This window comes from Bacillus sp. m3-13, assembly GCF_000175075.1.
Lineage (GTDB): Bacteria > Bacillota > Bacilli > Bacillales > Bacillaceae_I > Sutcliffiella_A > Sutcliffiella_A horikoshii_C.
Genome location: NZ_ACPC01000022.1, coordinates 1 through 230,641, shown reverse-complemented (window position 1 = coordinate 230,641; position 230,641 = coordinate 1). Strand labels below are relative to the sequence as shown.

Annotated in this window: 217 protein-coding genes, 4 tRNA genes, 8 pseudogenes and 1 riboswitch; of the genes and pseudogenes, 166 read left to right on the top strand and 63 right to left on the bottom strand. The window is 42.9% G+C overall.

Annotated features, from left to right (window positions below):
* Positions 1-457: 457 nt before the first annotated feature.
* From M313_RS0116720 to dnaA, 8 genes are all read right to left on the bottom strand, one after another.
* Complete coding sequence (locus tag M313_RS0116720; protein WP_010197934.1) at positions 458-1,528, bottom strand: HD-GYP domain-containing protein; 1,071 nt, start codon at positions 1,526-1,528, stop codon at positions 458-460.
* A gap of 78 nt (positions 1,529-1,606) precedes the next feature.
* Positions 1,607-4,099: a DNA gyrase subunit A gene (gene gyrA / locus M313_RS0116715; protein ID WP_010197920.1), complete on the bottom strand. Its 2,493-nt coding sequence runs from the start codon at positions 4,097-4,099 to the stop codon at positions 1,607-1,609.
* 114 nt (positions 4,100-4,213) lie between these two features.
* Positions 4,214-6,124 (bottom strand): DNA topoisomerase (ATP-hydrolyzing) subunit B, encoded by a 1,911-nt coding sequence (gene gyrB / locus M313_RS0116710; protein WP_010197910.1) that lies wholly within the window; start codon positions 6,122-6,124, stop codon positions 4,214-4,216.
* Between the two features lie 46 nt (positions 6,125-6,170).
* On the bottom strand, positions 6,171-6,497 hold the full coding sequence (gene remB / locus M313_RS23900; RefSeq protein ID WP_010197900.1) for an extracellular matrix regulator RemB: 327 nt from the start codon (positions 6,495-6,497) through the stop codon (positions 6,171-6,173).
* A gap of 11 nt (positions 6,498-6,508) precedes the next feature.
* Positions 6,509-7,630 (bottom strand): DNA replication/repair protein RecF, encoded by a 1,122-nt coding sequence (recF, locus tag M313_RS0116700; RefSeq protein WP_010197897.1) that lies wholly within the window; start codon positions 7,628-7,630, stop codon positions 6,509-6,511.
* Between the two features lie 17 nt (positions 7,631-7,647).
* Positions 7,648-7,863, bottom strand: a complete 216-nt coding sequence (gene rlbA / locus M313_RS0116695) for a ribosome maturation protein RlbA (protein WP_392396780.1) — start codon at positions 7,861-7,863, stop codon at positions 7,648-7,650.
* A gap of 140 nt (positions 7,864-8,003) precedes the next feature.
* Complete coding sequence (dnaN, locus tag M313_RS0116690; protein WP_010197892.1) at positions 8,004-9,140, bottom strand: DNA polymerase III subunit beta; 1,137 nt, start codon at positions 9,138-9,140, stop codon at positions 8,004-8,006.
* 184 nt (positions 9,141-9,324) lie between these two features.
* Positions 9,325-10,671, bottom strand: coding sequence for a chromosomal replication initiator protein DnaA (gene dnaA, locus M313_RS0116685; protein ID WP_010197890.1), 1,347 nt, complete (start codon positions 10,669-10,671; stop codon positions 9,325-9,327).
* A gap of 878 nt (positions 10,672-11,549) precedes the next feature.
* On the opposite strand from dnaA, the gene rpmH reads away from it, so the two are divergent.
* The 11 genes and pseudogenes from rpmH to M313_RS0116625 all read left to right on the top strand — a co-directional run bounded on the left by rpmH (position 11,550) and on the right by M313_RS0116625 (position 22,627).
* A complete protein-coding gene (rpmH, locus tag M313_RS0116680; protein ID WP_010197888.1) occupies positions 11,550-11,684 on the top strand; it encodes a 50S ribosomal protein L34 in 135 nt (44 codons plus the stop codon).
* A 127-nt stretch (positions 11,685-11,811) separates the two neighbouring features.
* Complete coding sequence (rnpA, locus tag M313_RS0116675) at positions 11,812-12,165, top strand: ribonuclease P protein component (RefSeq protein ID WP_010197887.1); 354 nt, start codon at positions 11,812-11,814, stop codon at positions 12,163-12,165.
* Between the two features lie 276 nt (positions 12,166-12,441).
* On the top strand, positions 12,442-13,224 hold the full coding sequence (spoIIIJ, locus tag M313_RS0116670; protein WP_010197886.1) for a YidC family membrane integrase SpoIIIJ: 783 nt from the start codon (positions 12,442-12,444) through the stop codon (positions 13,222-13,224).
* A complete protein-coding gene (gene jag / locus M313_RS0116665; RefSeq protein ID WP_010197885.1) occupies positions 13,221-13,859 on the top strand; it encodes an RNA-binding cell elongation regulator Jag/EloR in 639 nt (212 codons plus the stop codon). The genes spoIIIJ and jag overlap by 4 nt, the downstream gene beginning before the upstream one ends.
* A gap of 476 nt (positions 13,860-14,335) precedes the next feature.
* Positions 14,336-15,724 carry a tRNA uridine-5-carboxymethylaminomethyl(34) synthesis GTPase MnmE gene (gene mnmE / locus M313_RS0116655; protein WP_010197881.1) on the top strand — a complete coding sequence of 463 codons (1,389 nt, stop codon included), beginning with the start codon at positions 14,336-14,338 and terminating at the stop codon, positions 15,722-15,724.
* Between the two features lie 17 nt (positions 15,725-15,741).
* Entirely contained in the window at positions 15,742-17,631 is a 1,890-nt protein-coding gene (gene mnmG / locus M313_RS0116650; RefSeq protein WP_010197880.1) for a tRNA uridine-5-carboxymethylaminomethyl(34) synthesis enzyme MnmG, read from the top strand.
* Between the two features lie 27 nt (positions 17,632-17,658).
* Positions 17,659-18,375, top strand: coding sequence for a 16S rRNA (guanine(527)-N(7))-methyltransferase RsmG (gene rsmG, locus M313_RS0116645; protein ID WP_010197879.1), 717 nt, complete (start codon positions 17,659-17,661; stop codon positions 18,373-18,375).
* Between the two features lie 120 nt (positions 18,376-18,495).
* Positions 18,496-19,342: pseudogene (gene noc / locus M313_RS23895) on the top strand (nucleoid occlusion protein).
* Positions 19,343-20,244: 902 nt separating this feature from the next.
* Positions 20,245-21,006 (top strand): ParA family protein, encoded by a 762-nt coding sequence (locus M313_RS0116635; protein WP_010197875.1) that lies wholly within the window; start codon positions 20,245-20,247, stop codon positions 21,004-21,006.
* Positions 20,999-21,850, top strand: coding sequence for a ParB/RepB/Spo0J family partition protein (locus tag M313_RS0116630; RefSeq protein ID WP_010197874.1), 852 nt, complete (start codon positions 20,999-21,001; stop codon positions 21,848-21,850). Before M313_RS0116635 ends, M313_RS0116630 begins: the two co-directional genes overlap by 8 nt.
* Positions 21,851-21,919: 69 nt before the next feature.
* Positions 21,920-22,627, top strand: a complete 708-nt coding sequence (locus M313_RS0116625) for a DUF554 domain-containing protein (RefSeq protein ID WP_010197873.1) — start codon at positions 21,920-21,922, stop codon at positions 22,625-22,627.
* Between the two features lie 46 nt (positions 22,628-22,673).
* On the opposite strand, the gene yyaC is transcribed toward M313_RS0116625, so the two are convergent.
* Positions 22,674-23,309 (bottom strand): spore protease YyaC, encoded by a 636-nt coding sequence (gene yyaC, locus M313_RS23890; RefSeq protein ID WP_010197872.1) that lies wholly within the window; start codon positions 23,307-23,309, stop codon positions 22,674-22,676.
* Positions 23,310-23,408: 99 nt separating this feature from the next.
* Between yyaC and M313_RS0116615 the strand changes: the two genes are divergently transcribed.
* The 28 genes from M313_RS0116615 to M313_RS0116485 all read left to right on the top strand — a co-directional run bounded on the left by M313_RS0116615 (position 23,409) and on the right by M313_RS0116485 (position 46,922).
* Positions 23,409-24,422: a YkvI family membrane protein gene (locus tag M313_RS0116615; RefSeq protein ID WP_010197870.1), complete on the top strand. Its 1,014-nt coding sequence runs from the start codon at positions 23,409-23,411 to the stop codon at positions 24,420-24,422.
* An 87-nt stretch (positions 24,423-24,509) separates the two neighbouring features.
* On the top strand, positions 24,510-25,394 hold the full coding sequence (locus tag M313_RS0116610) for a mechanosensitive ion channel family protein (RefSeq protein ID WP_010197868.1): 885 nt from the start codon (positions 24,510-24,512) through the stop codon (positions 25,392-25,394).
* Positions 25,395-25,420: 26 nt separating this feature from the next.
* A complete protein-coding gene (locus M313_RS0116605; RefSeq protein ID WP_010197867.1) occupies positions 25,421-25,618 on the top strand; it encodes a DUF951 domain-containing protein in 198 nt (65 codons plus the stop codon).
* 248 nt (positions 25,619-25,866) lie between these two features.
* On the top strand, positions 25,867-26,967 hold the full coding sequence (gene ychF, locus M313_RS0116600) for a redox-regulated ATPase YchF (protein ID WP_010197864.1): 1,101 nt from the start codon (positions 25,867-25,869) through the stop codon (positions 26,965-26,967).
* A 272-nt stretch (positions 26,968-27,239) separates the two neighbouring features.
* Positions 27,240-27,530: a 30S ribosomal protein S6 gene (gene rpsF, locus M313_RS0116590; RefSeq protein ID WP_010197860.1), complete on the top strand. Its 291-nt coding sequence runs from the start codon at positions 27,240-27,242 to the stop codon at positions 27,528-27,530.
* A 45-nt stretch (positions 27,531-27,575) separates the two neighbouring features.
* The gene (gene ssb, locus M313_RS0116585; RefSeq protein WP_010197858.1) at positions 27,576-28,097 is read left to right on the top strand and encodes a single-stranded DNA-binding protein; all 522 of its coding nucleotides are present in this window, start codon (positions 27,576-27,578) and stop codon (positions 28,095-28,097) included.
* Positions 28,098-28,166: 69 nt separating this feature from the next.
* A complete protein-coding gene (gene rpsR, locus M313_RS0116580; RefSeq protein WP_010197852.1) occupies positions 28,167-28,406 on the top strand; it encodes a 30S ribosomal protein S18 in 240 nt (79 codons plus the stop codon).
* A gap of 322 nt (positions 28,407-28,728) precedes the next feature.
* A complete protein-coding gene (locus M313_RS24705) occupies positions 28,729-29,322 on the top strand; it encodes a DUF2232 domain-containing protein (protein WP_010197850.1) in 594 nt (197 codons plus the stop codon).
* Positions 29,274-29,477: a DUF2232 domain-containing protein gene (locus tag M313_RS27055; RefSeq protein WP_083800963.1), complete on the top strand. Its 204-nt coding sequence runs from the start codon at positions 29,274-29,276 to the stop codon at positions 29,475-29,477. Before M313_RS24705 ends, M313_RS27055 begins: the two co-directional genes overlap by 49 nt.
* Complete coding sequence (locus M313_RS27050; RefSeq protein WP_083800962.1) at positions 29,477-29,677, top strand: DUF2232 domain-containing protein; 201 nt, start codon at positions 29,477-29,479, stop codon at positions 29,675-29,677. The genes M313_RS27055 and M313_RS27050 overlap by 1 nt, the downstream gene beginning before the upstream one ends.
* Positions 29,678-29,711: 34 nt before the next feature.
* Positions 29,712-31,682: a DHH family phosphoesterase gene (locus tag M313_RS0116570; protein WP_010197846.1), complete on the top strand. Its 1,971-nt coding sequence runs from the start codon at positions 29,712-29,714 to the stop codon at positions 31,680-31,682.
* On the top strand, positions 31,679-32,128 hold the full coding sequence (gene rplI / locus M313_RS0116565; RefSeq protein ID WP_010197844.1) for a 50S ribosomal protein L9: 450 nt from the start codon (positions 31,679-31,681) through the stop codon (positions 32,126-32,128). Before M313_RS0116570 ends, rplI begins: the two co-directional genes overlap by 4 nt.
* 76 nt (positions 32,129-32,204) lie before the next feature.
* Positions 32,205-33,572: a replicative DNA helicase gene (gene dnaB / locus M313_RS0116560; RefSeq protein ID WP_010197842.1), complete on the top strand. Its 1,368-nt coding sequence runs from the start codon at positions 32,205-32,207 to the stop codon at positions 33,570-33,572.
* Between the two features lie 203 nt (positions 33,573-33,775).
* Positions 33,776-35,065, top strand: a complete 1,290-nt coding sequence (locus tag M313_RS0116555) for an adenylosuccinate synthase (protein WP_010197840.1) — start codon at positions 33,776-33,778, stop codon at positions 35,063-35,065.
* Positions 35,066-35,719: 654 nt separating this feature from the next.
* Positions 35,720-35,795, top strand: a tRNA-Lys gene (locus M313_RS0116550).
* An 18-nt stretch (positions 35,796-35,813) separates the two neighbouring features.
* Positions 35,814-35,888 (top strand) — tRNA-Glu (locus tag M313_RS0116545).
* Between the two features lie 16 nt (positions 35,889-35,904).
* Positions 35,905-35,980, top strand: a tRNA-Asp gene (locus tag M313_RS0116540).
* Positions 35,981-35,985: 5 nt separating this feature from the next.
* A tRNA-Phe gene (locus M313_RS0116535) sits at positions 35,986-36,058 on the top strand.
* Between the two features lie 775 nt (positions 36,059-36,833).
* The gene (locus M313_RS0116530) at positions 36,834-38,330 is read left to right on the top strand and encodes a M23 family metallopeptidase (RefSeq protein ID WP_010197839.1); all 1,497 of its coding nucleotides are present in this window, start codon (positions 36,834-36,836) and stop codon (positions 38,328-38,330) included.
* 241 nt (positions 38,331-38,571) lie between these two features.
* A complete protein-coding gene (yycF, locus tag M313_RS0116525; protein ID WP_010197838.1) occupies positions 38,572-39,273 on the top strand; it encodes a response regulator YycF in 702 nt (233 codons plus the stop codon).
* A 5-nt stretch (positions 39,274-39,278) separates the two neighbouring features.
* The gene (gene walK, locus M313_RS0116520) at positions 39,279-41,114 is read left to right on the top strand and encodes a cell wall metabolism sensor histidine kinase WalK (RefSeq protein ID WP_010197836.1); all 1,836 of its coding nucleotides are present in this window, start codon (positions 39,279-39,281) and stop codon (positions 41,112-41,114) included.
* Entirely contained in the window at positions 41,111-42,430 is a 1,320-nt protein-coding gene (locus M313_RS0116515; RefSeq protein ID WP_010197834.1) for a YycH family regulatory protein, read from the top strand. Before walK ends, M313_RS0116515 begins: the two co-directional genes overlap by 4 nt.
* Before the next feature lies 1 nt (position 42,431).
* Positions 42,432-43,223, top strand: coding sequence for a two-component system regulatory protein YycI (locus tag M313_RS0116510; protein WP_010197833.1), 792 nt, complete (start codon positions 42,432-42,434; stop codon positions 43,221-43,223).
* 6 nt (positions 43,224-43,229) lie between these two features.
* Positions 43,230-44,024, top strand: a complete 795-nt coding sequence (gene yycJ / locus M313_RS0116505) for an exodeoxyribonuclease YycJ (protein WP_010197832.1) — start codon at positions 43,230-43,232, stop codon at positions 44,022-44,024.
* A gap of 93 nt (positions 44,025-44,117) precedes the next feature.
* Positions 44,118-45,371, top strand: coding sequence for a S1C family serine protease (locus M313_RS0116500; RefSeq protein ID WP_010197831.1), 1,254 nt, complete (start codon positions 44,118-44,120; stop codon positions 45,369-45,371).
* A gap of 87 nt (positions 45,372-45,458) precedes the next feature.
* Positions 45,459-45,635, top strand: a complete 177-nt coding sequence (locus M313_RS25405) for a CxxH/CxxC protein (protein WP_010197830.1) — start codon at positions 45,459-45,461, stop codon at positions 45,633-45,635.
* Positions 45,636-45,717: 82 nt separating this feature from the next.
* Positions 45,718-46,197, top strand: coding sequence for a 23S rRNA (pseudouridine(1915)-N(3))-methyltransferase RlmH (gene rlmH / locus M313_RS0116490; protein ID WP_010197828.1), 480 nt, complete (start codon positions 45,718-45,720; stop codon positions 46,195-46,197).
* Between the two features lie 179 nt (positions 46,198-46,376).
* Complete coding sequence (locus tag M313_RS0116485; protein WP_010197820.1) at positions 46,377-46,922, top strand: histidine phosphatase family protein; 546 nt, start codon at positions 46,377-46,379, stop codon at positions 46,920-46,922.
* Positions 46,923-46,995: 73 nt separating this feature from the next.
* On the opposite strand, the gene M313_RS0116480 is transcribed toward M313_RS0116485, so the two are convergent.
* Positions 46,996-47,349 (bottom strand): hypothetical protein, encoded by a 354-nt coding sequence (locus M313_RS0116480; protein WP_010197818.1) that lies wholly within the window; start codon positions 47,347-47,349, stop codon positions 46,996-46,998.
* A 459-nt stretch (positions 47,350-47,808) separates the two neighbouring features.
* Between M313_RS0116480 and M313_RS0116470 the strand changes: the two genes are divergently transcribed.
* The gene (locus tag M313_RS0116470) at positions 47,809-48,666 is read left to right on the top strand and encodes a DMT family transporter (RefSeq protein WP_010197815.1); all 858 of its coding nucleotides are present in this window, start codon (positions 47,809-47,811) and stop codon (positions 48,664-48,666) included.
* Between the two features lie 106 nt (positions 48,667-48,772).
* Here M313_RS0116470 and M313_RS0116465 read toward each other — a convergent pair whose 3' ends face one another.
* Positions 48,773-49,126 carry a hypothetical protein gene (locus M313_RS0116465; protein ID WP_010197812.1) on the bottom strand — a complete coding sequence of 118 codons (354 nt, stop codon included), beginning with the start codon at positions 49,124-49,126 and terminating at the stop codon, positions 48,773-48,775.
* Positions 49,127-49,296: 170 nt separating this feature from the next.
* On the opposite strand from M313_RS0116465, the gene M313_RS0116460 reads away from it, so the two are divergent.
* Positions 49,297-49,743, top strand: a complete 447-nt coding sequence (locus M313_RS0116460) for a DUF4385 domain-containing protein (RefSeq protein ID WP_010197810.1) — start codon at positions 49,297-49,299, stop codon at positions 49,741-49,743.
* Positions 49,744-49,849: 106 nt separating this feature from the next.
* On the opposite strand, the gene M313_RS0116455 is transcribed toward M313_RS0116460, so the two are convergent.
* On the bottom strand, positions 49,850-52,249 hold the full coding sequence (locus tag M313_RS0116455) for a penicillin acylase family protein (protein ID WP_010197808.1): 2,400 nt from the start codon (positions 52,247-52,249) through the stop codon (positions 49,850-49,852).
* 357 nt (positions 52,250-52,606) lie between these two features.
* Between M313_RS0116455 and M313_RS0116450 the strand changes: the two genes are divergently transcribed.
* The 6 genes from M313_RS0116450 (at position 52,607) to M313_RS0116425 (ending at position 57,357) form a co-directional block, all read left to right on the top strand.
* Positions 52,607-53,329 carry a sulfite exporter TauE/SafE family protein gene (locus M313_RS0116450; protein ID WP_010197806.1) on the top strand — a complete coding sequence of 241 codons (723 nt, stop codon included), beginning with the start codon at positions 52,607-52,609 and terminating at the stop codon, positions 53,327-53,329.
* 62 nt (positions 53,330-53,391) lie between these two features.
* Positions 53,392-53,868, top strand: a complete 477-nt coding sequence (locus tag M313_RS0116445) for a peptide-methionine (S)-S-oxide reductase (RefSeq protein ID WP_010197804.1) — start codon at positions 53,392-53,394, stop codon at positions 53,866-53,868.
* Positions 53,869-53,954: 86 nt separating this feature from the next.
* Positions 53,955-54,236, top strand: coding sequence for a YkvA family protein (locus M313_RS0116440; protein WP_010197802.1), 282 nt, complete (start codon positions 53,955-53,957; stop codon positions 54,234-54,236).
* An 18-nt stretch (positions 54,237-54,254) separates the two neighbouring features.
* The gene (locus M313_RS0116435) at positions 54,255-55,157 is read left to right on the top strand and encodes an EamA family transporter (RefSeq protein ID WP_010197799.1); all 903 of its coding nucleotides are present in this window, start codon (positions 54,255-54,257) and stop codon (positions 55,155-55,157) included.
* Between the two features lie 98 nt (positions 55,158-55,255).
* Positions 55,256-56,314 (top strand): GGDEF domain-containing protein, encoded by a 1,059-nt coding sequence (locus tag M313_RS0116430; protein ID WP_010197797.1) that lies wholly within the window; start codon positions 55,256-55,258, stop codon positions 56,312-56,314.
* 17 nt (positions 56,315-56,331) lie between these two features.
* Positions 56,332-57,357, top strand: coding sequence for an ion channel (locus M313_RS0116425; protein WP_010197795.1), 1,026 nt, complete (start codon positions 56,332-56,334; stop codon positions 57,355-57,357).
* A 48-nt stretch (positions 57,358-57,405) separates the two neighbouring features.
* On the opposite strand, the gene M313_RS0116420 is transcribed toward M313_RS0116425, so the two are convergent.
* From M313_RS0116420 to M313_RS0116410, 3 genes are read right to left on the bottom strand one after another with little or no spacing between them, the layout of a single operon-like run.
* The gene (locus tag M313_RS0116420; protein WP_010197793.1) at positions 57,406-57,804 is read right to left on the bottom strand and encodes a DUF350 domain-containing protein; all 399 of its coding nucleotides are present in this window, start codon (positions 57,802-57,804) and stop codon (positions 57,406-57,408) included.
* A 5-nt stretch (positions 57,805-57,809) separates the two neighbouring features.
* The gene (locus M313_RS0116415; protein WP_010197792.1) at positions 57,810-59,063 is read right to left on the bottom strand and encodes a glutathionylspermidine synthase family protein; all 1,254 of its coding nucleotides are present in this window, start codon (positions 59,061-59,063) and stop codon (positions 57,810-57,812) included.
* A gap of 5 nt (positions 59,064-59,068) precedes the next feature.
* On the bottom strand, positions 59,069-59,383 hold the full coding sequence (locus M313_RS0116410; RefSeq protein ID WP_010197788.1) for a hypothetical protein: 315 nt from the start codon (positions 59,381-59,383) through the stop codon (positions 59,069-59,071).
* Positions 59,384-59,521: 138 nt separating this feature from the next.
* On the opposite strand from M313_RS0116410, the gene M313_RS0116405 reads away from it, so the two are divergent.
* The 4 genes from M313_RS0116405 to M313_RS0116390 all read left to right on the top strand — a co-directional run bounded on the left by M313_RS0116405 (position 59,522) and on the right by M313_RS0116390 (position 63,308).
* On the top strand, positions 59,522-59,977 hold the full coding sequence (locus tag M313_RS0116405; protein ID WP_010197786.1) for a hypothetical protein: 456 nt from the start codon (positions 59,522-59,524) through the stop codon (positions 59,975-59,977).
* Positions 59,978-60,061: 84 nt separating this feature from the next.
* Complete coding sequence (gene yiaA, locus M313_RS0116400; RefSeq protein ID WP_010197783.1) at positions 60,062-60,529, top strand: inner membrane protein YiaA; 468 nt, start codon at positions 60,062-60,064, stop codon at positions 60,527-60,529.
* A 234-nt stretch (positions 60,530-60,763) separates the two neighbouring features.
* Positions 60,764-62,278 carry a malate:quinone oxidoreductase gene (locus tag M313_RS0116395; protein ID WP_010197781.1) on the top strand — a complete coding sequence of 505 codons (1,515 nt, stop codon included), beginning with the start codon at positions 60,764-60,766 and terminating at the stop codon, positions 62,276-62,278.
* A gap of 172 nt (positions 62,279-62,450) precedes the next feature.
* On the top strand, positions 62,451-63,308 hold the full coding sequence (locus tag M313_RS0116390; RefSeq protein WP_010197778.1) for a pirin family protein: 858 nt from the start codon (positions 62,451-62,453) through the stop codon (positions 63,306-63,308).
* 498 nt (positions 63,309-63,806) lie between these two features.
* Here M313_RS0116390 and M313_RS0116385 read toward each other — a convergent pair whose 3' ends face one another.
* Positions 63,807-64,697 carry a nuclease-related domain-containing protein gene (locus M313_RS0116385; RefSeq protein ID WP_234946578.1) on the bottom strand — a complete coding sequence of 297 codons (891 nt, stop codon included), beginning with the start codon at positions 64,695-64,697 and terminating at the stop codon, positions 63,807-63,809.
* Between the two features lie 218 nt (positions 64,698-64,915).
* Here M313_RS0116385 and M313_RS0116380 point away from each other — a divergent pair, with 218 nt between their 5' ends.
* The 6 genes from M313_RS0116380 (at position 64,916) to M313_RS0116355 (ending at position 70,553) form a co-directional block, all read left to right on the top strand.
* On the top strand, positions 64,916-65,782 hold the full coding sequence (locus M313_RS0116380; RefSeq protein WP_010197774.1) for a DegV family protein: 867 nt from the start codon (positions 64,916-64,918) through the stop codon (positions 65,780-65,782).
* A gap of 213 nt (positions 65,783-65,995) precedes the next feature.
* On the top strand, positions 65,996-67,138 hold the full coding sequence (locus M313_RS0116375; RefSeq protein ID WP_083800965.1) for an NRAMP family divalent metal transporter: 1,143 nt from the start codon (positions 65,996-65,998) through the stop codon (positions 67,136-67,138).
* Between the two features lie 24 nt (positions 67,139-67,162).
* A complete protein-coding gene (pxpB, locus tag M313_RS0116370) occupies positions 67,163-67,909 on the top strand; it encodes a 5-oxoprolinase subunit PxpB (protein ID WP_010197769.1) in 747 nt (248 codons plus the stop codon).
* A complete protein-coding gene (locus M313_RS0116365; protein ID WP_010197768.1) occupies positions 67,896-68,669 on the top strand; it encodes a LamB/YcsF family protein in 774 nt (257 codons plus the stop codon). The genes pxpB and M313_RS0116365 overlap by 14 nt, the downstream gene beginning before the upstream one ends.
* Positions 68,666-69,610 (top strand): 5-oxoprolinase subunit C family protein, encoded by a 945-nt coding sequence (locus tag M313_RS0116360; RefSeq protein WP_010197767.1) that lies wholly within the window; start codon positions 68,666-68,668, stop codon positions 69,608-69,610. The genes M313_RS0116365 and M313_RS0116360 overlap by 4 nt, the downstream gene beginning before the upstream one ends.
* Positions 69,611-69,767: 157 nt before the next feature.
* A complete protein-coding gene (locus tag M313_RS0116355; protein WP_010197766.1) occupies positions 69,768-70,553 on the top strand; it encodes a cupredoxin domain-containing protein in 786 nt (261 codons plus the stop codon).
* Between the two features lie 20 nt (positions 70,554-70,573).
* On the opposite strand, the pseudogene M313_RS23880 reads toward M313_RS0116355, so the two are convergent.
* From M313_RS23880 to M313_RS0116340, 3 genes and pseudogenes are all read right to left on the bottom strand, one after another.
* Positions 70,574-72,638 (bottom strand): annotated as a pseudogene (locus M313_RS23880) (TRAP transporter permease).
* A complete protein-coding gene (locus tag M313_RS0116345) occupies positions 72,631-73,158 on the bottom strand; it encodes a DUF1850 domain-containing protein (RefSeq protein ID WP_010197765.1) in 528 nt (175 codons plus the stop codon). The pseudogene M313_RS23880 and the gene M313_RS0116345 overlap by 8 nt, the downstream one beginning before the upstream one ends.
* A 106-nt stretch (positions 73,159-73,264) precedes the next feature.
* Positions 73,265-74,245, bottom strand: coding sequence for a TAXI family TRAP transporter solute-binding subunit (locus tag M313_RS0116340; protein ID WP_010197764.1), 981 nt, complete (start codon positions 74,243-74,245; stop codon positions 73,265-73,267).
* Positions 74,246-74,435: 190 nt separating this feature from the next.
* Here M313_RS0116340 and M313_RS0116335 point away from each other — a divergent pair, with 190 nt between their 5' ends.
* From M313_RS0116335 to M313_RS0116325, 3 genes are all read left to right on the top strand, one after another.
* Positions 74,436-75,380, top strand: a complete 945-nt coding sequence (locus tag M313_RS0116335) for a D-2-hydroxyacid dehydrogenase (protein WP_010197762.1) — start codon at positions 74,436-74,438, stop codon at positions 75,378-75,380.
* A gap of 688 nt (positions 75,381-76,068) precedes the next feature.
* Positions 76,069-76,434: a YwqH-like family protein gene (locus tag M313_RS0116330; protein WP_010197760.1), complete on the top strand. Its 366-nt coding sequence runs from the start codon at positions 76,069-76,071 to the stop codon at positions 76,432-76,434.
* Between the two features lie 18 nt (positions 76,435-76,452).
* The gene (locus M313_RS0116325; protein ID WP_010197758.1) at positions 76,453-76,731 is read left to right on the top strand and encodes a YwqI/YxiC family protein; all 279 of its coding nucleotides are present in this window, start codon (positions 76,453-76,455) and stop codon (positions 76,729-76,731) included.
* Between the two features lie 103 nt (positions 76,732-76,834).
* Here M313_RS0116325 and M313_RS0116320 read toward each other — a convergent pair whose 3' ends face one another.
* Both M313_RS0116320 and M313_RS0116315 read right to left on the bottom strand, forming a co-directional pair.
* Positions 76,835-78,298 (bottom strand): PH domain-containing protein, encoded by a 1,464-nt coding sequence (locus M313_RS0116320; RefSeq protein WP_010197756.1) that lies wholly within the window; start codon positions 78,296-78,298, stop codon positions 76,835-76,837.
* On the bottom strand, positions 78,298-78,813 hold the full coding sequence (locus tag M313_RS0116315) for a PH domain-containing protein (protein ID WP_010197754.1): 516 nt from the start codon (positions 78,811-78,813) through the stop codon (positions 78,298-78,300). The genes M313_RS0116320 and M313_RS0116315 overlap by 1 nt, the downstream gene beginning before the upstream one ends.
* A gap of 126 nt (positions 78,814-78,939) precedes the next feature.
* Here M313_RS0116315 and M313_RS0116310 point away from each other — a divergent pair, with 126 nt between their 5' ends.
* On the top strand, positions 78,940-80,337 hold the full coding sequence (locus M313_RS0116310; protein WP_010197752.1) for an MBL fold metallo-hydrolase: 1,398 nt from the start codon (positions 78,940-78,942) through the stop codon (positions 80,335-80,337).
* Between the two features lie 252 nt (positions 80,338-80,589).
* Here the strand turns inward: M313_RS0116310 and M313_RS0116305 are convergent, their stop codons facing one another.
* The 4 genes from M313_RS0116305 to M313_RS0116290 all read right to left on the bottom strand — a co-directional run bounded on the left by M313_RS0116305 (position 80,590) and on the right by M313_RS0116290 (position 84,608).
* On the bottom strand, positions 80,590-81,594 hold the full coding sequence (locus M313_RS0116305; protein WP_010197750.1) for a FecCD family ABC transporter permease: 1,005 nt from the start codon (positions 81,592-81,594) through the stop codon (positions 80,590-80,592).
* The gene (locus M313_RS0116300; RefSeq protein WP_010197748.1) at positions 81,591-82,604 is read right to left on the bottom strand and encodes a FecCD family ABC transporter permease; all 1,014 of its coding nucleotides are present in this window, start codon (positions 82,602-82,604) and stop codon (positions 81,591-81,593) included. Before M313_RS0116300 ends, M313_RS0116305 begins: the two co-directional genes overlap by 4 nt.
* Before the next feature lie 254 nt (positions 82,605-82,858).
* A complete protein-coding gene (locus M313_RS0116295) occupies positions 82,859-83,812 on the bottom strand; it encodes an iron-hydroxamate ABC transporter substrate-binding protein (RefSeq protein WP_010197747.1) in 954 nt (317 codons plus the stop codon).
* Positions 83,763-84,608 (bottom strand): ABC transporter ATP-binding protein, encoded by an 846-nt coding sequence (locus tag M313_RS0116290; RefSeq protein ID WP_010197745.1) that lies wholly within the window; start codon positions 84,606-84,608, stop codon positions 83,763-83,765. Before M313_RS0116290 ends, M313_RS0116295 begins: the two co-directional genes overlap by 50 nt.
* A 269-nt stretch (positions 84,609-84,877) precedes the next feature.
* Between M313_RS0116290 and M313_RS0116285 the strand changes: the two genes are divergently transcribed.
* Positions 84,878-85,705, top strand: coding sequence for a glycosyltransferase family 2 protein (locus M313_RS0116285; RefSeq protein WP_010197743.1), 828 nt, complete (start codon positions 84,878-84,880; stop codon positions 85,703-85,705).
* A 31-nt stretch (positions 85,706-85,736) separates the two neighbouring features.
* Here M313_RS0116285 and M313_RS0116280 read toward each other — a convergent pair whose 3' ends face one another.
* From M313_RS0116280 to rluF, 9 genes are all read right to left on the bottom strand, one after another.
* The gene (locus M313_RS0116280; protein ID WP_010197741.1) at positions 85,737-87,683 is read right to left on the bottom strand and encodes an ABC transporter permease; all 1,947 of its coding nucleotides are present in this window, start codon (positions 87,681-87,683) and stop codon (positions 85,737-85,739) included.
* Positions 87,673-88,434, bottom strand: coding sequence for an ABC transporter ATP-binding protein (locus M313_RS0116275; RefSeq protein WP_010197740.1), 762 nt, complete (start codon positions 88,432-88,434; stop codon positions 87,673-87,675). Before M313_RS0116275 ends, M313_RS0116280 begins: the two co-directional genes overlap by 11 nt.
* A gap of 95 nt (positions 88,435-88,529) precedes the next feature.
* Positions 88,530-89,534, bottom strand: a complete 1,005-nt coding sequence (locus tag M313_RS0116270; RefSeq protein WP_010197738.1) for a sensor histidine kinase — start codon at positions 89,532-89,534, stop codon at positions 88,530-88,532.
* Complete coding sequence (locus M313_RS0116265; protein ID WP_010197736.1) at positions 89,527-90,222, bottom strand: response regulator transcription factor; 696 nt, start codon at positions 90,220-90,222, stop codon at positions 89,527-89,529. Before M313_RS0116265 ends, M313_RS0116270 begins: the two co-directional genes overlap by 8 nt.
* A gap of 130 nt (positions 90,223-90,352) precedes the next feature.
* The gene (locus M313_RS0116255; protein WP_010197734.1) at positions 90,353-91,426 is read right to left on the bottom strand and encodes an ABC transporter substrate-binding protein; all 1,074 of its coding nucleotides are present in this window, start codon (positions 91,424-91,426) and stop codon (positions 90,353-90,355) included.
* Positions 91,423-92,229, bottom strand: a complete 807-nt coding sequence (locus M313_RS0116250) for an ABC transporter permease (RefSeq protein ID WP_010197732.1) — start codon at positions 92,227-92,229, stop codon at positions 91,423-91,425. Before M313_RS0116250 ends, M313_RS0116255 begins: the two co-directional genes overlap by 4 nt.
* 1 nt (position 92,230) lies before the next feature.
* Entirely contained in the window at positions 92,231-93,034 is an 804-nt protein-coding gene (locus tag M313_RS0116245; protein ID WP_010197730.1) for an ABC transporter permease, read from the bottom strand.
* A complete protein-coding gene (locus M313_RS0116240) occupies positions 93,024-94,136 on the bottom strand; it encodes an ABC transporter ATP-binding protein (protein ID WP_010197728.1) in 1,113 nt (370 codons plus the stop codon). The genes M313_RS0116245 and M313_RS0116240 overlap by 11 nt, the downstream gene beginning before the upstream one ends.
* Before the next feature lie 148 nt (positions 94,137-94,284).
* A complete protein-coding gene (gene rluF / locus M313_RS0116235) occupies positions 94,285-94,992 on the bottom strand; it encodes a 23S rRNA pseudouridine(2604) synthase RluF (protein WP_010197726.1) in 708 nt (235 codons plus the stop codon).
* A 391-nt stretch (positions 94,993-95,383) separates the two neighbouring features.
* On the opposite strand from rluF, the gene M313_RS0116230 reads away from it, so the two are divergent.
* From M313_RS0116230 to M313_RS0116100, 26 genes and pseudogenes are all read left to right on the top strand, one after another.
* A complete protein-coding gene (locus M313_RS0116230) occupies positions 95,384-96,490 on the top strand; it encodes a BMP family lipoprotein (RefSeq protein ID WP_010197724.1) in 1,107 nt (368 codons plus the stop codon).
* 368 nt (positions 96,491-96,858) lie between these two features.
* Positions 96,859-98,382: an ABC transporter ATP-binding protein gene (locus M313_RS0116220; RefSeq protein ID WP_010197720.1), complete on the top strand. Its 1,524-nt coding sequence runs from the start codon at positions 96,859-96,861 to the stop codon at positions 98,380-98,382.
* On the top strand, positions 98,379-99,464 hold the full coding sequence (locus tag M313_RS0116215; protein WP_010197713.1) for an ABC transporter permease: 1,086 nt from the start codon (positions 98,379-98,381) through the stop codon (positions 99,462-99,464). The genes M313_RS0116220 and M313_RS0116215 overlap by 4 nt, the downstream gene beginning before the upstream one ends.
* A 3-nt stretch (positions 99,465-99,467) precedes the next feature.
* On the top strand, positions 99,468-100,418 hold the full coding sequence (locus tag M313_RS0116210) for an ABC transporter permease (RefSeq protein WP_010197704.1): 951 nt from the start codon (positions 99,468-99,470) through the stop codon (positions 100,416-100,418).
* Between the two features lie 563 nt (positions 100,419-100,981).
* Complete coding sequence (gene deoR / locus M313_RS0116205; protein WP_010197703.1) at positions 100,982-101,932, top strand: DNA-binding transcriptional repressor DeoR; 951 nt, start codon at positions 100,982-100,984, stop codon at positions 101,930-101,932.
* Between the two features lie 4 nt (positions 101,933-101,936).
* Complete coding sequence (locus M313_RS23875) at positions 101,937-102,614, top strand: phosphate propanoyltransferase (protein WP_010197702.1); 678 nt, start codon at positions 101,937-101,939, stop codon at positions 102,612-102,614.
* Complete coding sequence (locus M313_RS26675; protein ID WP_010197700.1) at positions 102,605-102,727, top strand: hypothetical protein; 123 nt, start codon at positions 102,605-102,607, stop codon at positions 102,725-102,727. The genes M313_RS23875 and M313_RS26675 overlap by 10 nt, the downstream gene beginning before the upstream one ends.
* 107 nt (positions 102,728-102,834) lie before the next feature.
* Entirely contained in the window at positions 102,835-103,119 is a 285-nt protein-coding gene (locus M313_RS0116190) for a hypothetical protein (protein WP_010197699.1), read from the top strand.
* Positions 103,120-103,520: 401 nt separating this feature from the next.
* Positions 103,521-103,820, top strand: coding sequence for a EutN/CcmL family microcompartment protein (locus M313_RS0116185; RefSeq protein ID WP_010197698.1), 300 nt, complete (start codon positions 103,521-103,523; stop codon positions 103,818-103,820).
* A 2-nt stretch (positions 103,821-103,822) separates the two neighbouring features.
* Positions 103,823-105,256, top strand: a complete 1,434-nt coding sequence (locus M313_RS0116180; RefSeq protein ID WP_010197697.1) for an aldehyde dehydrogenase family protein — start codon at positions 103,823-103,825, stop codon at positions 105,254-105,256.
* A gap of 125 nt (positions 105,257-105,381) precedes the next feature.
* On the top strand, positions 105,382-105,660 hold the full coding sequence (locus M313_RS0116175) for a BMC domain-containing protein (RefSeq protein WP_029326563.1): 279 nt from the start codon (positions 105,382-105,384) through the stop codon (positions 105,658-105,660).
* Positions 105,661-105,677: 17 nt separating this feature from the next.
* A complete protein-coding gene (gene tpiA / locus M313_RS0116170) occupies positions 105,678-106,517 on the top strand; it encodes a triose-phosphate isomerase (protein WP_010197695.1) in 840 nt (279 codons plus the stop codon).
* 3 nt (positions 106,518-106,520) lie between these two features.
* Positions 106,521-106,976: an RpiB/LacA/LacB family sugar-phosphate isomerase gene (locus M313_RS0116165; protein ID WP_010197694.1), complete on the top strand. Its 456-nt coding sequence runs from the start codon at positions 106,521-106,523 to the stop codon at positions 106,974-106,976.
* Between the two features lie 16 nt (positions 106,977-106,992).
* Complete coding sequence (locus M313_RS23870; protein ID WP_010197693.1) at positions 106,993-107,304, top strand: EutN/CcmL family microcompartment protein; 312 nt, start codon at positions 106,993-106,995, stop codon at positions 107,302-107,304.
* A pseudogene (gene eutM, locus M313_RS23865) lies at positions 107,279-107,555 on the top strand (ethanolamine utilization microcompartment protein EutM). Before M313_RS23870 ends, eutM begins: the two are co-directional and overlap by 26 nt.
* Positions 107,552-107,815, top strand: coding sequence for a EutN/CcmL family microcompartment protein (locus M313_RS25400; RefSeq protein WP_029326561.1), 264 nt, complete (start codon positions 107,552-107,554; stop codon positions 107,813-107,815). The pseudogene eutM and the gene M313_RS25400 overlap by 4 nt, the downstream one beginning before the upstream one ends.
* A 186-nt stretch (positions 107,816-108,001) precedes the next feature.
* Positions 108,002-108,651, top strand: a pseudogene (deoC, locus tag M313_RS23860) (deoxyribose-phosphate aldolase).
* A 131-nt stretch (positions 108,652-108,782) separates the two neighbouring features.
* On the top strand, positions 108,783-108,986 hold the full coding sequence (locus M313_RS23855; RefSeq protein ID WP_010197686.1) for a helix-turn-helix domain-containing protein: 204 nt from the start codon (positions 108,783-108,785) through the stop codon (positions 108,984-108,986).
* A gap of 90 nt (positions 108,987-109,076) precedes the next feature.
* Complete coding sequence (locus tag M313_RS0116135) at positions 109,077-110,012, top strand: AraC family transcriptional regulator (RefSeq protein WP_010197685.1); 936 nt, start codon at positions 109,077-109,079, stop codon at positions 110,010-110,012.
* Positions 110,013-110,044: 32 nt separating this feature from the next.
* Complete coding sequence (locus tag M313_RS0116130; protein ID WP_010197684.1) at positions 110,045-110,437, top strand: DUF1761 domain-containing protein; 393 nt, start codon at positions 110,045-110,047, stop codon at positions 110,435-110,437.
* A gap of 193 nt (positions 110,438-110,630) precedes the next feature.
* Positions 110,631-111,491 (top strand): MurR/RpiR family transcriptional regulator, encoded by an 861-nt coding sequence (locus tag M313_RS0116125; RefSeq protein WP_010197683.1) that lies wholly within the window; start codon positions 110,631-110,633, stop codon positions 111,489-111,491.
* A 229-nt stretch (positions 111,492-111,720) separates the two neighbouring features.
* Entirely contained in the window at positions 111,721-112,512 is a 792-nt protein-coding gene (locus M313_RS23850; RefSeq protein WP_010197679.1) for a serine hydrolase domain-containing protein, read from the top strand.
* A gap of 30 nt (positions 112,513-112,542) precedes the next feature.
* Positions 112,543-113,820, top strand: a complete 1,278-nt coding sequence (locus tag M313_RS0116115) for an ABC transporter substrate-binding protein (RefSeq protein ID WP_010197677.1) — start codon at positions 112,543-112,545, stop codon at positions 113,818-113,820.
* A 192-nt stretch (positions 113,821-114,012) separates the two neighbouring features.
* Entirely contained in the window at positions 114,013-114,966 is a 954-nt protein-coding gene (locus M313_RS0116110; protein WP_010197675.1) for a carbohydrate ABC transporter permease, read from the top strand.
* Positions 114,967-114,976: 10 nt separating this feature from the next.
* Positions 114,977-115,801: a carbohydrate ABC transporter permease gene (locus tag M313_RS0116105; protein WP_010197673.1), complete on the top strand. Its 825-nt coding sequence runs from the start codon at positions 114,977-114,979 to the stop codon at positions 115,799-115,801.
* Between the two features lie 97 nt (positions 115,802-115,898).
* Positions 115,899-117,941, top strand: coding sequence for a catalase (locus tag M313_RS0116100; protein ID WP_010197671.1), 2,043 nt, complete (start codon positions 115,899-115,901; stop codon positions 117,939-117,941).
* A gap of 52 nt (positions 117,942-117,993) precedes the next feature.
* Here M313_RS0116100 and M313_RS0116095 read toward each other — a convergent pair whose 3' ends face one another.
* On the bottom strand, positions 117,994-118,308 hold the full coding sequence (locus M313_RS0116095; protein ID WP_010197669.1) for a winged helix-turn-helix transcriptional regulator: 315 nt from the start codon (positions 118,306-118,308) through the stop codon (positions 117,994-117,996).
* A gap of 115 nt (positions 118,309-118,423) precedes the next feature.
* On the opposite strand from M313_RS0116095, the gene M313_RS0116090 reads away from it, so the two are divergent.
* From M313_RS0116090 to M313_RS0116035, 14 genes are all read left to right on the top strand, one after another.
* Positions 118,424-118,915, top strand: coding sequence for a lactoylglutathione lyase family protein (locus M313_RS0116090; RefSeq protein WP_010197668.1), 492 nt, complete (start codon positions 118,424-118,426; stop codon positions 118,913-118,915).
* Positions 118,916-118,933: 18 nt separating this feature from the next.
* Positions 118,934-119,911 (top strand): zinc-binding dehydrogenase, encoded by a 978-nt coding sequence (locus M313_RS0116085; protein WP_010197667.1) that lies wholly within the window; start codon positions 118,934-118,936, stop codon positions 119,909-119,911.
* Positions 119,912-120,286: 375 nt separating this feature from the next.
* Complete coding sequence (locus tag M313_RS0116080) at positions 120,287-120,811, top strand: DUF6773 family protein (RefSeq protein WP_010197666.1); 525 nt, start codon at positions 120,287-120,289, stop codon at positions 120,809-120,811.
* Between the two features lie 5 nt (positions 120,812-120,816).
* On the top strand, positions 120,817-121,011 hold the full coding sequence (locus M313_RS0116075) for a helix-turn-helix transcriptional regulator (protein ID WP_010197665.1): 195 nt from the start codon (positions 120,817-120,819) through the stop codon (positions 121,009-121,011).
* A gap of 82 nt (positions 121,012-121,093) precedes the next feature.
* A complete protein-coding gene (locus M313_RS0116070) occupies positions 121,094-121,897 on the top strand; it encodes an alpha/beta fold hydrolase (RefSeq protein ID WP_010197664.1) in 804 nt (267 codons plus the stop codon).
* 109 nt (positions 121,898-122,006) lie between these two features.
* Positions 122,007-122,957, top strand: a complete 951-nt coding sequence (locus tag M313_RS0116065) for a heme-dependent oxidative N-demethylase family protein (RefSeq protein ID WP_010197657.1) — start codon at positions 122,007-122,009, stop codon at positions 122,955-122,957.
* Positions 122,954-123,427, top strand: a complete 474-nt coding sequence (locus M313_RS0116060) for a dimethylamine monooxygenase subunit DmmA family protein (RefSeq protein WP_010197655.1) — start codon at positions 122,954-122,956, stop codon at positions 123,425-123,427. Before M313_RS0116065 ends, M313_RS0116060 begins: the two co-directional genes overlap by 4 nt.
* A gap of 21 nt (positions 123,428-123,448) precedes the next feature.
* Entirely contained in the window at positions 123,449-124,408 is a 960-nt protein-coding gene (locus tag M313_RS0116055) for a PDR/VanB family oxidoreductase (RefSeq protein ID WP_010197653.1), read from the top strand.
* A gap of 336 nt (positions 124,409-124,744) precedes the next feature.
* Positions 124,745-125,926, top strand: coding sequence for a ParM/StbA family protein (locus M313_RS0116050; RefSeq protein ID WP_010197651.1), 1,182 nt, complete (start codon positions 124,745-124,747; stop codon positions 125,924-125,926).
* Positions 125,927-125,939: 13 nt separating this feature from the next.
* Entirely contained in the window at positions 125,940-126,515 is a 576-nt protein-coding gene (locus M313_RS0116045) for a hypothetical protein (RefSeq protein WP_010197649.1), read from the top strand.
* 321 nt (positions 126,516-126,836) lie between these two features.
* Positions 126,837-128,882 (top strand): hypothetical protein, encoded by a 2,046-nt coding sequence (locus M313_RS23845; protein WP_010197647.1) that lies wholly within the window; start codon positions 126,837-126,839, stop codon positions 128,880-128,882.
* A gap of 28 nt (positions 128,883-128,910) precedes the next feature.
* On the top strand, positions 128,911-129,096 hold the full coding sequence (locus M313_RS25910) for a hypothetical protein (RefSeq protein WP_157182491.1): 186 nt from the start codon (positions 128,911-128,913) through the stop codon (positions 129,094-129,096).
* Positions 129,097-129,194: 98 nt separating this feature from the next.
* Positions 129,195-129,467, top strand: a complete 273-nt coding sequence (locus M313_RS25390) for a hypothetical protein (protein WP_083800960.1) — start codon at positions 129,195-129,197, stop codon at positions 129,465-129,467.
* Positions 129,468-130,270: 803 nt separating this feature from the next.
* The gene (locus tag M313_RS0116035; protein ID WP_010197642.1) at positions 130,271-130,543 is read left to right on the top strand and encodes a hypothetical protein; all 273 of its coding nucleotides are present in this window, start codon (positions 130,271-130,273) and stop codon (positions 130,541-130,543) included.
* 310 nt (positions 130,544-130,853) lie between these two features.
* Here the strand turns inward: M313_RS0116035 and M313_RS0116030 are convergent, their stop codons facing one another.
* Positions 130,854-131,822, bottom strand: a complete 969-nt coding sequence (locus M313_RS0116030) for a M20/M25/M40 family metallo-hydrolase (RefSeq protein WP_010197640.1) — start codon at positions 131,820-131,822, stop codon at positions 130,854-130,856.
* Positions 131,823-132,094: 272 nt separating this feature from the next.
* Here M313_RS0116030 and M313_RS0116025 point away from each other — a divergent pair, with 272 nt between their 5' ends.
* Together M313_RS0116025 and M313_RS0116020 are read left to right on the top strand one after the other, a co-directional pair.
* Positions 132,095-132,964 carry an SDH family Clp fold serine proteinase gene (locus tag M313_RS0116025; protein WP_010197639.1) on the top strand — a complete coding sequence of 290 codons (870 nt, stop codon included), beginning with the start codon at positions 132,095-132,097 and terminating at the stop codon, positions 132,962-132,964.
* Positions 132,965-133,059: 95 nt separating this feature from the next.
* Entirely contained in the window at positions 133,060-134,256 is a 1,197-nt protein-coding gene (locus M313_RS0116020; protein ID WP_010197637.1) for a class I SAM-dependent rRNA methyltransferase, read from the top strand.
* A gap of 10 nt (positions 134,257-134,266) precedes the next feature.
* Here M313_RS0116020 and M313_RS0116015 read toward each other — a convergent pair whose 3' ends face one another.
* The gene (locus M313_RS0116015) at positions 134,267-135,199 is read right to left on the bottom strand and encodes an ABC transporter ATP-binding protein (RefSeq protein WP_010197629.1); all 933 of its coding nucleotides are present in this window, start codon (positions 135,197-135,199) and stop codon (positions 134,267-134,269) included.
* Entirely contained in the window at positions 135,199-135,891 is a 693-nt protein-coding gene (locus M313_RS0116010) for an ABC transporter permease subunit (RefSeq protein ID WP_010197628.1), read from the bottom strand. The genes M313_RS0116015 and M313_RS0116010 overlap by 1 nt, the downstream gene beginning before the upstream one ends.
* 92 nt (positions 135,892-135,983) lie before the next feature.
* Between M313_RS0116010 and M313_RS0116005 the strand changes: the two genes are divergently transcribed.
* Both M313_RS0116005 and M313_RS0116000 read left to right on the top strand, forming a co-directional pair.
* A complete protein-coding gene (locus M313_RS0116005; protein ID WP_010197627.1) occupies positions 135,984-136,694 on the top strand; it encodes a response regulator transcription factor in 711 nt (236 codons plus the stop codon).
* On the top strand, positions 136,691-138,406 hold the full coding sequence (locus tag M313_RS0116000; protein WP_010197626.1) for a sensor histidine kinase: 1,716 nt from the start codon (positions 136,691-136,693) through the stop codon (positions 138,404-138,406). The genes M313_RS0116005 and M313_RS0116000 overlap by 4 nt, the downstream gene beginning before the upstream one ends.
* Before the next feature lie 44 nt (positions 138,407-138,450).
* Here the strand turns inward: M313_RS0116000 and M313_RS0115995 are convergent, their stop codons facing one another.
* Both M313_RS0115995 and M313_RS0115990 read right to left on the bottom strand, forming a co-directional pair.
* On the bottom strand, positions 138,451-139,848 hold the full coding sequence (locus M313_RS0115995) for a hypothetical protein (protein WP_010197625.1): 1,398 nt from the start codon (positions 139,846-139,848) through the stop codon (positions 138,451-138,453).
* A 154-nt stretch (positions 139,849-140,002) separates the two neighbouring features.
* Positions 140,003-140,347 (bottom strand): YflT domain-containing protein, encoded by a 345-nt coding sequence (locus tag M313_RS0115990; protein WP_010197624.1) that lies wholly within the window; start codon positions 140,345-140,347, stop codon positions 140,003-140,005.
* Between the two features lie 160 nt (positions 140,348-140,507).
* Between M313_RS0115990 and M313_RS0115985 the strand changes: the two genes are divergently transcribed.
* From M313_RS0115985 to M313_RS0115975, 3 genes are all read left to right on the top strand, one after another.
* Positions 140,508-141,404, top strand: a complete 897-nt coding sequence (locus M313_RS0115985) for an NAD(P)/FAD-dependent oxidoreductase (RefSeq protein WP_010197622.1) — start codon at positions 140,508-140,510, stop codon at positions 141,402-141,404.
* Positions 141,405-141,534: 130 nt separating this feature from the next.
* Positions 141,535-142,227: a tryptophan 2,3-dioxygenase family protein gene (locus M313_RS0115980; protein ID WP_010197621.1), complete on the top strand. Its 693-nt coding sequence runs from the start codon at positions 141,535-141,537 to the stop codon at positions 142,225-142,227.
* Between the two features lie 147 nt (positions 142,228-142,374).
* The gene (locus M313_RS0115975; protein WP_010197620.1) at positions 142,375-143,196 is read left to right on the top strand and encodes a manganese catalase; all 822 of its coding nucleotides are present in this window, start codon (positions 142,375-142,377) and stop codon (positions 143,194-143,196) included.
* A gap of 54 nt (positions 143,197-143,250) precedes the next feature.
* Here M313_RS0115975 and M313_RS0115970 read toward each other — a convergent pair whose 3' ends face one another.
* Positions 143,251-144,801: an ABC-F family ATP-binding cassette domain-containing protein gene (locus M313_RS0115970; protein WP_010197619.1), complete on the bottom strand. Its 1,551-nt coding sequence runs from the start codon at positions 144,799-144,801 to the stop codon at positions 143,251-143,253.
* 176 nt (positions 144,802-144,977) lie between these two features.
* On the opposite strand from M313_RS0115970, the gene M313_RS0115965 reads away from it, so the two are divergent.
* The 4 genes from M313_RS0115965 (at position 144,978) to M313_RS0115950 (ending at position 150,315) form a co-directional block, all read left to right on the top strand.
* Positions 144,978-146,000, top strand: coding sequence for a S16 family serine protease (locus M313_RS0115965; RefSeq protein WP_010197618.1), 1,023 nt, complete (start codon positions 144,978-144,980; stop codon positions 145,998-146,000).
* A 63-nt stretch (positions 146,001-146,063) separates the two neighbouring features.
* A complete protein-coding gene (locus tag M313_RS0115960) occupies positions 146,064-146,630 on the top strand; it encodes a GNAT family N-acetyltransferase (protein ID WP_010197616.1) in 567 nt (188 codons plus the stop codon).
* A gap of 77 nt (positions 146,631-146,707) precedes the next feature.
* Entirely contained in the window at positions 146,708-148,897 is a 2,190-nt protein-coding gene (locus M313_RS0115955; protein WP_010197614.1) for a DNA topoisomerase III, read from the top strand.
* Positions 148,898-149,217: 320 nt separating this feature from the next.
* Positions 149,218-150,315 (top strand): PRK06851 family protein, encoded by a 1,098-nt coding sequence (locus M313_RS0115950; RefSeq protein ID WP_010197613.1) that lies wholly within the window; start codon positions 149,218-149,220, stop codon positions 150,313-150,315.
* Between the two features lie 76 nt (positions 150,316-150,391).
* Here M313_RS0115950 and M313_RS0115945 read toward each other — a convergent pair whose 3' ends face one another.
* A complete protein-coding gene (locus tag M313_RS0115945) occupies positions 150,392-151,186 on the bottom strand; it encodes an endonuclease/exonuclease/phosphatase family protein (RefSeq protein ID WP_010197612.1) in 795 nt (264 codons plus the stop codon).
* A 6-nt stretch (positions 151,187-151,192) separates the two neighbouring features.
* Positions 151,193-152,836, bottom strand: a complete 1,644-nt coding sequence (locus M313_RS0115940; protein WP_010197611.1) for a PTS transporter subunit IIBC — start codon at positions 152,834-152,836, stop codon at positions 151,193-151,195.
* A gap of 279 nt (positions 152,837-153,115) precedes the next feature.
* Between M313_RS0115940 and M313_RS0115935 the strand changes: the two genes are divergently transcribed.
* The 4 genes from M313_RS0115935 (at position 153,116) to M313_RS0115915 (ending at position 156,610) form a co-directional block, all read left to right on the top strand.
* Positions 153,116-153,472, top strand: a complete 357-nt coding sequence (locus tag M313_RS0115935) for a hypothetical protein (RefSeq protein ID WP_010197609.1) — start codon at positions 153,116-153,118, stop codon at positions 153,470-153,472.
* Between the two features lie 16 nt (positions 153,473-153,488).
* On the top strand, positions 153,489-153,611 hold the full coding sequence (locus M313_RS26670) for a hypothetical protein (RefSeq protein WP_010197606.1): 123 nt from the start codon (positions 153,489-153,491) through the stop codon (positions 153,609-153,611).
* A gap of 746 nt (positions 153,612-154,357) precedes the next feature.
* Positions 154,358-154,469, top strand: a riboswitch (SAM riboswitch).
* Between the two features lie 88 nt (positions 154,470-154,557).
* Positions 154,558-155,610: an LLM class flavin-dependent oxidoreductase gene (locus tag M313_RS0115920; protein ID WP_010197602.1), complete on the top strand. Its 1,053-nt coding sequence runs from the start codon at positions 154,558-154,560 to the stop codon at positions 155,608-155,610.
* Positions 155,611-155,662: 52 nt separating this feature from the next.
* Positions 155,663-156,610, top strand: a complete 948-nt coding sequence (locus M313_RS0115915) for an ATP-grasp domain-containing protein (RefSeq protein WP_029326560.1) — start codon at positions 155,663-155,665, stop codon at positions 156,608-156,610.
* 193 nt (positions 156,611-156,803) lie between these two features.
* Here the strand turns inward: M313_RS0115915 and M313_RS0115910 are convergent, their stop codons facing one another.
* Positions 156,804-158,159 carry a YjiH family protein gene (locus tag M313_RS0115910; protein ID WP_010197596.1) on the bottom strand — a complete coding sequence of 452 codons (1,356 nt, stop codon included), beginning with the start codon at positions 158,157-158,159 and terminating at the stop codon, positions 156,804-156,806.
* 144 nt (positions 158,160-158,303) lie between these two features.
* Positions 158,304-159,335, bottom strand: a complete 1,032-nt coding sequence (locus M313_RS0115905) for an HD-GYP domain-containing protein (RefSeq protein ID WP_010197589.1) — start codon at positions 159,333-159,335, stop codon at positions 158,304-158,306.
* Between the two features lie 189 nt (positions 159,336-159,524).
* Between M313_RS0115905 and M313_RS0115900 the strand changes: the two genes are divergently transcribed.
* Positions 159,525-160,397, top strand: a complete 873-nt coding sequence (locus tag M313_RS0115900) for a Cof-type HAD-IIB family hydrolase (RefSeq protein ID WP_010197588.1) — start codon at positions 159,525-159,527, stop codon at positions 160,395-160,397.
* Between the two features lie 414 nt (positions 160,398-160,811).
* On the opposite strand, the gene M313_RS27045 is transcribed toward M313_RS0115900, so the two are convergent.
* Positions 160,812-161,204, bottom strand: a complete 393-nt coding sequence (locus M313_RS27045) for a methyl-accepting chemotaxis protein (protein WP_392396779.1) — start codon at positions 161,202-161,204, stop codon at positions 160,812-160,814.
* A 48-nt stretch (positions 161,205-161,252) separates the two neighbouring features.
* A pseudogene (locus M313_RS27040) lies at positions 161,253-161,639 on the bottom strand (PAS domain-containing protein); the annotation flags it as partial.
* A gap of 226 nt (positions 161,640-161,865) precedes the next feature.
* On the opposite strand from M313_RS27040, the gene M313_RS0115890 reads away from it, so the two are divergent.
* The 8 genes and pseudogenes from M313_RS0115890 (at position 161,866) to M313_RS0115855 (ending at position 170,093) form a co-directional block, all read left to right on the top strand.
* A complete protein-coding gene (locus tag M313_RS0115890; protein ID WP_010197585.1) occupies positions 161,866-162,747 on the top strand; it encodes a carbon-nitrogen hydrolase family protein in 882 nt (293 codons plus the stop codon).
* A 169-nt stretch (positions 162,748-162,916) separates the two neighbouring features.
* Positions 162,917-163,426 carry a PTS sugar transporter subunit IIA gene (locus M313_RS0115885; RefSeq protein WP_010197583.1) on the top strand — a complete coding sequence of 170 codons (510 nt, stop codon included), beginning with the start codon at positions 162,917-162,919 and terminating at the stop codon, positions 163,424-163,426.
* A gap of 119 nt (positions 163,427-163,545) precedes the next feature.
* On the top strand, positions 163,546-164,370 hold the full coding sequence (locus M313_RS0115880; RefSeq protein WP_010197582.1) for a PRD domain-containing protein: 825 nt from the start codon (positions 163,546-163,548) through the stop codon (positions 164,368-164,370).
* Positions 164,371-164,804: 434 nt separating this feature from the next.
* Positions 164,805-166,190 carry a sucrose-specific PTS transporter subunit IIBC gene (locus M313_RS0115875; RefSeq protein WP_010197570.1) on the top strand — a complete coding sequence of 462 codons (1,386 nt, stop codon included), beginning with the start codon at positions 164,805-164,807 and terminating at the stop codon, positions 166,188-166,190.
* Positions 166,191-166,369: 179 nt separating this feature from the next.
* A complete protein-coding gene (locus tag M313_RS0115870; RefSeq protein ID WP_010197568.1) occupies positions 166,370-167,314 on the top strand; it encodes a carbohydrate kinase family protein in 945 nt (314 codons plus the stop codon).
* 15 nt (positions 167,315-167,329) lie between these two features.
* Positions 167,330-168,782, top strand: a pseudogene (locus tag M313_RS23840) (sucrose-6-phosphate hydrolase).
* 305 nt (positions 168,783-169,087) lie between these two features.
* Positions 169,088-169,561 carry a hypothetical protein gene (locus tag M313_RS0115860; RefSeq protein WP_029326559.1) on the top strand — a complete coding sequence of 158 codons (474 nt, stop codon included), beginning with the start codon at positions 169,088-169,090 and terminating at the stop codon, positions 169,559-169,561.
* A gap of 1 nt (position 169,562) precedes the next feature.
* The gene (locus M313_RS0115855; protein ID WP_010197562.1) at positions 169,563-170,093 is read left to right on the top strand and encodes a hypothetical protein; all 531 of its coding nucleotides are present in this window, start codon (positions 169,563-169,565) and stop codon (positions 170,091-170,093) included.
* A gap of 50 nt (positions 170,094-170,143) precedes the next feature.
* Here M313_RS0115855 and M313_RS0115850 read toward each other — a convergent pair whose 3' ends face one another.
* Complete coding sequence (locus tag M313_RS0115850; protein ID WP_010197559.1) at positions 170,144-171,460, bottom strand: short-chain fatty acid transporter; 1,317 nt, start codon at positions 171,458-171,460, stop codon at positions 170,144-170,146.
* A 187-nt stretch (positions 171,461-171,647) separates the two neighbouring features.
* Between M313_RS0115850 and ccmA the strand changes: the two genes are divergently transcribed.
* The 4 genes and pseudogenes from ccmA (at position 171,648) to nfsA (ending at position 174,853) form a co-directional block, all read left to right on the top strand.
* Complete coding sequence (ccmA, locus tag M313_RS0115845) at positions 171,648-172,373, top strand: heme ABC exporter ATP-binding protein CcmA (protein ID WP_010197557.1); 726 nt, start codon at positions 171,648-171,650, stop codon at positions 172,371-172,373.
* The gene (locus M313_RS0115840) at positions 172,370-173,380 is read left to right on the top strand and encodes an ABC transporter permease (protein WP_010197555.1); all 1,011 of its coding nucleotides are present in this window, start codon (positions 172,370-172,372) and stop codon (positions 173,378-173,380) included. Before ccmA ends, M313_RS0115840 begins: the two co-directional genes overlap by 4 nt.
* Positions 173,381-173,404: 24 nt before the next feature.
* Positions 173,405-174,040, top strand: coding sequence for a TetR/AcrR family transcriptional regulator (locus M313_RS0115835; protein WP_010197554.1), 636 nt, complete (start codon positions 173,405-173,407; stop codon positions 174,038-174,040).
* A gap of 61 nt (positions 174,041-174,101) precedes the next feature.
* A pseudogene (gene nfsA / locus M313_RS23835) lies at positions 174,102-174,853 on the top strand (oxygen-insensitive NADPH nitroreductase).
* A 196-nt stretch (positions 174,854-175,049) separates the two neighbouring features.
* On the opposite strand, the gene M313_RS0115825 reads toward nfsA, so the two are convergent.
* Together M313_RS0115825 and M313_RS0115820 are read right to left on the bottom strand one after the other, a co-directional pair.
* Positions 175,050-175,628, bottom strand: a complete 579-nt coding sequence (locus M313_RS0115825; protein ID WP_010197552.1) for a VanZ family protein — start codon at positions 175,626-175,628, stop codon at positions 175,050-175,052.
* Between the two features lie 48 nt (positions 175,629-175,676).
* Entirely contained in the window at positions 175,677-176,147 is a 471-nt protein-coding gene (locus M313_RS0115820) for an SRPBCC family protein (protein WP_010197551.1), read from the bottom strand.
* Positions 176,148-176,306: 159 nt separating this feature from the next.
* On the opposite strand from M313_RS0115820, the gene M313_RS0115815 reads away from it, so the two are divergent.
* Positions 176,307-176,564 (top strand): GlsB/YeaQ/YmgE family stress response membrane protein, encoded by a 258-nt coding sequence (locus M313_RS0115815; protein ID WP_010197550.1) that lies wholly within the window; start codon positions 176,307-176,309, stop codon positions 176,562-176,564.
* Positions 176,565-176,779: 215 nt separating this feature from the next.
* Here M313_RS0115815 and htpX read toward each other — a convergent pair whose 3' ends face one another.
* On the bottom strand, positions 176,780-177,658 hold the full coding sequence (gene htpX, locus M313_RS0115805) for a protease HtpX (RefSeq protein WP_010197548.1): 879 nt from the start codon (positions 177,656-177,658) through the stop codon (positions 176,780-176,782).
* 169 nt (positions 177,659-177,827) lie between these two features.
* Between htpX and M313_RS23830 the strand changes: the two genes are divergently transcribed.
* The gene (locus M313_RS23830; RefSeq protein WP_010197547.1) at positions 177,828-178,472 is read left to right on the top strand and encodes a DUF1836 domain-containing protein; all 645 of its coding nucleotides are present in this window, start codon (positions 177,828-177,830) and stop codon (positions 178,470-178,472) included.
* Between the two features lie 139 nt (positions 178,473-178,611).
* The gene (gnd, locus tag M313_RS0115795) at positions 178,612-180,021 is read left to right on the top strand and encodes an NADP-dependent phosphogluconate dehydrogenase (protein WP_010197545.1); all 1,410 of its coding nucleotides are present in this window, start codon (positions 178,612-178,614) and stop codon (positions 180,019-180,021) included.
* 346 nt (positions 180,022-180,367) lie between these two features.
* On the opposite strand, the gene M313_RS0115785 is transcribed toward gnd, so the two are convergent.
* Positions 180,368-180,982 (bottom strand): cyclase family protein, encoded by a 615-nt coding sequence (locus M313_RS0115785; RefSeq protein ID WP_010197542.1) that lies wholly within the window; start codon positions 180,980-180,982, stop codon positions 180,368-180,370.
* A 44-nt stretch (positions 180,983-181,026) separates the two neighbouring features.
* A complete protein-coding gene (zwf, locus tag M313_RS0115780) occupies positions 181,027-182,505 on the bottom strand; it encodes a glucose-6-phosphate dehydrogenase (protein WP_010197538.1) in 1,479 nt (492 codons plus the stop codon).
* Between the two features lie 335 nt (positions 182,506-182,840).
* Between zwf and M313_RS0115775 the strand changes: the two genes are divergently transcribed.
* The 7 genes from M313_RS0115775 to M313_RS0115740 all read left to right on the top strand — a co-directional run bounded on the left by M313_RS0115775 (position 182,841) and on the right by M313_RS0115740 (position 188,651).
* Positions 182,841-183,530: a uracil-DNA glycosylase gene (locus M313_RS0115775; RefSeq protein ID WP_050780689.1), complete on the top strand. Its 690-nt coding sequence runs from the start codon at positions 182,841-182,843 to the stop codon at positions 183,528-183,530.
* A 26-nt stretch (positions 183,531-183,556) separates the two neighbouring features.
* On the top strand, positions 183,557-184,360 hold the full coding sequence (locus tag M313_RS0115770) for an ion transporter (RefSeq protein ID WP_010197532.1): 804 nt from the start codon (positions 183,557-183,559) through the stop codon (positions 184,358-184,360).
* Between the two features lie 355 nt (positions 184,361-184,715).
* A complete protein-coding gene (locus tag M313_RS0115765; RefSeq protein WP_010197530.1) occupies positions 184,716-186,419 on the top strand; it encodes a methyl-accepting chemotaxis protein in 1,704 nt (567 codons plus the stop codon).
* 328 nt (positions 186,420-186,747) lie between these two features.
* On the top strand, positions 186,748-187,269 hold the full coding sequence (locus M313_RS0115755; protein WP_010197526.1) for a DUF420 domain-containing protein: 522 nt from the start codon (positions 186,748-186,750) through the stop codon (positions 187,267-187,269).
* A gap of 31 nt (positions 187,270-187,300) precedes the next feature.
* Positions 187,301-187,645, top strand: coding sequence for a YwdI family protein (locus M313_RS23825; protein WP_010197524.1), 345 nt, complete (start codon positions 187,301-187,303; stop codon positions 187,643-187,645).
* 126 nt (positions 187,646-187,771) lie between these two features.
* Positions 187,772-188,071 carry a hypothetical protein gene (locus M313_RS0115745; RefSeq protein ID WP_010197523.1) on the top strand — a complete coding sequence of 100 codons (300 nt, stop codon included), beginning with the start codon at positions 187,772-187,774 and terminating at the stop codon, positions 188,069-188,071.
* Positions 188,072-188,282: 211 nt separating this feature from the next.
* A complete protein-coding gene (locus M313_RS0115740) occupies positions 188,283-188,651 on the top strand; it encodes a DUF423 domain-containing protein (protein WP_010197520.1) in 369 nt (122 codons plus the stop codon).
* 144 nt (positions 188,652-188,795) lie between these two features.
* On the opposite strand, the gene gerQ is transcribed toward M313_RS0115740, so the two are convergent.
* Together gerQ and hemQ are read right to left on the bottom strand one after the other, a co-directional pair.
* On the bottom strand, positions 188,796-189,338 hold the full coding sequence (gerQ, locus tag M313_RS0115735; RefSeq protein ID WP_010197519.1) for a spore coat protein GerQ: 543 nt from the start codon (positions 189,336-189,338) through the stop codon (positions 188,796-188,798).
* Between the two features lie 651 nt (positions 189,339-189,989).
* Positions 189,990-190,733 carry a hydrogen peroxide-dependent heme synthase gene (hemQ, locus tag M313_RS0115730; RefSeq protein WP_010197518.1) on the bottom strand — a complete coding sequence of 248 codons (744 nt, stop codon included), beginning with the start codon at positions 190,731-190,733 and terminating at the stop codon, positions 189,990-189,992.
* A gap of 278 nt (positions 190,734-191,011) precedes the next feature.
* Here hemQ and pta point away from each other — a divergent pair, with 278 nt between their 5' ends.
* Together pta and lipL are read left to right on the top strand one after the other, a co-directional pair.
* Complete coding sequence (gene pta / locus M313_RS0115725; protein ID WP_010197517.1) at positions 191,012-191,986, top strand: phosphate acetyltransferase; 975 nt, start codon at positions 191,012-191,014, stop codon at positions 191,984-191,986.
* Positions 191,987-192,130: 144 nt separating this feature from the next.
* Entirely contained in the window at positions 192,131-193,006 is an 876-nt protein-coding gene (gene lipL / locus M313_RS0115720) for an octanoyl-[GcvH]:protein N-octanoyltransferase (protein ID WP_157182495.1), read from the top strand.
* 70 nt (positions 193,007-193,076) lie between these two features.
* On the opposite strand, the gene M313_RS0115715 is transcribed toward lipL, so the two are convergent.
* Positions 193,077-193,844: an RsfA family transcriptional regulator gene (locus M313_RS0115715; RefSeq protein WP_010197514.1), complete on the bottom strand. Its 768-nt coding sequence runs from the start codon at positions 193,842-193,844 to the stop codon at positions 193,077-193,079.
* A 233-nt stretch (positions 193,845-194,077) separates the two neighbouring features.
* Here M313_RS0115715 and M313_RS0115710 point away from each other — a divergent pair, with 233 nt between their 5' ends.
* The 4 genes from M313_RS0115710 to M313_RS0115695 all read left to right on the top strand — a co-directional run bounded on the left by M313_RS0115710 (position 194,078) and on the right by M313_RS0115695 (position 197,781).
* Positions 194,078-194,302 (top strand): YuzB family protein, encoded by a 225-nt coding sequence (locus M313_RS0115710; RefSeq protein WP_010197511.1) that lies wholly within the window; start codon positions 194,078-194,080, stop codon positions 194,300-194,302.
* Between the two features lie 188 nt (positions 194,303-194,490).
* Positions 194,491-195,789: an HD domain-containing protein gene (locus M313_RS0115705; RefSeq protein WP_010197510.1), complete on the top strand. Its 1,299-nt coding sequence runs from the start codon at positions 194,491-194,493 to the stop codon at positions 195,787-195,789.
* 30 nt (positions 195,790-195,819) lie between these two features.
* Positions 195,820-196,326 carry a YwgA family protein gene (locus M313_RS0115700; RefSeq protein ID WP_010197508.1) on the top strand — a complete coding sequence of 169 codons (507 nt, stop codon included), beginning with the start codon at positions 195,820-195,822 and terminating at the stop codon, positions 196,324-196,326.
* A 174-nt stretch (positions 196,327-196,500) separates the two neighbouring features.
* Entirely contained in the window at positions 196,501-197,781 is a 1,281-nt protein-coding gene (locus M313_RS0115695) for a DUF2254 domain-containing protein (protein ID WP_010197507.1), read from the top strand.
* Positions 197,782-197,824: 43 nt separating this feature from the next.
* Here the strand turns inward: M313_RS0115695 and thmT are convergent, their stop codons facing one another.
* Positions 197,825-198,010 (bottom strand): 2-hydroxymuconate tautomerase, encoded by a 186-nt coding sequence (gene thmT / locus M313_RS0115690; protein ID WP_010197504.1) that lies wholly within the window; start codon positions 198,008-198,010, stop codon positions 197,825-197,827.
* Between the two features lie 128 nt (positions 198,011-198,138).
* On the opposite strand from thmT, the gene M313_RS0115685 reads away from it, so the two are divergent.
* On the top strand, positions 198,139-198,651 hold the full coding sequence (locus M313_RS0115685; protein WP_029326554.1) for a YwhD family protein: 513 nt from the start codon (positions 198,139-198,141) through the stop codon (positions 198,649-198,651).
* Between the two features lie 401 nt (positions 198,652-199,052).
* On the opposite strand, the gene M313_RS0115680 is transcribed toward M313_RS0115685, so the two are convergent.
* Entirely contained in the window at positions 199,053-201,122 is a 2,070-nt protein-coding gene (locus tag M313_RS0115680; RefSeq protein WP_010197499.1) for a transglycosylase domain-containing protein, read from the bottom strand.
* Positions 201,123-201,626: 504 nt separating this feature from the next.
* Between M313_RS0115680 and speE the strand changes: the two genes are divergently transcribed.
* The 5 genes from speE to M313_RS25385 all read left to right on the top strand — a co-directional run bounded on the left by speE (position 201,627) and on the right by M313_RS25385 (position 206,312).
* A complete protein-coding gene (gene speE, locus M313_RS0115675; RefSeq protein ID WP_010197498.1) occupies positions 201,627-202,454 on the top strand; it encodes a spermidine synthase in 828 nt (275 codons plus the stop codon).
* A gap of 145 nt (positions 202,455-202,599) precedes the next feature.
* A complete protein-coding gene (speB, locus tag M313_RS0115670; protein ID WP_010197495.1) occupies positions 202,600-203,472 on the top strand; it encodes an agmatinase in 873 nt (290 codons plus the stop codon).
* A gap of 447 nt (positions 203,473-203,919) precedes the next feature.
* Entirely contained in the window at positions 203,920-204,375 is a 456-nt protein-coding gene (locus M313_RS0115665) for a YwiB family protein (RefSeq protein ID WP_010197494.1), read from the top strand.
* The gene (gene argS / locus M313_RS0115660; RefSeq protein ID WP_010197490.1) at positions 204,372-206,042 is read left to right on the top strand and encodes an arginine--tRNA ligase; all 1,671 of its coding nucleotides are present in this window, start codon (positions 204,372-204,374) and stop codon (positions 206,040-206,042) included. The genes M313_RS0115665 and argS overlap by 4 nt, the downstream gene beginning before the upstream one ends.
* A gap of 93 nt (positions 206,043-206,135) precedes the next feature.
* The gene (locus tag M313_RS25385; RefSeq protein ID WP_010197488.1) at positions 206,136-206,312 is read left to right on the top strand and encodes a XapX domain-containing protein; all 177 of its coding nucleotides are present in this window, start codon (positions 206,136-206,138) and stop codon (positions 206,310-206,312) included.
* 70 nt (positions 206,313-206,382) lie between these two features.
* Here M313_RS25385 and uvsE read toward each other — a convergent pair whose 3' ends face one another.
* Positions 206,383-207,336 carry a UV DNA damage repair endonuclease UvsE gene (gene uvsE, locus M313_RS0115650; RefSeq protein ID WP_010197486.1) on the bottom strand — a complete coding sequence of 318 codons (954 nt, stop codon included), beginning with the start codon at positions 207,334-207,336 and terminating at the stop codon, positions 206,383-206,385.
* Between the two features lie 37 nt (positions 207,337-207,373).
* Positions 207,374-208,579 carry a cardiolipin synthase gene (gene cls, locus M313_RS0115645; RefSeq protein WP_010197484.1) on the bottom strand — a complete coding sequence of 402 codons (1,206 nt, stop codon included), beginning with the start codon at positions 208,577-208,579 and terminating at the stop codon, positions 207,374-207,376.
* Between the two features lie 264 nt (positions 208,580-208,843).
* On the opposite strand from cls, the gene M313_RS0115640 reads away from it, so the two are divergent.
* The 9 genes from M313_RS0115640 (at position 208,844) to pyrG (ending at position 222,881) form a co-directional block, all read left to right on the top strand.
* Entirely contained in the window at positions 208,844-210,961 is a 2,118-nt protein-coding gene (locus M313_RS0115640; RefSeq protein WP_034775016.1) for a (Fe-S)-binding protein, read from the top strand.
* A 310-nt stretch (positions 210,962-211,271) separates the two neighbouring features.
* The gene (locus tag M313_RS0115635; protein WP_010197478.1) at positions 211,272-212,450 is read left to right on the top strand and encodes an acetyl-CoA C-acetyltransferase; all 1,179 of its coding nucleotides are present in this window, start codon (positions 211,272-211,274) and stop codon (positions 212,448-212,450) included.
* Positions 212,451-212,481: 31 nt separating this feature from the next.
* The gene (locus M313_RS0115630; RefSeq protein WP_010197475.1) at positions 212,482-213,336 is read left to right on the top strand and encodes a 3-hydroxybutyryl-CoA dehydrogenase; all 855 of its coding nucleotides are present in this window, start codon (positions 212,482-212,484) and stop codon (positions 213,334-213,336) included.
* 60 nt (positions 213,337-213,396) lie between these two features.
* Positions 213,397-214,533, top strand: a complete 1,137-nt coding sequence (locus tag M313_RS0115625; RefSeq protein WP_010197465.1) for an acyl-CoA dehydrogenase — start codon at positions 213,397-213,399, stop codon at positions 214,531-214,533.
* A 434-nt stretch (positions 214,534-214,967) separates the two neighbouring features.
* Positions 214,968-216,107, top strand: coding sequence for an acyl-CoA dehydrogenase (locus tag M313_RS0115615; RefSeq protein ID WP_010197461.1), 1,140 nt, complete (start codon positions 214,968-214,970; stop codon positions 216,105-216,107).
* 19 nt (positions 216,108-216,126) lie between these two features.
* Entirely contained in the window at positions 216,127-216,783 is a 657-nt protein-coding gene (locus M313_RS0115610) for a TetR/AcrR family transcriptional regulator (protein ID WP_034775014.1), read from the top strand.
* Positions 216,761-220,012 (top strand): fused isobutyryl-CoA mutase/GTPase IcmF, encoded by a 3,252-nt coding sequence (gene icmF, locus M313_RS0115605; protein WP_010197458.1) that lies wholly within the window; start codon positions 216,761-216,763, stop codon positions 220,010-220,012. The genes M313_RS0115610 and icmF overlap by 23 nt, the downstream gene beginning before the upstream one ends.
* A gap of 299 nt (positions 220,013-220,311) precedes the next feature.
* Positions 220,312-220,875: a DNA-directed RNA polymerase subunit delta gene (gene rpoE, locus M313_RS0115600; protein ID WP_010197457.1), complete on the top strand. Its 564-nt coding sequence runs from the start codon at positions 220,312-220,314 to the stop codon at positions 220,873-220,875.
* Between the two features lie 392 nt (positions 220,876-221,267).
* Positions 221,268-222,881 (top strand): CTP synthase, encoded by a 1,614-nt coding sequence (gene pyrG, locus M313_RS0115595; protein WP_010197455.1) that lies wholly within the window; start codon positions 221,268-221,270, stop codon positions 222,879-222,881.
* A gap of 247 nt (positions 222,882-223,128) precedes the next feature.
* Here the strand turns inward: pyrG and M313_RS0115590 are convergent, their stop codons facing one another.
* The 3 genes from M313_RS0115590 to M313_RS0115580 all read right to left on the bottom strand — a co-directional run bounded on the left by M313_RS0115590 (position 223,129) and on the right by M313_RS0115580 (position 224,791).
* On the bottom strand, positions 223,129-223,404 hold the full coding sequence (locus M313_RS0115590; protein ID WP_010197453.1) for a toxin-antitoxin system YwqK family antitoxin: 276 nt from the start codon (positions 223,402-223,404) through the stop codon (positions 223,129-223,131).
* A gap of 63 nt (positions 223,405-223,467) precedes the next feature.
* On the bottom strand, positions 223,468-223,947 hold the full coding sequence (locus M313_RS0115585; RefSeq protein WP_010197451.1) for a GNAT family N-acetyltransferase: 480 nt from the start codon (positions 223,945-223,947) through the stop codon (positions 223,468-223,470).
* Between the two features lie 292 nt (positions 223,948-224,239).
* Positions 224,240-224,791, bottom strand: coding sequence for a DUF2529 domain-containing protein (locus M313_RS0115580; RefSeq protein ID WP_010197449.1), 552 nt, complete (start codon positions 224,789-224,791; stop codon positions 224,240-224,242).
* A gap of 343 nt (positions 224,792-225,134) precedes the next feature.
* On the opposite strand from M313_RS0115580, the gene M313_RS0115575 reads away from it, so the two are divergent.
* From M313_RS0115575 to glpX, 5 genes and pseudogenes are all read left to right on the top strand, one after another.
* Positions 225,135-225,509 (top strand): response regulator, encoded by a 375-nt coding sequence (locus M313_RS0115575; protein ID WP_010197444.1) that lies wholly within the window; start codon positions 225,135-225,137, stop codon positions 225,507-225,509.
* 330 nt (positions 225,510-225,839) lie between these two features.
* Positions 225,840-226,698: pseudogene (locus M313_RS23820) on the top strand (class II fructose-bisphosphate aldolase).
* Between the two features lie 128 nt (positions 226,699-226,826).
* The gene (gene fsa / locus M313_RS0115565) at positions 226,827-227,471 is read left to right on the top strand and encodes a fructose-6-phosphate aldolase (protein ID WP_010197440.1); all 645 of its coding nucleotides are present in this window, start codon (positions 226,827-226,829) and stop codon (positions 227,469-227,471) included.
* A 293-nt stretch (positions 227,472-227,764) separates the two neighbouring features.
* A complete protein-coding gene (gene murA / locus M313_RS0115560) occupies positions 227,765-229,057 on the top strand; it encodes a UDP-N-acetylglucosamine 1-carboxyvinyltransferase (protein WP_010197438.1) in 1,293 nt (430 codons plus the stop codon).
* 187 nt (positions 229,058-229,244) lie between these two features.
* Positions 229,245-230,213 carry a class II fructose-bisphosphatase gene (gene glpX, locus M313_RS0115555; RefSeq protein WP_010197435.1) on the top strand — a complete coding sequence of 323 codons (969 nt, stop codon included), beginning with the start codon at positions 229,245-229,247 and terminating at the stop codon, positions 230,211-230,213.
* The last annotated feature ends 428 nt before the right edge of the window (positions 230,214-230,641 follow it).

The window sequence follows — 230,641 nt, the reverse complement described above, 5'->3', positions numbered from 1 at the left end:
GTTCTATTAGACATTTCGATTGCGTTAGTCGTTAGTTCGGGCGTATAGAACCGTTCTATTAGACATTCCACTTAGGTTTGTCGACTGTTCGGGCGTATAGAGCAAGTCTAAGTGACCATTTTCCTACTTCAACTCTCGTTTCGAGCTTTGAGACGCTCTCTCTCTTACTGTTTTCCTACTTCAACTCTCCTTTCGGGCTTTGAGACGCCTTTCAAAAGCGACTTCATTAATATATCATTTATTTCGTTTTGAGTCAACATCTTTTTATTATCTTTTTTCGATAGTTATGTAAGATGCAACTCGTTGTCGTTGCTGACTTGATTGATTATAGCACGGGTGGAATAGGGATGCAATTACTTTTTTAATATATTTTTATTTTCTTCTTTGAAACGTTAAAAACGAAGGAAACCTATTAGATTTCCCTCGTTTTTCTGTACTGACTTAAATAGAAATGGAGTTATTTTAAAACTTCTTCTATATAGATATCTAATTCTTGACTCAATGTAAAGAATTGATCTGATTCGATTTCTCTCACCATCGGCCTGGATGGATATTGCGGGTCGATAAAGGCGACCTCTGCAACTTTATTGTTGGAGAGCTTCACTTTGTCGCCGATGCTGAAGCTGCATACATTAGAAGTAAGAGCTTGAACAATAGAGAGATCATACTTGCCAAAGGTTTCATGTTTAAGTTGCTCGATTACTTTAAACGGCGATTGCTTGCTGCGATACTTCCTTGGTGATGTCATTGCATGAAATACGTCTGCTACTGCCAGTATCTTCGTGTAGGTATGTATTTTGTCTTCTGATAGGCCAAAAGGGTAACCCGTTTTATCGTAGCGTTCATGATGCTGCAATACAGCTAGTTTTATTTCATCTTGGATAACCGGTTGTTTGCTTACCATTTGGTAACTGAAGATAGGGTGTTCTTTTATTTGCGCAAACTCCTCTTTTCTCAGGACCGCAACATTTTTTAAGATTTTCTGATCGATGCGTGACATCCCGCAATCCATTAAGAAACCTGCTATGCCCACTTGAATGATGTCTTTCTTTTTATAACCAAGTGACTTTGCGATTGCAGAAGCTATGATGGCCACGGCCACAGAATGATGATGGATATAGTCTTCTTCATTGGTGTAATGATAAAGGGAGAAGACTTCTTCTTGATAGTGAAGGGATTTTTCAATTAAAGGAATGATTGTTTTCCGCACGGCACTATAATCAATCGGTGCTCCTGATCCCCATGCTTCATACATTTTTTTGTAAGCTTGGGTTGCTTTTAAGTACATCTGCAGGAAGGAATCTTCTTTTGGCTTATCTTCAATCATCGTTAATAATTGAGGATTGAATGGCTGGCCGTTGGAAAGGAATGCTTCTATTTCTACTTTTTCCACTAAGAAAGATTCTAATATTTCAATGTGTTGGTTTGTCAGGACGGTTCTCTTTGGCATAATCGGCTTTGAAGTGAGTGCTTTTATTTCTTGTGCCAGAATACATCCTTCCACCAGCTGTTCGGTTTTCACTAACATGAACGCTCTCTCCTTATAAACAAAGAGGAACACATGAAAGTGCTCCTCTCTTAGAGTTGATCATTTACTTTGCTCTTCTTATTCTTCGACTTCTTCTGTGGAAATTCCTTCTTCCATTTCTGTATCTTCCGTACCATCTTCCGGCTCTTCTTCTTTATCCACTCTTGCGACTGTTGTCACAAATTCGTTCTCTGCAAGACGAATAAGCTTCACTCCCTGGGTGTTTCGACCCATTTGCGAGATTCCATCGACAGACATACGGATCAGAACGCCACTTGCGGTGATCAGCATTAGATCTTCTTCAGTGGTTACGGTCTTAACAGAAACAAGCTCACCATTACGATCGGTGATGTTACATGTTTTAATTCCTTTTCCTCCACGGCTTTGGACACGGTACTCTTCTGCCGGAGTACGTTTACCGTAACCGTTTTTGGTTACAACCAACACATCAAGGCCTTCATCAAGAAGTTCCATTCCTACCACTTCATCATTTTCAGAAATGGAGATTCCTTTTACTCCTGTTGCCGTTCTACCCATGGAGCGTACGTCCGTTTCATGGAAACGAATGAGCATTCCCTTTTTCGTTCCGATGATCATCTCTTTCGTGCCATCAGTTAATTTTACGGAGATTAACTCATCGCTTTCACGTAGTCCTAGTGCAATCAGACCGCCTTTACGGATATTGGCGAATTGAGATAGCGGAGAACGCTTGGATATTCCATGCTTGGTTGTAAAGAATAAATACCAGTCATCCACAAAGTCTTCCACCGGGATAATGGCGTTGACCCATTCTCCTTTTTCCACCTCAAGCAAGTTGATGATTGGAATTCCTTTTGCTGTACGGCTGAATTCTGGGATTTCGTAACCTTTTGCTCGGTACACTTTCCCTTTGTTTGTAAAGAATAACAACGTATCGTGAGTGGAAGTGGTCAATAGATGTTCAACAAAGTCATTCTCATTTGTTCCCATCCCTTGAATTCCACGACCTCCTCTTCGCTGGCTGCGGTACGTGGAAAGAGGCAGACGCTTAATATAGCCATTATGCGTAAGCGTAATCACGACATTTTGACGTGGAATTAAATCCTCATCTTCAATATTTTCAAAGCCTCCAACCATTATTTCAGTACGGCGAGTATCGTTGAAACGTTCTTTAACTTCTGTTAGTTCCTCACGGATAATTTCAAGTACTTTTTCTTCATCTGCAAGAATGGCTTTCAGTTCAGCAATAAGCTGCATAAGTCCTTGATATTCTTCTTCTATCTTTTCACGCTCTAAGCCAGTTAGACGTTGTAGACGCATGTCTAGTATAGCTTGTGCTTGTTTTTCAGATAGAGAGAATTCGGTCATTAAGCCTTCACGGGCAATATCAGCAGTTTGGGAGCTACGGATCAAGGTGATAACCGCATCTAAGTGATCTAAGGCAATGCGCAGACCTTCCAAGATGTGTGCTCTTGCTTCCGCTTTACGCAATTCAAATGCCGTACGACGCTTGATTACGACTTTTTGATGTTCTAAATAGTAATACAGACATTGTTTCAAGTTTAATACTTTCGGTTCCCCGTTTACTAGTGCAAGCAGGTTGATACCGAAGCTTGTTTGAAGGGAAGTCTGTTTGTATAAGTTATTTAAAAGGACATTAGCATTTGCATCTTTTTTGACTTCCATGACGATACGCATACCATTACGGTCTGATTCATCGCGCAAGTCAGAGATGCCTTCTATTTTCTTATCACGAACAAGGTCCGCAATTTTTTCAATCAGTTTTGCCTTATTAACTTGGTAAGGAAGTTCGTGAACAAGAATGACTTCTCTGCCATTCGGTTTTGTTTCGATTTCCACTTTCGCACGAACCGTAATAGATCCGCGGCCCGTTTCATAGGCTCTTCTGATTCCACTTCTGCCCAGAATTTGACCTGCCGTAGGGAAGTCTGGCCCAGGAATGATTTCCATTAACTCGGGAATGGTAATGTCAGGGTCCTTACTTACAGCAAGTACTCCGTCAATGATTTCCCCAAGCTGATGAGGTGGGATATTGGTTGCCATCCCGACCGCGATACCAGAAGCACCGTTTACAAGCAAGTTTGGAAAACGTGCAGGCAGTACAACCGGCTCTCTCTCGGAACCATCATAGTTATCTTGATAGTCAATAGTGTCTTTATTAATATCGCGAAGTATCTCCATGGAGATCTTCGACATTCTTGCTTCGGTATAACGCATGGCAGCTGCTGCGTCTCCATCGACAGATCCGAAGTTTCCGTGGCCATCGATCAGCATGTAACGGAAGTTAAAGTCCTGTGCCATACGTACCATCGTGTCATAAACCGCGGAGTCACCATGTGGATGGTACTTCCCGATTACTTCCCCTACGATACGGGCGGACTTTTTATAGGCTTTATCCGCTGTCATTCCTAAATCATTCATTGCGTACAAAATACGTCGATGTACAGGTTTCAATCCGTCTCGTACATCCGGCAGGGCACGAGATACGATTACACTCATGGCATAGTCCAGGAAGGATGTTTTCATTTCCTGACTGATATTTATTTCTTTAACTGAGGACCTCTCAGACATAATAACGAACCTCCTTGCGAAATGTGAGTTCATGACTACATTCGCTTTCGCTCTTCTCTATGTAAAAGACAGGATAGCATGACACTACCCCGCTTTTTTTATTGGATTCTGAAATTAGATATCCAGGTTTTTTACATAACGGGCATTGTCTTGGATAAAGTTTCTTCTTGGCTCTACTTTATCCCCCATTAGAATCTCGAATGTTTCATCCGCTTCGATGGCATCTTGCAGGCTTACTTGAAGCAATGTTCTAGATACTGGATCCATGGTTGTTTCCCAAAGCTGTTCAGGGTTCATCTCCCCTAATCCTTTATAGCGCTGGATACCGGCTTTTGGCTGATCCGACATAGTCGCAAGAATTTCTTCCAGCTGACGGTCATTATAAGCGTACTCGATCTTTTTGCCCTGTTGTATTTTGTATAGTGGTGGCTGGGCAATGTAGATATATCCATGTTCGATGATTTGGCGCATGTAACGGTAGAAGAATGTCAATAATAGCGTTCTAATATGAGCGCCATCGACATCAGCATCCGTCATGATCACGATTTTATGGTAACGGGCACGGGAAATGTCAAAATCCTCTCCAATTCCAGTTCCAAGAGCCGTGATGATGGCACGAACCTCATTGTTGGATAAAATTTTGTCAAGACGCGCCTTTTCAACGTTAATGATTTTTCCGCGTAACGGCAGGATTGCCTGGAAGTGGCGGTCTCGGCCTTGCTTAGCTGATCCTCCTGCAGAATCTCCCTCTACCACATATATTTCGCTGATAGATGGATCTTTAGAGGAGCAGTCCGCCAATTTACCAGGAAGACTGGAGATTTCCAATGCACTTTTTCTTCTTGTAAGTTCCCTTGCCTTCTTGGCTGCCATTCTTGCTCGGGAAGCCATTAATCCTTTTTCCACAATTTTCCTTGCTGCAGAAGGATTTTCAAGAAGGAAGCCTTCGAATTTTTCCGTAAAAACAGAATCTGTAACCGTTCTTGCTTCACTGTTTCCTAATTTAGTTTTTGTCTGGCCTTCAAACTGTGGATCTGGATGTTTGATGGAAACGATAGCCGTCAAGCCTTCTCGAACATCTTCCCCTGTCAGGTTGCTGTCCGCATCTTTGAAAATATTGTTCTTGCGGGCATAGTCATTGATAACTCTCGTCAATGCTGTTTTAAAACCTGATTCATGGGTTCCACCCTCATAGGTGCTGATGTTGTTGGCAAAAGAGTACAGATTGCTTGTGTAGCTATCATTGTACTGTAGTGCCACTTCGATGGAGATGCCGTCCTTTTCTCCCTCTACAAAAACAACTTCCTCATGAATGACTTCTTTTGTTCGGTTTAAATGCTCTACATATGAAGCGATACCGCCCTCGTAGTGGTATTCATTCTTTTTCGGTGTTTCTTCCCGCTTATCTTCAATGGTGATACGTATTCCTTTATTTAAGAACGCAAGCTCACGTAGACGGTGTGCTAACGTATCGTAGTCATATTCTTTTGTTTCAGTAAAAATCTCTTCATCGGGAACAAAATGAATAATCGTTCCTGTAACATCCGTTTCGCCGATTATTTTAAGGTCCTCATTCGGTACCCCTTTATTAAATTGCTGGTAATGAATTTTGCCATCACGATGGACATAGATCTTAAGCTCAGAAGAAAGGGCGTTCACAACGGATGCTCCAACCCCGTGCAGACCTCCTGAAACTTTATAACCGCCACCGCCGAATTTTCCTCCTGCATGAAGTACCGTCATGATTACTTCTACTGCAGGACGACCCATTTTTTCATGTATCCCGACTGGAATACCACGGCCATTATCTTTTACAGTAATGCTGTTGTCTTTTTCGACGATAACATTAATCTCAGAGCAATATCCTGCCAATGCTTCATCGATACTGTTATCGACAATCTCCCACACTAAGTGATGCAAACCCTTGGCACTGGTGGAACCGATGTACATACCTGGTCGCTTTCTTACGGCTTCAAGGCCTTCAAGTACCTGTATATTACTTTCATCATAGCTGTTTTCTTGCAATTTCTTTTTGGTCCATCGTCATATCTATCACCTTCACTTTTTATTTCTACACAATAGACTTCGTTATTTGTTGGCGGGAGTTGTCCCTAAAGACAACAAACGCAAATATAACAGGCAGTTTCTCTAAAAGAGCAACTCCTCCATCGAGGTATCCATTTCTTTTTTTCAAGGTTGTTGAGGCTAGGGGAGAAAGGTATATGTTTTCTTCGGTAATCACGATTGATTTGATGTCATGTTTACTGATATTTTTGATGGATTTGTCCGCTACTTCCGGCAAGGACTCTTTCCAGTCGGATTGCAGGAGCCTGCGATCTAAAATAGCGATGATTTTAGAAGCGCGCACCATCACTTCTTCTCCAATATGCAAATACATGATCCTTCACCTCAATTTCGTTTCTTGATCGTACCCGAGACCACTTCATACGTAGCCGCTTGTTTCAGCGTTTGGTGGTCGATTCCATCCACACTCGTTGTCGTAACGAAGGTTTGGACCTTTCCCTGAATGGTGTTTAAGAGATGGGACTGTCGATAATCATCTAGCTCAGATAATACGTCATCAAGGAGCAGTATGGGATATTCCCCTACTACCGAGTGAATGAGATCTATTTCAGCAAGCTTCAGCGAAAGAGCTGTCGTGCGCTGTTGTCCTTGTGACCCGAATGTCTGGACATCTTTTCCGTTCACTTGAAAGAGCAGGTCATCACGATGGGGACCAAATAGTGTCACGCCTCTTTCAATTTCTCTATCTTTTATTTTATCAAACTTTTCGTTATATGCTTCTATCATTTTCGACAAGTTTGTTGTTTCTGATACATAATCAATGGATGGTTTGTAGATAATAGTCAATTCTTCTAAACCACGGCTGATACTTTTATGAATTGGCTGAGCCCAGCTTTGCAGCAATTGCACAAACTCCTGCCTCTTTTCCGTCACGCTCGCAGCCAATTCAATAAGCTGCTCTGTTAATACAAACAGCATGGTTTCATCTTTTTGCTTTCTTGTCTGTAACTGTTTTAAGTAGTGATTGCGCTGCTGAAGTACTTTTTGGTACCTTGACAGGTCATGCATATACCGAGGTGAAACCTGACCAAGTTCCATATCTATAAAACGTCGTCTCACCTGAGGACTACCTTTTACAAGCGTAAGATCCTCAGGTGCAAACATGACGATATTCATATTTCCGATATACTGACTTAATTTAGTTTGTTCAATATGATTGATCTTTGCTTTTTTTCCTTTTTTACTGATGACTAGTTGCAGCGGCAACTCTCCATTCCGTTTATGTATCCTACCTTCTATTTTACCATACTCTTCGTCCCATCTGATAAGATCTTTATCATTGGACGTCCTGTGTGATTTTGCCATCGCCAATACATAGATGGATTCCATCACATTTGTCTTTCCTTGCGCATTTTCACCTAAGATGACATTCACACCGTCTTCAAATACGGCATGCAAACTTTCATAATTGCGATAGTGTCTCAACGTCAATTCTTCAATATACAATCCGTATCACCAACTCATCAGGAAACAACGACATATTTTCCATGACCGTCTATTTCAATTACATCCTGAACCTTCAGTTTTCTTCCTCTTCTGTCTTCAAGCTCTCCGTTCACTTTTACTTCATATTCTGAAAGAAACCATTTTGCCATTCCGCCTGATTGGATGACATCGGCCAATTTTAAAAATTGTCCAAGTGTAATCATTTCTGTTGATATTTGAATTTCTGTCATTATTTCGCGCTCACTTTCTTTTTAGGGATTATAATTTCTTTTACTATTCCCTTATTGTCTAATTCCTATTGTACTAGAACTTCTCCATATAGAAAAGAAAGCCACTAGGAATGGTCACTAGTAGCTTTCAGGGCTTATGTTTATTAGTACGTTCTGACTGGCAGGATAAGTTGAAGCATGGAATCATCATGTAATGTTTTGATGACAAAAGGCCTCATTGCACCAGTGAAATTAATTAAGATCTCGTTGCCTTCAAGCGCCTTTAATGCATCCATCATATATTTTGCGCTAAAAGAAATTTTCAGCTCTTCTCCGTCGATGGAATTGCTTTGTACTTGTTCCACTACTTTTCCGACTTCTGGGGAGTTAGAGGAAACTTCAAGCGTATCAGACTCTAGAGTCGCAAGCTTTACTACATTGTTTCGTCCCTCTCTTGCAAGTAGGCTCGCACGATCGATCGCCTGCAGGAACTCCTTCGTTGTTACTGTGATATCTGTTTTGCTTTCCGCTGGAATCAATCTGGACGTATCTGGATAGTTTCCGTCAAGCAGACGTGAGAAGAAAAGGATATTCTTTGCTTTAAATAACACTTGGTTCTCTGTCACCACGATATCAAGCAATTCGTTCGTATCATCTAAAATTTTATTCAATTCATTCAAGCTCTTACCTGGAATGACGACATTGCACGTAATGTCGTTTTCCGCTTCTACCTTCGCTTTGCGTAAAGCCAAGCGGTGGCTATCTGTTGCAATACAGATAAGCTCATGGTTTTCAAGCTTCCAGTTTACACCTGTCAAGATAGGGCGTGTTTCTGAGGTGGACACTGCAAAAACAGTTTGTCGAATAATATTTTTCAGTAGATCTGTTGGAACACGGAATACGTTTTGTTCCTCTACTTGTGGCAGGTGCGGGTATTCTGCTGCATCCTGACCGTTTAGGTTGAATTCTGATTTACCAGAACGGATGGTCGTTACATATTGGTTCTGTACCTCAATTTCGACTGTATCCATTGGAAGTTTTTTAATGATCTCACTAAAGAAACGGGCTTGCAGCACAACGCTTCCAGCTGTTTTTACTTCAACATTTTCAGATCCATCTTCTTCACAAGGAATGAAAGATTCAATAGAGATATCAGAATCACTTCCAGTAAGAGTGACTCCTTCTTCTGTAGCGACAATCTTTATTCCAGTCAAAATGGGAATGGTTGTCCGGGAAGAGACCGCTTTTAGTACGTCTTGAACGCTTTGAACCAGCTTGTCGCGTTGGATAATAAATTTCATCGTAATCCTCCTTAATGGGCAGGTCTATTTATATATTTTATTAATAAAAAACTAGTAGAAGTAATAGTAGGGGCTGTGATTATGTGGATAAGTCCCTTTTTTGTTACGAAGAGTAGATATCCACATGTGAATAACCTGTGTTTAACCAAGTACCACTTATACACAGATTCCACTATTGTTCTATTTAACTTTTTAAAGAATCAGCAATTGATTGTATTTGTTTTTGCAAGTTTGTATCTGTTTTTACGAGATTGGAGATTTTTTCATGGGCATGAATAACCGTTGTATGATCTCGACCTCCAAATTCCTCTCCTATTTTAGGCAAAGAATAATCCGTAAGTTCCCTTGATAAGTACATGGCGATTTGTCGAGGAAAAGCAATCGATTTGGTTCGCTTCTTTGCTTTGAAATCCTCTAATTTCACATTGTATTCTTCTCCCACGGTCCGTTGAATGTCATGAATGGTTACCACTCTTGGCCTAGAGCTTGGGATGATGTCTTTGAGTGCTTCTGCCGCCAAATCAGCATTAATATCCTTATTAATCAAGGAAGAATAGGCAACCACTCTGATGAGCGCCCCTTCGAGTTCACGAATATTGGAATCAATTTGATTGGCAATGTAAAGCATCACTTCATTTGGAATATCCAGCCCTTCTGCTTTTGCCTTCTTACGCAGGATAGCAATACGGGTTTCCAAATCTGGTGGGGTGATGTCTGTGATCAGACCCCATTCAAAGCGGGATCTTAGGCGGTCTTCCAATGTCGGAATCTCTTTTGGAGGCCTGTCACTGGAGATGACAATCTGTTTGCTTTCTTCGTGCAATGTATTGAATGTATGGAAAAATTCTTCCTGGGTTTGTTCTTTTCCGGCAAGGAACTGAATATCATCAATAAGCAACACATCGACATTTCGATATTTATTGCGAAAATCGACAGCCTTGTTGTCCCGAATGGAATTAATGAATTCATTGGTGAATTTTTCAGATGATAAATAGACCACCTTTGCTGCAGGATTATGCTCAATAACATAATGGCCGATTGCATGCATTAAGTGAGTTTTTCCTAGTCCTACTCCCCCATAAATAAATAGAGGATTATAGGCTTTAGCCGGAGCTTCTGCCACTGCCAAAGATGCGGCATGGGCAAACCTGTTTCCAGAACCGATGACAAATGTGTCGAATGTGTACTTCGGATTCAGCATATTTTGCGGAATTTCGATCATATCATCGTCTTTTTTCACTTTTGCAGGAGGAGTTTTTATCTCGATCTCTTCATCAGCTTGGTTTTGAGGAATAATAAATTTGATGGATAATTCTTCACCTGTGATATCAGAGATGGTTTCTCCGATAAGACCGGAATACCTGGACTCGAGCCAGTCACGCGCAAACTCATTTGGTGCAGTAATGACGAGATTATCTCCCTGCAATGAATGAGCTTTTGTACTCTTCAACCATGTTTCAAAGCTTGGTTTGCTTATTTTTTTCTCTATCTGATTTAATGCTTTGACCCATAGATCAGAAATATTTTTCATCTTGAATCCCCCTTTCGTTTGTGTCTGGCAACCTTTTTACAATAGAAAAAGGTGCTTATCTGTACAAGTTTTGTTCAACAAACACTCTGCTAGAAAAACACCCGTTGTATGTTTATTCATTCGTATACTGTGAAAAAGATATTATATAGTAGAAAAGTAGTTTTCGACAAAAACCCACACCTGTGGACAAATACTTACACACACCCTTGAATAACTATCCACATCTTATCCACAATCTGTGGAAAACTATTTTTGATCAATCATTTATTAAGAGTGAAAACACAATAATAATATCAAAAAAAACCTTATGTTGCAATTGCTTTTTGATATTATCCACAACTACCACAAATTGTGGAGAAAAGTTTTCCACAACACAAGATACTGTGTAAACCTTGTCGATAAGTGCTGTGGATGACGAAAAATAGCGAAAAAAGTTATTCACAGGTAGAAAAATGTTGAACGTATAAAGAGTTAAAAGTTAAAACTAAGTTAATCGTAGTGGAAGTCGCGCAGACTCCTGAAGAGGTTCCAGACCCCGGCATTTAAATTTGGTAGAGCGATTAAGTGTTTGTTTTCGGGGTCAGGCACCTTTTTAATTTTTGTTTATGGTTTGATGAAGTGAATTTTGTTGTTAGTTTTTACTATATAAAAAGAAAGGGTTGCTTTGTGAGGCTGGGGAATTTATACTTACATTTGGGAAGTTGACATTCCGATGGTATATTCTCTATAATTATTAAGACTGTCTGTAAAGAAATTTTATATTATAGGAAAGCAAGACTTTCCAGTGGTGTTGAAAAACGGCTTATAAATGTCTATCGATCATATAGAGGTGTTTTTCCACTTAGATTTTGAAGTATCCTCAGGGAGGTGTCATAGTAATGAAAAGAACGTTTCAACCAAATAATCGTAAACGTAGTAAAGTACACGGTTTCCGTGAGCGTATGAGTTCTGCAAATGGACGTAAAGTTCTTGCACGTCGTCGTCGCAAAGGAAGAAAAGTATTATCAGCATAAGGCCACTGACTGTCAGTGGTCTTTTTTACTATTTCGGGCATATTCCGGTTATTTTTTCGCGAGATTTGAGAAAGAATGTTGAAATAGGACCGAATTAGAGGATTTGTGTAAGGCAGGAGGAGACACATTGAGGAAAGAACAAAGAATCAAAAAAAATAAAGAGTTCCAACATGTGTTCCAAAAAGGAAAGTCGATGGCCAATCGGCAATTTGTGATATATGCTGTGCAGAAATCGGACCAGCCCTTATTCCGGATCGGTTTATCTGTCAGTAAGAAAATTGGAAACGCTGTAACAAGGAATCGAATCAAGCGGCTAGTCAGACAAGCAGTCCACGAAATAAAGGAACAGCTTCCTGGCGGCGTCGATATTGTCGTGATCGCCCGAAAACCAGCTGCGGACATGTCATTTGAAGAAGTAAAGAAAAGCCTACAACACGTAATAAAAAAACTCCCGACACTATCTACTAAGAAAAAAGTGTAAGTTAACACACAAAAATTCTTCTAAGTTTATAGCTGGTGATTGGAGCACAGGGCATAGACTCCGACGGGAGGTAGCGGTAGGTTGAGACTCCGCAACGAAGTGAGGAGGCTCAAGCACCGCCCCGTGGAAAGCGAAGCCCGGTGCGGAAATCAACCGCGTTGTTAAAGGGAAAAGGAAAAAATGTGTTGGAAGTGTGACATATATTCAATTTGCCAGATAAAAATGATAGGATGTAAAAGGAATCATTTTTTTTGTGTAAAAAGGAGGAAAAAGAGGTTGAAAAATCGAATATGGCTACTAATGGCCCTTATTGGACTTGTAGCTTTACTATCAGGCTGTACAGAAATCAACCAGCCAATCACCAATGAAAGCGAAGGCTTCTGGAACGAATACGTAGTTTATCCATTGTCTTGGTTGATCACTTATTTTGCTGAACTAATGAACAATGACTACGGTTTATCCATCATTATTGTAACGTTATTAATCCGATTTGCTATCTTACCGTTAATGATTAAACAAACGAAGAATGCAAAGGCGATGCAAGCCTTACAACCGGAAATGAAAGCACTTCGTGAAAAATATAGTTCTAAAGATCAAAAAACACAACAGAAATTACAGCAAGAAACAATGGGGCTTTTCCAAAAGCATGGTGTAAACCCGCTTGCCGGATGTTTCCCTTTATTGGTTCAAATGCCGATTTTAATCGGATTTTTCCATGCGATTACCCGTACGACGGAAATCGCCAACCATAATTTCATGTGGTTTGATCTGGGAGATCCGGATCCTTACTTCATCCTGCCTGTCGTTGCTGGTATCACAACATTCATTCAGCAAAAAATCATGATGGCTGGTATGGACAACAACCCGCAGATGGTGATGATGCTTTGGATTATGCCGATCATGATCGTTGTATTTGCGATCAACTTCCCTGCGGCACTTTCTCTATACTGGGTAGTGGGGAACATCTTTATGATTGTTCAAACTTACTTTATTAAAGGACCGGAGCTGAGAAAAGCAAAAGAAACAGCTGCTGGAACTGCAGGAGGAACAAAAAAGTGAAAGAAATAACTGCAACTGGTCCAACAGTCGAGGAAGCTGTCCAATCTGCTTTAGCTCAACTAAACACATCAAAAGACCGTGCAGAAATTACAATCGTTGACGAAGGCAAGAAAGGTCTCTTCGGATTGTTTGGCTCAAAACCTAGTGTTGTAACCGTCAAATTGAAGCAAGACCCGATCGAAGAATCAACGAATTTCTTGAAAAAAGTTCTTACTGAAATGAATATTGTCGCAGAACTTGATGTAAAGGTGGAAGGTAGGAATATTTCCATCAGCATCAGTGGCGAAAAAACAGCTCTAATTATCGGAAAAAGGGGACAAACCCTTAATTCCCTTCAATATTTAACGCAAATTGTCGCAAACCGCTATTCCAATCAATATCTAAATGTCGTCATTGACGCAGAAGGATACCGCGAGAAACGCCGGGAAACCCTGGAACAACTTGCAGAGCGCCTTGCACAAAAAGCATTGAAAACAAAACAGGATGTCCATCTTGAACCGATGCCTTCTTTTGAAAGAAAGGTGATGCATTCGATCATCTCGGCCTACCCGGAAGTAGAAACCTACTCCGTCGGCAAAGAACCGAACCGCTCCCTTGTGATCACAACCAAAAAGAACAAAGTCGCAAAAAGATAATCCAACCAAAACGGCTGACCCTTCAATAAGGGCCAGCCGTTTTTTTTGGCATTAATGAGTGCTTACCTGTAGATTGAAGTGCAAGGTGTGAGACTCCAGCGGGGGAGTAACGGTAGATTGAGACCCCGCAACGAAGTGAGGAGGCTCAAGCACCGTCCCGCGGAAAGCGAACACCTGGAACGAAAATCGAAAGGAGTCAATGAAACCTCAAAGGTTTTTTCTGTTCAAGTTTTAATCGACAGATAAAAGGCAATGCTGATGAAACAACTGTGCGAGATTTGTTTATTGTTATTCACATGTGGATAAGTTAAAATGATTGATGACAAACGAACCATTCGGGAAATTTTTGTGGATAACTATCGAACAGGAATACTTTAAAAGACACAAAAATTATGCTAACCTTAGTAAGTTAAAGGACGAACTATTTTACCTTGATATAGAAGAAACAAAAAGAAAAAAGAAATGAGGTGAATGATATGTATGAGTTTGACACGATAGCAGCTATTTCGACTCCAATGGGAGAAGGAGCGATTGCCATTGTCCGCCTGAGCGGAGAGGAAGCGTTCCGGATCATTGATGAAATCTTTGTCACCCCATCCTCCAAGAAAATGAAAGACGTTGCCTCTCATACCATTCACTACGGACATATCGTAGATCCAAAAACGGATAAAATAATAGAAGAAGTAATGGTTTCGGTTATGCGAGGACCTAAAACTTTTACAAGAGAAGATGTGGTAGAAATAAACTGCCACGGCGGACTTGTTTCCGTCAATAAATTACTGCAGCTTGTATTGAGCAGGGGAGCAAGACTTGCCGAACCTGGAGAATTCACGAAGCGGGCGTTCTTGAACGGACGTATTGATCTTTCACAGGCAGAAGCGGTGATGGATTTGATCCGTGCCAAAACAGACCGTGCGATGAATGTGGCGTTAGGTCAAATGGAAGGTCGATTATCCAAACTGATTCAGAAACTTCGCCAAGAAATTTTAGAAACACTGGCGCATGTCGAAGTAAATATCGACTACCCGGAATATGATGATGTCGAAGAAATGACACATCAGTTATTGCTTGAGAAGTCCACTTATGTAAAAGAAGAACTGGAAAAACTGTTACAAACTTCCCAACAGGGTAAGATACTAAGAGAAGGTCTTTCTACCGTAATTATCGGGCGGCCAAATGTCGGGAAATCATCTCTGCTTAACAGTCTTGTCCATGAAAATAAGGCAATTGTCACCGATATTCCAGGGACAACACGTGATGTCATTGAGGAATATGTAAGTGTCCGAGGTGTGCCATTACGTCTGGTGGATACTGCAGGTATACGAGAAACTGAAGATATTGTAGAGCGTATTGGTGTCGAGAGATCTAGAGAAGTGTTGAAAAAAGCAGATCTGATTTTGCTTGTTTTAAACAATAACGATGACCTCACAATGGAGGACAAGCAGTTGTTTGAAGCGGTAAAAGGCATGGATGTCATTGTTATAGTCAATAAAACGGATTTGCCGACGAAAATTGATATAGGGCAAGTGAAAGAGCTTGCCAACCATCACACTGTCATTTCCACCTCTTTAAAAGAGGAACAAGGAATTGACGAATTAGAAGAGGCCATTTCTTCAATGTTCTTCCAAGGGGACCTAGAGGCAGGCGATATGACATATGTCTCAAACTCCCGTCATATCGGTTTGATCACTCAAGCCCAACAAGCACTTGAAGATGCGATAGTAGGAATGGAAAGCGGCGTGCCAATAGATATAGTACAAATAGATTTAACCAGAACGTGGGAAATACTTGGTGAAATTATCGGCGATGCGGTACATGAAAGCCTAATTGATCAGCTATTCTCACAATTTTGCTTAGGTAAATAGAATAGGAGGGAACAAACATGGAATATCATGCAGGTTCCTATGATGTAATTGTAATTGGTGCAGGTCATGCAGGGGTAGAAGCAGGACTGGCAGCAGCTCGTCAGGGAGCGAAAACGTTAATGGTGACCATTAACCTGGATATGGTCGCATTTATGCCATGTAATCCATCTGTCGGCGGTCCTGCCAAAGGAATTGTCGTGCGTGAAATTGATGCGCTTGGTGGAGAAATGGGAAGAAATATTGATAAAACGCATATTCAAATGCGTATGTTGAATACGGGGAAAGGTCCGGCGGTACGCGCGTTGCGTGCGCAGGCCGATAAATTCCTTTATCAGCATGAAATGAAGAAAACCATTGAAAACGAAGAAAATATCACATTGCTTCAAGGAATGGTCGAAAAGTTAATCGTCGAGGACGGCGTTTGTAAGGGTGTTATCACACAAACAGGTGCCATTTATGAATCCAAGACGGTCGTGATCACGACAGGGACATTCCTTCGTGGAAAAATTATACTAGGAGAACTTCAGTATTTAAGCGGTCCTAATAACCAACAGCCTTCTATCACGCTTTCCGAGCATTTAGAGGAGCTAGGGTTTGACTTGGTACGTTTTAAAACTGGAACACCTCCACGTGTTAATAGTGCATCCATCGACTATAGCAAAACGGAAATACAACCAGGCGATGATGTGCCGCGCGCGTTTTCCTATGAAACAACTGAATACATTACAGATCAGCTACCTTGCTGGTTAACTTATACTAGTGCCGAAACACACCAACTTATTGATGACAACCTTCACCGTTCCCCAATGTACTCTGGAATGATCAAGGGGACCGGGCCTAGGTATTGCCCGTCTATTGAGGATAAAGTGGTGCGGTTCAACGACAAGCCTAGACACCAAATTTTCTTAGAGCCAGAAGGAAGAAATACGCAAGAAGTATATGTTCAGGGACTTTCCACAAGTCTTCCGGAAGATGTGCAGCGTAAGATCCTTTCTACTATACCAGGCCTTGAAAATGTCCGCATGATGCGAGCGGGGTATGCCATTGAATATGATGCCATCGTCCCGACGCAATTATGGCCGACACTTGAAACCAAAAGAATTCAAAACCTTTATACAGCAGGACAAATTAACGGGACCTCGGGGTATGAGGAAGCGGCCGGGCAAGGAATCATGGCAGGTATCAATGCCGGAAGACGTGCCCTTGGTGAGGAAGATCTTATCTTAAGCCGCTCTGATGCATATATCGGGGTATTGATTGATGACCTGGTAACGAAAGGAACAAATGAACCATACAGATTGCTTACTTCCCGTGCGGAATATCGCTTGCTCTTGCGTCATGACAATGCAGACTTGCGTTTAACGGAAATAGGGCATAAAATCGGGCTTATTTCCCCGGAACGATTTGCAAAGTTTGAAGAGAAGAAACAAGAAATCGAAGCAGAAAAAGAACGCCTGCAATCTATCATTATTAAACCGAATGTACAGGTTCAGACCATCATTAGAGAAGCTGGCGGAAGCGAGCTGAAAGATGGCATCAGGGCAGCGGACCTTCTGAAGCGTCCTGAAATGACCTATAATCATATTCATCAGATGGTGCCTGCTGACAAGGAGATTTCTCCTGATGTAGCAGAACAGGTGGAAATTCAGGTAAAATATGAAGGGTATATTCAAAAGTCCCTTCAACAAGTGGATCGCTTGAAGAAAATGGAGAATAAGAAAATACCAGAAAACATCGATTACGATGACATTCACGGACTTGCGAACGAAGCAAGACAGAAGTTAAAAGAAGTACGTCCTTTATCCGTTGCCCAGGCTTCCAGAATATCAGGGGTAAACCCAGCGGACGTATCCATTTTGCTTGTCTATTTGGAACAAGGTCGTATCGCCAAAGTATCCAACGAGTAAATCCAACGATAGAAAGGATACGAACACATGAACAAAGAACAATTTATTTCTCTGTTGGAGGAGAAAGGGATTTCCCTTTCTTCTCAACAGCTTTCTCAATTTGATACATATTACAAGCTGCTGGTGGAATGGAATGAAAAGATGAATCTTACTGCCATCACGGATGAGGAAGAGGTTTATCTTAAACATTTCTATGATTCCATTACCGCATCGTTCTATGTGGATCTGAATCAAGAATTATCTCTATGTGATGTAGGAGCGGGTGCCGGTTTTCCAAGCATTCCTCTGAAAATATGTTTTCCAAACTTAAAGGTCACGATTGTGGACTCTTTGAATAAGCGAATTACATTTTTACAAAATCTTGCGAATGAGCTAGGTTTAAAAAATGTCCATTTCGTTCATGACAGAGCGGAAACCTTCGGGAAAAATGCGGACTATCGTGAGAAATTTGACCTTGTCACCGCAAGAGCAGTTGCCCGTTTATCTGTATTAAGCGAACTGTGCCTGCCACTTGTTAAAGAAGGCGGTATGTTTGTGCCGATGAAAGCTGCGGCTGCAAGCGACGAGCTGGAAAAAGGGAAAAAAGCCCTGCAAATATTAGGTGGGAAGTTAGAAAAGGTGCATTCTTTTTCCTTGCCATTAGAGGAAAGCGAAAGAAATATCCTGATCATCAATAAGATTAAATCTACACCGAAGAAGTACCCTCGTAAACCAGGTACACCGAATAAACAACCGTTGGAATAAAATTTAAACTTGCTTAGAATACCTCGTTTCATGTGAAACATTTTGATCGGAAAAACAGGACTTATTAACGTGAAAAGCGAATTACGTTAATAGGGATTCTATCCATAAGGTGGTGGAACTATGAAGTCTCCGTTCTCTCGTTTTTTTGGAATCGGCGAAAAAGAAGAACAGGAAATAGTAGAAAAGACTGATCATGAAAAAATTATGCAGGTAGCTGTAAAGGACATTGTTCCGAATAGATACCAACCACGTACTGTTTTTGTAGATGAAAGAATTGAAGAGTTATCTCTGACTATCCGGACGCATGGAATTATCCAGCCTATCGTCGTCCGTCAATTTGATGAGGACAAATATGAGATTATTGCTGGAGAACGCCGTTGGAGAGCGGTTCAGAAGCTGGGTTGGGAAACCATTCCTGCCATTGTAAAAGAATTTAACGATGCAGAAACAGCCTCTGTTGCCCTTATTGAGAATCTTCAACGTGAAGAGTTATCGGCAATTGAAGAAGCAATCGCATATTCCAAGCTGTTGGAATTGCATAGTTTGACACAAGAAGCTCTGGCTCAGCGCTTAGGAAAAGGGCAATCCACTGTGGCAAACAAACTTCGTCTTTTAAAGCTGCCTTCTGATATTCAAGATGCCCTTCTACAGAAAAAAATTACAGAGCGTCATGCACGTGCCCTAATTCCGTTAAAGCTACCGGAAAAACAGGTGGCTGTTCTTGCTGAAATTCTTGAAAAGCAATTGAATGTCAAGCAAACAGAGGAGCGTGTAGTAAAAATGCTTGAAGCTGCCAATCCAAAACCAAAAGGCTAAGCGAAAAGCCTTCAGTAAAGATATGCGTATTGCGATGAATACGATCCGTCAATCACTTACAATGGTAAACGACAGCGGCATCAAGCTCGACTCACAAGAAGAAGAAACCGAAGAATATTACCAATTCACGATCCGCATACCGAAAAAATAATACCACTATAGGGATGGCCCTCGCCGTTATTTATCACAAACCTAGCAATCTAGTAATTTTACTAGTAGCTACGCCTAGATAAGTAATAAGCGAAGCCATCTTTTTTTATAAAGATAAGGTAATAAAAAAATTGTTGATTTCCGTTTCAAGCGCTTCGCTTTGCCTGCGGGCGGTCCGTAAGCCTCCTCACTCCGTTGCGGGGTCTTACCTGTCCCTTCCTCCCGCGGGCGTCTGCGCGCCTTACACTTCAATCAACAAGATGACCTCATTAACTAAATGGTTGTAAAAGTCATCAAACTAAATTAACTGAAAAAGCACTAACATTTTGCTTTCGTTATTCTCTAGCTGTGGATTGGAGCAAATGGCGAAGACTCCTCGAAAATGCTACGCATTTTCTTCGTGCGAAGTATCGCTTTCGAAGCCTTCCTTGTCCTGCGGGGGAGTAGCGGCAAAGTTGAGACCCCGCAGCGGATGCGAGGAGGCTCAAGGTCGCCCCGCGGAAAGCGCAGCCATTTGCGGAAAGTAACAGCGGTGGTTAACCTCATATTTTTTTAGCAATGATGGATTATTTCCCGAGAAACATTCTTCGACAATTTCCCTGTCACCCCCTTCCCAATAATTATTCTCAAAAACAAGTTAAATTTCAGTCAATTCATGATAAAATAAATGAGAAACTTAAATAACATTAAATCGAATCTTCAACAATAGAGAAGTTTCTAGCTGTTGATTGGAGCACAGGGCGAAGACTCCTGAGGGAGATCGCGGTAGCTTGAGACCCCGCAACGAAGTGAGGAGGCTCAAGCACCGCCCCTAGGAAAGCGGAGCCCAGTGCGGAAATCAACAGCGTCGTAACCCGAACCAACGAATAAAAAGTATGTTCTTTTCTGAAGGCAGGTGACGGCATGGGCAGAATTATTGCTATTGCTAACCAAAAAGGTGGAGTTGGAAAAACGACTACATCCGTTAACTTAGGTGCTTGTTTAGCCTACATTGGTAAAAGAGTGCTTTTAGTAGATGTGGACCCACAAGGAAACGCCACAAGTGGAGTGGGAATCGAAAAAGCAGAAGTCCATCAGTGTATTTATGATATTTTAGTAGAAGATGTGGAAGCAAAAAAGGCGATCCTCCCAACAAAGGTAGAGAACCTTTCCATCATCCCAGCAACCATACAACTCGCAGGTGCAGAAATTGAACTAGTTCCTACTATTTCAAGAGAAGTGCGTTTGAAAAGAGCATTAGATGATGTGAAGCATCTTTTCGACTACATAATCATCGATTGTCCCCCATCTTTGGGCTTATTGACTATCAACGCTTTAACAGCTTCTGATGCAGTTGTGATACCGGTACAATGCGAATATTATGCACTTGAAGGATTAAGTCAGCTATTAAATACGGTAAGACTCGTACAAAAACATTTAAATAAAGAACTTATGATTGATGGTGTCTTGCTTACGATGCTAGATGCCAGAACAAATTTGGGTATTCAAGTAATTGAAGAAGTGAAAAAGTATTTCCAAGATAAAGTGTATCGAACCATTATTCCTCGTAATGTTCGTTTAAGTGAAGCGCCAAGCCATGGAGAACCCATCATTATTTATGATCCGAAGTCACGTGGAGCGGAAGTTTACTTAGAATTAGCAAAGGAAGTGGTGACACATGGGTAAAGGATTAGGTAAAGGTATAAATGCGCTGTTTCCTTCTATTGAAGCTTCCAAGGAAGAAGCTGTTCAAGAAATCAGTATCAAGGAAGTGCGACCAAACCCCTACCAGCCTCGTAAATACTTTGAGCCAGAAGCAATACAAGAATTGAAAGAATCCATTTTACAACATGGAATCCTTCAACCGATTATTGTTCGCAAAAGTATTAAAGGATACGAAATTGTCGTCGGGGAACGCCGTTTTCGGGCTGCAAAAGAGGCGAAACTGTCTAAAGTTCCTGTCGTAATCCGCTCATTGACGGAACAGCAAATGATGGAACTTGCTCTTTTGGAGAATTTACAGCGTGAGGATCTTACACCGATTGAAGAAGCCGCCGCCTATCAATCCTTAATGGTGAAACTGGAACTGACACAGGAACAGTTAGCAAGCAGGCTTGGGAAAAGCAGGCCACATATTGCGAATCATATTCGTCTATTATCCCTTCCAAAAACTGTACAAGAGCTGATGAATGATGGAAAACTTTCCATGGGACACGGCCGTGCATTATTAGGGCTTAAAAGGAAAGAGAAATTAAAAGCGGTCATTGACAAAGTGTTGCAAGAACATTTAAATGTGCGTCAGTTAGAACAGTTGATTCAGCAGTTGAACGAAAGTGTTCCACGTGAAACGAAAAAGGACCCTGAGGAAAAGGACATTTTCCTTAAGGACCACGAATCCGTATTAAGGGAGCGTTTTGGTACTTCTGTTTTTATCAAGCGTACGAAAAACAAGGGTAAAATAGAGATAGAATTCTTCTCTGATGATGACCTGAACAGATTATTAGAATTATTAGCTCAAACAGAAGAATAAAAAGCAGATCACTTCATGGTGGTTTGCTTTTTTGGATAGGCGTTACTTTAATAGAAATGGGGCTTTAGAGTGGTTTTATTAGGAACCATTGTGAATGGTATATGTATTGTGCTTGGTACATTTATAGGAAAAATCTTCACACGTATTCCAGAAAACACGAAAGAAACGGTGATGAAAATCATCGGCCTTGCTGTATTTTTACTTGGGGCACAGATGGGTTTTAAAAGTAATGAATTTCTGATTGTCATCATCAGTCTGGTAGTAGGTGCGGTGCTAGGTGAGTGGATCAATCTTGACCGCAAGCTGAACAATGTAGGCAATTGGCTGGAAAGTAAGATGGGGTCAAAACAGCAGGGCTCCGTATCAAAGGGATTTGTAACGGCAACGCTCATCTTTGTTATCGGAGCAATGTCGGTTGTCGGTTCTTTGGATAGTGGCCTTAGGGGCGATCATCAGGTCCTGTACACAAAATCTATCATTGATGGCTTCACAAGTATTGTTCTGACCACGACTTTAGGGATCGGGGTTTTGTTTTCTGCCATCCCTGTCATGATATATCAAGGAAGTATCGCTTTATTTGCTACTCAAATTGACCGGTTTGTCCCATCAGATTTACTGGAGTTGCTCATTTTTGAGATCACCGCTACCGGAGGGGTCATGATTATGGCAATTGGAATGAATATCATAGGTGTAACCGCCATTCGAGTGGCCAATTTGCTTCCGGGAATATTAGTAGCAGCCGCTCTTGTACTTGTTCAATACTTTTTTATTATGTGAATTTATCTTCCCTTGAAAGGTCGACTCTCTATGGTCGGCCTTTTTTCTATTCTTGCGTTTGAATGAATGGTGGTTCAGTGTCCCTGGCAGCGGATGCAAGGAAATTCTTCCGTTCAATGGCTCGATCCAATTCTTGAATGGATTGTGCTACCACGGTGGCCATTTTCATGACAAGACTTAGTCTCGTATTCTGTAAAACGAAGAACTCCATAAAACCACTAACATTGACAATTCCTGTAATATGCATATCCCCTACTGGCGGCAAATCCTTCTTCACTCCAGCTCCAGGCATCACAGGTCCTTCGCCTATAGTAATTTGACCTACACTTTTCAATCTTCCAAGACAGGCATCAATTCCAATAATAAAAGGAGTAAGGTGCTTTGCCTGGATATATGCGAGCTTCTCTTCTAGATTAACAGCATGTATAGGATCATCTAATGTGCCATATACATGAACATGATCAAGCTTTATATCGTGAAGCTTTGTGCCGACTAGTGGTCCCAGGGAATCTCCAGTTGACCGGTCAGTGCCGATGCATACAATCACGATGGGGCGGTACACCAGGCTTGTAGGAAGGTTGGATTGTAAAGTAAGTGCAAGTTCCTTGTATGCATTTACTTCATCATGAGCAATACGAATATTGCCTCCCTTCTTCTCAAAAAAATTAGATTTAAGATTCATAGGTTCCACTCCTTCTTAATAGTAGTAACAGTATACGACTATTGATGGGAAACTATACGTCCACTTTTTTATTTTTGGATATTTTAGGGGGTTGCATGTATGTGGAAAAGCGGGTTTCGCTGGATGTTTTTAATATTGGGAACAGTGATTGGCGCAGGGTATGCATCCGGACGGGAACTATGGCAGTTTTTCGGTTCGGAAAGCGGACTAGCCATTCTATTATTCACCTTGTTCTTTATCATTTCGTGTTATGTGATCCTGCAAATCAGCAGCAAAGAGCAGTCTGAACATTTCTCCCCCGTCCTAAGAAAACTTGTCGGAGTGAGGGCATCGTACCTATACAATATAGTAATGGTCGTTTACTTATTTACCACGACAGTCGTGATGCTAGCAGGTGGCGGGGCGGCGTTACAGGTCTTTTCCATCCCTTATTGGGGCGGAATTGCAATCATATGCGTCTTATTGATTTTGTTGTTCGTTTACGACGTCAAAGGAATGGTAACGGTAAACGTCGTGATTATCCCAATCATTGTGTTGACCTTAGCCTATGTGCTGATAGATGCAGTGCTCAACAGCCCGGATGCCGTTCCCACCTCCGTGCTTGAACAAAGCAACTGGCCAGCTGGATTTACTTTTACAGCATTGAATATCCTTCCACTTGTAGCCGTTTTATCTGCAATAGGAAAAGAAGTAAAAGGCAAAGGGGAAATTTTCATTGCAAGTGTAGGGAGCGGGGTTATTTTGGGAGTCATCTCGCTTTTTTATAACCAAACGCTTATTTTGGTACAGAGTAAGCTAGGCCTTTTCGAAATCCCACTCTTTGCCATCATTCAGAGTTACCCGTTTTATATGCTATTCTTCATGACCATCCTGCTTTGGGTGGCAATTTATACCACGGCGGCCTCCGGTTTGCTCGGGTTAGTGACGAGATTTCGAAATGTCATTCCAATACCGCTTTGGCTCATGTGCTTATTATTCATTTTATTAATGGTTCCCTTCACCGCAGTGGGCTTTTCCGTCCTCGTAGCAATACTTTACCCGCTATTTGGCTTAATCAATCTCTATCTGCTCGTTTGTATTCTGCTTTATCCAATTAAAAACCGAGAAAACTAGTAAGAAGATGCTTCTTTTGTTTTAGTAAAATAGCAAATTGTGGGGAATCTAGGAGTAAATAAATGAAGATACCGAGGTAAAATGAATATGGAATGGACAAACCGAGTGCTAATACAAATGAAAGATTCCTTACTGAATGAGGATCTTTGGGTTTCTATCGGAGAAGGATTACTGAAAATTATTCTGATCATCCTTGTAGCAGGCATGATAATAAAAATAGGAAAAAACCTCGTTCATAACTTTGTGAAACTAAGAGAAAAAGGGCCTATCCGTATATCGGAACGAAGAGAAAACACCCTTTTGAAACTGCTGCAGAATGTGTTAACGTACGTAGTCTATTTTGTTGCCTTCATTATGATTTTAGAAATAGTCCATATTGATGTCAGGGCACTTTTGGCCGGGGCGGGAATTGTTGGCCTTGCTGTCGGATTTGGGGCTCAAAACTTGGTAAGAGATATCATTACAGGCTTTTTTATTATATTCGAAGACCAATTTTCTGTTGGGGATTATATCAGAACCGGCACATTTGAGGGGTATGTGGAAGAGATAGGCCTTCGGACTACGAAAATAAAAAGTTGGACAGGGGAATTGCATATATTGCCCAATGGCAGTATTGTAGAACTAACGAATTTCTCCATTCATAATAGCGTTGCCGTAGTGGATGTAAGCATCGCATATGAAGGAAAAATAGAAGAAGCGGAGCGAGTAATTCAAGAATTGCTTGCAGAAATGCCGGCAAGGTATGTGGAAATGACAGAACCACCAGAACTGCTCGGCATTCAAACGTTGGGCAACTCCGAGGTTGTACTCAGAATCACATGTGAAACAGTGCCGATGAAGCATTGGTATATCGGGCGTTCGATCAGAAAGGAAGTCAAAAATCGTCTGGATGAAGCGGGCATTGAAATTCCTTTTCCACGACTGGTGCTCTATAACCGGGAACCAAAGCAAGACGGGCATGCTTCCAATTGAGATAGAAAAGTAGGGAGTGTAGAAATATGACAGATAAAGAATTCGGTTTACATGATGTAGTAGAAATGAAAAAAGAACACCCATGCGGGACAAACAGATGGAAAGTAGTACGAATGGGAATGGACATCCGCATCAAATGCGAAGGCTGCGACCACACCGTCCTCATGCCACGAAAAGAATTTACAAGGAAGATAAAGAAGATATTGGTAAGAAGTGAAGAATAATAGCTCATTTAAGCCAGTATATAGCTGTTGATTGGAGCAAAAGGCGTAGACTCCTGCGGGAGAGTAGCGACATTGTTGAGACCCCGCAACGAAGTGAGGAGGCTCAAGGTCGCCCCGCGGAAAGCGAAGCCTTTTGAGGAAATCAACAGCGGCAACTGGAATTCAAATAAACTTGTCTTTTCCTCCCATTCTATCTATAATTGTGGGAGGTTTAAATATGTGTTAACGGAAGTTAGGAGTGGATAAAAATGGCTTTAACAGCAGGTATCGTTGGTCTTCCAAACGTAGGGAAATCAACGCTTTTTAATGCAATCACACAAGCGGGGGCGGAATCTGCCAACTACCCGTTCTGTACCATAGATCCGAACGTAGGTATCGTAGATGTTCCAGATGAGCGTCTGCAAAAATTAACAGAACTTGTAAATCCGAAGAAAACAGTACCAACACACTTCGAATTTACCGATATTGCCGGGATTGTAAAAGGTGCCAGCAAAGGGGAAGGCCTTGGAAACAAGTTCTTATCTCACATCCGTCAAGTAGACGCAATTTGTCACGTGGTTCGTTGCTTTGCTGATGACAACATCACCCACGTATCCGGTGGAGTGAACCCGATTAATGACATCGAAACCATCAACCTTGAGCTTATTTTAGCTGACTTGGAATCTGTCGATAAGCGTCTTGAGCGTGTAGCGAAATTGGCGAAGCAAAAAGATAAAGAAGCAGTATATGAGCATGAAGTGCTTGTCCTTGTTAAAGAAGCGCTTGAAAACGAGCTTCCCGCACGTACAGTGGAAGTAACGGACGAGCAAGTGAAATACTTAAAAGGCATGCACCTATTAACAAGCAAGCCAGTCCTTTATGTAGCTAATGTTGGCGAAGACGACGTAGCCGACACTTCTGATAACGAATATGTTCAACAGGTTCGTGAATTTGCTGAAAAAGATAATGCAGAAGTTATCACAGTTTGTGCGAAAATCGAGTCTGAAATAGTAGAATTAGATGCAGACGAAAAAGCGATGTTCCTTGAGGAGCTTGGCATTAAAGAATCTGGTCTAGATCAACTGATCCGTGCTGCTTACAACTTGCTTGGTCTTGCTACTTACTTTACAGCAGGAGTTCAGGAAGTTCGTGCATGGACATTCCGTTCAGGCATGAAAGCTCCACAATGTGCGGGAGTCATCCATACTGACTTTGAACGCGGGTTTATCCGTGCAGAAACGGTATCCTATGAAGATTTACTTGCAGCAGGCTCTCACACAGCTGCCAAAGAAGCAGGAAAAGTCCGCCTAGAAGGAAAAGAATACATCGTAAAAGACGGAGACGTCATCCACTTCCGCTTTAACGTATAATATTTATTAAAAGAGAGGGGGGAGTTCCTCTCTTTTTTATTTTATGAATAATGCAGTAACCAAGTTGATCGTAGTGGAAGGCGCGCAGACTTCTGCGGGAGGAAGGGACAGGGAAGACCCCGCAACGAAGATCAACTGTATAACGAAACAACTAGGACATGTTGCAAAAAATCCACCCCTCTGGTATAATCTTAATTTGTGAGTAATGATTATTTATAATTGATTGCTCCTTGCCCACTAAGGGCCGCTTAGACCAAAAGGAGGTGACTGTGATGAACAAGTACGAAATCATGTATATCATCCGTCCAAACATTGAGGAAGACGCTAAAAAAGCTCTTACAGAACGTTTCAATACGATCCTAACTGACAACGGTGCAGATCTTACTGAATCCAAAGAGTGGGGAAAACGCCGCTTAGCATACGAAATCAATGATTTCCGTGACGGCTACTATATGCTAGTAAACGTAGCTGCTGAGCCAGCTGCAGTTCAAGAGTTTGATCGTCTTGCTAAAATCAGCGAAGACATCATCCGTCATATTGTTGTTAAAAAAGAAGTTAAATAATAGTTGTCCTCTTTATGGACGTCGTCTCAAGGAGGAGTGGTTCTGATGTTAAATCGCGTAGTATTGGTAGGTCGCTTAACGAAAGACCCTGAATTGCGCTATACCCCAAGTGGAGTGGCGGTTGCTACATTTACATTGGCAGTCAATCGTACGTTCCAGAATCAGCAAGGCGAACGCGAAGCTGACTTCATCAACTGTGTTGTCTGGAGAAAACAAGCTGAAAACGCAGCAAACTTTCTGAAAAAAGGAAGCTTGGCTGGAGTGGATGGCAGGTTGCAGACACGTAATTATGAAGGCCAAGATGGAAAACGTGTGTACGTAACGGAAGTAGTGGCAGAAGGTGTTCAATTCTTAGAACCTAAGGGATCCGGCGGTTCAGGAAATGGAAATGCATCTCGTCCTAATCCAAATCAAAATCAAGGCTATGGTTCATCACCTAACTTTGGGTATGATCAGAACCAACAGCGTAGCAATAACAACAACCAAGGTTATACTCGTGTTGATGACGACCCATTTAAGAACGATGGCCAACCAATTGATATATCCGATGACGATTTGCCGTTCTAATTCTAGAAGGAATCGTTTTATAAAAATGGCTGCATAAGCCGAAAAATCTAAAAAAAAGAGGTGAATAAAATGGCAGGAGGACGCAGAGGTGGACGTAACAAACGTCGTAAGGTTTGTTATTTCACAGCTAACGGTATTACTCATATCGATTACAAAGATACTGATGTACTAAAAAAGTTCGTTTCTGAGCGTGGTAAAATTTTACCTCGTCGTGTAACAGGAACTAGCGCTAAATACCAACGTAAATTAACGATCGCGATCAAACGCGCTCGTCAAATGGCATTACTACCATACGTTTCTGGTGAGTAATACAGCCGAATAAATAAAAAGGAAGGCAGTGAGAGAATATCTTGCTGCCTTCCTTTTTGCTACTAAGATAATAAGCGTAGTTATAAATTCTACCCTGTTGTCCGGAGTGCAAGGTGTGAGACTCCTGAGGGGGAGTAACGGTTGATTGAGACCCCGCAGGCAAAGCCGAGGAGGCTCAAACACCGTCCCGCGGAAAGTGAACACCTGGAACGGAGGACAACAGGGAGTTTATGCTATCATCTACATAACATTTGATTGTAATAGAATCTTAAGGATAAACTATACATATTGTGTAACTAAGCGTTCTTGGAGGTTTATACTTATGAAAGAAACAAAACATATAACAGAAGGAGCAGCACTGCTCGGTATCTATGTCCTGCTCCTTCTCATGACACTCTTCATTCCTTTTATAGGGCTCATCACCTTCGCCCTCGTTGTCCCGTTTGTCGTCTATACAGCAAGAAACGGGTGGAAATCAGGGATATGGCTCATAGTAGTTGCCGGAGTGCTTAGTGTACTGATTGGGTCACCGGTTGCTCTTGCCCTGAGCATACCAGCTAGTACTGGCGGTGTCGTCATGGGACATCTTATCCAAAAGAAAGCTAGCCGTTATGCCATTTTGGGCGCTGCTACAGGGGTATTCCTGCTCAATTATATCCTTGCGTATGTGGTGGCAATCGTCCTTTTTAATATTGATTTTATTAGAAGTCATGCAAGAGATGATAAGGGAGTCTATACAGGCATCAGAAGCAATAGCTACCTCGCTCGGTCAAGAAAATGCAAAAGAAGCGGTGGCGGTATTAGAGGAGTCCCTAGGTTATACAAGTTATCTACTACCTACCATGTTGGTATTAACCTCTTTTGTACATGCCTATTTCTCGCAACTCATCACCTTTTTTATTTATTAAAAGGTTAAAAGTGAAGGTTAGTCCTTTCCCTCCATTCAGGGAATTGATGCTTCCAAAAAGTCTGTTGTGGTATTACTTAATTGTCTTAATTTTATCGATTATGGCACCAGAAGAAGGGGACAACTTTATTTATGGTAGTCCTAAACCTTTCCTTCATTTTTAATGCTATTAATGACGGTGCAAGGGTTCTCATTTATTTTCTACTTCTGTTATATAAAAAAGATCTCCAAAGCCATTCCGATTACACTGGTCATTTTATCCTTCCTAATCACTCCTTTGGTCTATATAATAAGAATGATAGGAATAATAGATATCGGTTTTCAACTTAGAGATAGGATACAGGGAAAGAATCAAGGAAAATAAATGAGCTAAACTATTAATTAGGAGCTGAACATACATGCCTAATTATTTCGAAAAACTGAATCTGCGTTATCCCGTCTATTTATTGTTTGTCATCGCACTGATTCAACTTGGGATAATTGTGTTTTTCCAATGGCAAATAGGGATTGTCAGCTTTCTGCTCCTAGGCTTGGTTGTATATCTTTACATCAAAGTGGAACAAAAGGCTAAAAAAGAAATGGAAACGTACATTTCCACCCTTTCCTACCGGTTAAAAAAGGTTGGGGAAGAAGCGTTAATGGAAATGCCTATTGGTATTATGCTTTATAACGACGATTATCAAATCGAATGGACGAATCCGTTTCTCGCTTCCTGTTTTCATGAAGAAACGCTTGTTGGCAGGTCGTTATATGATGTTGGAGAAAATTTGATTCCTCTTTTAAAGCAGGATATCGAAACGGAAACGATTCCTTTGCATGATAGGAAATATAAAGTGGTCATCAAGAAAGCAGAACGTCTTATCTACTTTTTTGACATTACCGAACAGACGCATATTGAAAAGTTATATGAAGACGAGCGAACGGTTCTTGGTATCATTTTCTTAGATAATTATGATGAAGTGACACAGGGAATGGATGATCAAACGAAAAGCGCGATCAACAGCCAAGTGACCTCCATTATTAATAAATGGTCTATGGAGAACGGCGTATTCTTGAAAAGAACGTCAATGGAACGTTTTATTGTCGTATTAAATGAACATATCCTTGTGCAATTGGAGAAGAACAAGTTTTCCATATTAGATGAGGTTCGTGAACAAACATCCAAACAAAACATGCCTCTTACATTAAGTGTTGGCATTGGTACAGGAGTCCCCTCTCTTCCTGAGCTAGGACACCTTGCCCAATCAAGTCTAGACCTTGCCTTGGGCCGCGGTGGCGACCAGGTTGCCATCAAGCAGACCAATGGGAAGGTACGCTTCTATGGAGGCAAAACAAATCCGATGGAGAAACGGACACGTGTACGTGCACGCGTTATCTCCCATGCATTGAAGGAACTGATCCACGAAAGTGACAAAGTGATTATCATGGGTCATCGCTACCCGGACATGGACGCGCTTGGAGCGGCCATCGGGATTGCCAAAGTAGCAGAGCTCAATCATAAAAATGCGTATATCGTTTTAAACAATCAGGAAATTGATGCCGGCATTCACCGTCTGTTGGAGGAATTGAAAGGTCATAGTGAGCTTTGGGAAAAGTTCATCTCACCGGAAGATGCCTTTGAGATAGCGACAGGCGATACGTTGCTGGTAGTGGTCGATACCCATAAGCCTTCCCTCGTGATTGAGGAAAAGCTGCTAAGTAAAATCGATAATGTGGTGGTGATTGATCACCACAGACGTGGAGAGGATTTTATAGAGGATCCGTTGCTTGTGTATATGGAGCCATATGCTTCCTCCACTGCGGAGCTTGTTACAGAGCTCTTGCAATACCAGCCCAAGCGCATCAAAATCACAATGCTTGAAGCGACCGCCCTGTTAGCTGGTATAATAGTAGATACGAAAAGCTTCACGGTCCGTACCGGTTCCCGTACATTTGATGCAGCATCCTATTTGCGCTCGCAAGGGGCAGACACCATTCTTGTGCAAAAGCTATTAAAAGAAAATCTTGACCGCTTTGTGAAACGCGCCAAGTTGATAGAAAGTGCGTATCTGTTCCAAGAAGGCATTGTTATTGCCAAAGGTATACCTGAAGAGTCCTTTGATCAGGTGATGATTGCCCAGGCTGCAGACACGCTGCTTGCGATGAGCGACATCAATACTTCTTTTGTCATCGCGCACAGAAACGGTGAGCAGGTAAGCATCAGTGCAAGATCGCTCGGGGATGTCAACGTACAGGTTGTCATGGAGAACCTTGGCGGCGGCGGGCATCTGACAAATGCAGCCACACAGATGAATACGACCATTGATGAAGCAGAAGAACAATTGAAACAAGCAATAACAGAGTACTTAGAAGGAGGTTCCAAAGAATGAGGGTAATATTTTTAAAAGATGTTAAAGGTAAAGGCAAAAAAGGCGAAGTGAAAAACGTGGCAGATGGTTATGCCCATAATTTTCTACTAAAACAAGGGTTGGCGATGGAGGCTTCAAATGGTAACCTTAAATCATTGGAAGCTCAAAAGAACAAAGAGGCCAAAGAAGCGGAACAAGAGGTTGAAAACGCAAAGAAATTAAAAGAGACGTTGGAAAAGCTTACGCTTGAATTCCAAACTAAAGCAGGTGAAGGCGGCCGTTTATTCGGTAGCATCACCACAAAGCAAATTGCAGAAGAGCTTCAAAAGAAGCATAAAATAAAGATCGATAAGCGCAAAATGGAGCTAAATGATGCCATCCGCGCGTTAGGCTATACAAATGTACCTGTAAAGCTGCATACAGAGGTTACAGCAACCTTGAAGGTGCATGTAACAGAACAGAAGTAAGAAAAGTGCTCGGCAATTGCCGAGTTTTCTTTATGAGAGCTTAGAGAGGATTCGCTTTCTGGGAGGAGGAACAGGGATGAGTGATATTTTTGAAGATCGAATACCACCACAAAATATAGAAGCGGAACAGGCGGTCATCGGGGCTATTTTCCTAGAACCGTCCGCACTGACATTGGCATCTGAGCTTGTCATGCCAGATGACTTTTACCGCGCTGCCCATCAAAAGATATATGACTGCATGCTGAATCTTTCCGACCGGGGCGAACCGGTCGATCTGGTCACAGTCACATCCGAGCTTGCAAACTTGAAGCTTTTAGAAGAAGTTGGAGGGGTATCGTATCTGAGTGATATAGCAGGTTCGGTGCCAACTGCAGCCAATATTGAGTATTACGCAAAGATAGTAGAAGAAAAGTCTATTCTCCGCCGTCTGATTCGTACCGCAACTAACATCGCCCAAGAAGGCTACAGCAGGGAAGATGAAGTAGCGGGATTATTGAACGAAGCGGAAAAGCAGATCCTAGAAGTATCACAACGGAAAAACTCCGGTGTGTTCCAAAACATTAAGGATGTCTTGGTTAAAACGTATGATAATATCGAAACCCTTCATAATCGTAAAGGAGAAGTGACGGGGATTGAGACAGGCTTTACCGAATTGGACAAAATGACGGCAGGTTTTCAGCGAAACGATTTGATTATCATCGCTGCGCGTCCTTCTGTTGGTAAAACGGCATTTGCCTTGAATATCGCGCAAAACGTCGCAACGAAGGCTCGTGAGAATGTTGCGATCTTCAGTCTGGAGATGGGCGCTGAGCAGCTGGTTATGAGGATGCTTTGTGCAGAAGGAAACATCAACGCACAAAACCTCAGGACAGGCCAATTGACCGCTGAGGATTGGAGCAAGCTGACGATGGCAATGGGTAGCTTGTCCAATGCGGGTATCTACATTGATGATACGCCAGGTATCCGTGTCAGCGAGATTCGTTCCAAATGCCGGCGTCTAAGACAGGAGAGCGGCCTTGGAATGATTCTGATTGACTACCTGCAATTAATTCAAGGTAGTGGACGCGGCGGCGGTGAGAACCGTCAGCAGGAAGTTTCCGAGATTTCTCGTTCCTTAAAAGCGTTGGCAAGGGAATTAGAAGTTCCTGTTATTGCCTTGTCTCAGCTGTCCCGTGGAGTGGAGCAGCGTCAAGACAAGCGTCCGATGATGTCTGATATCCGTGAATCCGGAAGTATTGAGCAGGATGCCGATATTGTTGGTTTCTTATATCGTGATGACTATTACGACAAAGAAAGTGAGAACAAAAACATCATCGAGATCATCCTGGCCAAACAGCGTAACGGTCCTGTTGGTACAGTTTCCTTGGCTTTCGTAAAAGAATATAATAAATTTGTTAATTTGGAGCGGCGATTTGATGATGAATCCGTCCCTCCAGGGGCATAATAAAAGGCATCTACGTCATGTAGGTGCCTTTTTAAACTTTCTCGAGCATAATTTAAAGTAATCCGTCTTATTTACGAACAAATTCAATATTAAATTTATGTAACGTTCGTGTTTTGGTTGACTTTCTAGTTTACAGCTGATAAACTTACTTTTGTTGAAAAATGTATTTAAAAAGTTACATATTTAGTGGAGGTGTACGCTCTATGGCATCAGTAGTCGTAGTAGGAACACAATGGGGAGACGAAGGAAAAGGGAAAATTACCGATTTTCTTTCTGAGAATGCAGAGCTTATTGCACGTTACCAAGGCGGTAATAACGCAGGACACACAATTAAATTTAACGGTGAAACATATAAATTACACTTAATACCTTCTGGAATTTTTTATAACGACAAGACTTGTGTTATCGGTAACGGTATGGTTGTTGATCCTAAAGCATTAATAAAAGAATTAAAATATTTACATGACCGCGGAGTAAGTACTGATAACTTACGTATTTCTGATAGAGCACATGTTATTCTTCCGTACCACTTGAAGCTTGACGAAGTGGAAGAAGAGCGCAAAGGTGCAAACAAGATCGGTACAACGAAAAAAGGGATCGGACCAGCTTATATGGACAAAGCGGCACGCGTTGGGATCCGTATTGCTGACTTGCTTGACCGTGAACTTTTCGAAGCGAAGCTTGCCCACAACTTAGCGGAGAAAAATCGTTTGCTTGAAAAAATGTACGAAACAGAAGGATTCAAGTTAGAAGATATCCTGGATGAGTACTATGAGTACGGACAGCAATTTGCCAAGTACGTAACAGATACTTCCGTTGTATTAAACGATGCGCTTGATGATGGACGTCGCGTTCTTTTTGAAGGTGCACAAGGGGTTATGCTTGATATCGACCAAGGAACATACCCATTCGTAACTTCTTCCAACCCAGTAGCTGGTGGAGTTACGATCGGTTCTGGAGTAGGTCCTTCTAAAATAGACCACGTTGTAGGAGTTGCGAAAGCTTACACGACTCGTGTTGGTGACGGTCCTTTCCCAACAGAACTAGACAATGAAATTGGTTACCAAATCCGTGAAGTGGGAAGAGAGTATGGTACAACAACTGGACGCCCTCGCCGTGTAGGTTGGTTTGACAGTGTGGTTGTTCGTCACGCTCGTCGCGTAAGTGGAATGACAGACCTTTCTTTGAACTCCATCGACGTATTAACAGGTATTGAAACGTTGAAGATTTGTGTAGCTTACAAATACAAAGGCGAAGTGATGGAAGCATTCCCAGCAAGCTTAAAAGTACTTGCTGAGTGTGAGCCGGTATATGAAGAAATGCCAGGCTGGACAGAAGACATCACTGGCGTTAAAAGCTTAAGTGAGCTTCCAGAAAACGCTCGTCACTACATTGAGCGCGTATCTCAGCTTACAGGCATTCCATTGTCCATCTTCTCTGTAGGGCCAGATCGCTCTCAGACGAATGTGGTACGCAGTGTGTATGCGAAGTAATATATAAAAGTTTTAGGATTGCCTCTTCTCCTTGGTGTAGGATGAAGGGGTTTTTTATTTGGTTTGGTGATGGTTGAGTTGTTGATTGCCGTGCTCCATGGAGATTGCTTATGAAGACACTTTCATTGGAGAAACTAGTGCGAAAGTGTCTTCATGGAGAGTATGAAGACACTTATGACAAAAAAATTCTCACCAAAGTGTCATCATACTTCAGATGAAGACACATTCAATGTAATTTTTTGCTTCAAAGTGTCTTCATACTTCAGATGAAGACACATTCAATGTAATTTTTTGCTTCAAAGTGTCTTCATTACAATCAGTAAGTCCCCTTTCTTCTTTTTTACTAGATGAGTTTTAGTAAGTTTTATAGAAGTTGCTATTTTTTTAAAAAAGTTATTGCAAGTTTTAATGATAGTATGATATTATTAAAAACGTCGTCAAAAGAGATTCAAAGTTACATAAGGCGAAGTTGTTCTTAGGTGCCATTAGCTCAGTCGGTAGAGCACGTTGAATAAGCTACGAAGCAAAACCTCAGCGCACTCGTTGATATACAACCTGATTAAGCTAGTAGAGACGAGGGCGTCAACAGAGTAAGCTTCCTCGAATCTATGTAAATGCAAAGCAGTACTTTAATAGTTAAAATATTTTTATAATGTGCCATTAGCTCAGTCGGTAGAGCATCTGACTTTTAATCAGAGGGTCGAAGGTTCGAGTCCTTCATGGCACACCATTTTCTTTTAAAAAGTAAGGCCCATTGGTCAAGCGGTTAAGACACCGCCCTTTCACGGCGGTAACACGGGTTCGAATCCCGTATGGGTCACCATTTTTCTTTTAACTTAGGTCCCGTGGTGTAGCGGTTAACATGCCTGCCTGTCACGCAGGAGATCGCCGGTTCGATCCCGGTCGGGACCGCCATTTATGGCTCGGTAGCTCAGTTGGTAGAGCAATGGACTGAAAATCCATGTGTCGGCGGTTCGATTCCGTCCCGAGCCATCACAAAGCAGTACGTTCATTTAAAATGAGCGTGCTGTTTTTTTGTATCTATATATTTTTTGCTGGGTTTTTTACTTTATACAGATTCTATACCCCCGAAGCCTCGTTCAACCAAGCAGCTCAGTCAAATAGAGGGGCTCTATACGCTCGAAGCCCGTTTCAACCAGGCAGCTCGGTTAAATAGAAGCGTTCTATATGCCCGAAGCCTGGCTCAAACAGTCAGCTCGGTTAAATAGAAGCGTTCTATATGCCCGAAGCCTGGCTCAAACAGTCAGCTCGGTTAAATAGAAGCGTTCTATACGCCCGAAGCCTGGCTGAAACAGTCAGTTCGGTCAAATAGAATCACTATTAAGCTCGGGGTTGCGGTATTGAACCTCCACCGATTCAATAACAAAAGCCCTAAAAACACAAAAAACCCCATAAAAAGGCTACTAAACTTCCTCCCCCACCAAAACTGCCCACCGCCCTTTGTTACCCACCTGTAACAAAACAGGGTAATATACCCTCGATTTCCACTCAGTACGTCAAAACTATGTAAAATTACCCATGTTTAGTGCCTAAATAAGGAAAAACCCCTATAAATCGCCTAAATATGACAGCAATAATACAGTTATATTACATCTTTTGTTCTAGTATTCTATTTGTTTATGAACCTATGGTATGGTAAAAGAGCCGAAAAATTTAAATGGGTATCATTAGTCCTAAGACGAGGAATCTAGTTTACCTAAATAAAACTGTTTATAGAACGGGAAGAAATCAGGGGGAAAGAAAGACCATGATGAACCGATTAAAGCGTATATATAGTAATTACACCGAAAAACAAAATATTAAACATAAATCTCAAAAAAATCGCCTTTCTACTTTTACAAAAAGAGTAATGGTTACTACTATTGCTACTTCTACTATTACACTTGGCGCAGTCGCTGTACATGCTAGTGAGAATTCACTTCTTGGAACGGTCTATCACGTGTACTTGAATGGAGAACGTGTTGGTGCGGTTGATAATAAGGTACAGTTAGACAAGGCGTTAGAGGCTAAAGTGGAATCTGTTCAAAAAGATTATAAGTATCTAGAGCTTTCCGTAGGGGAACAAGTAACAGTTGTACCTGAGAAAGTGTTTAGACCATCTGCTCAGAATAAAGAGACGATTAACACAGTAATTGAGCAAGTTGAAGTTAAGGCCAGCGCTTCCGTATTGACCATTGAAGGAGAAGAAGTGGCACTCCTGAAAAATAAAGAAGAAGCAGAAAAAGTAATAGAACTACTAAAGTTAGAGTTTGTTTCTGAAAAAGACTTAAAAGCTTTAGAAGTAAGACAAGAAAACCAAGAATCCAAGCTTCCTGAGCTGAAAGAAAATGAGTCTCGCGTGTTAGACTTAACTATTAAAGAAAAAGTTTCTTACAGCGATAAAAATGTGGATCCTAAAAATGTTATTTCTGTAAAAGAAGCAGTGGAATTAGTTAAAAAAGGTAAAAAGCAAGCAGATAAGTATGAAGTCCAAGCGGGAGACTCCTTGGGAGATATCGCTGAAAAACATGACCTATCTTCAGAAGAACTTTTGGAAATGAATCCTGATATCGCGATGGATACGTTACTGAAGGTTGGTAAAGTGTTAAATGTTTCAGCGAAAAAACCGTACTTAAATATTTTGGTAAAACAAGAAGTGTCTAAAAATGAAGAAGTTCCTTACGAGCAGGAAGTAGTGGAAGATAAAGAGCTTCCTAAGGGAGAAACGAAAGTAAAGCAACAGGGTGAAAACGGAAAGAAAAACGTTCGTACCATTACTACTAAAGAAAACGGCATGACCATCAAGACTGAAGTAACACATGAAGAAACGTTGAAAGAGCCAGTAAAACATATCGTAGTAAAAGGAACAAAAGTGATTCCTTCCCGTGGAAGCGGATCCCTTGCATGGCCTGCAGTCGGCGGTTATATTTCCAGCAAAATGGGTCACCGTTGGGGTAAGATGCATAAAGGTATCGACATCGCCCGTCCAAGCGACCGTACGATCAAGGCGGCGGACAATGGAGTTGTTGAATCTGCGGGTTGGGACGGCGGTTATGGAAATAAGGTTGTCATCAATCACCAAAATGGGATGAAAACAACTTATGCCCACCTTGATTCTATTAGCGTTTCTGTAGGAGAAACTGTTTCTCGCGGCGGAAAGATCGGTGTCATGGGTACGACAGGACAATCTACAGGCGTTCATTTACACTTTGAAGTGTACCAAGATGGCAAGTTAAAAGATCCAATGCAGTATTTAAATAACTAAACACATACATGAAACCTCTAGCAAAAGAAAAGTGAGCTAGAGGTTTTTATGTTTCTTGCACTTTTATGAGCTTTCTCTTAATAGATGCGCTCCCCCGCTCTACATGGTAAAGTAAGAAGTAGAGTGTTTTGATTTTAATTACGCTTATAAGCCGTTTTTTTCTAGCAAATGGCAACAATCTTTGGAAAAAAGCCATACTAACAGATAAGAATAGATAGATGCTGAGAAGGAGCGAAACCATATGGAAAAGAAAATACTTGTAGTAGACGATGAAAAACCAATTGCAGATATATTGAAATTCAACCTCCAAAAAGAAGGGTACGAGGTATATTGTGCCTATGACGGCGAAGAGGCGGTCAATAAGGTGGAGGAAGTGCGCCCTGATCTAATTCTTTTAGATATCATGTTGCCTCAGCGAGACGGCATGGAAGTGTGCAGAGAAGTACGTAAGAAATATGAAATGCCGATTATCATGCTGACTGCTAAGGATTCAGAGATAGACAAAGTGCTTGGATTAGAACTAGGAGCAGATGATTATGTAACCAAGCCTTTCAGCACGCGTGAATTGATTGCAAGGGTAAAGGCTAATTTGCGACGTCATCAACAGAAAGCGGCAGATACAGAAGAACCTTCTGAGATTGCAATTGGTTCCCTAGTTATCCACCCAGATGCTTACATGGTAACCAAAAGGGGAGATATGATCGAACTTACTCACCGTGAATTTGAATTGTTGCATTATCTTGCAAAGCATATAGGTCAGGTCATGACTCGTGAGCACCTTCTGCAAACGGTATGGGGCTATGATTATTATGGAGATGTACGAACAGTGGACGTAACGGTTCGCCGCCTTCGTGAGAAAATTGAAGACAACCCAAGTCACCCGACATGGATTGTGACAAGAAGAGGAGTTGGCTATTACCTGCGACAAACTGAGCAGGAATAATTTACATGAAAAAGGTAGGTTTTTTTCGGTCCATTCATCTTAAATTTGTGTTGATTTACGTTTTGCTAATCCTTATTGCAATACAGATAATTGGGGTCTATTTTGTCAGTAAGCTTGAAAATCAGTTGACCACTAACTTTAACGAATCACTTGAAGAGAGAATTCATTTACTCGCTTATAGCATTGAGCAGGAAATAAAAAAACAACGTGATGATACGACACCAACCATTGAAGAAGATATACGAACGGTGTTACAGGATGTCACGATGGAAGATATAGAAGAAATTCGCATTACCAATAACCAAAGCAAGGTCCTTGGTACGTCGAATCCTTACAATCAGTCAAGTGTAGGGAAAAGGACGACAGAATTGCTGGTTAAACGGGCATTGGTAGTAGGACAGATGTCGAAGAAGACGGTCATCGAAAAGCAAACCCAGAATCGTTTGAGGCTGATAGCAGCACCCGTCAAATCGAACAATCAAGATATCATTGGCGCTATTTATTTAGAAGCGTCCATGGAAAAGGTCTATGCCCAGATGCGTCAAATCAACAGCATCTTTGCAACTGGGACCACTATTGCGCTTGCGGTCACAGCGGTGCTTGGTGTTTTGCTTGCCCAAACTATTACAAGACCGATGTCTGATATGAGAAAACAAGCGCTTGAAATGGCAAGAGGTAACTTCTCCAGGAAAGTAAACATTTACGGTAATGATGAAATAGGTCAGTTAGCATTATCCTTTAATAACCTGACGAAAAAACTGCAAGAAGCACAGGCGACTACTGAAGGGGAAAGAAGGAAGCTGAGTTCTGTCTTGTCCCATATGACGGATGGAGTTCTTGCGACAGACAGAAAAGGCAGGATAATTTTGATCAATGAACCTGCTCTTGGGATGCTGAACGTTTCACGTGAAACAGTACTAAATAAACCGATTGTAGAAGTGCTCGGGATTGAAGAAACTCATTCCTTTGATCAACTTGTATCGGAACAAGAATCACTCATTCTGGACTTTAGTACCGAAAAAGAGCCATATATCTTGCGTGCTAGTAATTCTATCATTCAAAAGGAAACAGGATTCATCAATGGTTTGATAACCGTTTTACATGATATTACGGAGCAAGAGAAGATAGATCTTGAACGCAGAGAGTTTGTTGCAAATGTGTCGCATGAGCTCAGAACGCCTTTGACTACGATGAGAAGCTATTTAGAAGCATTGGCAGATGGAGCATGGCAGGATGATGAGATTGCTCCAAGGTTCCTGGATGTGACACAAACGGAGACAGAGCGAATGATTCGTTTGGTGAATGATTTGTTGCAGTTATCCAAAATGGATTCAAGAGATTATAACTTTTACAAAAATAGCGTCGATTTTGTTGAATTTTTTAATAAAATCATTGAACGTTTCGAAATGTCTAAATCTCAAAAAGTGGATTTTGTCAGAAGTATGCCTAACCAAGAAGTATTTGTTTCCATTGATACAGATAAAATAACACAGGTGTTAGATAACATTATTTCGAATGCGATGAAATACTCGCCTGAAGGTGGTACAATCACATTTACTGTGGATATTGAAGAGGCTGCTAATCAGATTTTGGTCAGTATTAGTGACCAAGGAGTAGGAATACCAAAATCGGATCTTAATAAGATTTTTGAACGTTTTTATCGAGTGGATAAAGCAAGAACAAGAATGCTTGGCGGGACCGGTCTGGGTCTTGCAATAGCGAAAGAAATGATTCAAGCACATGATGGAGACATTTGGGCCTCCAGCGTGGAAGGAAAAGGCACAACTATTTATTTTACACTTCCCATTTCCGAGGAAGAACAAGAAGGTGATTGGGAATGAAATATGAAAATATTAAATCACTTGTATTAACCATTCTTGTCCTGACAAGCTTGATTCTCACCTGGAATTTATGGACCTATCAGCCGGATTTTGATTATATAGACGAAGGCGACAGCACCATTAGTGAAGTGGAAATTAACGACAAGCAGGATATAGGCCAGCTTATTCAACCTAGCAAATTGTTATACCATTTTGATGGTATTCATCACGGAACAGAGGAACTAGAAGATCTTAATTTATTTATGGAAGAGTTGGAAAGATGGAGTCTTTTTGATATTGAGATAGCTAATTACTCGGAGGAAGATTTCTACTCTTTCATGCATGGCAGTGGAAAAATGGAGGTTGTTTTTCCAACAAACATTCCGTTACAAACCTTTCGATATATTACAGGTTTTAGTGATAGTGAACCTCCGAATATTTCCGTCAATCGGATATTGATTGATTTTTCTGGAGAAACGTTTGGTAGTGAACCAATCATTTATTTAGTTCAATATGAAGAGAGAAAAGTGTACCAAGCTAAGGTTCGTAACCTTTCTACCAATGAGTTATCTCGAACATTTTATCAAACGGCTAAAATCTTACCAACATTCATTTATGAAGAAGTCGATGAAAATCGGTATGTGTTTTTTCCAGAACAGGCGCCAAAAGTCCGCACTGGGTATTATTATGCGAAACAGTTGAATCCGGAAGATTTTAAAAATGCCCTATTCAGCAACCCAAGCATAGTCACAAGAGATCAAGTAACAGACGGAATAGTTTTCCGGGATGATTCCAGTCTGATGAGTGTATCCCGTCCCTATAATAATCTGCACTACGTTAATCCGGGGAATACAGGACTCGGGAATTCCATGGACTTTAATGTGATTGAACGGGGAATTGAGTTCGTGAACGAACACAGCGGTTGGACAGGACAGCCGGAGCGGTTCAAACTTGATAATTGGACGAGCAGCACAATCGAGCATAATGTGGTCTACAGAATGTTCATCGGGGATTATCCGATCTATCATTTTGGTGAAAGAGGCGTGGCAGATATCTCCCAGTCATGGAGAAATAATGAGATTTATGAATATGTGAGACCTGTTTTTGAATTTCTGTCTTGGAAATCGATTGGGACAAACATCCCGTCAGGAAGAGAAGTTCAGCGAGAACTCGACAACCTCAGTGACCTCCAAAATATCCAGGACATACGAGTCGGGTATGAGTTGAGGAGAGAATCGGATGTTTATATCATCGATCCAATTTGGGTGTATAAGGAAAACAATGCTTGGAACAAATTAAATTTTACCGGCAGCGATGATTTAGAAGGAGGGATGTAGAATGGATTGGAGGAGAACCAAAACCATTTTCATCATTACCTTTCTTATCCTCAATGTATTCCTTGTTTTTCAAATCCTTGAAAAAAGGAAGAACAATCAGCTGGAAATCTTGGCGGAAGCTTCTATGGAAGAGCAGTTCAAAGTAGATGAAATATCGTATGGCCAACTGCCAAAGGCACCGGACAAAGCAAGTTATATAAGCGGTAATAGCTATGTATTTACAGAAGAGGATACAACGAAGTTAACGGAAAATGGGCAAAAGGCGGAGATTGTAGAAGACATCAAGTTAGTTTCCACTTGGGAAGAGCCGATCCCTTTACCTGAAATGAATATGATTACTAGATTAGAGACTATTTTTAAAGAGGAATTATTGTTTGGGGCGAAATATGAGTTCTGGGGATTTAATCCACAAAACAGGAGCCTTATTTTCTTCCAACAATATGATGGGAAAAATATTTATAGCAATGACAGTGCGATGGTGGTAGCGTATCTCAACGATTTAAACGAGTTGATTTCTTACGAACAAACCTATATTGTCGATACAGAAAAAATGGATGTAGAACAGGACGTCATTTCCGTCTTGGATGCATTATATAATCTGTATAATACAGGAGATTTGAAGCCGGGGAGCGAGGTAGGAAACGTCACGCTAGGATATTACACCCTCGTCGACTATACCAATTCTCATGTATTAATCCCGACTTGGCATATTGTAGTCAATGAAGAAGAGGACTTTTACGTGAACGCGTTTGAAGGGTCCGTCATAAAAAAAGAAAATCGAACATTGGAGTGAAGTGACATGAGCCTGCATTTTAGCGTGCTAGCAAGCGGCAGCACAGGAAATGCAATTTATGTCGCAACAGAGGAGCATTCTTTCTTAATCGATGCTGGTTTGAGCGGCAAAAAAATGCAAGAATTGTTTAACGGGATAGGCAGAAAAATAGAAGACCTTTCCGGAATTTTAGTAACACATGAGCATAGCGATCACATTAAGGGGCTTGGCGTACTTGCGAGAAAGTACAAGCTCCCGATTTATGCCAATGAAAAGACATGGATGGCGATGGACGGCCTGGTTGGCCTTATCCCGACAGAGCAAAAGTTTAATTTTGAAATAGAACAGGTGAAAACATTCGGTGGACTTGATATTCAGTCATTTGGTGTATCTCACGATGCTGCAGAGCCGATGTTTTATTCCTTCCATGATGGCGATAAAAAGGTCGTGATCATCACCGACACAGGTTATGTGAGTGACAGGATGAAAGGCATCATTTCCAATGCCGACGCCTATGTTTTTGAGAGCAATCATGACGTGCAGATGCTGCAGATGGGACACTATCCGTGGAGCATCAAACGCCGTATCTTAAGCGATGTCGGCCACGTATCCAATGAGGATGCAGCCCTTGCCATGGCAGATGTCATGGGAGACAAAACGAAGCGTATTTATTTGGCGCATTTAAGTAAAGATAATAACATGAAAGATCTAGCGAGGATGTCTGTTCAGCAAACACTTGCCACAAAAGGAGTCATCGTGGGAGAACAAGTGGAGCTGTATGACACAGACCCGAACAAACCAACCGCGCTTGCTTTCGTGTAAAAATCTTAGGCTTATAGCGCCTTTCTTTTTGCCCTTTTTACACGATGCAACGCACAAATATTGGTTGTGACGTGAAAGGAAAGGAAGGACAACATGGGATATTACGACAAACAAGATCCATCTGATCACTCAAAACAAAAAGGAAACAGGGGGAAGTATTTTCTCCCTGGAATTGTAGCACTGTCACTTGGTGTTTTACTATTAGTGGTAGCGTTCCCTGGACTTACAGGACGCGTGATGCCAGATGGGAGCGAGCGTCAGGCGGTAGAAGAGCGCGAGCAGCTGCCGGAACAACCTGAATCGGGAGGAACGGCAGCGGAGATCCGCAATGTCTCCGTCAACGTAACGTCAGGTGTCACAGAAGCGGTAGATAATGTAGCAGAAGCAGTTGTCGGGGTTATCAATCTGCAAAACGCCTCCTTCTGGAACGACACGGAAACAGAAACAGACGAGGAAGGCGAAGCAGGAACAGGCTCTGGTGTTATTTATAAAAAAGAAAATGGTAAAGCTTATGTGGTGACGAACTACCATGTTATTGAAGGCGCTGGGCAGGTAGAACTGAGCCTTATAGACGGGACAAGAGTGCCGGCAGAGGTGCTTGGAGAAGATCCGCTCACAGATCTTGCTGTGTTGTCCATGGAAGATGAAATGGTCACAAAGGTTGCAGACTTCGGAAACTCTGACAGCGTCCGCACAGGCGAACCCGTTATCGCCATCGGAAACCCACTCGGTTTGCAATTTTCCGGATCAGTCACTCAAGGAATCATCTCGGGAACTGACCGAAGCATTCCTGTGGATGTGAACAGGGACGGCACACCTGACTGGCATGCGGATGTTATGCAGACGGATGCTGCCATCAACCCAGGCAACAGTGGAGGAGCTTTAATTAATATCCAAGGAAAAGTCATCGGAATCAACTCGATGAAAATTGCTCAGTCTGCGGTAGAAGGAATCGGCTTGGCCATTCCCGTCAATTCTGCGATACCCATCATCAATGATTTGGAGCAATATGGTCAGGTAAAACGTCCATATTTCGGTGTCAGCATCGGTTCGTTGTCGGATGTGTCCAGCTATCACTGGCAACAGACACTGAAGCTTCCGAAAGATGTTAGTGCAGGCGTATATATTACTGGTGTAGCACCTGGTTCACCGGCTGCCAATGCTGGATTGCAGGAATATGATGTGATCGTGGAGCTGGATGGCGAGCAGGTTCGGGATGTTATTGAGCTGCGAAAACATCTTTATAATGAAAAACAGGTTGGCGATAAAATGGAAGTTACATTTTACCGAGGCCAGGACCAGAAAACAACGACCGTTGATTTGACAGAAGATACAACCGGCGAATAGGAGAAATGGGGAGGGATCATAGAAATCTCTCCTCTTTCTGTTTCCACACATGTGGATAAATGGTATTCTAGTGAGGTTAATGAAGGAATGGAAAGGATTGTGGATAAAATGAAATGTTGTTTAGAGCATATTGAATTAGCGATGGAAATGTACATAGATGAGCACGAAGAAGCACCAATATTGGAGATGTTACCGGAAGAAGAAAAGTTATCAACAACCTGTGAATTATGTTCTGAACCTGCTGTATATATGGTGGGGAACTGATATTCGCCCACTAAATGTGGGTGAAAACTGTTGATATGTGGATAACTTTTGTGGATAAACTGTTTGCAAGGTGGTATGACATGTGAATATCTCAATAATCACAATTGGAAAACTGAAAGAGAAGTATTTGAAACAAGGTATAGATGAATATTTGAAACGCTTGAGTGCCTACGCAAAAATAGACATCGTAGAGCTTCCAGACGAAAAAGCACCAGAGCAACTAAGCGACGCCGAAATGGAACAAGTGAAAAATAAAGAAGGCGAACGTATCCTAGGGAAGATTTCGGAAGACACCCATGTGATTGCTTTGGCAATCGAAGGAAAGCAGCGCTCATCGGAAGAACTGGCAAAAGAAATGGACAAACTTGCGACTTACGGAAAAAGTAAAGTGGCGTTTGTGATTGGCGGATCACTTGGCTTGAGCGGGGACGTGATGAAGAGGGCGAATGATACATTGTCATTTTCGAAGATGACATTTCCCCATCAGTTGATGAAGTTGATATTGTTGGAACAGGTTTATCGGGGGTTTAGGATAATTAGGAATGAGCCTTACCACAAATAGAGGCGAAAAAAGGACTTGCCCTCCAACACGCTAAAGAAATCAGGAGAAATCATATCATTATATAAAACAAACGGGAAAAGAGGTCTCAAATATTCCCGTTTGTTTTTTTATTGGTCAAAAACATGTGTGCAACATACATTAAAAAATAAAAAGGGTTTTTTAATGAAGGAGAAGGTTTCTTGAATAGATCATTACTTAATTCCCTTAAAAGTGGGGGATATATACTATATGTAAGGCATGGAGAAGCGACCGTAGGAAGAGATTTACCAAATTTGGACTTTCAAAACTGTTTAACTCAAAGGAATCTTTCTGAAAGAGGACGTAGGCAGGCTATTTTCTATGGAGAAATTCTCCGATACTTTAGAATACCGGTTAGATACCCTATTGCTACAGGTCCTTTTTGTAGAACAATAGAAACGGCACAGTTAGCATTCGGTAGTGGAAATTTTCAAGTTGAACCATTCTGGGGAGAGGTTAATAAATTGAGTCGAAATATAGCTAGTATAGACAAGGTAAGAATTTTGAGTGACCTTCAGTCAGCGTTAGAAATTATACCTGAAGAGGGAAGAAACCAGGTGATTGTTGCTCACAGTTTCCCTGTAGGAATTGGATTAGGTCAAATACCTGATATGGGGACAGTAATTATAAAACCTAGAGGAAAAGGGAATGGTTACCAAGTTGTTAGTCGATTATCTTTATCAGATTTAAGTACTTTAAGGTATTAGATAATAGAGCAGGGACGGTTCTCTGCTTCCAGTGCAGCAAAACTGTTCCTGTTTTTCTTAAGCTTAGAGAAAATCATCGGTCACAAGTAACGACAACAAATTCCCCAGTTCTCATCGATATCGTTTGTGCGGGCGGGCCACTTACTCTTCTTTCATAGAAGACATCAAGTGTGGTTAGACCGAAAAAAATTCTTACATATTGGTCTCCTCTTAAGTTGACGTCTGGTAATCTTCTCGTTGGAGCTACCAAAATAGGCAAGCAAAACACAACACCAATTTCTCCAGGTCTTAAAATCTCTTCACTTGCTAGGGAAGTTCTACTTCTGCCTTCTGCATCGACGACGGTAATTAAATGTGTGCCAATGTGAGGGATATTGCAGATATTTTCCAACCCATGCCTGATAGACTTCAGGATATTTTCTTCCATTTTTCAACCTCCTTATTTTGATAGATTCATAGATATACTATGCACGTTGAAAGAGCCTGACAGGGCATGGCTGAGTCAGCAGCAATTTTTAAAGAAAAATGGAAGCTTGCCAGGGAGGATAAGGATTATCTTAAGCAAAAAAAGATCATCAGTAGGAGTATGGATAAAGTAGGGCCTTCCCCTTTTAATTCCTCCTAGATTTATAATTTTACTAACTGGTACAATATGCCTTAAGTGGGTCCAGAGGACTGGTTCGTCAGCCCGTCTATACTTTAAAGTATAAACGGGTCGAGGAACCTGTCCCCACAATCCTCTTATCATAAGTAAGTGATTTTACTGAGCTATTATTCAAAAACAACGCCTTCCGGATAACCCTTGCGAAAATTAAGTTATAAAACCTCTACTAAGAGGTATTGTTACCTTTACAGATTTTAAATGGGATATGTGGAGGTAAACAGTATGCATCTTGGTGGGTTAGGATTAGTAATTTTAGCAGCAATATTATGGGGCATTTCTGGTGGACTAGGCGGCTTCTTAATGGAAAAAGGTTGGGATCCGTTGGTCATCTCCTTTTATAGGGGAACAGTAGGTTTATTATGTATTCTTATTTGGTTCTTGTTCCAGCCAACTCGGTGGAATAAGCCGCTGCTGTTCTGGTCTAGTGTTGCGGGAGTTGGAGTAGCAGGGAATTTTATTTTTTACTTTGTCAGTATCTCTGAGGCCAGTATTGCGGTAGCAGCAACATTGATGTATACTGCGCCAGTTTTTGTTCTTCTTATCTCTTTTATATTTCGTCTTGAACAGGCGTCATTATCTAAATGGCTGGCTATTGGTTTTGTGATGGCTGGAGTGGTAATGCTGACAGAGGTTTACAGCATTGGCTCCGATAGTATCACGATGCTTGGACTTGGTGCAGGTTTAGGCGCAGGATTATCATATGCATTATTTATTTTTGGTTTCAAATATGCATCTCGCCATGGGCAACCGCAAGGAATATTAACGATTGCATTCCTTGCCTTTACTATCATTACGATGTTTTTCACTGACCGGAGTGAAGCAGTTTCTGTCTTTTACTCACCAGACTTATTATGGGTGATTCTTTTAGGGATATTGGGAGCAGGCTTGTCATTCTTCTTGTATGTAGTTGGTTTGAAACGGACATCACCGACTTCAGCTTCCATTATTGCAATGATGGAACCGGTCACTGCATCCCTTTTTGGATTTATTGTTTTGAGTGAACTGCTTACAGCAACCCAGCTTGGAGGTATGGCAATCATCTTGGTGACAGTGACCATATTAAGTGTGAAGCAGAGTTGAAAAAAGCACCTCTAGGTTTCACCAAAATAAAGTAAAAAGCAAAACAGGGACGGTTCTTTGCTACCAAAGCAGCAGAACCGTCCCTGTTTGTCTTAGCTTAGATTAATCATCGATCGCAAGTAACAACAACAAATTCCCCTGTTCTCATCGATATCGTTTGTGCGGGTGGGCCACTTACTCTTCTTTCACAAAATACGTCAAGTGTGGTTAGACCGCAAAAAATTCTAACATATTGGTCTCCTCTTAAGTTGACATCTGGTAATCTTCTCGTTGGAGCTCCCAAAATAGGCAAGCAAAACACGACACCAATCTCCCCTGGTCTTAAAATCTCTTCACTTGCTAGGGAGGTTCTACTTCTGCCTTCTTCATCAACGACGGTAATTAAATGTGTGCCAATGTGAGGGATATTGCAGATATTCCCCAAGCCATGTCTGATAGACTTTAAAATATTTTCTTCCATTTTATAACCTCCTTTATTTTCATAGATTCATAGATATAATATGCACGTTAATAGAGCCTGACAGGGCATTAGTTACTTTTTTAAATAAACGGGCATATATCTGCCAAATTTCTTCTGTGCATACAAATATTCTCCCAAGGGTATTCCCCAATTAAAAAGAGGTGACAATCATGGCTTTCGATTATGATTTGGATTTTGAAAAGATAGATTTTCGCAAAAATCCTGAACTGTATAGGGTTGGCAGGGGAGAACAGGGTGTTTTGCTGGTGGAACCTTATAAAAGTGAAATCCTGCAGCATTGGCGTTTTAAGACCCCGAAAATTGCAGAGGAGTCATCCGATAATATCTATCAGATGTTTCTTGATTACAAGGAAAAAGAAGATTTTGTCGGGATGGACATGGCAAGAAAATTCCTGCAGATGGGATATACACGGGCCCGCCGTTACACCAATTATAAAGGTGGGAAGAAATACGATGAGGATGGCAAGGTAAATGAAAGGCAGATCGATCCTGTGAAAGCTGAATCAGCAGCTATCTTTAAGGAAAAATGGAAGCTTGCTCGAGAGGATGAGGATTATCTAAAGAGGAAGAAAGATCACCAGAAGAAATATGGGTGAAGGGCAGTAGAGTGCCTGGCAGAGAAGAGAGTTTACTCATTACAGAGAGTAAAAAGCGAGTAATCTAAAAAATTAGAGTTTACTCGCTTTCTATATCCATTCCTATTTATTTTGGTTGTAAAACTAGCGTCTTTGCTTCCTCGCGATACTCATCACCCATGAATGTCTGATGGTACCTTCCTTCCGTCCAATCATCCATCTGATCATGGTACCAAGGACTCATCACATGACCAGACTGACCTGGACCGACGACATTATAGCTCTCTAATGGGTTTTTCATGTCCACAACCGTTCTCCAGGCGGCACCGTGGTTTACTTTTCCTGTTTCACTATTCCAGCCAGCAGCTCCAACGGTCACCCTACTTCCTCTCATTGGCAAAGCCCCTTTTCTATTGAAAAGGAGGTGTAAAGGATTAACAGCTGACAATGGATGAGAGAACTCGGCTGCATGCACTTCTCCCCATTTCCAATTAGCTGGCTTTTCTCCTTGGAAATTACTCGCTCGGTCAACGGCATTTGTAAGAGATTCCTGCAGAACGTTCTGTAAACCACCTTTTTCAGTAATCCAGATTCCGTCCTTTCCTTGATGTGCTTCCCTTATCAGTTGATCTACCACGTTGCCTTTTCCTTCAAAGAGTTTTAGTACGTCTTCACTAATATCATTGTTAAACAACAAATTAGCAATCTCCTCCATCCAAAAGTGGAAGAGTAAAGGCGCAGCTAAATCGGTACTGTCTGTAAAGTCCCAGTTTTCAAATGTCTCTAAGGCTTCTCTATCAATCTCTCTAAGGTTAGATATATCTGTATTTTTTAATAGGATTGGGACAAACTCTTCTGCTTGGAGATTGTAATGATCGAATTGGAGTTGCATCATGTCATCCACATTTAATTTCTCTTTAGATTCTAAAACGTCTTGAATTCTTTGCTGACGGTAGGGTTGAGCCCAGATATTCGAGATATGGTACGGATACTCCTCTCCCATCACTTTGTAGTTTGCTGTCGCTATATAGCCTTCAGTGGGGTTTACAACGGTTGGAAGCTCATCCCACGGTATATATCCTTCCCATTCATATTCATCCGTCCAACCTGGTACCGGAAGTAAGCTATCTCCTTTCTTTCGAATAGGGATAAGGCCATTCGCGCGGTACGCAATCGTTCCATCTGTAGAAGCAAAGACGAAATTCTGCGCTGGTGTATGAAAGAATGTTAAGGCTTCTTTAAACTCCTCCCAGTTTGTTGCTTTGCTAAACTTGAGTACAGCTTCGAGCTCTGTGGAAGGTTCTAGTGCCGTCCATTTCATGGCAAGTGCGGTATTCGTATCTTCGTAATGTGCGAACTCAGACATTATTGGGCCGTGTCTTGTCACTACTACCTCATAATCTAGTGCTTCCTCGTCTTTAATGAAAATCTTTTCCTCTATTATTTCAGCGGGCTCCCATTTGTCGTTATACAGGAACTCATGCATGTTATCTGGGTTGCGCTTTTCTATGTAGAGATCCTGTACGTCAGGTCCAACGTTTGTCACACCCCAAGAAATTGTTTCATTTCGGCCAAGAATAATACCCGGAATTCCTGCAAAAATAACACCACTAACGTTTATCTCAGGGGATTGAAGGTGTGTTTCATACCATATTGCAGGAGTTGCTAACCCAAGATGAGGATCATCCGCTAGTAACGGAAAGCCTGATTCAGATTTTTCGCCGCTTACTACCCAATTATTACTTCCGTTAAATTCGTGGGGGATAACGGCTCCGGCAAAGCTTTTTCCAATATCAATAGTAGAGTCTTTTACAGCTTGGATAATGGAAGGACCGTCTTCTGGATAGCTTGGAAAAAGTTCTAGCGCCTTGTCTTCAGGAAAGTTTTGTATTAGGTGATGACGAAACGCTTGTCCTTCCCAATGCCCTCCAAGGTCAAAGGCCATATATTTTCCAATCGTAATAGAATCCAAGTCAGTCCACTCTTCTGGTTCATACCCCATGATTGTAAATTCAATAGGTAGAGTGTTGGCTGCTTTCGCCTGTTTAATATATTGATTTACTCCTTCAGCATAGGATGCTAATGCTTTTCTTGCTTCTTCAGAATAATGATCCAACGACTTTTCTGCAGCTCTTCTTAACCCTAACGTTCTAAAAAATTTATCCCGGTCAAGCGCTTGTTTTCCTACAACCTCACTTAGCATACCGGATGCTTGTCTTCTACTTAAATCCATTTGAAAGATACGATCTTGTGCTGTTACATAACCTTGAGCGAAGAAAAGATCATGCTGATTTTCGGCCACTATATGAGGGGTACCTGCCTCATCACGATAAACACTTACAACATCCATTAGTCCACTTACTTCAATCGTGCCTTCTGTTTGCGGCACGCTCTTATTTAGTAGCCAGGACAAGTAACCAACTGCGACGATAGCAAGTAATAAAATAGTCAATGCTACCGAAATGGTGACTTGCCATCTTCTTTTTTTTGGCCATATCCGGAACTTTTTCTTTATTACAACTTCCACACCATAACCCCCCTCGCAATAAAAGCGCTTACATTAATTTAGTATTTTAATATTTTTGAATAATTAGATTTATTATATCACGGTATGCAGAGTTCTAGGTACATTTGTTCAGTGGAGTTTATTTCTCTGCATATAAACAGGCTCCCAAGGGTATTCGCTGAATCAGCGGCCATCTTTTAGGAAAAATAGAAGTTTGCCAGGGAGATATCAAAGGGACAGGTTCATCGACCCGTTTATCCTTTAAAGCATAAACGGGCCAAGGAACCTGTCCCCACACCCCAAATGAAATGTTAAAATAGTTGTAATGGAGATACTGTTTATTAACGGTATCTTTTTTTATAGAGAAGGCGGAGTTTTATGGAGATAACAGCATTTATTTTAATCATTTTAATTGCTTCTGTACTTCAAACGAGTACAGGTTTTGGTTTTTCGATTTTGGCTACGCCGTTTCTTCTTTTACTATTTAAACCAAGTGAAGCCATTCAAATAAACTTAATTTTGTCCTTGATCATTTCCATGGCCTTAATAATGAAAATTAGAAAAGACATTGATTTTGGGATACTTGGAAGGTTTGTGGCAGGGAGCATTATAGGCCTGCCAATTGGAATGACGATCTTCCTGTTAATAGATATAGATAGGTTGAAATTAGCAGTGAGCCTCATTATTTTAGTGCTGACAGTAATGCTCGTCTTAAAGTTTCGTATAAAACAAAGTAAGAAGAGAGATTTACTTGTAGGTGGGTTATCAGGTTTGTTCACAACAAGTATAGGTATGCCTGGACCACCGTTGTTATTATATTTTTCAGGGACTAATACCGAAAAAGAAAAATTAAGGGGAACTACACTAGCATTTTTTCTTTTTATATACTTTGTTAGTTTAGTCATTCAAATGATCTTTGTTGGGACAAATAAGACCATTTGGGCATCAATTTTATGGGGTTTGCCTTTGGTCTTTGTAGGATTGTATGTAGGACAATTATTATTTAAATGGATTAATCAAAGAATTTTTCGTATATTTACATATATAATCTTAATTTTTACAGGAATTTACTTAATGATAGAGAGTTTGGGGTTTTTGTAACCATAAATGAAGACGTAGGCGGGTCGCCGTGCCTGTCCCTACGACCCAAAGGGAGTGAAAACATGGAAGTAGTATATTTTGCTGGTGGATGTCTCTGGGGTGTGCAGGCATTTATTAAAAAGTTGCCTGGTGTTACGTTTACGGAAGCAGGAAGAGCGAATGGCACAAGTCATACACTTGAGGGCGAATATGATGGGTATGCGGAATGTGTAAAAACGGAATTTGATCCGAATGTTGTAACTTTGACTAGGTTAATGGAGTATTACTTTGAAATAATCGATCCGTATAGTTTAAATCAACAAGGAGCGGATGTTGGGGAGAAGTATAGAACGGGAGTCTATAGTGAAGAAAGTAAACATCTAGAAGAGGCAAGGGCGTTTATTAATAATCGAGCGGATTGCGACCGTATAGTCGTGGAAGTGTTGCCTCTTAAAAACTATGTGAGAAGTGCTGAAGAACATCAAGATAGGTTAACTAGATGTCCAGATGATTATTGTCATATTCCAGAAGAGTTATTGAGTAAATATAAGAAGGGCTGAGGGGACAGGTTCGTCAGCCCTTTTGCACGTAAAAGCATAGACGGGTCGAGAAACCTGTCCCCTTCCAACCAAAAGGAGGCAGCACCATGTGGCGGTTTGTCAGGCGGTTAAAGTTTATTTTCACTTTTTGGAGGTTCATTCCTTTTTTGATAGATTATTTTAGATCAGGTGAAGTATCCGGGGCGAAAAAGATAGTAGGTGTGGTGCTTCTGCTCGCTTATGTGGTTTTCCCTTTTGATTTGATTCCGGATTATCTTCTGGTCTTTGGTGTGTTGGATGATGTGATGGTCGTCACGTTTGTGTTGGAGCGGATTGTGAAGATGGCGCCTGCTTCGTTGAAGGAGAAGTATAAGCTTTTGGAAAAGTAAAATTATGAGGTGAGGGCGTTGAACGGAAAATTAGCTCCTTTTCTTATTTTATTTGCCGCTGTCCTTTGGGGGACAACTGGTACGGCGCAGACTTTTGCGCCTGAAGCGGCACATCCGGTGGCTATTGGGGCTGCCCGCTTAGCGGGCGGGGGCGTTTTTTTATTAATTCTTGTTTTTCTGACTGGCGGGTTGAACTTGAAGAACTGGCCAATCCGGGCGACGTTTCTTGCGGCGTTAAGCATGGCGTTGTTTCAGCCCTTGTTTTTTACTGCTGTGACAGTAACAGGTGTAGCGATTGGAACGGTTGTTGCAATAGGGAGCGCCCCGGTGTTATCGGGGTTTCTCGAATGGCTCTTTCTTAAAAGGCGTCCAAGTAAAATTTGGTGGAGTTCGACTTTTTTATCTGTCTTGGGCTGCATGATGCTTTTTCTCAATAAAGATTCTGTCGTGGTCGATCCCATAGGCGTGTTAATGGCATTAGGAGCAGGGCTATCTTTTGCGGTATATGCCATTGTTAGCAGGGACCTGGCAGGGAAATTTCCGTCTCTTTCTATTGTCGCAGTGGTGTTTACACTTAGCGCCGTATTTTTAGCCCCGTTTATGCTTGTATTTGATATGACATGGGTGACAGATGTGCGTGGGTGGGGCATCGTTCTTTATCTTGGTGTGATGACGACGGGAGTAGCTTACATACTTTTTGCAAGAGGCCTTATGCATGTTTCCTCATCCACGGCGGTTACGCTTGCTTTGGCTGAACCATTGACGGCCGCTTTATTCGGGGTGTTTTTATTGGGAGAAAATTTGAATATTATGTCTTGGATTGGGATGGTCCTGATGATGCTTGGTATAGGGGTGTTGATAGGGGCATCAAGGAGTGCCAAGGGGACAGGTAATTCCGCCCGTCTATCCTTTAAAGCATAGACGGGTCGGCGTGCCTGTCCCCTCAACCCATTCGTTCCCTTCTGATGGGTTTTCCTTTATAATGAAGAGGTATAAGTTTTTTACAGGATGTGGACGTTATGAATGCTTTTTTAAAGAATGCTTACCAGTCGCATCATGCACTGGAGATTATTTTTTCTTCTTTGCGTTGGTTTTTTCTTGTTTTATCGATCGTGGTTTTTGCCGTTCAGAACGCTGGAAACCCTGTTGAATGGAAGATTACTTTATTTGTATTATTAGTCATTTTTGGTTTTCTATATATGGGAATATCAGATTACTATTTACATAAAACACCTGAAGGGTCAAAGATGTACGACATGATGACAAAAGGTGGCCCGTTTTTTGATTTTGTGGCGTTTTCGGCTTTGATTCCATTAACTGGAGGCTTGGATAGTCCTCTTTTTCCATTAGCTTACTTAATCATTTTACATGTGGCAGTTTACTGGCGTTTTCTTGGAGGTATGATTGCAGCAGGTTGCTTTATTTTGGTGCACTCCATTATTTTCTTCGTTCAGGCGCAAGACACAACGTCCTTATATAGCTTGATTGACTTTTTTAGTGCTGTGTTCTTTTTATTCCTAATTGGTGGTTTGGGGGGAATCATTGTTTCTAGAGAGCGAAAACACCATTGGGAAAATAGCTTGCTGGTGGAAGCGGCAAATCGGGATTACCTTACGAATCTAGCAAATCATCGTTCTTTCCAAGAATGTCTGCGAAAGGACTTGGAAAAGGAAAAAGAGTTTTACCTTGCCCTGACTGACATTGATAAATTTAAATTGATCAATGACCAATATGGACATGTTACGGGAGACAAAGTCCTGAGGCAAATCGGGGAAATCCTAACCTCTGTTCTATCTAACAAACAGGGAAAAGCTTTCCGCTATGGAGGAGAGGAATTTGCGCTTATCCTCTATTATAAAAACGAATGGGAAGTAAAAGAAATTCTTGATGAGATCAAACAGGCAGTTGCAAGCTACGTATTCTATGATAAAGGCGAAACATTCTCTGTCACGATGAGCTTTGGCTCCGGCAAGCAAGACGGAGAACGCCCCGACCTATTAGTGGATAAGGTAGATAAACTGCTTTATACAGCAAAAAATGGCGGTAGAAACCGGATTATTTTGACAGAAGTAGGGTGAAAGAGGGGTGAATCGAAGTGTGGATATTACAAAGAGTATTTAAGAGCGTCATAAAAACAAATAATTTCGCGCTTGTGTTAATCTCCATCATCGTTATTGGGGGAAGTTCCCTGGTCATGCATCTATTAGAACCGGCTACGTTTCCGACTGTTTTTGAAGGACTATGGTGGACGATGACAACGGTGACTACAGTGGGTTACGGGGATGTCTCTCCGGAAACAGTAGCTGGTAAGATTTTCGCCATGTTTTTATTCATCTTTGGCATTGGCCTTATTGGTGTATTGATTGGAAAAGTTGTTAATCTATTATCACTGTATAGCAAATGGAAGGAGCATGGTAAATTGACGAGTAAAAAGACCAATCATTTTATCTTTGTTGGCTGGACAGAGAAGACAGAAAGAGCGATGTCCGAAATTCTGGAGGAAAACCAGAACGCGCAAATTGTGTTAATAGATTCTAAAAAAACAAATCCTTGTGATTTAGAGATTGATTACGTCCAAGGGGATGCGAGTGAAGACGCGATATTGTTAAAGGCGAACGTACTTGAAGCAAAATCAGTAACCATTTTTTCAGATGACATGATTGAAGATGCTTCCCTTTCTGATGGGAAAACCTTGCTTGTGGCATCATCTGTAGAACGACTTTCAAAGTTACATAACAAAAATATCTATACAATTGTTGAGCTCAGAAAAGAAAAAAGCATTCCGAATTTCTCCCATGCCAACGTAGACGAGTTCGTCATCTCAGGTGAAACAGCATCTCGATTGATGGCTAAGGCAACTTTGTATAATGGATCCACGCATCTCTTTAGTCAGTTAACGAGCAGAATGCACGGAGATAATATTTATGAAATTGCTGCAGACCCCGCTTGGAGTACCTATAAGCAAGCATTTCTTGAAATCCTTGATAAAGGAGCGACGTTACTATCTAACGGAAAAGACTTAGATATTAATAGAAGATTAGATGAGAAAATTCCAAGCGGTGCGAAGCTCTATATCATCTGTGATAAGAATACCTATGAATCAAAATTTAAAGTGGGATAAATAGAAAAAAGCTCAAAGCATTTCACACATTGCTTTGAGCTTTCTTATTTAATACGTTAAGGAACTTGCAATAATCCACCCAATGGACAGAGAGAACATCATCAATAAGATACCTACAGACACACGATCTTCATTAATAGCATCTTTAATGCTGTAATTGATGGTGACCACTTCAGCAAGTACGTAAAAGACGATTTGCGCCACAATCCCAATAACTCCCCAGATCACCATATCCCAAAAAGAAACCGAATGTGCAATGGCCGACCCGATGACAAATGCCAAACCGAGCAGTTTTCCCCCCATCACAAGCGCTGCCGTTGTATTTCCTTGTGCAACAAGCTTGATCTTCTCATTTCGAGAAGTTAAATCAAATAAAAATAAACCAACGAATAACAGAACAAACGCTGTTCCTGCATATAAACCAAAAGCCGCTAAATAGCTTCCCATTTCAATCACTCCTTAATTTGTTTAAACCCTACAGGCATAAAATAAGATAGGTTATCAATAATTTGTTTTCCTAAACGGTACCCAAATGCACTTGCTTGTTCATTTACCAGAAAAGCACCAATCATCATATGGCCATCTTTCCATCCAGATTCTGTTTGAAACGAAATCTTTGGCAAATCAACATACTCTTGGTAGACCTGAACATAGTCAACATAACTGTTGTTTGGATCTTCCTCTACCTTTTCCCCAGAGGGTGCATATATTTTGACAGAATCGCCTTCTCTGCCAAAAGTCGGCTTTTCTACATATTTTTTGCCTGCTGATAGGAAAGGTGTAGGCTCTAAGTAGGTTGCGAGGAAATACTCTCCAATCCACTTATGTTCCTCTTTTGTAAAAAACTCGCTTCTTTGTTCATGAAGCCCCCAAATAATCGCTTGTACTGCCTTTGATTGTAAAAGAAAAGCACTTAATGGGTTGACGATTGCCAGCTTCTTTAAGCGGACCAATTCCAACAACTGAAGGCCTACACTCGCACCAGTCTCGGCATCCTTATCCAAAATGAGCGACTCTATCGGGAATGTCTGGCGATACAAGACATCAATCTTTCTTCCTTCTTCATCCAACAAAGCTTCGCCTTCAATAATTTTTAGCTTGTGCAGGGGAACATATTGGGATGGGAGTCTACAAATATCTTTTAAATATAATACCGTTTGCTTATCCTCAAAATTTTCATCATGAGACGTAAAAACAATATTCGGGAACTCCTTTTTCTCCAAAACCTGATAGCTCTCAAAGATGGCATTTTTCACAGACCTTCCTAGACGTTCTTCTTCTTGGCAATTAGGGTCTACCCTACCAAACTCTTTACACACTTCCCCATTCATTTGAAATAACTCTTTAATAAAGGTGGGCGTGTCACTATTAATCTCCAATACTTTATATGTATCATTTGTTTTAACAAGGTCCACCCGGGATATAATGGACTCCGCCACTATCCCCTTGATCGATAGGTATGGAATGGTCTCTAATGGGTAACCAAGTTCGAGAAGAGTTTCTTCCTCCAGTCCCCGCAGTAGCTTCGCCATTTTCGAGAAAATACGTCCCACCCTATTGGCCACATTCCGAATATCCACTGCCTCTTCCGGCTCGATTTCGTATACAGAATAGAGGGCATACTCTTGCTCATAAAGATTGCTCCAAAATGTTGGGAACTTTGTGTAATATGCTTGACGCTCTGTTTGATAAACTTGCTCTTTCATCTAACTCATCCTCCACTGTAGGAAGAACCACTACCAAATCCTTTACTCGGCGTTGTGTTGGACTGAAAAGTGGAGCTGTTTCGATAGTTTTTATAGGATGAATCTTTTTTTAAGGAAGATTTACTGCCAAAGAAGCTGCCTCCGTGATAATAGTGGCGGTAATAGCTAGATGAATCATCATCGCACTGATAAACGCCTTCTTCATTATCCCATTCATACTCATTACAGCGATCATCGAACGGCTCTGGCGGAAGCGAACTGGATTCTTCATCACCGGAACCGCAACCAGTCATACCCAAAGCGAATACGGTGGCAGACACACTTGTTTAAAACTTTTTTCGTTTTTGTCATAGGTACTACTCCTTTCTTACATAATGAACTAAACTAATAGTAACAAAAACAGGAAATAATGAGGAGATAAATTTTTTACTAAAATCGAGAGGATGTAGGTTACCCATATGGAACTGATCTATTACTTACACGACAGAGGAAGTTATGAGCCAATATACGAATACAAAAAAGAAAAAATCAGCGAAGATGAAATCTATGCAAGGCAGCTTTGTACTTTTTTTATAAAAGAAGGAATACAATATAAATTATTATGCAATGAGGGTTCCTTAGATAACAATTCTGAAACAATTACGGTGGAAAAAGATGAGGTGGCAAGGAACTTCTATAAGGAAAAATCGTACCCTGCTGGTATTCATATGGAATTTCGCGAATACAAATACCTTCAAGATATGCCAGTCCTTCATACCCAACCATTAGAAAGTCACTGGGAAGCTATCAAATTTTTGTTAAAGGATATCGTTCACCTCCCTGGGATTGGGGAGTGCCATGTTGACTCAACGGAAATTGATGAAGACCGTCAATGCTATGTTTTTTATATAGGAAAGATTGTGAAAGAAACTTAGGGAAATTTTTAATGTACTACTCCTTTTCTGTAAAAAATTGCTATAATAAACTTTATATGATGTGTAAGCAAAGGGGAGAGTCGGATGGCAGAAATGAACGAAAATCCGTTATTAAAAAGCAATGATAAACCGAAGATCAAAGTGGAAAGAAAAGAAGGGGAACCAACCGCCGCTTTTAAAGGGGCAAGTTGGTCAGCTCTTGTGGTAGGTGTTTCCGCTTATTTGATCGGACTGTTTAATGCCGCAATGGAGTTGAATGAGAAAGGGTACTATTTTGCTGTACTGGTATTCGGCCTGTATGCAGCCGTGTCCTTGCAAAAAGCGGTGCGAGATCGGGAAGAGGACATTCCCGTTTCCGGCATCTACTACGGACTCAGCTGGTTTGCCCTTGTTGTTTCCATTTCGTTAATGGCAATCGGGCTCTATAATGCCGGAAGTATTATTTTAAGTGAAAAAGGATTTTACGGCATGTCATTTGTGCTCAGTTTATTTGCAGCCATCACCATTCAGAAGAATATTAGAGACACGCAAAACGCAAGAGAAAGAGATTAATAGCGGTGGCGGTACTGGAGACTTGTTGTGGAGTCAGACAGTACCGTTTTCTATTTAGCTCCAAATAGTTTAAAATAATCAGATAATAGGGTGTAATCTGGTGAAAAGTTAACCTGAATTATGATATGATAGGGATTAGGATGGACAAAGTATGTTTCTAGGTAGCGTTATGCCTTTAGGATGCTAGAAGCAATAGCGCCTGCTCTTTTTTATAAATTTAGGGGATGTGTAATGATGAGCAACATGCAGAATAAAACAGACGTTATCTTAATTGGTGCCGGTGTCATGAGCGCGACTTTGGGTTCGTTATTAAAGGAAGTTCAACCGGATTGGGAAATTAAAGTGTTCGAAAAGCTAGCAAGTGCAGGGGAAGAAAGCTCGAACGAATGGAACAATGCCGGGACGGGACATGCAGCCTTATGCGAGCTTAACTATACGTCATTAAAAGCCGACGGAACCATGGACATCAGCAAGGCAGTAAAAGTGAACGAGCAGTTCCAGCTTTCACGCCAATACTGGTCCTATTTAGTTAAACAAAACCTAATTAGCAATCCACAAGACTTTATCATGCCAATTCCACATATCAGCTTTGTGGAAGGGAAAGAAAATGTCACGTTTTTGAAAAAACGTATGGAAGCGCTATCAGCAAACCCGCTGTTTAAAGGAATGGAATACTCCGAAGATCCTAAGAAGCTCAAGGAATGGATGCCTCTTATGATGGAAGGCCGCACCTCAAACGAGCCGATTGCAGCAACGAAGATCGACTCTGGAACAGATGTGAATTTCGGTGCGTTGACGCGCATGTTATTTGACCATTTGGAGAAAAACAACGTAGAAGTTCATTATGAACATAGCGTGGAGAACCTTAAGCGTGCAAGCGACGGTTCTTGGGAATTGAAGATTCGTAATGCCAAAACTGGTCAAGTTGAGTACCACCATGCCAAGTTCGTATTCATCGGCGGGGGTGGCGGAAGTCTGCCATTATTGCAGAAAACCGGTATCCCGGAATCGAAGAATATCGGAGGTTTCCCGGTTAGCGGACTGTTCTTAGTATGCAACAATCCAGAGGTCGTGGAAAAGCATCACGCAAAAGTATACGGAAAGGCAAAGGTTGGCGCGCCGCCAATGTCGGTACCGCATCTTGATACGAGATATATAAATAACAAAAAGACCTTGCTGTTTGGACCATTTGCCGGGTTCTCGCCAAAGTTCTTGAAAACCGGCTCCAACCTGGACTTGATCGGCTCCGTAAAGCCATATAACGTCATGACCATGCTTTCTGCTGGATTCAAGGAAATGGCCCTGACCAAGTATTTGATTCAACAGGTGTTGTTATCCAATGAAAAACGCATTGATGAGTTGCGCGAATTTATCCCGAACGCGAAAAGCGAAGATTGGGAGATTGTCGTTGCAGGTCAACGCGTTCAAGTCATCAAAGATACGGAAGCTGGCGGCAAAGGAACGCTACAATTTGGTACGGAAGTGGTTAGTGCATCCGATGGCTCCATCGCCGCATTGCTGGGTGCATCTCCAGGAGCTTCCACAGCCGTCCACGTCATGCTCGAAGTATTTGAAAAATGTTTCCCAGAGCAAATGTTTGAATGGAAAGAGAAAATTCAAGAAATGATCCCGAGCTACGGCGTATCTTTAGTAGAGAATCCAGCGCTATTTGATGAGCTTTTCGCCTCCACAGCGAAAACCCTCTTTCTTAGTGAAGGGAAGGGGCAAAAGGCGCTTTCCTTTCACTAAAATAAGAATAAATGGAAAAACCTTTGATCCTTTTGGGGATTGAGGGTTTTTTGTTTTGGGGTTTTAGGGGGCCTTATGGATAGCAAGCCGGAACTTGTGGAGCGGAAAACTTGAGTTGGAGATTCTAACTTCTGTATGCTAAAGGTACTAACTTACGAGAGGATGTTGTTTTATGAAAACAGGTAAACGACTTAGAGACCATTGGAAGGTGCAATATAAAAATCCCGGCTACCCGCATGTTCAGCAAGGTTGGATCCTGCCTCCCGACCGCATGCGCGAATACGACCCATTCATTTTAATGGCGGACGATTGGTTTAAACGGGGAACCTTCTCCGACCACCCTCACCGAGGTTTTCAAACTATTACTTATGTAGTGGACGGAAGGCTCGAACATACTGATAATCAGGGCGGTCACTCTGTGCTGCACGCTGGCGACGTTCAGTACATGAATGCCGGAAGCGGCGCCCGCCATGCAGAGGAAGCGGTCGATGAGGATGTCATTCATACGCTGCAACTCTGGCTCAATTTGCCGAAGAGCTTGAAACAAACGGAGTCCTCTTATCAGAATGTATTTTTGGAAGATGCCCCTTTGGTAGACTTGGCTGGTGGTTCTTTACGAGTTTACTCAGGAAGCGCAGAGGGCGTGACAGGTCCGATGAACTCATTAGTTCCTATTAATATGTTTGAGCTTTACTTGCGAGCAGGTGAACGATACTCCTTGGAATTGCCTGCGAACCATAACGGTCATGTTTATATGCTACAAGGCGAGATGACTTTTGGTGGTGAGGGAGGCGTGACATTAGGGAAAACCGAGGTGGGACTGTTGTCTTACGATGAGGTCGCTGATGACGGTGCGGTGAATTTGCTGGAAATAACGGCGGCTCAGGAGCGGTCTAGGGTGCTTATTTATACAGGTAAACCTATTGGCGAGCCGATTGTCGCGAGAGGTCCTTTTGTGATGAACACCGAGGAGGAAATTGTGGAGGCGTTTGAGGATTTTAGAGCGGGTAGGTTTGGTGGGCGGGTGTAGGTGATGGTGGGCTTTAGGTAATAGAGCCAGTCTCAATGCCCGAACGCCGAGCAACGGCATGGAAACGGTAACAGAGAGGTCCTCTCAAGGCCCGAACGCCGAGGAGCAGCAGAGAAACGGTAACAGGGAGGGCCTCTCAAGGCCGGAACGCCAAGCAACGGAAGGGAAACGGTAACAGAGAGGGCCTCTCAAAGCCCAAACGCCGGGGAGCAGCAGAGAAACGGTAACAGAGAGGGCCTCTCAAAGCCCGAACACCGAGCAACGGAAGGGAAATGGTAACAGAGAGGGTCTCTCAAAGCCCGAACACCGAGCAACGGAAGGGAAATGGTAACAGAGAGAGCCTCTCAAAGCCCGAACACCGAGGAGCAGCAGGGAAACGGTAACAGAGAGGGCCTCTCAAAGCCCGAACGCTAAGCCACAACAGCGAAAAGGTAACAGAGAGCGGCTCTCCATCCCCTGAAGCATCACCCCAGAATTAAAACAGGTAACAAAAACAGATCACTCAAAATAACTCCATCTATTACTTCCTTTATTGTTCATATGTTTATCTAGTATGCGTCTTATTGTTTTTGGGGATTTTATCTCCTTACACCATTCATGAATATTCTTTGTAGAAACAGGCCTATCCGGAAACAACATCCTAAACTCCCCCACATGCCGCAGCACAACCTCCTCAAGCGTCTCCACCCTCTGACACCTCACACACCGCGCAGAACGCCCCTCCACAAAAACAGACAGAGAGACACAGCTCGCACACACTAGCCCTTTCCTAACCTGATCATAAGAATACTCCGGTAAATTCTTAAAAGGAGAGTCCGCGATATGAAGAGAGGTTAGTTTCTCCGCAAGTGAAGTGTGCATGCTATTAAGCTTAAAAGAAGCATCCGTTTGCAAGCCTTTAAGGTATCTGTTTATTTGGGTTGGGTGAATAAATGGTTTATCAGGAGGTGATTGATACAGGGTGAATTCGGAGTTGATGAAGACCACGGAAGCGAGTATGGGTATATTGAATTCATAATTATTCAGCAATTGGCGGAGCAACGAGTTGCAGCGGTTCAGTTGGGTCAAAGGGTTGGTGATTTCTACGGGCTTAGAGTGCGACTTAAAGTACATGTGGTCGGAGGAGGCGTCATAGATGTAATCCCCTTCAAAATTCTTCACTTCAAAAAGATAAGCATTCCGAGGAGTAATAATAAGCGAGTCAATCTGAAAAGTAGTGTTATTATGCTTAAGCAAGAGGTCATTTACCACCAGATGGTGGCCATCCACCTTTTCGGTCATAACATCAAACATGCACTCTCCTTCATAACCTTTCTCCATATTCCACAAGTATTGCTTTTCTTGCTCAAGAAGCGTCATTCGCGCCCCCAGAGCTAAATAGAATTGCATTTCCGTCGACCTTGTTCTTGATTTAACTAGCATATCCCACATCCTTTTCTCAGAGTCTACTTAACTATAACAGTTCCAAAGCACTAATCACACAATTTTCAATAAATTAGCCGCGGTCCCGTTTCCTTATTTTACCCTCCCCCTTTTAACTAAATTAGATAGTCTAATAAAGCCCTTTCAGTTATGATGAATGCAGTATGTTTTATTGGAGGAACTGAATGATTAAATTAATGGCAGATTCAACTTGTGATTTATCAAATGAAGTGTTGGAGATGTATGACATTAGTCTGGCACCCTTAAGCATAAATATTGATGGAAAAACATATAAGGATCGAGTGGACATAGAGCCGAATGAATTTTACGGAATGATGGAGGCGCTTTCGGAGTTTCCGACGACCGGGATGCCGAGTCCAGTGGAGTATTTGGCGATTATGAACGAGGCTGTTGAAAGTGGTTATAAAGAAATCCTGTGTATTTGCATGTCGAGCGGGACAAGTGGCTCCCACCAGTCAGCTGAATTAGCGAAAGGGTATTTCTTTGAGGAAAATCCGGACTCACCTGTAAAAATTCATGTGGTAGATTCGAAGTGTATGAGTCATGGTAGCGGCTGGCTTGTGCTAAAAAGTGCGATGATGCGAGAGAGCGGCGCATCATTTCAGGAGTTAGTAGATTTTAATGAAAGTCACAAAACCAATGTGAAACATTTCCTATCTGTAGATGATCTGGATCATTTGATCAAAAGCGGCAGGCTGACAAATGCGAGTGCATTTCTTGGAAAGCTACTGATGCTGAAACCGATTATGACCATGAAAAATGGCAAAGGGGCCATCGTCGCAAAAGAGAGAGGCTTAAAGCGTGTTCTCAAGCATTATGTAGAAGAGTTTATAAAACGTAATGACGAAGCGGTGACGGACTTTATCATCATCGGGTATACGTCCGATGTCAAAGTTGCCGAAAACTTAAAAATAAAGATAGAAAACGAAACAGACTTCACAGGTACCATCCACATCATGCAGATGGGAGTATCTGTTGGTACACATGTTGGACTTGGAGCTCTTTCCCTCTTTTTTATGGAAAAAAAATAACCTAGAAACTAAACCACCTGCCAAAAAGGTGGTTTTTTCGTGTGTGAATTTTTATCCTTATCGGTTTTATGGTAGTGTTAGTATATCAAAATAATAGTTAGAATTTTATAAAAGGGGGTTTTTCCATTGTCGTCAAAACAGAAGAACACGTACACAGACTTACAAAAACCGACGAAGAGTAATTGGAGTGTCCTGCTTGGAGCGGCATTCCTGATGGGATCATCTGCCATCGGACCAGGATTTTTGACGCAGACGGCTGTTTTTACCGAACAACTTTTAGCTAGCTTCGGCTTTGTCATTTTAATGTCGATTATCTTAGACATCGGGGTACAGGTAAATGTGTGGCGAATCATTGCCGTATCTAAAAAAAGAGGCCAGGATATAGCGAACATGGTCTTGCCCGGGCTTGGGTATTTCCTCGCATTTGCGGTCGCTTTAGGCGGTCTGGCCTTCAACGTTGGTAACATTGGTGGGGCGGGCCTTGGAGTAAACGTACTATTCGGTATCGATGTGCGGATTGGTGCTGTCATCACGGCTGCCATCGCCATAGGAATTTTCTTATCGAAAGAAGCAGGAGTGGCAATGGATAAGATTGCTCGTTACTTAGGATTGATGATGGTGTTGCTCACGCTTTATGTGGCATTTCAAAGTAATCCGCCTGTTGGTGAGGCTGTTTTCCGTACATTTGCGCCGGAGACGATTGATGTGTTTGCAATCATTACCCTTGTAGGGGGAACAGTTGGCGGCTATATTACATTCGCTGGTGGACATAGACTGTTGGATGCAGGAATCAGCGGTAAAGAAAATTTGCACCAAGTGACGAAGAGTTCGGTATCTGGTATTGTCATCGCATCCATTATGCGAATTTTCTTGTTCCTTGCTGTGCTCGGAGTGGTTGCAACGGGATTCAAGCTAGATCCAAACAATCCGCCGGCATCTGTCTTTATGGAAGCGGCCGGAATGGTCGGTTATAAAATGTTTGGTCTGGTGCTTTGGGCTGCGGGGATTACATCTGTTGTCGGGGCCGCATATACATCCGTTTCTTTTTTAAGAACATTGTCTAAAAAGATTGATCAGAATAACTCAAAAGTCATCATCGGATTCATAGTTGTGTCTACGATTATTTTTGCTTTTATCGGCGAGCCGGTTCTGTTGTTGATTTTGGCTGGTGCGTTTAACGGGCTTATTTTACCTGTCGCACTTGGAACGCTATTAATTGCGGCATATAAAAAAGAAATCGTCGGAGATTACAAACATCCGCTATGGTTGACGATTTTTGGTGCGATTGTGTTTATCGCAACAGCTTATTTAGCAGGAGTCACCTTGATTAATCAGGTGCCGAAGCTATTTTCCTAAAAAAGACTTGAGGGGGAAACCAAGTTGAAGATTGAATTTCACCCACTGGGGGATACAGGTTTACAGGTTCTTTTTGGGTCCGACATATCAGTAGAAACAAATCAAGAGATCAGGCTGTTTGCAGACCAACTTAAGAAGCAAGAGATTGATGGCGTGATTGAGTGGGTGCCGGCTTATACAACACTCACTATTTTTTATCAACCAGATAAAATCATATATAAGGATTTGTGCAAAAAGCTCGAGGACATACAGGCGAGATTGCAAAAAGAAGACGTACCATCCAACTCTATCGTTTACGAAATCCCAGTTCTGTACGGAGGAGAGGTTGGTCCTGACCTGCCTGAAGTGGCAACCCATAATGGTTGCACAGAAGATGAGGTTATTTCTATCCACTCTGCTCAGACCTATCTCATTTACATGATGGGATTTGTCCCCGGTTTTCCTTACTTAGGCGGGATGCCAAAAGAAATCGCTACGCCAAGGCGTGAGAACCCGCGTGCGAAAATTGAGGCAGGTTCTGTCGGGATAGCAGGGGAACAAACTGGTGTTTATCCATTGGAAACTCCAGGTGGCTGGCAGATTATCGGGAGAACACCTGTAAAACTTTATGATCCGGAGAGGAAGGAGCCAATCCTTTTATCTGCTGGGTCATACATCCGCTTTGTTCCTGTTAATCAAAAAGAATATGAAGAGATAGAAGAAGCCGTCACACGTGGAGAATTCAAGGTGAAGAGTTATAAAAAAGGGGGAGCACACGATGAGAACCGTTGATTTAAACAGTGATTTAGGGGAAAGCTTTGGTGCCTATACAATTGGAAATGACGAGGAAGTACTTCAGTATATCTCTTCAGCTAATATCGCCTGTGGTTTTCATGCTGGGGATTACAACGTTTTGATGAAAACGGTTCAGAAAGCTGCGGAACTTGGAGTCTCCATTGGAGCGCACCCGGGTTTTCCAGATCTTGCGGGATTCGGCCGACGTGATATGCACATGAGCAAACAGGAAATCTTCAACCTTGTCGTTTATCAAATAGGGGCAATTCAAGCGGCGGCTAGAGTAGCTGGTACACATGTGCACCATGTAAAACCGCACGGCGCTTTATATAACTTTGCTTCCAAAGATGAGATGGTAGCTACTGCGATAGCGGAAGCAGTCCACGCAGTCGATCCGAAATTAATTTTATTCGGCCTAGCTGGAAGTGAACTTGTTCGGGCAGGGGAAAAAGTAGGATTAAGAGTGGCACAGGAGGTTTTCGCTGACAGGACCTATCAACCAGACGGAACACTTACTCCAAGGTCCCATGCGAATGCGATGATTCATGATGCGGACCTTGCTGTGGAACGGGTGCTGAGAATGGTTACGGAAGGGAAAGTCCAGGCGGTTAATGGAGAAGATATTTTTATCCAGGCAGATACCATCTGCGTGCACGGAGATGAGCCGGAAGCGTTGGAATTTGTACGAAAACTAAGAGAAAAACTTGAGGAAAACGAAGTGGTAATTCAAGCTTTTGGGACGGTGGATCAACCATGAGCAGTCCGCTTTTTCAAGTAATGAAACCTGGCCTACTTACGACTATCCAGGATTTGGGTCGGACAGGCTATCAAGAGTTCGGGATGGTGGTTGCCGGTGCCATGGATGAATACTCTCTTCAGATTGGGAACCTTTTGGTTGGAAACGATAAAGGAGAAGCTGCTCTCGAAGTCACCATCATGGGTCCGGAATTAAAGGCGCTTGAGGATGTGGTGGTTGCCATTTGCGGCGGCAATCTATCCCCGAAAGTCAATGGCAAGCAAGCACCTATGTGGAAGAGTTTCAAGGTGAAAAAAGGAGAGCTAATTGAGTTTGGAAGGCCGGTGGAAGGAGCGCGTGCCTACATTTGTGTAGCTGGTGGGTTTGATGTCCCAGTCGTAATGGGAAGTAAGTCGACATACTTAAAGGCGCAAATCGGCGGATTCCAAGGCAGGGCGTTGGAAAAAGATGATGTTTTGTACGGAGAACCTACGCTTGAGGCAACAACAGGTCGTTCTATCCATCCTGACAAGATCCCATCATACAAAAAAGAGATGGAAATCCGCGTATGCCTTGGGCCGCATCTTGATGCTTTTCACGAATCTTCTGTAGAAATGTTTTTGTCCTCTACATATGAAGTTACGCCACAATCCGATCGCATGGGGTACAGATTGAAAGGACCAAAAATCGAACATAAAACTTCTGCAGATATCATTTCAGAATCAATTCCTTTAGGTGGAATTCAAGTGCCTGCAGATGGAAGTCCGATTCTTTTAATGGCAGATCGTCAGACGACTGGAGGTTATACAAGGGTTGCAACGGTTATTTCTTATGACATTCCGCTTTTAGCGCAGGCTCAGCCAGGCACTTCTATCCGATTCAGGGAAGTGTCTGTGGAAGAAGCACAAACATTGTATCAAGAAAGAGCCAAGTTTTTCAGCGTTCTCGGAAAAGTGACATGATAATAGATTCTTAACTTTACAAAGCATTAGGGCAATTCAAGCCCTGATGCTTTTTATAATGGGCAAAAAATTAAGTTATGAGGGAGATTGAAAAACATAGTATAGGTAGTAAGTAGTAGTACTGGGATTTTCATAGCGAAAAAAAGGGGGAGTTCAGTTGATAAACAGCTATACCAGATTTGCAGCGACACTCTTGTTTCTACAAATTGCTACCATCATTCTTACAGGATTATTTTTATTACGCCATTTTCCCGTCATACATATCTTGAACGGCGTAATTGCACTTATTGTGGCTTTATTACTTTTCTTTATAAAATGGAAGTGGACACCGCTCCTTGGCATGCTTTACGGCGTTTTGTTCAGCATACTAACCGTTCCCTCTTATTTTATCTCTATGTTCAGGCATATCGACCCAGAGTACAATGCTATGCTGGAAGCAAGCAATCCTTTCTTTGGTATCAGTACCCTGACTGCCCTTTTGGTACTTGGTATTTTATTTTTTTCGACTGCCGGATTAGTCGCAAATCTTCGTCAAGCCCAACAACCTCCTGCGTGGTTTCCAAAAGTAAGAAGCGCCATTTACGGGGCTACCATCTTGGGGCTTTTGATAAGTCTATATCTCCAGCAACATTGGGTAACAGGAATAAACGCGACAGCTATGGAAAAGTTGCCGATCATTGTGATGAAACCAGACTCGGTCGAACCGGAAAAGATAGAAGTGCAGGCTGGGGAACCGTTAGTATTCCACATAAAAAATCAATCGGAAAATAAATGCCACATTCTTCAGTTTCCAGAGTTAAGCGAAAGTGTGCATATGGAACAGGGGCGCTCTGGCTTAATTATTATAGATCCGGAACCAGGCACATATACGTATGGATGTAAGCCGCACCACGGGTATATGAATGAAAATATTAAGGGTACTTTAATCGTGAAGCCAAGATAGGTCAAAACGGATTTCTGGCACTAAAAAAAGCTGCCTCCCAAAATTAATGGAGGCAGGCTTTTTTTATAAAAGATTAGTTCGCTTCTCCAACGGTGTTCTTCACACCTTTTTCCAGTATTCCCGCGCTTCCAGAAAATCTGTAGCGCAAGCATAATACCGAAAGCGATGAATCCGAAGATATCTGTATTGGCTTCAGGATAGATTAGAAGCAGCCCTGTAGACACGGTGATAATACGCTCGATCCAGTGAAGCTTTCTATACCAGAAGCCGATAAGGCCGGCACCAATAGAAATCATCCCAACGATAGAAGTGACGAGAATCCATGACACCTCTGGAATAGTAGTATCAATCATCAATAAACTGCGGCTGGAACACAAACATATATGGAATGATGAACGCAGCAATAGCCAGTTTAGATGCATTGATCCCTGTACGGATCGGCTCCCCTTTAGATATACCTGTAGCAGCAAATGCGGCTAAGGCAACAGGTGGGGTGATATCTGCAACAATACCAAAGTAGAACACAAACATGTGCGCTGCAAGAACTGGAATCGCAACTTCCAATTGATCATTAAGCGCTAAAATTGCAGGTAGTGCAATCGTAGACGTAATGATATAGTTTGCAGTCGTCGGTGAACCCATTCCCAAGATGATAGATGCAATCATCGTGAAGAAAAGCGTTAGTAGCAGTAGCAACGTTGGCGTGGATGTGATGGCAGCAGCCATACTTACAAGACTATTTCCCAGTTTGAGTCCTAGACCAGTTTTCGTTACAACCCCAACGATAATACCGGCGCATGCCGTAGCAGCAGCAACACCAAGCGCAGTGCGTGCTCCATTTGTTAGAGCAAGAATAAATTTAGCTGGCGTAATTCTAGTATCTTTTCTAAATAAACTCACGATGATTGTACTTAAAATACCAAGTAAAGCCGTTCTCTCAATACTGAAACCTTGGAACAATAGGACAACAATCACGATGATTGGCAGTAAGAGGTGAATCTTTTTCAGTACTTCCATTTTCTTTGGTATTTCTTCCTTCGGTAATCCGAGTAACCCTTGTTTTTTCGCTTCTAAGTGGGTCATAATCCAAATTCCGGAGAAATATAGAATAGCAGGGATGGTTGCGGCTTTAGCAATTTCCCAATAAGGAACACCTGCAAATTCAATCATCAAGAAGGCGGCCGCTCCCATTATTGGCGGCATGATTTGTCCACCGGTGGAAGACGCTGCTTCTACGGCTCCCGCGAAGTTACGATGATAGCCTAGTCGTTTCATTAATGGAATCGTATAAGATCCAGTCGTTACTGTATTAGCAACAGAGCTTCCGGAAATCGTTCCTTGCAAAGCACTAGAGAAAATAGCAACTTTTGCAGGTCCACCTGTACGTCTTCCTGCTAGGGAAATCGCCAAATCATTGAAGTAGTTCCCAACCCCAGTTTGAACCAAGAACGCACCAAATAATAAGAATAAGAAAATATAGGTGGATGATACCTGTAATGGCGTACCAAGGATCCCATCTGTTGTAAAGAACATAGATTGAATCAATTGTTCGAGACTAAGTCCTCTATGAATCAGCATTCCTGGCATGTAAGGGCCGAAAAGCGCGTAAACCATAAATACGACGGCGATAATGGTAATCGGCAGGCCGATGGCACGTCTTGTTGCTTCAATAACCAAGAGGATGGCCAAGCCACCAATAACAGCTTGTGCGGAAGTGATGCTTCCAATTTGTTGAACTAACGTGTCGTAGTAAACAGGCCAATATCCGCATACTACAACGGTCAACCCTACTAAAATATAATCATACCAAGCAATTTTTGTTTTGTTTCCGCCTTTTCTGGCTGGAAATAGCAAGAATATCAAAGTCAAAGCAAAACCTAAGTGAACCGTACGTTGCAGGTATGCGGTAAGCTGACCAAATATTCCTGTGTATAGTTGAAAAAGAGAAAAGGCAATCAACATAAAGAAGACAACTTTTGCTGCGTAACCGGTAAGGTTTCTTGTTTGTGCATCCGGATCGTACTTCTCTAGCAGCTTTTCTTGTTCTTCAGCCGTTAATTCCTGTCGGTCGTTTTTATCACTCATGTATTTTCATTCCTTTCATATACTGCCATAATGTCAACTCTTCTACTCTTACATTATACCAGTCTCCTGGAGTAAAGTATTCGTTAAACCATACCATCTTTTCTCCATTCTCGCCCCAGGCAAGGCGGTTCTTAGAAACGGTCTTGCCGTTTCGGACATTCATGGAGGAGAATACGTTATTTAAATCTCTTATATGATATTTTCCATCTTCATATACAAATTCTTCTCCCTCTTCCGCATTCGATGGCATGCCTATCCCGAATTCTTCGTAAATAATTTCTGTTTGTACGATGTGGCGATCATCTCGCACCCTATACTTTTCCACTACATCTGTTAAATGAATGGAGTGTGTAAAGATGATTTGAAATGTGTCCTCTTCATCAATGGGAAGGAATGCTTGTATTTGTTCGGTGTTTTGTACATGGAAAACTAGCGCGGTTCGAAATGGGACCAAAAAAAGGCCCAATAAGAGTAATACGGTTGTAGAGGATAAAATAATGGCAATCACTTTCTTTTTCATGGTAACCCACCTAAAAAATAGCTATTAGCAGCTCATAAATAAAAAAGAAGGACCGACAGCATAATGGAAATTAAGTGTCGGCCAATCTGGTCCTGTTCATTTTAAATTAATCTAATAGACCTTCTTCTTTAAAGTACTTTTCAGCACCAGGGTGGAAGTCGATACCGATTCCGTCCGTTGCTGTTTCAATTGTGATGAATTCACCCTTAGCGTGGGAAATTGCATCTGTGTTTTCATAGATTGCTTTTGTGATTTTGTAAACTAGGTCTTCAGAAAGATCTTTGGATACTGCTAACATCGCAAGTACCGCTACTGTGTTTACTTCATTTTCCATGCCATACGTTCCAGCTGGAATTGTATCAGCAGCATAGTAAGGGTATTTTTCTACCAACTCATCTACTTTTTCTTGAGAGATTGGAACAATGCTTACAGGGTTAGTAGCGGATAAACCGTCAACCGCACCTGTTGGAGTACCAGAAGTGATGAAAGCCGCATCGATGTTACCATCTTGGATTCCACCAGTAGACTCACCAAAGTCTAGGTTTTGCGCATCGATATCATCCATTGTCATGCCGTGGATTTCAAGGATTTGCTCTGCGTTAATGTAAGTTCCTGACCCAGGAGCACCAACAGAAACTTTCTTCCCTTTTAGATCTTCTACACTAGAAATTCCAGAGTCAGCAAGCGTTACAATTTGAACGGTCTCAGGATACAGAGATCCAAGTGCCAATACATTATCAACCGCTTTCCCTTCAAATGCGTTTGTACCTTCTACAGCATTAGCCATAACGTCTGTTTGTACGAAAGCGATTTCTGCTTCACCCTCAGCTAAAGCTACTACGTTATCAGCAGAAGCATTGGAAGAAACAGCGTCCGTTTGGATACCAGTCTCATCAGTAATTACCTTTGCCATTGCGCCACCAAGCGGATAGTATGTACCACTCGTTCCACCTGTCAGCATGCTCATTAACTTCGGATCTTCGCTGCCGCCTTCTCCGCTAGAATCATTATCTCCGCCGCCACATGCAGCTAAGAATAATGATAAAACTAGAACCATAGATAAGGCTAGGAAACTATTCTTTTTCATCGAACTCCCCCTAAATATTAATTTAACATCTCTTATTTTACAGATATTACGGAGATTTATCAAATGTTAACCCAGTATTTAGGGGGTTTTCTGTTATAATCACGTATTCTTGTGTTTTTGTGTGCTACTACACTTTGACTCTATCATGATAAAATAAAGCAAAAATAAATGAGTGGAGTGTGCGCGATTTATGAAAATTACTAATATCCTTTTTACAGGTAGGTTGGTAAAAGACTTGGAGAGGTTACTTAATTCGGAGGAAATGTTGAAGGGCAGGGGTGTGCGGTTCGTAGCTGATGAGGAGGTTTCATCGGAGGACTTAGATTGGGCGGATGCTTATGTGGCATTTCATCCGGTGGCGCACTTTCAGTTTGGAAACTTGAAGTGGGTGCACTCACTCGGTGCCGGGGTCGATCGTTACATGGCACTTGGTGATAGATGGCCAGAAGACGTCCTATTAACAAGAACGATTACTTCATTTGGAAGGAAAATTGGGGAGTATGCGCTTAGTTATATGTTAAATGAAACGCAACTTCACGATAGGTTTCGAGATCAGCAGGGGCGAGCGGAATGGAAGATGGTGTCCCCTCGTGCGTTGGATGAGATGAAAGTAGTCGTTTTCGGCACAGGAGAAATTGGCCAGGAGTTGGCTAGGATTCTAGGATTTTTTGGAGTGCAGGTGGATGGTGTATCGCGTAGTGGGGCAGATAAGGATTACTTTTTTAGGGTCATGTCATTGTGTGAGGTTGATGATAGTAGTTTTACGGAGGCGGACTTTATCATCAATACCTTGCCGCTTACGAAGGAGACGGTGGGATTGTTTGATGAGCGTCTTTTTGGTTGTATGAATCAAGCGGTGTTCATCAATGTGGGAAGAGGTGGGACTGTGGATCATGGTGCCTTGTTGAACGCATTGGATAGTGGGGCGCTTAAAGAGGCGGTTCTAGATGTATTTGAGGAGGAGCCGTTACCTGCTGACAGTCCATTGTGGAACCACCCAGGTGTAACGGTTACCCCGCATATTTCCGCAATCACGACGCCTGAAGAAGCGGTGGTGTGTTTCTTGGAGACGTTGGAGGCTGTGGAGAGCGGAGGGGAGTTGCGGAATCGGGTGGATGTTGGGCGGGGGTATTGAGTATGTGGGGGAGAGAGAGCGTCTCAAAGCCCGAAGCAAGAAGTGAAACGTCTAAACGGTAACAGAGAGAGCGTCTCAAGGCCCGAAGCAAGAAGCAAAGCGTCTAAATGGTAACAGAGAGAGCGTCTCAAGGCCCGAAGCAAGAAGCGAAGCACTCAAACGATAACAGAGAGAGCGTCTCAAGGCCCGAAGCAAGAAGCAAAGCGTCTAAATGGTAACAGAGAGAGCGTCTCAAGGCCCGAAGCAAGAAGCGAAGCACTCAAACGGTAACAGAGAGAGCGTCTCAAAGCCCGAAGCAAGAAATGAAACGTCTAAACGGTAACAGAGAGAGCTTCTCAAGGCCCGAAGCAAGAAGTGAAGTTCTAAACGGTAACAGAGAGAAGCTCCTTATTGCCTCCCTCCCCCAAAAACCCAAAATCGAGGTTTCATTTTCCAAATAATGTGCTATTTAATAAGTAGTTCTTTTCGTCCGGTAGGGTGTAAATCGACTTACATAGCCCGTTGAAACACAAATCTCACAAAATAGTATAAATTACCCATCTCAACCTATGCAAAAATAAATAGTTTTCATCATTTTGGTATTTTTCTTCCATGTTATAGTAAAAGGTATTGAGAAATAAACAAAACCCAATCAGCCTCCACCATTGAGGCTCACTAAAATAAATACATTCCTTATGAGGTGATGAACTTGTCTATTGCATATTACAATGCTCTGCTCAGGGAAAAGCAGCAGCACCTTCAGCGTCTTCAAGAATGTCAAAGTCAACTGAGGGGCAAACAACAGGAGTTTGCCAGTTTTAGAGCTTCTGTCACACGTCCCGAACTTTCCTCGTTTACTTGGCAGGGGACACTTGCCAACCGATTTGAAGACATCCGGACAAATGGAATGCTTCATTATTATTCAGAAATGGAGCAAAGCCAATTCAGGTCGATCTTCTCAGGTATCGAAAATAAAATTCAACAACTTCATCGTGAAATCAACTCACTAAAACAGACCATCGCTTCATTAGAGTTGCAGCTTGCAGAAGAACGGGCTGCCAATAGATACAATTAAACAAATGGAGGTCTCCATATGAGTACAGAAATCAAAATAAAGAAAAGTGAGATAGAGCAAGCCCTATCACAAATGAAATCCTCCTCAGAAGCTCTTCCATCCTCTTTCCCCTCTTCAATTGGAAGTGGCAACCGTTTAGATGTCGTCAATAAATTATCCGAAATTAACCGCATATTAGAACAACTGACAGAAAACTATAAGGCCCTCTTGCTTCATAACGAAGAAATGACGAGACAGTCTGTAGAACAGATGGTGGAAAAGGATCAAGAGCTGTCTTCCAAGATGCTGATTCGGTAACTGGTTTATATGTTTAGGACATAACTACAAACCACAAAAAAGCAAGGCTACCCTAAACTTAACTCATCAGAGGGAGCCTTGCTTTTTGATATTCAAAATGACTTTAAGAAACCCTCTCCCGCCTAACCAACCTCTCCCTTTTCCCTCTAAACCAGTTATAAAACTCTCCGGCTTCGTCTTTTGACACTCCATTTAGTTCACTGATATGAAGCGGGTTTGCACGGTTCTGAAAGTACAAGGTGGCAATTCCAAATCGGCGTTGCAGCCAGGAATGTTCGACAGATACTTGTTGGATACGGTTGTAGTGGGTGATGAATGTTTCGTTTGTAAGTCCGCCTTTTCGGATTTGAACGGTGTTTCCTTGGCGAAGGTAGCTGGTGAAAAAGTAATCAAGTACACGTGTTACCAGTGATATAGCAAAGACAATGCCTGCTACCCAGAGCCATTCTTTTTTGAACATGAAAAGGCCGACCGCTGCAATGATTGTAAAATAGTAGGGTACCAAGAGCTTGTACCATAGCACTTTGATTGGAAAACGTTCCATTTTCTCTTGAATGGGATATTGAGGTAACAGTGTTTCTAGCAACAAGTACGCCTCGTGTTTTGGCATGAAAGGGTAGAGGGAGCTTGTTTCTTGCTCTTCTATTTTCAATTCACCGACACTGATGAGCTTGATGGATGCTAGGCCAAGCAGGCGTTTTACCAGTGATTGTTCCACAACAATAGCTTGAACTTTCTCTTTGGAAATGGCAAAGCTGCTTGTGCTTCCTACCCCTTTTTTTATATAGATACGCTTGGAGTCATCGCTAATTTCGTAATTTCCATACTTGATGGTTGTCTGCAAATAGCCGATTCCGACAGAGATGACCATGGCCAGGACAAAGAGGATGATCAACATCCACCAATGCAGAAGCAGGTAGTCAAATGCGCCTTCAGCAGTGTCCTCGATATTGAAAAAATCGGCAAGGTTGAAGTAGATGGTTGTTAGCAAGGGGAAGATAGCCAGAAAGCTCAATGATGTAAAGGAAGCCTTCAGTAAATCTTTTTTGTTAGAGCGGAAGTGAACCGTCCTCTCGCTACCATCCTCTACCTCATCTTGGTCAGCTTCCCCTTCTGAAGGAGCTTTATCTAACAATCTTGAAAGGATTCGTTCTTTTTCAGAGACGGTCAAGACCGGGAAATTCACAGCGGAACCTTCTACGGTTGTTCCTGTTTCCAAGGTCAAAGAAGTCAGTCCAAACCATTTATGGATAAAGGTTGTCTTTGAATGGTGATTCTGAATTTTATCAAAGGAAACGGTACGCTGTTCTTTAACGAAAACTCCTTCTTTAAGCACAAAAGAATCCCCAATCACTTCGTATCGGTAAAGAAACCATTTCAGAACGATGACAATCAACGTCCACGCAATACCTATCACGAATAGGTAACGTCCCCATACAATCCAGTCGGAAGAAGAATTGATTTTTAACACAAAAAGAAAGAGGAAGATGGCGATGGAATTTTTCATTAGAGCAAAAAGCTCGACTGCTATCCAGGCCGGATGAAACCTTTTGACTTCCTGAGACATTATTCTTCCTCCCTTTCTGTCAGGTCGCTTTCTTTAACTTTTGCTAGCTGTGCAATCTCTGCTTTTAACCGTTTGGCCTTTTCTGCAGGGATAGCAGGTATGGTGTGCTGAGTCGTAGTGGTGCCTATTATCAAGTTGAAGAGTTCAAATTTCCTCATGATCGGACCCTGCTCGGTTCGGACAAACTCCACTTTTTCCATCGGGACCAATGTATGACTTTCATTCCACTTCCCGTTTTTCATTTGGACAAAGTCTTCATCAATCTCATAACGCCAAGTCTTTTGAAGAAAAACAGGTTCAATAAAGATAGAGTAAATAGCTGATAATACGATAATGCCAAAGATTATATACACAGTAACCTGGATCCAACCATACCATTGGTAGTGCTCGCTACAATATAGTAGGATGCCTAAAACAATGATGGCGATACCGTGCCCAATCGTGTTGGAGATACGCCACACTTGTACAGCTTGATTTGCGATTTTTTCGCTTGGTTCTTTGATGGTCATATACATTATTCTCACGCTCCTACCCTTTATACGAAACAGGCATAAAGATAGTTTCAACAAAATAATTTGTCTGGTTAAGGAGAACCTGAAAAGGGAATAAAAAGCAAAACGGCTTAAATAGGAGGAGAAAGAATGTTACTGAAGTATTTTTATGACGAAGGTTTGGCGCAAGCTTCTTACATGGTTGGCTGTCAGGCTTCCAAGGAAGCATTCATCATTGATCCGGCAAGGGAAATCCTGCCATACATGGAGGCTGCAACAAAAGAGGGGCTTCGGATTGTGGGAGCGTTAGAAACCCATATTCATGCTGATTTTGTGGCAGGGTCAAGAGAATTAGCGAAACGCTTAGGTGCGAAAATGTACCTCTCAGATGAAGGAGATAAGGATTGGAAATATGAAAATATCGAAGGTCTTTCTCATCAATTGGTAAAAGACGGGGATGAAATAAAACTTGGGAATATTTTGTTTCAAGTGTTGCACACGCCAGGTCATACACCGGAAAGCCTTTCTTTTTTAGTAACAGATGGCGGAGCGAAGACAGAACATCCGATGGGTATTTTTACAGGTGATTTCGTGTTTGTAGGGGACGTAGGCCGGCTGGATCTTTTAGAAAAATCTGCTCAAAAGAAAGGTACAGCTGATAAGGGGGCAAAAGACATGTATGCCTCTTTAAATAAATTTAAGGAGCTCCCAGATTATGTTCAAGTGTGGCCAGGTCATGGGGCGGGAAGTGCTTGTGGAAAATCGCTGGGTGCCATTCCTTCTTCCACTATTGGCTATGAAAGAAGAGTAAACTGGGCATTTCAGCACGATGATATTGAGAGCTTTGCATCTGAGCTGTTGGAAGGACAGCCGGAACCTCCGAAGTATTTCGGCATTATGAAGAAAGTGAATAAAGTTGGGCCCAACTTCACCTTAGATCTACGAAAACCAGAACGATTGGATGACATAAATATTTTAATGAAGAAAATAAAAGAAGGGGCACAGGTCATTGATACACGGGAAGCGGCCTTCTTTTCAAAAGAGCATATAGAAGGAACCATTAACATCCCATTTAATCAGGCATTTACTAATTGGGCTGGTTGGATCATCAACTATGAACAGCCACTTTATTTGTTGACGAACCCTGATAAGCTTGAGGAAACTCAGAAAACGCTTCAGTCCATAGGGATTGATAATCTCCACTATTACATGGATGTGGACCTTGCCATTCGCATGACATCAGATCTGGAGTCCTATCATGATATTACACCGAAAGAGGCGAAGGAGTTACTTGATGAAGGTGCACAAGTCATTGATGTAAGGCATGATTCAGAGTGGGAAAGTGGACATATTGAAGGTGCAAAACACATCATGCTAGGCACCTTGCTTGATAGGTTGGAAGAGGTGCCGGAAGATCGTCCTCTTATTATTCAATGCGGGTCTGGTGTTCGGTCAGCAATTGCCATAAGTTTGCTGCAGGCAAAAGGGGTGAAGGATGTCCGTAATATGCTAGGCGGCTATGCAAGATGGCAGAAGGATATGCAATAAAATGGATGAAGGTGTGACCTTTAAACAGGTTGCACCTTTTTACGTTTCACGTGGAACACTAAGGTTAGACCCCTTTTTGAATCTCAACGACTAAATCGCTATGCAAAAGCAAAAAAGGTAACAGAGAGGGTGTCTCAAGGCCCAAAACCCCTCCGCAAAGGCAAAAACGGTAACAGAGGGGGCGTCTCAAGGCCCAAAACCCCTCCGCAAAACTAAATACGGTAACAGAGACCCCCATATAAATTCCTATTTTTACTTCCTCAACAATAAATACATAAAGTAAGGTGCCCCAATCAACGCGACCATGGTGCCCGCTGGAATCCCGCTATCAATCAAGTTGCGCCCCACCGTGTCCGCAAACAATAACAGCCAGCCGCCAATCAAAATCGCTACGGGGAGGAACAATTGGTTTCTAGGGCCCACCAGCGACTTTGCCATATGAGGGGCCATCAAGCCAACAAAAGCAATACCACCTGTCACAGAAACCGCTGAAGCCGCCAATGCCACTGCAACAAGCAACAAAACTACACGCTCTTTTTCAAGCGATATCCCAACCCCAATTGCCACCGGCTCACTCATGCCAAGCAGATTTAAACGGTTGGCTTTATACAAAGTAAAAGGAACCAATACAAGCAGCCAAGGCAACAATGCCAGTATGAATGGCCAATCCGTTCCCCAAATCCCACCGGCCAGCCATTTGGCGATAAAATCCACTTTTACACGCTCAGCCGACGAAATTAAGATAATCATCATACCCGAAAGCGCCATCGAAAACCCGACTCCGACCAATACAAGCCGGACAGGCTGAAGACCGCCGACCCTCTGATAAGAAAACAAATAAATCAACATGGCCGTAATAAGCGCCCCAATAAACGCAACAGCCGGTAGCATGTATACGAACGAACCAACGTTAATCGGAACATACAAGAAGAATACAGAAATGGCCACACCTGCCCCAGCATTAATACCAATAATCCCTGGGTCAGCGAGATCATTACGGGTAATCCCTTGCAGTATCGCACCTGATAATGCAAGCGCCATGCCGGCAAGAATGGTGATGACAATACGTGGAAACCTGATGGAAAATAAAACAAACTCCTCTTTAAAGCTTCCTTGACCTAAAATAGTAGGTATTAATCGGTCGAACGAAAGAGATGCAGGTCCAATTCCGATTCCAACAACAATGGTAGTCAAAATAAGTAAAGCTAAAACCGCTACAATAATACGTTGTTTTCTTAAAATAGATGGATGAATCATGAGAATGCTTTCCCTCCTTTACGGACAATAACAAGGAAGAAGGGAAGGCCGACCATCGCTACAATTGCCGCTACAGGTGTTTCAAAAGGAGCGTTGATGGTACGTCCCAGTGTATCAGCAAAAAGCATAAAGGTGGCTCCTACAATTGCGGACATCGGCAAAATGAAGCGGTAATCTGTACCCACAATGGCACGCACGATATGTGGAACCATCAAGCCGATAAACGCCATATTCCCGACAAGTGCTACAGAAGCGCCCGTTAACAAGATAATGACGACAAACAGTATCCCTTTTACCACTGCAATCTTTTGCCCCAACCCAACCGCAACTTCCTCACTGAGACTAAGGATGGTCAGTTGTCTGGATAGGTAAAGTGCCACAAGCAAGCCAACCGTGATTAACGGAATAATCAATTGCAACTGGCCCCAAGTTGTGCCAATAATTCCACCTGCTGTCCACATGGAAACATCGCGCGAGAGCTTAAAGGTCAGCGCGACTCCTTCTGCTATGGCAAAAAGAAAGGCAGAGACTGCTGCGCCTGCAAGGACAATCCGCAGAGGTGAAAATCCGCCTTTTTTCATCGCACCTAAACCAAACACCATAATTGCCCCTACAGCAGCCCCAATAAAACACGCAATGGTAACGCCGTAGTAGTTAATAGAAGGTAAGAATGCCAGTGTGATAGCAAGTGCAGCGTTCGCTCCAGCCGTCAACCCTAGAAGTCCTGGGTCTGCAAGAGGATTTCTTGTCATTCCTTGCATAATGGCACCAGCAACCGATAACCCAGCCCCAACAAAAATCGCAGCAACCTCACGTGGTAGTCGTATTTCTCTAATGATCAAGATTTTATCTCCACTCGTTCCTGGTGAAGTTAACGCCAGCCATACATCCCGGATGGTAGTATCAGCAGCACCTAGAACCATCGCAGCAAAAAACACCGCCACAAAGACGATGATTGCCCCCATGAATTTAATTGTAAAAGGAATGCTTCGTTCCAATGCTATCTTCATAATCCTCATCTTTTCTTTATTAGAATGGAAGTTTAATAATATGTAAAACATTGTTGATCGCATTGAAAGGCGCGCAGACTTCTGCGGGAGGAAGGGACAGGGGAGACCCCGCAACGTAGTGAGGAGGCTCCCGGACCGCCCGCGAAAAGCGAAGCGCCTGGAACGGAGATCAACTGGGCTCAAGCAAAAACAAAGGTGGTAACAATAGAATAAGAGGGACCTTCTAATAAAAGAAGTATCCCTCCAACAAAGTCTTAGTTTCCTAAAAAGCTATCTTTAAAGAATTCCAACTGGAAATCAAGGGAAATCGGATCGTTAAAATAGAATTCTTTTGCATCCGCTTCAAAAACCTGACCGTTCTTGACAGCAGGAATATTCTTGTACGTATCTGTTTCCTGGAATGAAGTATCTCCGTTAGAATCCTTACTGAACACAACATAATCACCTGCAAACTCAGGCAATACTTCAAAAGAAAGCGTATAGTATCCAGCTTCTAAAGCTTCTTCTTTTACTCGCTCAGGCATCTTCAGCTTCATTTCTTGATAAAGGATTTCTGTGCCACGGCCCCAGTTGTCCCCAAAAACGTAAAGCTCTTTATCAAAGTTTTCGATAACAGATACAGTTGCATCTTCACCGATTTTAGCACGGATCTCTTCTCCAGCTTCTTTAGCACGTGCTTTGAAGTCATCCACCCATTTTTGAGCTTCTTCTTCTTTGTTCAATAGTTTACCAATTTCAATATGTTGTGTAAGATAGTCCACTTTCCCGTAAGTGTATGCGACAGTTGGCGCAATTTCGCCTAACTGCTCCAGGTTGTTCGTATTGGAGGCAGCGATAATTAGATCTGGATCTAGTTCAATAATTTTCTCTAAATCTTGATCGGTGATTTCTTCGGCATTTTCAAGGTACTCTTGGTAACGCGGATTTGCCATTGCCCAAGAATCCGTTCCAACAATATTTGTTCCAAGAGCCATGACATTTCCAGCAACAAAGGAGTTTATTACTACAACTCTTTGAGGATCTGCTGGTACTTCAATTGGACCTGTTTCTGCTTCATAAGTGATAGTTTCAGAGGAGGAAGCATTACCTTCATTAGAACTATCAGCATTATTATTACTTGTATTATTACTTGCATTATTATTTGTGTTTCCGCAGGCACTAACGACCAGCAATAGCAGGAATACGAATGGAATCATTAATTTTTTCATCTTGGTTGTCTCCTTTAAGTAAGTTGTAGGTTAAGCACATAGGCTTGTTTGTTCGTGGATCGCGGCCAATTTGGGCGTCGATTTGAAATACTCCTCTTAAAACTTCAGGTGTAATTACTTCTTCGCAATTTCCTGATTTGATGATGTTTCCATCTTTTAAAGCAATAAGGTAATCGGCAAATCTGGCTGCCTGGTTTAAATCGTGCAGGACCATGATAATGGTGCGTTCCTGTTCTCTATTTAGCTTTTGCAGAAGCTCCAACACTTCCAACTGGTGAGCCATGTCCAAGTAGGTGGTAGGTTCATCTAGGAAAATGATTTCCGTTTCCTGAGCCAAGGCCATCGCAATCCAAACGCGTTGGCGTTGACCACCCGATAGAGCGTCAACCGAGCGGTATTTAAACTCCGTTGTCCCTGTCACCTCAAGTGCCCAGTCTATGACCTCATAATCTTTTTTGGTCAATCGTCCGAAGCCTTTCTGATAAGGAAAACGGCCGTAGGATACCAGCTCGCCGACAGTTAATCCGCTTACACTTTCAGGCGTTTGAGGCAGAATCGCCATTTTTTTTGCCAGTGATTTCGTGTTTTCTTTGGCAATTTCTTGTCCATCTAGCAGGATAGCTCCAGATTGGTGGGAGATGATTCTAGTGATGGCTTTTAATAGCGTGGATTTTCCGCAGCCGTTAGAGCCAATAATCGTTGTAATTTGTTTGTCTGGTATTTCAATAGATAAGTCTTTTATGATTAAGCGTTCACCATAGCCAATGTTCAGGTCTTTTGTGTATAGGCGAACCATTATGTAACCCCCAGTTTAAATTATGTTTACAATAATGATAATGATTATCAGTGTCGCTACAACTATTACTATAAGACTATTAATAAGGGAAGTCAATAAGTAATTGAGAAATAATATCAATGAAATCGTTACACTTCCCTACGCTAATGCAAGAAAGAGTTTTTAGTCGTCATTTGTGTAAAAAATCATTATAATGAATAAGTCAAAAGAACTAGTCATATTTTGAGATAGGGTATTTATTCGCATATAGAAATAGGGAGTTGAGTAGGTTGTTACCACTCGTATCTGTTGTGATCCCCACCTATAACCGATTAACAAAGCTTTCAGAGTTGATGGAGGCCCTCGTTTTGCAAACAAGGAAAGATTTCGAGGTTATCGTAGTCAACGATGGAGGGGAAAGCGTGGATAGTTTAAAAGAATACTATCCAGAACTAGGTCTTACCACCATAGATTTAATGGAAAATGTAAAGCATGTGCAAGCAAGGAATATTGGCGTTTCTTTTGCAAAAGGGGAATTTATCATGCTTATTGATGATGACGACTTGATTGTGCCGACTCACATAGAAACGATGTTAGAAAAGATAAAAGACGCTGATTTAGTCTATTCAGATGTGGAAATCGTTCATTATGAAAAAAAGAATGGAGTTCGGGAGGCAAAAACCAGGCATCTGTTCGCATATGAGCTTGATTTGGCTGCGATGCGAAGGTTTTCTACATTTGTACCATCCGGCTGTCTATATAGAAGCTACCTTCATGATCGAATCGGAATGTTTGATCCGGATATGAAAAATTATTGGGATTGGGACTTTTTCTTGAGGGTATCTAAAAGGTTCACCGTTGCTAGGTCAGAGGTGGCAGGGGTACTTTATGATTTTTCCGCAGAAAATAGCAACCAGTCCAAGGATTTAAACAGCATGAGATTTTACTTGGATCGCTTGTCGGATAAACATAATTTAGGAGAGCTGCCAACGAAGAATTTCTGGTTGCTGCTAGAAGAATCAGAAGTGAAAAAAAGAGAGGCTGCAAGCAAGATAGTTTGGAACGGAATGCCGATTATTTCTAGGCTTCAACGATTAGGAAGGCTGGAAGAGGCATAAAAAATAGGAAAGGGACGAATCCCTTTCCTGCTTAAAGTGCATCTTTGATCACTCTTTTATAGTAGATAACAGAGAGTAATCCGAATATCGAATAAAGCCCAGTGTATATAATCATGACAATAATCATGGGTGTCCATACCTCGGTTCCGAAAAAGAACCAGCCTGATTGAACGGCAAAATAGCTGTGGAGCAAGCCGACAATAAGTGGTATCCCAAAATTGAAAAGCTGTTTAGCTTGTATCCCTCTGAGTAAATCCCATTGTGTGAAGCCGAGCTTCCGTAAAATGGTATAGTTTGGTCGTTCCTCTTCGCTTTCATCCACCTGTTTAAAGTAAAGAATGCAACCGGATGTGACGAGGAAGGTGAGCCCAAGGAATCCAACGATGAACATCACAAACCCCATGCTGTTTTTCATGCTGTTAGCCGTAAGCTGTTGGGACTCATTGGGCCCAGTGCTCGCTAAGTCAAGCTCTGTAAAAATGGTGATGGCGTGGTCTAAATCCTGCTCGTCAGGGATATCAATTCCCGTATATAGGAAAGAAGATCTCTGAATTTCTTGATCTAGGTCATTTGATAGCTTTTCCATGACAGATTCATCCACCACTACTACTGGAAATCCGCTAAATGTATAGGGAGAAGATAATATGAAGTCATCTCTTAATTCTAAATAATCCAGCGGAATCCGCTCCGTCTTACCTATCAGCTCAATACTACCTGAATCTTTAAAGGTGATTAAGGAAGAAAGCGCACTACTGTTTCCGCTAAGTAACGCCTCTCCTTCTGATAGTTCAAGGCCATCCACGGAACTTTCTCCAATCACAGCTGTTTGGAGAGAACCTGGATCGACATTGAGTCCTTCTGTATCAGAGTTCAAAACCTCTTCCATATTCACATTAGCTTGATACACTTCTATCTCCTTTACGGTATAGGAGATTTCTTCGTCTTCCAGTGCTTTTTTAAACGTGGCGGCATCCTCTGAATGGTAGATGGAAAAATCATTAGGTACATTTCGCTCGGCAGATTTTTCCGCAGAATAATAAGAGATATAGCTTAAAGACAGTAGCCCGATTGCCAAGGCTGAAACGGTAGTAATGACCGTTAATAGAAAGGCGTTCGATTTCATCCGGAACATGATGGAAGAAAGGGACAAGACCTCATTGATTGATAAGTAGCCACCTTTTTTCTTACGGATTAAATGAAAGATAAATCGAACAGAGCCTTTATAAAATAAGTACGTTCCGATAATGACTGAGCCAAGGATATAACTCATGGTCAAAAAGAGGATGTTAACAGAGGTCAAATCTCCGTCGAACATTCTCGAAGAAATATAGTAACCAGAGCTGATAAGTCCCAATCCGGCCACGCCAATAAGGATCTCCCAAACGGAGATTTTCTTAACCATCTCTTCAGAGGAAGAAAGGACGCGAAATAATGAAAGGATTGTCTGCTTTTTAATAAAAAGATAATTCATCGCCATGATTAGTATAAAGATGCAACCAAACACCAGTAGCGTCTGATAAAGTGCTTCAGGTGAAAAGCGCAACTCTGCAGTAGAATCGACACCTGTAACTTTAAACAAAATCAATAAAATAAGCTTAGAGAATGAAAAGCCGGCTAAAACTCCAAGTAAGGTGGAAGAGAAATAAAGGATAAAATTTTCCATGGTCAAGATGCGAAAAATCTTTCCTTTTGTCATCCCAATAAGTTGGAAAAGTCCGATCTCCTTGCTGCGGCGTTTTATGAAAATTGTGTTGGCATAGAGCAAAAAGACAGATACAATGGCAATCAATAATACAGAGGCCGCTTTTATCGCGCCTGCTCCTTTTACCGAACCTTCCGCTGCATCCATGGAAGGGTCAAATTGCAAGGTGACAAAGGAAAAATAAAGAGCAACAGTGAACACCAATGCAAACACATACAGTAGATAGTTTTTAAGGTTTTTTCTCAGGTTTCGCAGAATCAATTGATTAGTGCTCATATTGCACCCCGCTAAGCACACCTTGAGTGCGCATGATGTCTTTGAAAAAGTCCTGTCGCGTTTCGTCCCCTCTATTCAGTTGCGTGTAAACCTGCCCGTCTTTTATAAAAATGATTCTGCTGCAATAGCTTGCTGCGACAGGATCGTGTGTCACCATAATGATGGTTGCTTTGCGTTTTTTGTTCAGATCGCTGAGCTTATTTAACAAGTCAGAAGCAGCCTTGGAATCCAGTGCACCTGTTGGTTCGTCTGCAAAAATGATGCTTGGCTCATGGATGAAAGCTCTCGCTGCAGAGGTTCGCTGCTTTTGTCCGCCGGATATTTGGTTTGGATATTTGTCTTTTAAATCAAAAATGCCAAGCTCGTCCGCTACTGCCTGAAACTTCTCGTCGGCTATCTTTTTGGAGACCTTAGCGACGGACAGTGGTAACAAGATATTCTCTTTTACAGTCAAGGTGTCTAGCAAATTATATTCCTGAAAGATGAATCCAAGATGGTGCTTGCGGAACTCTGCCAGCTTTTTTTCCTTAAGGGTGGTGATTTCTTTGTTATTGATTTGAATATTACCTTCAGAGACTTTATCTATAGATGATAGAACGTTAAGCAGGGTGGTTTTCCCAGAGCCGGAAGCACCCATGATACTCACGAACTCGCCTTCTTCTAATGTTATGTCGATTCCTTTTAATACTTCTTGCCTGTTAAATCGATTACCGTAGCTTTTTTGTATATTTGAGGCATGCAAGATGGTCATGCTTTCACTCTCCTTTTCTATCACCATTATAAAACTGAGATATTTCCATTTCCTTCGATTCACCTAACAAAATGAAGAAGCGTGTGACAGTTTTGTCACATGCTCCAAACGTTGGTGAACTGGTTAGTTTTTGAGAAGGTAAGGGTAAAAGTAGACCCTTTAGATAACACAGATTCAACAGTAATGGTGATGGAAAGTGCTTTTGCTGCCTGTGTGGCTAAATATAAGCCCATTCCTGTTGCTGCCTGGTTATGATGGTTAGAAGTGGATGTGAATCCTTTTTCAAAAATCCTTGGCAAATCACGGTTGCTTATCCCCATCCCATAATCTGTAATGGATAGCTTTATCATGCCGTCTTCAGTAAAGCTTTTTATTTCTATGTCGCCTGATTCACTATACTTGACCGCATTCGTGAGAAATTGCCTGATGATAAAAGAAAGCCACTTGCTGTCACTCCATACAAATTGCTCCTTCAGATCTACTTCAAAACCAATCCCCTTTTGGATGCACCAAGATTGCAGTGTTTTAATTTCATCAAATATAATGATTTCCAAATCTGCTTTTTCCACGAATAGATCATTTTCCATGGATGAAATTCTTCTAGAGTGAAGCTGCTGATCTAACAGCAAGTGAATCCGTAGCCACTCGAAGGTTATTTGCTTTTTCAATTTAAGGTCTTCAAGTCTATCAACCATCAGTTTCATCGCGGTCAATGGAGTTTTCACCTCATGTATCCAGGCTAGCAAATCTTCCTTTTCCTGATCAAGTTCCGAAGTATGCCGAGAAAGTTGTTGCTTCTGATGATAAGTGAAGTCTGTTAAGGATTTTTGGACAATCTTTTCAAAAGGGCTTTTTGCTTCTATCATTTCGGAAAGGTCCATTGCAGGATCTAACTCCATTAACTCCTTGTAAAATGCTGCCTCTTTTAGATAGCGAAAAAAAAGGAAGATTATTAGCAAGAGGATAGAAAGGAAGTTGAAGTAAAAGATGGCAGTCAAGCTGACGGACGCATCTAAATAGGCAATAAAGATAAGTAAAAGCTGAATGGATATAAAAAACACGATCCAACTTCTCTTTTCTTTCAAATAGGTCTTAATCATGGATGGAATCCCCTTCAAGAGCGATATACCCCTGGCCGACCTTCGTTTCAATATATTGACCAAGTCCTATTTGCCCCAGATGCTTGCGAAGTCGATTTACATTGACGGTTAAGGTATTATCGCTTACAAAGCGTTTATCATCCCACAACCGATTAATCAATTCATCGCGACTGACAATCTTGTTTTTATTTTCAACCAGTGAACGGAGGATAAAGAGTTCATTCTTCGTCAACTCAATCGTTCCCTTTTGATTGGACACGGTGTTTTTTTCAAAATCAATCGTTGCCCCGGCCCACGCTTTTAAGTTAATCGGCTCGGCACTGTATTGATATACCCGTCTGAGCGTTGCTTGTATTTTGGCGATGAGCACATCAAAATGGAAGGGCTTTTGCACAAAATCATCGGCACCAAGTTGCATAGACATAACCATATCCATCGGATGGTCCCTTGATGAAAGGAAGATGATCGGAACCTTGGAATGGTTACGGATCATCCGGCACCAGTGAAAACCATCATACTTTGGCAGCTGAATATCTATAATCACAAGGTCAGGCTTAATTTTTGTGAAATCTTGAAGTACCTCATGGAAATCAGTCACTCCGTGAACATCATAAGTCCACTGAGTCAATCGCTCCTCCATCTCTGAAAATAAGGTTTTATCGTCTTCTATGATAAAAATTTTGAACAAAATAGCCACCACATTTCCATTTGTAAATAGTTCCTTTTATTGTATCCGAAAAAGGAGAGGCAATCTAATGGAAAGAGGATATATTCAAAAAAATGCCACTTCCCCGGAGGAAAGTGGCATCCAAACAAAGTTATTTACCATGCATCTTAAACTCTAAAAACAGCTCATTATAATAAGCTAGATTTCTTTTTCCGAGGTTCTCATACACCTCAAGCTTCTCAGTCAGCTCTGGTGGCGGATAGAATCGTTCGTCACCTGTCAGCTCTTCATCTAAAAGAGGCATTGCGGCCTTATTTGGTGTAGAGTAACTCACATAATCCGTGTTTTCGGCTGCTACTTCCGCTTCTAACATAAAGTTGATAAACTGATGTGCCGCTTCGACATTCTTGGCCGTTTTCGGAATGACCATATTATCAAACCACAAGTTTGATCCTTCTACGGGAACGACATATTCAAGGTCTTCGTTTTCCCACATCAACTCAGCAGCAACTCCAGACCAAACAAGTCCGATGGCAGCTTCTTCATTTTCAATCAGCATGCGGTTCTCATCCCCGACAATTGCTTTGATGTTCGGAGTAAGCGTGTCTAGCTTTCTTTTCGCCTCAAGCAGGTGCTCTTGATCCGTATCGTTTAAGGAATAGCCCAGACTGTTTAGGGCCATTCCCATCACTTCACGTGCACCGTCTATCAGGAGAATTTCATTTTTTAAATCCTCATCCCAAAGGTCGTTCCAGCTTGTGATCTCTTTTCCATCTAACATAGAAGGGTTGTAGACAATTCCTACCGTTCCCCAGAAGTAAGGTACAGAGTATTTATTTTTCGGATCAAAGGGGAGATCCATGAAACGCTCGTCAATGTTTCCAAGGTTAGGTAGCTTAGCATGATCCAGCGGAATCAGCAGATCTTCGTGGATCATTTTATCAATCATGTATTCTGAGGGAACCGCAATATCATAGGTGGTTCCGCCTTGTTCAATTTTTGTTTTCATTGCTTCGTTCGAGTCAAACGTTTCATAGATGACCTTCACACCGGTTTCTTCTTCAAACTGCTCGACCACATCCATGTTGATATAGTCGCCCCAGTTGTAAATGGTCAATGTATTTCCGCCAGAGTACCCTTGAGCGGAATTCAATTCAGTGATGGCATACCAAAGGACAGCTGAAGCCAACACGACCGCGACTGTAAACTGTACAAGCTTCTTCATCGTCTGACCCCCATTCCAGTAGGCTTATTACGAACTGTGATGAAGTAGTACACAATCACAAGAACAATGGTGAACAGGAATAGTAATGTAGATAGTGCGTTAATGTTCAATGCAATTCCCCGGCGCGCAAGAGAGTAAATTTCAACAGAAAGGGTGGTAAAACCGTTTCCTGTCACAAAGAATGTAACGGCGAAATCATCCAGGGAATAGGTCAGCGCCATAAAAAATCCGGCAAATATTCCCGGTGTGATATATGGCAACACAACCTTTCTCATTACATCCCAGCGGCTAGCTCCTAAATCATGGGCCGCATCAATCAAGGTTGGACTCATTTCCAAAAGCTTTGGCAGTACCATTAACACAACGATGGGTACACAAAAGGCAATATGGGATAACAGTACAGAGAACATGCCAAGCTTGATTCCGGCCATCGTAAAGAGAATAAGGAAGGAAGCACCGATAATAACATCAGGACTGACAATTAATACGTTATTTAAAGATAATAAGGTGTTTTTGGTTTTCCTATTTTTAAAAGAATAAATAGCAATTGCTCCCATCACTCCGATAACGGTGGAGATCAGGGCGGAAAGTAAAGCGATCAATAGCGTGTTCAATACGATAATTAGTAGTCGCGTATCAGCAAAAAGCTCTTTATACCAATCCAATGTAAAGCTTTCAAAATCATACATTGTTCCTCCGCTATTAAACGAGTAAAACACGAGAAAGAAGATAGGAAGGTAAAGAATCGCAAAAATCAAGACGAGAAATAACGTCGATAATGGAGATGTTTTTCTATTACCCATGTTAGATTCCTCGCTTTCTGCTGCTAGTCAATTTCATGAAAAGGAACATGATGATAATTAAAAATACGGCAATGGTCGAACCCATTCCCCAGTCTTGAGTGACAAGGAAATGTTGTTCTATCGCCGTTCCAAGGGTGATGACCCTGTTACCGGCTATTAATCTTGTTAGCATGAACAGTGATAATGCCGGGATGAAAACAATCTGACATCCGACCTTTACTCCGTCTAAAGTAAGCGGCAATGTGACCCTCCAAAACGTTGTAAGGCGGGATGCACCTAAGTCATTTGCAGCATCAATTAGTGTCGGATTCAGTTCATTTAAGGCGTTGAATATCGGCAGGATCATAAATGGAATGAAAATATAAACAGAAACAAACACAAAACTGAAGTCTGTGAATAATATCTGCTGGGAACCGATCCCAATTACTTCTAAAAAACTGTTGGCCATTCCATAAGTACCAAAGATACCTAGGAAGGCATAAGCTTTTAAAAGCAGGTTGATCCAAGAAGGAACAATAAGCAACAACAGCCACAAATATTTGTGACGGGTTTTCGTTAACAATAATGCCGTCGGATAGGCTATCAACAGGGTAATGGCCGTGATCAGAAAGGCATACCAAAACGAACTCAGCGTCATTTTTAAATAGACGGGAGTAAAGAACTTCTGATAATTTTCTAGTGACAAGGTGCCCTCTATATTAAAAAAAGAATAATAGAGAACCAGTAATATCGGCGCTATGACGAATAACGCAATCCAAAGAGCATAAGGAATAAAATAAAGATTCTTCGTTACTCTATTTTCCATGGCTCGCACCGGTTGTATGGGAATAGCCCTCTAAGCGTCTGTCAAAATCCTCTTCCGATTCTCCAAGTCGCATAACATGAATAGCTTCTGGGTCAAAATACAGTCCAATTTGATCCCCGACAGAAGCTTTCTTCGTAGAATGAACAAGCCATTCGTTACCTTCTTGGTCATAGCTGCTTATTTCATAATGAACACCACGGAACAGTTGAGAATCTACTCGAACTTGAAGTTTTCCTTCTGCAGGTGTGGTGATTGCCAAATCCTCAGGTCGGATGACAATGTCCACTTTTTCGTCGTCCTTCAAGCCCTTGTCCACACATTCAAATTGCTTGCCGGCAAATTCCACAAGGAAATCCTTGATCATTCGCCCTTCTACTATATTGGATTCCCCGATAAAGTCTGCAACAAATCGGTTGATCGGCTCATCATAAATATCTATTGGCGTCCCGCTTTGAATAATTTGCCCTTCATTAAGGACGAAGATCTCATCTGACATCGCAAGGGCTTCTTCCTGATCATGGGTAACGAAAATAAACGTAATGCCAAGGCGCTGTTGAAGTTCTCTTAATTCATATTGCATTTCCGTACGCAGTTTTAGGTCTAGTGCGGATAATGGTTCATCTAGCAAAATAACTTCCGGTTCATTAACGATCGCACGCGCAATCGCGACACGCTGGCGCTGACCGCCGGACATCTCTCTGATTTCACGAGATTCAAAGCCTTTAAGGTTAACGAAACTAAGCGCTTCTGTTACTTTCTTTTCAATATCAGCCTTTTTCATCTTTTTGATTTTCAGCCCAAAAGCGACATTTTCAAATACATTTAAGTGAGGAAAAAGAGCATAATCTTGAAAGACCGTGTTCACCTGGCGTTTGTTTGCAGGAACATCATTAATTTTTTCTCCGTTAAAATAAATATCCCCCGCAGTTGCCTCTGTAAAGCCGGCAATCAGACGAAGGATCGTCGTTTTCCCGCAACCGGATGGGCCGAGCAGGGTATAAAACTTCCCGCGTTCTATCTCAAAACTAACATTGTTAAGCACAGCAGGATCATTATCAAACTGCTTGCGCACATCTTTAAACTGAATAATGGCGTTAGTCATAGCAACCTCCCTGTATATCAAAAGTCAATCATTTTAAGACGAATATTAATTCATGATTCGGGACAATTATACAGGAATTACCTGAAAAAACAATATAAAAAATGCTTGTCCCACAACCAAGTTATGGTCAGGGAGACAAGCATTTTTATTACCATTCTTTCGGCTCATAATTCAACTCAGCAAACAGCTGGCGTTTTTCCTTTTTGCTAAGGTCGCGCCACTGTCCCATCGGCAAGTTACCAAGCTCGATATTCATGATTCGAGTGCGCTGCAGCCTTAATACCTCATACCCAAGTTCCGCACACATGCGTCGAATCTGACGGTTTAACCCTTGCGTCAAAATAATCTTAAAATCAAACTTAGATAGTTGCTCCACTTCACAAGGAAGCGTTTTGGTTCCTAGTATCTTAACACCTTCAGACATCTGCTTCACAAAGTCCGGAGTAATCGGCTTATCAACAGAGACGATATATTCTTTTTCATGTTTGTTTTCAGGGCGTAAAATTTCATTGATGATATCTCCGTCGTTTGTTAATAAAATCAGACCTTCTGATTCCTTATCAAGACGCCCAATGTGAGAAAGACGCAGAGGATGATTTACTAGGTCAATGATATTTCCTTTTACTTTCTTTTCCGTGGTGCTGGTGATGCCAATAGGCTTATTCAAAGCGATATAGACATTGTCTCTGGCAATTCGGATGATTTGACCGTTCACCAATACCTCGTCTCCGGGGTTCACCTGACCGCCGATTTGGGCAACCTTGCCATTGATCTTCACTTTGCCTTCCTCAATCAGCTTATCGGCTCCGCGCCTTGAAGCAACACCTGAGTCACTAATAAATTTATTTATTCTCATTCTAGTACACGTCCTTATATGAAAAATGAACTCACTCTTATATAGGAAGAGGAGAGGAATGGTTCTGTCTATGTACCCTATCATACAATAAACAAAGGACCGCTTACAAATGGACGGGCAACCAGATAAATGCGTGGAGGTTTTATGCGTCTTTAGTGCTTTAAAGGGGAGTGGGTCAGACCCCTTTTATGTAATTTCTACCATTGAAAATGCTAGAAACCTAGTATTTATCTGCAAATTTTCGACAATTTTCTTATCTAGGTATTTTTATTCATGAAAATATGTTCATCTTTGAAAAACATATATTGAAATATTGGAAGTTTACGAATATAGTAATGAGAGTAAGGGTTTTCAATTTACTATAAATTTATAATTTTGGGGGAGTTAAGGCATGAAAAAGGGTTTAATTGCAACGATCGTCACTGTTTTAACCACGATGATCTTTTTAGTAGGTTGCGGTACAGACAACAATGGTAGTTCTGATACTGCTTCTGGCGATGGCAGCGGTTCTGACTTAATGGTCGGAATGGTTACAGATGCTGGAACAATTGATGACAAATCTTTTAACGAAGGAACTTGGAATGGGATCCTTCAAGCAAAAGAAGACTTCGGCATTAAAGAGAAATACTTAAAGCCGGCTGGTACTACAGAAGCTGACTACATGCAAGAAATTACAAACTTATATGATGCAGAATTTAAGTTTATTGTTACTCCTGGATTTAAATTTGAAACAGCGGTTTTCCAAGCACAAAGTCAATATGAAGATGCAAAGTTCGTCCTAATCGACGGATCTCCACATAATGGCGATTTCAACCCAGTAGTGGGTGAAAATACAGTATCTATCTTCTTCGCAGAGCACGAAGCTGGATTCTTAGCTGGTGTTGCTACGGCTCTTGAGTTAAAAGAAGGCGAAGCTGGATTCATCGGTGGTATGGAAATTCCTCCAGTTCAAAAGTTCAACTGGGGCTTCCAACAAGGTATTGCGTATGCTAACGAAAACTTAGATACAAATGTAAGCATTAAAGAAGAAAACGTTGTGTACCAAGGTACATTTGACGATGTAGCTGCAGGTCAGCAAATTGCTGGAGCAATGTTTGACCGTGGCGTAAATGTAATCTTCGCAGCAGCGGGTGGAGTTGGCGTTGGGGCAATCAACGAAGCGAAAACTCGTGTTGAAGGCGGAGACGATGTATGGATGGTCGGTGTAGACGTTGACCAATACGAAGAAGGAAAAATGGATAACGGTGAATCTGTAGTCTTAACTTCTGCAATGAAGAAAATCGACACAGCTGCAGCTGATATGATCAAAGCAGAAATCGATGGAGAGTTCCCAGGTGGCGAAACTCTTACATTTGATGCGAAAAACGATGGTATTGGACTTCCTGAAGAAAATCCAAACTTAAGTGATGAAACAACTACTAAAGTTGATGAGATCTTTGAACTAATCAAATCCGGTGAAGTAGAAGTATCTGCTGAGCAAGGCGATTTGATCAAGTAATACGTGCATTACCTAGCGTAATCATCTAGAGCAAATTCGTTTGCTAGATTCAGATTGATAAAGAAAAGGCGGGGTGACCCGCCTTTTTTAATGCAAATGTAAGAGGTTAGTTGTCTGTCCTCTTGGGATAAATAAACTGTTTTGGCAAAGTTATTAAAGTTTATAGAGTTTTTGGAATTAGTGGATTGGAGTTGAAGCCACTTGACTCCTGCGGGAGATAGAGGGAAACGAGAGACCCCGCAGGCAAAGCCGAGGAGGCTCTCGGCCCTCCCCGAGGAAAGCAAGTGGCTGAAACGAAAAGAAACGGGACAACTTATAAACGGCAACCTTTGTGAAAAAAACAAAAACAAAAAAGGGAGAATCACTCTATGGACTATGTAGTGGAGATGCTCAATATCCGGAAAGAATTTACTGGAATAGTTGCCAATGATGATATTACACTTCGTCTGAAGCAAGGGGAAATTCATGCCCTTCTTGGAGAAAATGGTGCCGGGAAATCAACGCTGATGGCTATTTTGTTCGGTATGTATCAACCGGATAGAGGATCTATAAAAATAAATGGCAAGGAAATGAAAATTGCCAACCCTAATGTCGCGACAAAACTCGGTATCGGGATGGTCCACCAACACTTCAAGCTGGTCAGTAATTTTACGGTAACAGAGAACATTATGCTTGGTTCCGAATTGCATAAAATGTATGTGCTTGATAAGAAAACAGCCAGCAAAAGAATAGAAGATTTGTCTAAAAAATATGGCTTGAATGTGGATCCACATGCCAAAATTGAAGACATTTCCGTTGGCATGCAACAGCGTGTTGAAATTCTGAAGATGCTTTATCGTCAGGCTGACGTACTTATTTTGGACGAGCCTACCGCGGTTCTTACTCCTCAGGAAATTGAGGAACTGGGTAAGATTATGAAGAACCTTATCGCAGAAGGTAAATCCATTATTATTATCACGCACAAACTGAAAGAAATTAAGGCGATGGCGGACAGGTGTACGGTTATCAGAAGAGGAAAGACAATTGGCACGGTAAATGTGGCGGAAACGTCCAAAGAACAAATGGCTGAAATGATGGTCGGACGTGAAGTCAACTTTAAAGTCGACAAAACAGAAGCGAATCCAAGCGACGTTGTATTAAAAATGGACAATGTTTCGGTAAAGAAGGGCAAAGATGTGATAGCCCTTAAAAACCTGTCTTTAGAACTGAAAAAAGGCGAAATCCTTGGAATAGCAGGGGTAGACGGGAATGGTCAGGCAGAAATAGTAGAAAGCATTACTGGCTTGAAACAAGCGGACTCCGGAACCATTCTTTTTGAAGGAAAAGACATCACCAAAATGCCGGTTCGTTCTAGAATCGCAAGCGGGATCGCTCATATTCCGGAAGACCGTCACAAGCATGGACTTGTTTTAGATTATACAATTGAAGAAAATATGGTTTTAGAATTGTACCATAAAGAGCCCTACTCCAAACGTGGCGTGCTTAATTTTGCTGCGATTAAAAAACATGCAGATAATATCATTAAAAACTTTGATGTACGTTCTGGTGAAGGCGGGAAGTCCATTGCCAGGTCCCTTTCAGGCGGTAACCAGCAAAAGGCTGTAATCGGACGGGAGATCGAATTAGATCCGACTCTGCTTATTGCTGTTCAGCCGACGCGTGGACTTGATGTTGGTTCGATCGAATACATCCATAAAAGACTTGTGGAACAACGAGACAAAGGGAAAGCTGTTTTGCTTGTGTCCTTGGAACTAGATGAGGTATTGAATGTTTCAGATCGCATCGCTGTTGTGAATAATGGCCAACTAGTTGGAATCGTGAATGCAAAGGAAACTAACGAGAACGAACTTGGTCTGATGATGGCTGGCGTGATGAAGGGGGAAGAAGAATGAGAAATGGCATAATCTCGTTGCTTGCTGTCCTTTTCGGTTTGATTGCAGGTGCGATATTGATGGCAGTCACAGGAAATAATCCTGTGGAAGGATATAAATATTTATTTGAAGGCGGATTAAAGAACCTTTCGAGAATCGGAAATACGCTTGCAACAGCGACACCGCTTATTTTCACGGGTCTATCGGTAGCATTTGCTTTCCGTACCGGCCTGTTTAATATCGGAGCGGCAGGACAAATGCTCTTTGGTGGTTTTTGTGCTGTTGCGGTCGGACTGACTTTTGATTTTTCCAAACCTGTACTATTAGTAATGATGGTCGTGGCAGGATTTATCGGAGGAGCACTTTGGGCTTTTATCCCTGGACTTTTAAAGGCAAAGTTCAACGTTCATGAAGTAGTATCTACAATTATGATGAACTGGATTGCCTACTGGACGGTATATTATGCGGTTCCTACTTACTTTAAGGGAGAGTTTCTGGAAACAGAATCTAAAAAACTACCAGAATCCGCATCTTTACGCACGCCAATTTTAACAGACATGTTTGATGGGTCTTATATTAACCTTGGATTATTTATTGCTACAATTGCAGTGATCATCTTCTCCTTTATCATCAATAAAACCACGCTTGGTTATGAGTTGAAGGCGGTTGGCTTTAACCGTGATTCAGCGGAATATGCAGGTATTGCGGTAAACAGAAGTATCGTTACTTCCATGGTTATTGCCGGTGGTTTGGCTGGTCTTGGGGGAGTGGCATTCTATGCCGGAAATGCGACAAGCATTCAAATCGGTATTTTACCTACGCAAGGGTTTGATGGAATTGCCGTGGCACTTTTAGGTGCAAACACGGGTATCGGGGTATTGTTGGCGGCTATTTTCTTCGGTCTTCTCTATTCCGGTCGCGGGTTTATGAACGCGATGACAGAGATTCCACCAGAAATAGCAGATTCTATCATTGCAATCATCATCTATTTTGCTGCTACAAGTATTTTAATTGATCGAATGATTCGCTTCTTTATTAATAAGAAGAAAAATAGACAACCGGTAGCAACTCAAAACAATGCTCAAAAGAAGGAGGAGGTATAAGGTATGTGGACAGTGATTCAACAAATAGCACCGTACGCAATCATCTTCACTATCCCTCTTTTGATCACAGCGCTAGGAGCTTTATTCAGTGAGCGAAGTGGAGTTGTTAACATTGGTTTAGAAGGATTAATGGTCATTGGGGCATTTACAGGAGCGCTTGTCATTTTGAACATGCAGGAAATGATGCCTGGTCAACAAAAAGCAATCTGGATCGGTCTGGCACTTGCTACTTTGATGGGATTATTGTTCTCCCTTCTTCATGCGTTTGCAAGTATTAACCTTCATGCCAACCAGATCATTAGTGGTACAGCCATCAATATGATTGCTGCAGCTATCACGGTGTTCTTGGCACGTAATATTACAGGTAGCGGAAACATCCAAATCAGCACATTAAAACCTTTTAATGTTCCTTTCTTATCGGATATTCCAGTGATCGGTAGTTTGCTATTCACTAGAACATATGCAACAACATGGCTTGTTCTAGCTATTTTGCTAGTAAGTGCATTCATGCTCTATAAAACACCTTTCGGACTGCGCCTTCGTTCATGTGGTGAGCATCCACATGCAGCAGAAGCAGCAGGAATCAGTGTAAGTAAAATGCGTTATATCGGTGTTATGATCTCCGGAGCGTTCTCAGGTCTGGGTGGTGCGGTCTTCATCGTAACAACTGGAGGAGAATTTAACGGTACAGTAGCTGGACTTGGTTTCTTGGCACTTGCTTCCTTAATCTTCGGGCAGTGGAAACCGCTTGGAATTCTGGCGGCAACTCTGTTCTTCGGATTTGCTACTACCGTTGCGAACGTTTCACAGGTAATTCCTTCTTTAGCTGTCATTCCGCCAGTATTCTTGAAGGTATTCCCATACGTTGTAACGTTAATTGCGTTAATCGTGTTCTCTAAATCCTCTCAAGCTCCAAAAGCGGTGGGAGAACCGTTTGATTCCGGAAAACGATAAAACTTTCAAGACACGCTCTCCTTTATGGAGGGCGTGTTTTTTTATTGCTTTGTAAATATGTCGAATCTTAATGTAATTTGTCGCTTGGCTTGTATTGTAGTCTGTTTGGACAGTAAATGGGTGAGTTTGGCTTGTATTTTCAAATTTTGGACAGTATTTCCCTCAATACGGACAGTAAATGGGCAAGTTTGGACAGTAAATGGTTTTTGAATGCAGATCCGGATAATTTTCGGGTTAATTTGTGTACCAGATACTTATTATTTTTAATGCTTTTGCTCTAATATATGTCAAAATTTGTTTATTATAGCAACTCTTATTCTAATAATATAAATTCCACACCCATTTTAAACGCTTACATATCTGACTATTAAGAATAAAATGTGTTGACAGAATTTTCGCTAGGTTTATAATTAAATTAACATATGTTCAAGTGTAAATTTACAAACGTTCACCAAATTATTAATTTGCATAGAAGAAGACTATCATTCAACAAGAATCACCAAAATTCTAAACAATTTTGTACACCTACAGTGAACATAATTTGAAAATCGGGTGAAACGAGTATGCAAAATGAAAAGATAGCCCGTTTAGTAGAAGTGGCTAAAATGTATTACCTCTTTAATTATAGCCAACAGGAGATTGCCAAAACGCTTGGCGTCTCACGCCCTACTGTATCGCGGCTTTTAGATCAGGCCAAACAGGACGGGGTTGTACATATCAAGATTTGTGATCCAACAGAAGATGTGAATGGACTGGCCACTCAACTAAAAGAAAGATTTAGGCTTAAAGCTTGTGTGGTTGCCTCCGTCCCTGCGTATGAAGATAGTCATATTAAGCAAAAAGTTGGGGAGGCAGCAGCGGAGTATTTATATGGCATCGTGAAAACGGGCGATACGATCGGTATTACCTGGGGTACGACACTCTATCAATTGTCTCAGCAGCTCAACCCTAAAAGTGTGCATGATGTGAAAATCGTGCAATTGAATGGTGGCGTCAGTTATTCCGAGCTAAATACGCATGCCGCTGACATTATTAATGGGCTGGCAACGGCTTTCCATACTACACCACATTTCCTCCCTGTCCCGGCAGTTGTCGATCATCCAGTCGTAAAGCAGGCAATTGTCGCTGACCGCCACATTAACAAGGTTCTGGAGATTGGTAAAAAGGCCAATATCGCTGTTTACACAGTAGGGGAAGCTGGCGAACAATCCACTTTGATGAGAGCAGGTTACTTTTTAGACAGCGATGTGGAGACGTTAAAGAAAAACGAAACAGTCGCAGATATTTGCTCACGGTTCATCGATATAAACGGACACATAAGCAATCAATCATTAAATGAAAGAACAATAGGCATTGAGCTTACGCACCTTGCAGAAAAGGAATATAGCATTCTCGTTGCAGGCGGAAACAAAAAGGTAGAAGGAATCATGGGGGCACTGAACGGTAAGTATGCCAATGTCCTCATCACCGATCAATATACAGCAAAAGCTTTGTTGGAAATGGGGGAGGGTTAAAATTATGGATCGAGCAACCATAAAGGCACTGGTGCAAGAGGTGGTTCAAAACACGATGCATACAGCCAAAAAACAGGTCCCGATTGCTGTATCCAACAGGCATGTCCACTTGTCTTACGAGCATGTGGAGCGGCTGTTCGGGCGGGGCTATGAGCTGAAAAAGTTAAAGGACCTTTCGCAGCCGAACCAGTTTGCCGCAAAAGAAACGGTCACACTAATCGGTCCAAAAGGGAGGATCCCTAATGTACGGGTTTTGGGCCCGGCACGAGGCAAAACGCAAGTGGAAATCTCTCTTTTTGACGGGTTTACATTAGGCGTTACGCCGCCAATTCGTCAGTCTGGAGAGTTAGAGGGGTCAGAATCTATCATTCTAATGGGTCCAAGAGGTCAACTGAAGTTGGACGAAGGATTGATTTGTGCCTCCCGTCATATCCACATGCACCCAGATGATGGAGAAAATTTTGGCTTGAAAGACGGAGACATGGTGGATATAAAAGTCGATGGTCTCAGAGGCGTCACTTACACCAATGTTCTTATTCGAATCTCTCCAACATACAGGCTAGAAATGCATATCGATCTCGATGAGGCGAATGCGGCCAACATAAAGAAATGGCCAGCTTGGCGAAATCACTGCCATAAAGTGTTCTCCAGGTACGGAGGGAGGTTGTGGATGTGGATGTAAAGGAAAAGGTTAAGGAGCTTGTTAGGCAGGCGGTCGAAGCGTACATGTCCGAGCAGGAAAAACAGTCAGGAAAAACCGACCATCACCGTTCTTTTAAATTATTTCTCCAGTAATCCAAAACTTATTTTGAAAGCGGTTACGGAAATCAGGCAGTCCTTCCAAGTGCAATTAGTAGCTTCAAAGGAGTGGGAGGAACTGCTTAAAGGGGGAGCAGGATGTTTTGTCTTTAGACCAAGCAGACTACCCACAATTAGAGAAGCTTTGGAATTTTACAGACCTGCTTATCCTGCCGGTTGCCTCTTTTCAATTAGTATCAAAACTTGCATTGATGGTGGATGACGATCGAGCAATCCACACAGCGATCCAATTTCAGCTGTTAGGCAAGCCAATCGTTATTGCCCACAACGAAGTCGAGCTTGGGGTATACCAAACAAATCCTTGCACCACATTCTGTTCAGGGAAAACTGCAAAGTTACCTGCGCACCACCCAAAAAGAACCAAGTGAAGTGGGTCCCGTTAAAGCAACTTTTACAGACAGCCAAAGAACAGCATCAACAGTACAAAAGAAAAACAACCACTTATCATGGCAAAACACATTGAACATGCAGCAAGAGAAAACATAAAAAACCATCACCGTTCCAAAAGAAAGCAAAATCACCCCCCGTCGCCAAAGACATGGCAAGAGAAATGAAGATTGAGATACAAAAAGAAAACATAGGTATGAAGAGACTAGTGGATTGGAGCGGAAGGCACTCGACTCCTGCGGGGGAGTAGCGACAATGTTGAGACCCCGCAACGAAGTGAGGAGGCTCAAGGTCGCCCCGCGGAAAGCGAGTGCCTGCAGCGAAAAGGAACGGTTAACATTAACCAAAAGCATCATGCTCCTAGAAAGGAGGCAATGAACTCATGATTATTGCTAAAGTGACAGGCTCCATCGTCGCCACCACCAAAGCAGAAAAACTAAAAGGCAAAAAATTGCTAATCGTCACACCACTGGACATGACAACAATCGAAGAAGATGGCAAGCCCCTCGTTGCCATCGACACCGTTGGCTCTGGCGTTGGTGAAGTGGTATTAATCGTTAGCGGAAGTTCTGCGAGGCAGACAGAAATTACGAACGGGGTACCGGTCGACGCCGCCATCGTGGGAATCGTTGATCAAATCGAGCTAAACGGTACCCTCACCTTTTCAAAAGGAGGTAATTGATTGTGCAAATTAAGGAAAGCGACATAAAGGAAATGGTTGCTCAAGTCCTTGCCCAGCTTGGAGATGAAAGCAAGCAACCCTCACCTGCCTCAGAACAGGGCAGCAATGAAGTGCCACTTGGAAACGGCGTGTTTACAACCGTTGACCAAGCAACAGAAGCAGCAACAGAAGCGTGGGACAAGCTGAGAGCAACTTCGCTTGAAACAAGAAAAAACATGATTGAAAAAATGCGGGAAGTGAGCCGTGAGCATGCAAAAGCACTGGCAGAACTCGCAGTAAAAGAAACAGGACTTGGTCGGGTGGAGGACAAGGTGGCGAAGAACCTCTTGGCTGCCGACAAAACACCTGGAGTGGAGGACATTGTGGCCACCACCTACTCCGGGGACGGGGGTCTGACCCTTGTGGAATACTCACCGGTTGGTGTTTACGGTGCCATCACCCCATCCACGAACCCTGCAGCAACCATCATCAATAACTCTATTTCTCTAGTAGCAGCAGGGAATGCGGTTGTTTTTAACCCACACCCAAGTGCTAAACAAGTATCTATTAAAACGATGCAACTTTTGAACGAGGCGATTGTGGCAGCTGGCGGGCCAGCAAACACCCTCACTTCCGTTGCCAGTCCAAACATTGAAACGTCCAACGAAGTGATGAAGCACCCGAAAGTAAGAGCCTTAGTCGTCACTGGCGGTGGCATCGTGGTACAGGCGGCAATGAGTGCCGGAAAAAAAGTAATCGCCGCTGGCCCGGGAAACCCACCGGTGGTCGTGGATGAAACAGCCATTATCTCCAAGGCTGCCAAAGACATCGTAACTGGCGCAAGCTTTGATAACAATGTTCTTTGTACCGCGGAAAAAGAAGTGTTCGTGGTTGAAAAAGTAGCCAACACCTTAAAAAGCGAGATGACCAAAAATGGAGCCGTCGAGCTGAAAGGTTACCAGTTGGAAAAGCTTCTGGGGAAGATTTTAGTTAAAAAAGGCGAGAAATACTATCCGAACCGCGATTTTATCGGAAAGGACGCATCGGTCCTGCTTGAAGCCGCAGGCATCAGATCTGATTCAAACGTCAAACTCATCATTGCTGAAACAAAGGAAGATCACCCACTGGTGCACACAGAAATGCTGATGCCAATCCTGCCAATCGTTAGGGTGTCAGATGTGGATAAAGCAATCAGCCTGGCAGTCAAAGCTGAAAAAGGCAACCGACACACTGCCATCATGCATTCTCAAAATGTCACCAACCTGACAAAGATGGCAAAAGAAATCCAAGCGACCATTTTCGTGAAAAACGGTCCGTCTGTTGCAGGTCTTGGATATCAGAGCGAAGGGTTTACCACCCTTACCATCGCAGGTCCGACGGGAGAAGGGCTGACTTCAGCCAAAACCTTCACCCGCCAAAGAAGATGCGTGCTGGTAGACGGCTTCAGAATTATTTAGGAGGGGGATGAAAAATGGCAGAACTGAATGAACTACCTCAAGAGGGACAGCCTGTAGAACCACCTAAAAAAGCAAAAAAGCAAACAAAAACCAAAACTATTAAACAACCACTAGGAGGAATTCAAATGAGTCAAGAAGCTTTAGGAATGATCGAAACAAAAGGTCTAATCGGGGCAATTGAAGCAGCAGACGCAATGGTAAAAGCAGCAAACGTAACACTTGTAGGAAAAGAATTCGTAGGCGGCGGACTTGTAGCAGTAATGGTACGCGGTGATGTAGGAGCTGTAAAAGCGGCAACAGAAGCTGGCGCGGATGCAGCAGGAAGAGTTGGAAACCTAGTATCTGTACACGTCATCCCACGTCCAAACTCCGAAGTAAACGGAATTCTACCGGCAGCGAAATAGGAAATAGGTAGAGCAGGATGGATCAATCCATAAAAGCCTATATCAAACAACTTGTCCAAGAGGCAATAGAAGAGTCCGCAGGTTCATTAAACAACTTGCCATCCAGTACCGGCAGGAAGCAATACGTCATCGCCAATTGGAAAATGAACAAGAACATCCAGGAAACTCTGGATTTTCTTCAACAAATTAAAGAAGGAAACGGAGTGGAAGTGGTGGTTTGCCCACCAGCCCCACTCCTGTATCCCGCCAAGCTTTACGTACAAGGACAAAAGAAAGAGATACAAATTGGCGCCCAAAATGTTCACCAAGAAGATAAAGGCGCCTACACGGGGGAAACGGCAGCAAGCCTGTTAAAGGAGATCGGCTGCTCCTACTGCATCATCGGACACTCTGAAAGAAGGCAATATGCACTAGAAGATGATGCAACCGTGAATCAAAAAGCAAAACAAGCCTTAAAAAGGGGGCTGACCCCTGTCATCTGCATTGGGGAAACATTGGAACAAAAGCAGCAGGACCAAACAGAAAAGGTGCTGACCAAGCAAATACTCGGCGCCATGGATGGTATGGATGTGTCTCAGGTGGTATTCGCCTATGAGCCGGTTTGGGCAATCGGAACCGGGGAATCCGCAACAGCGGAAGAAGCACAGCGAATTCACGGATATATCCGCTCTGTCCTTGAATACTTGGACTTACAGAACGCAGAGAAGGTCAGCATTTTATATGGCGGATCTGTAAATGAAAACAATGCACAAGAGTTCGCTTCCATGACGGACATCGATGGAGTACTTGTCGGCGGTGCGAGTTTGCAGGTGGATTCTTTTCAGAAAATAATCGCTGTATTTGCCAAAGGAGCGTAGAAAATGAAAAAAGTTGCAATCGGTAGCGACCATGGTGGATACGAGCTAAAAGAGGCTTTAAAAGGCTACTTGACGGAGCTAGGATACGAATACCTTGATTTTGGCTGCAAAGCGAAAGAATCAGTGGATTACCCGGATATAGCGTTCCTTGTTGGGGAGTGCGTCGCTACTAATCCAGATTACGTTGGCATCATGATTGATGGAGTAGGCGTTGGAAGCGGCATGGTATTGAATAAGATACCGGGTGTCCGGGGAGCTGTATGTTGGGACTTGTCCTCTGTCATTAACAGCCGCGAGCACAATAACGCGAACGTTTTATCCATCGGTGGCCAGTTCATCGGGGAAGGCCTTGCCAAGCAATTGGTGAAAAAATGGCTGGAAACTGATTTCGCTGGCGGCCGCCATGACCGTCGTGTCACCAAAGTAATGGAAATCGAAAGTCGTTTTATTAAACGCTGAAAGCAGGTTTAAGTCTATGTTCGTAGCAAAAGTGATTGGAAACATGATCTGTACCCATAAAGACGAGAGCTTGAAAGGGTTGAAGCTATTAATCGTCCAACCAGTAGATGATCAGTTGCAGGATAAAGGAAAACCACTTGTTGCTATTGACACAATCGGTCAATCAGGAGAAGGGGACCTTGTTTATCTTGCAAAAAGCAGGGAATCCTCTCTGCCATTGAACAAAGACCTTGTCGCATCAGACGCGGGAATACTTGGAATCATTGACTATTACAACGTAAAACGAAATGGAGGAAATATAAATGAGCAACGCATTAGGAATGATTGAAACAAAAGGTTTAAGTAGGGGCAATCGAAGCAGCAGACGCTATGATGAAGGCAGCAAACGTATCGTTAGTAGGAAAAGTTCAAGTGGGCGGCGGATTAATCACTGTCATGGTACGCGGTGATGTAGGAGCTGTAAAAGCGGCAACAGAAGCAGGGGCAGATGCAGCGCAACGTGTTGGCGAATTCCTATCCGTGCATGTGATCCCAAGACCACATTCCGATATCGAAAAAATCCTTCCTAACACTCTATGAAACTAGCTAAAGTCGTTGGAAATGTCGTTTCGACGATTAAAACACCAAGTCATCAAAACAAAAAGCTCATGGTCGTTATTCCAGTGGACGCGAGCGGCAAGGAGTGTGGCGATGCCATGATAGCCTTCGACCGCTTTCACGCAGGAGCTGGCGACTATGTGCTCATACTAGAAGAGGGTGGAGCGGCAAGAGATATATTAGGAGATCCCAAAGGTTCTTTTGATGCCGTCATTGCCGGAATTGTCGACCGATTAAATTAATGTGAGGTGAACACAATGCAAATGGAAGCATTGGTGGAACAAATTACGAATCAAATTATGGAACAACTGACAAATAAACAACAGCTTGCAGAAGGAAAACCTGCAGCTTCCAATACCACTTCAACAAACGGGAATTCTTTTACACATGCATCATCCAACCTGATCACAGGACCTTCGATCGCAAGAATGATTGACCATACGCTACTAAAGCCGGAAAGCACAAAAGAGCAGGTCATCAAGCTTTGTGAAGAGGCGAAAGAATACAACTTTGCAACAGTATGTGTGAATCCTTTCTGGGTGTCCACAGCTGCTCAAGAACTAAAGGGTTCCAATGTGGGTATTACAACGGTAGTCGGCTTCCCGCTTGGTGCTACTAACAGTTTTGTGAAAGTTTCTGAAACACGTGATGCAATTGCAAGTGGAGCAACGGAAATTGACATGGTTATGAATATCGGTGCCCTTAAATCCGGCGACTTTGAAACCGTCAAAAAAGAACATCGAAGCGGTCGTACTTGCTGCTAAAGGTCATGCACCAGTTAAAGTCATCATCGAAACAGGTCTTTTGGAAACAGAAGAAAAGAAAAAAGACTTGTATTCTAGCAAAAATGGCTGGAGCGGATTTCGTCAAAACCTCCACAGGCTTCGGACCAGGCTGTGCAACAGCAGAAGACATTAAGCTTATGCGCGAAGCAGTTGGCCCTGACATGGGCGTTAAGGCGTCTGCATGTGTACGTGACCTGGATACGGCAAGAAAGCTTGTTCAGGCAGGTGCTACAAGAATCGGTGCTAGCTCTGGAATTGCGATTGTTACAGGCGGAAAAGGAACTGGATATTAAGACAAGATTGGATAACAGGATGCTTAAGATGCAAGTTCATCGGCGTCCTGTTATTTTAATATTGAAAAATTCTAAATATTTTTATATAATATGTTGTAAGCGTTTGCAATTGTGTTAACAGAAGGGGGATTATGGTGAAACATATCGGAAATCAACTAAAGAATGCAAGAACAAGACAAGAGATAGAAATTGATCAACTTGCCATGCTAACAGGACTGCCGGCAGACACCATCGCTGCAATAGAAGCTGGGACCTTGGATGTGCAGGTATCTACCTTACATAAACTCTCTGAAGTATTAAGATGCTCTTTCGCTGTAGGAGATATGTCCATATAAAAGATTGGAGAAGGAACCGGATGTTTATCCGGTTCTTTTCGTTTATTGGTTATAATAAAAAGAAAGAACATCCAAATGAGGAGAAAAACAATGCATACTTCCGAACAAGAAAAACTGATAAATAAAGTCGAGGAATATATAGAAAATAACCTAGAGAGCCCACTTAGCCTTGAAAAGCTAGCCTCCATTTCTACTTACTCTCCCTTTCATTTTCAACGCATTTTTAAAGCGCAGGTAGGGGGAACTCCAGCTAATTATGTGAAACGCCTTAGGATTGAAAAAGCTGCGCATTTATTAATATACGAACATAGCGTACCCATTACGCAAATTGCGTTTATGTGTGGCTTTTCTTCTCTTTCTTACTTTACAACTTCTTTTCATACATATTTTCAATGCAGTCCTACAAATTGGAGAGAAGGTGCCTATCTAGAGAGATTTCCACGAGAATATGCTGATAATAGCAAGAAATCTAAACAGCTTCGCAATATGGAGCAAGAACAGCAAAACAACAACGGATATAATAAATACCAGTGGCTCGATCTTGAAAAAGTGAAGGTCATGGAATTTCCAGTGTGCACAACTGTGAAGAAGCAAAATGTCGGTCCATACACACAAGGGATACCAGATGTTTGGGAGAAGGTGTACCATTGGGCCAAGGCTCGAGATATTATTACCGACAACACGTTCATATTTGGGGTGCCTAAAAGTAATCCATTTATAACTCCGGCGCAAATGAGCAGATATGATTGTCACCTAGCTGTGGAAGGGTTGATGTGCGATACTCTAGAGACCTATCAGTTCAAAGGGGGAAAGCATGTAGTCTATGAGTTTGATGAGCCTGTGGATTATGTGGAAAGGAATAAGCTAATAGAGTGCTACTCGGAGCTATACAGTTTTTGGCTTCCTAAAAGCGGATATAAATACTTGGATAACCCAATGGAGCTTATAACCATAAAACCTAAAAAAGGTAGCTTGGGAGTAGATGTTAGAGTGAAGGCCATTGCATTAGCCATTGAGCCGAAATAAAAGTAAAAGCCAAAAAGAGGAGAATAGATAAAATGATGGATTGGTCTGAATTGAATGTTGTTGCAATACTTATAGGTGCTATTCTGTATGCAGTTTATGGAGGAATCTATTACACAATCATGCTTGGAAAAAAGAAAGAAACGCCATTTAAACAGACGGAAGGTCCGCTTAAATATGTTGTGTCTATAATGATTGCATTTGTTAGCTCTTCCATAGTAGCATCTTTCGTGCAGGCAGCAGGAGCAGAAGGCATTCTGAGCGGTCTGATAGTAGGTTCATTAATAGGAATAATAATTACTCTTGTCTATTTAAAAAATACTTTGTTTGGTCTCGTAACTAAAAAAGCATTCTTTATAGCGGTAGGAGACCATCTCATTATTTTTGCATTGCTAGGTACGGTGCATGGAGTCATAAATGGAATGTAAGGTTAAATAAGCACTATGGCGGATTCATTTCCGGTGTAGTGCTTTTTTATTTTGTGTTGCCGACCTTTCACTTGCAATAAGCATTCATAGACCGAAAGTCCTGTGAAACAAAACTACAAAATAGTAATTGATTTATGAAACTTTATTTAATAAAATGAAAAGTAAGAAATATCTGAAAATAGAGGAAGCCAATATGAATAAAGAATTAATTTTTATCCAGGAAAGTTTACACACTTTCAAGCCATCAGAACGAAAAGTAGCAGAATTCATTTTGGAAAAACCTGCAGACGTGATAAACATATCCATTCAAAAGCTTGCAGAAAATACTCAGGTCAGCGAAGCGACCATCATCCGACTATCCCGATCGCTTCGATGCAAGGGGTTTAAGGAACTAAAATTAAAAATTGCCTATGACTTGGCAAAGGCGAAAGCGGAAAAGAATCTAGAAGGTTATGAGGATATTCCAATAGATGACTCGGTGTCTTCGATGATTCACTCTGTTTCTCAAAACAATATTCAGGCAATCCATAACACGGTGGGGGTGTTGGATGAAGCGGAGTTAGAGAAAGCCATTGAGCTGATTTCAAAAGCAAGAATTGTTGCAGTATATGGGATCGGAGCATCCGGCCTTATTGCCATGGACTTTAAACAGAAGCTAACCCGGATTAACCGGTGGTGCGAAGCTGCTTATGATAAAGACACCCAGGTAACCATTGCTGCCAATCTATCGGAAACCGATGTTGCATTTGGCATTTCCTATAGCGGTCATACGAAGGATATCATTGAATCGCTCAAAGTAGCAAAAGAAAACGGGGCTTCAGTCATTACACTGACTAGGTCAGGAGAGAATCCTACATCTGCAATTGCAGATGTGAAATTGAACACCACAAGCTTAGAGCGGAATGTACGAAGTGGTGCAACGAGCTCCAGGATTGCACAGTTGAATGTCATCGATATATTGTTTTTCGGTGTAATGAAACTAGATCAAGAACGGAATATCAAAGCATTGGATAAAACGCGTAAAGCAGTGGAGGCGTCCAAGCGGCATGTATGAAAATTATATTAATAGCTTAATAGAAAACAAGGAGCTGCCGGGAGCGGTCCTTTATGTAACCAAGAAAAAAGCAAATTCAGTGTTGTAAATCCGTCGGTAGCTTTATAGGGGCAGATGAGAAGAACTATCCAGTAAAGGAAAAATACTTTATTTGATGTGGCCTCCTTGACCAAAGTGGTGGCGACTCTTCCTGCAAGTCTACTGTTATTGAGCAAAGGAGACTTGCACCTTGAAAAGCAAGTGCAGCATTTATTTGCCTGATTTCAGACATAAAAAAGTGAAGGTGGAGGACCTGCTCACTCACCGCTCCGGGTTGCCGCCAGATCTTCCGTATGTGGCAAGGGATGGGCAAAGGGATGTGATGGAGGGAATTTATCAGACGGAGCTTCGGCAGGATCCGGGGATATCCGTTGCTTATAGTGATTTAGGCATGATTCTATTAGGGAAAATCATTGAAAAAATTACTGGTCAGCCACTGGATACCTTTACGAAGGAACATATTTTTACACCCTGGGGATTACAAAATACTGGCTATAAACCCCCCTTAAATATGAAAGCGTTTTCTGCTTCGACAGAAAAATTTGGAACTCGCTACATACAAGGAGAAGTTCATGATGAAAAAGCTTTGCACCTGGGAGGAGTGAGCGGCAGTGCCGGGTTATTTTCCACTGCCAAAGATATTGCCAAGTTCGCTGAGCACTTTTTATATCCAGATGAACAGAATGTTATTTCACCAGAGATGATGCGACTGTCTACGCTCCATAAGCAAGCGAACCGTGGACTTGGATTTGAAGTATGGAACGGGGAAGGGGAACCGTTGTCATGCGGGCAAAACTGGCCAAAAGGTTCCTTCGGCCATACAGGTTTCACCGGCACCAGTGTTTGGGTCGACCCCCAGAATGAACTGATTGTTGCATTCCTTACCAATGCCGTTCATTACGGCAGGTCTACCAACATACGAACCATCAGGAAAACATTGCACTCGATGATTTACTCCTCCATCCAAGGGGAGACTTCATAAATATTCTTTTTATAACAAGGGGGATTTTCGGTGAAAGGTATAGGGAGAATTTGGTTATTGAGTTTAATGGCGCTAATGCTAATCGTTTCTACAGCTTGCTCCAACGAATCTGGAGGATCAAACAGCGACAACAATGACGAAGACAGCGTTACACTGACTATCGGAAGTTGGAGAACAGAGGATTCAGCGAACTACCAAAAAGTAATTGAGGCATTCAACGAAAAACACCCAGACATCAAAGTGGAATTCAAACCGTCCAAAAATACGGAGTATAACACAATCCTAAACACTTCCCTGCAAGCAGGAGAAGGTCCAGACATCATTCATCTGCGTCCATATGCACCAGGTCTTGAATTGGCAAAAGCAGGCTATGTAGAACCAATTGATGGCTTAAACGGATTAGATACTTTTCCTGATGAAACATTACAGGCATCAAGAGGAGAAGATGGCAAACAATATGGTGTTCCTTTGAACTTAAGTACAACACAAGTATTTTACAATAAAGCTATTTTTAAAGAACATGGGCTTGAAGAGCCAAAAACGTGGGATGAGTTTATTGCCATTAATGAAAAGTTAAAATCTGAAGGTGTTACACCACTGGCGTTCGGAACAAAAGAAGGCTGGTTGCTCTCCCTTGCACACGGAATTTTTGGCCCTGCACACTGGGGTGGTAACGAATTTGTAGAAAAAATCTCGAAAGGGGAAACGGATTTTACAAGCCCTGAGTTTGTAAAATCCATTCAAGTAATGGAGGATCTTAAAGAATATTTCCCTAACAACTCAGAAGGACTTGGCATGGAAGATATCCGTACACTTTTCTTCACAGGTCAAGCAGCTATGTTTCCTCTAGGCAGCTGGGAAATCGAAGTGTTGCGTGAAATGAATCCAGACTTAGAACTTGGTTTCTTCCCAATGCCATCAGCAGTTGGTGGAGAGCCTACCCTTACAACATGGGTGGATGGTTCATTCGGAATTAACGCAAACTCCGAGCACAAGGAAGAAGCAAAAAAATTCCTCGAATTCTTAACAACAGAAGAGTTTGGTGAACTTTTCACAACAAACTTTAAGATGATCAGCGCTATCCCAGGCGTTCAATCCGACAATGAATTAGTGAACGAACTTAGCAAAGCAGTAAGCGAATATTCTACGCCATACATGATGCTTGTTTACTTTGCAGGTGGGAACCCATCTTCCAAAGTAACCATTGAAACCGAACTTCAAGGAATGTATATCGGTGAACAAGACGTAGACGGGGTTGTGAAAACATTGCAAGAAAACACAGAGGCTTGGTTTGAGCCGTTTCAATAAGTAGTGATAGTTTTAAAGCTGTTGATTGGAGCAAAAGGCGTAGACTCCTGCGGGGGAGTAGCGGCAATGTTGAGATCCCTGAAGCGTTGTGAGGGAGGCTCAAGGTCGCCCCGCGGAAAGCGAAGCCATTTGCGGAAATCAACAGCGGTGTTCAAGCAAAACAGCACAATAATAAGTAAGGTGGCGGAGAATATGCAAATCGAAACCAATACACCCATTGTGAAACAAAAGAAAACGAGAAACTGGAAAAGATGGGCTATCCATCTTTTCCCTATTCCCGCCCTGCTTATCTTCAGCATCTTCATCGTATATCCACTAGTAGCGGCCTTATCATACAGCTTTTACGAATGGAATGGCATCACAAGAGGGGCATTTGTAGGGCTGGCAAACTTCATCGACCTCTTCACCCTGCAACCATTCAGTAACATGTTCTGGAATGCAGCCAAAAATAACGTAGTTTATTTTGCCGTGCAGATGGTTGTTCAAAACGGAATAGCTTTCGTATTGGCATTTATCATTTACAAAAGGATCAAAGGGTCGGAATTCTTAAAGATTGCTTATTTCCTACCTCGCTTATTGTCTGTCATCGTAGTAGGTTTCCTTTGGAAGCTCATATTAAATCCAAACTTTGGTGCCCTTAACGTTATCTTAGGGGAGTTTGGCATGGAATCACTACAGAAAGCATGGCTTGGGGACCCTAAAACGGCACTTATGGCCATCATTTTGGTGAACTGCTGGTTTGGTATCGGATTTGCGATGTTGATATTTCTGGCAGGACTACAATCCATCCCTAAGGAGCTAGTGGAAGCCGCCAAATTGGACGGGGCAAACGGAGCGAATGTGATTACCAAAATCATTCTGCCGTTGATGGTACCTTCAATCATGATTATGACCGTTTTAACATTTATTCAATCCTTTGAGGCATTTGAACTTGTCTATGCTATGCAAGGGTCACAAGGAGAGCCTTATTACTCCACAGACTTATTGGCAGTATTCTTTTATCGTTTAGCATTTGGCGGTTCAGCAGCTGGAGACTCAACAGCAGTCGGACTTGGTTCAGCACTGGCTGTCGTACTATTTTTGTTTATCGCAACATGTACAGCTCTATTACTTAAATACATGCAGAAAAAACAAGTGGAAATGTAGGTGGGAAAAGGTGAAACAAACATTATGGACGAGACCAATTTACTATATCATTGCCTTTGCATTCGCCACAATCAGCTTGTATCCCATTGTGTTAATGGTATTGTCATCCTTTAAGCCGAGTGCCGAGATTTTTATGAACCCTCTTTCTTTTCCAAAGAGCTTCAGCTTGGATACGTATAGGAGGTTGTTAGAGGAAGTGCCATTTGGTACCTACTTTTTCAATAGTGTGTTTGTCAGTGTCGTATCTGTGCTTCTCATATTGGTTACCACATCTTTGGCAGCATTCTATATTGCTAGATATACGTTTTGGTGGAATAATATCTTATTCTTCTTTTTCCTGATGGGGATGATGATTCCCATCAAACTTGGGATTGTGCCATTATTTATTTTAATGAAAGACCTTGGATTGTTGAATTCGCTTTGGTCTCTTATTTTTATGTATACAGCAGGAGGGATTCCATTATCCATTCTCATATTGACCGGATTCTTCCGGACGATGCCGGTGGAGTTGGAGGAAGCGGCAAGAATGGATGGTGCGAGTGATCTTAGAATTCTTTGGAGCGTTTTGATCCCATTAATTAGGCCTGCATTAGGGACCGTGATGATCATCAATTTCATCTCCTCATGGAATGATTTCTTTTTCCCATTAATTTTTATTACCGATGAAATGAAAAAAACGATTCCCGTCGGCATGCTTTCCCTGTTTGGGGAATATTCTGCGGACTGGGGGACACTTTTTGCTGGATTGACCTTATCCTCCCTTCCCATGATCATCTTATTCTTTGTCGCATCTAAGCAATTTATGGATGGATTGACAGCCGGTGCTGTAAAATAATTTGTCTGATTGGTGGTTTGTTCCTCTTTTTAACAGGGTACGTAAAAAAAGGTATGTCTTTTTTTACATAATCTAATTTAAGGAGTGGAGCGGCGAATTGAGTAAAAAAGTGAACGAGCAAAGCAAACATGACCAATTAGATCAGTACCGTGTAGAGGATGAAGGGAAGACCATGACGACCAACCAAGGTGTCAAGGTCTCAGAGGATGAGTTCTCCTTAAAAGCAGGCGAACGCGGACCTACCTTGATGGAGGACTTCCATTTTAGAGAAAAGATGACACACTTTGACCATGAGCGCATCCCGGAGAGAATTGTCCATGCAAGGGGATTTGCGGCCCATGGCGAGTTTGAACTATATGAATCAATGGAGAAATATACAAAAGCCAAATTCCTGCAAGACACTTCCGTAAAAACCCCTGTATTTGTGCGATTTTCAACAGTTGCCGGTTCTAGGGGTTCTGCAGAAACGGTCCGTGATGCGCGTGGATTTTCAACGAAGTTTTATACAGAAGAGGGGAATTACGATCTTGTTGGAAACAATATTCCGGTGTTTTTCATACAAGATGCGATAAAGTTCCCTGATCTTGTCCATGCACTAAAACCTGAACCGCATAATGAAATGCCGCAAGCAGCTTCTGCCCACGATACTTTTTGGGATTTTATCGCAAATAACCAGGAGTCTGCCCATATGGTCATGTGGGCGATGTCTGATCGCGCCATTCCCAGAAGTCTCCGGATGATGGAGGGCTTTGGCGTTCATACGTTCCGTTTTGTAAATGCAGAAGGGAAAGCTCATTTTGTCAAATTCCACTGGAAGCCGGTGCTTGGTACGCATTCCCTGGTTTGGGACGAAGCCCAAAAAATCAACGGAAAAGATCCCGACTTTCATCGTCGAGATCTTTGGGAGTCGATTGAGAATGGAGACTACCCGGAATACGAATTTGGCGTTCAGCTTCTTGCAGAAGAGGATGAGTTTAAGTTCGATTTTGATATCCTTGATCCGACGAAGCTTTGGCCGGAAGAAGATGTGCCTGTTAAAATCATCGGAAAATTAACACTGAATCGCAATGTCGACAATGTGTTTGCCGAAACGGAACAGGCGGCATTCCACCCGGGGCATGTCGTACCCGGCATTGATTTTTCCAATGACCCGTTGTTACAGGGGCGACTGTTTTCCTATACAGACACCCAGCTTATTCGTTTAGGCGGCCCTAATTTCCATGAGCTTCCTATCAACAGGCCGGTATGCCCGTTCCATAACAATCAGCGTGATGGCTACGGTCGTCAAACGATCAATAAGGGCCCTGTAAGCTATCACAAGAACTCTTTAGCTTCCAATACCCCGAGACCGGCAAGTGAAGCGGAAGGCGGGTATGTCCATTATCAAGAAAAGGTCGAAGGTAGAAAAGTGAGAACAAGAAGTGACAGCTTCAAGGATCATTTTTCCCAAGCGACTTTATTTTGGAACAGCATGTCAAAGCCTGAAAAAGACCACATCAAACAAGCGTTCAGCTTTGAGCTTGGAAAAGTGAAAAGCGAAGAGGTAAGGCAACAGGTAGTCAATATGTTTGCCAATGTGAACATGGAGCTTGCGGTAGCGGTGGCGGAAGCGATTGGTGCTGATAAGCCTAGCGGGTCAGGGTCTTCTGTAACAAAATCATCTCCTGCACTCAGCCAGGAAAATACAGTGAAGAAACCTGCTACACGGAAAGTGGGGGTTATCATTTCAAATGACTTCCAAGGTAAAGAAGTAAAATCCATTCTTGAATCCCTGAAAGGGCAAGGCATGCAGCCGGAACTAATTAGTGCCAAGCTAGGAAAAGTGAAGGGTAGTGGCGGCGTCGAGCTAGACGTGGACCATACGTTCCTTACATGTGATTCAGTCTTGTTTGATGCGCTTTACGTAGTTGGTGGCAAAGAGGTCGACAGGAAGTTTGACCGAGAGACCACCTATTTTGTAGAGGAAGCTTACGATCATTTTAAACCGATTGGCGCCACCCATGACGGCAAGCAGTGGCTGGAGAAACTGGAGGTTTCAGGAGCTCCTGGTGTGGTGCTCACTGATGAAGTGGACCAGTTTGTGTCTGGCTTTGTCGATGCAGTTTCGGCGCATCGTCATTGGGAGAGGGAAGAAATTTAAATTAGTCCTAAACAGGAAAAAAGCAGCCCGAATTGTCTAATTTGGGCTGCTTTTACCTTTCTTCCTCACATTCCCCAGTTCCCCATTTACACAACGACTTCATGGTCGGCTGGAGAGTGAGTGCTTCTTCTGTTAGTTCATATTCTACATGCAACACTTTCCCTGGAAATTCGGTTCTTTTGACCATGCCTAATTGCTCAAGCTCTCGAAGCTGATCAGTTAATACTTTCCGGTTAATTTCCGGAATTTCTCTTTCCAGCTCAGAGAAGCGTCTAGGACCGGTTTCAAGGGCACAATATACTTGCGGTCGCCATTTACCACCTATAACATTCAGCGCACGGTTGACAGGAAATTCGGTAGGTTCCACATAAACAATCCCTTCATCTTTTGCTCAGTTACCTAAAAGTGCGTACTTTTTTATTAATGCATTATATTTTACCATTACATTATTAGCAAATTATTTTATTTTAGGAGGAAGAACAATGAGATATCCAAGAACTTTTTCACATATAGGATTATCTGTTCCAAACTTGGAGCAGGCAGTTAAGTTTTATACAGAAGTGATGGGCTGGTATGTCATCATGGAACCCGCTGAAGTGGTGGAGGACGACTCCGCAATTGGTGTGATGTGTACCGATGTTTTCGGAAAAGGGTGGGGGAAATTCCGCATCGCACATCTTGCAACGGGAGATAAAATCGGAATCGAACTATTTGAATTTCCGGAAAATGAAAAGCCGGAAAACAACTTTGAATACTGGAAGACAGGAATTTTCCATTACTGCGTGCAAGACCCAGATCTAGAAGGGCTTGTAGAGAAGATTGTAGAGCATGGCGGCAAACAGCGCATGCCAATTCGCGAATATTACCCTGGAGAAAAACCATATCGCATGGTTTACTGTGAAGATCCATTCGGTAATTTAGTGGAGATTTACTCGCACTCCTACGAACTAACTTACTCAGAAGGTGCTTATTAATTTAGGAGGGGAAACGCTATGAAAGCATGGTTGTTAAAAGAAGCAGGCAGTCTTGATCATATGGAATGGGGAGAGATTGCGGACCCGAAAGAAGGGAACGGGGAACTGTTAGTAAGAGTAACAGCAGTGGCGCTAAATCCTGTCGATTATAAAGTTGCTACCAACGGCAACCCTGCTTGGAGCTATCCGCATATTGTCGGTGTGGATCTGGCTGGTGAGGTGGTTTCTGTAGGAGAAGGCGTTAGCGGCTTTAAAGCTGGCGACCGCGTTGCAGTCCACACAAACTTGGCTAAAAAAGGTGCGTTTGCAGAACTTGCGGTTGTGGATGCACGAGCAGCGGGGCGTATTCCTGATGAAGTTTCTTTTGAAGATGCGGCATCTATTTTGTGTGCGGGGATGACTGCATATGAAGCCGTCGTTCAAAAATTGAATACTACCCATAAGAAGAATATTCTTATTCATGCAGGTGCCGGTGGTGTTGGAGGTTTTGCCATTCAATTGGCAAAAATGCAGGGGCTGAAAGTATTTACAACTGCATCTAAATCCAACCACGATTGGGTAAAGAATCTCGGAGCGGATGTCGCTATTGATTACAAAGAAGAAAGTGTGACAGACCGCATTATGGAAGAAACAAACGGACGAGGTGCCGATTTGATTTTAAACACAGTTGGCCGAGAAGTGGCAACAGAAGATTTAGAACGTCTTGCATTCTCCGGTCATCTGGCGTACATTGCAGGCGCTCCAGACCTTTCCGGTGTCAAACCATTCTCCTTGTCTCCATCGATCCATGAGGTGGCGCTAGGGGCTGCACACGCTAGTGGCGAAGATCGAGCAGTCAGCAATCTGGCTTTCATGGCAGAAGAGCTCATGGGCAAGGTGAAAGATGGTCGGTTGGAATCCCTTGTTTCAGAGGTTATTCCGCGTGAAGAGTTGGTGGAAGGGCTGAAGAAGCTGCAAGGAAGGCATGTAAGAGGGAAGATTATTGTGAAGATGTAGGCTGTAGGATGCTTAAAGTAGGAAGTCGAGATTCTCTTATTTCGGCTTTTTTTTGTTTGCGGAATTTGTCGGATATTAGGTTTCGCCCGATTACTCGTGAAAATCGCCCGTAAATTGAAATTATCGCCCGATTGCAGTCCAGAATCGCCCGTTAACTTTAAAAATCGCCCGTAAAATCTAATTATCGCCCGAAACACCCGTAAAATCGCCCGATAAGTTTTTGAGTGGAAAAAGTCCTCTAAACGCAATTGGAACAAACTCCTCATTACATAAGCAATAAAATATATTTGGCTAAATGACATATATATATTGCACAAAGTAATATAAAATGTATAATATAAGTATAATCCATATTTTACAAAGGGGTGCAGGGAAATGAGTTTTTTTGGCGGATCAACAAAGGTGGAAGATGAGCGGATTGTAATGGCTCAGAACAAGATTTATCGTGAAATCTATTATCTAGTGATGGCAGTTTGTCTTATTTCCATAGGATTTAAGTTTTACCAGTACGGCTTTGGTGTTAGCTCCATCAACACAGAGTTAGCAATACTTTTCCTCCAAGGTGTTTACTATACGGCAAGGGGTTCAAGCTTAGGGGTCTTGTCAGATGAGGTAGAAATGCATGACCGGAAAAGCAAGGTGCCGATGAAGTGGAAGACTCTTATATGGGGTGGAGCTTTCGGTGTCATCATAGCAATTTTCTTCGGCTTAAACAGCGCCTTCAATTATGCGGACACTACTGCACAGGCATACTCCTACTTTTTCATGGTGTTCTTTGTTTCTCTAATAATTTATATACCGTTTTTAGTATTGCTATCAGGAAGTACGTTCCTTGCTGCGATGAATCGTAGCAAAAAGGCGGCAGAAAAAGAATTAGACGAAGACGAAATAGAGCGGTGAACAACATGAAAAACTTAAAAATGAAAATGGCGAGAGTGGAAAAGGACTTGTCTCAGGACGAACTGGCCAAGATTGTAGGGGTGTCCAGGCAAACAATCGGTCTCATCGAACTCGGCAAATACAACCCAAGTCTGAGCTTATGTCTATCTATATGCAAAGCCCTATCCAAAACGTTAGATCAGTTATTCTGGCAAGAATAAGAAAACAGACATATATCAAATGGAGATAATTCCCCCACTATGAAAATATACTTATGTATATCACTTATTAGGGGGGATTTTTTTGCCTACAATCGAATTAGAAACTAGTGTTGAGCTTTATTATGACGACCATGGAGAGGGGACACCAGTTATCTTTATTCATGGTGTTTGGATGAGCAGAAAATTCTTCAAGAATCAGCTGCCATTTTTCAGCAAGGAACATCGTGCAATCACCATTGATTTAAGGGGACATGGTGACTCTGCACTAGTTACGGAAGGCCACACCATTTCCACGTATGCAAAAGATTTACAAGCATTCATCACGAAGCTGGACCTAAAGGATGTTGTGCTGGTTGGCTGGTCGATGGGGGCGTTTGTAATTTGGGAATACCTTCAGCAATTTGGTGAGTCGAACGTTAAAGGAACGGTTATAGTGGATGAACTTGCTTCCGATTTCAAGTGGCCAGATTTTCCCATTGGTGCCTTTGATTTGCCTACATTGACTCACTTTATGAGAGAGGTGCAAGATAACAGGGTGGACTTCTTGAGAGGATTTATTCCACTTATGTTTAAAGAGGACGTTGCACCTGAAGAGATGGAGTGGATGCTTGAGGAAACCATGAAACCTATGACAGGTGTGGCAAGCGCCATTCTATTTGACCAATCGGTGGTGGATTACCGTTCAACTTTCCCCTCTTTATCTAAACCAACTTTACTCTGCTTTGGAAAAGTGGAAAAGCTCATCCCAGTTGCAGCGGGGGAACACTTGAAGGAAGCCATAGCTAACAGTGAACTGGTTCTGTTTGAAGAAAGCTGTCATTGTCCATTCCTTGAAGAGACGGAACGATTTAACACCGAAGTATCCAACTTTATAAAATCACTCTAAAAAGGGCCTGGCCACAGTTGAAATAACTGGCCAGGCCCTTCGTCTTGATGAACCAGGTCTTTTTCCTTAGAATGAAAGTATATAATATTCTGAAAAAGGGGCGAGAGATATGAAGCTGACCGAAGAAATGAAGAGTTTTCCCTATCCGTTCAAAGGTGACACCTATCGTTATTCAAATAACTCGACCCTTCTGACTCCTCCCAAAAGCATCGACATTACAGAGGGCTATCTAAAGGAAATTCAACTCAAAAGATCCTTATTATCGGATCATCATTCTCGTTGTTTTCAATCCTTTCCTCATACAAACAAGGCCCAGTGGGAAGCGTTGGAGTTTGTCATGACAGACCTCTCAACCTATTTTCCAAAAAACTTTTCCTTTAAGAGAGAAGGACAAAATCACATTTTCATCAACCACCTGCTTCAAGAAGAGTGTGAATTTAAGATGGGGGATGCAACCAATTTGCCATTCGAGCCTCTTGATTTCATCGGTAGGCATGTGCAGGAAGATTTAATCTTGATGTTGCAGCGAGACGGTGATCTTTATCTGGATGCTGGCCAGCTCTGTTTTCCTGCTAATTGGTCATTGGCCTTTAACCACGGCATGAGCTTTAAAAATATTCACTTTCCGATTCCCGGATTTAAAGAAGAAGGGTTGGACGAGCGAATCTTGCAATTCTTATTAAGGTTGGAAGCGGGCAACCCATGGGGAAGGAAGAATTGGTCCCTTATGGCCGGGAACAGAATGGACACTTCCTTAGAAAGCTTTGACGTATGGGGAAAGGACAGAAAGAAGGTAACCTTGGACAATGCAGGGGAGTTCGTCCATTTACGGGTGGAGGTTCAAAAGCTCTATCGCTTGCCTCGTTCCCATGCCATCCTGTTTACCATCCATACACATCTGTTACCCCTTGAAAAGCTGATTGAAATCACAGAATGGCGGCGTCAATTCTATCAAATTTTAAGGGAGCTGCCGTCTCATATTGCAGAGTATAAAGGGATTTCATTATACAAGGATAAAGTTTTGGCGTATATCGAAAAGAAAGAGGATGGTGTTCTGTGAACGATATAAAGAACGAACCAATCTTCCAACCAGGAAAAAAGTACTACGTTCTTTGTGGAGATGAGGAAGGCTTAGATAGCTTGAGTCCAATCAAGATGATTTTATCGAACGAGAAGATGTCTTTTGAAGAAATAAACCTACTTTCGGAGTGTTCTTCTGAGGTGGACAGAAAACTTGAGAGGCAGAAAATGGGGACTTTCCTTTATGTTGCAGCAGAAGGGAATAAGCTAAGAAAAGTCCTATCAATGGCTACAAAGCTTGGCTATTCCCCTGAGGAAGCTCAATACATTATGGTAGGAAAGGAAGAAAAGAGAATTTTTTGTTGTAGATGCCATGTCATTTCAATTGTGTGCGGTGAGAGTATTAAAAGGGGAATTTTGAATTGTCCGGCGTGCAGCTTGAAGCTGGAGTTATCTGATCATTATTCTCCAATAAAAGATGCTTACTTAGGGTATGTTGCAGAAGTTTAATAGGAATGGAGGGAAGATGAGGTGAAACTAGATAATAGGTTACAGGTTGAGATAAATGAAATAGTACAAGAGACGGAAACTATTAAGCGTTTTACTCTCGTTCAAACAAATAAAAGCGCCTTACCTGCCTTTAGCCCTGGATCTCACATAATTTTATTTTTTAACGGAAGGGGAGGGGACTTTGAACGAAGATATTCGTTAATTGGCAGTCAGGATAGCACGGATAACTACCAAATTGCAGTCAAACTCCATGAAAAATCCTCTGGAGGTTCATCTTATTTACATAATAAAGCTCAAATAGGAGATATCTTACAAATTAGTTTCCCCAAAAACTATTTTCCTCTTAGTTTTCAGGCCCGACATCATGTTTTCATTGCAGCTGGAATTGGTATTACTCCGTTTTTATCTATGATGCGTGAATGTAAGGAACAGGGTTCTTCATTTGAACTTCATTATTCTACAAAAACTAAAGATGACTGTGCTTTCTATTCCTATTTAAAAAATGAATACCCACAGCACACACATTTTTATTTCACAAAACAAGAGAATCGTATAAACACTACCATCCTATTAGATCAGTATATTGGTACCCATGTATATTTATGTGGTCCAGAAGGGTTTACTTCCTCTTTTTCACGTGCTGCTACAATTATTGGCTATCCTAAAGCAAGCATTCATAATGAGTATTTTTCACCTCCTACCATATTCAAACCTCGTTCTTTCATTTTACAGCTCGCAAATGGCAGTTTTTTGACTGTTCCTGCCGAGAAGTCTACATTGGATGTTTTATTGGAAGCAGGATACCCTGTTCCGCATTCTTGTAAAGTTGGCCGTTGTGGAACTTGTGAACTTTCCATCTTGGAAGGGGAGGCGGAACATAATGATTCTTTCTTATCAACTAAGCAAAAAGGATCCCAAGCTTGTTTTTTACCATGTGTATCCCGGAGTAAAACGAAAACTTTGAAGGTTGATTACAGTTAAAAATAGAAATGAAATTGGGATATTGTAGAAGTATACATATTCCGTACACAAGTATACATAATGTATACAAAAGTGTACAAATATGTAAACTTGTATACAAACACGTAAACACGTTGATATAAAGGGGTGTGTACAATAAAAGAATACAAGTAAACGTAAATGTATACGTGTATACACTTGTACACATTAACGTAAACATTTTTTACACTTTCATTACTTTTCACGAGAATGATTGAATAGTAGAGAAACTTTCTGTACGCTTACTATATACTTACTAGTTTTATTTTCTTCTACAGGAAACAAATATTGTATTGAGGAAAAGAAAGGAAGATGAAAATGAGTTATTCAAGAATTGCAGCAGTCGACGTAGGTAATGATTCTATTAAAGCTATTTTTGGAAAATTGGATTCAGAATTAAACATTCCAAATGTTATTGCTAGAGATATTGAAGATCGCCCAGTAATAGGAATTGAAGAGTTGGACAGCAAGGATCCACTAGATGGTATTCATGTTCGCGTTCACTCCCCTGCCCTGATGGACAATAACGCCATCTATCGTATCGGGAACCTGGCAACTAAAAGCAATAATGCAACAGAATTAGATCCAGGTAGCAGCAAATCTGAAGAAGACCAAACATTAGTTATGTTATTTGCTACTTTAGCTTTGGATGCAGTAAGTGCTCAAAATGAAAAAACATTCCCTCGTAATAAAAATGTAGTAGATGCAAACTACACATTAGGAACAGGTCTTCCACTTAGAGAAGTAAAAGAAGGCAAGGATGCAGGCTACCGTTCCAAACTTCTAGGTTCTGTTCATCAGGTGGAATTCTTGATTACACCTAAATACCAAGGCATTAAAGTAAATATTAAATTTGATGAGATCAAGGTTTATCCAGAGGGCTTCGCAGCTTATATCAACCTTGTATTAGATAACAACGGCAACATCATCAACAAGGACCTGATCGATAAACGTATCCTTATCCAAGATATCGGCGGTCTTTCCACAGATATCGCTGTCATCAAGAACCGTAATGTGGATGATGACAAAGCACAAGGCTTCAATCTTGGAGTATCTGAAGCACTTGAGCAGATCCGTGAAGAAATCCGTTCTAAGCACGGTATTGAGCTTGATAGCAGAAGAGATGTGGTAGAGATTATTACGAAAAAGAATGACCGCAACCACATCATGGTACGTGGTAGCAGAACGAGCGTGCATGATATCACGGATCGCATTCTTTTAGACTTAGCGAAAAAACAATACCGTCTGTTGAGAAATATTTGGCAGAAGAATTCCCAAACCGAGATTTGCTATTTTGTCGGTGGTGGATCTACTGTGTTGAAAGAATATTTAAAGACACTGAACAACAATTTGGATGGCTACAACATTGACTTCTTTGAAGATGAAAAGGAAAGCATCTGGATGATGGCAAATGCCTACTACAAATTGATTGCTGACTACGTAAAGAAAACGGGCAAGGATAAAGAGTCCAAAGAACAACAAAAACCTGTGAAAGCGTAAATAAGGTGATTGGATGAAGAATTCCAGTTCGAGTCAGGGGATTCAGAGGGGACAAGCTATTTCGTTTCGTATCCCTTCTGATACGCCTGACCATCTAATTAAACATTTACAACGTCTTAAAGAGACTGAAAGAAGGAATTTCTCTAGTAAAATAGCGGAATTTGTTCTCCAAGGTGTGACAAGTTCACATGCACGGGAGAAAGAGACCATCTCTATCCCTCTTCCCAAATCTTTATCTAAAACACAAAGAGATTGGCTGAAGCATCAACATTCAGAAGCATTGCTCGGCAATATTGTCTATCAATTGCTTTCAGACCCTGTTCGTGCAACAAGTATTTTGGCGGCTATGAATAGCAATTCCACTGATATTGACCAAGCTTTGTACTTGCAAGAAGAAACCCAGTACCGTCCTGAACAAAGAGTGGACGAGAAAATGAATGATAAAGACACCTTGAATGATGATGATTTAGACTCTTTTGACTGGGACTCAGCTCTACAAGAGCAGGCTTCCACAGAAGAAGAGGAAGAGTTGGATGTGGAAGATGTCGATAAGATATTGGGAGATTTTCTCTCCCATATGAATAAGTAATTTATTCTAAGGTCGCTATGAAATTAGCGGCCTTAGTTATGTCGGTATAAATCAAAAATGAAATAAGAAAAGAGAGTCTAAAGTAGGAAGGGCCTAACCATTTTAGGCTCTTTTTCTATTCCCGGGAAATATGGTAGTATGAGGTCAATATTTGTTAGCAAATTAGTTATAGCTGCGGTAAAAAGGGTATAGAATAGAATGGTCCTAAAATCCAAAAGACATTCGAACTATATAGCAGAATAACTATTTTTGTATCAAGAGACGAAGTTACTAGATCATTTTAATTACGAAAATAATGTGAAATGATTGGTGGAGGGTAAAATGACACAGGAAAACAAATTTATCAGCAAGACGTATTTTGAAACATTTATGCTGGATGTGGAGACAAAGCATCCTGTTCAAGTGCTTGGAGAAGCCTTCCTGGCAGAGCAGAACAACGAGGTGTCAGATCTCTCGTTTATTCGGTATGCGCAAGGAGAAGTATATTTTCATAGCAAAGATTACGAGAGTGCTATATACAAGTGGGAGAATGTTCACAATGAATTGGAACCTTGGGCGAAGAAAAATATTGCAGATGCATACTATGATTTAGGAATGTTAGTAGAAGCGGAAGATATCTACGCCAAAATTAATACAGATAATAAAACACTTAAAATAGAAGTGGCCCTTCAGCTATTCACTTTATATATTCAGCGTGAAAAACTGGAGAATGCCTATAAAAATATTAAAAAAGCAATTGCGATCGATCCAGATTATCCGCATGTCACACAAACTGCCCGCACCTTTTATGAAGAGCAAGAAGACAGTCAGCATGCAGTGGAGTTGGCTGTTAGTGAGGCATTGAGAACCGGTTCGGAAGCTTGGTACGATTGCTTGAAATACTATATAGAAGCTGGTTATACAAAAGAATTCACTCCTGATTATTTTCAAGAAGTCCTGTTAAAGTTGCTTGAGATTAATCAACGGAAATTTGAAGAAATCACAGCTGCGTTATGGAACAGTTACGAAAACCATCCAATGTATTTAGAATGGGTGAAGACGGCAAATCATTTATTCATGGCTTTGGACAGAGATTCGGAGGCCTCTTGGACAAAAGTAGAGGAACTGCATCAACATACCTATTTATCTCTTATTGAGGGAGAATACTTAATCAAAGAACTGCAAGGCATTGTACCGGATCTACTTGGAAACTGGCTGAAAGTATCCAACAGATCTAAATCCCTGTTTGCTTCTGCAGCGGTAATGTCTTGGAATGAAGTATTCCCAACAGCATTACCTGCGCATGTATTGGCGGACGCAGAAAACAGAATTTTCCATTATGAGCATGATAGCATCCAGTTGAGTTATACGGTCGAGTTGTTCAAGACGCTGATCAATTGGGCAAAAGATAACCACCTTGAAGTGGCGCATCAAAAGAAATGGCTATTCTCGCATCTTAGCAATTTAAACAGAAAAAACCTAGTTGTTACAGGTACCGTTCAAAATGGGAAGACTTCCTTCATCAATTCCATTATTGGCGAAAAGCTTCTTGGGGATGAAACGGTTCCGGTATTTGTTTCTTCCAACGGTGATATTGCAGAGATGAATGAGATTTCCACTACAGGCACTTCTGCTTTAGGGGACATTAGTGAGCACAAAGCAGGGTCCATAATTGACCTTAAATGGCCATCTCAGTTCCTAGAAGATGAGGAATACTCTTTAATCAGCACACCGGAATTCAGCGTAGACGCGATTGATAACAACGAAACAATGAAATATATCCCGTTATCAGACGGACTATTATACATTTTAGACGCGCAAACACCTTTTACAGAAGATGAACTGAAAGTACTGGTGAAAATTAAAGAGCGCGCGCCGGAAGTGCCGGTACACTTTGTCATTAATAAAATGGATACTGCTTTCCACGAAGCAGAAGCAGCGCAGATTGTGGAGGAAGCAAAACACCGCATCAACGAATTCTTCCCGGATGCGAGAGTATTCCCTTACTCCTCCCTTCGTTCGGCAAGCAAGCAGCATCAAGGGTTGGCAACTTTCATGGAGGCCAATTTCAAACTGCGTGCAAAAGCAGTGGAAGAACGCCGCGCAACCAAGTTGCTGCAACTGATTCGTTCTACCTTAACAGAATTGCTGGACAGCCGAATTGCGATGGAAGATAACCTGACCAACACGGTGGAGTTCAATGAAGATATTCTTAGCAGACTAAGTGGTTTTATCAACCATCTGCATGATGCAGAATCAGAGAAGATTCGCAGTATTACTGAAAACTACCGTGCTGTGACGATTGAAATGAAACGAGAAGCAACGAAAACTATTCCTCGCCTGCTTAGAGAATGCTCTAGCTATGTGAAGGAAGACAGCAAACTTTAAAACATTGCATCTCGAGTTAAATGAGCGAATGAATGAGACAATCCGGACCTATATGCATTCTGACCTGTTGCCTAGGTTGCGCCAGGAGCTTCAACTGTGGCTCGATACATCCAACCGTGAACTGATTGACAGCCAAGAGTACTTGCATGAAATGAGCGGAACGTTCAACGGTCTCTACAAGGAAGAGAAGATGCATTTGAACTGCGACTTTTAAAGTCATGGAAGACTGGCGCCGTGACATCAACAGAATTCTAAGCAGAGTGGAAGTGGAAAAGGAAAACATCCTAAACCGCCCCAAGCACCACTCAATACTTGCTAAAAGGGGCAGGCCGCCTGTTCGGTTCCTTGCAGCAGAGCAATCAACTGCTTTTCACTCAGTATAAGAAATACATTGAAAACGAACGCTTCACAGATGTGGCACAGTCCGTCGTGGATAAGTTCTTCCTAGAATTCGACCTGTTTGAAAAGGCACTAAAAGCCGACATCAACATGTTCTACGAAGCACCATTCACAGAACTGAATAAAAACAGTGGAAGACACAGAACACGCCATCCACAACGCCAACAAAAAACTAAGAACAAATGAAAGCAAGCCCAGAACGCTACTACGACCCACTGAAACTATTCGAAGCACGCCTGCTCCAATACGAATTCATGGTCAAAGCATGCGAAGAGAATGAAATGCTGCCAACGTACTAAAAACTAAAAACAAAGATTAAAAGAGATCGACACCCAAACTTGGTTACAGCAACAAAAGAGCATCAAACAACAAAACGTAGCGCAAGGGGTCTGGCACCTAAAACAAACAACCAAAGAACCACAGCCAAACAACGCAGGTGCCTGACCCCACCCGCTCTTACCAAAATTCACGCTAACCTATTTAACTAAAGAAGTCTCGTCGTGAGAGGCAATTTTTAAAAAAAATTTAAAAAAAGCAGGTCTAATTCTCATAGTAATTAGACCTGCTTTTTTGTCGTTTATGCCAAGGGAATTCTAGAGGTTCTCATCGCCGTTATGAAGACCTCAGTGGCAAAGAAAAAGGAGAAGAGAGGTTCTCATCGCCGTTATGAAGACCTCAGTGGCAAAGAAAAAGGAGAAGAGAGGTTCTCATCGCCGTTATGAAGACCCCAGTGACGAGTAAAAATGGAGAAGAGAGGTTCTCATCGCCGTTATGAAGACCTCAGTGACGAGGAAAAAGGAGGAGAGAGGTTCTCATAGTGGTTATGAAGACCTCAGTGGCAAGAAAAAATAAGAAGAGAGGTCCTCATCGCCGACGATAAGAAAATCCCTATCCCTGCGACTAAGGCTAATTAGTCTAATATCGAAACTTTTCTACTTCTATTACGTAAAAAAGATATACGAAACATTCAATAGGGAGGTTAAAAATAAATGGAATACATTCTAATTTTATTAACCGCACTAATCATAATTAATTTATCGGCTAAAGTGAACAAATTAGAGGGACGCATGAAAAAAATGCAATACACCTTAGACCACGTAACCAAACATTCCGAAATACCGGAAAATCCGCTAATTGAAGAACTTCGTAAGCTGATTGAAGAGGGACAAGACGTAAAAGCGATTAAAAAAGGAAGAGAAGAATGGGGACTCTCACTCATAGAAGGAAAAGGATATATTGATAAATTGAAATCAGAAAAATAAAAGCTCTGATTTGCATTTGTTCAAGAATTGGGCAGATGAAATGAATAAATGAAGTGTTAAGACAGTCCTATAGATTGGAGGTATTCGATGAATATTAACTCATATCTTATTCAATTATCAGTTACTATAATAGCTATTTTTGGAGGAACTTTTACTATTCGTTATTTCAGAACGGGTGAACTTCTATAGACCAAATTATTGGGGCTTCAGTTGGTATTATACTCCTGATTGCATCATTGATTTGGAGGAGGATTAATAGATAAACTCAAAAATACTTCCCCAATGGCATCAACCAATCATCAGGGAAGCATCAATTCACCTTATTTTTCTCTGTACTCGTTTTACCCGTGAACTTCAACAAGTCAATCAGAACAGTGGAGTATGTTTTTAACCTCTCTTCCAATCTCCCAGGATAAGCCTGCTGGATAAACTCCAGAGTGTCGTTCTCAGTATGCCAGATTCCACCATACTCTTCTGTCTGAGTATAACCATCTTGATCCCCGATCTCCCAGTTTGTTGATTCAAAATAAGCATAGGGAATTCCTACTTCTTTAAAAGGTGCATGATCACTCCAATCACCAGTTGTACCAGCAGGATAATCAGAATTTAATCCTTCGTTGATGCGAAGATCCAACTTTTTCTTATCGGCAATCGCAAGGGCATGATCACGCAAGAACCCGTCCTCACCAAGACTACCATGAACATACATAAAATCCCCAACTGCCAAGCTGTCCAAGTTAATCATTCCGACTGTATTCTCAATATCTTTCGCACTCATTTGACTGACAAAGTAGTTCGACCCTTGTAGCTCGACTTCCTCCGCTCCAAATGCCACAAACACGATACTGTAAGGCGTTGGAATCTTTTTGAGCACTTCAGCCGCCTCAAGCATCACCGCGACACCAGAAGCATTATCATCGGAACCTTTTCCTCTTGCCACAGAGTCATAGTGAGCTCCAACTACTAATACTTTCTTGCTTTTACCTGGTTTAAATGCCACCACATTGGCAGAATCGTACGATGTTCCTCTGCGTGCATAAGAAAAATCCTGCACTTGGGTTTCATACCCCATCTTTTCGAATTGCCCTTTAATATACTCCCTTGCCTCAGCCTCTTCCTCTGAAGCAGCTACACGAGGGCCGATTGTTTCAGACAAGTATTGCGTGTGCTTATAAGAAAGAGAACCTTTTTTATGTACCAAAGAAGCTCCATTGGCCGCAGAAACCGCTGACACTGCCACCATCCAAATTAATGTTGTTACTAAAAATATCTTCTTCATATTAATTCCTCTGTACTTATAATTATTAAATACATTGCATAATTATAAAATAAGAGATTAATAGTTTCAACAATTATCCAGTCAATAACAGCAAAATAGGTCTTACTATCTATTTAGCTTCAGCGTTGTTTAATCAACGTTTATCATCAAGTTTACATCTCTACTTTTTGGACGATATTGGTACTAGGGAAAAGTTCTAATCTCTACTTTTCTGCATATAAAAAATAGTAACCCATGCCTTTGGACAAGCCTATAAAGTGGAGGAAAAACAAATGAGATCACAAACTATCAAATCGTTGGAAAGCTTGAGAGACACAAGTATTATTGTCATCGTAAGCGGTATATATGACGACCTCCTGGATCCATTGGCGAAACACTTGGAGGCCTTAGAAGAACCTCGGCGGTTATCCCTATTCTTAAGAACTGGCGGTGGCGATACAACCACGTCTTTTAATATAGTAAATTTGATTAAGCAGTACGTGGAAGAGTTTGAAATAATCATTCCGACGGTTGCCCATAGTGCAGGAACATTGCTGAGCCTTGGGGCAAGCAGACTTCTTATGACCAGACAGGCAAGCTTAAGCCCTTTTGATCCATCTGTACGAAATGAACGTATTAACGATGGAATGAATATCAGCTGGAGGGACATGAACTATTTTATGTCGAGCGCCAGCGGCAATGTGAGCATGAATACGAGAGGTGCTAATGCGGAGCCCTTGAATGCCTTAATCGAGAGTCAGGTCCACCCATTGTTGATCGGGCATGCCGAAAGAACCGTTTCTCAGATAAGGACCTATGCCCCTCATCTTATCGGCAACAACAGTAACCGGCCTCCTGAAGAAATCATCCATCACTTCCTGGAATCCAATACCCATCACAACTACCGGTTCTATAGAGATGAGGTGGAACGAATTGGACTTCCCGTTGTTCACCCAAGTAAGACAGAAGAGAAGCTGATTCATTCCATCTATGACGACGTTTCAAGAGAACTCGATTTAAGTAACACAGATAATAAGCGCGGGAAATTGAAAGCTCTTATTGAATCCCCTCAATATGGTAAAACCGTTTGTATAAACACAAAAGACTATGAAGGCTGGATTGATGACAGCGAGCAGTATATGAAAGTTATGAAGTCATCATGATGGACTCAGGACTTTCTTTTAGCCAAATTCGGCTTTTTTCCTCTTTTGCGATATAATACAACCACAGTAAAAACCCAAAAAGAATGGATGAAAGCATGCGACAGCAACTAACACTTAAAGTGAAAAATAAATTCACCAAACCATACAAAAGCGGCTACCCGCTTATCTCTAAACAGTCCCTTATTAACGGCAATGACCTGAAAGAAGAAGGAACATTAGTAAAGCTGGTAGACGAACAGAACAACTTCCTCGGCAAAGGCTACTACGGTAACCAAAACAAAGGCTACGGCTGGATTGTCAGCAAAGATCCTAACGAAGATATGGACATCCCTTTCTTCAAAGCTGCCCTTCAAAAAGCCATAAACAAACGTTCCACCCTTATGAAAGCAGAAGACACCACCGCATTTCGCCTATTTAACGGAGAAGGCGACGGAATTGGCGGTTTTACTATTGAATACTTTGACGGCTACCTTGTGATTAACTGGTACAGCAAAGGAATCTATTCCTTCAGCGAAGAGATTCTTGAAGCAATCGAAGGCGTCATCGAATACAAAGGGATTTACGAAAAGAAACGATTCAACACAGACGGTCAATATGTAGAGGACGATGATTTTGTAAAAGGGGAACGCGCACCATCCCCCATTATCATCAAAGAAAACGGCGTCAATTTTGCCGTGCATTTAAACGATGGCGCGATGGTCGGAGTATTCCTTGATCAGCGGGAAGTAAGGAAAACCATACGCGATAAATATGCCAAAGGGAAAACAGTCCTTAACACCTTTTCCTATACAGGTGCATTCTCTGTTTATGCTGCATTAGGCGGTGCCGTCAAAACGACAAGCGTAGATTTAGCCAAACGCAGCCTGCCAAAAACAACTGAGCAATTTAACGTAAATAATATCGACGAAAAAACGCAGGTCATTCTCGTAGAAGAGGTATTCCATTATTTCAAATACGCGAAAAAGAAAAACCTGAAATTCGATATAGTCATCATGGATCCACCAAGCTTTGCTCGTTCCAAAAAGGTGACATTCCGAGCAGATAAAGACTACACAAGCTTAGTATCAGATGCCATTGCCATAACCGAAAAGAACGGCCTGATTGTCGCCTCCACCAATGCCGCTACATTTGGCATGGACAAGTTCAAAGGCTTTATCGACCAGGCATTTAAAGAAAATAAAGTAGCATACAAATTCGTAGAAGAGTTTTCCCTGCCAAGCGACTTCTCCACCATCAAGGAATTTAAGGAAGGGAACTATTTGAAGGTATTGTTTATAAAAAGAATCGGATAAAGAAAAGGAGTCAGCATCTTAGCTGGCTCCTTTCATCTTTGTACTGGATTCCTCCAAAAAAAATTTCCTCAAGGGAAGGTTCATTCACATTTATTCTATAAACATCGATATGTTCTTTCGTAAATGCTTTAACAATACTAGCAATCTTCTCTTCGGAATCTACCGTAAACAACGTATACTGCTCTTCAGCAATAACCTGTGTGGCAAAGCGCTTTAACATCTGACCAACACTATTTGGATTCTTAAGGACAGAATGTTTTATCTTCACCTCGATGGTAGACGAATAATGTGCACGCAATTCTTCCAATGTGCCTTCGTTTATAATGGCACCGTCTTTCATAATCGCAATTCGCGTACAAATTTTCTCCACTTCATTCAAGTTATGAGAGGTCATAAAAATAGTCTTTCCTTCTGCCTGTAGATCCCGTATCAGCTGCTGGATGCTCAACCCGGACTCAGCATCAATACCAGACGTCGGTTCATCGAGGAAAATCAGCTCGGGATTATGGGCAATCGCCTGAGCAATCCCCAATTTCTTTTTCATCCCAAACGAAAACTTTCCCACTTTCTTTTTGGCATGCTCCAACAAACCAACCCGATCCAAGACAGCATTTGCCTCCGTGGTAGATAATTTGCACCCGTTTATTTTCCCGAAAAACTTGATATGGTCAATAGCAGACTTGCTATCGTAAAACTGCGAATAATCGGGAAGGACTCCAATTCGGTTCTGCACCTTCTGAAGGTCAGATTCCCCCAACAGTTTAAACGTACCGGAAGTGGGAAGGATGATCCCGGTAATCATATTGATAAAAGTCGATTTTCCGGCCCCATTCCGACCAAGAAACCCATATATTTCTCCTTTAGCAACGGTAAGATTCACCTTATTGACAACCGTTTTTCCTCCAAAAGCTTTCGTTAAATGTCCAGCCTCTATCACACTCATCAAAAGTCCCTCCTCTTAAACAACCAATAGGCAAGTAATAGCAATAAGACTGTATACAATCCGTTAATCAAGATGTAATAGTTTGATAGAGAAGAATAGTAATACGGGGTGAGGAACTTAAACCACGTTACGTAAAGCTTCCCAGAGAAAATCGCCCAAAAGCTTAAAGCCGGAAACACTAAGGCAAAAGTAATCCCTACAAACATCGTAACGCCAGGCTTTGGTATCACGATGGAAAATACAAGATTTAACGCCAAAGCTACAGAAAGAAACAGCATCGTATCAATTAAACCGAGCCACAAAAAGTCCTTTGATTTAATGGTGATTAACAGAAAACAGATAACCATACAGAAAAGCCAAAAGAACCAAACGCCTAAATATTTTCCCATCAATACATTCAATCTAGAAGTCTTTGTTACTAAAAATCGCATCGTCCGCTCGCTGACTTCCCGGTTGATAATGTCATGAGAAAGGCCGGTAATAAAGAAAAAACCTAGCACAAAGATTAAGATAACAATCCCAGTAGCATATCCATCTGTCCCTAACTCTGCCGCCTCTTCTGGAAAGGTTGCCATCAGGTTGCTCATCAAATCAGCAGTTAAATACGTGACACCAAAAATAATCACAATCACCACAATCGACTTGAAACTCTTAAAATGTCCTTTAAATTCATTTAAACAAATTGCCCACATTTCATCTCGCTCCCTTCATAGTTTAGTATAATAATGGTAGTTTATTAGAAAATTAAGGGAACCTTAACATTACCTTAAAAAGGAGTTCACAAATGGAACACGCAAGGATATTAATGGTCGATGATGAACAATCCATAATTGATATGATGAAATTAGTGTTAACGAAAGAGGGCTTTCAACAGGTAGATACATGCAGTACGGGAGAAATGGCTTTACACAAGTTGAAACATCACGCTTACGACCTGATATTGCTCGACATCATGCTCCCTGATATGACAGGTTATGAGATTTGCCAGGCAATCAGAAAAACAACAGACGCACCAATCTTTTTCCTATCCGCCAAAACCTCAGATCTGGATAAATTGACAGGATTCGCACACGGAGGAGATGATTACATCACCAAGCCGTTCAACCCGTTAGAAGTAGTGGCAAGAATTAAAGTGCAGCTTAGTCGGTACTTAAAAACCACAACGAGCAAAAAGGAGGACGTCCTTGAATTTGGCAGATTTAATCTGAACCTCCAATCAGCAGAACTTACAGTGCTGGGAGAGAGCGTGGTATTAAGTGGTCAGCTTTATCACCTGCTAGTGTTCTTTTGTAAAAATCCAAATCGAATTTTCACAAAAGAACAGCTCTATTATCACGTATGGAAAGATAATATCCTGGTAGATGAAAACACTGTCATGGTCCATATCCGCAAGCTCAGAGAAAAGATTGAAGAAAATCCAAGCAAACCTGAATACATTAAAACGGTTAGAGGGATCGGGTATAAACTCGTTCCTGCTGCAGGTAATCAGAAATGAGTGTAAGTAAGAAGCTGGCTTTTCATTTTGTTAAACAATTATTTGTCCTCTTGGTAATCATAATTATCGCTTTGACCGCAGCATTATTATTCTTCGCCTCCCACTTAACAGAGTCGGAAATGAAAGCAAGTTTTACAAGGACGGACCCATATTTTCTCGAGCTTGAAATGGATGTGAAGTCGGAAGAGGATATTCACATTAGTGAGACAGTGAAAACAGCTGTCCATCAAAATGGCGGCTGGCTGCAATTGATAAATAAAGATGGAGTGGTAGTCAAAGAGGTAAATGCTCCTGCAGATTTAAAGAAGGCATACACCTTTCAAGAGCTTGCCGATTTTAAAGTTCCTGGTTACCGGACTTCATACTGGAGGGTTTTTAAGGATGACAGTGACCTTGTGGTGTTGTACGGAGAGAAGAACCTGAGCGAAGGGGTACTTGCTGAGCTGCAAAAACTAGGTGAGCTATCCACTTTGACAGAGGAAGGAAGAAAGTTCCTTGAGAACCAAGAAGCGTGGTTTCAAGTATATAATTCCAATGGGGAAAAAACCGAGCAATGGAATGCCCCGGAAGATCTTACACTTACAGCCAGGGACTTCCTTTCCATTAAGGAAAGCCCGTGGAACTACACATACGACATCTCCACCTTACCAGAAGGGGACAAGGTCTATGTTGTTGGGATGGATAATGCCTATTATGCACCAGATGACGTACTGGACGGTCTGGTAGGTGCCTCTTTAATCAAAAGCTTTCTACTAGTAATAGTAGTGCTTCTTGTGATCATCATCGCGCTCTCTATTTGGTACGGCAGGACGTTTGGGGTACCTTTGCTTTACATGATGAACTGGATCAAGAGGATGTCTAAGGGTGACTTATCGGTACCAAGGAACAAAAAGGGGAAAATCCCATTTAGGAAAAAAAACGGCAAGCTTCACAAACGCTTCCGGATTTTCCGTGACATCCTTTTTTCCATTCGTAAACTTGCCAACACACTAGAAAAGAACGAACAATACCAAAAACGGGTCGATCTGACAAGGGAAGAGTGGATTACAGGCTTAAGCCATGACCTGAAAACTCCCTTAAGCTCCATCTACGGCTATGCCAAAATACTGGAAACAGGGTCATACAAATGGACAGAAGAAGAAATACAGGCGATGGGTAGCACCATGACAGAAAAAGCCTCCTATATGAGCGACTTAATTGAGGATTTAAACCTTACTTACCGTTTGAAAAATAATGCATTACCTATTGAAAAGAGCAAACAGGACATTGTTCCTCTCATGAAGGACGTCATCAAGTCACTGAACAACACAGATTCGACAATACTCATGGAAAACGTGGAACAAGAAATTCGTGTGGCGGTTGATTCCAAATGGTTCACCCGCATTCTCACCAACCTGCTTGCAAATGCACAAAAGCACAACCCAAAAGGAACGGACATTACGCTGAGTGTCTCACGAAACCTTGACCACACCTTCATCACCATAAAGGATAACGGAGTGGGGATGGATGATGAAACACAGAGTAAATTGTTTGACCGTTACTACAGAGGCGGCAGCACAACCGATAAATCAAACGGTACCGGACTTGGCATGGCCATCGCCCACCAGCTGGTCTTGGCACACGGTGGAAATGTCTTTGTAGAAAGCGAAAAAGGAAAAGGGACCACCATCACCATCACGTTGCCTAACGATTTGGGAAAACTTACTTCCTAAAATTAAAGGGTCTGCCTGTATCAGCAGGCAGACCCTATTACTATTCAACTACCATCCCTCAACATATACTGATACGACTTAGATTCCTCCACCATTCCCATCTCGAGATAGAGCTTCGACAACCACTTTATAGACCGAGTGTTGGATGGATCTAGCTCTAGCTCCCAGTTAAAGCACTCCACCGCTTCTGACAGCTGTTTAAACTCATAATATAGTTCGCCGAGTGCATACATTTGGTCCGGATCGTCCTTCAGGGCAGCCATCTTCTTGACCTTCATCAGGATTGGGATGCCTGGATACCTTGCGCAATAAGGCGCGATCCACTGCTCCGTATAGTCCAGTCCTTTTATTTGAAGCAAGTTTGGCACAAAGGTTTGAAAAAGGATCTGAACTTGTTTAGTTGTTATGTCTTCATCAAAGTGGAAGGTAAGCTCACTGAGCCAATCGGAATTCTCTATCCATTTTACCTGCAGTAAAGCTTCCTGCACGTAAGGAAAATCTTTTTCGGTGATGAGGGATTTATTTTTAGTAAGTAGAATTAAAAGGTCTTCATATCGGTTAGAATTTTTCAATAAACCGAGCAAATCATGATATAACCCTTCATGGTGAGTGGTGCGCTTCCTTAGAATATAGCTGAGAAGATCCACCTTCTCATCGGTTGTGAAATCATGCGGTAAGTTGGCAATCATCTGCTTATAGTAGGTGTGTTCATCGTTTTTACTGGTGATGAGTAAATGTGTGTATAAGGAGAGTTGCTCCATTTTTCGGCCCTCTTTTTGCATAAGTTGCAGCAGGAGGTCCTTGGAATCGTCATGCTCTAAATGCTCGTAGCAGTATTTCTCGACATATAGCGGATCCTTGGAAAGCAAGGAGGATGGATGGGAAGTATAGAGTGATTGATAGGTCTGATATTGAAGATTTTTAGACATTTCCTGTGCCCACTTGTTGGCAGGATAAATATCTGTTATTAGTCGTAGAAGTTGGTAGGTGTGCAGGAGCTGACCTTCCCTGCGGTATTGTAGCGCTGACTCTTTCATCACTTTAGTGATTTTCTCTTTTTTCATATAGTTATCGAATATGGTGAGGATGTTGGAAGCTTCGAGCGGCGAGTATTTTTTCTGTATTCTTTCCCACAGCGGAGTCAGGCCAGGAAATGTGTGAATTCTATTATGGTTGAGTAGATGGGCTAATAGCGGATGTTCTGGTGAGAAGCGGATACCTTTTTGAAGAATGTTACTTAGCTGAGATTTACGTTTGATTTTAGATGTGGATTTTCCAGTGAGGTAAGATGCTTTGTAGAAATATAAATAATAACATTCTGCGTTCTCTTGATCATAAGCTTCTATGACTTGAAATCCCTGATACATGTAAAGGTTAGCTGGCGTGAGGTGTAAATGCTTTTTCTCATGCTGGATTTTTATGCTGGTTGTTTTGTTTGTCATATAATTCCCTCCTAATTGGTCGTACGCCTTTTTGAGAGATTGCTTATATAGAGTGTAACATGAAAAGGAAAAAAAGAAAAAACGAAGAAGCGGACGACCTAGGGCCATCCGCTTCTCTATATTTTAAGGGGGGGAGTCAAACTTCGTTCAATTCTTATAATGTTGAGCTTGCTGTTGTATCTTTTACCACTAGAATCACTTTACCGAGATCAAGCTTTTCCTCTAACTGTTCCGCTTCTGGAGCTGTGAATCCTAACTCCTGGAATTGAGCGCGAAGCTCATCACCTTTGCTGCGGAAGATGTTTTTTACGTACGTATCTAAACCAACTTCACCGGCGCTAACAGTATTAGCATCAGCGTTATCAGCTACACGTTTCGTACGGTCATCATCATGAGTAATGACATAAATATCATCCTCGTGAACACCTCTGGTTTTTAGCTCTTGTACTGCTCCTACTACTTGTTCATCATTTTGAAACTCTTTATAAGTGGGTTTCATTTTTTATCGCCTCCTTGGTTATGTAATAAAAATACCCGGCTGACTGAAAATGAAACATGCTCTTGAAAATTTTTTTATTTTGCCTACATAACTTGTTTGATAATACACCGAAAACTTCAAATACTAGTAAGCATCTGATGAAAAGAATGGGGCGTTTTCTGTGGTTTATGATTGTATTATTGTTGGGGGAGGCATTGCAGGTCTTCAGGCAGCCATCCAGCTTGGAAGGTATCAACATAAGGTGCTTGTGTTGGATGAGGGAAAAGGTCGTTCAAGTATTTGTCATTGCTATCACAATCTTCTAGGGTGGCCGGATGGCGTGAGTGGAGAAAAGCTTCGGGGTCTTGGAAGGGAGCATGCGCTGAGATTGGGTGTGGAGTTTAAGGGAGAGCGTGTAGAGATGGTGGAAGGGTTGGATGGGCAGTTTTGCGTAACGACAGCTAAATCTCATGAATTTTTTGGTAGGAAGCTTTTGCTAGCCACAGGTATCAAGGACAATATTCCGTCTTTTGAAGGCTTGTTGCCGTGTCTTGGAAAGAGTATATTTGTTTGTCCGGATTGTGATGGATATGAAATTTTAAATAAGAAAGCACTTGTGATTGGGTCTGGAAATGCAGGTGCCTCTATGGCGTTGACTTTGACCTATTGGACAGATAAGCTTACCTTTATCAATCATGGAAAAGGGGAGGTTGATGCTGATTTAGTGGGAAAGTTAGCGGGAAAAGGGATAAAGCTTGTTACTTCTGCCATTGCGGAAATACATACGGATTGCTCGGATTTCAAAGGGTTAACGCTTGCTAGTGGCGAGAAGATTGATTGTTGTTATGCGTTTCTAGCCTTTGGTGGCAATAAGCCAAATACAGAACTTGCTCTCCAATTGGGTGTGGAATTGGAGGATAACAAACATGTTTTGGTTGATCCAAGGACAAAAATGACCTCTGTGGAGAATGTGTGGGCTGCGGGTGACATTACCGTCCATTCCGAACAAGCGGCCATTGCGATGGGGGACGGCATACAAGCGGCCATCTGGATTCATAAAAGCTTGCTGGAAAGTTGACTTGGTGCTTGACAGTTATTTGTCCGAGTGCGTAACATGAATGTAAGGGTTTACATAAACGTGTGAATGGAAGATAGAAGACATTAGTTGCTAGCGACATTCCATTTATCCGGTATTTGGAGGAGAAGAAATGGAAGAGAGAAAAGTGACAGATTATGAAAAGTATATTCGTACGGAAGAGCTATTGGGTTTGCAAAAGGGGGGCGGGGAACTCTCTTGTAATGACGAACTCACGTTTCAGATGATTCACCAAATTGCAGAGTTGCATTTCAAGCTGATCATTCAGTACATTCACTTAGCGGATGCCAACATGCAGCATGGGGAAATCTTGCAGGCAACACAACAACTTCAAAGAGTGAATATGCACTTGAAGCATCTCCCGCCAGTGTTTGATATGGTAAAAGTGATCAGTCCAAGAGATTACCATACTATCAGACTCGCACTTGGGCGTGGAAGCGGGCAGGATTCACCTGGATTCAATGAAATTCTAAGACTTGGCCCGACGTTGTGGGGGCCGTTTGAACAACTGTTGAATGACAAACAACTGACACCGTTTATGCTGCACAAAGCGGCAGGTGATAATTATGAGCTGTACTTACTCATGCAAGAATTGATTGCTTTTGATGAAAACTTCCAAACGTTCCGTAAGCACCATATTCAGCTTGTACGCAGGATGATAGGCTTGAATACGAAGAGTTTGAAAGGGATACCAGCTCAAGCATTGGAGCGAGGAGCAAAATTCGAGTTTTACCCGCAGCTTTGGGAAGCGATTTGTGAATTGACGGACTGGACGGGTTCGAGTTACGATCCGAAGCCGTTGTGAAAGAAAGACCGTTCTGAAGGGTGTAAATAGCCTTTTGGAACGGTCTTTTTTTATCCCAAATTTACAAACCCTATATATTACAGGATGAATAGCAATAATTTATCGGGTTAAGATAAGATCGTAAATAATAAATAAGGATGTGTTAGCTTGTTTTTTCATGTAAAAGACCTTCAATATCGAGCTGTACCGGATAGACCAGACCCTATTTACGCTAAGAAACTTCAAGAGGTTTTAGGCGGGCAATACGGGGAGATCTCTGTAATGATGCAATATTTGTTTCAAGGTTGGAACTGTAGAGGCGAGCAAAAGTATAGAGATATGCTTTTAGATATTGGAACAGAAGAAATAGCACATGTAGAAATGTTGGCAACAATGATTGCTCAACTATTGGATAAAGCACCAGTAGAAGAACAAGAACAAGCGGCTAAAGATCCTATTATAAAGGATATTATGGGTGGCATGAATCCTCAGCATGCCATCGTAAATGGTTTAGGTGCTAGTCCTAATGATAGTGTTGGGTATCCTTGGTCTGCTCGATACACTATTTCGAGTGGTAATTTGCTTGCAGATTTTAGGGCAAACTTAAATGCAGAAACGCAAGGAAGACTTCAAGTAGTTAGGCTTTATGAAATGACGGATGATGCTGGAGTCCGAGATATGCTTTCTTTCTTAATCGCAAGGGATACGATGCACCAGAATCAATGGGCGGCAGCGATTGAAGAATTACAGCAAAAAGAAGGGTTTGTGGTTCCTTCTACATTCAATCAGGAATTCGAAAAACAAGAAGTTTCACATCAATTCCTAAATTGTTCACAAGGAATAGAAAGTAAGTCAGGACGTTGGGCAAGTGGACCTTCCATTGACGGCAAGGGTGAATTTTCATTTATTGAAAACCCTGTTCCTCATGGACAGAACCCTACATTAAACCCGGCCCCAGGATATATTCACGGTACACCGATGAATCATTAATCAAAAAAGGTAGCATGGGAGGTACCCCATGCTACTTGAGTTTAAACTAATTTATTACTTCTGTTCCGCCCACTCTTCCACATTCCAAACCTTCGTCACCCAGTCCTCATAAAAGCTAGGTTCGTGGCAAACAAGGAGAATGGTACCTTTATAAGCTTTGATAGCACGCTTCAATTCTTCTTTCGCTACCACATCCAAGTGGTTCGTCGGCTCGTCAAACAGCAGCCAGTTGCTTTCATGCATCATTAACTTACATAAGCGAACTTTAGCTTGCTCTCCACCGCTCAGCTGGCTCAACGGACGAGAGATATGTTCGTTCTTCAATCCGCAACGTGCCAAGATTGCACGAACCTGGTGCTGATCAAGGGATGGGAACTCGTTCCACACATCATCAATCGGCGTGATATCCTTCGCTTTAACCTCTTGTTCAAAGTAAGAAGGGAACAAGAAATCACCGCGAATCACAGAACCGCCAAGAGGATCTATTTTACCCAAAATCGTCTTCAGCAATGTCGATTTACCGACCCCGTTGCACCCGACAATCGCAATCTTGTCTCCGCGCTCAATTTCCATCGTAAGCTTCGGTAATAATGGCTCTGCGTACCCAATCTCAAGATCCTTCGCTTCCGCCACATAACGGCTGCTTGCACGGGACTCTTTAAACTCAAATGTTGGCTTTGCAGCTGTTTCTGGGCGGTCAATCCGGTCCATACGGTCCAGCTGCTTCTGGCGGCTTTTCGCGCGGCCGGTTGTAGAGTAACGGGCTTTATTTTTCGCAATAAAGTCTTCTTGCTTCTTAATGAATTCTTTTTGCTTTTCATAAGCATTGATGTGTTGATTTTTGTTAATTTCCGCAAGCTCCAAAAACTTTTCATAGGAAGCTGTATAGCGAGTCAGCTTGGAGAATTCGAGATGGAAAATAACATCCACCACACCGTTCATGAACTCGGTATCATGCGAGATCAATAGGAATGCATGCGGGTATTCTTTCAAATACGAGCTTAACCAGCGGATATGTTCCACATCCAAGTAGTTCGTCGGCTCATCCAGTAACAACACTTGCGGCTGCTCAAGCAACAGCTTTGCCAAAAGAACTTTTGTACGCTGTCCGCCACTTAGCGCAGCAACGTCACGCTCTAAACCAATGGCATCCAGTCCAAGACCGCGTGCCGCCTCTTCCACTTTAATATCCAAGTTGTAAAATCCACCTGCATCCAGATGGTCCTGGATTTCGCCCATTTGCTCCAAAAGCTCTTCCAACTCTTCCGGAGTGGCCGTTCCCATTTTATCGGTGATGGCATTCAGTTCTTTTTCTTTTTCATATAAAGGCAAGAACGCATCGCGCAGGACGTCTCTGATCGTTCTTCCTGGCGTCAAGACTGTATGCTGGTCCAAGTATCCGTAATGCACACCAGGAGTCCACTCTACGCGTCCTGTGTCGTATACAATCTCTCCTGTGATGATATTCATCAACGTCGATTTACCGACTCCGTTAGCCCCAACAAGGCCAACGTGCTCACCTGCCAAAAGGCGAAGCGAAACATCTTTAAATAACGTACGGTCGCCAAAGCTATGGCTTAACCCATCTATGCTTAATAAACTCATGTTTGTATCCATCCTATCTAAAAAAATATCTACTTTTCATCATACTAAAATTTTCTAGGAATGGCTATGTGGGAAATGAAAGAAGTTTCTTCCTCCACTCGGGAATTTCTATACTAAATTCTACCAATCTACTATAAAATAAAAAGTAGATAAAAAGGGATGGTGGGGAGAACCTGATGAAGAAACGGGCACCTTGGATTATTGTAATAGCTTTACTAGTAATAATAGGGAGTGGCTTTGTGCCAACAGGATATGATGTGTTGTTTGCAGGAAACCCGTTTAATCTGGATGAATTTGTTCAATATGAGGGGGGCTCAGAACTTGACGGTGATTTAGGGATGACCTATGTGGCCAGCCTCCAAAACAGCAAATGGCCATTAATGGTACTGACGCATCTTTTCGAGGAGGGTGTAGAGATTGTCCCGTCCGTTTCAGGGCAACAAGACATGGGTTTTGAGGAGCTCGACTACCAAAATAAACAAATGATGACGCAATCAAAAATAAAGGCGGAATACATAGCACGTGGCATATTGGGGGAGCAACCCAAGCTTGAGCTACAAGGGTTTTATCCCGTGTTTTACCTGGCAGATTGGGAGGGCAAAAATAAGGTGAAAGTAACAGACCTTCTAGTAGGCATTGACGGAGAAAAGCTGGAATCCTATGAACACTTGGATCAACTAATTGTGGAAAAAGAACCAGAAGAAATACTCACATTGTCGTTGATACGAGAAGGTAAGGAAATTGAGGTCGATGTTACGACATATCCGCATAAGGATTACTACGGAAACACGGTGCTTGGAGTATTTTTCGAAGAAGTGTTTGAGACATCAAAGGACGAAAACATTGAGTGGCAGAACATAGAGAACCTGGGAGGACCAAGTGCCGGATTGATGATTACGCTCACGCTTCTAGATAAAATGATGGAGGAATCCTTGCTCAAAGGAAATGCCGTTGCCGGTACGGGAACCATTACAATTGACGGGGAGGTTGGTCCAATCGGAGGCGTGAAACAAAAGGTGATTGGGGCTGCCAATGCAGGCTTCGATTACTTCATCGTTCCGCTGGATGACGAGTGGGAAAAAAATGAATCCATTGCGAGAAGGACGATAAGTGAAGAAGATTTAGATATTGAACTTATACCGGTAGGGACGATAGAAGATGCCGTAAATGCATTAGAGAAGCTTCCGGAGAAGAAGTGAATAGTCTAACCCTATTTATGAATATGGGGCAGGTAAACGAAATCAATGCAAAGGATGTTTATTATGGGCGAACAAAGAATTTTTCCTGAATTAGAGACTGACAGACTAAAATTACGAAATGTAAACGATACGGATGCTGATTTTATCTTCAAACATTTCAGTAATGAAAAGATATGTGAATTTCTATATGATGAAGAAATATTCACGAGAAAAGAGGATGCTATCGAACTAATAGAGTGGTATAACGATCCTGAAGGAAAAGGATATAATAGGTGGATTATTGAACGAAAAGACAGTAATGGAAAGATGGGTACCTGTGGTTTTCATTTATGGGACAGAACCAATAATATAGCAGAAATAGGTTATGATTTGTGGTATGAGTTTTGGGGAAGCGGATATATGAAAGAGGCTTTGGTTGCAGCAATAGAGAGTGGCTTTAGTAACATGAAACTTAATAGAATAAATGCATATGTCGCTTTGGAGAACATAAAGTCCTCCAATACATTAGAAAGTTTAGGTTTCGTAAATGAAGGGATATATCGAGACAAACATTTTTATAAAGGCAAATACTATGACCATTATTCGTTTTCGCTACTAAAGAAAGATTGGAACAAGAATCGCCTTACCTGACAACGGTCTTCTCTTTTTGACTACCCCCACACAATATGTAAAGATTAGAAGACAAGAAGCTTGAAAGGATTGTTATTATGCCAAAAACTGTTGTTCTTGCAGAGAAACCCTCTGTAGGTAGAGATATAGCAAGAGTATTGAAATGCACGAAAAAAGGAAACGGATTCTTCGAAGGGGACAAGTATATCGTCACATGGGCGCTTGGTCACCTCGTCACCCTGGCGGATCCAGAAGCATACGACGCAAAATTCAAAGCGTGGAAGCTAGAAGACCTGCCGATGCTGCCGAACGAAACAAAACTTGTCGTCATTAAAAATACAAGCAAGCAATACAGCGCGGTAAAAGCACAGCTTACCCGCAAGGACGTAAATGAAATTGTCATTGCTACAGATGCCGGCCGTGAAGGGGAACTTGTGGCCAGATGGATTTTGGAAAAAGCCCGCATTCAAAAACCTGTAAAACGTTTATGGATTTCCTCTGTCACAGACCGCGCTATAAAAGAAGGCTTTGCAAAGCTACGTGATGGAAAAGAATACGAAAACCTCTTCTACTCTGCCGTTGCTCGTGCCGAAGCGGATTGGGTAGTGGGAATGAACGCGACTCGCGCACTTACGACTAAGCACAATGCCCAGCTTTCATGCGGAAGAGTACAGACTCCTACACTTGCCATGATTGCAAAACGGGAAGAAGAAATCAGAAGCTTTGTTCCAAAAGAATTTTACGGAATGAAGGCCATCACAGAAAAAGGATTCCAGCTGGTATGGCAGGACGCAAAAACGAAAGAACGTAGAAACTTCAACAAGCAGGCTATTGAAAGCTTGCACAGCAAAGTAAAGAACGAGGATGCAAAGGTAACCGACATAAATAAAACGGAGAAGAAAAGCTACGCTCCAGCGCTTTATGATTTGACCGAATTACAGCGTGATGCCAATCGGATCTTCGGTTATTCTGCAAAAGAGACATTATCTATCTTGCAGCGCCTATACGAGCAACATAAAATTGTTACGTATCCAAGAACGGACTCCAGATACATTTCCACTGACATGGTGGATACGATAAAAGAGCGTGTGGAAGCAATTCGTGCACACTCCTACAAGCCGATTGCGTCCAAACTGCTCACGAAACCAATCAAAGCAAACAAGTCCTTTGTCAACAATGAAAAAGTGACGGATCACCATGCGATTATCCCGACAGAGGAAGCAGTGTTGTTAAGCAAGCTATCCGACAAGGAATACAAGATTTACGACCTGATTGTGAAGCGATTCCTTGCTGTACTTTTACCGCCTTTCCTATATGAACAGACAAATATCACTGCTTCCATTGGAACAGAACAGTTTGTGGCAAAAGGAAAAACGGTCATCTCCCAAGGCTGGAAGGAAGTTTTCAGTTCTATGGAGGAACAGGAGGATGGAAGTGACAGTCTTACAGATCAGCTGTTGCCAAGCTTGAATAAAGGCGACGTTTTGAAGGTTAGGAAGATTGAACTAACTTCCGGAAAAACTAAGCCGCCTGAACCATTTAACGAGGGTACGCTGCTTTCTGCGATGGAGAACCCGGTAAAATACATGGAGCAAACCAATCAGAAGCTTGTGAAGACACTTGGTGAAACAGGCGGGATTGGCACGGTTGCCACAAGAGCGGATATTATCGAGAAACTTTTCAACAGCTTCCTTATGGAGAAGCGCGGCAAAGGTCTGCACATCACTTCTAAAGGGAAGCAGCTGCTAAACCTTGCACCAGAGGATTTAAAATCCCCAGCCTTGACCGGGGAATGGGAGCAAAAGCTTGGCATGATCGCAAAAGGAAAGCTGAAAAAAGCAGCCTTCATCAATGAAATGAAGTCTTATGCGAAACAGATTGTTCATGAAATAAAAAATACGGATCAAAAGTTCAAGCATGACAACATTACAGGTAAACGTTGCCCAGACTGCGACAAGCCGATGCTTGAAGTGAACGGGAAAAAAGGCAAGATGCTCGTTTGTCAGGACAGAGAGTGCGGTCATCGTAAAAACGTCTCCAAGGTGACAAATGCACGTTGTCCAAAATGCCGTAAGAAACTGGAGTTGCGTGGAGAAGGGGAAGGCCAGATGTTCGCATGTGTTTGCGGACACCGCGAGAAGTTAAGCACCTTCCAAGAACGCCGCAAAAACAACTCTAACCAGAAAGCGTCCAAGCGTGATGTGAATCAGTACTTGAAAAAGCAGAATAGTGATGAGCCAGTAAATACCGCACTTGCGGATGCATTGGCGAAATTGAAGTTGAAATAATGGTTTGGGCTGCACTCTATGGATGGGAGTGCGGCTCTTTTTTATGTTTGGAGTTTATTTTTCGCTCCTCTCGCCCGATATATCAAGAAAATTTGCAGGATATCGAGAAAAATCACAATATATCGAGAAAAATTCAGGATATAAAGAAATTTAACAATATATCAAGAAATTTCAAGTTTTATCAAGAAAAATTGACTTGTATCAAGAAACGGCCCTTCCCCAGCCGATCACAGCTAGGCTTTCACCCAAACAAACCCTGCCGCATAGGCTAAAAGGAATCGCAATTGGAAGATAACCTACCATTGAAAGGGTGTTAGATCTTGGCAGGGAAAATTTTAAACTATTATGCTGGTGGAAATACAGCGCGCGGATTTTATAGTCTTTATGAATCGAACATAGAAGGATTGGATCGCATTTTTATTTTAAAAGGCGGACCAGGGACGGGGAAATCATCACTCATCAAAAAGATCGGGAAAGTCTGGAACGAAAAAGGGTATGACATTGAACTGCTTCACTGTTCATCTGATACGAAGTCGGTGGACGGGGTGGTCATCCGAGCGCTCGGCATTGGTATAGTAGATGGGACGGCTCCGCATGTCATTGAACCGAAAGCTCCGGGTGCTGTTGAGGAATACGTGAACCTAGGCGAGGCGTGGGACTCCAAACTGCTTGCTGAGCAGAAAGTTGAAATACAGCACTTAGCTTCCAAAAAGAAGGCAGCCTTCCAGACTGCATACCAAACCTTCGCGAGAGCCCTGAAAATACATGACGATTGGGAAAGATATTATATTCATAATATGAACTTTGAGGCGGCAAATAAGCTGACGCAGGATCTCGTAGAGCAATTGTTCCAAGGAAAGACATTAGATAAAAAAGCAGACGTCAGACACCGTTTCCTCGGTGCGGCGACACCTGCGGGAGCAAAAGATTTCGTGCCGAACCTGACAGAAGGGCTGACACATCGTTATTTTATAAAAGGCCGTCCTGGTTCAGGGAAGTCGACTATGCTGAAAAAGCTCGCAAAAGCTTCCGAGGATAAAGGGTTTGATGTAGAAGTCTATCATTGCGGATTTGACCCATACAGTCTGGATATGATTATCTGCCGCGAGCTTGGGTTCGCTATTTTCGACAGTACTGCTCCACATGAATATTTCCCTGAGCGTGAAGGGGATTCCATCGTGGATATGTATGATATTACGATTCGTACAGGGACAGACGAGCGATATGAAAAAGAAATTGCCCTTGTAAAAGAACGCTATACGGAAGCGATGCAAGAGGCCATTGGGAAACTGGCCGAAGCAAAGAGCTGGCACGGGAGCTTAGAAGAGATCTATGTGAAGGCAATGGATTACGGGGTAGTGGATGAGTGGACAAAGAAAATCCAAGCAGAGATAGAAGCCATTGCTGCTACCAAATAACCATACAAAAAAGGTGAACAGCACCTAAATGCCGTTCACCTTTTTACATTTTCCCAGGAAATACGTCAAAACTCGACTATATTTCCAAGGTTACTTCTACCCCATAATGGTCTGATACCACTTCTCTATTTTGCCCGTTAAAGACCACTTTTGAAGAAGTGACCGAAGGAGGGGAGCTTGCCAAGATCAAATCAATTCGCAAGTCTTGTTTGTTCTCATCCCAGCCAGCAATCTTACCTTCTACCGTCACTCCTGAATCCTTTTCAGAAGCCAGCAAATACGTATCATGCAGACCAGCTGTGGAAGTCAGAAATTCATAGCCTTCCCCTTTAATATGAGCGCTATTATTGAAATCACCCAACAGGAAGTAAGGTTCAGTTCCCTTCACTTTTTCAATAAGCTGTTTCATCTGATACTTTGCAGGCTCCTCTTCATCACTCCACCAACCTAGGTGACATGTATAAAAGGACATCTCCTCACCCTGCACTTCAACCGTCACACCAACTATTTTACGTGTTTTCCAAAAGTCCGAATCCGTACTTTTAGAAACAAAGAAGGAATGTGTCTTTTTAATAGAATGGCGAGTCAAGATCGCAAGGCCTTCCTCGAACGTATCATACCCCATATGGGCGAAGTCCCAGACTAACTCGTAGTCTGACACTCCAAGCTTTTCAAGTTCCTGCTGTAAAACAAGGCCGAAGTTGTTTTGTTTAATGTTTCCTTTGACAACTTGGGCATCGATGCTTTGACTAACCTCTTGAAGAGCGATGACATCGTATGCTTGTTCCTTAATGGCTCGAGCGATATGCTGTATCTTTTCCATTTGGTTCTCTTCCTGCCAAGAGTGGCAGTTTAAGGTTAGTAGTTTCATCGTTTATTACGCTCCTAACAAGTCTTGTATATCAGATTTGATTACATCAGCTTTTGGTCCGTAGATCGCTTGTACACCGCGGTCTTTCACAATAAGTCCAAGCGCACCTTTTTCTTTCCATGCCGCTTCATTTGCAACTTTCTCTCTATCTTTTACTGTCACACGCAGACGAGTCATACATGCATCTACATCTTCAATATTTTCCGCTCCACCAAGCAAGCCGATAATCGCAGGTGCCAAAGAATCTGCTTGTACATTTGCAGCTGCACCGTTGCCAGTGCCTTCTTCTTGCTCGATATAGTTTCCGTTACGTCCCGGAGTAGGGAAATTGAATTTCTTAATCATGAAGTTCGCTACCGCAAAGTTCAATCCGAAGAATACTAGACATGCAATCACAAAGTTCACTAGATCTAACCATAAGCCGGCTTTTACAATCATCGGTGTACGAGTAAGCAACTCAATTACCCCGAATGCATGAACACGAATATCAATAATATCAACAATAGCGAAAGCTAGTCCTGTCATAATCGCATAGATTACATATAACACAGGAGCAGCAAACATAAACATAAATTCGATTGGCTCTGTAACACCAGTCAAGAATACTGCAAGACCTGCAGATAAGAACATAGACTTGTACTTTTTACGCTTATCTTTGTCCACATTGCGGTACATCGCATAAGCAATACCAATCAATGCTGCACAAGAGAGAATCATTTGTCCTACTTTAAAACGAGCAGGCACCACTTCGCGTAGAAGCGCTTCATAAGACTCTGTGTCACCAGCTGCAAGGAAGTTGTTAAGATCGGCAATCCAAGCTAACCATAATGGATCTTGTCCTGCTACAACAGAACCAGCGCTGCCGCCAGTTAGAATTGTATAAGTCCCGCCAAGTGACGTGTAGTTCATTGGCACCGTTAACATATGATGCAATCCGAAAGGCAATAATAGACGCTCTAATGCACCGAAAATGAATGGTGCAACGATTGGCGCGCTGTCTCTAGAAGAAGCGATCCAAACACCGAAATCGTTTAACAATCCTTGAATGAACGGCCAAACAACACTCAATACGATACCAGCGATAACAGATCCACCAATTACAACGAATGGTACGAAGCGTTTACCGTTAAAGAATGATAAGGAATCTGGTAATTTACTATAGTTGTAAAATTTATTGAAAAGGTTAGCACCAAGGAAACCAGCAATGATACCAACGAATACTCCCATGTTTAACGCTGGTGCACCTAATACAGTAGTAAAGTAGTCACCAACAACTAGTTCTTGTCCAAAAAGAGTGGTAAATGTAGCTTCAGGGTCTGCCACCATATCGTTGTTAACCCCAAAGATTGCACCAGTGATACGGTTGATAAGAACGAATGCAATCAGTGCAGCGAAAGCTCCTCCTGCACGTTCTTTCGCCCACGATCCACCAATGGCAACCGCAAATAATACATGCAGGTTGGTGATGATTCCCCAACCAATATCTTCCATCACTCTTGCAATCGTTTGCACAAGAGCTAAGTCTCCGCCAGTCATCCCGACCAACTTACCAAGAGAAATCATAATACCAGCAGCAGGCATAACCGCAACCACTACCAGCAAAGCTTTACCGAATTTCTGCCAGAAATCAAAAGACAAAAAGTTCTTCATTTTTTAACAGCCTTCTTTCTATAAAAGTTCTATTTTTTGTTGAAAACGAATTCATTTTAGTGTAAAACAATGCACATCTAGTGCAACCGTTTGCATTTTCCTATTGTATGGGATGTGGGTGAACAATGCAAGCAGAAAATATTATTTTAATAAATTTTTAACAAACTATAACAAGATGTAAGAAAAAATAGAAGAATGCAACTTTTGTTGGAAGTATATACAGGTTCCGTGAAAACGAGTACACTGTTTCCGTAATGTATGAAGAAAAGGAGACTTGATATGAAAAAGTGGATTTTCTCTATGATACTTGTTTTAGTAATGGTGCTATCTGCCTGCACAGAGGAAGCGAACAATGTGGACACTGCCGATTCCAAACAAGTTCCTGCTGACCAGAGCGGGGAAACGGTAACCGTCCTTATGAATATACAAATGGAAATGATTCAGACCATCCGCAAGCATCTCGAGCCTGTAACATCCTATGAAATGTCAGCAGGTGAAGGAGATCTTGAAGCAGCCGTTGAGGCTAGTAATCGTATTGCCAACGAACTTCGTGGAATTGAGATTCCGAAGAACTTGGATGATGATCTTAGCGCGGATATGAAGGATTCCATCGAGTTGTTAGCTCTATATTTTTGAAGAACGTGCTGCAGCCTTGTCAGAAGGCTCAGATGGTGAAGAAGTGACAGCTGCATTGGATACTTTCCACCAGAAAATAGGCGAAGTCTTTGAAGAGGTAGGCTTGCATGCCCCTAACTTCGAAAAGGATGTCTATTAATAGTTTTATGCGAAACGCCTTCCTGGTATGGGGGGCGTTTTTTGGTGGGGAATTAAGGTAATGGTCGGGATGAAGACCTCAGTGGAAGGAATTCAGGCTTGGAAGTGTCTTCATAAAGTGGATGAAGACCTTAGTGGGAGGATTTCAGGCTTGGAAGTGTCTTCATAAAGTGTATGAAGACCTTAGTGGAAGGGTTTCAGGCTTGAAAGTGTCTTCATAAGGTGTATGAAGACCTCAGTGGAAGGAATTCAGGCTTGGAAGTGTCTTCATAGGGTGTATGAAGACCTTAGTGGGAGGGTTTCAGGCTTGAGAGTGTCTTCATAAGGTGTATGAAGACCTCAGTGGAAGGAATTCAGGGTTAGAAGTGTCTTCATAAGGTGGATGAAGACCTTAGTGGGAGGGTTTCAGGCTTGGAAGTGTCTTCATAAGGTGGATGAAGACCTCAGTGGAAAGAATTCAGGCTTGAGAGTGTCTTCATAGGGGGTATGAAGACCTTAGTGGGAGGGTTTCAGGCTTGAAAGTGTCTTGATAAAGTGTATGAAGACCTCAGTGGAAGGAATTCAAGCTCAGAAGTGTCTTCATTGCCGCCCACCCCCGCTCAGCCTCCCCAAATCCCCCATCATCAATTCCCCTACAAGCTAATAAGCTATAAATAACACCAACTTTATTTAGCTATCCGAAATACTTGTCCATTCCCAAGTTTCGTGATAGGATTAGTTTAGATAATAATAATTGAATAGTAAGTTTTCTTATCAAGAGAGGTGGAGGGACTGGCCCTGCGAAGCCCGGCAACCGTATGGTACAAACAACCGTACAGGTGCCAATTCCAGCAAGACAAACGTTCTTGGAAGATAAGTGGATGTTACGGGCTTGTACTCAAACTTCTTCTTATCGAAGGAGTTTTTTGTTTGTCTACATACACAAACATTTAAGGGGGAAGCGTGAAATGAAGTTTGGATTTTGGTTGCCGATATTCGGCGGTTGGTTGAGAAATGTAGAGGACGAACAGATGCCGCCGACTTTTGATTATGCAAAAAAAGTGATCCAACAGGCAGAACAGCTTGGTTTTGACACCACTTTAATTGCCGAGCTTTTCCTAAATGATATTAAAGGACCGAAAGAGGACTCATTGGAAGCTTGGTCGACTGCTGCAGCTTTGGCAGCCGTTACAGAAAAAATTGAAATCATGACGGCGATCCGGCCTGGTTTTCATAACCCGGCAATTGCGGCAAAAGCAACCGCAAATATCGATCATATCAGTAACGGGCGATTCACTCTCAATGTCGTCTCGGCTTGGTGGGAAGGGGAGGCTCGTCAATATGGCGGGATTTTCACTGAGCATGATGAGCGTTATGACCGCACAAAGGAGTTTATTGATGTCCTTAAAGGCTTATGGACAGAGGACTCTTTTACCTATGAGGGAAAATACTATCAGTTGAAAGACACAAAACTTCACCCTAAACCGATGCAGCGCCCAAATCCGATACTTTACGCAGGTGGCGAGAGTCCGAAAGGGAAGGAAGTTATCTCCTCACACTGTGATGCCTATGTCATGCACGGGGGCACGGTGGAGGAAGTGGCGGCGAAGATTAATGATATGAAAGAAAAGAGAGCTAAGACACCGAATCCTCCTTTTCAATCCTTTGGGATGGCTGCTTATGTCATATGCAGAGATACGGAAGAAGAAGCGGAGGCGGAACTTGCCCGGATCACAGCTGTTAAAGAATCAGATGCGTATGCTGGATTTAAGGACTTCACAAGCAAATCACAGCTTGAACAACAAATACAACTGCAGGACTACTCTGTATCGAATAGGGGATTGCGTCCAAATTTAATAGGCACGCCAGAGCAGATTGCTACAAGAATACAAGAATTCGAGAAAGCGGGCGTGGACTTATTGCTATTACAGTTCTCCCCGCAGCTTGAAGAAATGGAGCGCTTTGCCAAAAAGGTGATGCCACTTGTAAAGTCGAGGACAGAAGAGCTTGCCCAATCATAAAAACCAAGCAGAGAATACACTAGCATATATGCATAAAATGGAGGCAAACATCGTGAAAAAAATCTACATTATCCATGAAAATAAAGAGTGGACAACACATTTAACTAATAGATTGGAAGAGTTGGGATTGCCATATGAAGAATGGCATTTAGACGAAGGAGTAGTTCCTTTGACGGAAGAACCACCTGAAGGCGTATTTTACAACAGAATGAGCGCCTCCTCCCATACAAGAGACCACCGCTTTGCACCCGAGTTAACAGGAGCGGTACTGGCGTGGCTCGAGCACCATGAACGAAAAGTGCTCAATGGAAGTCGTGCACTTCAGTTGGAATTAAGTAAGGTAAATCAATACACGGCCCTAGAAAAAGCTGGAGTGAGAACGCCAAAAACGATTGCAGCGGTAGGCAAGGAACATATACTGCAAGCAGCTAAACGAATAGGATCGAACTCCTTTATTACGAAACATAACCGTGCTGGAAAAGGACTTGGGGTACAACTATTCCACTCCACAGCCTCCCTTGAAGAGTACCTTTACGGACCTGATTTTGAAGAACCTGTAGATGGCATCACGTTGATCCAAGAATACATTCAGGCGCCAGAACCTTTTATTACCCGTTGTGAGTTTATTGGCGGGAAGTTCATGTATGCCGTTCAGGTCGATACATCAGAAGGCTTTGAGTTGTGCCCGGCCGATGCCTGCCAGATCGGGGACCTGTTCTGCCCTGTAGGCGAAGAAGTCGAAGAAAAGCCGAAGTTCCGTATCGTGGAAGGCTTTGCCGACCCGATCATTGAAAAATATGAAAACTTCCTGCAAGAAAACGAGATTCAGGTAGCTGGTATTGAGTTTATCCGCAACAGTCAAGGTGAAATCTTCACTTATGATGTCAACACCAACACTAATTACAATGCAGACGCGGAAAAAGCAGCCGGGAAATACGGCATGCTGGAACTTGCAAAGCTACTAGGAAAAGAGCTAGAGGGCTCTGTAATACATCTGTAGAGTTTCGCTCCAGGTGTTCGCTTTCCGCGGGACGGTGCTTGAGCCTCCTCACAACGCTTCAGGGGTCTCAACCTACCGTTACTCCCCCGCTGGAGTCTCACACCTTGCGCTTCACTCTACAGAGGATTCACATTAAAAAAGCTATCCCAAAGTCCCCAACAGGACTCTAAGGATAGCTTTTTACATGCCACTATTAAAAGAAAAACACATGCGCCATGAGCGCGATAACCGGTAACGTAATCAATGTACGTAAAATGTAAATCACGAACATCTCCCAAAGCGATACAGGAACTTTAGAACCTAAGATAACGCCCCCAACTTCAGAAAGATAAATCAGCTGTGTAACAGATACTGCCGCGACTACAAAACGTGTTAACTCGCTTTGAATATCAGAAGCTAAAAGTGCTGGCAGGAACATGTCCGCAAAACCAACAATAAGGGATTCAGACGCTTTAGCCGCTTCAGGAATTTGCAGTAACTCTAGCAACGGAATGAATGGCATGCCAAGGTAAACGAAAAGGTCTGTGTTTTCAGCTAGAATCAAGGCAATCGTACCGAATGCCATAACAATCGGTGCAACCCCCATCCACATATCAAGGACATTTTTTCCGCCGTCACGGAAGAACTTACCTGCGCTCTTATTTTTAGAAGCGCGCTCTACCGCTTGGGTGTATCCCCATTTTAACGGTGAATAGCCGGCAGGGATCAGTTCTTTCTCATCTTGTTCTTCTCCGTTATAATACTTATCCGCTTTTCTGGATAAAGGAGGGATACGCGGCATGATGATGGCTGCTACAAGTCCAGCCACCCCAATCGTAATGTAAAATGGAATGAACATGGACCCAAGTTTCACTTGCGTAATAACAACAAGGCTAAATGTAATCGAAACGATCGAGAAAGTAGTCGCAATAACCGCTGCTTCTCTTTTCGTATAATAACCTTCTTCGTACTGCTTACTTGTTAATAAGACCCCGATGGTCCCATCTCCAAGCCAAGAAGCTAAAGCATCAATGGAAGATCGCCCGGGAAGTTTAAATAAAGGACGCATGATTCTCGTCAATAGTGCGCCAAACATTTCCAACAATCCAAAGTTTAATAATAACGGCAAAAATAAACCGGCAAAAAGGAATACTGTAAATAGTACTGGTAGCAAATCGTTTAGAATGACAGACCCTGTAACCTCACTCCAGACAACCTCTGGACCAAGTTCAAATAAGGTCATAATGGCCAAGATCATCGCTAAAACTCTTACAACGGTCCAGAAGATAGACACGTTCAGTAACGTGTTAAAGAATCCTGGCTCTTTTGTAAAAGAGGGCTTCACCAGCTTGGTCACTACCGTTGCGATGGCAGTGATGGTAATGACCCCTGTCATAATGTAGGGGATGCTACTGCCTAAAAGGTCTCCTAACAACCCAGCAAAAATGGCAATTGGAATCGTTAACTCGTCATCGTACATGACAGGAAACATGAATAATAAAATTCCTATGATAGAAGGAATAATAAATTTTAATTTATCTGCTGTTCTAAAAGATGAATGGTTTTTCAATATAATAATCTCCTTATGCGTAAATATGCAACGTTAGTTATTTTAATACATTTCTCAAACTTTTCAAAGGTAGTTACTGGAATTATGTATTATCTTTCACTTGGATACCCCGAAACCAAGTGGTAGCAAACCTACATTAGCCAATCAATTCGCAAAGTCGAGAATCTCCAACTCTTTATTTTTTCTAAGGTCAATAAAGTGATCATCGACCTTGATAATCGGCAGGTGCGGTTCATCGGAATGGATGAAAATAATTTCTGCAAGTTTCCCGTTATTCAGAACCACTTCTTCGCGAAGATGATTGGAAAGAACATATCGGACAAACGGATAGACGATGGCTGGATTCAATCTATTGTAATTTGCCTCTTGGATAAGAATTTTAGTAGTGGTAAAAATATTTTGCTTAGGTCGATAGCTTCTTTCTGATGAGAGTGCATCATACATATCCGCAACCGATAGAATCTGAACAAAGTATGGAATCTTCGAATGTTTGATTCCTGTTGGATAACCACTTCCATCCAAGCGTTCATGATGTAGCAACGCCCCTTGCAATATATGAGGATCGATGGTTCGGTTCCTTTTAAGCAAATCATATCCGTAGGTGGTATGTTTTTGTATTTCCATCCACTCTTTTTCCGTCAAGCGGCCAGGCTTTTGTAAAATACCTTTGTCGATCAGTAACTTTCCAACATCGTGAAACATCCCCATTTGACCGAGCAAGCTGATGTTGCTTTTATCAAGTCCTTGCAGCTTCCCGATTAAAGAAGAGTAGATTCCGACATTCAAACTATGGGTATAGGTGTAATTGTCATAGCATTTCACTTGTTCTATGTATCGGGTGAAAACCGGATCGTCCACAAGCTTATCAATTAGTGGAGTCAACATCCCTAGGATATCCTCAAGTGGAGGCAGCTGTTCTCCTTCAAGATTGGCGAATATGGATTGGAACGTATGGATGCTCGATTCATACATATTTTTAACATGCTGAAAATACTCTTTGGACAAATGGTGGGGCTCATCCAATATAAAGGCCTGGTCAAAGTAGTAGGCATGCTTTTGCAAGCTTTCCACATGTTTTGCATTCAGGACCGTCCCTTTTTTTAATAAAAGATTCCCCGACAAAGAGTAAATATCATTTTTTAGAATTTTACCAATATGATTGGAGGAAATTTTCATAAAGTTCAACCTCGCCTGATCCGTTTAATACCTTTATTATAAGGGATTTGGCGCATATAAAACAGAACTAATTATACTTTTCAAAATTTTTAGCAAAATGTTTTTTCAGTATAATGTTTGAAATACGAAGAAAGATTAACTAGGATAGGGTATATACAAAAAATCATACATATAAGAAGGTGAATTCACTTGGTAAAATGTATTGCCATAGATATGGACGGAACATTATTAAATAATAACCATGTAGTTAGTGAAGAGAACGCGGATGCGATTAAGCTTGCAAGGAACAATGGGGTGGAAGTAGTCATCGCTACCGGAAGATCCTACTCGGAGGCAAAGGACGTATTGGCAGAAGCGGGCATCCATACGCCGATTATCTGTGTAAACGGAGCGGAGGCACGTACGCCGGACGGAGAAATCGTCGCTACTAATCCGATTAACATGGACCTGGGTAGAGAGCTTGCGCGAATATTGGACAAGCATGAGATTTATTTTGAAATCTATACGCAGAACGGGACATTCTCGAAAGATTACGATAAGGCAATTGCCACCATTATGGATGTTTTCATGTCAGCGAGTAATGATAACGACTACGATAAAGTCTTAAAGGCGGCACAAGAAAGAATGGAAGACGGAAATGTCAAAATGGTAGACAGCTTTGAACCTATTTTGCAGGATGAGTCAAAAGTTATCTACAAGCTTCTTGCATTCTCCATGGATAAAGAAAACTTGGAAGCGGCACGTGCTGAATTGATGGATCTTGGCACGGTTGCTGTGAGTTCTTCTGGTAAGGACAACTTGGAGATTACAAGTGTGGATGCTCAGAAGGGAATTGCATTAACTACCTTCACCCAAGAGCGAGGGATTTCTATGGATGACACGATGGCGATAGGGGACAATTATAATGACGTGTCGATGTTGGAGCGTGTAGGTCGTGCTGTTGCGATGGGGAATGCACCGGATGGAGTGAAGGCGAAGGCGCATATGGTTACGGATACGAATGTAAATAGTGGTGTTGCGAAGGCGATCGTTGAGGCGATGGCGAAGAGTGAAGTTGGGTAAGTGAACGAATGGAACCGGGTGGCTTTGAGGCTACCCGGTTTTTTCTAAAACTGTTGCTTTCCGTTCCAGGCGCTTCGCTTGCCTGCGGGCGGTCCGTGAGCCTCCTCACTCCGTTGCGGGGTCTCACCTGTCCCTTCCTCCCGCGGGCGTCTACACGCCTTCCACTCCAATCAACAAGATGGCTTCATTCAACTAAGGTTAATGAAAACCCATTCACCTTAGGTAATAGGAAAATCATTCTTTAAAGTAGTTTCTAGCTGTGACTTGGAGCAAAAGGCGAAGACTCCTGAGGGAGATAGCGCTAGGTGGAGACCCCTGAAGCGTTGCCGAGGAGGCTCAAGCACCGTCCCGCGGAAAGCGAAGCCAATTTGCGGAAAGGAACAGCGGCTTTAAATCAGATCTCAAAAATCTTTTCTACTTATTCAAATTCTCCAGTTCGGTTACGATGGTTTGGAACTTTGTTTCTGTTTCACGGATTAGTTTTTGCAGGTCATCGGTGATATGGTTTACTCTTATGGCTTCTTCGCGGATGTTTTCTACATTTTCGTTTACTTGATTAATGGATTTGGCTACATTTGCTGCTAATTTGCGAACTTCATCGGCTACCACGCTGAAGCCTCTGCCGTGTTCTCCTGCCCGAGCTGCTTCAATAGCCGCATTTAACGCGAGGATATTTGTTTGAGAAGAAATAGTTTTAATGAGTTTGGAAACTTCACTGATTGCATCCGTTTGTTTATTCAAGGCTTGCAATGCTGTCAATTTCTCTTTGGAGTTGTCGACAACTATATTAACTAATTCAACGGGCATTTCTTTCAGCTGAGACAAAATTTGCAGGGAGTTGCTTTCCCGCTCTGTGATGTCGGTGGCTATTTTCAGGACAGCTTCTACTTGTCCTTCGTCATTTACAACTGGGATATATGTGGCTTCTAACCAAAGGATGTTTCCGCGTCTATCCACTCTCTCAATTTTCTCTTGGAATTTGACCCCTTTACTCAAATTAGCCCATAGTTCTTCGTATTCTCTACTATTTTTATATTCCGTCGTACAAAACTGTTTATGAGACATATTCTTCATTTCATAAGTAGAATAGCCCATTGCCTTTGCAAAATTATCGTTTACCCATATGACCTCTTTATTTAAATTAAACTCTATCATTGCTAGATTTCTTTCAAGTGCGGATAAAACGGATTTTTCATCTAATAGTTGCGTACTCACGTTAAAACTTGTTGTACTGCGTAACATGTATCAAGCCCCTCTACACAAAATTACTTACTTTTTTATTTTAGAGTAAATACTTTCCTTTTACTAGGTAATACTGACTACCGATGTGCTGTGCTTTTCCTGCCATAATATCCCACAAACTCACCATTGAGACTTTCTCTTCCAATCCCTTATAATAGACTAGTTGCAACAAAAGAATTTCGACTTTCAAACTAATAGATTTACATATATAAGGGGGCCTGCTGTCATGAAGTTTCGTGCTTCTGCCGTGCAATATCCATTGCACACGATCTCAAGCTTTGATGAGTTTGCGAATCAAGTCATTCATTATGTGAAAACCGCCGCTGAATTTGATGCGGATTTTGTCCTGTTCCCAGAGTTTTTGACGACCCAACTAATTTCTTTTCCAGTGGATGGGAGAGAGCAGACGATTCATGATTTGCCTAAATACACCGAACACTATCAACAACTGTTCAGCGGTATTGCCATACAAACCGGCATGCATATCATCGGCGGCACACATATCATTGAAAAAGAAGGCAAACTTTACAACGCAGCCCACCTCTATTACCCTGATGGCCGCATCGCCACTCAAGCAAAGTTGCATTTAACACCAACTGAAGTATATGAATGGGGTCTGACCCCTGGTGAAGACTTACAGATCTTCCATACCGATTTTGGCACGATCTCCATGCTGACATGTTATGATATCGAATTTCCAGAAGCGGTAAGGCTTGTGAAGGCGATGGGTGCGGATGTCGTGTTCTGCCCTTCCTGCACAGATGACCGTCACGGATTCCACCGCGTGAGATACTCTTGTCACGCGCGTACGATTGAAAACCAAATCTATGTGGTGACAACAGGGACAATTGGTTCCTTGCCAACTGTTGACTTTATGCGTGGCAACTTTGGACAGGCTGCCATCATCTCACCAAACGACGTTCCATTCCCTCCACGGGGCATTGTAGCAGAAGGGGAACTGAACACCGATATGATTGTAACAGGTGACCTAGACCTGACCCTTTTACACAAAGTAAGGGAAGCAGGCTCCGTCACCACCTGGAGAGACCGCCGCGACGACCTGTACCCGGACTGGGAAAAGCTAGTCAAAGGCACCCTCACATATTAATTGACAAACGGACAGATCTGTCTTACCTTAATAACATAATAAAATACACACAACATATAGGATTGTGACTGGTAATGCAGGCAAGACCTAATACGCTTACTCCCAAAAAGAGTAGCGTATTGGGTCTTTTTTTATTTCCGCACAATTCCGACAATAGGAGGAAACATATATGCCATTTTTCAAAAAACTATTCGGTGGTAAAGAAGAAACCAAAACAGAAGAGATCCTGGTAGCACCTATCACAGGGAAAATTGTTCCACTTGAAGAAGTTCCAGACCCTGTATTTGCGCAAAAAATGATGGGCGACGGCATCGCAATTGAACCGACAGAAGGAAAGGTTGTTTCCCCGGTAAACGGAGAAATTGTTCAATTTTTCCCGACAAAACATGCGATCGGAATCAAGTCAGAAACGGGTGTGGAAGTATTGATTCACGTAGGTCTTGAAACAGTTGGCATGAAAGGGGAAGGCTTTGAAGGACTTGTGGAGGTTGGCGATAAAGTAAAAGTCGGTACTCCACTTTTAACTTTTGATATCGACCTGATTAATGAAAAAGCAAAAAGTATCATCACACCTGTTATCCTGACAAATGGGGATATCGTTGATACAGTGACCAAACATGCTGCCAAAACAGCTACAAAAGGTGAAACAGCATTGTTGGATTGGAATATAAAAGCGTAATTTTACCCATTGCCGCCTTGTTTTCTTTTTCATGAAGCATGTAACTGCTTTGTATAGCCCCTATGATTGGTTATAATAAGAGGTAAAATAGGGCGGTTTATAAATGGGGAGAGACAAGATTGAAAATAAGTAAAGTGTTAAACAACAACTCAGTTGTCGTCAAAGAGGATGATCAGGAGAAAATCGTGATGGGCCTTGGCGTCGGCTTTCAAAAGCGGAAAAACGATTTGGTGGACCGGAGTAAAATTGAAAAGATCTTTGTGATGAAAGAGGAAAGCGACAAGTTCCAGGAGTTACTTTCCACCCTTCCTGTCGAGCATATAGATGTGGCAGAGGAAATTATCAGCTATGCAGAAGGACAGCTGATGGTTCCGTTGAGCAACCACATCCATATCTCTTTGACAGACCATCTTTCTTTTGCAATTGAACGCTTGGAAAAAGGATATACCATCCAGAATAAATTGCTGAATGAAATAAGGGTTCTTTATAAACCGGAATTCGAAATCGGACAATGGGCGCAAGGGTTAATCAAGGAACGATTAGGCGTCAGCATTCCAGATGATGAAGTGGGACATATTGCGTTGCATCTTCACACGGCGAAAATGGGCTCCAAAAGCATGGAAAACACGATGCAGCTCGCTTCCATCATCCGCGATGCGATCGAGATAATCGAGAAGGAATTCAATGTCGTGATAGAAGAAACCTCCATCAATTATCAACGGTTGCTGACACATCTTCGGTTCGCGATTAATCGTGTGGAAGAGGGAGAGCCTTTTCATTCCATGGACCCTGAAATGCTAGAATTACTTCAGATGAAATACGGTAAGGCATTCGGAACGGCGCAAAAAATCGCGGACTTTCTGGATGCAGAATATAACATTCACTTCCCGTTATCAGAGGTAGGATACATCACGCTCCATATCCAGCGATTAACAGGAAAATAAGGTGAGTTTTCCTGTTGACGTATTTTGCCCGACTGGGTAAAATGAAAACGTATTCGCTAACATATATATACAGGATTGTGACTGGTAATGCAGGCAAGACCTAAAACAGGCAAGGACACGTAGGGACCACTCTACCTCCTTGCAGGTTTTAGGTCTTTTGTTTTTTATTTTGAAGTTAGGTTGCGGAAGGGGGGCTGGAATCCTAATAATGGATAAATGGCCCGTTAGGGTGGATAAAAAAATTTTACAATGGATAAGTTGGTCTTTAGCGTGGATAAATCCTCCTTACAATGGATAAATGCCATTTACAATGGATATCTCAAAATTCAAGCTGATTCCAGACGATAATTCACCACACTAAAGCGACTAAACAACAATAAGCAACCTAAATTCACCGTATTTAAACAAATTAATAGGAAAAAGAGGTGCTCATAATGAATTATAACAAGATAGCGAAAGGCTTGATCCCGCTCCTTGGTGGAGAAGACAATGTCATCAGTGCCACTCACTGCGCGACTCGTCTAAGACTTGTGTTAAAAGATGATGAAAAAGCAACGGCAAACCGTGAGCAAATAGAAGAGCTTGACGGAGTGAAAGGGGCCTTTGCTAGCTCCGGGCAATTCCAAGTAATTTTCGGCACAGGAATTGTGAATAAAGTGTACGCCGAATTTGCAGAAGAAGTGGGCCTTAAAGAAAAAGACACCCAAGACCATGCAGAAGCAGCGAAAAAGAAGATGAATCCGTTCGCACGTTTCGCAAGAACGTTATCGAACATTTTCGTTCCAATCATCCCTGCCATCGTGGCAAGCGGTCTCTTGATGGGGCTACTCGGAATGGTGACAACATTTGGCTGGGTCGCTGATGATAGCTCCCTTGTAAAAATGCTGAATATGTTCTCCAGCGCAGCCTTCATTATTCTCCCGATTTTGCTAGGCTATAGTGCTGCAAAAGAATTCGGTGGAAATCCGTTTCTTGGAGCAGTTATCGGGGGAATCATGACACACCCTGATTTGCTAAATCCTTGGGGTCTTGCAGAAGCAAACCCTGAATACATGGATTTCATGGGGCTTGATATCGCGTTAATTGGATATCAAGGAACCGTTGTACCGGTACTACTTGCCGTATTTGTGATGAGCTTTATTGAAAAGAATCTGCGTAAAATTGTACCGAGTGCAGTTGATTTACTGGTAACGCCATTTGTGACCGTCATCTTGACTGGATTTATCACGCTACTTGCCATCGGGCCGCTTGGAAATGCCATCGGTTCCGGCATCACGGTTGTACTGAACTTTGTTTACGACTATGGAAGTGTCTTTGCCGGACTTATTTTTGGTGGATTGTACTCTCTGATCGTTATTACAGGTGTTCACCACAGTTTCCATGCTATTGAAGCAGGACTTCTTGCAGAACTCGGTTTTAACTATCTCTTGCCGATCTGGTCCATGGCCAATGTGGCACAAGGTGGAGCAGGGCTTGCTGTTTACTTCTTAGCAAAACGTGCAAAAACGAAAGAACTGGCATTGCCTGCAGCGCTTTCTGCCTTTTTAGGAATTACAGAACCAGTAATCTTCGGTGTTAACTTGAGATACCGTAAGCCGTTTATCGGAGCTGCCATTGGTGGCGCGTTAGGTGGAGCTTATGTTGTGTTTACGAATGTTGTCGCGAACGCATACGGCCTGACCGGCATACCGATGATTGCCATCCTGGTGGAGTTTGGAACGGTCAATGTCGTGAACTACCTGATCGGATTCGCCATCGCGGTCGTAGGTGCCTTTGTCGCAACCTGGTTCATGGGCATTAAGGAAGAAGACGTAAAGTAAGGAGGATTTCCCCTGATGACTGAAGTGCAGGGAGTGAGACTCCGGCGGGAGGTAGCGGTAGCTTGAGACCCCACAGCGCAGCGAGGAGGCTCAAGCACACGCCCCGCGGAAAGCGAACTCCCAGAACGAAAGGAATCAGGGAGTATATCTAATTCATAGTGTAAAAGGAGGGCCATCCCATGAAAAAAGGAATCATCTCACTAGGAGAAGCGTTAATAGACTTCATCCCGCTTGACCCGGACAATATCAGCTTTCAAAAAAGCCCAGGGGGAGCACCGGCAAACGTAGCGGTCGGTGTGGCGCGCCTAGAAGCAAAATCCACTTTTATCGGAAAAGTAGGAAACGACGTGCTCGGAAGGTTCCTGAAAAAGACCCTGGAGGACTACGAAGTTAACACAAGCTCCATGCTGTTAACCGATGATATCCGCACAGGTGTCGTTTTCGTCACATTAGAAAATGGAGAACGCAGCTTTGATTTCTACATCAACCCAAGTGCCGACCGCTTTCTAACAAAAGAAGAAATAGACGAAAAGCTTTTTGATGAAAATAAAATCCTGCATTTCGGCTCCATCTCTCTAATCAGCGAGCCAACAAGAAGTGCCACCATCAAAGCGGTGAAGCTTGCTAAAGAAAAAGGCCTGACAGTCTCCTATGACCCGAATTTACGCCTTGGGCTATGGGACAGTAAGGAAGCGGCAAAAGAACAGATTATTTCCATGCTTCCATATGCCGATATTTTAAAAATATCCGAGGAAGAGCTGGAGTTTATCACGAGTGAAAAGGATATCGAAAAAGGCGCGGAAAAGCTTGCGAAGTACGACATTCCTCTTTTACTTGTGACACTTGGTTCAGAAGGCAGTTATGTCTTCACTCGTGAAGGCCATCAACATGTGCCGGCACGCAAAGTGACAACAGTAGACACAACAGGAGCAGGAGATGCCTTTGTCTCCGGAATTCTCTATACGGCAAACGAGTGGGAAGGGAATATTACCTCTATTACTCTTAAAAAAGCAGTGGAAATGGCGACTTTCGCTAGTGTTTCCGGATCGCTTGCTGCCTCTGAAAAAGGTGCAATGACAGCTCTCCCAACATTAGAGCAGGTTCGATCAATTTTAGCAAAATAAAGGAGTTTTTCTTTTATGACAGAAAGAGAGCAAGAGCTTATTAGACTTGCAGAGGAAGAAGTAGAAAAAAAATAAAGAGGTTGTCGAGGGCGACTCGTACCGATTACGCTATCACCTCATGCCACCTGTCGGCTTATTGAATGATCCGAACGGCTTTATCCAGTGGAACGGCACTTATCACCTTTTCTATCAATGGATGCCGTTCAAAACAGGCCATGGAGCTAAATTTTGGGGACATTATTCCTCGGAAGATCTCATGAATTGGAAACATGAGCCGATAGCCTTGGCTCCAAGCGAATGGTTTGAGAAGAATGGATGCTACTCTGGAAGTGCCGTCGAGCATGACGGGAAGATGGTCCTCTTTTACACAGGAAATGTGAAAGATGCAGATGGAAACCGTGAAACCTACCAGTGCATGGCCGTTTCAGAAGATGGCGTTACATTTGATAAAAAAGGTCCAGTAGTGGAGTTGCCTGAAGGATATACTGCTCATTTCCGTGATCCGAAAGTGTGGAAAAAGGGTGCGGACTGGTACATGGTCGTTGGAGCACAAAGTGAGAACCTGACAGGGAAAGTGGCACTTTTGAAGTCATCTGATTTAAAGGAGTGGCAGCATCTTGGTGCTATCGCAGGATCTGGAATGAATGGTTTGGGGGACTTCGGCTATATGTGGGAGTGCCCTGATTTGTTCGAACTTGATGGTGTCGACGTCTTGGTCGCTTCTCCTCAAGGCTTGGAAGCGGAAGGTATGAAATATCAAAACGTGTACCAGGCGGGCTATTTTGTTGGGGAGCTTGATTACGAGAGCGGGGTATTCGAACACGGTGATTTTGTCGAACTGGATCGAGGCTTTGAATTCTATGCCCCCCAAACCACCTTGGATGAGCAGGGCCGCCGTCTGATGGTCGGCTGGATGGGCGTACCTGAGCAAGACGAGGATAAGCATCCGACTATTGCCCACAAGTGGTTGCATGCCTTAACCTTGCCGCGTGAATTGAAATGGGTGGATGGGAAGTTGTTGCAGGTGCCGGTGGAAGAGCTGAAAAATTTAAGAAAGACTGCTCTGCTTGCAGCTAAGAATGTGCGACTTTCTAACGAACATGAAGAAGTGAACTTTGATATGCGAAGTGCTGCATTTGAGATGAACCTTTCTTTTGAAAAGAATGTGGGCTCATTTGAGATGGATCTGAGTGATACTGTCCAGTTGAAATTTGACGCTTCTGAGAGGGTTTTCTCCCTTCTTCGTAAAAGTTTTGTTACAGGTGAATGGGAAAGTAGAAGCTGTAGTTTGCAGGAATTGTCTGAGCTACGAGCGTATTTGGATACTTCTTCTGTAGAGGTGTTTTTGAACGGTGGAGAAGAGGTATTTACTGCACGGATTTTCCCGGATGGACCTGCCCATGAGAGGATAACGTTGTCCGGTGTTGGTAAGATTGGAGAGTTGAGAGTTTGGGAGTTGGAAGGTTAAATTAGTCGGTTTTATCGGAGTCGGTGTCGGATGAAGACACTCTCAACAGAAAAAACAGTCTGTGATTGTCTTCATAGGTTGGATGAAGACACTTTCAGCCGAAAAACCAGCGTGAAATGGTCTTCATTATCTCTCATAGTCACTGAACCCCCAATTCTAATGCCCTTTAAACTCTTGAAATGTATTAGATAACAACTATTTGGAATGCTAAAGAGAAGCCGAAGTATAAAATACGGCTTCTCTTTTTGTTTTTTAAATAGGTAAAAGGTCCCGTCACCCCCGCAATGAATAAGGAGGCGCACACAATGGAATTAGTAATCTACCTCATACTCACCTGGTTTATTGCGACCTTTTTCTTTTTCCAAAAGAAGCGTCTGCTATTCATAGAAAATCTTATGCTCTTCTTGTTTTTCCTTTTTATCAACAAATGCGTGCTGACGATGATCAGTATGAATTTAAGTCTTATTATGTACAGCAAGGAACCGCATTTGTTTATATGCTTTTGGTTGCAAAGGAATATTATTTTTCCATTGATATTGCTCATTTTCGTTAATGGAGTATTCACGAAGTCAATTGGCAAAAAGGTTACGGGAGGCTTGTTCACATTAATCGTTATTTTGTTGACCGAGGCGTTGGCTATCCATTTCTCCATCATTCACTACCATATGTGGTCATTTTTCATCTCACTTGTGGTGTCTGCAGGTTACCTCCTGCTTGCCTTAGGAATTTCAACATTTTACCGCCGATCGTTAGCAGAAGAAGGGATGGTGAACATTTAAGTTGGAACCAACACCCACTATCAACTATGATTTTTATTTTAACTCTAATGAATGGTTCATTATCGTTTCTTTGCTTGCCGGCTACGCACTCATTTTCTATTTGCCAAAAAGATTTCCGTTACCGTTATCTCTTCTATTTATTATCATTGGGGTCAATAGCGGCATCGTGTTTGATCACACCATCAGCATCCCGCCTTTTGATTTTTACGATGTAAATGACAGTTCGTATTTTGAACTGTTTGATTTTCTTTCCTATATCCAGTACGGCCCGTATGGTTACCTGTTCTTCTACTTGCACAGCTACCTCAAAATTAAAGGCTATTTTAATATGCTTTATATAGTAATGTGGTCAATCATTGCGATGTTTACGGAGGGGATCGCTACATATCTTGGCGTCTTTCATTATAAAGAGGGGTATGTGTTTATTTATTCCTATCCATTCTATTTTTACATCCAAACGATTACGCTCATCCTGTATCTCTATATCATGAAAATCACAAAGCTCCCAGAAAAATACCCCCCACACCAATGACCTTAGTGCAGAGGGTATTTTCGTTTTGTGCCCGGCACGTACCCGGTCTTTTAAAGAAGCAGGAAAGCCAACGAAATAATGGTTCCGCTGACGAACAGAACAATCACACAAAAGCCCATGATGTCTTTCGCCTTTAAGCCAGCGATTGCAAGAGCCGGCAATGCCCAGAACGGTTGAATCAGATTTGTCCATGCATCCCCCCAAGCGACTGCAAGAGCGGTTCTTGCCACGGAAACATCCATGGTTTGCGCTGCATCTAACATGACAGGAGCTTGAACCGCCCACTGTCCGCCACCGGATGGAACAAAGAAGTTCACAATTCCGGCACTAAGGAAAGCGAAGAAATGAAACGTGTGTTCATTTGATATGTTAACAAATGATTCCGACATGACTGCAGCAAGGCCGGACAAGGTCATCATGCCCATTATTCCCGCATAGAAAGGGAACTGGATGATAATGCCGCTTGCACCTTTTACCGCATTGGTTACAGCCTCAAGGAAGTACTTCGGACGCCAGTGGAACAGAATTCCTAAGAACAGGAATAGGAAATTGACAATATCCAAATTCAATTTAAATCCGTTTCCTGCAAAATAGTAAAACAAAAATACTAGTCCGAGAACAGATACTATCAGTGAGAGAACCCAGCTATTTTCAAGACGCTCAGCAGGTGTCATAGCTGACGTTTCTACCGTGGCTGCCTGCAAACTTGATGCATCCTCCAATATCGCAGGATCAACTGTAATCGTTTCATCCTTTGAAGGCATCATCAAACGGTTTAATATTGGTAAAGTCACAAAAAGTGTAGCAAGAATGATTAGGTTAAATGGTGCAAAGATGGTCTGATCGGTGGAAATGATCCCAATCATATCTTCGGCAAAATGACCTTCTGTCGCAATGGTAAGTGGAATGGAACCAGAGAAACCACCGTGCCAAACAATAAATCCACTGTAAGCGCTTGCAATTATAAGCCTATAATCCACATTTTGAACCCTTTTTGCAAGCTCTTTTGCAAACAAAGCCCCAATAACCAATCCGAAGCCCCAGTTAATCCAGCTTGCGATAATGGAGACGACCGTAACGATAATGATGGCACTTCCAGGAGATTTGGCCGTTGAAGCCAACGCACCAAGAAATCTTTTGAAAATTGGGCTGCTTGCCAATACATGTCCTGTTACCAAAACAAGTACCATTTGCATAGAGAAAGCTAGCAATCCCCAGAAGCCGCCGCCCCAATGCTGTACCATATCGGCAGGACTGCTGTCAGTAAAAATGAGTCCAAGCCCGAATACCACAAGCGTTAAGATAATAACGAATAAGAAAGGATCCGGTAAATAACGTTGCATTAATCGATTAAAAAATGAAATCACGCATATCCCCCCAATAAGTTTTTTGTCGAAATAATCCCATCCCTCCTTTACATTTCTCTACTTATAAATATATTCCTTCTTTTTTAGTGGTAGTCCAATATACAAATTTTCTTGACAGAAAGGTTGTGTATCCAGTATGTTGTAATAAAAAGTGAGTAATCACTCACTTTTAAGGAGGGGTAAATCAATGAACAATGAAGTTTGTAAAGTATCTAATCTATCTATTTCTTTTGGAAAGCAAGAAGTGTTGAAAGATATCAATTTATCTATAAGTAAAGGGGAAATCTTTGGTTTTTTAGGCCCATCAGGTGCAGGAAAGACAACATTAGTGAAAGCAATAGCTGGCCTTCAGCCTATTAATAATGGGGAGGTAGAGGTGCTTACACGTAAGATGCCTACTTTATCACTCTCTGAGAAAATTGGTTATATGGCACAATCAGATGCTCTGTACCAGGATTTGACTGCACAGGAGAACCTCCAATTTTTTTCATCTCTTTATAAATTAAATAGAATCGATAGGAAGAAGCGCATCCATGAAGTGATGGAGCTTGTAAACCTAAGCGAGCATCTCAACAAACCTGTGCAGCAATTCTCAGGTGGGATGAAACGAAGACTCTCACTTGCAATCTCACTTCTCCACAACCCGGAGATTCTCATTTTAGATGAACCTACTGTAGGTATTGATCCTCTGCTTAGGAAGTCTATTTGGCAGGAACTTAAGGCACTGAGCAAAGCAGGTACCACCGTACTTGTTACTACACATGTAATGGATGAAGCCCAAAAATGTGATCGTCTTGCAATGATTAGAGAGGGAGAGCTGCTCGCGGTAGGCAGTACAGAGGAACTGCAAAGAAAGACAGGTACAACTAGTATGGAAGATGCATTTTTGACTTTTGGGGGTGCGACCGTATGAGAGTAACTGCTGTGATCATTCGAATATTACGTCAGTTTTTCCGAGATAAAAGAACACTAGGCTTAATGATAATTGCACCTATGCTCATATTGGCTCTAATGAATGTGGTTTTTGCCGATCAGGAGCCGAATATTGAGATTGGAGTGGCGGAAGAGGTTCAAACATTAGTGCAACATTTTGAAGATGAAAATCTGGAACTAATAGTAGTCGACAGTGAAGAGGAGGGCTTGGGAAGAATAGCAGAGTCGGAAATCGATGCGCTTCTTACAAAGGAAAAAATAGTGTTAGAGGGAAGCGATCCATCTGTGAACAAAATGATTCTGCTCAAGCTGCAAAAGTTGACCCAGCCTGACGAAAACAAGGAACTACCATTTGAAGTAGAGTATGCATATGGATCAGAGTCAATGGAGATGTTTGATAATATCGGTCCTTTTCTTATTGTATTCTTCGTTTTCTTTTTCGTCTTTTTAATTGCGGGTGTATCCTTTCTGCGAGAAAGGACGAGTGGAACTTTAGAGCGGCTGATGGCTACACCAATTAAGAGATGGGAGCTTGTGGTCGGGTATGTAGCGGGTTTTGGAATATTTACGCTCATTCAGTCTAGCATCATCGTCTTTTTTACTATTTACATTTTAGATATCCAAATGGCAGGAAATATACTATCCATTCTTTTAGTTACCTTCACTGTCGCCATTACTGCGTTGACACTTGGAACTTTGTTGTCTGCATTTGCAAGAAATGAGTTACAAATGATTCAATTCATTCCGCTGGTTGTTGTTCCACAAGTATTCTTTTCCGGCTTGTTTTCCATTGAAGCTATGCCTTCTTGGCTTCAAAAAGTAAGTTTGGTGATGCCTTTAACCTATGCAGGAGAAGCGATGAAGGATATTATGATTAGAGGGAAAGGAATAGAAGAGATTTATAGTTATATTCTATTGCTATTTGGATTCTCTCTTTTATTTATCGTATTAAACATTAAAGCTTTGAAAAAATACAGACCGACCTAAGGCTTCATACGGAAAGGAGCAAGCATGGGCAATCAAGAAGAGAAAAAAATGAGCGAAAAACATCGTAAAATAATGGAGGCAGCCATTGATACTTTTGCAGAGAAAGGGTATGCGGCTACTTCCACCAATGAAATAGCAAAAAAGGCCGGAGTTGCAGAGGGGACCATATTCAGACATTACAAAACGAAGAAGGAATTGCTCCTTTCCATCGTTTCTCCAACGGTTGCGAAGTTTGTCGCACCGCATTTTGTGAAATCCTTCTCCAAGGAAGTATTGGAGGGAGAGTATGACAGCTATGAGGAGTTCCTCAGAAAACTGGCATACAATCGTTATGAATTTATTAAACAGAATTTCCCGATCCTAAAAATTTTCATCCAGGAAGTCGCGTTCCATGAAGAGTTTCAAAAACCTTATTTCAACCTCTTCAAAGAAGTCATTCTTCCAAACTTTACAAATGTAGTCGTGCATTTCCAAGATAAGGGGGAGTTGAAAAAGCTTCCTCCTGAAACCATTATCCGCTTTACTATATCGACTATTGCCGGAACAATATTTACTCAACGGTTTCTTGATCAAAAACAAGATTTTAATCAAGAATTAGAAGAGGCTATTTCCTTTTTAATGGACGGTTTAAGTCCGGGGAAAAAACAAACGGAGCGGTGAAAGTGGAAAATAGATATCCTCCATGTGTACAATGAAAAAAAAGACCACAGGAGGGACCATCGTGAATCAGACAATTGAAACCATACTTTCTCATCGCTCCGTTCGAAAATTTGAAGATAAAAGCTTATCAGAAGAACAGATAAAAACAAATCGTAAAAAGCGCTCAAGCTGCTTCCACGTCAAGTTTTGTTCAAGCCTACTCTATTATTGGAGTAAAAGATAAGGCGAAAGAAAAAACGGTTGGCTGAGCTTGCAGGAAATCAATCCTATGTAGAGGATAACGGGCATTTCTTCGTGTTCTGCGCGGATTTCCACCGCCATGCATTAATTGGGGAAATGGAAGGGTCAGATGTTACATCATCTATCGAGAGCACCGAAAAGTTCATGGTGGCAGTTATTGATGCATCGCTTGCCGCACAGAACGCTTCTGTTGCTGCAGAGTCTATGGGTCTTGGCATCTGTTATATCGGGGGACTTCGGACAAATATTGAAGAAGTGGCAGAGCTCTTGAAAATGCCGGCAAATACTATTCCTTTATTCGGCCTCACAGTAGGCTACCCAGCTCAAGATACCGGAGTGAAACCGCGCTTGCCGATGGAGAATGTGTACCATGAAGAGGGGTATCAGCAGGATGAACAGGTCTTTAAGGTGCAGTTGGAAAACTACAACCGAGAGATTTCTTCTTATTATCATGACCGTACGCAGGGGAAGCGTTCCGACACATGGACGAGTCAAATGGCAGGTATGTTGAGAGAACCGAAGCGTATGCATATGAAGGGGTTTGTGGAAAAGCAGGGATTTGCGAAGAAATAAATTAATAAAAATAGAATGCAGCCTCGTTAGCGTTAACGGGGCTGCATTTTTAGGATATCGTCGATTTCCGTTCCAGGCGCTTCGCTTGCCTGCGGGCGGTCCGTGAGCCTCCTCGGCTTGCCTGCGGAGTCTCACCTGTCCCTTCCTCCCGCGGGCGTCTACCCGCCTTCCACTTCAATCAACAAGGTTACTTCATTCACTTTATTTTTATAATCTTCCTCACTATAGGAACCAACGCGTAACCAATATAGAATCCAAATACATTCAGAATCAGGTCATCTACATCCAGGCTGCCTCTATTGGTGAGCAATTGGGTAATTTCGATGCAAGAAATGAGGGCAAAAGGAAGGAACGTTCTAATCAAAAAGCGTCTTGTCAAAAATGCCAGTAAAACGCCAAATGGTACAAACAACCCTACATTAGCAGCCAAGTTATAGAAAGAAACAAACCAATCTGCATTGCCCGAGAGGTACAGAGAAATGGTTTCAAAAGGAACAAGATTACTGTTATCATAGGCAGGCTCGCTAGGTCTCATGAATAGAAGAACCAGCAGGGAAAGGGTGTAAAGAATAAAGGCGGCAATTAAAAGAGATTTTCTAATCAAGACTTGCTGTTTCGTTACAAATAAATAGATGGCTAGGTTCACAACTAGCAAGCAAAAAAAGAGTACCACCAACACAACAGGATGCAAGTAGGTAGTGAGAGTAGTTGTGAGGGGAATGAAGATCGTGAAAATGACGATGCTCATTAGGATGGGAATAAATATTTTCTTCAAAAAGTGCTACCTCCGCTCAAAGAAAAAACCGGGTCGTATACCGCCCGATTACTCTTCTGTTTCCGTTTCTTCTTCCTCGGCAGTTCCTTCTAATAATTTTTTCAATTGAGAAAGGTGATCGCCGTCTTCTTTTATCAAGATCTTTCGGATAATAGGTTTGGTGAGCTTCATGACGATGCCGGAAGTATGGATGTCCCCTTGAAAGTGAACCTTCGTGCCGCCATCCACTGTTGGCTTGAAGTCATAGTGGTAAATAACCTTCAGGCCATTTGCTTCACTCTGAACCACATAACGCTCATTCGGTAAGAATTCAATAAATTCAATGATAGAAGATGCTTGACGCCCGCGAATTTCACGGGTTTCTTTAAACTTGGTACCCACCTGTAAGGGCCCTTCTGTTAACTTTTCAATAGCTACAACATTTTGCATTATTTTAGAAGAGTTGTCCATATTGGCCGCATAAGAAAATACCTCTTCCACGGGCTTGGAAATGATGACGGAATCCTGGATATCTGGCAAGGTGATTGCTCCTCTCATAAACCATGTATTTTGTTTAATAATAGCACAGAAAAAGGAAGGACTAGCGAGAATTTGGAATAGGGAAGTTTAAAAAGTTCTTTGGACGGAAATATACACAATAACAAGTTGAACTAATAAAAGTTAGAGGAGGAAAACATTATGTTAGGATTATTAATTACTCTTATTATAGCAATCGTTATTGGAATGATCGGAAGTGCCATCGCACCGGGTGGTATGCCTGGGGGAATCTTAGGAGCTATGCTTGCAGGCTTAGTGGGAGCTTGGATTGGTCACGGATTATTCGGTTCTGTAGGACCTGTCATTGCTGACTTTGCCATCATCCCAGCAATTATCGGTGCCGCTATCTTCGTATTCTTGTTAACATTGATTTCAAGAGGACTAAGAAGCGCAACATAATAGTAGGATAATAAATAGTGTTAAAGAAAATCCCAGTTGATCGTAGTGGAAGGCGCGAAGACTCCTATGGGAGGAAGGGACAGGGGAGACCCCGGAAGGCGTAGCCTGAGGAGGCTCCCGGACCGCCCATGGAAAGCGAAGCGTCTGGAACGGAGATCAACGGCTTTACGGAAGCAATAAAAAGAGGCAACCAACCGGCTGCCTCTTTTTATTGCTTATTTCGCTTCTAAACGACGGATACGCTCATTTAAATCAGGGTGAGTAGAGAATAAAGAACTCTTTCTCTTCCCGTTAATTTTAAGAGATGCAATCGCAGTATCTTTCTCTTCTGTCACACGGTTTGTGTAAGCCTGAAGAGAACGCAATGCATGCACCATTTTGTCTTTACCTGCAAGGTCTGCGCCTCCACGGTCAGCGTGGAACTCACGGTAACGGGAGAAGGCAAATACGACGATGCTTCCAAGGATCGAGAATGCGATTTGGAATACGATAATGGCAATGAAATGTACAATCGGTGCCATTTCTTCTTTTACAAAACGGGACGCAATGAAAGCTGCGATACGAGCCAAGAATACAACGAATGTATTCACAACACCTTGTAATAATGTCATGGTTACCATGTCACCATTGGCGATATGGGCAACCTCATGGGCGATAACACCTTCAACAGCGGCTTCGTCCATTTCATCTAATAGACCAGAAGAAACAGCTACTAATGAACGGTTCTTGGAAGGACCTGTAGCAAATGCGTTAACCTCTGGAGAGTAGTAAATTCCAACTTCCGGCATTTTTGTGATGCCAGCTGCACGGGACATGCGGTGAACCATTTCAACAATTTGACGCTCTTGTGAATTCATCGGACCATCTGGATCGATAACCTTCACATTCATCATTTTCTTAGCCATCCAACGGGACATCAATAAGGAAATGAAGGAACCTGTGAAACCGACAATGGCACTAAATACTAGAAGTGCTCCAAAATTTATTCCGCCATCTTGAATATAGTTTCCAGCACCAGTCACCATAAAGATGATAGAAATCGTTGTTAAAACAAGTACGTTCGTAAGAATAAAAAAGAATATACGCTTTGCCATGTTTCTCCTCCTGAATGTTTTGAGGTCTTATGAACCTCTATCTCTCTTGACTCTATTATAGATGGAATGGTCTAACTTTTCAACGAAAGTGTCTGACATTATTTGACGAAACCGGCTGACCATTTTACTATAAATGCAGGAATGTCGGAAGAAGAGGGTGTGTGAAGGTATGGGAAAAGAGTGGTCCAGGATGGAGTTGGCGGAGTTTCTTGTGAAGATGGAACAAGGGACGCTATCTGTTGAAAAGAGGCAGGACATGCCGAAAAGTTTCCAAAATATTTCTTTTAAAAAAGAAAAAGATGAAGTCGGCTTAACGATGTCCAATATCGTTTGGCTCGGCAATCAGCTGGAAAGCGCCCATTATACAGAGCCTGCTTTGAAAAATTGGGTGAAACGTGAAATAAAAGAATACATAGGTGCCCCTCAAGTTGGTCGGAAATATTCCATTCAGCAGGCCGCATTGCTTTTTATTGTCAAAGACCTTAAAGTACTGCTTGATTTTGAAGCAATCAGGAAGGTGCTTGGCTCTATTTTCAATAATCCGGTGGAGCGGGAAGATGATATCATCAGTCCTTTAAAATTTTATCAAGGATATGCTTGTTTGTACGAGCAGTTGATGCAGAAGACTGATTTGCTAACGGAAAGCAATATAAAACGAGAAATTGAACAATTTTTAGAAAAGGATGAAGGGTTCCCTCTAGAAGATAAAGGGAAGATCTTTGATGCGATGATGGTGGCGACGCTCGCTGTTCGAACTAATTTTTTGAAAGCTTGGGCACAACGGTATGTGATGGGGGAAAACGGAAAAGAATAAGTTTATTGCATGTAAACGCTTCACTTGTGGAAGTTAGGTTATAATAGGTTTAAAGCTTGATTTGACTGGGCTTAATATGGTATTTTCAATGCGGACTATCGCGAAATAAATTACCTTGAAGAAGGGAAGTTTTTATATTATGGCAAAGCAACAAATCGGCGTTATCGGTTTAGCGGTGATGGGAAAAAACCTGGCAATGAACATTGAGAGCAGAGGTTATTCCGTTTCCGTATTCAACCGTTCCCCGGAAAAAACAGAAGAATTTCTTCAAGAAACAGAAGGAAGAAACTTCAAAGGTACATACAGCATCGAAGAATTCGTTCAATCACTAGAATCCCCTCGCAAAATTTTACTGATGGTAAAAGCAGGCGGACCTACGGATGCAACAATCGACTCATTAAAACCTTATCTTGATAAAGGTGACATCCTGATTGATGGTGGAAACACGCTTTACACAGATACAATCCGTCGTAACAAGGAACTTGGCGAGCTTGGCTTAAACTTCATCGGGACAGGTGTTTCAGGTGGGGAAGAGGGAGCACTAAAAGGACCTTCTATCATGCCTGGCGGACAGAGAGAAGCTTATGAACTTGTAGAAGACATCTTGAAAAGCATTTCTGCAAAAGTAGAAGGCGACGCATGCTGCACCTACATCGGTCCAGACGGTGCCGGACACTATGTGAAAATGGTGCATAACGGAATCGAGTACGGCGATATGCAACTTATTAGTGAAGCGTATTTCTTGTTGAAGAATGTACTTGGTCTTTCGGCTCAAGAGCTTCACGAAGTGTTCTCCGAGTGGAATAAAGGCGAGCTGGACAGCTACCTGATCGAAATCACAGCAGACATCTTCACAAAAGTGGACGACGAAACAGGCAAGCCACTTGTAGATGTTATCCTTGATACAGCTGGACAAAAAGGTACTGGTAAATGGACAAGCAAGAGCGCATTAGACTTGGGAGTTCCACTTCCAATCATCACAGAATCCGTATTCGCACGCTTCATCTCTGCGATGAAAGAAGAGCGCGTAAAAGCAAGCGGCATCCTTCGCGGACCAGAAGCAGTTGGCTTTACGGGAGACAAAGAGGCATTCATCGAGAGCGTGCGTAAAGCACTTTATATGAGCAAAATCTGCTCTTACGCTCAAGGATTTGCACAATTGCGTGCAGCATCTGAAGAGTACGGTTGGGACCTGAAATACGGCGAGATCGCGATGATTTTCCGCGGCGGTTGCATCATCCGTGCCCAATTCTTGCAAAAAATTAAAGAAGCATACGACCGTGAAGCTGGTCTTGCAAACCTATTGCTTGACCCATACTTCAAAGAAATCGTGGAAAGCTACCAAGGCGGCCTTCGCGAAATCCTTGGCGTTGCGATCCAGCACGGCGTACCTGTACCATCCTTCTCAAGCGCGCTTGCATACTATGACAGCTACCGCTCTGAGACGTTGCCTGCAAACTTAATCCAAGCGCAGCGCGACTACTTCGGTGCTCATACGTATCAACGTGTGGACAAGGAAGGGACTTTCCATACGGAGTGGATGAAGTAAGATATAGATGAGATTTAGACCAATCTATGGTTTCCGGTTTATGCGGGGGCTGTGGGTTGGTTTTTTTTGTGGGGTGGGGGTGGGTCGGGCAGACAGGTGGTGATTGGAAATTATTTGGTTACAATGGATATATCAAATTTACAATGGATAAATGTCCGCTTACAATGGATATCTGAAATTAACAATGGATATATGACCAGTTACAATGGATATATCGATTTTACAATGGATAAACGGAATTCCACTAAATATTTTCGTACACAAGCTCCCAAAACACCCCAAATCCACACAAAAAACCACCCTGCCCCCAACTTCCCCGGGGCAGAGTGGTCAATCTACTCAGATCTTACTTCATATCCATCAATACAATACGTGCTGGTGATGCATCCACACCGCTCAGCTTCAATGGCGCTGCACACATGATGTACTCGCCTTCTGCGATATCCTTCAAACGCAAGCCTTCAATGATGATTACACCATTTGCGAAAAGCGTTTTATGTGTCGGGTGGCCTTCCTGGCTGCGCTCGATGCCAAGTGCATCGACACCAACGCCGCTAACGCCGATTTCAGCCAAGTATGCCGCAGCGTCTTCCGCTACAAACACAAAGTCAAAGTTGAACTCTTCATCAAAAGAGTTTTTCGTTTTAAATAACAGGAAATCGTCCTTTTGAATGTCGAGTCCTTCAATATCCTTCACCGTAATGCGGTCCTCAACCCCGGTCAAGTCAAAAACTTTACAAGGACCTACAAGCTTGTCCAACGGCAAGGTTTCAATTGTCTCTCCGTCTACCACCATGTGAAGGGGGGCATCCACGTGTGTTCCTGTGTGGACGTCCAGCTCCAGGCGGGTTTCGGTTACATAACCGTTTGTGTTGGTCGTTTGTTTTGGTTGCTTTTCCGGTTTGTTTTTATATACTGGCATTCCCGTGTAAATCGGGGATGATACGTCGTAAACTTTCATGTGTTAAAGTCTCCCTTCTATTTTCAAGCACCGTGTTCAAGTGCTTACAATGGCCACCAGTGGAAGCCGTCTTTTTCCAATAATCCGTCGGCAAGCTTTGGACCCATGGAACCTGATTCGTAGTTCGGGAAGTCGAATGCTCTCGTGTTTTCCCACGCTTTGGAAATCTCATCGATAAAGCTCCAAGAAAGAGCCACTTCATCCCAGTGAGTGAAGTTCGTCATATCGCCGCGCATCGCATCATAAATCAAACGCTCATAAGCTTCAGGCGTGTTAATGCCATCGATACAGTTGTTTGTGTAATCAAGTCTGATAGGAGTGGTTGTTACATCCTTACCCGATTTTTTCGCATTTAAATGCAAGGTGATACCTTCTTCCGGTTGAATGTTGATGACAAGAAGGTTAGGATCGACCTTTTCCCCGCGATTATAGTATAAATTCATCGGTATGTCCTTGAATTGAACGATAATCTTCGTGGATTTTTCACTCATTCTTTTTCCTGTTCGGATATAGATTGGAACACCGGCCCAACGGAAATTGTCGATTAACAGTTTCCCAGCCACATACGTTTCCGTATTGGAGTTAGGGTCCACTGAATTTCCCTCGCGATAGCCTTGGACCTGGTCGCCATCGACGATTCCTGCACCGTATTGACCGCGTACGAAATAGTCCTCAACATCATCTTGTTCAATCCTTCTCATCGCACGAAGGACTTTCACTTTTTCACTGCGAATCTCTTCAGGATTCAGCTTGATTGGCGGCTCCATCGCAAGAAGCGCAACCATTTGAAGCATATGGTTTTGCACCATATCTCGCAGGGCACCAGATTTTTCGTAATAACGTCCGCGATCCTCCACTCCAAGTACTTCACTAGATGTGATTTGGATGTTTGAGATGTAACGGTTATTCCATAGTGGTTCGAAAAGGGCGTTTGCAAAACGGATTACCTCAATATTTTGGACCATTTCTTTTCCAAGATAATGATCGATGCGGTAGATTTCAGATTCATCGAATGCTTGACGAATTTCAGCATTCAAGTCTTTAGCAGATGGAAGGTTGTGACCGAACGGCTTTTCGATAACAAGGCGCTTCCAGCCATCTGTTTCTGTCAAGCCTTCTGACTTCAGGTTTGTCGCAATAGTGCCAAAGAACTCAGGAGCCATGGCAAGATAGAAGATTCTATTCCCATTAGTCTCGTAATCAGAATCCAAATCACCCATTAGTCCTTTTAACTGTTGGTAGGATTCGCTGCTTGTCACATCAAAAGGATGATAATAGAAGTGAGAGCTGAACTCTTCAACATTTCCGTCGCCATTTGCCACGCTGCTGACAGAATTAGACACATTAGAACGGAACTCCTCATTTGTGAGCGGACGTCTTGCAACGCCGACAACAGCAAAGTTTTTAGAGATGCTACCATTTTTATAAAGACGATAGATGGAAGGATACAGTTTTCGTTTCGCTAGATCTCCCGTTGCACCAAAAATGACAATTAAAGATGTCGGATTTTCTTTTTTACTCACCTTAAGAACCTCGCTTTATGTACTATTCTTCAAAATATGTGTTATAACATTACCGTTGATTAGGCTGATTAATTATGTAAAAAAGTAACAATTTCAAAAATAAGTATGAAACATTGAAAAAATAACCTACCCAAGTATTTTATTTTATCTGTTACTGGGAAGGATTTCAATCTTTATTAAGCCTTATTTACTTATCAAACACTATATCACATCTGAAGTGATTTCTCAGAATGATAGGCCTCGTCTTAGTATGAAAAAATAAGGGCAATACCATTCATACGGAAAACTCCGGAGACCAATAAATTCATCTATATGATAAAGTAAAAAAGACAGAAATGAACGGAGGTAAAACAGTGGAAAATGTAAGCGGAACGTGGAAAGCTTTGCTAGAAAAAGAGGTGTCCCAAAAGTATTTTAAGGATCTGATGGATTTTCTAGAAGTGGAATATGCCAACAAAACCGTCTACCCAGAGAAGAAAGCTGTCTTCTCAGCATTTCAAGCAACAAGATTTGAAGATGTAAAAGTTGTCATTCTTGGGCAAGACCCTTACCACGGAAAAGGACAGGCCCACGGCATGAGTTTTTCTGTCCAAAAAGGGGTCCGTGTCCCGCCTTCACTAAAAAATATTTACCGTGAACTTTATGATGACCAAGGCTTAGAGCCTGTAAACCATGGCTTTTTAATGGAGTGGGCAAAGCAAGGTGTGTTATTATTAAATACGGTTTTAACGGTGAGAGAAAGCAATCCGAACTCTCACAAAGGGATGGGCTGGGAGCTTTTTACCGATGAAGTCATCCGAGCGTTAAACGAGCGACAAAAACCAGTCATCTTCATCCTTTGGGGAAAACATGCGGAGCAAAAGGAAGCACTGATTACGAATGATCATCATTTTATTCTGAAAAGCCCGCATCCGAGCCCTTTTTCGGCCCGCAAAGGCTTTTTTGGAAGCAGGCCTTTTTCAAAAGTGAATGCCATCTTAGAGGAGATTGGTGAAGAAGCCATCGATTGGCGGTTAACGCCTTAAAAAGAATAGAACGAGGAAGTGCACGAATGCAAAATTTGAAAAAAACGATACAACAAATAGTAGGTCACCGCTTTTTTATGAATACGGTCATGTTCGTCATCCTCTTGAATGCGATCTTAATTGGGATAGAGACCTATCCTGACTTAAGAGCGGAATATGCAGGGCTGATTCATGGTTTTGAAGTGTTTTTCTTATGGTTTTTTACCATTGAAATTATCTTAAGGATGCTGGCTGAGAAGAAACTTCACCATTTCTTTAAAAGCAGATGGAATGTCTTTGACTTTGTCATTGTCGCAGGGGTTCTCTTTTTTAGCGGAACCTATTTTATATCCGCTATCCGAATCTTACGTGTTCTAAGGGTACTGCGCGCCGTTACGGTCGTTCCGTCCTTGAACCGCCTTGTGACCGCTTTTCTAAAAACCATCCCGTCCCTTGGGACCATCATGATGTTATTATCGCTTGTCTTCTACGTTTACGCAGTATTGGGCGTCCTGCTTTATGGTGATATTTCACCGGAATATTTCGGATCGCTGCACTTAGCACTTGTGACACTGTTTCAAGTCATCACATTGGAATCGTGGGCAAGCGGCGTGTTCCGTCCCATTTTCGCTGAGAGTCCACTTTCTTGGGTCTATTTCGTTTCCTTCATTTTGGTTGGAACGTTTATCGTCTTGAACCTGATTGTCGGGGAGATCTTAAACAATATCCAGGAAGCAAAGGAAGAAGAATTGAAGGAAGAAAAAATAGAAGTCAGCAAGAAAGAGTTGGCGAAAATTACGAATGAGATTGCAGAGCTGAAGCAACTTTTACTAAACAAAGAAAAGATGTAAGTCGAAGGACGCGAAGGAGTGTTAGTACTCTCTGGGCGTCCTTTTTTAAAAGAGAAAGTATATAATACCGTTGATTTCCGTTCCAGTCGCTTCGCTTGCCTGCGGGCGGTCCGTGAGCCTCATTCCGCTTCAGGGGTCTTATCAGTCCCTTCCTCCCGCGGGCGTCTGCGCGCCTTCCACTCCAATTAACAAGGAAATATCAGTCACCTTTTATAAAAAGAGAAAATTATTTCGTAATGATACTAAAGACCCAGGTACTTTATGCCGAAAATATATAAAAGAGAGAAAACAATTATGGTATTTTGTGCAAACGGTTTCATATTTAAGGGTGAGTTAATTGTGGGGGGAAGAAAAAATGGGGAGTATGAGAAAGAGACTGTTAGTTTTGATTCTATTAATAGGGAGTATCGGCCTTGCAGCATCTCTTGTTATTTGGGTGAACAGCATGCAGGTGCAAAAAGGGGTCAATGAGTTAGACGAGATCACGAAGATCAATGAAAGTTATTTTGAGCTGGTGCAATCCTATCAAAGTACTTTGGCAGATATGTACTTTGTCGTATCAAGCGGGTATTCCAAAACACATGTTCAAAAAATAGAAGATAATTTAACGCAAACAGAAAAGAAGCTGCAAGATTTCGAGCCTTATTTTACGGAATTTGAGGAATTTGGTCAGCTGAAACAGTATTTTGTTGTTTCACATGAAACAATGTCAAAACAATTCGACATCATTAGCGATGTTTCGAACGCTGCCAACATGGATCGTGTTCGTATTACAACATCGGAAGACCTTGCGAAAGCGCGAAATCAAATAGAGCGCGCAAATGATAGTGGCATGCAGTTTTTACAGGCATTTAATGATGAAAACAGACAGGTTATTCAGGATAAGGTAGTCTCTACCGAACGCTTGACCTTAGTGACTTTGGCAATTCTTGTATTGGTTCCCATTCTTGCTCTTCTCTCGTTCAGAAAGGCATTCAACAAAGGAGTCAATCAGGTTCTTAGTCGCGTGAAAGCGTACCAAGAGGGGAACTTTTTATATGAAGCAGAGCATTCTTCTTTTAGAAAAGATGAGTTTGGGCAGATCGAGGCGTCTCTCACCACCATGGGGCAAAATATTGAGCAACTTATGCAAGGAAGCCTCGGGGCAAATCAACGCCTGCAGCTTGTCATGAAAGAGCTCTTGGTGGCAGCGGAACAAAATCTAGAGGAATCTGCCGGAATCAAACAGCGGTCGGAACAAGTAACCGAAAAAGTGTCCATGCAGTATGAAGGGACGGCCGCCATTTCTGCAGTTACCGAGCAGGCTTCGGCCAGCACGCAGGAGATATACAGTATTGTCGATGAAATGAAACGAAACTTGGAAGGAATGGAGAACCTTTCTAAAAGAGGGGCTTCATCATTAAAGCAGATGGTGGCCGACATGCACCAATCTTCCAAGGAAACGGAAACTATTGTAGATCGATTTACCAAAATAAAAGTAGATATTGATGAAGCGAACAGTTTCCTCAAAGGCATCACAGAAATCACCACCCAGACGAACTTGCTTGCCCTTAATGCCTCGATTGAAGCGGCGCGGGCAGGGGAGGCTGGCAAAGGATTTGCGGTTGTGGCAGATGAAATCAGAAAGTTATCCGGCCAGACAGATCTCTTTTCCAAACAAATTAACGGCATCACGGGCCGCATTCAGGAAGATACCAACGAAGTACTAAAAGAATTCCAACTTTTCAAAGAAACAATCGAGCAAACGAATGAAAAAAATGAAGCTTCCGCGAAGTTGTTCCAGGAAATCGCCACGAATAGCGGGACATTGCTTGAACAGGGAACTCATATCACGGTGACGATGGAAGAAATCAGTCAGGGAGTAAATGAGATCGTCCATTCTGTAAATGACTTGGTTGCATCTTCATCGGAATTGACGGAGGAGATGGGAGAAGTAGTAAAGGCTGCAGATCACCAGGTGGATCTATCCAACAATATGAGGCGCACGGTGGATACAGTAAAAGAGACCGCTGAAGATTTAGCATCCAACATTGCATCCATAAACATGAATAAATCGTGAACATGAAGCCTGTGGAGGTGATTCTCCGCAGGTTTTTTATTTGATGGGAAGTTGGAAGATGGTAGAATGAAGAATGGACAAAGATGGATTCGAAAGAAAAGGGTGAGGAGCATGGCCAAACGGATTAATTGCTTAAAATGCAAGCATTACTATGTCACGTGGGATGCCAAGTTCCCAAAAGGATGTCGGGCTTTCGGGTTTAAAACGAATCAGATGCCCTCTGTTGCCGTGCTGCGCTCTTCCGGAAGTCCTTGTTTAAAGTTCGAAGCAAAAGATTCACCAATAAAACCCGGCCAGAACGGGTATTATGTGTAAAAGGAGTTCAACAATGAAAAAAATAAATTATCTTCCATGGATCATCGGTATTTCAATTGCGGTAAATGCACTGGTTGTCGTGCTGTTTTTCCTTCCTCAGTACGAAGGTTTGGCGCATGTCGACTTAACGTTTTTGCCGATGATGAACGCAATATTCAACAGCTTTACTTTTATCTTTTTGGTGTGTGCCTTAATTGCCATTAAGAAGAAAAATATAACAGTGCACCGCCGCTTCATCTTGGCTGCATTTTCTTCCACCACATTGTTTTTAGTTACATATGTAACGTATCATTCCTTAACAGAATCCACTCCATTTGGCGGAGAAGGAATCATACGATCCATCTATTTCTTCATTTTACTGACACATATCGTGTTGGCTGTAGTAATCGTGCCATTGGCGTTGTATTCCTTGGCGACGGGCTTAAGCATGCATAAGGAACGACACAGAAAGATTGCGCGCTGGACGATGCCGTTATGGTTATATGTCAGCTTGACTGGTGTTATTGTGTACTTGATGATTTCGCCGTATTACTAGGATTTATTGATTTTTTAAGGAGGGAAGAAGGATGAGCATCACGATCGATAAGGTTCTTGCGCGCTTAGAGTCGGAATTGGAGCGTGCCATAGACACCGGAAATGTGCAAAAAAAGCGGGAGCACCTTGCAGCGATAAAATCACTCTGTGAGCTTGCGTTGGAGACGGATTCTGAAGGGGATGGGGTCACTTCCTCAAGGGCGGCAACCCAACCAACTACCGCTTCAACGGCTCGTAGCATCCAAAGGGCGCCCGTATCATTCGAACAAGCGGCACCCATCTACACGCCGCCAACCCAACCACCAACCATCACAAACGCACCATCCAAACCAATCAAAGATGACGACGCGAATGGGGATTCACTGTTTGATTTTTAAGAGGAGGGGTCAGACCCCTTGGTACCTCTCTAAAGGATTAAAGCGTCCTCCCCACAACTTACCATACTAAAAACGGCGTGGTAACTTAAACTATAAACACCCCAGTAAGTAATGGAGGTGTTTTACATGCCTGGTGGTACAGACGGATCGATGTATGGTTTAATGGCGGCGTACGTAAGCACTAATTTTGACTCGTCGACAAAACTTTCCCACGATCGTTACGAAGTGTATGTAAATGGTGACTTTGTAGGGCAAAAGAACTTGCTCTCCACTAGAGAAGACGTCACAAGTGTCAATGAATTCTTACATTCACATGGATATAATGACTTTTTGTCTAACATAGATGGTGATCATTATCATATACAAACGGAAAAGAAAGAACGGGAGCTCAAACAGGCTCTGCAAATTTATCTTCATTCTAGATAATTTAGACACAATGCTCTTACTGCTTACTTTGACGAGGCGGTGGGGGCGTTTTTTATTTTTATGATTGGAGGGAGTTAGTGAACATTATGTGTACTAGCGGGTAAATTAACGTGGGCAGCTTAGGGATCACGCTTGGTCCGGGGAAGCTAATACTATATAATTCATTATATTGAAGAATTACAACAGACCTTTTGAAAGGTGGAAAACTCATATGAATTTATTTATCATCCTTGCAGCAATAAACGCATTTTTAGCAGTGGCTCTCGGGGCATTTGGAGCCCACGGACTTGAAGGAAAAGTATCCGAGAGAATGATTGAAATATGGAAAACCGGTGTCACTTATCAAATGTTCCATGCCGGCGGACTTTTTGTAGTCGCGCTGCTTATGGAGCGCTTTAACAGCACAGGCCTACTAAACGGAGCAGGCTGGTCCTTCCTCATCGGAATCATCCTATTCTCCGGCAGCCTGTACATCCTCACCCTCTCCGGCGTAAAAATACTCGGAGCCATCACCCCACTAGGCGGCGTAGCCTTCCTTATTGGCTGGGTGCTCATCATTGTGGCGGCGGTGAAAGGGTAAGAGATTTAGGTCGTTGCGTTGAAGTTTTAAAGAGGTAAAGAAATAAAGAGGGGTCTGACCCGCTGTGCGTTAATGCGTTAACACACAACATCGTCAGCCCCTCTTTTTTTTATTTGTTCTAAAGCTTTTTCCTTTGTGTGCTTTTTATCTTGGTTGGTATTGGGTTAGGCCTTGGCCGCCGCTGTTGAATGGGTATTCGTAGTCGAGTTCTTCGTCGAACGTGATGTAGTCCAGGTAAACCATCAGGAGCAGATAACGTTTGCCGGTTTGCGGGTCACTCAGGATAATGTGATCGCGTCCTGCTGCTTCGATAATCCCTTTAAATATTTTGGCATTCCATTCCCGATTGTTCTCAAATGTCATGTACACTGTTGCCAGCTTACCTCGATTTAAGCGAAGAATATTTTCAATATAGGATTGCTCTAGCGGAAGCATGCCAGGCACATCCTGCCCACCTTGCTGGCCGCCGGATTGAAATTGAGTTGGATAAGATGGTATGCCTGATTGCTGCCCTGCAACTTGCTGTTGCTGAGGCTGTTGCTGTTGCATTTGCTGCATCGGGAAACCTCCACCTCCACCGCCGCCATACCACTGCTGCCCATAGTTTCTGTAATAGGATGAGTAAGGATCTGCTCCGTACCCCGCAGAAAAAGGGGCACCTGCTGCCTGAGAAAACTGTTGATTCATCTGTCATTCCCTCCTCAAAAACTTTTATCTGCTTCGTTGTGAGAAATAACTCCCATCTTCATGCCTCAAACCCACTTCGCTTGGGCTGAAAAGGGGTGCTAAAGTTCAAAAGATTAAAATAATTAAGTCGCACTACTTGATTGTATGAAAATTGAAGAAGGAATATGACAGGGGGAAAGGGGAGACTGGATAAGGAAGTTAAAGTCCGAAATAGTTGCAATGGAAGGTAACAAGGAAGGCGTCTCAAAGCCTGAAGCCCCGAAAAACAATGGCGTTCGGTAACAGAGAAGGCGTCTCAAGGCCCGAAGCCCCGAAAACAATGGCGTTCGGTAACAGAGAAGGCGTCTCAAGGCCCGAAGCCCCAAAAAACAATGGCGTTCGGTAACAGAGAGGGCGTCTCAAAGCCCGAAGCCCCGAAAAACAATGGCGTTCGGTAACAGAGAGGGCGTCTCAAAGCCCGAAGCCCCGAAAAACAATGGCGTTCGGTAACAGAGAGGGGGTCTCAAAGCCCGAAGCCCCGAAAAACAATGGCGTTCGGTAACAGAGAAGATGGCAAGTCGTCTCCAATCCGAAACACATTAAAAAAACGGCAAGCCACCAAACTGGAAAACCAGCCGGGCGACTTGACGTCAACAACCCAATCTTTATTTTTTACACGTGCAAGAAAGAGTAAACGCGATCTTCTTCCAACAAGTTTCCTACATAGAACGCACCAAACTCACCAAAACGTGCACTTACTTCGTCAAAGCGCATTTCATATACAAGCTTCTTGAACTGAAGTGCTTCGTCCGCAAACAATGTTACGCCCCACTCGTAATCGTCAAAACCGACAGAACCAGTGATGACCTGCTTTACTTTTCCAGCATACTGACGGCCAATCATGCCGTGGCTGCGCATCATGCGGCGACGGTCTTCCATCGGCAACATGTACCAGTTGTCTTCCCCGTTACGACGCTTGTCCATCGGGTAGAAGCAGACATGCTTTGCTTTTGGCAATTCTGGGTATAGTCTAGCAAGGATTTGCGGGTTTTGATACGGATCCTCGCCTTCTGGTAAGTAGTTGCTAAGCTCTACAATCGACACGTAAGAATGTACTGGGACTGTGTATTGAGCAAGTGTTGTTTTATTAAATTCGTTTTCGATTTCATTTAATTCTTCTAACGTCGGACGAAGAAGCATCATCATGAAGTCCGCTTTTTGCCCTACGATGGAGTACAATGCGTGACTTCCGTTCTTTTCTAACTGAACCGTGTTCCATTTCTCCACAAGTCCAAGGAATTCATTAATAGCCGTTTGGCGTTCTTCGCTAGAAAGCGTCTTCCAAAGGGCCCAATCTACCGTACGAAAATCATGGAGGCAATACCAGCCGTCTAATGTTTGAGCTGCTTCACTCATAACAATCACTCCTTAAAAAGATTGAGTATGTATCCTTCCTAACTATATCACAGTTTTGCCATGACTTCCTGTAAGTAAAACTGTGAAATTGTGAAAGCTTCATGAATAGGAAAGGGCAGCACAGATACAATAGTAGGGCATAGATGAGGCAGTTTTTTTAGAAAATAAAGACTTTTTTCTGTAAGCGATAACAATAGAAGGTATCGGTTGCTTTTCCATGTTGAAGGAGTATCCTAAAAAGTAGAAGCGAAAATAAAGCGGATTAAGGAGTGACCTTTGTGAGCGATTTATTTCAAACATTAAAAGACAAAGTAGCAGGAAAAGATATTAAGATAGTATTTCCAGAAGGCAATGACGAGCGTGTGTTAACGGCCGTTGCGCGACTGGCTGCAGAAAACATGGTACAACCGATTGTGGTTGGAGATTTGGACGAGATCAACGGACTTGCTTCCGAGTTGAAATTAACATTGGACGGCGTAGAAATTTACGATCCAAAGACATATGAAAACATGGACGAGCTTGTCGCGTCTTTCGTAGAGCGTCGTAAAGGAAAAGCGACAGAAGAGGATGCTCGCAAAATCTTGTTGAACCCGAACTACTTCGGAACGATGCTTGTACACGTGGACCGTGCGCAAGGGCTTGTAAGTGGAGCGGCACATTCTACAGCTGACACTGTGCGTCCGGCACTGCAAATCATCAAAACAAAAGAAGGCGTACGTAAAACTTCTGGTGTCTTCATCATGGTACGTAACGATGAGAAGTATGTGTTCGCGGACTGCGCAATCAACATTTCACCAGACAGCAACGACCTTGCAGAAATCGCAGTGGAAAGTGCAGCAACAGCGAACATGTTCGGAATCGAACCGAAAGTGGCAATGCTAAGTTTCTCTACAAAAGGATCTGCAAAATCACCAGAAACAGAGCGTGTCGTAGAGGCGGCGCGCATTGCTTCAGAACGTGCACCAGAACTTGTAGTGGAAGGAGAGTTCCAATTTGACGCAGCATTCGTACCATCTGTTGCGGAAAAGAAAGCACCAGGTTCAAAAATCCAAGGGGACGCAAACGTATTCGTATTCCCAAGCCTAGAAGCAGGAAACATCGGCTACAAAATTGCCCAACGCCTAGGAAACTTTGAAGCAGTAGGCCCAATCCTTCAAGGCCTCAACAAACCAGTAAATGACCTATCCCGCGGCTGCAGCGTAGAAGACGTCTACAAACTAGCGCTCATCACAGCAGGCCAAGCAGTGAACTAAATAAAACTAACTTTAAAGTATTCGACGTAGAAAGAGAATACCCTTTGGGGGTCTGACCCCCAAAGGGTATTTTTTTCTCTAAAACCATGTAGTATAATGCTAAGGAACCTTTAAGTACGGTAGTTAAGAGGAGCATTAATGATTATGGCAGAACCACCAATAGAACCAACATCCATTTACACGCCTGCGTTGCGGTTGTTGAAGCAGCCGAGTTGGCGTATTATAGATCAGTCTTCTTTATGGCCAAATTTTCATGCGTTGCAATCATTTGCGATGGATGACACTTTATGCACCGCTGTTGGTAAAGGAGAGAGCGGAGCGACATGCCGGACGTGGGTGCACCAAAACACGGTCGTGTTGGGCATTCAAGATACCCGTCTTCCGCACTTACAAGCTGGAATTGATTATTTGAACAATCAAGGCTATGAGGTAATCGTTAGGAACTCAGGTGGACTTGCAGTAGTCCTAGACCAAGGCGTTCTGAACATTTCCCTTGTTTTTCCGGAAGGAGAGAAGGCAATCGATATCAATCGTGGGTATGATGCAATGTGGGAGCTCACAAAGCATATGTTCCGCGACATGCCTTACAACATGGAGGCGAAGGAAATTGTCGGTTCCTATTGCCCTGGCAGCTATGACCTTAGCATTGAAGGTAAGAAGTTTGCAGGCATCTCTCAGCGCCGTATTCGCGGAGGAGTGGCCGTTCAAATCTACTTATGCATTGACGGAAGTGGATCTGAGCGGGCAGAGATGATCGGAGAGTTCTACAAACGCGCCCTTCAAGGTGAAACAACCAAGTTCGCTTTTCCGACCATTGTGCCAAACGTGATGGCATCTCTAACAGAGCTCACTAGCCAGAACCTAACAGTGCAAGACGTGATGCTTCGCCTTCTGACCTCACTCAAAGAAATTAGCGGCACCATCTTCGCCAACACCCTGCAAGGCCAAGAATTGGACTTGTACGAACAATACTACGCAAGAATCGTAGAACGGAACGAAAAAGTTTTAGGAGAAAAATAAAAAAGAAGGGTCTGACCCCACTTTAACGCATTAACGCAAGTGGGGTCAGACCCCTTTTTTCTTATTATCTCTATTCCGCCAGTTTCTCCAGGTTGCCGTTGCGGTCCATCATGAATTTGGATGGGACGTGTTCTTCTTCGTCGAAGAGGACTAGTTTGCGGGCACGGTTCATGATTTTCATGAGTGTTTCGTAGTCTTCTTGGACGGTGACTTGCTCGTCTTGTAGTTTTTGGACCCGTTTTTCCAGTTCGCTGTTGGCACGCGCAAGTTCTGCATTTTCTTTTACTAATCTCTCATTTTCTTGTTGTAGAGCGCTAGTATGGACGTTTGAGTGTTTCATGGTTTGTAAGAAACTTATCACTTGCTCCATGGATAAAGAGGAACCCGTTCCCAATCCCATACTGCCACTGCCGTAGCCTGCAAAAGTAGGCTGTGCTTTCAGTTCGGCAGCTCGTCGCTCCACTCTTGTCTGTGGAGCGGCAAAAGACTGCTGTGTATCTGCTGTATCAATCGGTCGTTCCTCCATCTGCTCCAACACAAACGGCAACTCTTCATTCACCACAGTCTCAGGCGGCGTGTACAATAGTTTTTTCGTAGGCTGCCCGAGCGCACGCTGCCGTTGCTTTCTCTGCTTTTTCGCAAGCTGCAGCGCCTTTTCATAGTCATGTCGGACTACCGCGTTCCAGCGGAATCCACATGCAGCGGACGTGCGGTTCAGCTTGTCGCCGACCTCTTCAAAAGCATTCAACTGTGTACTTCCTTCACGGACATGGCGCAGAACGGTTTCTGCTAGCAATAAATCATTCTCTTCGGACCAAGCATCTTGACGATCTTTCATATATAATCCAACTCCCTTATTTAATCATCGTTCTGTCTATATTTTTGACGGAGAAAAAAATATTTATACATATTCATAGAAAAAATTACTAGATTGTTATCTGTCGGTATTTCGCCTCAAATCTCCTAGAAACGAACTTGCATTGTCCATGGATTCCCTGTAAAATACCTTTTAGTTAACGAACGATAAAGTGACTCCCATCACTTTTTAATAAGAAAGGGCTGTGTAGAACCATGGCAAATGAGTTTCGCATTTGTGATGACTGCGACGCAACCAACGTGAAAACACTCATTCCGAAACTGAAAAAAGTGGACGAGGGTGCATGTGTGGAAGTGGGCTGTCAATCCTATTGCGGGCCGGGAAGGAAGAAGTCGTTTGCATTCGTAAACAACCGTCCTGTCTCCGCTCCAACAGAAGATGAACTAATCGAAAAAATAGAGAAAAAGTTAAAGAAATAAAAATCGCCTCTGTATCTTGCATAGGTGATTTTTTATTCGCCTTTTCTAGAAAAAACAAGACTAAGAGGTAAAAAGGTAGGGTAAACCTAAAAAGGGAGTTACCCCAACAATCCATCCTTTTCTTGTAAAATATTTACGATATAATAGAGATAGATAAATATTATGCCGAAAATAAAGAGGGTAACGAAATGAGTTATGCAACCGAAAAACTGAGTGAAGAAAAGGTATTTAAGGATCCTGTGCACCGTTACGTCCATGTGCGCGACAGGGTTGTTTGGGATTTAATCGGGACTAGGGAATTTCAGCGTTTGCGCCGGATCCGCCAGCTTGGCACCACCTATTTGACGTTCCACGGTGCAGAGCATAGCCGACTTAACCATTCATTGGGAGTATACGAGATTGTCCGCCGCATCATTGATGACGGGTTCGAGGGAAGACAGGACTGGAATCCGGATGACCGCCTGTTATGTTTGTGTGCGGCCTTGCTGCACGACCTGGGACACGGACCTTTTTCTCATTCCTTTGAAAAGGTGTTCCACTTAGATCACGAAGATTTTACCCAAGCCATCATTCTCGGGGATACGGAAGTAAACGTAGTCCTTAAAAAAGTCCATAAGGATTTTCCGAAAGATGTGGCCGAGGTCATCGCGAAAACGTATAAAAATAAATTAGTGGTTAGCATGATTTCTAGTCAGATAGATGCTGACAGAATGGACTACCTGCAGCGTGACGCATATTTTACCGGAGTTAGTTACGGGCATTTCGATATGGAGCGGATTCTTCGCGTCATGCGCCCGAGAGAAGATCAGGTGGTCATTAAATCGAGCGGGATGCATGCGGTGGAAGATTATATCATGAGCCGCTACCAGATGTACTGGCAGGTTTATTTTCACCCTGTAACGCGAAGTGCAGAAGTAATTTTGACAAAAATTTTGCACCGCGCCAAACAATTACACCAAGAATATTACACATTTAAATATCATCCTGTTCATTTTTACTCCCTTTTTGAGGAAGAAATTTCAGTAGAGGATTACATAAAGCTTGATGAAGCAGTGGTTATGTATTATTTCCAATCCTGGCAGGAAGAAGAAGATTCGATATTAAGTGACTTATGTCGACGATTTATGAACAGGAATTTGTTTAAATACGTCGAATTTAATCCTAATAAGCAAATGATGGACTTGATGGAACTGACAAGTCTCTTTAAGAAAGCGGGCATCGACCCTGCATACTATCTAGTGGTGGACTCCTCGTCCGACCTGCCGTACGACTTTTACCGTCCGGGAGAAGAAGAGGAGCGCCTTCCGATTCACCTGCTTATGCCAAACGGGGATGTGCGTGAGCTTTCAAGGGAATCTGAAATCGTGGATGCCATTTCCGGCAAAAGAAGAACCGACCACAAGCTTTATTTTCCACAGGACTTGCTAGAAGATCTATCGACGAAAAAAACGGCAAAGAAAAAAATCAGAGAGATACTAGGAATATAGGCAACGGCTAAGGTTAGGAGATGAAAGGGTTTGTTGACAGATCACGCAAAATTAATGAAGGTGTTTGCATCTGCAGGTGAAGTCATCGGGAGAAAGAAGCTGCAGAAAATGGTGTATATTGCCAAAAAGCTGAACTACCCATTTTATGAAAAGTACAATTTCCATTTTTACGGACCATATTCTGAAGAGGTGACATTAAGAGTAGAAGAGCTCTGCAATCTCGGCTTTTTGAGCGAGCTAAAAGAGAACAAGGGTGGCTACTCGCAATATCGCTATGCGCTGACGGAAAACGGAGAGGAATTCTTGACGCACTACGACCTGGAAATGCCTCACCTGAATGAGTGCATGACCAAGATGAACGAACAGAGCTCCCGCTTTTTAGAGCTTGTTTCCACCGTGCTGTTCTTCGAGAACCTGCCGAAAGAAGAGGTCCAGGAAAAAGTCTTTACGCTGAAAAGCAAGCAGCGTTACACAGAGGAAGAAGTAAACGAGGCTTACGACTATATCGAAAGTCTTCGCGAATGCATCAAACAATAGTTTTTGAAGAGCCCAAGAGGATGGTTGGATCCTTTTGGGTTTTTTCTATACGGAAAAATGGAAAAAGTTACAATAACCTGAATGGTACCCTTCGTGACAGGAAAATAGGCTTACCCTCCCCCAAAAAAGGGAATGCTACCTATAAAAAGCCGACAAAAAGAGGAGCAATATACAATGGAAAAGTGGACGCTACGAGCAAGAAAGGAAATATGGTTTGTGCCGAGCCTATACGCGTTGGCAAGCATCATTCTTACAGCGATTGTTATATCAATAGATACCGTTTTTGCCGATTCTGTTCAGAATTACCTTCCGAAGATGTTTTTTACGAATGTGGATTTGAGCACCACCATTTTGAGCTCGATTGCCACCGCCATTCTCACGATGACCACCATTTCTTTTTCCACGATCATGGTCGTCTTGACCACTTATTCCAGTCAGTTTTCTCCTCGGACGCTTCAGGATTTTATGACGGAAAAAACAACGTTGCGTGTACTTGGTGTGTTTGTCGGTTCCTTTATTTACACGGTGTTGTCCTTGCTGTTCATGAAGGATTGGCTAGATGAGCAGCGGGTGTTGGCGTCAGGTGTAGGTGTCATTCTTGCGGTCGTTTGTGTGGGTTACTTTGTCTTTTTCATTCACCATGTCGCACGCTCAATCCAGGTCAGCAAGCTTATAGAGAGGCTCATGAAGGAAGGGCTTGCTACGGTAAAAAAGAAAAAATTACTCTATAAAGCTGAAAAAATCATTTTTGAAAAGATGGATATTCGAGCGTCCACTCAGGAAAAAGTGGAACTCACTCCCAAGGCGACAGGATATGTCCAAGTAATCGATACGGAAGGGTTGGCTGCCAAGGCGAAAGAGCACGGTTTTCATATAGTTTTCAATAAACGAATCGGTGACTTTGTGACAGAACGCAGCGTGATTGCCTTCGTTTATTTTACAAAAGAAAAACCGGACGACGTGGATCTGACCGTATTTATCGAGGTGGGGGAGGAGCGGACGCCGCTTCAGGATGGTGAATTTGCCCTGCAAAAACTTGCGGAAGTGGCCCTTCGTGCAATATCTCCGGGCATCAATGACCCTAACACTGCCAACAACTGTATTCGATATATGAGCAGATTGTTGATGGAGTTTGGTGAAGTCGATGCAGACGCCATCACCTATCTTGATGAAGATAAGGAAAAAAGAGTGACGATTCCGCAACGTAATTTTGAAGAAATTCTGTACACGGGTTTTTATCAGATTCGAATATATGGAGAACGGGATATCTCGGTCGTCCTCACGACGTTGGAGTGCCTGATTCTTATCGCTGAGGGAAGCAATCAGGAGATTAAGGAGAAGGTGAAGAATATGTGGGGCTTTTTGGTGGAGAGCATCAAAGAGGATTACTTCGAGCCGCTTGATATAAAAATGGTGGAAGAGAAAAAGAAGAAGTTAAGCGAATTATTGAACTGAAAAAGGGATTCGAAAGCCTGTCCGAATCCCGATGACCTTGCAATTATTGGTCGCTTAATCGCTTACCGCCAACAGCATAATGTCCCTTTGTCATCTCTTCAATAAAGACGACGATTTTCTCTTCCGGGGCACCGGTTGTTTCGCTGACAGCAGCTGTCACTTTTTCCACCAATGCTTTTTTCTGTTCTTCATTTCGGCCTTCCAGCATCTTCACGGTTACATATGGCATTTTCTATTCGCTCCTTTGAATGTTTTTAACTCTCCCGTAAATTATTGTATAATGAAAAGAAAAGCGCAAGCGGCAGGATCGGATTTGCCGCCGCAGCTATCCAATTAAGCAAGGGGGCTAGAAAATGGATCAAGGAAAAAAAGAAGAAACCAATTGGCTTTAATATTATAAAAAATGACCCGACAGACGGGCACGGCGGGTTCGGAATCGGGGCGCTCAGCCTTGATAATGTGTCACCTGTATTTGTAGATGTAGAGGGCGGGGAAGCCTTTGTTGACATCGGCGCGATGCATGCCCGCAGTACAGTAGAGCGTGGGATCAAGTTTCTTCCCAACAAAGAGGACGTACCGAACGGAAAACCTTACTGGCTTGTTTGGGTAACCATCGACCGCAAACAAGAGGGGCCATACTATGCCGGAGTGACAGCATGTGAAATGACGGTGGACCGTGAAATCCGCCGAGGCTACAAGTCCCTGCCGGAGCATGTGAATAAAATGGATAAATCCATGAAACGCCACATCATGGTGGAGCACATGGATGACCGTTCTAAAGCTATTTTGCAAAACTATCTGGAGTCTCATGACAGTGGAATGTGGGAGAGAGCTTCCGATGATCTTAAGAAGCAGTTGGTTGTAAACTAGTTTGTCAAGAGGTTATCGAAAATAAAGATGTGACATTTTTTTGAATGTTCCACTCTACCTACTTGAGTTATTACGACAAAAAAAGTAAAATTAACTCACATGTGTAGAACACATGGAAAGCTAGGACACCTAAAACCCCCGGGAGACATCCCGGGGGTTTTAACTTTATTAGGATACTATTTGTTAGTTGAAGTCCATAGCTGTTGATTGGAGCAAAAGGCGAAGACTCCTCGAAAATGCTACGCATTTTCTTCGTGCGAAGTATCGCTGCCGAAGCATTCCTTGTCCTGCGGGGGAGTAGCGACATTGTTGAGACCCCTGAAGCGTTGTGAGGAGGCTCAAGGTCGCCCCGCGGAAAGCGGAGCCGTTTTGCGGAAATCAACAGCGTTGTTTCTTAAACCTTACATCCAAGGTACAAATCGTTTCCACCATTTTTTATCTTCTTCTTTTGGCTGCTCATCAGGGATTGTATCTTCCTCTTTTACATCCTCTAGATGCGCCATGCAGTATTCGGTTGGTTCGGTTCCTTTAATGTAATAGCTTAGCCTGGAAACCGGGCAGTCGCTTGTGGCTAGAAGACCGCTTTGCGGGTTGACCTGCACCCCGACCACTCCTTCTGTTGGGGCAAAAGTCACAACTGATTTATTGTCGAGCGCGCGCTCCATGAATCCTGCCCATAAATTTTTCGCATAGTGCTTTTCCGCCCAGAGCGTAATCGATTGATCCCGGTCATAGCCTGTCCATACTGCACTCACAAGCTGCGGCGTGTATCCAATCATCCAGCTGTCCGTTTCCGTGGACCCGGACTTTCCGGCATAAGGCCTTGTCAGTTTATCTAGAACCGCATTCCCAGTTACAGCCATATAACCATTCAACGCCGGATCAAACATTCCCGTCATCATATGATTCAGGACAAATGTTACATCAGGATCCAACAATTGCTTCGTTTCTTTTTCCCGCTCAAAAAGAACTTCTCCACGGTAGTTCACTACCTTTTCAATAAAAACAGGCTTCACTTCTTTCCCACCGTTTGCAAAAACACTGTAGGCATTGGCCATATCAATTACTCGTACAGGAGATGTGCCAAGTGCAAGAGAAGGGACATCCTTAATTTGCGAATGAATGCCAAGTTTTTTTGCCTGTTTGGTCAATTCTTCTTCACCTAGCAGCAGATGTGTTTTTACCGCATAGACGTTATCGGATAATGGTAAGGCCTGCATCATCGTCAAAACATCATTGGCATAGTAGTTGTTGAAGTTGTGCGGTGTGTAAGTCGAACGCCCGTTATCCACTTGGAAAGTGGTCACTTCACTCCGGAAACCGGTAGATGGCGTGAATCCCTGCTCAAGCGCCCGGTAATATAACAATGGCTTGAAAGTCGAACCTGGCTGCCTTTCTGCCTGTGTAACCCGGTTGTACGAGCTCTCTTCATAATCCCTTCCACCGACAAGTGCAAGCACTCTTCCAGTTTTCGGGTCCATCGAGACGAAGCCGACTTGCATATCAGACGCTGGGTCGAACGTTTTCTCCACTTCTTCTTCCGCAATAGCCTGGAGATTAGGATCCAAGGTGGTGTAAATGTGAAGCCCGCCCATTTCTAACTCTTCTTGCAGACCCAATACATTTCTAATCTCCGCCCGGACTGCATCTTGGAAATATGGCGCCATAAATTCTTTCGGTAGATGCTCACGGTTACCGTATGTCAGCGGTTGAGCGAGCGCGTCTTCCGCTTCTTTTTTTGTAAGAGAGCCGTTTTCCACCATCGAATAGATGACAACCTCTTGCCTTTGGCGAGCCCGGTCGCTATCTGCATAAGGCGAGAAAACGCTCGGACCTTTTGGAATGCCCGCAAGCATGCAGGCTTCCGCTAATGTCAGCTCTTTTGCTGGCTTGTTAAAATAGTAATAGGACGCCGATTCAATCCCATAAGCGCCATGACCATAATAGATCGTATTCAAATAGCCTTCGAGAATCTCCTCCTTGGAGTAATTCGCCTCGATCCTGATGGTATAAAGGGCTTCCTCCCACTTTCGCTTCCACGTTTTATCATGGACAAGGAAAAGATTTCGAGCATATTGCTGCGAAATGGTACTCGCTCCTTGAACCTTCGCGCGAGCCTTAATGTCTGCAAGAATGGCCCCGCCAATCCGTTTTGGGTCAAACCCGTGATGGGTGAAAAAACGCCTGTCTTCCACCGCCACCGTCGCATCCACTAAATAAGGGGATATGTCCTCAAGTCCAACCCAGTAACGTTTCTCGCCACTATGAGCCTCTCCAATGATCGCTCCGTCCTTGCTGTAAAAAATCGATGACTGCGTAACAGAAAGGGGAGGGACACCCTTGGATTTTGCATATATCCAAACTCCGCCAACTAAAAGAAAGAAAGAGATTGATAGGATGATTCCGATAAAAAACATGGCACGAATATATTTGATAACCTGCTGAAACCGGTCGTTTGTGATTAATTCCATTTTCTCCAACCCCCTTTATCTATGACCTCTATCTAATGAATTTTTCATAGTGAAATACCTAAGTTGATTGCAGTGGAAGGCGCGTAGACTTCCGCGGGAGGAAGGGACAGGGGAGACCCCGCAGGCTTGCCGAGGAGGCTCCCGGACCGCCCGCAGAAAAGCGAAGCGCCTGGAACGGAAATCAACCGTTTAAACGAATATATATCTTCATTAATAAAAAATGGTTTTATTTCCTAGTATGAAATTCTTTGAACCTTTTTAAACATTTGCAGAAAAATAAATTTTTTACTTGAATTTTTGCTAGATTCATCTATACTTTTTTCTTGGTGATTAGAAAAGTGGAAGTGGTTGTTCGTTGGCCGCAGAAGCAAGAAATCCCGAGAAATCAATGTTTCATTTTTCATTGATAGGGAACGATAAAAACGAGCATTTAACGATAGAAACTACCGCTTATGGCCGCAAGATAGATAGTAAATTTAAAGTTAGAAGGGAATGTTGTACAAAATGGAATTATGGTACACAGAATATCAAACAAAAAACTTCGGAATCACAGCGAAAATCAAACGCACTTTACATACAGAGCAGACGGAATTCCAAAAGCTTGATATGGTAGAAACAGAAGAGTTCGGCAACATGCTTATTTTGGACGGAATGGTGATGACCACACAAAAGGATGAGTTCGTTTATCACGAAATGGTGGCACACGTACCATTGTTCACACACCCGAACCCTGAAAATGTGTTGGTAGTAGGTGGAGGAGACGGCGGCGTGATCCGCGAAGTCCTGAAACACCCAAGCGTGAAAAAAGCGACCCTTGTTGAAATCGACGGAAAAGTAATCGAGTACTCTAAAAAGTACCTTCCTGAAATTGCAGGAGAACTTGAAAACGAGCGCGTAGAAGTAAAAGTCGGCGACGGCTTCATGCACATTGCAGAAAGCGAAAACGTTTATGATGTCATCATGGTAGACTCCACGGAGCCTGTTGGACCAGCTGTAAACTTGTTCACTAAAGGTTTCTACGCAGGAATCTCCAAAGCATTAAAAGAAGACGGTGTATTCGTAGCGCAAACGGACAACCCATGGTTCACGCCTGAGTTAATCACAAATGTACAACGCGACGTACGTGAAATCTTCCCGATTACACGTCTATACATTGCAAACATCCCAACATACCCAAGCGGCATGTGGACATTCACCATCGGATCCAAAAAACACGACCCACTGGAAGTAAGCGAAGACCGCTTCCACGAAATCGACACAAAATACTACACAAAAGACCTGCACAAAGCAGCATTCGCCCTACCAAAATTCGTAGCGGATTTAGTGAAGTAATAAGGTAGAGTGATAAAGAGGTGAAGAGGGGTCTGACCCTCGGTGCGGTACAACGTTAAAGTTATAAATAACTAAAGAGGGGTCTGACCCTCAGCGCGTTAAAGCGCTAAGGGTCAGACCCCTTCATTCAAGGAGGAAACCACTCATGCGTTTTGATGAAGCATATTCTGGCAACGTGTTTATTAAAAGCCACCCAAGCTTTGAAGATAGCCAAGCAGTGATCTACGGCATGCCGATGGACTGGACAGTAAGCTACCGTCCAGGATCCCGCTTCGGCCCGTCCCGTATCCGCGAAGTATCCATCGGACTGGAAGAGTACAGCCCGTATCTTGACCGCGAACTAGAAGAAGTAAAATACTTCGATGCCGGCGACATCCCATTGCCATTCGGTAACCCGCAAAAAAGCATCGAAATGATTGAAGAATACATCGACAGCCTTTTAGAAAAAGACAAATTCCCACTTGGAATGGGTGGGGAGCACCTTGTATCATGGCCTGTCATCAAGGCGATGTACAAAAAGTACCCGGACCTTGCCATCATCCACATGGATGCACATACAGACCTTCGTGACGACTACGAAGGCGAGCCGCTTTCCCACTCGACACCGATCAAGAAAGCAGCAAACCTGATCGGACCTAAGAATGTGTACTCATTCGGAATCCGTTCAGGCATGAAGGAAGAGTTCCAATGGGCGAAAGAAGTCGGCATGCACATCTCCAAATTCGAAGTGCTTGAGCCATTGAAAGAAATCCTTCCGACACTTGCTGGCCGTCCGGTATACGTAACAATCGACATCGACGTACTGGACCCTGCACACGCACCTGGTACAGGTACAGTGGATTGCGGCGGCATCACATCCCGTGAATTGCTTGCATCCATCCATGCCATCGCAGGTTCCGATGTGAACGTGGTTGGAGCGGATTTGGTCGAGGTTGCGCCAATTTATGACACTTCCGAGCAGACTGCCAACACTGCAAGCAAGCTGATCCGAGAAATGATTTTAGGTTGGGTAAAATAAAGATTTGAAAAATAGCTCTGTTTTCTAAGTTGTTGCTGCTAAGCGGCGGCTTGGGGAACGGGTCTTTTTGTATAAAAATGGATTCTATTTGCCTGAAGGCTCAAGAAACCTTGGTGAAAAGTTAAATAGAACGGTTCTATACGCCCGAAGCCCGAGGGAAATCACGAGAAAGGTCAAATAGAACGGTTCTATACGCCCGAAACGCAAAGAAACTCGCCTGAAAAGTCAGATGGAACGGCTCTATACCCCCTAAGCCCCCGAGAAGACTCAAACTAACTGTCAAATAGAACTCCTCTCTACTCCCAAACCACCACAAAAACCATCAATTTCTCCCCACCTACCGACATCCTCTATTGAACTCCACACCCTACTTGTTTTATACTATGAAGGTTATAGAAAAATCGACGCGAACCAATAAGCGTTAAAGATAAAAGGATGTGGGGCCAGATGGCAGACAATCAAAATCACTTAAAGATGCCGATAAAGGTGACGTTCCAATCGGAAATAATTAATGCGGATAATGACAGGGAATTTGTTGTGTTTGGAGCAGATGGTCAATACTACATAAAAGGTGAATCAGAATACATCGTCTTCTCAGAAGAGCTTGAAGGCAAGGAGAAGGTCGATTGTTTTTATAAAATTACGGACAAAGAAGTGCGTCTAAAGCGTTCCGGTGACATCAATATGTTGCAATCCTTCCGTGCCGGTGAAACGACAGATGGCAGTTACCAGGGCGGTGGCGCAAGATTTGAGTTCGAAACGGAAACCGATAAAGTGGTCATGATGAAGGATCCAGATAAGAAAAGAGGCTGTTTGCAGCTTGACTATAAATTGAAGGTTCAAGATCAAATAACCGGTCAATACTTGATAACAATCAACTACGAGGAGGAACAGGCAAGATGAATATAGTAGAACAAGTACAAGAACGCCTGAAAGAAGAGATTAAGGCTTCCGTTCTGAAAGCGGGCTTGGCAACAGAGGAGCAAATTCCAGCTGTTGTTTTAGAAACACCAAAGGACAAAACAAACGGGGACTACTCCACAAACATGGCGATGCAACTTGCACGCGTAGCCAAAAAAGCACCTCGTATGATTGCAGAAGAAATCGTGAAAAATTTTGATCAATCGAAAGCATCCATTGAAAAGATCGATATCGCTGGTCCTGGATTCATCAACTTTTACATGGACAATGCCTACTTGACAGACCTAATTCCGACGATATTAAAAGCAGGAACCGATTACGGACGTTCCAACATCGGTAAGGGTGAAAAAATCAATGTCGAGTTTGTTTCGGCAAACCCTACAGGTGACCTTCACTTAGGACATGCCCGTGGTGCAGCAGTGGGGGATTCCCTTTGTAATGTACTGGATAAAGCAGGCTATGAGGTAACACGCGAATATTACATCAACGACGCAGGTAACCAAATTAACAACCTGGCACTTTCCGTTGAGGCACGCTATTTCCAAGCGCTTGGCCAAGACAAAGAAATGCCAGAAGACGGCTACCATGGCAAAGACATCATCGGAATCGGACAGGCAATTGCAGATGAGTTCGGCGACCGCTTCGTCAACGAATCAGAAGAAGACCGCCGCAGCTTTTTCCGTGAATACGGCTTAAAATACGAAATGAAAAAATTGCAACAGGATTTAGAAGAGTTCCGAGTTCGTTTTGATGTGTGGTACTCCGAGACTTCCTTATACAATAACGGAAAAATCGATGAAGCACTGGCAACCCTTCGTGAACAGGGCCATATCTATGAAGAAGAGGGAGCAACATGGTTCCGCTCCACAGAATTTGGCGATGACAAAAACCGTGTACTCATTAAAAATGACGGTTCTTACACATATCTGACGCCGGACATCGCTTACCACCAAGATAAACTAAAACGAGGCCATGACAAACTGATTAACATCTGGGGAGCAGACCACCACGGTTATATCCCTCGTATGAAAGCTGCCATTGAAGCGCTTGGTTACGGAAAAGACGCGTTGGAAGTGGAAATCATCCAGCTTGTCCACCTTTTCCAAAACGGAGAAAAGATGAAAATGAGTAAGCGTACTGGTAAAGCAGTAACGATGCGTGATTTGATGGAGGAAGTGGGCTTGGATGCCGTACGTTATTTCTTCGCTATGCGTTCAGGTGACACACATCTAGATTTCGATATGGACTTGGCAGTCTCCCAGTCCAATGAAAACCCGGTTTTCTATGCACAATACGCACATGCTCGTATTTGCAGCATGCTTCGCCAAGGAGAAGAGCAAGGCTTGAGCCTAGAAGGAAACTTCGCGCTTGAGCACATCTCCTCTGAAAAAGAGATCGATCTTTTGAAAAAGCTTGGGGAATATCCGCTTGCGGTAGCGGAAGCGGCAGAAAAACGCATTCCTCACCGTATTACCAACTACACATTTGAACTTGCATCCGCGCTTCACAGCTTCTATAATGCGGAAAAAGTTCTTGATGCAGATAACATGGAAAAATCGAAGGCACGTCTAGGGTTGATGAAAGCTGTACAAATCACGCTGCAAGATGCACTTAAGTTGATCGGAGTTTCTGCACCAGAGAAAATGTAATGCCAAAAAGCTCTCTACTAGAAATTAGAGTAGAGAGCTTTCTTTTGGCCAAAATAAACAACATAAGATAAAACAACAAGGGAGTTTTCCACTATGAAAGAAAGCTTATTAGCACTAGCAACAGGTATGGTCGTAGGGTTCCTTTTCGCCCTGTTTCGACTGCCAATCCCAGCACCACCCGTATTCTCCGGCATCGTAGGAATCGTCGGCATCTACCTCGGCTACCGCCTATTTACCTGGGTCGCACCGATCTTCCAATCAAGCAACTAAAAGAGAGGGGGCTGATCCTTCACCGCATTAGAGCGGTGAGGGTCAGACCCCTCTTTACTTCTTTATCACTTCACCATTCCACCGCGCCGCCGCTAATCCGATTGACGCCCCTGATTTTGGCGATGTCTTCGCATAGTTGCAGGGCGGCTTCATCTTTTCGTTTTGCTTCTATCATAAAGTCAACATCCTGCCCAAGTCCGACGACCACTTTTAAAAACTCCATCAAAAACTGCAGATCCACAAAGTCTGCATGGTGCCGCAATTTCTTTTCGGAAATAGGGGAGGAGATATGTATCTTTGGGATGATGCCGATATCCTTCCACGTCGCATACACCCGTGGCAGCAACTCTTCCCATGACACAGAGCTTGGATTGGCGTACTCATGATGGTAATCAAACGCAAGTGGAATTCCGAGCTCTTCACACAACACCAACGTTTCCTCCGTGGTGTACGTCTTATCATCGTTCTCCAAAGTCATACGAGCCCGGACCTCATCCGGCAGCGAAACAATATTTTCCCTGAAACGTTCGACCGCAAGCTCCTTGTTCCCATAAGCACCGCCAACATGGATGTTGATCGTTCCCTGATCCTCTAGCCCCATCGCCTTCAACATGTCATAGTGGTAAACCATATCAATCACCGCATTCTCTGTAATATGCGGCTTATCGCTTGTAAACAACGTAAACTGATTGGGGTGAAAACTCGAGCGCATGCCGTACCGTTTCACTAAGTCCCCAATCTCCTTAAACTCATCAGCAAACTCACTGACAAAGTCCCACTTTACATCCGGGTGGGTGGCAAGCGGGACGATAGAGGAAGAGAAACGGAATACTTTAATTTCGTGAGCGATGCAAAAGTAAATCGTCCGCAATGTGTTCATTAAATTCTCACGCGTCACAGAGAGTAACTTTTCCCGCCCCTCCTCGGCAGACATCTGTTTATAACGAGTATAGGTGAGTGCTCTGGCAGGGGAGGCTTCCCAGAGCGTCCATGATTGTGATACAAATCCAAAGCGAATCCTCATGCAACCGGCTCCTTTTTAAATGAAAATCTAAAACTCGCTACATCAACGGAGCGAGAATCTTAGAAAGTTGTTCTCGACCTTTTGCCATCAAAGAACGATTCTCGATAAACTCAAGCGTCAACTTTTCCGAATTATGAATGTCCTTATGGATTTCCTGAACCGTCTTGTGTACAAATTCCTTATCAAAAATCAAACAGTTTATTTCATTGTTTAAAAACAAGCTGCGTTTATCAAAGTTAGCCGTTCCAATATCACAGGTGTGGTCATCAATAACCATAACCTTCGCATGGTAGAATCCTAAATAAAAGCGATATACCTCTGCACCGGCAGAAATAACCGTCTTAAAATAAGGAAATGCTGCATCCATCACCAAGGGATGATCTGCTTTGGCGGGAACAAGAACAGTTACTTTCACTCCGCGTGCAAGAGCAGAGAGCAACTCCTCATGCAAAGGCTCACTCGGAATAAAATAAGGAGTGCAGATGATGATGGACTTCTCTGCTTTTTGAATCAGCTTTAAAAAGGTATCCGTCAAATGTCCGCCATTCGTCGGGACCAACTTGTGCGTGATGGGGCCTTTCACCAACTCCGGATAATACATGTCCCCCCACTCGCCAGGTTGAAAATCACCGGCCTGCTCCCAGTTCTGGATAAACTGTGACTGAAGGTCCTGCACACCTTCCCCCTCAAGCTTGAGATGGTAATCGCGCCAAACGCCAAACTCCGGATCCTGTCCAAGGTATTCTTTTCCGATATTGAATCCTCCAACATACCCGATTTTCCCGTCAATCACCGTAATTTTCCGGTGATTTCGCTGATTAATGCTGAAAAAAAAGAATGGGAAAGCGGGCTTATGATAAACCTCCACTTCAATGCCGTGCTGCTTGAGTTCTTTCATTGTTTCTTTTTTTACATCAAAGGATCCAAAATAATCAAGAAGGAGCCGAACCTCTAACCCTTGATCGGCCTTATCTTTTAAAATGGTCAGAAATTCTTTGCTTGCGTGATCGTCACGTACCATGTAAAAGAGGGAATGAATGTGGCTGGTCGCTTGGCGCATGTCGTGAAATAAATCTTTATACAGCAAGTTCCCGTCAGCGTAGAGGAAAATCTCACTCTGCCTTTTGGGAAACTTCAACCGTTTGCTTTCTTTTAAATGCTTCTTTCTTCCTAAATGTAAATCAAGTGCTAGCCAAGCAAAAATAAGTCCAAATGCCCCCATAATATATAATGCAATTTCCATCCTATTCCCTCCCGAAAACACGTCCATATAGTTTTTACGTATTCCATCGTTCTTATCCTATAACTAATTACCCATACCCTAATTCACAGAAAAATAAAGCGATTTTTACAACTAAATGTGTTGACTGAATGCTCATTCAGTTATAAGATAGACTTAAATTACTAAAGTTCTGAAAATTATATTCTTTCCAAACATTGAGGCTCTTTCGTTGCATAAACACGTAAACGGCCGACAGTAAAAGGGGACACGAAAGGAGTGGGAGATGTGAGTAACGGTTTGTTAATCGCCAATTGGATTTTAACGATAATTGTAACCGCTTACGCATTATCGCTGTTTGTTTACTTGATCAGAACAAGAATTCAATTCATCAAACTTGGGAAAAAAGTAGAATTCGACAACAAAGTGAAAGAACGATTAGACAAAGTCTGGGTCAATGTATTTGGCCAGAAAAAATTATTGAAGGATAAGAAAAGTGGGATTATCCACGTCATGTTCTTCTATGGATTTCTTATGGTTCAGCTTGGGGCGCTGGATCTGATCATCAAAGGGCTTGCTCCAAACGCGCATTTGCCGCTTGGACCATTATATCCGGCCTTTACGTTTTTCCAAGAGCTAGTAACACTGATGATTTTAGTTGCGGTTGTTTGGGCTTTCTACCGCCGCTATGTAGAAAAGCTGGTTCGTTTAAAAAGAGGATTCAAATCCGGCCTGGTATTACTATTTATCGGCGGATTAATGCTCTCTGTACTATTTTCAAACGGAATGGGACTTATCTGGCATGACCATGGCCTAACATGGAGCGAGCCAGTGGCATCACTATTCGCACTCATGTTCAGTTGGATCAACGAAACGGCAGCCATCGCATTATTCTATGTCGGCTGGTGGATTCACCTGTTATTCCTATTAACTTTCTTGGTGTATGTACCGCAATCCAAGCATGCGCATTTAATTGCAGGACCTGCGAATGTATTTTTTCACCGTACAACGAACCCAGGAAAGCTTGAAAAAATCGATTTTGAAGATGAAACGCAAGAAACATTTGGTGTTGGGAAAGTGGAAGACTTCACCCAATACCAATTAATCGATATGTACGCCTGTGTGGAGTGTGGACGCTGTACCAACATGTGTCCGGCAACTGGTACAGGAAAAATGCTTTCACCGATGGATTTGATTATTAAAATTCGTGACCACTTAACAGACAAGGGAGCGGCCATTACGTCCAAATCCCCTTGGGTACCAACATATGCGTTCAATAACACGCACGGAAATCAGCTTGCTATGATGTCGGCTGCCGGAAAAGGTGCACAAGAAAGCGCTGCAACGATTGAATACAGCCCGAGCCTGATTGGTGATGTTATCACTGAGGAAGAGATCTGGGCATGTACGACCTGTCGTAACTGTGAGGACCAATGTCCGGTAATGAACGAGCATGTCGATAAAATCATCGACCTTCGCCGTTACCTGGTTCTTACAGAAGGAAAGATGGATGCCGATGCGCAACGTGCAATGACCAACATCGAACGCCAAGGAAATCCTTGGGGGCTTAACCGTAAAGAACGCGAAAACTGGCGTGACGCAGCACCGGAAGTTAGCATTCCAACGGTAAAAGAAATGAAAAAAGCTGGCGAAGATTTTGAATACCTGTTCTGGGTAGGGTCCATGGGATCTTTCGATAATCGCTCCCAGAAAATCGCCATCTCTTTTGCAAAATTAATGAACGAAGCTGGCGTGAAGTTCGCGATTCTTGGCAACAAGGAGAAAAACTCCGGAGATACGCCGCGCCGTCTAGGAAATGAATTCCTATTCCAAGAGCTTGCAACAAGCAATATTGCGGAATTCGAGAAAAACGAAGTCAAAAAAATCGTCACGATCGACCCGCATGCTTATAACATTTTCAAAAACGAGTACCCTGATTTCGGACTTGAAGCCGAAGTCTATCACCATACAGAAGTACTGGCAGAGCTTGTGAAAGAAGGCAAACTCACACCAGTACACGAGGTAAAAGAAACGATCACGTACCACGATTCCTGCTACCTCGGCAGATACAACGAAGTCTACGAGCCACCTCGTGACATCCTAAAAGCCATCCCAGGCGTCAAAGTGGTCGAAATGAACCGCAGCCGCGAAACGGGAATGTGCTGTGGAGCCGGCGGAGGACTTATGTGGATGGAAGAGGATACAGGCACACGCGTCAACGTCGCCCGTACCGAACAAGCACTCGAAGTTGCACCAAGCGTCATTAGCTCCGGCTGCCCGTACTGCTTAACGATGCTTTCGGACGGAACGAAAGCGAAAGAAGTAGAAGAAAACGTAGGCACCTATGACGTAGCAGAACTACTCGAGCGCTCCGTCATCGGCGACAAACAAGAATTAGTATCTTAATAGAATAATAGAACCGAGCATACAAGGTGTACGTAGTTCTCTGCGTGCACCATATGCTTTTCACCAAAACTGAGCGACCGTTCAGTTTTTAAAACAGAAAAATTGTAAGCGGTAACAAATATTGTCTTACTAGTTTACCCAGTTGATTGAAGTGCAAGGTGTGAGACTCCTGCGGGGGAGAAAAGGTTGATTGAGACCCCGCAGCGAAGCGATGAGGCTCAAACACCTTCCCGCGGAAAGCGAACACCTGGAACGGAAATCAACTGGGAGTTAACGCAAACTTTTTCAATTTTAAAGGAGGATGTTATCAATGGGAAAAACAGTAATCGTCAGTGCAGTTCGTACACCAATCGGCCGTTTTGCAGGAGGACTTAGCTCACTCACAGCCTCAGACCTAGGAGCAGTCGCCATCAAAGAAGCACTATCAAGAGCAAACGTATCAGGCGACCAAGTAGGAGAAGTCATCATGGGCACCGTCCTTCAAGGCGGCCAAGGCCAACTGCCATCCCGCCAAGCCTCCCAAAAAGCAGGCCTGCCATGGGAAGTGCGCACCGAAACCATCAACAAAGTATGTGCATCCGGCATGCGCAGCGTCACACTCGGTGACATCCTCATCCGCTCCGGGGAAGAAGAAGTCATCGTAGCAGGCGGAATGGAATCCATGAGCAACGCGCCATACATGCTGCCAAAAGCAAGATGGGGCCTGCGCATGGGCGACAGCACCGTGCAAGACTTGATGGTCCATGACGGCCTAACTTGTACTTTCACAGGCGTGCACATGGGCACATACGGAAACAGCGTCGCAAAAGAAATGGAAATCACCCGTGAAGACCAGGATGCATGGGCGTACAGAAGTCACCAGAGAGCAATTGAAGCAACGGAAAAAGGCACATTTGATGCAGAAATCGTCCCAGTTTCTGTCCCTCAGCGAAAAGGCGACCCGATCGTCGTGAGCAAGGATGAGTCTCCACGTAAAGATACATCTATTGAGAAACTGGCAAGCTTGCGACCGGCATTTGACCATGATGGAACGATAACGGCAGGAAACGCACCAGGCGTGAATGACGGAGCAAGTGCCCTTGTGTTGATGAGCGATGACCGCGCGGCAAAAGAAGGAAAGGAAGTGCTTGCGACCATCCTAGGCCACGCGTCCATCGCAGTGGAAGCAAAGGATTTCCCGAAAACGCCGGGGCTTGTCATCACCGAACTTTTAAAGAAAACAGGCACAAAGCTCGAAGAAATCGATCTTTTTGAAATAAATGAAGCGTTCGCGGCGGTTGCGTTGGCATCGGCAAACCTAGCAGGACTTGATTTGGAGAAAGTGAATGTAAACGGCGGGGCAGTTGCGTTAGGACATCCGATCGGGGCAAGTGGCGCACGCATCATCGTGTCGTTGATTCATGAGCTGAAACGCCGCGGCGGCGGTCTTGGCATTGCGTCAATATGCTCAGGCGGCGGACAGGGCGATGCAATCTTGATCCAAGTATAAGCGAGAGAAATTTTTTAGGAGGAATCAGAACATGACAATTCAAAAAGTAATGGTGATCGGCGCAGGACAGATGGGCTCTGGCATTGCGCAAGTGTGTGCGATGGCTGGCTATGACGTGTATATGAACGATTTGAAACAAGAATTTTTGGACCGCGGGCTTGCGGGTATAACGAAAAATTTAAGCAGATCCGTGGAAAAAGGGCGCATGACAGAGGACGAGAAAGCTGCTGTACTTGGTCGCCTGCAAACGACAACAGCACTTGAAGACGCTAAACACGTCGACATCGTCATTGAAGCGGCAGTGGAAAACATGGACATCAAAAAGAAAATTTTTGCCGAGCTTGACCAGAACGCTCCGGCTCACACCATTTTGGCGACTAATACATCTTCGCTACCGATCACGGAAATTGCTGCAGCAACCGGGAGACCAGAAAAAGTTATCGGGATGCACTTCATGAATCCTGTTCCTGTCATGAAGCTTGTCGAAATCATTCGCGGCTTGCAGACTGCAGATGAAGTATACGGTGCGATTGAAGATATGACGAAAAAGCTTTCCAAAGTGCCGGTGGAAGTGAACGACTTCCCAGGATTTGTATCCAACCGTGTGTTAATGCCGATGATCAACGAGGCCATTTTCACGGTTTACGAAGGGGTAGCCACGCCGGAAGCAATCGATGAAGTCATGAAGCTTGGAATGAACCATCCGATGGGGCCGCTGACACTTGCCGATTTTATCGGACTTGATACTTGCCTGTACATCATGGAAACATTGCATGAAGGTTTTGGCGATGACAAATACCGTCCATGTCCATTGCTTAGAAAATATGTGAAAGCAGGCTGGTTGGGACGCAAGACCGGCAGAGGGTTTTATACGTACGAGACGTGAGAACGGCTTGATGGCAACAAGGGGTAATTTTTCTAGACAGCAGGAGAGGGGATAAACGGCATGAATTTACGTTTTACTGAAGAACAGGAAATGGTCCGGAAAATGGTGCGCGATTTTGCGGAGACGGAAATTGCACCTTTCGTGGAAAAAATGGAAGAGGGTGAGTTCCCTCGTGAGATTTTGTGTAAAATGGCGGACCTTGGGTTGATGGGAATGACCATTCCGGAAGAGTACGGCGGAGCGGGAATGGACTTTCCTTCCTACATCATCGCGATCAATGAACTTTCGCGAGTGAGTGCGACAGTCGGGGTGATCCTGTCTGTACACACTTCGGTCGGGACGAATCCAATTCTTTATTTTGGCACAGAAGAACAGAAACAAAAATATGTGACGAAGCTAGCTTCCGGCGAGTACCTTGGTGCGTTCTGTTTGACGGAGCCGAGTGCTGGGTCAGATGCAGGAAGCTTGAAAACCCGTGCCGTGAAACAAGGTGACCATTATGTGCTGAACGGTGCAAAGGTGTTCATCACAAACGGCGGGGAAGCGGATACGTATATCGTATTTGCTTCGACCAATCCCGAGCTCGGAACGAAGGGGGTTTCCGCATTCATAGTGGAAAAGGATACACCTGGATTTGTGATTGGAAAAGATGAGCACAAAATGGGCTTGCATGGATCGAAAACGGTCCAGTTGACGTTTGAAGACGCGAAGGTTCCGGTGGCGAATCTGCTTGGAGCAGAAGGGGAAGGCTTCAAGATTGCAATGGCCAATCTTGATGTCGGCCGAATCGGCATCGCGGCCCAGTCCCTTGGTATCGCCGAATCGGCAGTACAGGCGGCAACAGCCTATGCAAAAGAACGCGTCCAGTTCGGAAAGCCTATCGCGGCACAACAGGGTGTTTCTTTTAAACTGGCAGATATGGCGACCGCGGTGGAAGGTGCAAGACTGTTGACCTACCGCGCGGCCAACCTGCGTGCTTTAGGCAAACCTTGCGGAAAAGAAGCATCGATGGCGAAGCTTTTTGCTTCTCAGACTGCGATGAATGTGGCAATTGAGGCGGTCCAGGTGTTTGGCGGCTACGGCTATACGAAGGATTATCCGGTCGAGCGTTACTTCCGTGATGCGAAGGTTTGTGAGATTTATGAGGGCACGAGCGAGATTCAGAGATTGGTGATCGGGAAGCATTTGATGGGGTGATGGGGGACGGCGTTGAAAGATGGTGCGGGATTTACGAGTGTTGCAAGCCGTTCGCGGCCAAATGTCCGAAGATTTCCGAAAGTTGTCCAAAGTTTTTGAAAAGTTGACCGAAGATTTGGCATAGTTGTCCAAACTTTCAACGAAAATGTCCGAACCAATTTTCCAAATGACCGAACCCACCATCAAAGTTGTCCAAAGATGCTCGTAAATTGACCGAACCATAGCCAAAAGAACAACGAAAGTGTCCGAAAGCCCTTCTGAAATGACCGAACGGTTTTTAAAGGCACTTAAAATAGCTAAAAACGATGAAAAATCGTGAAATTTACAACTAAACCGCGTTGATGCGGTCCCGCCTCGCGTCAAGCGAAGCGTGCATGGTGCCCGGAGCGCGTGTGAGCCATCCAAAAAAACTAACTCATCGGGGGATGAAAAATATGAACTTTCAACTATCAGAAGAACATGAAATGATTCGCAAAATGGTACGCGATTTTGCCAAGAACGAAGTGGAGCCGACTGCAGCCGAGCGTGACGAGGAAGAAAGCTTTGACATGGAAATTTTCAAAAAGATGGCAGACCTTGGTTTAACAGGAATACCGTTTCCAGAAGAGTACGGCGGAATCGGTAGTGACTACCTCGCTTACTGCATCGCGGTAGAGGAGTTATCACGTGTTTGCGCGTCCACTGGGGTAACACTATCCGCGCACACGTCACTTGCGAGCTGGCCGATCTACAAGTACGGAACAGAGGAGCAAAAGCAGAAATACTTGGTGCCACTTGCACAAGGAACGAGCATTGGCGGCTACGGTCTGACTGAACCTGGGTCCGGTTCTGATGCGGGCGGCATGCGTACGACGGCGAAATTGGACGGCGACCATTATGTCCTGAACGGTTCCAAAATCTTCATCACAAACGGCGGTATCGCGGACATCTATGTGGTGTTTGCGGTGACAGATCCTTCCAGCAAGCATAAAGGAACAAGCGCGTTTATCGTAGAAGCGGACTTCCCTGGCTTCAGTGTTGGGAAAAAAGAGAAGAAACTTGGAATTCGTTCTTCACCGACAACGGAAATCATTTTCGAAGACTGCCGCGTGCCGGTTGAAAACATGCTAGGCGCAGAGGGTGAAGGCTTTAAAGTGGCGATGACGACGCTTGACGGCGGACGTAACGGGATTGCTGCACAGGCTGTCGGGATTGCGCAAGGTGCATTAGATGCGGCCGTTGCTTATGCAAAAGAGCGCGTTCAGTTCGGGAAACCGATCGCGGCACAGCAGGGTGTTTCTTTTAAACTGGCAGATATGGCGACAACGGTGGAAGCTTCAAGACTATTAACGTATCAGGCTGCATGGAGAGAGTCCGAAGGCTTGAGCTATGGCTTGGAGTCTGCAATGTCCAAACTGTTCGCTGGTGACACGGCGATGAAAGTGACAACAGAAGCGGTTCAAGTGTTCGGCGGTTACGGCTATACGAAGGACTACCCGGTGGAGCGCTATATGAGGGATGCGAAAATTACGCAAATTTATGAAGGAACACAAGAAATTCAACGTCTCGTAATCTCCAGAATGCTTACTAAGTAAGTAGGTGACGGACAGGATGATGAAAAAACGTCAAGTACATGCATCCGTAAAAGACGAGCGGCTGATCGAGAAGCGCCGCGACCAGATGATCAAGGGGGCGGTGAGCCTTTTTAAAGAGAAGGGCTTCCACCGCACAACAACAAGGGAAATTGCGAAAGAGGCCGGTTTCAGCATCGGCACGCTCTATGAATATATCAGAACGAAGGAAGATGTCCTTTACCTTGTCTGTGACCGGATTTATGACCAAGTGGGCGAGCGGCTTCAGGAGGAACTCGACATGAAGCGGGGGAATCTGGAAAGCTTGAAGTCCGCCATCCGGTACTATTTTCGGGTAATGGATGAAATGCAGGATGAGGTGCTTGTCATGTATCAGGAGGCAAAGTCTCTATCAAAAGATGCGCTTCCTTACGTGTTGAATAAGGAGCTTGCGATGGTGGCCATGTTTGAGCAGGTGATCCGAAACTGCATGACAGCAGAGGGGATTTCCATGAAAGAACAGCAGATTCAATTGATGGCCCATAACATTTTTGTGCAAGGTCAAATGTGGGGATTCCGGCGCTGGGTGCTGCACAGGCACTTTGAGCTGGAAGCCTATATCGAGGGCCAGATTGAACTATTAGTGCACGGACTTACAAAGGGGGAGAATGTGAAAAATGGAAGTTTATCGTCCAACTAACCATATTCGTTTTGTAACAGCTTCAAGTCTATTTGACGGGCATGATGCCTCGATCAATATCATGCGCCGCATCATCCAGGCAAGCGGTGCCGAGGTCATTCACCTTGGCCACAACCGTTCGGTGGAAGAGATTGTGAACGCGGCGATCCAGGAGGATGTGCAGGGGATCGCGATTTCCTCCTATCAGGGCGGCCATGTCGAATATTTTAAATATATGTATGATTTGCTGAAGGAAAAAGGTGCCTCTCACATCCGCATTTACGGTGGTGGCGGCGGTGTTATCATTCCTAGTGAAATAAAAGAACTGCATGCATACGGAATCGCGCGTATCTTTTCGCCGGAAGACGGTCGCGAACATGGTCTGCAAGGGATGATCAACTCGATGCTGAAGGAATGTGACTTTGTGACGGTCAAATCCCTTGGTGACGAGGTGGAGCGACTGGATGCAGACAATCATCAGGCGATTGCGAAACTGATCACATTATCCGAGTTGCAGGTGACTTCAGACGAAGAGGTGGCGGCAACCGCCCAGACAGCCTTGGCTAAGGTAAAAGAAAAGCAGAAAACCGTGCCGGTCCTTGGGATTACAGGGACAGGTGGGGCGGGGAAAAGCTCGCTAACGGATGAACTGATCCGCAGGTTTATAAACGAAGTACCAGATAAGAAGGTTGCGATTCTTTCTATCGATCCAACAAAGCAAAAGACAGGTGGGGCATTGCTTGGGGACCGCATCCGTATGAACGCAATTTTCAACCCGCGTGTTTATATGCGTTCCTTGGCGACCCGTGGATCTCGTTCCGAGCTTTCCTTGGCGATCCAGGATGCGATAGCTGTCACGAAGGCTGCTGGTTTTGATTTGATCATTGTCGAGACGAGCGGAATCGGGCAAGGAGATGCCGGGATAACGGAGATTTGCGACATCTCGATGTACGTGATGACAAGTGAGTTCGGGGCGCCATCTCAGCTCGAAAAAATCGATATGATTGATTATGCCGATCTGATTGTTATTAACAAGTATGAGCGCAAAGGTTCCGAGGATGCGAAGCGCCAGGTGCAAAAACAGTATCAGCGCAGCCGTCTTTTATGGGATAAGGAATTAGATGAAATGCCGGTGTACGGTACGATTGCGAGCCAGTTCAATGACTTGGGCACGAACACGTTATTTGCTGCGTTATTGGAGTTGATGAATGAGAAGACAGGTTCTTCTTACGCTAGCAGCCTGCCGACGTCTAAGGATGTAGAAAAGCAGAATGTGATCATTCCGAACGATCGCCGCTATTATTTGCGCGAGATCAGTGAGACGGTCCGTAATTATCATAAGATGGCTGCGGAGCAGGTCGAGTTGGCGCGGAAATTGTTCCAGTTGGATGGGGCGATGGAGGCAGCGGGTGGCGCCGGAAACGAGGAGCTCGTGGCTTCGCTTGCCGAGCTGCGCCGTGAATACGAAGAAAAATTGACTAGTGACTCCCGCAAAATTTTGGCAGGCTGGGAAGAGAAGAAGGAGAAATACTCCGGTGACCAGTTTGTCACAAAGATCCGCGACAAAGAGATTATCACAAAGCTTACTACAAAAACCTTGTCGGGCTTAAAGATTCCAAAAGTGGTCCTACCGAAGTATGTGGACTATGGGGAGATTTTGAAGTGGGTGTACCGCGAGAACGTACCTGGGGAATTCCCTTATACAGCCGGTGTGTTCCCGTTCAAACGTGAAGGCGAAGATCCGAAGCGCCAGTTCGCTGGGGAAGGTACGCCAGAGCGTACAAACCGCCGTTTTCATTATTTAAGCAAGGATGACGATGCGAAGCGCTTAAGTACGGCGTTTGATTCGGTAACGTTGTACGGGGAAGATCCTGCTGAACGTCCGGACATTTACGGAAAAGTCGGGAACAGCGGCGTGAGCATTTGTACGCTTGATGATATGAAAAAATTATATGCAGGCTTTGATTTATGTGCGCCAAGCACATCTGTATCGATGACGATTAATGGACCGGCGCCAGTTATTTTGGCAATGTTTATGAACACGGCAATCGATCAGCAGGTGCAAAAGCGTGAAGAAGAGCTTGGCCGCCTGCTATCGGTTGAAGAGTTTGCGGAAGTTCGTGCAGTTACGATGCAGACGGTGCGCGGAACGGTGCAGGCAGATATTTTAAAAGAAGATCAAGGCCAGAATACGTGCATTTTCTCGACGGAGTTTGCTTTAAGGGTGATGGGCGATATCCAGCAGTATTTTATCTATAAAAAAGTCCGCAATTACTATTCGGTTTCGATTTCCGGGTACCATATTGCCGAAGCGGGCGCGAATCCGATTACACAATTGGCTTTCACATTGGCAAATGGCTTCACGTATGTGGAGTATTACTTGAGCCGCGGTATGAAAATTGATGACTTTGCGCCGAATTTGTCGTTCTTCTTCAGTAACGGACTGGATGCAGAGTACACGGTGATCGGTCGCGTGGCGCGTCGCATTTGGGCAACGGTCATGAAAAATAAATATGGTGCCAATGAGCGCAGTCAAAAGCTGAAGTACCATATTCAGACGTCCGGCCGTTCCTTACACGCACAGGAAATCGACTTTAACGATATCCGTACGACATTGCAGGCCTTGATGGCGCTTCAGGACAACTGTAACTCATTGCATACGAATGCCTATGATGAGGCGATTACAACGCCGACAGAAGAATCTGTGCGACGTGCGATGGCGATCCAGATGATCATCACCAAAGAGCATGGCTTGGCGAAAAACGAGAATCCATTGCAGGGAGCCTTTGTGGTGGAAGAGCTGACAGACCTTGTGGAAGAAATGGTGCTGCAGGAGTTTGAACGCTTGAACGACCGCGGTGGCGTGCTCGGTGCGATGGAGACGCAGTATCAGCGTGGGAAGATCCAGGATGAGTCGATGTATTATGAGATGAAAAAACATACAGGCGAGCTTCCGATCATCGGAGTGAATACGTATAAAAATCCTAATCCGCCTTCAGAAGATGATTTGAATGATATCGAGCTTGCCCGTTCAACAGAAGAGGAGAAGCAAACTCAAATCCGAAATCTTGCAGCGTTCCAAGAGCGGAATTCCGCAGAAGTGGAAGAGGCGTTGAGTAGATTAAAGCAAGTAGCAATCAGCGGCGGCAACATATTCGAAGAACTGATGGAAACGGTCCGTGTCGCAAGCCTTGGACAAATCACCACAGCCCTCTACGAAGTCGGCGGCCAATTCAGAAGGAATATGTAAACAAATATATCTAAAACAAAAATATGTAAAAAAATACACCGGGACCTCGGCGAGCCGGGGTTTCTTGGCTAACTGTATAGAGATCGACGCGGAGAGGGAAATACCTTTGGGGGTCTGACCCCCTTTTTTTATTTTTTTCGTTTTTTTCTCCTTTTCACCCGATTTTTATTTTTTTGAGGGAAAGATTTATTTTATGCTGGATTAAACATTGGTATTTTGTTTATAATGAGTGGTATGGATTTTTCTAGGAATTGCTATGAATATTGTCTTTTTACATATATAGAAAGGATGTGCAGACATTGGCATTAAACCATTTAACGGCAGAACAAGTACAAGAGATGTCATTGATCGAAATCGCTACTGCTTTATTTAACGAACAGAAGCAGTCTGTGACTTTTGGCGAATTAATTACGGAGATCAAGAAAATCACTGGTTTTACAGATGCAGATCTTAAAGGCAAGTTGTCTCAGTTCTATACGGACTTGAACATTGACGGCCGTTTCATTTGTATTGGAGAAAACCAATGGGGACTTCGTGCATGGTATCCTTATGATCAAATAGAAGAAGAAACAACTCCTCAGGTTAAAACGAAGACTAAGAAGAAGAAGAAGGCTGTTGATGAGGACGATATCGATGCAGACGAATTCGATGAGTTGGACGAAGAAGAATTAGAATTCGACGATCTGGATGATTATGAAGAAGATGAAGTCGAAGAGGAAGACTTTGACGATGCCGATGATGATGCAGACGAAGATGACGACGAAGAGTTTGAAGAAGACTTGATCGAAGACGACGAGTACGAACTCGAAGACGAAGAAGATGAGGAAGAAGAATTGGACGAGGATGAGGAAGATAAACTCTAATCGCCTCTAGCAGACACTCCCCTGGATGATAAATGGGGAGTGTTTTTTATTTTCGCCAAACCGAAAAAAGTGAAAATTCGTAAGTTAATTCAATCCTTGACTTTTCCCCCTGTACTAGGTAGAATCTTTTTTGGGCTCCTTAAAAAAGGACACGTATAATTTGTTGAACATATACACGCTCCCCTTGCTAGAAATGCTGGCAAGTGGGGCGTTTTTTATTTTATTAGTGAATAGATATTCATATGCTGAACCTGAGAAATTGGGGGCAGCTTCATTTTTTAGTAAATGAATTTCGTGTTTTTGACTAATGATAAAAATGTTAAATGCCTCTTAAAAGCATATCCGTTACTTATTATTATTTTCAAATAAAATTATTTCGAGGGGGAGACAGCATGACAAAGTATATTTTCGTAACAGGTGGCGTTGTATCATCTTTAGGTAAAGGGATTACGGCTGCATCTTTAGGTAGATTGTTAAAAAATCGCGGATTGGACGTGACGATCCAGAAGTTTGATCCATATATCAATGTGGACCCGGGTACAATGAGTCCTTATCAACATGGTGAGGTATTCGTAACAGGTGATGGTGCGGAAACGGATCTCGACTTAGGTCACTATGAGCGTTTCATCGACATCAACCTGAACAAGTATTCCAACGTAACAACAGGGAAAATCTACTCTACTGTCCTGAAAAAAGAACGCCGCGGCGACTATTTGGGCGGAACGGTTCAAGTTATCCCGCACATCACAAACGAAATCAAAGAGCGCGTTTTCCGTGCTGGCCGTGAGACGAATGCAGACGTCGTTATCACAGAAATCGGTGGAACAGTAGGGGATATCGAATCCCTTCCATACCTTGAAGCAATCCGTCAAATCAAGAGTGACATCGGTCGCGACAATGTGATGTACATCCACTGTACGCTTGTTCCTTATATCCGTGTGGCAGGCGAGCTGAAAACAAAGCCGACACAGCACAGTGTAAAAGAACTTCGCGGTCTTGGAATCCAGCCAAACATCATCGTATTGCGTTCGGAAATGCCGATCTCCCAAGATATGAAAGATAAGATTGCCTTGTTCTGTGATATCGATGAGAAGGCGGTTATTGAATCCATCGATGCGGACACGCTTTACGAAGTGCCACTAGCTTATCAAGCACAAAACATGGACAACATCGTAGTCGACCATCTGAAGCTTGAGACAAAAGGCCAGGCGGACATGACAGAATGGACGGCACTTGTGGACAAGGTGAAAAACCTTTCCAAGAAAACGACGATCGCCCTTGTCGGAAAATATGTGGAACTTCAAGATGCATACCTTTCTGTTGCGGAAGCATTGCGTCATGCTGGATACGAGTACGATGCAGATGTGAAAATCAACTGGATCAACTCAGAAGAAGTAACGGCTGAAAACGTGGACGAGTTATTGCAAAGCGCAGACGGAATCCTTGTACCAGGCGGGTTCGGTGACCGCGGAGTAGAAGGTAAAATTGAAGCGATTCGCTATGCGCGTGAGAAAAAGGTACCATTCTTCGGAATCTGCCTTGGCATGCAGCTTGCTTCTGTGGAATTTGCACGTAACGTTCTAGGATTTGAAGGTGCGCACTCTGCTGAGCTTAACCCAGAAACGCCATACCCAATCATCGACCTTTTACCAGAGCAAAAAGACATCGAGGACCTTGGCGGAACATTGCGCCTTGGACTATACCCGTGTAAGTTGAACGACGATTCCTTGGCACAAAAAGCATACGCAGACGAAGTGGTTTACGAACGCCACCGTCACCGCTATGAGTTCAACAACCAATATCGTCAACAAATGGAAGAGCACGGATTCATCTTCTCCGGTACAAGCCCAGACGGCCGCCTGGTAGAAGTGATTGAGATCAAAGACCACCCATGGTTCCTTGCATCCCAATTCCACCCAGAATTCACTTCCAGACCAAACCGCCCACAACCGCTATTCCGCGACTTTGTGGCAGCATCTTTGAAAAATGCTGAGGTAATGGCTTAATTTTATAGAAATGCTCTTTTCTCAAAGAATGTTGCTATTCACTGGTAAAAAGTCGGAAATTGGACTTTTTACAGATTATATACTGTAGAAATCACAAGTAGTATGCTTTGTGAAAATAAAGAAAAGAGCACGACAGTAAGGAATATATCGGCTAATTTGCATATACGAAACAGCAACAAAGTTTACGAAAATATCTTAAAGTAAAAGCTCAGAGTTTTTAATTAGCTCTGAGCTTTTTTAATGGTTATTATTTCTTATCATGATTCGTGGTTTTGTATTTTTCCCCTTTGCTATCATAGGTAATCCATTCCCCGACAGGTTCGCCATTCTCAAAATGCCCGGACCGCTTGATGGTCCCATCGGCACGATACCATTCCCAATAGCCTTCAGGTTGATCGCCTGATATTTTCCCCTTGGACCAAATGGTTTTGCCGTTTGCATGGTACTTTATCGTGTATCCGTCAATCACTTCTAGAGGCTTTTCTTTGACGCCATTTTTTATATCACACTTTTCGTTCTGCATCCTGAACCTCCTTGTTCGCTTTACTAGGTTCCCATTCATACAAACAGTGGTCATCGACTATTTTTAATAGGGTGAAGCCATGCTTGTCGTAAAAGCTTGCTTTGCACTAGCCACACAATCCAACCGGATTTTTGTATAGCCCAGCTCTTCTGCATGCTCCTTGATCCAGTCTACCAGGCGGTCATCTAGCCCCTCGCCTTTATGGTCGAGAGCAACAGCAAGCTTATGTAAATAAACCGTACCCCGGGTGTCCTCTTGCCCCCAGAGGTGAACGTCCCATGCTTCTTGCGTGTCTGATAGCATGAAGGTTGCTGTAAGAGGTGGGGCCGCCTCATCCAGGTGGCTACTCTCTAAGGTCACCTTATAAAATAACCCCTTTGAAACGAGCGCTAAAATTTCCGCATCTTCTTGTCCTGTAAGGAGGAAGCTCCACTGCGTAGAACCCTTGCTTTTTAAATCGCCAGCACGGCTCTTTAACAACTCGATTATGCCTGGCCCATCTTCCGTTGTCGCTTTTTCTATGATTAAATCTTGATTATACACTCTTCGAAACCTCCCATGAAAAATTACTTAAGGGTTGTTTCGCTAAATGTGGGTAAAATCCTTTAAATTTATCAAATATTAACTTGGAACAGGGCACTATAAACGCCGAACGGTGCCAAAGTAGGGGAGGGGACAGGGGATTCTGTCACCGTTGAGGCCGAATGGCGCCAAAACAGCTGGAGAAACAAGAAAATTGTCATCGTAGGAGCCGAACGGTGCCAAATTAGCTGGACAAACAAGAATACTGTCATCTTAGAAACCAGCTATCCCCCAAAAAATAAAATATGTCCTCCTACTCCTGCTCTTCCAAAATTTCTTTCAACGTGAAAGCCAACCCATGATAAACATATAAAGCAACCATGCTGGAAGGGAAGCCAAAGCGTTCTCCATCATCTCCAGGAATCAGTGGTTTCTTTAACTTCATGTCGATATGTACATCTGCCAAGGACTCTAAGGTTTCCGCCGCTTCAGCCGAGTCAACTTGCTCTGCCTCCCCCACCGTCGAAATCCCCACAATCTCAATACCTAGTTCTTTCAATGCCTTCCCCGTATTTATCGCTTCTTCATCTGTAGAAAAACGGGATACAATCAATGCCCGGTCTGTATCTGTCAGGTCATGGTAACTGTCAAGGTCTGATAAAAGTGTAGCCCCAACAAGCGGCTCCGCACCAGTCGTGGCCTCCGCCTCCACTGCTTTCATCTCCTTTACACCATGCACATAAATGCGTCCGTCCCCGACAACAGCCTGTGCCAATAGCCTGGCCGCATCCTCAAATGCGTATTCCTCACTCGAACCAACCCTATTAAACACACCCTGCAACTGAGTCGTAAAAATCTTCAACATCCAAATCACACTCCTAAACAAATTATTAGCATATTCAAATGCCCTCATTCCACCAAAACTTAAGTATAATAAAAGGCAGTATGACATAAGTGGCAAAAATCCTAGGGGGGTCTGACCCCTTTTCGTTCGCGTTTTTCCTACATAATCCGACATCCGCCAAGTAGGCCGGAGCCTTCTACATCAAGGGGGAAAGTCCTGCAGGGGTCTGACCCCTTAACGAAAATTTTTTATTTCCTTCCTTCATCAAAAAATTTCCCGGTCGAAAAAGGAGGAAATAAGACTATTATAGTAGAATTAGGTGGGTGGATGGAAACGGATTGATTATTTTTAGAGGTGGGGTGTAATGGTGGGTCAAAAATTACTGATTGTGGATGACCAGTATGGGATACGGATTTTGTTGAATGAAGTATTTCAGAAAGAGGGCTATCAGACGTTTCAGGCAGCAAACGGGTACCAAGCATTAGATATCGTAGAAAAGCATTCACCGGACTTAGTATTGTTAGACATGAAGATCCCCGGTATGGACGGAATTGAGATTTTAAAGAGGCTAAAAGCAATTAATTCTGATATCCAGGTAATCATTATGACAGCTTACGGTGAACTGGATATGATCCAGGAATCGAAAGACCTTGGTGCAATCACGCACTTTGCCAAACCATTCGATATTGATGAAATAAGAGATGCAGTCCGTAAAAATATGCCGCGCCAATCGGTGTAAAACGTCAATTTTATAACTGAATATTAAAACATTTAAAGTGTTATCGCTTACATTGAAAAACGGCATACTTCAGCAGTTGCCGTTTTTCTACATAGTTGATATGCTAAGTACTGGATAAAAATCATCCGTCAAGTTTTTGCACTTTTTTACCCAATGTACATAACTGGTTTCCCGATTGGTCAAGCTAGTTTTGATATGGGTGAAATTTTTTTACAAAAGGTATGCACGTAACCGAATCCCTAAATCATTGGGACGAGCCTAAGTGTTTACCGCCTTGTAAGAACGGGAAAAACTTTTCGGAGTGAATATAATACGAAGGAGGATGTTATTATGCCTTTAGTTTCCATGACAGAAATGCTGAAAAAAAGCAAATGCAGAAGGCTATGCAGTAGGTCAGTTCAACTTGAACAACCTAGAGTTCACACAAGCAATTCTACAAGCAGCACAGGAGGAAAATTCACCAGTTATCCTTGGTGTTTCTGAAGGTGCGGCTCGTTATATGGGTGGCTTCAAAACAATCGTAGCATTAGTAAAAGCGTTAATGGAAGAGTACGGTGTAACTGTACCTGTAGCGATTCACTTAGACCACGGTTCTAGCTATGAGTCTTGTGCAAAAGCGATCCATGCTGGATTTACTTCTGTAATGATCGATGCTTCTCACCATCCATTTGAGGAGAACATTGAAACAACTTCTAAAGTTGTAGAATTAGCACACTTCCACGGAGTTTCTGTTGAGGCAGAGCTTGGTGTAGTAGGTGGACAAGAAGACGACGTTATCGCTGATGGCGTAATCTATGCTGATCCACAAGAGTGTGAAGAGCTTGTTAAACGCACAGGAATTGATTGCCTAGCTCCAGCTTTAGGTTCCGTACACGGTCCTTACAAAGGCGAACCGAACCTTGGCTTCAAAGAGATGGAAGACATCAACAACCGTGCTGGCGTTCCTCTAGTATTACACGGCGGAACTGGAATTCCTACGCATGACATCCAAAAAGCAATCTCTTTTGGAACAGCGAAAATAAACGTTAACACAGAAAACCAAATTGCATCTGCAAAAGCAGTTCGTGAAACACTTGCTGCGAAAACAGAAGAGTACGATCCTCGTAAATACCTAGGACCTGCTCGCGACGCAATCAAAGATACAGTAAAAGGCAAAATGCGGGAATTTGGATCTTCCAATAAAGCGTAATTTTTAACAAGACAACAACACCATTCAACCAACAACAAGGCAACGATATGCAGAACCGCCATTCCCGGCGGTTTTGTTTCATTTTTATATGAAAGCGTAAACATCATACAAACAAGGGAGAGAATGACATGAAATTTTTCATCGACACAGCAAACCTAGAAGAAATTAAAGAAGCACACGCACTAGGATTACTTGCAGGAGTTACGACAAACCCAAGCCTTGTGGCAAAAGAAAACATCTCATTCGAAGACCGCCTACGCGAGATCACTTCATTTGTAGAAGGCTCTGTCAGTGCCGAAGTAATTGCGCTTGACGCTGAAGGCATGATTGAAGAGGGAAAAACGCTCGCGGCAATCGCGCCAAACATTACCGTGAAAGTGCCAATGACTCCAGACGGCTTGAAGGCGGTAAAAGCATTCAGCGATCTAAACATCAAAACAAATGTGACGCTTATTTTTAACGCCAATCAAGCATTGATGGCAGCAAGAGCAGGAGCTACATACGTATCTCCTTTCCTAGGACGTCTTGATGATATCGGGCAAAACGGTATGGATTTAGTCGCGACCATTGCAGACATTTTCGCCGTTCATGATATCCCGACAGAAATCATCGCGGCATCCATTCGCCACCCGATGCACATTACAGATGCAGCACTAAACGGAGCACATATCGCCACCGTTCCTTACAAAGTGCTCATGCAACTTTTCCATCACCCACTAACAGACCAAGGAATCGAAAAATTCCTAGCTGACTGGAATAACCGCAAACAATAACCTAGTTGTTCGCAGTGTAGCGCTGTAATGAAATATCCCAACATTTACCCTCTGCTAAAAAATATGCAGAGGGTTTTTGTTAATTTCACCTATTTTTCGACAAAAGTACCGTGTCGAATATAGTCGTATGGTATCAAATATTACGATTTGATAAAGTTTCATGCATTTTCATATATGAAAAGAAAATTTTCGTGTAAACTAATAGCTAACGAAAATTTTTACGATTGGTAATAATTGTGTATAATAGACAATAGCACTTTTGGAAACCAACCTCGCCTTGAAGGGAGAACTATATGGAAAAGTTAAAAATCCTTGGTGGTAATCAATTAAATGGAACCGTACGCGTAAGTGGAGCGAAAAATAGTGCAGTGGCCTTGATCCCTGCAACCATTCTAGCGGACTCACCCGTCACGATTGAAGGGCTACCGCAAATATCAGATGTAGAAATCTTAAGCAGCCTGCTGGAGGAAATTGGCGGAAGCGTATCGCTTGAAGGGGAAGACCTAACCGTTGATCCTTCCAAAATGATCGCCATGCCACTTCCAAGCGGAAAAGTGAAAAAACTCCGTGCTTCTTATTATCTAATGGGAGCAATGCTTGGACGTTTCAAAAAAGCAGTAGTAGGATTACCTGGTGGATGTCACTTAGGACCAAGACCTATCGATCAACACATCAAAGGCTTTGAAGCACTTGGAGCAGAGGTAACAAATGAGCAAGGCGCTATCTACTTGCGAGCAGAAGAATTAAGAGGTGCACGCATTTACCTTGATGTGGTAAGTGTCGGCGCAACGATTAACATCATGCTTGCAGCAGTGAAAGCGAAAGGTAGAACAATCATCGAAAACGCGGCAAAAGAGCCGGAAATTATCGATGTAGCAACACTACTAAGCAGCATGGGTGCGAAAATTAAAGGTGCGGGTACAGATGTGATCCGTATCGATGGGGTGGAGAGCCTTCATGGGTGCAAACACACCATCATTCCTGACCGAATCGAAGCTGGTACATACATGATCATGGCTGCTGCAGCAGGCGGCGAAATGATCATCGACAATGTCATCCCAACCCACTTGGAGCCGCTTATCGCAAAGCTTCGTGAAATGGGCGTACGCATCGATATCAATAATGACCAAGATCAAGTACTTGTCGTTCCTGGCGAAAAACTGAAAGCTGTCGACGTAAAAACCCTTGTACATCCAGGGTTCCCGACCGACCTTCAGCAGCCGATGACGACCCTTTTAACAAAAGCAGAAGGTACGAGCATCGTAACGGACACGATCTATTCAGCCCGCTTCAAGCACGTCGATGAACTGCGTCGCATGAACGGACAAATCAAAGTAGAAGGCCGTTCTGCAATCATCAACGGGCCGGTTCAGCTACAAGGTGCCAAGGTTAGAGCAAGTGACCTCCGTGCAGGGGCAGCCCTTGTCATCGCTGGCCTATTGGCTGACGGCTTGACTGAGGTTACAGGCCTTGAACACATCGACCGCGGCTACAGTCATCTAGAAGAAAAGCTAGAAGGACTGGGTGCCACAATCTGGCGCGAGAAGCTGACAGAAGAAGAAATCGAACAAATGCAAAACTCATAAATAAAAAAAGAAGGAATTCGCTGAAAATAGCGGGTTCCTTCTTTTTTGCAGATACCGCTTTCAAATTCCAACGAATGTGATATACTATTAACGAAAAGTATAGCACAATGCCTCGGGTTGCACAGACAGCCTGTTGGCCTACCATAAAAAATAACTAGATTCGTAGAATGCAAAGGGAGTGGAAGGAATGGAAAGAAGTTTATCCATGGAATTGATTCGAGTAACAGAAGCGGCGGCTTTATCCTCAGCACGCTGGATGGGACGCGGAGATAAAGACAGCGCGGACGGAGCGGCTACTTCCGCCATGCGTGATGTATTTGATACGGTTCCGATGAAAGGGACAGTTGTTATAGGAGAAGGAGAAATGGACGAAGCGCCTATGCTCTATATCGGTGAAAAGCTTGGCACAGGCTACGGACCCCGCGTGGACGTTGCAGTTGATCCACTTGAAGGGACAAGCATCGTTGCATCAGGAGGCTGGAACGCACTTGCCGTACTTGCTATTGCCGACCATGGAAACCTGCTTCATGCGCCGGATATGTACATGGATAAAATAGCTGTCGGACCTGCGGCAGTTGGAAAAATAGACATTAACGCCTCCGTCACAGACAACCTGAGAGCCGTGGCAGAAGCGAAAAATAAAGACATCGAAGACGTGGTGGCAGTTATTTTGAACAGACCGCGTCATGAAAAAATCATTGCAGAACTTCGCGAAGCGGGTGCCCGTATCAAATTAATTGATGACGGAGACGTAGCCGCAGCCATTAACACAGCCTTTGACCACACAGGTGTCGACATCCTGTTCGGTTCCGGGGGTGCACCAGAAGGCGTAATCGCAGCAGTTGCATTGAAATGCCTTGGAGGAGAGATTCAAGGAAAACTCCTTCCACAAAATGAAGAAGAACTAATCCGCTGCCGCAAAATGGGCATCGAGGACATCGACGCCGTACTAAGAATGGAAGACCTTGTTAAGGGTGACGACGCCATCTTCGCTGCAACAGGGGTAACCGACGGCGAACTGCTGCGAGGCGTGCAATTCAAAGGCACCAACGCCACCACCCATTCCGTTGTCATGCGTGCAAAATCCGGCACCGTCCGCTTCATCGACGGCCAACACAACATCAAGAAAAAACCAAACCTGGTATTCAAGCCTTAAATAAAGTAAGTGAATGAGATTACCCCTGTTGATTGAAGTGCAAGGTGTGAGACTCCTGGGGGAGGTAACGGTAGCTTTGAGACCCCACAGGCGAAGCGAGGCCACTGAAAAACTAATATATCATGTGCTTATGAATATCTAGCTGTGGATTGGAGCAAAAGGCGAAGACTCCTGAGGGAGATAGTGCTAGCTTGAGACCCCGCAGGCGTAGCGAGGGCACTGAAAAACTATAATTATTTCTGAATGAAAAACATTCAGAAATGAGATTCACAAAAAAGGGCAACTTTTTCTCCGAAAAGGAGAAAAAGTTGCCCTATAAACGTTGTATTTTACTGTTTTCATTTATTAGTTTTAGTATTCTCTTTAGGTTGACAGCGAATATCGCTGTGGCACCTTGTACCTCCATACCTAATAGACCCGCGGCGGAG

What these genes read in the sequence shown, in the direction of transcription:
- M313_RS0115935 (WP_010197609.1), top strand. Translation starts at nt 153,116, where the DNA reads ATGAAAAAGTGGATTTTCTCTATGATACTTGTTTTAGTAATGGTGCTA.
- M313_RS25910 (WP_157182491.1), top strand. Translation starts at nt 128,911, where the DNA reads ATGAATGAGACAATCCGGACCTATATGCATTCTGACCTGTTGCCTAGG.
- M313_RS0116305 (WP_010197750.1), bottom strand. Translation starts at nt 81,594, where the DNA reads ATGATTCATCCATCTATTTTAAGAAAACAACGTATTATTGTAGCGGTT.
- M313_RS0116510 (WP_010197833.1), top strand. Translation starts at nt 42,432, where the DNA reads ATGGATTGGAGGAGAACCAAAACCATTTTCATCATTACCTTTCTTATC.
- M313_RS0116445 (WP_010197804.1), top strand. Translation starts at nt 53,392, where the DNA reads ATGGAAGTAGTATATTTTGCTGGTGGATGTCTCTGGGGTGTGCAGGCA.
- M313_RS0115630 (WP_010197475.1), top strand. Translation starts at nt 212,482, where the DNA reads ATGACAATTCAAAAAGTAATGGTGATCGGCGCAGGACAGATGGGCTCT.
- M313_RS0116045 (WP_010197649.1), top strand. Translation starts at nt 125,940, where the DNA reads ATGAAGAATTCCAGTTCGAGTCAGGGGATTCAGAGGGGACAAGCTATT.
- yiaA (WP_010197783.1), top strand. Translation starts at nt 60,062, where the DNA reads ATGGCAGAAATGAACGAAAATCCGTTATTAAAAAGCAATGATAAACCG.
- M313_RS0115920 (WP_010197602.1), top strand. Translation starts at nt 154,558, where the DNA reads ATGAAGTTTGGATTTTGGTTGCCGATATTCGGCGGTTGGTTGAGAAAT.
- M313_RS0116010 (WP_010197628.1), bottom strand. Translation starts at nt 135,891, where the DNA reads ATGTGGGCAATTTGTTTAAATGAATTTAAAGGACATTTTAAGAGTTTC.
- M313_RS23855 (WP_010197686.1), top strand. Translation starts at nt 108,783, where the DNA reads ATGGTGAAACATATCGGAAATCAACTAAAGAATGCAAGAACAAGACAA.
- yycF (WP_010197838.1), top strand. Translation starts at nt 38,572, where the DNA reads ATGGAAAAGAAAATACTTGTAGTAGACGATGAAAAACCAATTGCAGAT.
- rluF (WP_010197726.1), bottom strand. Translation starts at nt 94,992, where the DNA reads ATGAGAATAAATAAATTTATTAGTGACTCAGGTGTTGCTTCAAGGCGC.
- M313_RS0116465 (WP_010197812.1), bottom strand. Translation starts at nt 49,126, where the DNA reads ATGGAAGAAAATATTTTAAAGTCTATCAGACATGGCTTGGGGAATATC.
- M313_RS0116310 (WP_010197752.1), top strand. Translation starts at nt 78,940, where the DNA reads ATGTTACTGAAGTATTTTTATGACGAAGGTTTGGCGCAAGCTTCTTAC.
- rpmH (WP_010197888.1), top strand. Translation starts at nt 11,550, where the DNA reads ATGAAAAGAACGTTTCAACCAAATAATCGTAAACGTAGTAAAGTACAC.
- M313_RS0116365 (WP_010197768.1), top strand. Translation starts at nt 67,896, where the DNA reads ATGAGAACCGTTGATTTAAACAGTGATTTAGGGGAAAGCTTTGGTGCC.
- M313_RS0116085 (WP_010197667.1), top strand. Translation starts at nt 118,934, where the DNA reads ATGAAAGCATGGTTGTTAAAAGAAGCAGGCAGTCTTGATCATATGGAA.
- ccmA (WP_010197557.1), top strand. Translation starts at nt 171,648, where the DNA reads ATGAACAATGAAGTTTGTAAAGTATCTAATCTATCTATTTCTTTTGGA.
- M313_RS0115875 (WP_010197570.1), top strand. Translation starts at nt 164,805, where the DNA reads ATGAATTATAACAAGATAGCGAAAGGCTTGATCCCGCTCCTTGGTGGA.
- M313_RS0116125 (WP_010197683.1), top strand. Translation starts at nt 110,631, where the DNA reads ATGAATAAAGAATTAATTTTTATCCAGGAAAGTTTACACACTTTCAAG.
- M313_RS0116720 (WP_010197934.1), bottom strand. Translation starts at nt 1,528, where the DNA reads ATGTTAGTGAAAACCGAACAGCTGGTGGAAGGATGTATTCTGGCACAA.
- M313_RS0115870 (WP_010197568.1), top strand. Translation starts at nt 166,370, where the DNA reads ATGAAAAAAGGAATCATCTCACTAGGAGAAGCGTTAATAGACTTCATC.
- M313_RS0115575 (WP_010197444.1), top strand. Translation starts at nt 225,135, where the DNA reads ATGGTGGGTCAAAAATTACTGATTGTGGATGACCAGTATGGGATACGG.
- M313_RS0116570 (WP_010197846.1), top strand. Translation starts at nt 29,712, where the DNA reads ATGCCTAATTATTTCGAAAAACTGAATCTGCGTTATCCCGTCTATTTA.
- M313_RS0115710 (WP_010197511.1), top strand. Translation starts at nt 194,078, where the DNA reads ATGGCAAATGAGTTTCGCATTTGTGATGACTGCGACGCAACCAACGTG.
- M313_RS0116615 (WP_010197870.1), top strand. Translation starts at nt 23,409, where the DNA reads ATGTGGAAAAGCGGGTTTCGCTGGATGTTTTTAATATTGGGAACAGTG.
- M313_RS0115940 (WP_010197611.1), bottom strand. Translation starts at nt 152,836, where the DNA reads ATGAAGAACTTTTTGTCTTTTGATTTCTGGCAGAAATTCGGTAAAGCT.
- M313_RS0115625 (WP_010197465.1), top strand. Translation starts at nt 213,397, where the DNA reads ATGAATTTACGTTTTACTGAAGAACAGGAAATGGTCCGGAAAATGGTG.
- ssb (WP_010197858.1), top strand. Translation starts at nt 27,576, where the DNA reads ATGTTAAATCGCGTAGTATTGGTAGGTCGCTTAACGAAAGACCCTGAA.
- M313_RS0116050 (WP_010197651.1), top strand. Translation starts at nt 124,745, where the DNA reads ATGAGTTATTCAAGAATTGCAGCAGTCGACGTAGGTAATGATTCTATT.
- M313_RS0115775 (WP_050780689.1), top strand. Translation starts at nt 182,841, where the DNA reads ATGAACGGAGGTAAAACAGTGGAAAATGTAAGCGGAACGTGGAAAGCT.
- M313_RS0115835 (WP_010197554.1), top strand. Translation starts at nt 173,405, where the DNA reads ATGGGCAATCAAGAAGAGAAAAAAATGAGCGAAAAACATCGTAAAATA.
- tpiA (WP_010197695.1), top strand. Translation starts at nt 105,678, where the DNA reads ATGGATCAATCCATAAAAGCCTATATCAAACAACTTGTCCAAGAGGCA.
- M313_RS0115680 (WP_010197499.1), bottom strand. Translation starts at nt 201,122, where the DNA reads ATGGAATTAATCACAAACGACCGGTTTCAGCAGGTTATCAAATATATT.
- M313_RS0116515 (WP_010197834.1), top strand. Translation starts at nt 41,111, where the DNA reads ATGAAATATGAAAATATTAAATCACTTGTATTAACCATTCTTGTCCTG.
- M313_RS0115960 (WP_010197616.1), top strand. Translation starts at nt 146,064, where the DNA reads ATGGGCGAACAAAGAATTTTTCCTGAATTAGAGACTGACAGACTAAAA.
- M313_RS0116530 (WP_010197839.1), top strand. Translation starts at nt 36,834, where the DNA reads ATGATGAACCGATTAAAGCGTATATATAGTAATTACACCGAAAAACAA.
- M313_RS0116250 (WP_010197732.1), bottom strand. Translation starts at nt 92,229, where the DNA reads ATGGGTAATAGAAAAACATCTCCATTATCGACGTTATTTCTCGTCTTG.
- remB (WP_010197900.1), bottom strand. Translation starts at nt 6,497, where the DNA reads ATGTATTTGCATATTGGAGAAGAAGTGATGGTGCGCGCTTCTAAAATC.
- M313_RS0115970 (WP_010197619.1), bottom strand. Translation starts at nt 144,801, where the DNA reads ATGAGTTTATTAAGCATAGATGGGTTAAGCCATAGCTTTGGCGACCGT.
- M313_RS0115995 (WP_010197625.1), bottom strand. Translation starts at nt 139,848, where the DNA reads ATGACAAACAAAACAACCAGCATAAAAATCCAGCATGAGAAAAAGCAT.
- M313_RS0116175 (WP_029326563.1), top strand. Translation starts at nt 105,382, where the DNA reads ATGAGTCAAGAAGCTTTAGGAATGATCGAAACAAAAGGTCTAATCGGG.
- M313_RS0116315 (WP_010197754.1), bottom strand. Translation starts at nt 78,813, where the DNA reads ATGTATATGACCATCAAAGAACCAAGCGAAAAAATCGCAAATCAAGCT.
- deoR (WP_010197703.1), top strand. Translation starts at nt 100,982, where the DNA reads ATGCAAAATGAAAAGATAGCCCGTTTAGTAGAAGTGGCTAAAATGTAT.
- M313_RS0116110 (WP_010197675.1), top strand. Translation starts at nt 114,013, where the DNA reads ATGCAAATCGAAACCAATACACCCATTGTGAAACAAAAGAAAACGAGA.
- M313_RS0116005 (WP_010197627.1), top strand. Translation starts at nt 135,984, where the DNA reads ATGGAACACGCAAGGATATTAATGGTCGATGATGAACAATCCATAATT.
- speB (WP_010197495.1), top strand. Translation starts at nt 202,600, where the DNA reads ATGCGTTTTGATGAAGCATATTCTGGCAACGTGTTTATTAAAAGCCAC.
- M313_RS0115840 (WP_010197555.1), top strand. Translation starts at nt 172,370, where the DNA reads ATGAGAGTAACTGCTGTGATCATTCGAATATTACGTCAGTTTTTCCGA.
- M313_RS0115745 (WP_010197523.1), top strand. Translation starts at nt 187,772, where the DNA reads ATGCCTGGTGGTACAGACGGATCGATGTATGGTTTAATGGCGGCGTAC.
- M313_RS0116000 (WP_010197626.1), top strand. Translation starts at nt 136,691, where the DNA reads ATGAGTGTAAGTAAGAAGCTGGCTTTTCATTTTGTTAAACAATTATTT.
- M313_RS0116420 (WP_010197793.1), bottom strand. Translation starts at nt 57,804, where the DNA reads ATGGGAAGCTATTTAGCGGCTTTTGGTTTATATGCAGGAACAGCGTTT.
- gnd (WP_010197545.1), top strand. Translation starts at nt 178,612, where the DNA reads ATGGCAAAGCAACAAATCGGCGTTATCGGTTTAGCGGTGATGGGAAAA.
- M313_RS0116135 (WP_010197685.1), top strand. Translation starts at nt 109,077, where the DNA reads ATGCATACTTCCGAACAAGAAAAACTGATAAATAAAGTCGAGGAATAT.
- rpsR (WP_010197852.1), top strand. Translation starts at nt 28,167, where the DNA reads ATGGCAGGAGGACGCAGAGGTGGACGTAACAAACGTCGTAAGGTTTGT.
- M313_RS0116075 (WP_010197665.1), top strand. Translation starts at nt 120,817, where the DNA reads ATGAAAAACTTAAAAATGAAAATGGCGAGAGTGGAAAAGGACTTGTCT.
- M313_RS0115965 (WP_010197618.1), top strand. Translation starts at nt 144,978, where the DNA reads ATGAAGAAACGGGCACCTTGGATTATTGTAATAGCTTTACTAGTAATA.
- M313_RS0116395 (WP_010197781.1), top strand. Translation starts at nt 60,764, where the DNA reads ATGAGCAACATGCAGAATAAAACAGACGTTATCTTAATTGGTGCCGGT.
- dnaB (WP_010197842.1), top strand. Translation starts at nt 32,205, where the DNA reads ATGAGTGATATTTTTGAAGATCGAATACCACCACAAAATATAGAAGCG.
- M313_RS0115635 (WP_010197478.1), top strand. Translation starts at nt 211,272, where the DNA reads ATGGGAAAAACAGTAATCGTCAGTGCAGTTCGTACACCAATCGGCCGT.
- M313_RS23875 (WP_010197702.1), top strand. Translation starts at nt 101,937, where the DNA reads ATGGATCGAGCAACCATAAAGGCACTGGTGCAAGAGGTGGTTCAAAAC.
- M313_RS0116385 (WP_234946578.1), bottom strand. Translation starts at nt 64,697, where the DNA reads ATGCAATTCTATTTAGCTCTGGGGGCGCGAATGACGCTTCTTGAGCAA.
- M313_RS0116440 (WP_010197802.1), top strand. Translation starts at nt 53,955, where the DNA reads ATGTGGCGGTTTGTCAGGCGGTTAAAGTTTATTTTCACTTTTTGGAGG.
- M313_RS27045 (WP_392396779.1), bottom strand. Translation starts at nt 161,204, where the DNA reads ATGCCCGTTGAATTAGTTAATATAGTTGTCGACAACTCCAAAGAGAAA.
- M313_RS0115755 (WP_010197526.1), top strand. Translation starts at nt 186,748, where the DNA reads ATGAAAAAAATAAATTATCTTCCATGGATCATCGGTATTTCAATTGCG.
- M313_RS0116555 (WP_010197840.1), top strand. Translation starts at nt 33,776, where the DNA reads ATGGCATCAGTAGTCGTAGTAGGAACACAATGGGGAGACGAAGGAAAA.
- M313_RS0116130 (WP_010197684.1), top strand. Translation starts at nt 110,045, where the DNA reads ATGATGGATTGGTCTGAATTGAATGTTGTTGCAATACTTATAGGTGCT.
- M313_RS0116165 (WP_010197694.1), top strand. Translation starts at nt 106,521, where the DNA reads ATGAAAAAAGTTGCAATCGGTAGCGACCATGGTGGATACGAGCTAAAA.
- pyrG (WP_010197455.1), top strand. Translation starts at nt 221,268, where the DNA reads ATGACAAAGTATATTTTCGTAACAGGTGGCGTTGTATCATCTTTAGGT.
- M313_RS0116325 (WP_010197758.1), top strand. Translation starts at nt 76,453, where the DNA reads ATGAGTACAGAAATCAAAATAAAGAAAAGTGAGATAGAGCAAGCCCTA.
- M313_RS25385 (WP_010197488.1), top strand. Translation starts at nt 206,136, where the DNA reads ATGAAAGAAAGCTTATTAGCACTAGCAACAGGTATGGTCGTAGGGTTC.
- thmT (WP_010197504.1), bottom strand. Translation starts at nt 198,010, where the DNA reads ATGCCATATGTAACCGTGAAGATGCTGGAAGGCCGAAATGAAGAACAG.
- M313_RS0116230 (WP_010197724.1), top strand. Translation starts at nt 95,384, where the DNA reads ATGAAAAAGGGTTTAATTGCAACGATCGTCACTGTTTTAACCACGATG.
- M313_RS0116025 (WP_010197639.1), top strand. Translation starts at nt 132,095, where the DNA reads ATGAGATCACAAACTATCAAATCGTTGGAAAGCTTGAGAGACACAAGT.
- M313_RS0116430 (WP_010197797.1), top strand. Translation starts at nt 55,256, where the DNA reads ATGAATGCTTTTTTAAAGAATGCTTACCAGTCGCATCATGCACTGGAG.
- M313_RS0115955 (WP_010197614.1), top strand. Translation starts at nt 146,708, where the DNA reads ATGCCAAAAACTGTTGTTCTTGCAGAGAAACCCTCTGTAGGTAGAGAT.
- M313_RS0116240 (WP_010197728.1), bottom strand. Translation starts at nt 94,136, where the DNA reads ATGACTAACGCCATTATTCAGTTTAAAGATGTGCGCAAGCAGTTTGAT.
- M313_RS25400 (WP_029326561.1), top strand. Translation starts at nt 107,552, where the DNA reads ATGAAACTAGCTAAAGTCGTTGGAAATGTCGTTTCGACGATTAAAACA.
- M313_RS0115665 (WP_010197494.1), top strand. Translation starts at nt 203,920, where the DNA reads ATGGCAGACAATCAAAATCACTTAAAGATGCCGATAAAGGTGACGTTC.
- rpsF (WP_010197860.1), top strand. Translation starts at nt 27,240, where the DNA reads ATGAACAAGTACGAAATCATGTATATCATCCGTCCAAACATTGAGGAA.
- M313_RS0116610 (WP_010197868.1), top strand. Translation starts at nt 24,510, where the DNA reads ATGGAATGGACAAACCGAGTGCTAATACAAATGAAAGATTCCTTACTG.
- M313_RS0116390 (WP_010197778.1), top strand. Translation starts at nt 62,451, where the DNA reads ATGAAAACAGGTAAACGACTTAGAGACCATTGGAAGGTGCAATATAAA.
- gyrA (WP_010197920.1), bottom strand. Translation starts at nt 4,099, where the DNA reads ATGTCTGAGAGGTCCTCAGTTAAAGAAATAAATATCAGTCAGGAAATG.
- M313_RS0116405 (WP_010197786.1), top strand. Translation starts at nt 59,522, where the DNA reads ATGGAACTGATCTATTACTTACACGACAGAGGAAGTTATGAGCCAATA.
- mnmG (WP_010197880.1), top strand. Translation starts at nt 15,742, where the DNA reads ATGGAATATCATGCAGGTTCCTATGATGTAATTGTAATTGGTGCAGGT.
- M313_RS0116340 (WP_010197764.1), bottom strand. Translation starts at nt 74,245, where the DNA reads ATGAAAAAGAATAGTTTCCTAGCCTTATCTATGGTTCTAGTTTTATCA.
- M313_RS0116345 (WP_010197765.1), bottom strand. Translation starts at nt 73,158, where the DNA reads ATGAAAAAGAAAGTGATTGCCATTATTTTATCCTCTACAACCGTATTA.
- uvsE (WP_010197486.1), bottom strand. Translation starts at nt 207,336, where the DNA reads ATGAGGATTCGCTTTGGATTTGTATCACAATCATGGACGCTCTGGGAA.
- M313_RS0116030 (WP_010197640.1), bottom strand. Translation starts at nt 131,822, where the DNA reads ATGAAGAAGATATTTTTAGTAACAACATTAATTTGGATGGTGGCAGTG.
- walK (WP_010197836.1), top strand. Translation starts at nt 39,279, where the DNA reads ATGAAAAAGGTAGGTTTTTTTCGGTCCATTCATCTTAAATTTGTGTTG.
- M313_RS0116185 (WP_010197698.1), top strand. Translation starts at nt 103,521, where the DNA reads ATGATTATTGCTAAAGTGACAGGCTCCATCGTCGCCACCACCAAAGCA.
- M313_RS0116360 (WP_010197767.1), top strand. Translation starts at nt 68,666, where the DNA reads ATGAGCAGTCCGCTTTTTCAAGTAATGAAACCTGGCCTACTTACGACT.
- M313_RS0116470 (WP_010197815.1), top strand. Translation starts at nt 47,809, where the DNA reads ATGCATCTTGGTGGGTTAGGATTAGTAATTTTAGCAGCAATATTATGG.
- M313_RS23845 (WP_010197647.1), top strand. Translation starts at nt 126,837, where the DNA reads ATGACACAGGAAAACAAATTTATCAGCAAGACGTATTTTGAAACATTT.
- M313_RS0116080 (WP_010197666.1), top strand. Translation starts at nt 120,287, where the DNA reads ATGAGTTTTTTTGGCGGATCAACAAAGGTGGAAGATGAGCGGATTGTA.
- glpX (WP_010197435.1), top strand. Translation starts at nt 229,245, where the DNA reads ATGGAAAGAAGTTTATCCATGGAATTGATTCGAGTAACAGAAGCGGCG.
- M313_RS0116020 (WP_010197637.1), top strand. Translation starts at nt 133,060, where the DNA reads ATGCGACAGCAACTAACACTTAAAGTGAAAAATAAATTCACCAAACCA.
- M313_RS0115715 (WP_010197514.1), bottom strand. Translation starts at nt 193,844, where the DNA reads ATGAAAGATCGTCAAGATGCTTGGTCCGAAGAGAATGATTTATTGCTA.
- icmF (WP_010197458.1), top strand. Translation starts at nt 216,761, where the DNA reads ATGGAAGTTTATCGTCCAACTAACCATATTCGTTTTGTAACAGCTTCA.
- M313_RS0116375 (WP_083800965.1), top strand. Translation starts at nt 65,996, where the DNA reads ATGGGATCATCTGCCATCGGACCAGGATTTTTGACGCAGACGGCTGTT.
- M313_RS0115705 (WP_010197510.1), top strand. Translation starts at nt 194,491, where the DNA reads ATGAGTTATGCAACCGAAAAACTGAGTGAAGAAAAGGTATTTAAGGAT.
- M313_RS0115945 (WP_010197612.1), bottom strand. Translation starts at nt 151,186, where the DNA reads ATGAAACTACTAACCTTAAACTGCCACTCTTGGCAGGAAGAGAACCAA.
- mnmE (WP_010197881.1), top strand. Translation starts at nt 14,336, where the DNA reads ATGTATGAGTTTGACACGATAGCAGCTATTTCGACTCCAATGGGAGAA.
- yycJ (WP_010197832.1), top strand. Translation starts at nt 43,230, where the DNA reads ATGAGCCTGCATTTTAGCGTGCTAGCAAGCGGCAGCACAGGAAATGCA.
- fsa (WP_010197440.1), top strand. Translation starts at nt 226,827, where the DNA reads ATGAAATTTTTCATCGACACAGCAAACCTAGAAGAAATTAAAGAAGCA.
- M313_RS0116415 (WP_010197792.1), bottom strand. Translation starts at nt 59,063, where the DNA reads ATGAAAGAGCAAGTTTATCAAACAGAGCGTCAAGCATATTACACAAAG.
- M313_RS23830 (WP_010197547.1), top strand. Translation starts at nt 177,828, where the DNA reads ATGGGAAAAGAGTGGTCCAGGATGGAGTTGGCGGAGTTTCTTGTGAAG.
- hemQ (WP_010197518.1), bottom strand. Translation starts at nt 190,733, where the DNA reads ATGAGTGAAGCAGCTCAAACATTAGACGGCTGGTATTGCCTCCATGAT.
- dnaA (WP_010197890.1), bottom strand. Translation starts at nt 10,671, where the DNA reads ATGAAAAATATTTCTGATCTATGGGTCAAAGCATTAAATCAGATAGAG.
- M313_RS0116300 (WP_010197748.1), bottom strand. Translation starts at nt 82,604, where the DNA reads ATGAAGATAGCATTGGAACGAAGCATTCCTTTTACAATTAAATTCATG.
- M313_RS0115890 (WP_010197585.1), top strand. Translation starts at nt 161,866, where the DNA reads ATGAAGTTTCGTGCTTCTGCCGTGCAATATCCATTGCACACGATCTCA.
- argS (WP_010197490.1), top strand. Translation starts at nt 204,372, where the DNA reads ATGAATATAGTAGAACAAGTACAAGAACGCCTGAAAGAAGAGATTAAG.
- gerQ (WP_010197519.1), bottom strand. Translation starts at nt 189,338, where the DNA reads ATGAATCAACAGTTTTCTCAGGCAGCAGGTGCCCCTTTTTCTGCGGGG.
- M313_RS0115885 (WP_010197583.1), top strand. Translation starts at nt 162,917, where the DNA reads ATGCCATTTTTCAAAAAACTATTCGGTGGTAAAGAAGAAACCAAAACA.
- M313_RS0116630 (WP_010197874.1), top strand. Translation starts at nt 20,999, where the DNA reads ATGGGTAAAGGATTAGGTAAAGGTATAAATGCGCTGTTTCCTTCTATT.
- M313_RS0116335 (WP_010197762.1), top strand. Translation starts at nt 74,436, where the DNA reads ATGAAAATTACTAATATCCTTTTTACAGGTAGGTTGGTAAAAGACTTG.
- M313_RS0116215 (WP_010197713.1), top strand. Translation starts at nt 98,379, where the DNA reads ATGAGAAATGGCATAATCTCGTTGCTTGCTGTCCTTTTCGGTTTGATT.
- M313_RS0115860 (WP_029326559.1), top strand. Translation starts at nt 169,088, where the DNA reads ATGGAATTAGTAATCTACCTCATACTCACCTGGTTTATTGCGACCTTT.
- M313_RS0116270 (WP_010197738.1), bottom strand. Translation starts at nt 89,534, where the DNA reads ATGATTAAGACCTATTTGAAAGAAAAGAGAAGTTGGATCGTGTTTTTT.
- M313_RS0115615 (WP_010197461.1), top strand. Translation starts at nt 214,968, where the DNA reads ATGAACTTTCAACTATCAGAAGAACATGAAATGATTCGCAAAATGGTA.
- M313_RS0116480 (WP_010197818.1), bottom strand. Translation starts at nt 47,349, where the DNA reads ATGGAAGAAAATATCCTGAAGTCTATCAGGCATGGGTTGGAAAATATC.
- rplI (WP_010197844.1), top strand. Translation starts at nt 31,679, where the DNA reads ATGAGGGTAATATTTTTAAAAGATGTTAAAGGTAAAGGCAAAAAAGGC.
- cls (WP_010197484.1), bottom strand. Translation starts at nt 208,579, where the DNA reads ATGGAAATTGCATTATATATTATGGGGGCATTTGGACTTATTTTTGCT.
- lipL (WP_157182495.1), top strand. Translation starts at nt 192,131, where the DNA reads ATGGCAGAACCACCAATAGAACCAACATCCATTTACACGCCTGCGTTG.
- M313_RS0115815 (WP_010197550.1), top strand. Translation starts at nt 176,307, where the DNA reads ATGTTAGGATTATTAATTACTCTTATTATAGCAATCGTTATTGGAATG.
- rsmG (WP_010197879.1), top strand. Translation starts at nt 17,659, where the DNA reads ATGAACAAAGAACAATTTATTTCTCTGTTGGAGGAGAAAGGGATTTCC.
- M313_RS0116450 (WP_010197806.1), top strand. Translation starts at nt 52,607, where the DNA reads ATGGAGATAACAGCATTTATTTTAATCATTTTAATTGCTTCTGTACTT.
- M313_RS0116220 (WP_010197720.1), top strand. Translation starts at nt 96,859, where the DNA reads ATGGACTATGTAGTGGAGATGCTCAATATCCGGAAAGAATTTACTGGA.
- M313_RS23870 (WP_010197693.1), top strand. Translation starts at nt 106,993, where the DNA reads ATGTTCGTAGCAAAAGTGATTGGAAACATGATCTGTACCCATAAAGAC.
- M313_RS0115905 (WP_010197589.1), bottom strand. Translation starts at nt 159,335, where the DNA reads ATGAAAATTTCCTCCAATCATATTGGTAAAATTCTAAAAAATGATATT.
- M313_RS0116245 (WP_010197730.1), bottom strand. Translation starts at nt 93,034, where the DNA reads ATGGAAAATAGAGTAACGAAGAATCTTTATTTTATTCCTTATGCTCTT.
- M313_RS0116280 (WP_010197741.1), bottom strand. Translation starts at nt 87,683, where the DNA reads ATGAGCACTAATCAATTGATTCTGCGAAACCTGAGAAAAAACCTTAAA.
- M313_RS0116500 (WP_010197831.1), top strand. Translation starts at nt 44,118, where the DNA reads ATGGGATATTACGACAAACAAGATCCATCTGATCACTCAAAACAAAAA.
- dnaN (WP_010197892.1), bottom strand. Translation starts at nt 9,140, where the DNA reads ATGAAATTTATTATCCAACGCGACAAGCTGGTTCAAAGCGTTCAAGAC.
- yyaC (WP_010197872.1), bottom strand. Translation starts at nt 23,309, where the DNA reads ATGAATCTTAAATCTAATTTTTTTGAGAAGAAGGGAGGCAATATTCGT.
- M313_RS0116035 (WP_010197642.1), top strand. Translation starts at nt 130,271, where the DNA reads ATGGAATACATTCTAATTTTATTAACCGCACTAATCATAATTAATTTA.
- M313_RS0116275 (WP_010197740.1), bottom strand. Translation starts at nt 88,434, where the DNA reads ATGACCATCTTGCATGCCTCAAATATACAAAAAAGCTACGGTAATCGA.
- M313_RS0116295 (WP_010197747.1), bottom strand. Translation starts at nt 83,812, where the DNA reads ATGAAAAAATTAATGATTCCATTCGTATTCCTGCTATTGCTGGTCGTT.
- M313_RS0116635 (WP_010197875.1), top strand. Translation starts at nt 20,245, where the DNA reads ATGGGCAGAATTATTGCTATTGCTAACCAAAAAGGTGGAGTTGGAAAA.
- M313_RS0116255 (WP_010197734.1), bottom strand. Translation starts at nt 91,426, where the DNA reads ATGAAGAAGCTTGTACAGTTTACAGTCGCGGTCGTGTTGGCTTCAGCT.
- M313_RS27055 (WP_083800963.1), top strand. Translation starts at nt 29,274, where the DNA reads ATGCCTATTTCTCGCAACTCATCACCTTTTTTATTTATTAAAAGGTTA.
- htpX (WP_010197548.1), bottom strand. Translation starts at nt 177,658, where the DNA reads ATGGCAAAGCGTATATTCTTTTTTATTCTTACGAACGTACTTGTTTTA.
- M313_RS24705 (WP_010197850.1), top strand. Translation starts at nt 28,729, where the DNA reads ATGAAAGAAACAAAACATATAACAGAAGGAGCAGCACTGCTCGGTATC.
- M313_RS23825 (WP_010197524.1), top strand. Translation starts at nt 187,301, where the DNA reads ATGAGCATCACGATCGATAAGGTTCTTGCGCGCTTAGAGTCGGAATTG.
- M313_RS0115765 (WP_010197530.1), top strand. Translation starts at nt 184,716, where the DNA reads ATGGGGAGTATGAGAAAGAGACTGTTAGTTTTGATTCTATTAATAGGG.
- M313_RS0115610 (WP_034775014.1), top strand. Translation starts at nt 216,127, where the DNA reads ATGAAAAAACGTCAAGTACATGCATCCGTAAAAGACGAGCGGCTGATC.
- M313_RS0115740 (WP_010197520.1), top strand. Translation starts at nt 188,283, where the DNA reads ATGAATTTATTTATCATCCTTGCAGCAATAAACGCATTTTTAGCAGTG.
- murA (WP_010197438.1), top strand. Translation starts at nt 227,765, where the DNA reads ATGGAAAAGTTAAAAATCCTTGGTGGTAATCAATTAAATGGAACCGTA.
- M313_RS0115980 (WP_010197621.1), top strand. Translation starts at nt 141,535, where the DNA reads ATGGAAGAGAGAAAAGTGACAGATTATGAAAAGTATATTCGTACGGAA.
- M313_RS0116460 (WP_010197810.1), top strand. Translation starts at nt 49,297, where the DNA reads ATGGCTTTCGATTATGATTTGGATTTTGAAAAGATAGATTTTCGCAAA.
- M313_RS0116210 (WP_010197704.1), top strand. Translation starts at nt 99,468, where the DNA reads ATGTGGACAGTGATTCAACAAATAGCACCGTACGCAATCATCTTCACT.
- ychF (WP_010197864.1), top strand. Translation starts at nt 25,867, where the DNA reads ATGGCTTTAACAGCAGGTATCGTTGGTCTTCCAAACGTAGGGAAATCA.
- M313_RS25405 (WP_010197830.1), top strand. Translation starts at nt 45,459, where the DNA reads ATGGAAAGGATTGTGGATAAAATGAAATGTTGTTTAGAGCATATTGAA.
- M313_RS0116320 (WP_010197756.1), bottom strand. Translation starts at nt 78,298, where the DNA reads ATGTCTCAGGAAGTCAAAAGGTTTCATCCGGCCTGGATAGCAGTCGAG.
- M313_RS0116290 (WP_010197745.1), bottom strand. Translation starts at nt 84,608, where the DNA reads ATGGTTCGCCTATACACAAAAGACCTGAACATTGGCTATGGTGAACGC.
- M313_RS0116015 (WP_010197629.1), bottom strand. Translation starts at nt 135,199, where the DNA reads ATGAGTGTGATAGAGGCTGGACATTTAACGAAAGCTTTTGGAGGAAAA.
- M313_RS0116605 (WP_010197867.1), top strand. Translation starts at nt 25,421, where the DNA reads ATGACAGATAAAGAATTCGGTTTACATGATGTAGTAGAAATGAAAAAA.
- M313_RS0115695 (WP_010197507.1), top strand. Translation starts at nt 196,501, where the DNA reads ATGGAAAAGTGGACGCTACGAGCAAGAAAGGAAATATGGTTTGTGCCG.
- M313_RS27050 (WP_083800962.1), top strand. Translation starts at nt 29,477, where the DNA reads ATGCTATTAATGACGGTGCAAGGGTTCTCATTTATTTTCTACTTCTGT.
- M313_RS0116065 (WP_010197657.1), top strand. Translation starts at nt 122,007, where the DNA reads ATGAAGCTGACCGAAGAAATGAAGAGTTTTCCCTATCCGTTCAAAGGT.
- M313_RS0115990 (WP_010197624.1), bottom strand. Translation starts at nt 140,347, where the DNA reads ATGAAACCCACTTATAAAGAGTTTCAAAATGATGAACAAGTAGTAGGA.
- M313_RS0115785 (WP_010197542.1), bottom strand. Translation starts at nt 180,982, where the DNA reads ATGAAAGTTTACGACGTATCATCCCCGATTTACACGGGAATGCCAGTA.
- M313_RS0115770 (WP_010197532.1), top strand. Translation starts at nt 183,557, where the DNA reads ATGCAAAATTTGAAAAAAACGATACAACAAATAGTAGGTCACCGCTTT.
- M313_RS0116380 (WP_010197774.1), top strand. Translation starts at nt 64,916, where the DNA reads ATGATTAAATTAATGGCAGATTCAACTTGTGATTTATCAAATGAAGTG.
- M313_RS0116090 (WP_010197668.1), top strand. Translation starts at nt 118,424, where the DNA reads ATGAGATATCCAAGAACTTTTTCACATATAGGATTATCTGTTCCAAAC.
- speE (WP_010197498.1), top strand. Translation starts at nt 201,627, where the DNA reads ATGGAATTATGGTACACAGAATATCAAACAAAAAACTTCGGAATCACA.
- M313_RS0115580 (WP_010197449.1), bottom strand. Translation starts at nt 224,791, where the DNA reads ATGTTGAAGATTTTTACGACTCAGTTGCAGGGTGTGTTTAATAGGGTT.
- M313_RS0115590 (WP_010197453.1), bottom strand. Translation starts at nt 223,404, where the DNA reads ATGCAGAACGAAAAGTGTGATATAAAAAATGGCGTCAAAGAAAAGCCT.